This window comes from Flavobacterium sp. AC105, assembly GCF_979258495.1.
The window spans coordinates 2,364,533-2,595,218 of sequence record NZ_OZ409860.1; the positions used below are offsets into that span (position 1 = coordinate 2,364,533).

A 230,686-nucleotide genomic window follows, 5' to 3' on the forward strand; every position below is an offset into this window, starting at 1 on the left:
ACAGCAAAAAAACACTCTGCAAGTTCCAAACACAGGAATGGCCGTAACTATAGATTTAGGAGAATGGAACGATATTCATCCTTTAAACAAATATGATGTTGGAAAAAGACTGGCGCTACAGGCAAGAAAAATCGTTTACGGAGAGAAAAATTTAGTGGCTTCAGGACCGCTTTTTAAATTGGCAGAACAAAACGGAAACAAATTAATTTTAAGTTTTACAGACATCGGAACTGGTTTAATCGCCAAAAATAATACGGTTTTAAAAGGTTTTGCAATTGCAGGAAATGATGGGAAATTTGTTTGGGCAAATGCAACAATCGAAGGCGATAAAATCATTGTTTGGAGTGATGCAATTTTAAATCCGTCAAAAGTTAGATACGCCTGGACAGACAATCCGGAAGGTGCTAATTTGTACAATAAAGAAAATTTGCCAGCTTCGCCTTTTGAAGCTTCAGTAAATTCAAAAAAATAGAAAATAGAGAAGAATTTATTGCCGGAATTTAATCTTTATTTCGGTATTAATTTTGAAAAAATTTAAAGGGAATAATTAATTAAAATATGTTTTGTGCCTTTAGGTACTTAATATTGGTAGAAAAATATAAATTCGAATGCTTTAGCGTGCCGTAGGTACGCAATATTTATCATTTGCTGAGTACTACGGCAGTCTAATAAATTTAAATTTGATAGCTACCAATATTAAGTTCCTAACCGCACATTTCAATTTTAATTCACATAATAATAATAATAATAATTTATTCTCTTTTTCGTTAAAATAAAACTACAGCTTTCGAGATATCTTACATTTCTCAATTTACTTTTTACGCTGCAAAAACAAACATTTGTGTATAAAATTTCCCCAAAGTGTAAAATAAATATACATCTTTATTTTGGTCGAAAATGCTAAACCTTTCATAATCAATTTGAAAGTAAAATGGCACAAGCCTTGCAAAAACGGAAACATATAAGTTCCTTTTCAACTTTTAAGTTGAAAGAAATTTAATAAAGGCCATTTCGATCAAATCAATAGTATTACAAAACATGGAAAGCGAAACAATTATTTCAAAGCAATTTTATTCAAACAGCGATATCCTTCATAACGAACAAACTCTAAACAGTTCAATTTTTCGCATAAATACTAAATCATCACAAAAAGAAACTGAAAAAACATCAACTCCAATTGGCTTAATGGTCATTATAAGCAGTTTTATATTGATGCTTGCCGGAGCTTTGGCGGTTTATCAATTACAGCCTGATTTTGATCAGCTGCATCTTGAAAGGATAAATTCAAGCTGGGGATTTCCCTTTTTGGTTTTAGCCATTGCATTAATGGTTTTCAAAAGCGGTGTTTTTCTTTATAACTTATATCTTTATTTTAAATACAAACCAATCGAATCTGTTTCAAACGAATTATTGCCAACTTGTACCGTAATTGTTCCGGCTTATAACGAAGGGAAATTGGTTTATGATACCTTATTAAGCGTAGCAAATAGCGATTTTCCAGAACAAAAACTACAAATTATTGCTATAGATGACGGAAGTAAAGATGATACCTGGTATTGGATTCAACAGGCAAAAATAAAATTAGGCGATCGTGTATCGATTTACCAACAGCCAGAAAACAAAGGAAAACGTCACGCACTTTACCGCGGGTTTAATATTGGTACAGGAGAAATTTTTGTAACGATTGACAGCGATTCAATTGTAAAAACAGATACTTTACGAAATTTAGTAAGTCCGTTTGTTGTAAACGAAAAATGTGGAGCCGTTGCCGGAAATGTTCAGGTTTTGAATAATAAAAAAGCGATACTTCCGAAAATGCTAAATGTAAGTTTCGTCATGAGTTTTGAATTCATGCGTTCTGCAGAAAGTATGTTAGGATCTGTACTTTGTACGCCGGGCGCTTTGGCGGCTTATAAAAGTTCTGCTGTTTTTGAATGCCTTCCGGAATGGATCAACCAAACTTTTATGGGAGAACCATCAGATATTGGCGAAGATCGCGCCATGACCAATATGATTTTAAAACAAGGGCAGCATGTATTGTTTCAAAGAAATGCCTACGTACTTACAAATGTGCCTGAAGAATATAATGGCTTATATAAAATGTTTATCAGATGGGGAAGAAGCAATGTTCGTGAAAACCTGATGATGGCCAAATACGTTTTTAAAGATTTTAGAAAAGAATCTAAATTTGGAGCAAGGCTTCTATTTGTAGATCAGTCTATTAAAATTTTAATGACCTATCCATTCATAATCTTTATGGTGCTTTTTATCGCCACACATCCACTATTATTTTTAAGCTCAACGCTTTTAGGAATATTAATTGTCTCCAGTTTCTCGGTTTTCTTTTATGCAAAAAGATATACTTTATCCGAGTCATTTTGGGCTTATTCTTATAGCATATTTTACACTTTCAGTTTATTTTGGATAGCCCCATATTCAATTGCTACAGCACATAAAAAAGGCTGGCTGACCCGTGGATTGGTTGTTGCGAAGAAATAGTTTTAGAAAAAATTGTAAATTATAGAAACTCCTGCTTGATGAAAGCGGGAGTTTTTGTTTACATCAAACTTTGTCAAAGTTTTAAACTTTGACAAAGTTAACGTTCTAAATACCTAAAACTTAGTCTTAAATTTCTTAATCTTAAAGTTATCAGACTTCACCACTTTTCCATTATCCGTAATCATAACACAACTATAATCAGGGTATTTTTTCAGCAAAAGCAAACCTTCTTTTTGACCTAAAACCATAAGAGAAGTGCTAAGTCCGTTTGCGGTTTCTGCATTGGGACCAAAAACGGTTACGCTGCATAAACCTGTTGCGGGATAACCAGTCGCGGGATTTATAATGTGCGAATATCGTTTGCCATTAAAAACCACATATTTTTCATAGCTTCCGGAAGTGGTCACAGCTTGTTCTTCTAAGGGGACAACAGCTAATATTTTTTCAGGATTAAACGGATTTGTAATTCCAATTTTCCACGGAGATCCATTTGGTTGTTTTCCCCAGGTGCTCATATCTCCGGAACCGTTAATAATTCCGGCTTTAATGCCTTTTGAGATCATCATTGCCCGACATTTATCGGTTGCATATCCTTCGCCCAGAGCGCCAAAACCAATTTTCATTCCTTTTAATTTTAGGAATATGGTCGATTCAACCGAATCTAAAATGATGTTTTTGTAACCTACTTTTTCTACCGATTTTTTTATGGCTTCCGCCGAAGGCATTTCGGTCATAGAACCGTCAAATTTCCAGATTCTGTCCATTGCAGCAAAACTGACGTCAAAACCTCCATTTGTTATTTCGGATAATTTGATAGCTCTTTGGGTTAATTCAAAAACTTCGCGATCTACTTTTACGGGTTTAATTCCGGCATTTTGGTTTACCTGAGATACCTGAGAATCTGGTTTCCAATCTGAGATAAGATTTTCAATACGTGTAATTTCAGCAATTACGGCATCAATATTTTTTTCGGCAGATAGCGAATCATTTGCGACAATTGTAATATCAAAACGTCCGCCCATAAGCAGTGTTGTTCTTTTTCGTAAAACTTGTGTATTGCCTGAAAAGCTTTGTAGCGTTACAAAAAGAAATAATAGCTGAAATGATTTGTTTTTAATTGACATGAAAACCGTTTTAAATAATCAGAGTTTTTAATAGCTCCGGCGGAGCAAAATATTTATGGCCAAATTACGCGTTTCAATTAAAGCTCCACCGGAGCGATATTTTTTATTTTGATTATAAAAATATGTCACCCCAATGGGGTTTTGGAAACAAGCCACTATATAAAATTCTATAAATATTACGTCCCAAAGGGACTAACAATCTATTGCCCTAAATCAAAAAACAACAATTGATAATTAACACTAACAATTAACAATCAATAATTAACAATCAATAATTAACAATCAATAATTAACAATTAATAACAATCCGTCAACAACTGCCCATTATTTTTATAATCTGAAATACTTTTCATTTCTCTGGAAAGACATAAATCATCCAAAATAGATTCAACATCTTTTTGCATCGCAAGCGAGCCGCAAATCATGATTACACCGCCTTGATGCAATAAATCAATAAAAAAGTCAACATCACGTTTGATTAAATCCATTACATAATGATGATTTTCTGCGCGGGATAAAGCGAGATGAAAACTTTTAAGCTGTTGCTTTTGAATCATTTCTGTTGTAAATTTTTTATATTCTGTAACCGTTTCCGTTTCCATTCGGAAGCCGGAATATAAATGAGTTTCGGTTTTTTTCTTGTTTTGTTCAATCATTCCAAGGAAAGGAGCAATTCCGGTTCCGTTAGAAATTAGAGCAACTTTAGAAGCTTTTTTCGGAAAATGAAAAGCATGATTATTAATAATTCTCGCTTTAATAACATTTCCGGGTTTAAGATTATTTAAGAAATTTGAACCTAATCCGTGTGGATGTAATTTTACAACCAATTGAATATTTCCGGAATGATTCCCGATAGAATATAAGCGTTCCCGGGTATCATTTGCGGGATAAATCGCCAGTAAATCTCCCGAAGTAAATTTGGCTCTCATATTGGCACGTAAAGTCAATATAAAAGTTTGTTCCGATTCTGAAAGTAAGGTTTTATCCAGAACCATTAATTTCTGCAAACCTTTAGGAACATGGTTGTATAAAGATGGTGTTGTCGATAACGGAATTCCCGTTTTGGCACTCCATAATTTGATCCATTCTACAAATTCTGCCGCCGATTTATCGTTTACGGTTTGTAATTCCAGAAATCTTTCAGCCCAGTTTTGAATTGCTAAAAGTTTGTCAATTTTAATAGCGAAACCACAAAAATCAGGATATGCTTTTGAACCAAAACCAACTACCGAAAAATTGATTTTCTGCTGTTGATTGTATTTTTTTAAAAGCGATACAAATTTATTTCCGTTAGAAGGCGCATCTCCCAAACCATGAGTCGAAGAGAAAATGATAATATGTTCTGCTTTTGGATAGACATTATAATTGTTAAGTTCTGTGAGGAAAACTTTTTCGCCATGTGCCATTAATTGTTTCTGAATCGCATTGGCAAAACGAAAAGAACTTCCGTTTTCTGAACCTGCCAGTAAAATAAATTTACTTTCGCTGGCTTTGAATTTATTTTTAATTCGGCTTGATCTTCTTTTTAGAGTAATCGCAAAACCTGAATAGATAAAAAAGAGAATATTGATACAGGCAATTCCTAGTATAATAGCCCAAATTGCATTTATTCTTCCGGCATGAAGGTCAAGGCTAAAATCAGCTAATTGAACCGTTATTGGGGATTTTTTTTCGGTGACAATCGCACCTGTAACCTGATTGACTTCGATTTCGCGGTCTTTTAATTCAATGATATAATATTCTTCGGGATCATCTGTAAAAGGAAATTCGATTTTTTTAACATCAGATAAAAGAGTGGTCTTAAATACAGATTCCGTTTTACCTTTTGAAGGTTTTATAATTTCTGATTTTTCCTTTTGATCTTTCTCTTTATCCATGAAAAAATTGAATCTTTCTAAGGATAAATAAGTTCCTGTTAAGGCAATAATCAGAATCGGAATTAAAGCTAATCTTCCTAAAACAACATGATAATATTGGGCAAAATATTCTTTGATTACTTTCGAAAAGAAATTACGGATTCCTCTTTGTCTGTTCAAAACCAGGGCAAAACCAGAAATAGCAATCAACACTAATAAAAAGGAAATAACACCAACAAAAAAGCGTCCGGTTTCGTGAAGAAATAAAGAACGGTGCAAACTTGTTATCCATTGAATAAACGCTGTTTTTTTAACAGGCGTTCCTAACTTTTTTCCTGTTTTAGGATCAATATAAGCATTGACATCATTTCCGTCCTGATCAATGGCCTGAAGCGTTACAAATTGGTTATAATCAACACTTAATTCGGTTATTTCAGAATAGTTTTTTTTCAGAACCGGCAAAGTTTCTCCTAAAGTAATCTGATTAAAACTTTCAACTTTATAAGGATGTGTTTTTTCCTGAACAGCATCTACTGCCAGGATGATACCTGTTACAGATGCCAAAAGCAGAAATAAAGAAGAAAACAAAGCCAAAGCCAGGTGTGTGTAACGCCAGAAAGAAAGTGTCATTGAGTGTAATCTAAAAGGTAATCAAATGTTTTATGCTTCGTTAAAGATCTAAAAATATCTTTAAACATTCACAATCTTGTCATCCCGAGGAACGAGGGATCTTCGCAAGAAACTAACACAAAGTATGTAGATAGTGGAGCTGCTAACGAAGATCCCTCGTTCCTCGGGATGACAAAATTGGGTTTATAGCTTTGTCAAAGTTTTAAACTTTGACAAAGCTCGTGTTTCAGGTTTAAGAAATTAAATTTTATTTAATCTTACGTATCTGATATAACCTTTTCCGTCTGTTTTATCAGCAAGACCTTCAGTGGTAAGCGGAATTTCAACATCATTTACATGATATTTTTGATCTTCTACAGCCGATTCAAATCTTAATTTATAGCCTTTATTAATTTTAGAATCTTCGATTTCTATTGTTGTAATACTGCGATCTCCACCAGTTACTGATGCTCCGGTTTTTGCACTGATATCTTCGTGTTTTTGAGCCTGAAATTTATTCCATTCTTTTAATGATTTGTACCATTTTTTATCGTCGCCCATAACATAAAGTGTCTTTTCATATTCTCCGTTAGAATTGATAAGCGAAACGACGATATAAGCGCCTTCTCCCATATAATTCGCCATCTGAAGCATACATTTATATTTGCTTGTTTGTGCCGAAGCCTGAAAAGAAATAAGGAAAATTAATGCGCTCGTAATAAATATTTTTAGAATCGATTTCATGTGTAAATTATATTTGTTTTTGTTGGAATTTGGGATTTTAAACTTTTATTTTAAAAATTCTATCGATACGTTTTGCTTTGTTAAAGACTCATTTTCTTTGGCTAAAGCATAAGCGCTTTCGTCAAATTCAGTTATAATGTCTTTTTTGGCACCAATCGAAATCAGGTATTTTAAGATCATATCATCTTTTGCAACCATTGCAGCTTTGTGTAAAGCGGTCAAACCATCTTTATTTTTAGCATTTACGTCGATGTTTAAATCAGCTAATTTTTTCAGTAAAGATAAATCGTTTTTGGCAACTGCAAAATGATATAAGGTACTTCCGTCTTTTTGTGGCGCCGCAAGGTTTAGTCCTTTTTCCTGAAGTGATTTTGCTTTGGCAGAAAACGGATCTTGTTTAGCATCTGGTCGGTACGAATGCACTAAGTAAATCCCCAAATTATTTCCGTCTTTGTCTTTTACATTTACATCAGCACCTTTGTTTAAAAGAAGCGCAACAGCTTCCGGAGTTCCTGATTTTACAGCAAATGTTAAAGCCGATTCTCCTTTTAGGTTTTGCAAATTGATGTTTTTTATTGTTGGTAACAATTGCTCTAAAGCACCATTTTCTCTTGCGCCTGCAGCAATCATAAAAGGAGTATTTCCGTCTTTATTAACTTTGTTCGCGTCAACACCTTTTGCAAGGAAATAAGTAATTATTTCAGCCTGATTTGGTTTTGCTGCTAAAAGATGCAATACATTTTCTTCAGATTTATTGGTTGCAGTTGGTTTTATTTTTACTTCTTCAACTAAATATTTATACGCTTCAAGCGATGTTGTTTCTCTGCGCATTCCTTGTGTTGCAATCAAAAGGGCATTATCAGTATGTTTTACACCTTTTTCTTTTAGTTTCTTTAAAAGTGATATGTTTCCTGTTCTTGCTGCATAATCAAAAGTAGTACTTCCGTTTTTATCAACATCTTTAAGAGACAATCCTTTTGTTACCAAAAAGTCTGTAAGTTTAAGCTCTTTATCAAACGGAATGGCTAAAAGCAATAGGTTTGCACCCTCAGCATATTTCTTCTTTGGATCAATTCCTGCTTTAAAAAAAGCTTCACAAACACCTTGATTAAGCAATCCATTAACAGCAGCAAAGTCAATTGGAGTTGCACCATGACTGTCTTCAAAATTAATATCAGAACCTTTGGCAATAAGATAATTTACCAATTCGGTATTTCCTCTGTAAGCTGCCCAATGCAGGTAAATACGGTTATCGTGAGTCGATTTGTTAACTGGATTTCCGGGTTGGTCCAATAAAAATTTTATACTTTCTAAAGGTGCATCATTATTAATGGCGATAACCGTAACGTCAAAAGCATTTGCGTTTGATTCTGATGGACTGTTTCCCTTTGCTATTTCAGCTTTTACGGTCTCTACATTTGGTGCAGTTTTCCAAAAATTAGCTTCTAATAAAGTGTTTTTTTGCTGTGCGCTAACAAATAAAGAAGCGATTAATGCTAAAGAAATAAAAATATTCTTTTTCATATTTAAATATTTATTGTTTTAAATAATTGAGGCTGTTTATTCTGAAGAAATGTTTGAAAAACTATTCTATTTAGAATAAATAAAAATAACGCAAATGTAAAAAATAATATTTGTAAACCAATTTTTATTTAGGGAAGAAAGACCTATTGGTGGATGTTTTTTAAAGTTTTTAAGTTCATAACATTTTATTAATTCTATTATAGAAATTTATTAAAATCATAAATGTAAAAATAATACTGTTAAAAAATATTATTGTAATCTTTTATTTACTTAATTAGCTGTTAACATAAAAATATGAGCCATGAAAAGTAAATTAAAGAACATCCAGTTTGTGTTTATCACAATTCTTACATTATTTATTTCAAGTTGTCAAGTTGAAGAAAATGTAATTACCGAAGATGCTAAATCCAGTAATTATAATGTAAAAGACATTTATACAGATGAAATTACTTCTAATTTCAAAATTGTAGAGAAACTCGAAAAATTATCTTCTAAAAAAAATATTAATACATCAAAAAATATTACGTTCACAGACCTTGGATTTACTATTCAAACCGATAATGCAAGATATATAGAAGACGGAAGTTATAATTCTTATACTTTTTCTACCGTACAAAAAGATACTGAAAACATTAAAAACGTTCTTTTTTCACGCAATGAAAATGGAGATTATGACGCATATCTGGTAGAATATGATTATAACAAACTTGACCTAGCCAAGTTTACGGAAAGTAATAATCCTAAGGGTTTTACTCTTAAACCGATAAACTTAAACTTAAACTTAAATTCGTTGAGTGCAAGATCTGTGGCTTTATGGGTTTGTACTTATACTTATGGTTACGTTAATACCGGAGAGCTGTATGGTGTAGGAAATGATAAGTTTGTATGGATTGTGATTAATAGCAATTGCAATGTGCTGTATGGTATGATTGAGGAAGAAGATCATATATATGATAATCTTGGTGGGACAGCAGGTGGAGGATCAAATCCTTCGGGAGGAAGTGGCGGGGGAAAAATTGCAACCTCACCAAAGGTATCGCTATATGATGAAGACGAACTTTCTAAAATAAATTTCGTCAAAGACCAATTAAATATTCTAAGATTAGGAGACAAAGTATTTCTAGACAAAAATGGTGCAGTTGCTTTTAGCCTTTATGACTATCTTATGGCTAGTAAATCTTCAGAAGAATCTAAAATTTTTGCTCAAGACATATTAAATATTCTAAGGACAGAAACAGTAGTAGATCTAAATGCATTAAATTTTGTTTTAGATGCAAAAGCAGCAAATAAATTTAATACAGGTTTGGATGATGCTTATTTATTATATCTGGATCAATATATGGATGCGGATTTGGCAGATATTAATGCTAAAGATCCGGATTTAATAATTTATTTTGGAATACATCATATTGAAAAAACTTTACGACTTAAAAACTTAAACCCACAATGGAGTTATTTAAAATGCTATTGGGAAGCTAGTAAAGAAATCGTGCATATTACATTAGATGTATTTGGAACAGTGCCAGTTGTAGGTGAGATTGCAGATGTAACGAATGGTGTTTTGTATGTAATCGAAGGCGATGGAGTTAATGCAACGCTAAGTATAGCTAGTGCAGTACCATTTGCAGGTTGGGCAGCTGTATCAACTAAATATGCTATTAAATTTAGAACAGCATCTAATTTAGCGACCAAAGTAAAATTAATTTGGAAAAAATTGCCTGATGGAACAATCTACTTTGGAGGTGATAGCCATTGCAGAAATCAATTAAGAAAAATTTTAAGTTTAGCAGTTGGTAATTTAAAACAGGCACATCATATAATTCCATTAAATTTGCAAAGAAATGCAATAGTTCAAAAAGCGGCTAAATCTGGACAAGCTTTTCATATGAATGATATGTTAAATGGCATACCATTAGAAAAAATTGTTCACAATGGAAGTCATGCTAATTATGATAGCAAAATTTTAAATTATTTTATTGACTTTAATAGAAAGAACCCAAACGCAACACCTGATCAATGCTATAACGAAGTTGATAGAGTAATTAAACTAATTAGAACAGCGATTCAAAAAAATCCACAAACGCCAATAAACCAATTAATTTTTTAATTATGAAATATTTTTCAATACATAACTCTCTCGACAATAAAATTTTGGGACATTATCCACAGGTGAAAAATACTTTATACAATTGTCATGTAGATGATAACCCATTATTTATAGACAAATTCCCTTTTCAGAAAATAGATATAAATCCAATTGTGGCCAACCCTGTTTTATTTGAACAATCAAAATTAACGGATTTAATTTATATATGGGATATGGGTTTTTCTTTCACAAAACTGATTAGTGGAAAATTAAAATCAATTTTACAAAACTACGAAAAAGAGTTACAATTTTTTCAATGTTCAATTTTTAAGGATAAAACAGAGAATGCAGATTATTGGCTTCTCAATATGTATCATTTTAATGATAATTATGTCGATTTTAAAAATAGTGTAATTTATTATGATAAACATATTGCGGATTTTAATATATCATATGAGACAGATAAAATACTTTTAAAAATAAAAGATTTGCCAGAATTTATGGAATATATTAAAATTGCAAAAATTAAAACTGAATCAATTTATATTGAAAAGTTGACCCTAAGAGAGGACATTACAAAAGACTTTTTTATACTCAAATACGTTTCCGGAAGTATGTATTATGTTTCAGAAAAACTTAAAAAAGAAATAGAAAATGCTGGCTGTACTGGTATTGAATTTCAACCTTCGGAATTAAGTTATAACGAATGGTTACATGGTGGAGAAAGAGAAAGAATTTATGGGAAGTCATAAATCCATTTTTTAAATTTATAAAATCAAAAACCAGTGAACATAAATTCACTGGTTTTTTTATTAATATTTTTGAAAACAGCTTTAAACCAATTCAAATAATTTCTCCGTACTAATAACTTGCGCAAATTCATTATGCAGACTCGCCAAAGAAATTTGATGCACTAATTCCGAATCGAATTTTTCTCCGTTGATTCCCATTCTGTCGAAAGTTGCCGTTGCGTCTGAAATTACAAAAGTTTGATAACCAAAGTTTCCCGCCATTCTTGCAGTTGTCGAAACACAATGATTTGTAACTAATCCAATAATAACAACAGTATTTATTCCTTGATTATCAAGTCTTTCTTTTAAATCAGTTCCTATAAAAGCGCTGTTTACATTTTTTACGATTAAAGGTTCGTCGCCAATTGGTTTTACGGCATCTTTGATTTCGAAACCCGGATTAGATTCATGTAACTTAGAATTTGGTTTTACAGAACTGTGCATTACATGAAAAACAGGCAATTTAAGAGCTCTCCATTTCTCCAGAATTTGAGCCATTTTTGTTTCGGCGTTTTTATTGTTTCGGTTTCCGCCCCAATAATTTTCGTCGTCAAAACCTTTTTGAATGTCAATTAAAATTAATGCTGCATTTTGATCTTTAAGTTTCATTTTTCTGTCTGTTAGATTAATAGACACAAATTTACTTTGGCCTGACCAAAAGAAAAAGGACAAAAGATAGTCGTTTTAAGACAGCCTGTTTTTGATTTCAGTAGGCAATCCGTCAAGAGATTGTTCCAGAACAACCCTTAATTGTTTCGAAGTTTTGTAACCGCATAAATGGGCGATATGTTCTATCTTATAATCAGAATTAGTTAAGAGACTTTTTGCCTTTTCAATTCTTAATTTAGTTCGGTATTCGGCGATGGTAATTCCGGTTTGTTTCTTGAAGATTCGGGTTAGATTTCTTGCGCCAATATGTACCAAATCAGCCAGAAATTCTATTGTAGATGTTTTTTCGAGATTGTAAATAATCCAATCCTGAATGTTATGGATTTTTTCGTCCTGATGATTTCGGTTCTGCAAATAAACACTTTCCTGTTTATCAGTCCCTTGTCTTCTTTTATAAACGACTAATTCTTTGGCAATAATAGTGGCGATTTGTTTATCGTGCCTTTCTTCAATTATAAATAAAGCCAAATCGATTCCGGTAATAATTCCGGCGCTGGTATAAAGATGGTCTGATTTGGTAAATAAAGTATTTTTTTGAGTTTTTAAAAGCGGGAAATCCTTCTGAAGTTTTTCAACAAGTTTCCAGTGCGTTGTACATTCTTTATGATCTAAAAGCCCTGATTTTGCCAATAGAAATGATCCCGTACAAACGCTGCAGATTGTAGTTTGATTTTTGTTTAATTTTCTCAGCCAATCAAAAAATAAAGGATCTTCAGAGTTTTGGCTGATTTGGCGTGTATTAAATCCCGAAACAAAAACAATATCATTTTTCTGAGGATTTGTTTTTGAAAAATGCGTTAAAGACGAAATTTCTAAACCAGCAGAAGATTTTACAGAAGATTTGCTGCTTACAAATTCTAAATTATAACCAAGATTTAAACTTTTAGCTTCCTGAAACACCTCAACAACTCCGCTTAAATCCAGTAAAGTAACCTGTTCAGGAATATAAAAATAAACGGTTGATGTAGTTGTACCCATTTTTATGCTTGATTAAACTTTTGAAGAATTTTGGATGTATCCAAAGATAAAAAAACGAGTTTTAATAAAGTTCCAAAAAGCAATTTGTTACTCGATATTTTGTAAAACATTCTCAAGATCATATAATTCGGCATAAACAAGTCTGATTTAACTTTAGAAGTAAATTTAAAGTACAGAAATTATGAGATCAATATGGACAGGTTCAATCAGTTTTGGTTTGATTAATATTCCGATAAAAATGTTTTCGGCAGTGCAGGAGAGTAATCTTGATATGGATATGCTCGACGAAAAAGACCATGCTAATATAAAATTCAAACGTGTAAACGAAAATACTGGCAAGGAAGTAACTTTTGCCAATATTGTAAAAGGATATAAAATCGAAGATAAATATGTGATTCTTGAAGATGAAGATTTTGAAGCAGCAGACGCAGTCAAAACTAAAACGATAGACATTCAAAGTTTCGCTGATGAAAAAGAAATTCAGAGTATTTATTACGAGCAGCCTTATTATCTGGAGCCGGATAAAGCAGCAATGAATGCTTATGCATTGCTTCGTGATGCGCTTGCAGCTTCAGGAAAAGTGGGCGTAACAAGTTTTGTTTTGCGAAATAAAGAAAGTCTGGCAATCTTAAAACCGTATAAAAATGTCATTGTTTTAAACCGAATACGATTTGAACAGGAAATTAGAAATACAGACGAATTAAACCTTCCGCCGGTTTCTAAAGCCAAACCTAAAGAGTTGGATATGGCCAATAAATTGGTCGAGCAGCTTACAGAAAAATTTGATATCAGCGCTTTTAAAGATGAATATACAGCCAAACTTTTAGAAATCATTAAAAAGAAAGCGAAAGGAAAAGCAACCAAAAAACCTGCAAAATTACAAGTTGTACACAAGCAAAGCGACGATTTAATGAGCATGCTTAAAGCAAGTTTAGAAACTAAAAAGAAAAAATCATCTTAGTCGGTTTGTTTGTCTTCCAGTTTTTTAAGAATTTTTTTGATATTGGCACCTTTTGATAAAACAGGTTTCCATAAATCGCCTTTTTTCTCAAATCGGTTCAGGACATTTTTGATTGTGAATTGCGACGGATGTAATTTTTCGTTTACTTCGCTCCATTCTAAAGGTGTAGAAACTGTTGCGCCAGGTTTTGGCCTAACCGAATATGGCGCTGCCAATGTCTGACCAATTCTGTTTTGCAGATAATCGACATAAATTTTGTGATCTCTTTTTTTAATGCTTCGTTCTAAAGAAGTTAAATCAGGCAAACGGGATTGTATTTCTTTTGCTAGTAATTCGGCTAATATTTTTATAGAATCGTAATCATATTGTGCACCAAGCGGAATATAAACATGCAATCCCGAAGCGCCGGACGTTTTACACAAACATTCGGTTTCCAGTTCATCCATAACTTCTTTTACAGTTAAAGCAGTTTGTACCACAGCGCCAAAATCGTCTTTCTCAGGATCGATATCAATAACCAGCCAGTCCGGATTTTCGATATGCTGAATCGTAGAATTCCACGGATTTATTTCGATACAGCCTAAATTTGCCATATAAAGCAACGTTTCTTTATCATTACAAACCAAATAATCGATGTTTTCATTATTAGATTCTGAAAATATTTTTTCTGTTTTCAGCCACGATGGAATTTTATCCGTATCAACATCTTTTTGATAAAAACTTGGTCCATTGATTCCGTTGGGAAAACGGTTCATCGATTCCGGACGGTTTTTAAGATACGGCAGCATCAAATCAGCAACTTCATTATAATATTGTATAACATCTCCTTTGGTAATGCCATCTTTTGGAAAATAAATTTTGTTTTGATTCGTCAGGTGAAGTTCTCTTTTTCCGACTTTCAAATCATAGTCATTTTCAGTTTTATTTTTGGCTTTATTTTCGGTTTTGTTTTCTGTCTTGTTTTTTGGTGCGTCTTCCATTATTTCTTCTTTTGTTTCTTCTTGTATTTTTTCTTTTGTCTGAGTCATATCTTTAATATTTGAGGGAACAAAAACTTCACTGGCTTTTTTGTCAATTCTCAATCCCAGATAAACCGGATGTCTTAGATTTTTATCCTGCGTCCATTCTGAGAATTTTACCTGACAAACCAATTTTGGTTTAACCCATTGAATCTCATCTCTTAATGGAAGTTTTTCGTTAAGCGGAGATTCATTCAAAAAATAAGGCTGTAATTTGGTGTAGAGTTCCTTTAAGGTAGATTCTGTAAAACCGGTCCCGCACTTTCCTATATATTGAAGCCTTTTGCCATAATATTGCCCTAATAATAAAGCACCAAAATAATGGCGTGATTTTTTGGGTTCGGTTATTCCAATAATAATGGCTTCTTCTTCATTTGTAATTTTAATTTTGAGCCAGTCGCTGGTTCGTTTATTAGGCAAATAAGGACTAGAAGCTTTTTTTGCAATAATCCCTTCGCCGTTATTTTTTATTGCAATATCCAATTGTTTAAATCCTTTTTCAACCGTATGTTCGGAGTAAAAAACATTCGTGAATTCATATTTATTAAACAGCAGTTTCAATAACTCTTTTCTTTCTAATAAAGACAATTCGGTTATTTGGTTTCCATCTAAATTTAAAAGATCAAAAACATAATATTTCAAAGTTCCCAAACCGGTTTTCAGATAATTTTGAAGCAATTGAAAATTTGCTCTTCCGTTTTCATCCTCAACAACAATTTCTCCATCAAAAACAGCAATATGATCTACTTTTTTTAATTCCTCTACAACAGGTTTAAAGTTCGAATTAAACGATATCTCATTTCGGCTAAACAATTGTACCTCATGCGGATTAATAACGGCTACGGCGCGATATCCGTCGTATTTATTTTCAAAAACCCAGTCAGAATCATCAAATGCACTTGTCTTTGTATTGGCCAGCATTGGTTTTATAAACGAAGCAGGTTTTTTGGGTACATTTGATTTAGCGTTTTTTTTTACAGGTTTTTTTTCTTCATCTTCTTCTTTAGTTTCGGGAATTATTTTCTTGGAATTTTTCTCTAATTCTTCAAGAGATCTCTTTGATAAAACCGATTTATTTTTTTTTAATATATCTGAATCAGTTGCAAACGAGTCCTTTTTTTTAATAAGAAGCCAGGCATTTTCTTGTTTTCCATGCAGTTTTACTAATGAAAATTCGCCTTTGAGTTTTTCACCTTTCAGAATAAAACTCAAATGTCCTTTTTTAAGATTTGCCAATAATGTTTTCTCTGGCGATGCCGTTTCTTCGTCAGGTTCATACGTTCCGTTATCCCAGACAATTACATTTCCTGCGCCATAATTTCCTTCTGGAATTGTACCTTCAAAATCTTTATAACTGTACGGATGATCTTCGACCATCATGGCAAGACGTTTTGCTTCAGGATCCATTGACGGACCTTTTGGCACCGCCCAGCTTTTAAGAACGCCATCCATCTCCAGCCTAAAATCATAATGCAAATGCGAAGCTGCATGTTTTTGCACCACAAAGATTAATTTCTGTGCCGATTTCCCTATTTTTCCTTTAGGTTCCTGGGTTTGTTTAAAATCTCTTTTCTCGTTATATTTAGATAGTGACATAGGCTTTTGATAATGTTAAAACGGTTAAGCATAAGGAATACATGGCGGTTGCCACCAAAGCAAAAATGACATGGGCGAAAAAAAGCTGAATATAATAGCCTTTAAAATCTATTGAAGGCTGATGATGACTGACTTTGAAGATAAACATCCAACTAATAATACCAATTATCCCGCTGATAATCCCCAGAATAAGGGCACTCAAAGGCGAAACTGATAAAATACCGTTTATCCAGGCGATATGATATCCCAGAACAAAAAGAAAACCAATTACATAATGCAAAAACCACGCTAAAGTTTCTTTTGATTTTTGGGTTAATTCGATTTTAGTTTTGCTGATGATTAACGTCAATAAAACGGGTTCTTTGTACAATTCGCGAAAGCTTTCGGAAACTACATAACTAAACAATGTCATGGCCGATGTTGCTGCAATTGAAACTACTATTAGTTGTAAAAAAATGTAAAAATCCATAACTTGTTTTTAAATTACATTTAGTGGTCAATCTCCAAATGGCATACTTCATAAATCCCATAAATGAGAAATATGAAGTATATTATTTAGAATCAGATATTTTCGCTTTGTTTATTAAGATCATTACTTTGATCATTATTCAAATCATTACTTTGATAAGAATTTTGAGTTTGATTCTGAGCTTCATTTTGATCATTTGTAGCTTCATCTTTATTTTCTGAAAAAGATGAACCGGAGAATTTTCTATAAGCGCCCAATGCAAACAGCGGCAGCGCCCATGATCCTACAAACGAACCAATTTTTTTCTGACCTGCAATTTTTAATGTTGCTCCTAATAGAAAAGAACCGGCTGCGGCACATAAAATTTTATTTGGTGATACGCCTGAAGTTTTGTTTTCAAAAGCATTTTTCCAATTTTCTCTGGTTTTCGGATTGAAGATATTTTCCATGATTTTAATTTTTTTAATGACACAATTTGACAAAGTATTTCTTTGTTCTTCTAAGTTTGAAATGATAGGTACTCAAAATTAGAATCAATCAATTATATTTTTTTATAGAATTAAAATTTGTAATTATATAATTATCAGCATAGTAATTTGAAATAATAATTTAAAGCTGAATCTATTTAAATAAAAAACCATTCAGGATCTGAATGGTTTTTTATCTAAAATTCTCTTGGATGATTTACTGGATCTTCTTCTTCCAGATCTAAATCAATGTCATATTCCTGATCGAGCTCATCTTTTTGCACAGAATCTGTAGCAAAATCATTGATGTCACGATCGTTTTCATCATAATCTTCATTGAGATCATCGTCAATATCGTTTTCATCAATATCTTCTTCGTCTTCTTCAACATCATCGTCGAGATCATTTTCATTTAAATCTCCATCTAAATCTAAATCTTTGTCGAGATCACTTTCAGCCAAATCATTATCTAAATCGTCATCTAATTCATCGTCTCTGTCCAGAGCATTAGAAAACTCATTGTCGAGATAATCATTATCATTAGAAATATCATTATCCTGATCTTCAAAAGCGTGTGTACTTTGATATTGATCAATGTAGCTTTCGCTTTCATCTAAAGTTTGATTTGCTGTATCGCTATTGTTTCTTTCAGGTGCAGATTTAATATCGTCTTCCGGATGATAAAAATTACGGTCATCCCGACCGTAATTTTCGTTGTTTCCTGTTATCATAAAAAATGATTTATAGGTTTTTATTTTTTAGTCGGTGCTTTTTTAGCAGTTGACTTTTCACTGCTTTTTGAAGCAGTTCCTTTTGAATCAGATTTTGAACCTGATGATTTTGCACCTGTAGTGCTGCCGGTTTTTTGACTTGAAGTGTTCATAATAGTTAATTTTTAATTAATAGATTATAGTAAAACTTCATTTTCAAACTAATTCAAACTAATTGAAGATGAAGTAACTAATCCAAAATTAATGCGATAATTGGTTAATTGCTTATAGAATTTTAAAAGGTAATTATATAATTAACAGAAATACAAGATGCAATGTTTTAATGAAAATTTCGCACTCTAATCCCTGTTTCAGTTTATAATTTTAAATTTTTAGTTCCTGATATAAACCGAAAGTGAAAATTATATAATGAGAATTCGAATTTTTGTAAGTTATTTTCGCCTGATTTTTAAAATATTTGTTATTATTTTTTGTGCTGAGAAGAAAGCACATCATAGATTAATTGTATAAATTTTTTAATTTATTGGCTATGAATAAAAAAGGACCCATCGTAGTTATTGAGAATAAACAAGAAGACCGTAAATTATTTATCGAAGTGTTTTCTGAATTAAACTACGCAAATCAAATTATCTATTTTAATACTCCGGAAACGGCTTGTACGTATATGCTGCGTCATAAAATTAAGCCTTTTCTGGTGTTTTCTGATATTGTATTATTGAATGTAATGAATTATAAAGTCATAGAGGCAGACCTTGAAAATGTAGGCACGATCTTTAATTGCCCGTATCTGTTTTTTACCACTCTTTTTGAGCAAAGTTTCGTGATCGATCCTTATTCTTTGCCTACACACAGTTATTTTGTTAAGCCATATGAGTATACTAAATTCAAACAAGTGATAAAAACGATTCTCGAATATTGGTCAAAATCAAAATCGATTACCCAATACAATAAAAAAGAAATTAAGTTGCCTGCAAAAAGCAAGTAATTTTAAAAAAAAAGATACCGTTTGAGGTATCTTTTTTTTGTTATAAAGGCAAATAAATATAAAAAGTTGTGCCTTCATTTATTTTACTGAATGCTTTTATAAACCCGTTATGATTGGAGACAATTTTTTTAGATAAGGTTAATCCCAGACCGCTCCCGTGATATTTGTCGTTGCTGTGTAATCTGTAAAAAGGGTCAAAAACCCGTGATGCATATTCCTGATCGAAACCAATACCATTATCAGTCACACAAATTTTTATGTAATTATGATCTTTTCTGCCTCCAATTTCAACAATTTCTTCAGTTGATGGATGCCTTGTTTCTATTTTAATTTCCGGTGTCGTACCGTTTTTTGCATATTTTATAGCGTTCAGAATCAAATTAGTAAAAAGCTGTTGTATTTGATATTGAATTATATTTAATTGGGGAAATGGAGAAATTGTAATTACTGCATTTTTTTCGGCAATTGTCTCTTTTATGTCCGCAACAGTTTTTTTCAGGAGTAGATTTACATCTGTTTTTTTAAATTCTTTCTCCAAAAAGTTAATTCGCGAATAATCAATAAGGTCAGCTATTAACTGGCTCATATTGGTTACGGCAAATAACATTCGTTCCAGATTATGTATGCTGGATTCTGATAAATCTTTTTCATTATCAATAATACGCTGGCAAAACATATGAATTTTACGAAGCGGTTCTTGTAAATCGTGACTTGCAGCCGAACTAAAAGCCTCGAGTTGATCGTTATAATTTTGTAATTCTGAATTTTTTATCGTTAATAATTCATTGGTTTTAACCAAATCTGTAATATCCTCGAGAGCCAGAAGAATCATTCCGTCCGGTTTAGCATTCAAGATACGACGTGCGTTTACCATCATGATTTTTTTGCCAATTCCTTTGCAGGTAGTATCTACCAAAAAATCTTCAATAGATGCTTTTTCAGGAAGCATTTTATAAATCAGATCTTTAAATTCAGGCACATCCCATTGACAATCTCCAATTTCAAAAAAGGAATGTCCTTCGATCTCTTTTTCTGTAGTTTGAAAATATTTATAAAAAGAAGGATTCGCACTTTTTACCAAAAAATCTTTATCAATAATCAGCAAAGGCTCACGAATGGTTTTAAAGATAGATTCAGAGTAATTCCGCATCGAAATCAATTGTTCCTGACGGTCTAATAATTCATCATTAACACACATCAATTCTTCATTATTCGATTGCAATTCCTCAGTCGAAGTTTCTAATTCTTCATTCATTGCCTGCAGTTCTTCGCTGCTGCTTAATAATTCCTCATTTGTAGTCTGAAGTTCTTCAAAAGCTGTTTGCTGTTCTTCGGTTACACGTTTGATATCCTCACGAAGCTGCGATAATTCGTTTTCAAGTTCCTTTATACGCTGTTTGTCAGAATCTTTTCTGTTGGCTTTAACATTTTCATCCAGCTCCGGAAGTGGTTTTTTGTAAAAAAGAACCATGATATGTTCCTCATCATTCGGAATAGAAACTACTTCAAAAGAAACCAGATAAGGCTGATCTTTAACGACTACATTTTCTTTAAGTACATTTTGTTTGTCTTTTTTTATTTTTAAAATAGAATTGCGAAGCTCAAAACTAATGCCTTCACGCGCCATTTTTAAAATATTAAAATTTGGTTTTCCCGGAGAAGGCAACAAAAAATAACTTGTATCTCCATGAAAATGGACAATTTCAAGATGCTCATTAATAATAACACTTGCCGGAGTATATTTCAGGAATAAGATATCCGAAGCTATTTTTCTAAAATCAGCTTCGGGAGCGCTCTTTTTTTGCTGCAATTCTACTCTTTCGCGTGTATTGATATTCGAAGGTTTAAAAGCTTCGGGAATATAACGGGCGGCGGCAAATTTGCGTGTATATATTTTTTCCTGTTTGGCCAATGGCTCAAATAAATTTTGTGCATTTGTCGTTGTTTCTGATTTCCCAAGAAACAAAATTCCTTTTTCCTTAAGTGAATAATGAAAAGAGCTCAATACCTTATTTTGCAAAAAAGGATCAAGGTAAATCAGTACATTTCGGCATGAAACCAGATCAATTCTGGCAAACGGAGGATCTTTGATAAAGTTATGTACGGCAAAAATGCACATATCGCGTATCACTTTATTAATGTGATAATGACCATCGCGTTTTACAAAATAATTTTGAAGCCTTGCCGGAGAAACATGTTGTACATCCTGGGCAGAATATAGTGCCGTTCGCGCTTTTGTGATGCACTTTTGAGAAATATCCGATGCAAAAATCTGAACTTTTATGTCCTTATTGTTTTTTTCGACCAAATATTCGTGAATGCTAATCGCAAGCGAATACGCTTCTTCGCCGGTTGCACATCCGGCAACCCAAATACGTAAATTGTTGTTTACCGTATTTTGAATTAATTGCGGAAAAGCAATAGTTGGCAAAGATTCAAAAAACTTAATATCCCTAAAAAAATAAGTTACAGGAATCAGGAAATCATTAAACAAAAGATCCTGTTCTGTTTTATTATTTCTAAGAAAATGGAAATAATCTTCTAAAGTTTCTCTGCGAACCATGACCATTCTTCGGGCAATACGTCTTCTTATGGTAGGCTGTTTATAATGGCGAAAATCATTTCCTGTTCTTAAAAAGATAAGGTTTAAAATCTGATGCAGTATTTCTTCCTCGTTTTTCGGAATATGTTCTTCTTCGCTATAACCATGATTAACGGTATAACTTTTATGAATTTGTAATAATTGTTCCGGAATAAATTCCGGTGCGAGCACATAATCTACAACATCAGCATCTATCGCACTTTGAGGCATTCCTTTAAACGAAGCCGTATCAGGATTCTGGGCAATGGTTACGCCTCCAAGTTCTTTTATTTTTTTTAATCCAAAGGTTCCGTCAAAAGCGGTTCCAGATAAGATTACGCCAATTGCAAAAGTTTTATGAACCTCAGCAAGAGATTCGAAGAAAATATCTATGCTAGCATTTTTTTTTTCGCCTCGTGTTCTGGTATGCAATTTTAGAACGCCGTCTTGTGCGACCAAATTATTGTTTTCCGGAATAATATAAATGTTGTTGGGGGCCAGATTTATATCATTGATAATTTCATGAACAGGAATTTCAGTATGCTGAGAGAGAATTTCAGTCAGATTACTAGGATAGTCAGGCGACAGGTGCTGTACGAGTACATAAGCCATTCCGGAATTTTCGGGTATGGCTTTCAGTATTTTTTTAAATGCATCCAGTCCTCCGGCAGACGCGCCAATGCCGACTACGGGAAAATCCTGTTCTGTTTTATGGGGTGCTTTCATTTCAGGAAGTTTCATGGTATGTAAATTTAAATCAAAGGTAAGAAGTCTTGTACGATAAAAAAAGTCAGTTTTCTAAATATGGAAATGATATAAAGTTGCTTTTAAAAATTGTAAAATTTTAAGTTTATTCTTTCTAAAATTTGCGATATAACACGGTTTAAAATTTATTAATTACTTAAAAATCAATATTATGAAAAGATTATTTGTAACATTCGCAATGCTTGGCTGTATCGGATATGCAACGGCACAGGATACTCCTAAGTCTACTAACAAGGGTAACACCCAATCAGATACAATTAGAAGCCATCAAGGTACTAAATCTACTGTTGATAAAACACATAAGGTAGATTCAACCAAGTCTCCGATGAAAAAGAGAAAAACCACTAAAACTACTAAGACTACTAAAACTACCAGAGATAGTATTCAATAGTTTATGGCACTTTTAGCTGTTTAGAAAAAGCCTGTTATACGGGCTTTTTTTTATTATATTAAATTCTCCAAAAGTTTTTTTAATATATTGAAATCATTTGGTTTAACATAATAATCAGATGCACCCAGATCGCGTACTTTAGCTTTTACTTCTGAGGGTATTGAGGTCGAAAATATAATAATGGGAATGTTTTTTATAAATTCTCTTTTTTTAATTTCAACTAATAATTCGATTCCATTCATAATTGGCATATTAATATCGAGGAAAATAACATCTGGCTGGACTTCTCTATTTATAAGTTGCTGCAAAGCCTGAATAGGGTTATGAATAGCAGTATAAGCAGCAGAAGAGACTTCGGCAAGTGCTTCCAGAAAGAAGTCACAATCATCAAAGTCATCATCTATTTGTAAAATGTTTTTATACTTCATAATTATTCTGTTTGTCGTTTATTTGGTTTTAAAGACAATATTTAATTGCTATTTGTCACTACAAAAATAATTGAAGTTGGGTGGATTGCGTAAGAATTTTGTCATGATAATTTGATTTTATGGGTCAAAAAAAGCTTGCTATAAATAACAAGCTTAAAAAAAAATGTAGGCTTATTAATCTACTAATATAAGGTTGTTCAATGAATTTGCATGATGTAAGGCTGTTTCAGATTTGTTATCCCGAACACAGTCTTGGTCATCACAATGTATTGCACAATTTGAATTCAAAATTATTATTCCAAAAACTACTAAAATAATTTTAAGATTCAGCATTTTCATAAGATTTATCTTTAATTAGTGTAATTAATTTTGATAAATGTAAAGTCATCATTTAGGATTGATTTATATAATTACGTTTTTATGTTACATAATTCCCATGTTAAGAAATAATTTGCTAAACATAAAAAAAGGGCAAAACCCTAAAGCTTTACCCTTTTTCAACTAAATCAGAAATGTATTTATCCGTGAGCTGCTACAGAAACATCAGCCCATTCTTGCCATGTGGCTAATTTTTGTTCGTAGGTTTGTTTTGCAAATGGAAGCGCCACTTTTCCTAAAAATAGGCGTAAAGGCGGATTTTGAGCCTCTACCAGTTTAATGATTGCTGGTACGGTAGCTTCGGTTTTCCCGAAAGTATCAGGATCATGGCCTTCTGCAATGGCTTTTCTGATTCCGTCATAAGCATCGATACTTTCACTATTAAATCCATTACCCCAAATATCTGTAATATAACCATTTGGTTCAACCAAAGTTACGTTGATGCCGAATTGTTTTACTTCTGAAGCCAAAGTTTCAGTAAGACCTTCAACAGCGAATTTTGAAGCATTGTAAAGACCTAAATTTGGTAAAGTAGTAATTCCTAAAATAGAAGAAACCTGAATAATGTGTCCGCTTTTTTGATTTCTCATAATAGGTAAAACCGCTTGTGTCAACCATAAAGTACCAAAGAAATTGGTTTCGAATTGTGCTCTTGCTTCTTTTTCGCTCGCTTCTTCAACAGCGCCGTTTAAAGCATAACCGGCATTATTGATCAAAATATCTATTTTGCCAAAGTGCTGTTGTACTTTTTGTACAATTGCAAATGACTCTTCACGATTGTTTACGTCTAATGTAAGAGGTAAAATAGCATCGCCGTATTTTGCTTTTAAATCGTTTAGACTATCTATATTTCTGGCTGTTGCAGCTACCTGATATCCTTTTTCTAAAAATGCTACTGTCCAGGCTTTTCCAAATCCTTTTGATGCTCCTGAAATTAAAATTGTTTTTGACATGGTGTTTTTAATTATTAATTGTTGATTGTAAATTGTTAATGAATTATTAGTTGTGAATTATTAGTTGTGAATTATGAGTTATGAATTATTGTTATTGATTTTTGCTATTGAATTTTGTAATTGTCATTAAAAATGACTTATCGGTCATATTTTTGATAAAAAAAAATTATAGGCTGTTTTCCTCTATAATAGATTTTAGGGTTTTGGTAATTACTTTCATCTTCTCGTTATTGCCGGACATTCTTGAAATTAAGTGACCGCCTTCCATCATGGCAAACATAACTATGGCAAATTCTTCGGCATTCCAATCCGGTTTAAATTCTCCGTTGGCAATTCCTTTGTTGATACTGCTTGCCAACAATTGTTGATTAGCATTACAGCCTTTATTGATTTTCTCTTTTACAACAGGATTAGTATCATCAGCTTCTGTTCCAAAATTCAATAACGGACAACCGCCGGTTAGGGGAGGATTTACAGCATTGCTAAAGAAATTGATATAGGTAAATAATTCTTCCTTTGCTGTTTTGCTCTTACTGATTTCAAGTAAAAGTTTGTCTCCCAAAACTTTCATATTATGATCTACAGCGGCGCAAGCCAGGACATCTTTGTTTTCAAAATGAACGTACATGCTTCCTTTAGACAATTTGGTAGCCTCCATAATATCACTCATTGCCGTTGCAGCAATCCCTTTTGTATTGAATATCGGGGCTGCTTTTTCTATGATGAATTGTCTGGTTTCTTCTCCTTTTGTCATGATCGTTTTCAGATTACGAGTACAAATATATGACCGATTGGTCATATATGCAAGTTTTTTTATTTTTTTGTGATAAGTTTCACATTTAAGTTTGCTGTTCAATATAGGTTTCTATCTAAAATAATCTCGCAAAGCCTTAAATACGTTGGGTTATGTTCCACGCAGATTAAAAAAGATTTAAGCAGATTATTTTATAAAAACCGTTATTATATTTGTTATGAGGGATTTCTGGATTTTGGTAGAAAAGTTTCCACAATCTTGTCATTTCTGCAGAGAAGAAATAGCACTCGGAATTTCGGAACAAATATCGCTGTTCTTTGTCGAGTTTCTGGCGGAGATCCCTGTCATCCTGAGCGAAGTCGAAGGCTTTTTTAATTGGAATTTGGAATTTATTTTTTGGAATTTACTTTTCCACCTGGCTTTTAATATGTTTTCTATGTGAAATTCCCCAATTGATCATCTCGGTTATTATAGGCCCAAAAGATTTACAATAATCAGTAGATTCGTAAAGTATGGGAATTTTGGCATCGCGATCTTCGGTTCTTTTTACGAGGTTATTCAACTCCATATCTTTTAATTCCTTAGATAACATTCGGGAAGTTATACCCGGAATGCTTTGCTGAATTTCCTTAAATCGGTTATTGCCATTGCAAATAGAATTGATAATGGGCAATTTCCATTTTCCTCCCAAAACATATATTGTATCCTGAAGCGCCTGAACTTCTTCTTTCTGATTTCGTGCCATTGCTATTATTTTATACTAAGATATAAAAACTTTTTTTCGCCATATATTTTTCCTCACCATATAAGTAATTTAAGAAATATAAGCTTGCGCTGAAATTAAGTTTTTATCATGTAAAATTTTCACCATATAAATTATAGAAGAAAACATAAGATTGTTTGATATTTTACCATAATTATATAACCAAACATTAATAAACCGATCCAACTTTAAATGAACTTATATTATTTATATGGTGAGGAAAAATGTATGGAAAAACAGTATACTCTATGATACTGCTAAAAAAGCAATATGTTTTGAGATTTAACTTTGTCCCGTTAATTTAAAAACATAAAAATGGACAATTTAAAAAATAAAGTTGCCGTAATCACCGGCGGAAACAGCGGAATAGGTTACGCAACAGCCAAACAATTAAAAGAGCAAGGCGCAACAGTTATTATTACCGGAAGAAGAAAAGAAGCAATTGAAAAAGCAGCTTCAGAACTTGGCGTTACGTCAATCGTTGCGGATCAATCCAGTATTGCAGATATCGAAAATTTAGCTTCAAAAGTAAAAGCCGATTTCGGACCAATTGATATTTTGTTTATAAATGCCGGAATTACGACCAAAGGAACAATCGAAGAAGCAACAGAAAAATTATTTAATAGTGTTATGGATATTAATTTTAAGGGCGCATATTTCACTTTGAGTAGATTTATTCCTCTTTTGAAGGATGGTGCTTCAGTTGTATTTCTTTCTTCTAATACCGCAAGTATGAGTTATGCAGGAACTTCAATTTATTCTTCGAGTAAAACAGCTCTGAATTCTGTAGTAAAAATTGCAGCTTTAGAATTAGCACCGAGAAAAATCAGAGTGAATTCGGTTAGTCCGGGCCCAACAGAAACTGAAATAATGAAAAAAATAGGATTAGATGACGCTGCAGTTGAAACTTTAATGAATGCTATTGTTGATACGATTCCCCTAAAACAAATGGGAACCTCAGAAGATGTTGCCAAAATGGTTTCGTATTTAAGCAGTGAAGCCTCAAAATTCATCACCGGAGCCGATTTTATCATGGATGGCGGAATGGTTTTGGCTTAAAATTTTTGTTTCAGGTTTCAAGTTTCAGGTTTAACCGTAAAGGTCGCAATCCCGATAGCTATCGGGATATTCAAAGGTCGCAAAGTTGTATAGCTTTGCGATTTTTGCGTTTTCACTAAATCTGGTATAAAAAAATCTTTGCGGTTAAATTACAAAGTATAATCTAAAGCATTTCACAACTAACAACTAACAATTCACAATCAACAATCAACAATCAACAATTCACAATCAACAATTCACAATCAACAATTAACAATTAAGATTGTCCGTTTCAGGTTTTACTTCGTCCGTTTGAGCTGTTTTCTGATTGTACAACGATTGTTATCGGGATACTTTTGACGAAGAAATTAACTAATAATCAAAATATTAAAAAATAACAATCATGAAAACAGCACAAAAAAACAAAACCACTTTTGCCAATAGAACAGCTTATAAAATGCTTTTAATCGCAGTTTTATTTTTTACGATAACATTTGTAAATGCACAATCAGAAAAACAAATAACAACAAGTTCTTTAGGAACTTTAAAACAAATAAACGCCGGATTATTAAATGTAGGTTACACAGAATCAGGGTCTTCAAACGGAACTCCGGTGATATTGCTTCACGGCTGGCCTTACGACATTCACAGTTATAATGAGGTTGTGCCCATTTTAGCGGCAAAAGGATATAGAGTCCTTACGCCTTATTTAAGAGGTTCAGGAACAACACGTTTCTTATCAAAAGATACTTTTAGAAACGGACAACAAGCGGCATTAGCAAGCGATATTATTGCTTTTATGGATGCCTTAAAAATTGACAAAGCCATTATTGGCGGATTCGATTGGGGAGCAAGAACTGCCGTAGTTATGGCGGCGCTTTGGCCGGAACGTTTAAACGGATTGGTTTCTGTGAGCGGTTATCTGGTTGTAAATCTTGAAGCAAACCTAAAACCATTAACCCCGCAAGCCGAATTAGGATGGTGGTATCAATATTATTTTGCTACCGAAAGAGGAAAACTCGGCTACAGCCAAAATACATATGAATTTAATAAACTGATCTGGAAAATAGCTTCTCCGTTATGGAATTTTGACAAAGCAACATACGATCAAACCGCACAATCTTTTGATAATCCGGATCACGTAGCAATTGTAATTCACAATTACAGATGGAGACAATCACTTGAACCGGGAGAATCTAAATATGATAGTTTAGAAAAAAAATTAGCCACAAGACCGGCAATAAAAGTTCCAACCATTACAATAGCAAGTGATTTTGACGGCGCTTTCGCGGATGGAAAACTGTACGCTGACAAATTCATAGGGAAATACGAACACAGAATTCTAAAAGGAATCGGACATAATGTTCCGCAAGAAGATCCAAAAGCATTTGCACAAGCGATTATCGATGTAACTAAGTAAATTTTAAATTTCAATATAAATCAACAACTCGCATTATAATTAACAATCAACAATTAATAATTAATAATCAACAATTATGAAACAAGTATTATATACAGGAAAAACGCACACAACAGGCGGGCGTGAAGGTGCATCTCAAAGTTCAGATAATCAGTTAAATATTAAATTGAGTTCGCCGGGATCTTCACGCCCGGGAACAAATCCGGAACAGCTTTTTGCAGCCGGATGGTCAGCCTGTTTTATGGGAGCAATGGGAATCGCAGCAGGAAAAATGGGAATCAAACTTCCGACAGAAACTGCCGTCGATGCCGAAGTAGATTTATGTTTAACAGATGGAGAATATTCTCTGCAAGCGCGTCTTAATGTAAGCGTTCCGGGAATAGATCCTGAAGCTGCGAGAGCTTTAACAGATGCCGCACACCAAACTTGTCCGTATTCTAAAGCCACAAAAGGCAATATTAACGTGACGATTAATATTATGTAATAATTTCAAAACCTCTTCAATTGAAGAGGTTTTTTATCTTCCTGCAAGATTTTCAAAACCTTGTAAGTATAATTTTCAATAACGTGTAAAGAAAAATTGTATAAATGATACAAATCTATAATTCTGAAACTAAATAGTAGTTTTTTAAGGAACAAATACAAGTTTAAAATAGTTGGAATAAAAGTTTAAGTAATCCTATTCATTTTTATAATAATCAGATATTTAAAGATTTACTATTTTTTAAATCTATCCTAAAAAAGGTGACTAAAATAATCAGTTTTAAATACTTTTTCAAAAGATTTTCTTTTTAGAATTATCCAGTTATAAATAGAATATGATTTAATCCATTTTTTCGCAATCATAATTGGTAATTTTATCTCCTTCAAAAGGCAATATTAATGTTTAATTCATAATTAAATAATTATATATTTATTGTTTTATATTTTGATAATCAGATATTTTATGCACAATATCTCAAGTAATTAATGAATATAAAAAATAACTATAAAAAACATCATTTTTACAATTGTAAATCGAGTTTTCAATAGAAAAAACTTCTAAAATTATGCTATCTTTGAAAAAGCAAGATTAAAAAAACCACACCTAAAAATGGAAAAAATAAAACGCTTTCAGGTTTCCCGTAAGGTAATTTGGGGAAGTTCTATAGCATTGGCGATTCTTGCTTCGATACCCAAATTATTCGATGCGGATTCAACACCTGGAGACATTATTATAAACGCTTCGATTACGTTGTTATTTTCCATTTTTATATGGTATTACAACATTTATAGTTTGCCAAAATTTTCATCACAGCGCACCAATAAAACGTTATTCAACTGGAAACTTTTATTGAGTGTTATAATGGGTATTTTGGTCATGGTTATTTTGGTAATTGGACATCAGGAACTTTTTCAAATATCAAAAATGGACGCTCCGATCATGTTTGAATTGCGCGGTGTTTTAATTAATTTGATTGTTTATATGTTCCTGCATTTGCTTTTTCAAAATTATCAAACCCAGCAAATGGGCGTCGAATTAGAACGCACCAAAGCCGTAAATCTGGGCGCACAATACGAACTTTTAAAACAGCAGGTAAATCCGCATTTTCTTTTTAATAGCCTGAATACCTTAAAATCGATGGTGGATATTCAGGATCCTCAGAGTTCTGATTTTATTCTGAAATTATCCGATTTTTATCGTTTTACGCTCGAAAGCCGGAAGCTGGATTTAATTCCTTTAAAGGAAGAACTTCAAATTCTGGATTCGTATGTTTATCTTTTAAAAGCCCGTTTTGAAGACGGATTTGTTCTGGAAAACCAAGTCGATAAAAGACAATATGATTCAGCAGTTCCACCATTTACGTTTCAGTTATTAATCGAAAACTGCATCAAACACAATGTGGTTTCACTCGATAAACCTTTAGTAATCAAACTATATTCAGAAGGAGATTTTGTAGTAATCGAAAATAAAATACAATTAAAAAGAGGCGTATTATCAACGGGCGTAGGCTTGGATAATATCAATCAGCGCTTTATGCATTTGATTCACAAAGAAATTGAAATTGAGAAAAACGAAACTATTTTCAAAGTAAAAATACCCATGATTTATGACTATCATAATAATTGAAGACGAAGTAAAAACGGCCAAAGCACTTGGTCAGCTTATATTGAGTATCCGGCCAGATGCCCAAATTTTGTCGTATATACAGAGTATAGAAGGCGCTGTGGATTATTTGTTAGAGAATGACCAGCCCGATCTTATTTTTATGGATATTCAGCTTGCAGATGGATTATGCTTTGAAATTTTCAAAAACGTAGAAGTTTTATCGCCTGTAATTTTCTGTACAGCATTTGATGATTATGCAATTGAAGCTTTCAAATCAAACGGAATTGATTATGTATTAAAACCTTTTTCAAGAGAAAGTATTGCCCAGGCGATTAAAAAAGCAGGAGAATTGAAGAATTTCTTCCAAAGAAATAAAAAAGCGATGCCTGATTTTGATTATTTATTAACCAGAACGGGCGAAAATACTGGAAAAAGCAGCTTTTTAGTTTTTAAAAACAATAAATACCAAACCGTTTTAACAGAGAATATTGCGTTTTTTTATATCAAGAATGAAACGCCAACAATCATGACTTTTGATAAAGCTGAATACCAAATTGCACAATCTCTTGATGAAGTTCATAAACTGTTGTCGCCAATTCAGTTTTTTAGAATGAACAGGCAATATTTGGTTAATTTTTCGGCTATCAGAGAAGCAGAACATTATTTCTCGCGTAAATTAATCATCAAATTAACAATTCCAACCGAAGAAAAATTATTGGTAGGAAAAGACAAAGCAACTGCTTTTTTAAGCTGGTTAGAAAACCGATAAACTTAATGCCACAGATTAAAGGATTCAAATGATTAATCAATAGAATTTGTGAAATCTATGACATAAAAAAATCACTGACTATTAAAAAATAATAATCAGTGAAAATCCGTTTAATCCGTAAAATCCGTGGGCAATTCCCAATTTTTATTTGAGAGTAACTTTCGCTGTAGCGGAAATTTTTCCAGTCGAAGTATTTTGAATAAAACCAATTATTTCCCAATCATTTGTATTGAAATCAGAAGGTTTTGCAATTGTTAATTTGCTTTCTTTTCCATTTAATGGAAAACTTTTAAGATCCCTCACAATCTGAACATGATGCAAAGTATTTCCTCTATTTTCTCCACGTTCGACTTTTGTAATTCCATGTTTTTGAATCGTTGCAATACATAAACTTGTGTTTTTCTCAATATTATTTGTTTTAAAATCTATAAATAGTGAATCTTTATCAGAGTTTGTCTGCGTCAATTCCAGATTTGAAATTTGTTTCGTTTCTAAAGCATCAGAAATCTTTTTAGAAAGACTTGTTTCGTTATAACCTGCAAATTCCGTAGTTCCGTTAATGACAAACTGTGGCGTGTACATTACATACAGCTTCAGCCAATCCTGATATTTTTGTTGACGATTTGTAAATTTGTTCGAACTAAATTGATCTTTCCAGCCCAAACGATCCCAATAATCAACATGATATGCCAGAAAATAAATGTTTTTGTCTTTGGTTTCTTCCTGCAATTTCGCCATCAATTCATCGGCAGGAGGACAGCTTGAACAGCCTTCGGAAGTAAAAAGTTCTACAACGGCAAAACCATTTTCATTCGTTGTTTCTAACTTGATTTTTTGGGATTTTAATTTTCCGGTTAATTCTTCATGACTGTCCGGAAACATGAAACAATTGAGAAAAAAGAGACTGGTAAGTGCGATTAACGGAGCTATTAAAAGTGTGTTTTTCATAAGATTATGTTTTTAAATTTATATTTTTATCAAAGGTAAAACCAACATAATCGTTATTTAAAAGGAAAAAGGCTCAACCGTCCATATTAAGGGGCGAATGGTACATTATGGATTTTTAAAATTTACCCGCAAAGACAAATGAGCGGAAACCTGAAACCTGAAACAAAGAAAACCTGAAACAAAAATTAAATAAGCTTCGAAGGCGGCATTCCGAATTGTTTTTTAAAAGCAAATGAAAAATGCGATAAATCTTCAAAACCAACTTCAAGATACGCTTCTGATGGGGAATGCCCTTTTTCTTTGATAAGATAATACGCTTCCTGTAATCTTTTTTGCAGCAACCATCTGCTCGGTGAATTATCAAAAATACGTTGAAAATCCCTTTTAAAAGTAGCCAAACTTCTTCCTGTAAGATAAGCGAAACGTTCTAATTGCACGTTAAAATGGAAATTCTTTTTCATAAAAGCTTCCAAATCAATTTTTCCGGGTTCTGTAAAATCGAATAAAATATCTTTTAATTCCGGTTTGCATTGCAGCATAATTGTAATGGCTTCGCGTAGTTTTAACGCCTGAAGATCCTGATTAATCAATTGATCTTCATTTATGTACGGAATTAAAGAATCCATAAAACTTTTTAATAACGGAACTTCTTTTAATTGTAAAACGGTTTCTGTTTCCGGTGTTTTAATCAAATTCGTTTTCTGACTGTATTCCATAGCAAAATTCCGAAGCGTTGCCTGATCCAGATAAATTGAAATGGCCTGAAAAATGCCGTCAGGGCCAGGTTGTTTCAGGAACTTTATAAGCTGATTTTTTCTGATGAAACGAAAATCTCCCGGTTGGGAAATATATTCTTTCGTGCCGTTTTTTAAAGTTAAAGTACCTGAAATCTGATAGCTAAAAACATGTTCAGCAGCAAATTGTTCGCCTTCCCGGTTCTGCGTATAATAGCAGGAGTAGGCGATAGGCGACGGATTTTTATTCGATTTAAAATTAGTCATATACAAATTTATAAAAAATCAGACAGTACTTATAAAATTATAAATACGATCTGATTTTATTGTTATTGCTATCTATTGCTTTTTGATATTGCCATTGAAATTGATTTTTGCCATTGCTAAAATTTATTTTTTCCCCGCAAACCATTTAGCCTGACTCATGTCCATAGATTTTTGCGAATCGTCATGATCTGTAGATAAACTTACATCAAGCCATTGTTCCATTTCTTGTTGTCTTTCCTGATCAGCAGCTTTTAGAATACCAATGGCTTCACTTCCCAATACAAGATGCATTGGTGGATTTGGATGAGAAGCTAAATCAACCATAACTTTGGCGGCTTTTTCTGGATCTCCAACCGGAATAAAATTTCCTGCTTTAAAGAAATCGGTACGTTGTTTTATCAAATCATAACCTTCAATTTCAGCTGCATATGTCATAGATGCGCCGGCCCAATCTGTACGGAATCCGCCTGGTTCTATACTTGTTACAAAAATTCCTAATGACGCAACTTCTTTGGCTAAAGCTTCGGTAAATCCGCTAAGGCCAAATTTTGCTGCCTGGTACATCGTTAAACCTGCATTACCAACGCGTCCGCCTACAGAACTAATTTGTAAAATTCTGCCCGAACCTTGTTTGCGCATATAAGGCAATACGGCGCGGGTAATTTCGATTGGCGCATATAAATTGGTTTCCAATTGACTGCGAACCTGCTCAGCTGTAAAAGCTTCTGCAGCGCCAATAATTCCGAATCCGGCATTGTTTACCAATACATCAATACGCCCAAAATGCTCTACAGCCGTATCAACTGCCGCATAAACCTGTTCGTAATTGGTTACGTCTAATGCTAACGGAAATATCTGATCGTTATAACGTTCTTTTAAATCCTGTAACTGATTGATATCTCTGGCAGTTGCTGCTACTTTATCGCCACTTTCTAAAACTGCTTCTGTAAGACTACGTCCTAATCCGCGGGCACTTCCTGTAATAAACCATGTTTTATTCATTGTAATTGTATTTAAATGTTCAGGACAAAATTACGTTAGAAGTGCAGTTGCTAAGTTTGTTGAAAAGCTCAAATTTATTTGTTTAAAAGCTCGTGAGGGTTTTGCCACGAAGTCGCTAAGGCACAAAGTTTTTTTTGTTAAAGCCAAATATTAAAATGATTAGTATGAATTTGTTTCACGCAGATTAGGCAGATTAATAGTGATTTCGAAATTTAAATCTGCTTAAATCTTTTTAAATCTGCGTGAAACATAACATTTAAATATTTCTAGATTCTTTGTTTGATTAAATACAATAAATAATGTTTAAATGAAGGCCTAAAAAAAAGCCACAAAGCAGGAAAAAAAGCTTTGTGACTTTGTGACTTTGTGGCAATTAAAAAATTTAGCTTATACTGTAAGTTGCCGTATACAATTTTCTAAACATAAAATAAGTTACACTTACCATGATAAAAGCAATTATTGCATCTATAGTATCGGCGAAAGCCAAAACAGCAAGTTTAGAAAAGAAGGCAAAAATGATGTCGAAAAAAACTCCGGCAAATACCCATTCTTTCAATCTTAATAATTTGTCTGGAATCAATAAAGTAATAACTCCGGCAAGTTTAAATATGCCAAGGATGTAAATAAAATGTGCTGGATAACCCAATTGTTGTGTGATTCCCCATACTAATGGATTTTTAGTAAGTTCGAAAAATCCGCTGGCGCCAAACCATAAAGAAGTTAATACGATTCCTGTCCAATAAATAATTTTTGTAGTTTTTGTGTTCATGATTTCTGATTTTTTTAAGTTATTTATGGGACAAATTTGCGGCATCAGCGATTTAAAAAATATCAGAATTTTATCGAAACGGACAATTTAAACGTCAAAACGGACATTAGAAATGCTGACATGAATTTACGTAAACAAAAAAACGGCAGGAAAACAATATAGAACTTTAAAAAGTACCATACTATTTCCTGCCGTCTGAGTTAGAAAAATTGAGTTAGATTTCTATAGGATGTTCTACAACCACATCGGTATCTTTTGGTTTTGCCAATTGATTTACCCGCCAGATTAAACCTATTGAGCAAAGTGTTACAATTGCAATTACATATCCTAAAATATCATAGTTTTCCAGAGGAGATGTTTTTGTTTCCTGATGCACGATAAATCCGGCGCAAACAGCTGCAATTCCGCCTGCAATTTGCTGTAATGATGATGTTATCGACATATAAGCACCACGATCTTTCATTTCAGGAATAGCTGTATTTAGCGTTGTTGCAGGAATCATACGGCTCATAACTCCCATAAAAAGAATCATGTTGATGACTACAATTTCCCATAATGGGATAGGAGTAAGGTTGGTATAAATTAAAATCATAATGATAGAAATTATTGATCCTGCAGCAAATAATTTAAACTTACTGATTTTATCACTCAGTTTTCCAATTAATGGCATAATGAATAATACTGAAAGTCCGGTGAAGAAAAATACCATTGGCAATTGCAATTGGCTAATGTGAATGTTATTTACCAAAAAAGCACTCCCAAAAGGCTGAAGCATAAAACCTCCAACAGAAAGAAATGCAATCGCTGCAAAACCAACCTGATAACGTTTGTTGCTTAAGGTGTGCCAAAGGTGTAAAAACGGATTTTTATCGGATTGTAATTCTAAATGTTTGGTTATTGGTTTCATGATAAAAAGAATCGCGATAAGAATCAGGATTCCTAAAACGGCAATCATAATAAAAGCCGAATGCCATCCCCAATTGTTGGCGAAATAAAGTCCTACGGGAATTCCTAAAATCTGACTTGTTGCAAACGCCATTTGTATGAAACTCATAACGCGTCCTCTTTGATGAATCACGAATAAATCTGTAACAATTGCCAAAGAAACAGAACCTATAACGCCGCCAAAAAGACCAGTTACGATTCGGGCTAAAAGCAGCATTTCATAATTGGCAGAAAGCGCGCAGAAAACAGTTCCCAGAATAAAGCCTGTATAAAAGAAAATAAGGAGTTTTTTACGGTCGAATTTGTCTGCAAAACCAGCAGCAAGCAATCCTGAAATCCCGGCGCTGAAAGCATATGCCGAAACAGCAAAGCCAAAATTTGCGGTTGTCATATCAAGCGTTTTCATCAGGATATCTCCCAATGGGGAAATTACCATAAAATCGAGAATAACAGTAAATTGCAAAAGTGCCAATATGGCGATAATAAATTTTTGATGAGAGGTAAAAGGGGCAATTTCTATTGTTGTTTTTTCCATTTGAATATGTATATTTCGGTTAGGTTAATTCCTGGCAATCGTAGCCAAGTTTTGTCACAATGCTTATGATTGTGTCAGGGTCAAGTGTTTCTGAAACAATACGCAGCACGCAGTCAATATCTTCACAATCAATGCTCCATTGTATGATTTCTGAGTTTTCGTCGAGTGCTTTTTGTATTTCCAGATTTTTGTCTGTTTGTTTAATATCTGTTTTAAAAACATGGATATTATTTAGATCAATTTCCATATGATTTTAAGGTTTTAAAGCTTTTAAGGTTGCTTGAAAAGCTTCTTTCATTATTGGTTTTGTTAGTGTAAAAGGTTTTCCGCCCATGCTTTTACCTTCGGAATGCAGATTTAATAAAGTATATAATGGTCCGTAGGCAACAGACCAAAAGGCTTCAAAAGTCATAGGTAAAAGTTCATTGTTGTGCAAACAATTGTCTATAAATTGCGTCATGATTTTCCTGAATGTAGAAAATTCTTCGATCGAATCTAAGATAGCATCTGCGTGTGGCGAATGTTTAATGATTTCAAAAAATGCAACCTGCTTTGGATGTTTCATGGCAAATTCAGCCCTGTTTTCCCATTGTCTCCACAATCCTTCTGCAAAAGGCATTTCCGGCGAAAAGTTTTTAACCGTCCCTGTAAAGAAATCGAGTGCCACCGCCGCACCAATTTGCTGGATCAAATCGTCTTTGTCTTTATAGTAGATATAAAGCGTTCCTACCGAAATATTGCAGGCTTTTGCAAGCTTGTTCATACTGAAACCTTGAAATCCATCCTGAACTATCTGGTCAATAGCATTTGCAATAACCAGTTTTTCTTTGTCTACATCTCTTAACCTCATCACTAATTTTTTGACAAAGATATAATAATAAATGAATGAACATTCTTTTATTAATTATTTTTTTTGAGTTGGAAGAAAAATTATTAAAGCGCTTTATTCAATCCAATTAATTCGCCTGATTTTTTCTAAAGGCAGATGGAGTAATGCCCCGATGTTTTTTGAAGATTTTGTTGAGATGGCTTTCATCATTAAAGCCCAGTTCGTTTGCAATTTCGCCAATGCGCAAATCACTATATAAAAGCCGGTTTTCGACCAGTTTTATCCGGTATTTTGAAATGTAATCCTGTAAAGTTTCGTTGGCTTGTTTTTTAAAATAACGACCAAGATACGTTTCAGAAATTCCGAATTTTTTACTCATAACTGTTACACTCAGTTTTTCGGGTTCGTAAATATGAGTTTGGATATATTCGAGAAGAGTATGTGCTTTTCCGTCTGATTGTTTGTTGATGTTTTCCGGAAGATATTCAGAAATATTTCGGGCAATAATGACAATCAAAGTATTAATCAATAACTGAATAAGTTCTGTATTATATAATGTTGGATTGTAACATTCATGCTTGATTGCTTCAATAACCGGATGAACGAGGTTTTTATCTGTAATTCTTTTTAAAATGCATCCGGGCTGATGATTAGCGTGTTGCAGTATATATTCGAGTTTATAAAGATTATTGGATGTAAAAGGCCCGTTTTTAATATAAATGTCCGTAAAACGCAACTGAAAAATGGTAGTTGAACTCTTTATTTCTAATGAATGAGAATCGGCAGGAGTAATCAAAAACAAATGTCCGGGTTCATAAGAAAGTCGGTTTTCATTGATGGTTTGAACGCCTCTTCCGGAAACAATATAAAGTAATTCAAAGAAATTATTGCCGACTTCTGTATGTAGTGATTCTGTTATTTCTTTAAAAATGACTTCGTAAGGAAGATAGAGATTATTTTTTGCCATAACATGATATTACTAAAATGACGAAAAATGTTACTATTTAAATTTAGTTAAATCAGTATAATTTTGCTCAAAGTTAAATCAAATAATTTAGTAATGGAGAAAATAATGGAGAAAATTATCGACAAAACAGTTACACAAGAGTATCAGAAACAAAAGTTTACATTGCCAATTGCGCCCGCATCATTTTTTGCCATGACATTAGGATTGGCAGAAACCGGAAACGCCTGGAGAAATGCAACTCAATTATGGAATTTGCCTTTTTATATTGGAGAAGTTCTGGAAGGATTAGCTGTAATTTCGTTTTTATGGTGGCTGATGCTGTATGCAAACAAATGGATTCAGCACAGAAAATTAGCGATAACTGAATTTAACGATCCTGTACAATCATCGTTTCTGGGTTTGATTCCGGAATCTATCATATTAATGGCAATCGCAATTCATATTTACAGCCAATCTATTGCAATTTCTTTGTTTTGGATTGGTTCTATATTAAATCTTATTTACGGTGCTTACCGCCTTTCAACACTTTGGACGCAAGAACGTCAGGCAGAACAAACTACGCCATCTTTGTTCCTGACTTTTACGGCAAGTATTTTGGTAAATGCGCTTGCAGCAGGATTATTGGGCTATACAAATTACGGATTTGCACTTCTGGGAATTGGTCTTATCTCTTGGCTCATTATGGATTCGGTAATTATGCAACAGCTTACAATTGGCGGACTTAACGCTAAAACCAGAAACTTTATGGGAATTTATATGGCACCGGCGGTTGTTGTATTTGTTGCGTATCAGGTTTTGTCGGGAGATAATTTAAGCATTCCAATTGTTTATGGTTTAATGGGTTATGCCTTGTTTATTTTTGTTGCTATAACTTTTGCTTTAAAATGGCTAAAGGAACAGGCTTTTGCTCCGGGATATTGGGCGTATACTTTTGGGATTGCAACATTATCTTAGGGACTTTCAATTTTTGCTTTAAAAACGACTGATGCTGCGGTTTCTATATTGGCATTGATTATTTTTTGTTTGATGAATATTGTAGTTCTTGGAGTTGCAATTGGTGCGGTTAAACTTGTGATTAAAGGAAGTTATTTTCCGAAGTAAAATTCTTTGCGCATAGTAAACCCGACAGGTTTTTAAAACTGTCGGATTTGTTGTAGGTGCTATTTAGTGAGTCTTTCCTTAGGATGACAAACTAAACGAAATATTGTTTTGAAAATGAATGACTTAGCCCCGATAGTCCCGAGGCTTCGGGAGCGGGATTAGCTCCTGAAAAAAAGTTTTATTATTAGAAATCGGAAATACAAAAAAGAATTGTAATTGAAATATTTACCTTTGTAACTATGCAGCACAAAGAAATCTTTAAAGAATATCTCTCTAAAACAATCACGTTAACTGACGTGGAGCTTGATTATTTTTTCTCGCATTTTAAACCGATGTCTTTCAAAAAAGGGCAAAGTATTATTACGGCCGGAGAAAATATTGACTGCGAATATTTTGTGATTAACGGATTTCTAAAGTCTTTTTATATCAATGATAGTTTAAAAATGTACATTCTTCAGTTTGCGATGCCAACCTGGTGGGCTTCGGATTATGATGCACTTTACAGCGGATCAAAAGCGGCAATTAATGTCGATTGCATTACAGATGCCGAAGTGCTTTGTTTGTCGAGTAAGGATCGCGAGAAACTTTGCAGTGAGATTCATCAGATTGAATATTTTTTTAGATGGCGAACGAATAAAGGATATGTTGCCGCTCAAAAACGATTGTTGTCTTTTATGAATAATGACGTTAAACATCGTTATGAGGATTTGATGAAACAATATCCGGCGCTTTATAATAATGTTCCCAAACATTTAATTGCTGCATATCTGGGTGTTTCAAGAGAAACTTTAAGCCGATTGTACAATTCCAGAAATGTGACCTAAATCACATAAATCGCTTCTATTTTTAAATGTGATCCAGGTCACATAAGCTCCTTGTTGTTTCTGCTGACCTTTGTCATGTAATTTTTAAATACATACAAAAATGGAAACAACAAAATTTAAATTAGAGAACGCCAACAGTACTATCGAATGGGTTGGCAGAAAAGTAACCGGATCTCATAACGGTACTATAAATACAAAAGAAGGTGTATTCGAATTCGAAAAAGGAAACCTTTCAGGAGGAAAAGTTATTATCGACACGACCGCTATCAAAATTCTGGATATTACTGATCCTGATACAAATGCGCAATTTGCAGGACATTTGGCTTCGGATGATTTTTTTAATTCTGCACATTATCCGGAAGCAATTTTTGAAATTACTTCGGTTACAACCGGAAATATTATTTCGCATATCGAAGGAAATTTAACGATAAAAGGAATCACGAATCCGGTTGCTTTTGATGCGAATGTAAATACGGTAATTGACACTACAATCATTTCCGGAAAAATCGTTATTGACCGAACTAAATACGGAATGAAATTTCGTTCCGGGAATTTCTTCACTAATCTTGGCGATACTTTAATCTACAATGATTTTGATCTTAATATTCAAATAACTGCTAAAAAAGCTTAATTCTAAAGTCATGCCATACGTAAAAATTGAATTAACGCGTGAAGGCGTTAGCAGAGAACAAAAACAAATTCTTATAAAAGGAATCACGAATTTAATTACAGAAACCTTAAACAAAGATCCGCATTTGACACATGTTGTTATTCAGGAAATAGAACTGGACGATTGGGGATATGCGGGAGACCAAGTATCTGTATTAAGAGAAAAAGGCATTACAGCCGATAAAAAATAAATATCATGAAAAAACAAACTATAATTGTTACCGGTGCAGCATCGGGAATAGGAAAAGGAATTGCAAAATACTTTTTGGTCAGAGGCGATAATGTGGTCCTTAATTCATTTACGCCGGATAATCTTGAAAAAACGTTCAACGAATTTGGAGCCGGAGAAAATCTTGCGATGTTTGCGGGTGATGTAAGCAACAAACAAACGGGCGAAGAATTGGTAAAAATTGCACTTGAAAAATTTGGATCTGTAGATGTTTTGGTTAATAATGCCGGAATTTTTGACAGCAAACCTTTTCTTGAAGTCGATGAAGCTTATTTGGATAAATTTCTGAAAACAAATTTAAAAGGAACTTATTTTACGACTCAGGCCGTTATTCCGCAAATGCTGAAACAACAAGACGGCGTTGTTATTAATATAGGAACTCCACTTGTGAATCACGGATTGGGCGGATGGCCGGCTTCGGCTCCTGTTGCAAGCAAAGGCGCGATTCATGCTTTGACAATTCAGTTGGCTGCCGAATTTGGCAAACAAAATATCCGTGTTAATACCGCGTTGCGCCGGGTGTGATCCGTACGCCAATGCACGGTGACAATGCCGATCAAAGCGCAGGATTGCATTTGCTAAACCGAATTGGTGAAATCGATGATGTAGCCGAAATGGTGTATACCGTTGCAAAAAGCACTTTTATAACCGGATCAATTATAAACGTTGATGGCGGAAAAGGAGCAGGGCATAATTTAAACTAAAATGCTAAAATATTTTTCTCGCAGATTTTGCAGATTTTGCAGATTTTTATTTCATAAGCTTTTTAATCCTCTTAATCTATCGCATTAGCACATAGAAACATAGATTTTCCAGACTATCTTAATTTTAGAAGTTTAATGAAAGCATACTTTTTCACAGAGCTAAACTAATGTGAATTAATGTAAAGTGAAACGTCTCTATACAGCATTTAACCCTATGTTTTTATGTGTTTAAATTAAAGCCACAGATCTTAGGATTAAAGAGATCAAAAATAAAAATCTGCCAAATCTGCAAGATCTGCGAGAAAATAAAAAATAAACTAAAATGAAAACTATTCTATTAACTGCTTTTATGCTCTGGAGTTTTCAGGGCATAATAGCACAAAACAACCAAAAGATGGAAACTATAGAAAAAGACAAAACGAGCATTGAACAAGCCTTAGAAAAATATTATTTCGGCGGACTTTATGATGGCGACCTCAACCTTTTGAAACAAATTTTTAATGAAGGAACTTTGTTATTTGGAGATATAAAAGGACAGCCTTACGCGAAAACACTCGATCAATATCTGGACGGCGTAAAAAATCGTCAGAGTCCAAAAGATTCAGGAAAGCCATTTAAAGGCAACATTATTTCGATAAAAGTCGTAAATTCCATAGCTGTAGCCGAGGTTAAAGTAAAAATGTACGACTTCAACTATTATGATATATTGTCGTTTCATCAAATTGATGGTAAATGGCTTATTGTCAATAAAATGCTAACAGATGTAACACCATAAACTCTAAAATTATGTGGTACAATACAAAAATAACAGCAATGCTCGGGATTGATTATCCTATTTTACAAGGACCTTTTGGCGGAAGACTTTCTACGGTTGAACTTCTTGCCAAAGTTTCTAACGCTGGCGGATTAGGCGGTTACGGAGCTTATACTTTAGAGACTCATGAAATATACGAAGTCGATAAGCAGATAAAAGCCGCAACTAATAAACCGTATAATATCAATTTGTGGGTTTCCGATACTGATGTTCCAAAAGACGGAATTTCGGATGCTCATTTTGAAGATACAAAGCAAATTCTAAAGCCTTATTTTGATGCTGTAGAGATTCCTTTTCCGCAGAAACCGGCGCCTTTTAAATCCAGATTTGAAAATCAGGTTCAGGTAATATTGGATGTTCGTCCTAAAGTTTTCAGTTTTGTTTTTGGCGTACCTCCTCCCGATATTTTAGAAGAATGTAGGAAACGCGGAATCAAAACTATCGGTTCTGCAACAACAGTCGATGAAGCCTTATTTCTGGAAGCTGCGGGAGTAGATATCATTGCGGCTTCAGGATTTGAATCTGGCGGGCATCGTCCTTCTTTTTTGGCTTCCGCCGAAGAATCAATCATGGGAACTTTCGTTTTGATTCAGCTGATTCGTGAAAAAGTAAAAATTCCTGTTATCGCAACAGGGGGAATTGCAACCGCTCAGGGAATCGCCGCAGCACTGACCTTAGGTGCAGACGCCGCCCAGATCGGGACCGCATTTTTAGCCTGCGATGAATCCGGCGCATTGCCTGTTCATAAAGAAATGTTGTTTTCTGATGCTGCAAAATACACCACACTAACACGCGCCTTTACAGGACGGTTAGGACGAGGAATCCGCAATACAGTTGCCAAAGAAGCTGCCGGAAAAGAACTATTGCCTTTTCCGTTACAAACCACCATAATGTCACCTTTAAGAACTGCTGCTATCAATCAGGAAAAATGGGACATGATGTTATTCTGGAGCGGACAAATTGCTCCAATCCTGAAACATAAAAAAGCCGATGTTTTAATGCAATCGCTTATAGAAGAAACCAGTAAAATATTGATGTGAAAATTTTATCTCAATTTTTATCCAAATAAAATTGCGTAACTCAAAAGTTACTTATATATTTGTGTAACTTAAAAGTTACGTATTATGGAAAAAAGTATCAAACATCAGTATTTCTTTTCTCATTCTCCTGAAAAAGTTTGGGAATATCTAACGAAGCCGGAACTAATGGAACTTTGGCTTATGAAAAATAATTTTCAACCAATAGTCGGAACCGATTTCGTGTTTAAAACAGGACCGGTTGCAAGCCTTAATTTCGATGGCAATATCTATTGCAAGGTATTGGAAATTGAACCTTTTAAAAAACTTTCGTATTCCTGGAGCAGCGGACCAGGCGAGGGGAAAATCACGCTTAATACGACCGTAAACTGGAAATTGGTCGCAACAGACAAAGGAACAGAAGTTTATCTGGAACACACTGGTTTCGATAAGGAAGAACATCTTGAAATGTACAACGGTCTAAACGATGGCTGGGCTAAAAAATTCGATAAAATCAATAATCTTATAATTGCAGAATCAGATGTCCACACCAACACTTGATGCCTTTCAGGTTATAGGAGACGCCAGCAGAAGGAAAATGCTGATGCTTTTGTCTGAAGATCGAATGACAATCAATAATCTTGCAAATCATTTCGAGATGAGCCGTCCCGGCGTTTCAAAACACATTAAGATTTTGCACACTGCCGGTTTTATTGCCATAGAAGACAGTGGAAGGGAGCGTTACTGCTCTTTAAAAAAAGACGGTTTTGAAGAACTACAATCATGGATTTCTTATTTTGATGCGTTCTGGGGAGCAAAACTCAAAAAACTGGAAAACTTATTGGATGCAAAACCCAACACTTAGGAAACAATTAAAAATTGAGAATTAAAATTAAAAATTAATTCTGGCGTATTGCTATGTTAAAGAAATGTGTTTCTTTTTCTAACGCAAAAAAAATCTAAGTTTCTATGTGTTTAATAATTTTTACGATTTACAATTTACAATTCACATCTAACATTTCACAATCAACACAACCCTGAACTTCTTTGTTTAGGGTTGTTTTATTTTAGGATAAATGTTCAGCCAAACAATTGTCCGTTTTACTTCTTACTTCGCCCATTTCACACTATTACAGATTGTTAAAGCACAAGAGTAAAATACCTTTGGTGTAGAAATCAAAATGATTTCAGATACTTAACGGATCATAAAAAATAAAAACCATGAAAACATTCCAAAATTTTCTATTCAGCACTATTACTATTTTTACGTTTGCCCTGTTTTTCATTTCAACATCTGTCACCGCCCAACAATCCGGAATAAAACGTACCGATCTTCAGCGCCATGATATCAGCGTTCCCGGACATGAAGCGATTCAGGTTCGTGTAGATTTTGCTTCAAATGCTGCTTTCGGAATGCATAATCATCCCGGCGAAGAAATTATTTATGTTCTTGAAGGTGTATTAGAATACGAAATAGAAGGCGAAAAACCCGTAACACTCAAAGCCGGAGATGTCCTTTTTATTCCAGCCGGAAAAAATCATTCTGCCCGAAATGTAAGCAATGCAAATGCCGCTGAATTGGCGACTTATATTGTAGAGAAAGGAAAACCTTTGTTAGTTTTGAAAAAGTAGTTTTTTTAAAATTATGAATATGAAGACGATATGCTTTTTTTGTGTATCGTTTTTTTATTTTATTGGTTTTGAATGTATTTGAGATTAGTTGACCATTTAAAATGATGTATTTACTAAAACAGGTGTTTATACGGGTTGTGTGGTTTTTGGTTATTGTTTATTACTGAAAATAATTTTTTGGAGATTCAACTAATTATCTTGCCAAATCATCATAAAAGACAACGGCATAGGGTTCAACAAACAATATGAAAACAAAATCTTTACCATTTTCCAACGTTTACACGACAACGCCGTCTACACCGGAACGGGAATTGGTCTCGCCATCGGCAAAAAACCACAAGGGTATTATCTTCTCAAAAGCGGAAGAGGATATTGGGGCGGAGTTTCATATTATTTTGCCTGTTTAGGAAAGGAGGATTTGTTTTATTTAAAAAGACGATATGCTGTAAAGTTTATCGTTTTTTTTTTGTTTATAGAATATTAATTCGCTTATTTCAGTCTTATTAATTCTATGTAGAGATGTAAAATGTAATTAGCTAAATTCTCCATAATTTTTAAAGACTTTTTATAACATTTGTCTAAGCTTTGCAATAAAAAGGTAACATTATGGTTTGAAAATCACGTACTGACAATTTACGCTGTGATTATTAGATTTTAAAATTTTTAAGATTGGAGACTTTTTTACAAATTGAATTACTATTTATTTACTCTTGCTGCCAATTGCTTAAATTTTTCGGTTATACTTTCTTTTATCAGGACTTTCTTTTCAATATAATTTACAAGTCCTTTTAGTAAACTATCTTTTTTAATATATGTATCTTGTTCATTAAGTAATAAAATACAGTCTTCAATTGCTCCTGGTACAAGTTTAAGTTTTTTAACAGCAATTGCATAAAAAAACTCATTTAATGCTTCAGCATGATCATCATCAAGATGTAATATCATATCTCCTAAGATTGCTTTCATTTTTAAACTAGCTTCATCAGAAATACTGTAATTAAGTTCTTCAAACGTTGTTGCTCGTAATAGACATGCTTGAATAATTCCATCATTATATCTTACGAAATTTCCAGGATCGAGTAAATTCCGTACGTATTCACTTTGATGAAAAGTACCTTTACTTCTTAAATCATTTAATAAAGTTGAAATAATAAAATAGATCTCAGATTGCTTCGAATGAAGAATAAAATTGCTATGTGCTGGACCGCTATTAAATGGAGCAAAAGCAAAACCATTTCTAATACGTAATGTTTTTCCCTTTAAGGTAGGAAAGAATAAATTATTACTTAATCCTTTGAGTTTACCACAATCATTTAATTCATTTGTCCTAAAAGCACAATAACCTTCTGCAATAGGAAAAGACTCAATTTCTTCAAAATAGTCTCTAAATTCTTTTATTGAATCCTCTTCTATATGCCATGGAGATGTTTGTGCCTCATTTGAACAATGGATAGTTTCAATATTAAAGATTTTGTGAGTAGCTGGACCAAATTCTCCTAGTCCTAAATTGGATTGAAGAAAATCAAGATGATTTTTATTTCCCGTTCTATTTATAAGTGTGAAATATATTCGTTGATAAGTTTTTTCATAGTCACGAAGTGCTCTACTTAAATAAAGTAAATTACGTCCTGTAACTATAGATGAGCTAATAATTGCAATTGATCCTTTTTTTGTCTTATCTATTACTTTTTTTAATGATTTACTGTCTATTTGTAAAATATGCTCTTTTTTAAAACTAAATCCATGGTCATTTAATACATTCATTATAATTTCTGCAAGCTTATTTGAGCCTTCATCAGGAAGTACTATCATATATTTTAATGATGCCGGAACATTTTGAAGTATGTATTTTTCAATTTTAGAAAAAATTGCTGAATATGGATGTAGTTTTTCGTCCTTATTTTTCCATTCGTCGAGAATTCTTGAAAAATCAATATATATTTCGTATTTTTTATTGTTGTAAGAGTTTTCTTTGTGATATGCTCTTATTATTGGTTCAGAATCTTTATCCTTCTTTTTGTAATAACTAGAAAAATTCCTCAAACAGATTGGAAGATCAGTCTTATTTATAAGGTGAGTTGAAACAATTGGTTTTTCTAATAAAAATACATCTCCTTCTACTTTTAAAGGCTTTGATCCATTTTCACAAAATTTACATTTTTGACCCTTTTTTACGTTATAACTTTCAATGGTCTCGATACTATCTGGATTTTTCTTATCTAAAGAAAGATCACAGATTACTTGGTCATTATAAGGTGCTTTTACATTTAGTCCATATATGATTGATACATTTGCTATTTCGATATTGTTAGATCTGTTCTCTTCATCTGTCATTCTTTTTAGGATACTTCCAGAAGTGGATGAAGATATTAAAAAGATTGTACCTCTTTTGGCGTTAAATTTTAATTTTTCAAATAAACGATATGAGCCAAAGCTTTCAACTTTAACGGAATTTTTAAAATCAGGATTTAGATCTTTTAATAAATTAATATATGCAAATGCAAGTGAATTGATAGACGACGTGTCAGAATAAAGTGTATCAAACTTTTCTTTTTTAAAATGTTTTACCAAAGCAGAGGCAATAAAAAGTATTTCGGAACCATTTATTAAAACATTTCCAGTTCGTAAAAAACGATCACTATGTTTTCCAGATGGAAAAACAAAATGGTTAGCAGTTTGAGAAATAATCAATCCTCCATTTTGAACAAAAATTTTTATTAATCCTCTTTTATATATTTCATTTATTTCATTTTCATTCGGGCAAACACCTAATATAGCATTAAATGTACCCAATTTGTCTAACGCTATTACTGCAATATTTGATTTATTCTGTTCAAATTCAAATTTGGGAATGTAATTGTAAATTTCAGAGTCTTTATTGAATAATTGTTCAATTTCTAATTTGTTGAATTCTAAACATATTACAATTATTTTATCAGGCAAGGTGTTTTTATGAAAATAATCGCGAAGTTGTATTTGAATGTCCGAGTTATTTTCGCTTACATTCTTATATGGAAAAAACAAAACTAAATGATTCTGAAGCTGCAAATCTTTTGTATCGATTTTTACTTCCTTTATGAAACTAAATATAAAGCAACTTTTCATAGATTTTTAAGTTAAAGGATATGCTAAAGTAATTAGCGTACCCTCGATATTATTCATTTGAGAGAAATCAACATCAGAACATTTAATCCAATCATAGAGTTCAATTTCATTTACTTCATTTGTTTTTTTATAAGGATTTTTCAATAGGTTTCGATATATTGAAACTCTTCCAGTTCTTATTTTTAAAAATCCTTTTTTATCATGTAATAAACTTAATACCTCGTCTAATCCATATCCTTTGTTTTTTCCTTCAGTAGTAATAACGGAAGTTTGTCCTTTAATTAGACATTTTCTTATCGTATTTACTTCGTCTATCATACTGATATTCTTATTCCAAGTTTCCCCCATAAAACGTTTTACTAAGCCTGGTCCACTATCAAAAACAGAAATTTCGAGAAGAAATGAAAATTCTTCATCTTCTAAGGATGACTGATAATATTCTTTTAAAGCAGGATGATCAGTTTTTTCAATAAATATTTTTTTTGAACTCCTCTGAATTCTCATAAACAAACCTCTGGTGTTAGGAGATAATTTACCTTCTCCTAGATAATCTATTTTAGCATGTTCATCAGTGTTTTTTAAGAGCTCCCAAACAATTTTTGCTAGACTATCAAATGAATCTGACACATTTCTACTAATCCGTGATCTATAATTTTTTGAAAGTTTTGTTAGAATATGATATAAAGAATTTTCTAAACCAGAGGGAATGGCAGTAAAAGTATAATCGTAATTATAAATCCAATGAGATAATCCTTTTTCCTTGGAATAATGATCAAAGCAAGGAATCATAACAGATTCATTTGGAAGATCATTTGAAAGAGCATCAATATAATGATGCATTAAAGAAGTATATTTTTTAAACTTATGCTTTATTTCGTTCCCATCTCTATCGATAAAATCACAATGTCTCCATAGAGTAGATAAAATTACGTAACCATAATAATCAAGAACAAAATCTTTAATTTGATCTTCTTCATTTTCATTAATTGGTATAATTAATTTCCCTTTTTTATTCCGCATCCATGTAAAAAGAATTAAATATAATGAGGGTAAAATACCAAAGCCACGATAGTCTATAGATAGTGGAATTTCTAAATTTACTATTTCATCTAAGCTATCTATTTTTTTTAATGTTTCTTCTAATTTCTCTAACGAAACATTTTTAGAAATTTTAGTTACTTGGGTCATACTCTTATTTTTACCATATTTGGAACAAGTTAATTAAAATCAAATTTAGATAATCAAATTTTATAAAAAAATTATCCTTAAGCTATAATTTTTCTTAATAACTTTTCAGAAACAAAATAGAGATTGTTTTTAGTTCTTGATATTGCAACATAAAGTTTATTTTTTGTTGATGGCGCTAAAGTCTGTAAGGTGTTTGATAAAAACTTTTCATATGTATTATTATTCAAAACAATACAAACATCATAATAACGATCTTCACCTTTACAATCTCCCCAATTTTTTGAAAAACAATTGTAGTCATAATGTTTTTGATAAAAAAGTTTGACTATTGTATCATCATTAAAAATGGTTTTTATTTTAAATTCGTCGGTAATTTCTTTTATTTCGCTAATATCTTTTCTATTAGATTCGATTGGAATTTTTAGATTTTTAGATATATAATTACAAATAGTTAAGTTACATCTCCAACTTTTTATCAGAGTTTGTGTATCAACGTTTATTCCTCCAATAGTAAATTCTTTTTGATATTTTTTATAATCTGAATGGAGATTTTTCCTCGTTGAACCATCTCTACTTGTATCAAAAGTGTGTTGATAAAAATCTCCTACATAAATAACTTTAGCTTTTGTCTTTGCTAATAAAATAATGAAATTAAAATCATTACTGGCAAAGTCCTGTATTTCATCGATAAAAATGTTTTCTAAGTATTTATCTGTTCTTTTAATTATATCTTCAATAATATTAAAATCAATTATTATTTTGGAGATTCTGGAGGAGAATAATTTATCTGATTTATCTACATAATGTTCTCTTTTATTTTTTTTAAAATATTGATTTGGTTGTTGTTTGTAATTAATACCTTTTGTTTTTAATAAATCGTGGCAGAAAGGCTTATAGCAAAAAGAGTATATGAAAGAAAAATAAGTAAATAACTTAATATTTTGAGGAAAATAACCAAATTTTTTAATGATTCTTTCTTTTATATTTTCATAATTACTTGTAGTGTAAGTAATTATTGCTGATCTTTTGTTTTCATCAAGTTCATCAATAATTAATTTTTTTTACCTGAGCCAGCGACTGCAAATATTACTTTCTTATCCATTCTATAGCATCTTTAATATATTTAGGAACAATTATTTCCGATGCTTTTTTGTCTAGTATTTCGTAAGCAACTTCAGCTTTATTTTTAAGCATATAATCTATTATTGAAAGTTTCCGCTTAGGTGTTGTAAATAATTCGTCACAAATAGTTTTATTTTCATTGTATAAGCAAATTTCAAAAGTTGAATTTGTATTATTTGAATCAGAGAAGATTTCAATATTGTTAAATTTTGAAAAATCTGAATAATTGTCAATACAATTTTCCTGATATTTTCCATCATTATCTCTGATAACGGCTGTTTTTATATGTAGATTTTTAGCTATTTGTAAATATCTTTTGAAACTTGTTCCATCTGCAGAAAGAATTGTAATGTCAGAATTATGTAAGTCATTTTTACAAATGTTTTTATATAAAGCTTCCATCAATATAAATTCAGCATCTCCTTCAACAAGTATGACTTTTTTTGAAAGTACAAAGTCAAGAAGGTTTTTATCAGGTGCTTTAATAAAAAATTTTGCTGTTGATTCGTCTATATCTTTAAGTAAAACAGGAACTGTACTATTGCTATTTAAAAGTATAGATTTCCTTAAATCTAATCTTGCACTTATAGAGTTGCTATGTGTTGAAACAAAAATTTGCTTATTGTCTGCGGAACTAATGAGATCAATCATCTTTTTCATATTCAAGTGACTTAAGTGATTTTCAGGTTCCTCTAACAATACTATTTCAATGATATTACTACCCCTATTTAAAGCGAATTTAGTCTTTATAAAACACTGAATACCTTTTCCCTTATTTTCAATATTTATTTTATTTTCAGACAATGCTAAATCTGTTTCAAGATTTGATTTTGAATTATTTCTTATTAAAAACTCATAACCATCTAGTTTTGAGTTCATATCTATCAAAATATTTTTTCTGAAATCATCTTTATACTTTCTATAGTTATTATGATGCTTATTTTTTTCTAGTGGACTTGCTATACTACTGTAAATATCCTTGACATATTCTTTAATTGCATATTCGCTACTCATTTGCGAATTATCAATCACCAAATGCCTTAAATATTTTTTGTAAGATGAATATGCATCTCCAGAAAAAGTATTAAAATTAATTGAATAAAATTCAAAGGGGAATATTGCATTAGGATCTTTTAAAATATCCCTTATTTCTTTTCCAAGCATATCATTAGGAAAACACTCAAATTTTAATCCGTCACAGGTCTTAATATCGGAATTGTTTTTACCATTTAGATCTGGATCAAATTGATCACTTAAATATAATTCAATATATAGTTTCGGTAAATTTTCATATTTTCTATCTGAGTTAAGAAAGTCTGAAATTACTTCGACATTAAATAAATTTTCTAAACCTTTTGTTTCAACTTTATGTCTGCTACCACTAAGTGTTATATCTATAGCTTCAAGTAAAGAACTTTTTCCAGATTCATTATCTCCTACAATTATATTTAGTTTAGGATCAAAAGAGACTTCAAAATTATTAAACCTTTTGAAATTATATAATTTAATTTTTAAAATATGATTCATATAGTTATTTTAATTTTTATGGATTAATATTGTTTTTAAAGTTTTTCTAAATTTTTATTTTGTTTTTTCTAAAATTATATAGTGTAGATATAATCAGTAAATATTAGAGTTTATTTATTTCTTTATTTACGGAAAACCATAATCCGTTAAAATTTATTTATAAACAAGTGTAATCATAAATAAAAGTCAAGCAATGCGTATTTATACGGGTTTTGTAAAAATAGAAATCTATAGAATATAAATATCTTAGCTTATTTATATTCTATAGATTTCTTTTACACCCTTATATTTTTCTTATAAGTTTTTTCTTTGATTATAATTAATAATTTTTATTTTAGCCTGTAAGAAATTAATGATATGAGAAAATTTAAGAAGGCGCTCAAACGCTTCCTATTTGTAAGTTTTGTGTTGGTAATGTACAAATTGTGCAACAGAGGAAATCGATCAGCAAAATGGGGCTCAATCTTCTACTGAGGCTAAAATTTGGTTTGATACTCATAAAGACAATTATAATACAACCGTCCTCAAATATGTAAAAGATTTGCAATGGAAAAATGCCATTGTTTCTGATGGAGATATTGGAGAAGTTGTAGAAGTTCCTTTTACGCTTGAAGATAATTTAAGCGTTTCGAATAAAAATGCTGATTTGTATAATGATCATCATCGCTTAATGTTCATTAGAGAAGATAATGAGTTCAAACTTTTCTATGTTCAAATTTTCACAAATGATAAAGAATCTAAAATCATAGATAAAAATTACAATTATTACAATATTAAAGACAATTTTGATGGCAAGGTTTTCGTACAAGAACTCACCACTAATATTGTGAGTAAATTGGATTTTGAAAATGGTAATAAAATAAAACCTTCATTAACTTCAAAACAACGTGAGGCATATATAGATTGTGTTGCTATAGGTTATTGGTATGAAGACGGACATTTCGAACCTATTGGCATTTTATATTGTGAAGGAGGTGGAGGAGATTCAGGCGAGCCTAGTCCAAGCGGTGGCTATGGCGGTGGTGGCGGTACTTCAGGCTCTGGTTCAGGTTCAGGAACAACGGTGTAACTAGTTTTCAAAAAATTGAAAAAAAAATAAACTCGGATAAATTAGACGCTTGTAGTAAAGCAGTTTTAGATAAACTAAAAAATTTGACACAAGGTGATCTTGCTACCACTAATGCTTTTGGTACTAACTATCCTAGTGGGAGTACAGATTACAAAAGGATATTAAATACTTATCTTAGTGAAAAAAATAATGGTAGTAATGACCCTGCATATGCTCCAAAAGGAAAACCTTGTAAATAATTGAAATTATGAGAAAAATAATATGGTTAATTTTGGCTGCAACTTTTATTTCTTGTTCATCATCAAAAGTTGAAAAAGAAGTAATAAATGATTTCGTCAATAAAGAACTTACAACTGATAAATCTATTACCATCTTAGTTGAGGAAGCTTTGCCTAAAATAAAAGCATTAGAATATTATGAAAATGCTTATAATCAAAGAAATCTTTACGAGGGTGAAATACGTTTTGCACCAAATGGATATCCTCCATATACTTGGGAAATCGATTCGGTAGAGATAGGTGTTTTAAAGAAAGAAATTATAAAAGATACTGCTACATATCATTGGAAAAAAACAGATTTCAAAGACCAAAAATTAAATATTATACCTTATAAAACAATTAGAAAACGAGGAAGTCATCAATTAGGAGAAAAAGGAATTTATTTGTCAAGACCTTTAATAACTACAGATAAAAAGCATGCATTTTTATTTTATAAGTCTTTTGCTGTTGAGATTGGTTTTTCTAATGAAAAAGCAGTACTGTTAAAAAAAGTAAATGGTGTTTGGGTAGAATTATATCATTATAATAATGTTATGGAAATTAATTAATTTTTAAATAAAATCTACGTAACTCATTGCTTTTATTGTTAGAATCAGTTGTTCGGGATTTCCGAACAACTGACTTTCATTTATCCGATTGCTCTAATATGTTTCCATAATATAGATAATGATAGAGCGGATTTGCAATCTGTACCAGCAAAGCATATTATTAGAAATTAGAATGGTGATATAAAATTCACTTTTGAATCATACATTTTTATTAAAATCACTTTAATATTTCTAATGTCATAATGTCAATTATTGTCTTTAATACAAAAGTAGATTGTTTAAAAAAGAGTATGTACCAATACAAACCTAAGTATGAAAACTTAGAATCTAAAAATATGAAAAAGGTTAAATGTTATAGAACAGGCAGTTAACTATATAGTCGTTTTAAGATAGTTTTTGTACATTTGTCTCCATATACTAAGATATTATATTACAAAAAACATATTATGCAACTAGAATTAGACATAGTACATTTTGCAAAACCAGTAGTTGACGAAATGAATTTGTTAAAACATGTCCTGAAATTTTTGCATTTTTTACGCAACAGACTTAAAAAAAATCTTCATCAAGACATTGATAATTTAATTCTGGCTGTAGAAGGGTTTTATCCACATTCAAAAGATCTTAGCTTATCACAAGCTCAACTATTACTAAAAAATACAAAGTGGGTAATCATAAGGATGAATAAATTCGATGAAGACATGAATACTTTGAATTATCTTAAAGATTCATCATTAAAAGAAAAAATTCAATATATGCTAAAAACTCTTTATAAAATGGAAAGCATTTTACATAAAGAAGTTTACAAAGATATTCCTGTTGAAAAAACTGATGAAAAAGTATTAAATGGTATTTCTGAAATGAACAGAAGAAATATGCGTAATTTACTTTCTATTTAATGGCATTTCAAAGAGGAGATATTGTTATGGTGTATTTTGATTTGCCATATCAAGAAACATCTGATTCTCATCCTGCAGTAATAATATCAAATGATGATGTTTTTGAAGAAGATGGCATATACATTTGTGTAATGATGACTTCAAAAAAGAATATAGACAAATATTCTTTCGAAGTTACTCAAGATATGCTAATTGATAAAAACAATAAGGACTTTTCTCAAGTACGTTGTCATCTAATTACAAATATAAAAGGAGAATCAATAAAGACAGGAAGAGTAAATGCAATGAAAAAAAATAGCGTAGATCAACTAGTAATAAGAATATCAGATATAACGCTTTCCTCATAGTATCACCTTAACTAAAATCCCTTTAATATTTATACTGTTATAGTAGAGCGGATTACTAATTGTTTTGATAAGGTTATTGGCTTGAATCCAGTCGAGGTCACATTGTAAATTCTAAACTGGTTAAAAGTATTTAGAATATCTGCCTTCTAAGCGCGGTTTAATTTTCAATCACTCAAATTACAAAATAATTGAGGGTTGGTAGTTCGAACCCCTCCGCGGTCACATATTTATTCTGTTCTTTCTTTTCCGGGATGTAGAATCACTCTTTCTCCGCTAATACAATTATGAGGCAAGAATAAGTTCTCAATAAATACCCGCAATAATTTTGTATCTTAGTTCAAATAACAAAATTTCGATTCTTAATCACAAATCCCTCATCGTGACCAAAAATCAAAACTCATTAAAAAACCAAACAAATGCCTTGGAATCCAGAAATATACAACAAGTTCAAAAACATCCGTTATCAGCCTTTTTATGATTTGATTGATTTTATCAAACCAGAAAAAGGAATGAAGGCCATTGATTTAGGTTGTGGTACGGGAGAACAAACGGCTATTTTGGCGGATAAATTTAAGGAAGCCAATTTTCTGGGTGTGGATTCTTCGGTAGAAATGCTGAAACAATCAAAGACTTTAGAAATGGATAATTTGCATTTCAAAAAAGCAACTACAGAAGAAATAGTAGCGTCGGGTGAAAAATGGGATTTGATTTTTAGTAACGCCGCTTTGCAATGGTCCAACGATCATGAAACCTTATTTCGGGATTTGATAAAATTGGTGAATCCGAAAGGGCAATTTGCAGTACAAATGCCAGTTCAGCCGGAAAATAAACTCAATAAAATTCTATTGGAATTGGTTAACGAAGAACCTTTTAAGTCGTATCTAAAAGGCTTTAAAAGAGATTCTCCGGTTTTGAGTATCGACGAATACGCGCAAATTCTTTTTGATGGCGGACTCGAAGATATTCAAATTCTGCAAAAAGTATATCCTATTATCGCGAACGATCATGATACGCTTTATAATTTTATTTCGGGCTCGGCATTGATTCCTTATATAGAGCTTTTGGAAGTGGAGCAGCAGGAACTTTTTATTAAGAGGTATAAAGAGCGAATAGCGGAGGAATTCCCGAAACTTCCGGCGATATATTCTTTTAAAAGACTTTTGCTTTATGGGAGGAAAGCGTAACTATGTGTTTAAATATTTTCACGCAGATTTTAAAAAGATTTAAGCAGATGTACACAAATAATTGTTTAAAATTAATCTGCTAAAATCTGCAATATCTGCGTGAAAAAATAAAAAGTAAAACGTTTCTTTAGCTTTCCAGATGTATGCTCTATGTGTTAAATATTTTTCTCACAGATTTTGCAGATGAGCAGATCAAATAAATCTTTACAATCTTTTAATCGGTAGTAAAACAAGTTATTTCTGCAATATCATTGATGGCGTTATGCCATACTTTTTCTTGAAAGCAAAAGAGAAATGAGATAAATCTTCAAAACCAAGATCAAGATAAATATCAGAAGGTTTTTTACCTTTTTTCTCCATCAAAAAATAGCCTTCCTGAAGTCTTCTCTGAATTAGCCATCGACTTGGCGTATCTGAAAAAATGGATGCAAAATCACGTTTAAAAGCCGAGATACTTCTTCCGGTGAGATACGCAAAACGTTCCATCGTAATATTAAATTTATAATTCCGATTCATATACGCTTCTAAATCTATTTTTTCAGGCGGAGCAAAATCAAAAAGAATAGCAGCTAATTCCGGATTTTCCTTTAAGAGAATCAAAAGTAATTCTTCGCGTTTTACACTCGAAAAAGTATCGTCAATTTCGCCTCCGTCATTATAATAAGGCATTAAGGAAAGAATAAAATTCGGAACTAAATCACTTTTCTTTAAGTAAACAAATGATGCTTCATTATCGCTGTTTTGTGCTGTGATTTTATGTTTTTCAGCAAAAGTTTTTAAAAATTCAGTATCGAGAATTACGACGACTTTTTCGAATTTGCCGTCTTGTTTTTGCTTGTTGTATCGCGCCAGATGATTTTTGCGGGCAATACAATATTCACCCGGTTTCAAATGGTATTTGATGGTTCCGTCATATCCTTCAATGCTGCCTTTTGCGAGATACAAAAAGAAATGTTCCGAAATAAACTGTTCCGGTGATATTTCGGGACCTATATAGCAACTTTTAATTTCTGTATATCTCATGATTTTAAGCGATTATTTGGCTGGATTTTTCCACCATTCTTTAAAAACTTTATGATGATCAAAAATAACGATTTCTCCTATAACAGGCGTAATCAACGGAATATGATATTTCTCGTTTAATCGGCTCAGTTCATTCAGCGGTTCGTTCCAGGTATGTTTGGCAAGCGCAAATTTAGAATTATGCACGGGAACAATGCTTTTAGCTTTGAGATCAAGTGCCGCCTGCAAGGTTTCTTCTGGCAACATATGGATATAATGCCACGCTTTATTGTATTGTCCGTTTTCCAGAATCGCAACATCAATTGGACCAAATTTCTTCCCGATTTCGGCAAAATGAGGACCATAACCGCCATCACCGCTGTAAAATACTTTTAGCGTAGGCGAACTAATTAAATACGACGCCCACAAAGATTGATTCTGCGTTAATCCACGTCCGGATTTATGTCTGGCGGGAAGTGTATGAATCGTAAAGCCTTTTTCAACCGTAATCGAATCGTTCCAGTCTTCTTCCATAATTTTATTTTTAGGATATCCCCAACGTTCAAAATGAGCGCCAACACCCAAACCGCAAATCACAGTTTTTACTTTATCCTTAAGCGCCAAAACGGTTGGATAATCCAGATGATCATAATGATCGTGCGAAATTAGTAAATAATCAATTTCAGGTAAATCTTCTACGTGATAGGTATTTGTTCCGTCAAAAACGGTTACACTATTCGGAATCGGAGAAGCATTATCACTAAAAATAGGATCAATTAAAATTTTCTTCCCATCAATTTGCAAAAGAGTCGAAGAATGCCCAAACCAAACCAAAAGATTCTGATCTACAGGCAAATGTTTTAAATCTGATTTTACAGACGGAATTCGGTTTGAAGGTTCTGTTGGAACGGCTTTATCAAAAAGCTGATCTGTTATAACACCAAAAAAAGTATAACCCGGAGCAAGCGTTGGCGTATCAATCGTATTCTGGAATTCACCGTTTTTATAATGAGAAGATTTCTCAATTTTCACCAAACTTTCGCCTGAAGGCAAACTTCCGAAAACTGCTTTTTGCATGTATAGCCACGTAGCGAAGCCTAAAACTAAGATTAGAATCAAAATAATTAAGAGCGTTCGTTTGATGATTTTTAGGATTCGTTTTTTCATTTTTGATTTGCTGCTTTTTTTATATCAATGGCTTCCAGTATTTTTTTAGAAAACCCAAATTGCGTTACCGAAATCATCGCCAGTCCTATTTCTCTGATTGTTACGCCAGTAAAAAATAAGCCCATAATAGGGTAGAGGAACTTGATGTATTTATTGAATCCTTTTAGGTGAACTTGTGTTTTATCCGGTTTCATCAATCCCGGACGAAAATTATATTGTCCATTAAAGGGTAATTTTTGCAAAGCATTTTCGGTTTTTCCTTTTACGCGCGCCCACATCACTTTTCCGTTTTCAGAACTATCTGTATGACCTCCCGAAATAAAATTGAAGGTAAGATTGGAGTTTTGGTTGACCAATACTTTTGCAAAATGCAGCGTTGTATCATAGGTAATGTGAGTGTATTGCGCTTCATCCATTCCTACGCTGCTGATTCCGGCGCAATAAAAACAGGCATCATAACCTGAAAGTTTATTGTCATTGCTTTTCAGCGAAAGAAAATCAGAAACCAGATATTCGGTTAATTTAGGATGTGATTTTCCGCTCGGTTTTCTTCCCACATATAAAACCGATTCTACTTCTTTATTTTCAAGGCATTCTATTAAAACTCCTTCACCAACCATTCCGGTAGCGCCTGTTACAATTACTTTCATGGGTTATATATTAAGAGATTTCCATTTTATTAAACTCATTACGGTTGCCGTTACCGCTTCTTCATTGCTTCGCGGTTTCCAGCCCAATAGTGTTCTGGCTTTTTCGTTGCTGGCATTGCGATAAATTCCCACCAAGGGCAAAATCGCTTTGGCCTGATCACTAAATAAAGCCATAATGCGTATTATAAAGGTAGGCAAAGATTTTGTAGTTGCTTTTGTGGTTGCGAAAGGCATTTTTACGTTTAAGAACTTCACGATTTCCAATAACGACATTGTTCCGCCGGCTAAAGCCAAAAAACGCTGTCCGTTTGCATCAGGATTTTCCATTGCCAAAATGTGTAATTCGGCAACATCTCTCACGTCGACAATTCCTAAACTAATATCCGGAATTGCTTTCATGGAACCGTCGAGTAATTTTTTAAGCATTTCGAAACCGCTTGATAAATCAGCATTTAAGGATGGTCCAAAAATCCCCATTGGATTGATTACCGAAAGTTCTAAAGTTCCGCCTTCATTTTTCATAAAATCCCAAGCTGCTTTTTCAGCCAGAACTTTTGATTTGTTGTAAACCGAAAGTCCTTTTTCGTCAGGATTTGTCCAGCTTTCTTCGGTTATAACCGAGCTTTTATCTTTGTGACTATATCCAACAGCGCCAAAGTTAGAAGTCATAACCACACGTTTTACGCCTGAATCTCTTGCGGCTTTTAGCACGCGCAAAGTTCCGTCAACCGCCGGACTAATCATTTCGTCTTCGTTTTTGGGTAATCTTAAAAATATAGGCGAAGCAATATGCAATACATAATCGCAGTCGATCATAGCTTCCGGCCAGTTTTTATCTAAAGTAAGATCGGCTTCTATAAAATCCAGTTTACTGAAATCGGTAACGCCGCCATTTTCGAGCATTGCAAAAATTTTGTCTTTGCTTTTTAGAGACCTAACGGTTGTTCGAACCTGATAACCAAGGTTTAATAATTGTAAAATACTATGTATGGCCACAAAACCTGTTCCGCCTGTTACCAATACTTTTTTATCTGAATGTGTCATTGATTGCATTTTTATAGTACAAAGGTCTACATAAATGCCATTGATGACTTTGTTGAAAAGTCCAATGTTGTTTTGTTGAGAGGTTCATTGAAATGAGAGATGGCACGCGGATGATACGGATTCGCTTTGCGAAATCGCGGATTGATACGGATTTCTTTTTTTTTCTTTTATATTTTGTTGCTTATGTATGTCAGGCTGAGCGATCCCGAGCCTTCGGGAGAAGCCCCACAAAGAAACTCGACAAAGAAAAATCATTGCAATCCCAATTGCGTCTTATAAACATAGCCAACGGTTTCAACCGTTGGGACGCAATGCATGATCACGATGTATGATCACGATGTATGATCACGATGCATAATCACGATGCATAATCACGATGCATGATCACGAAACGTACCCCACGGTTGAAACCGCGGGCTATATCAAAATAAAACTTTGCCAAAAGTCCTGACAAATAGCTTATGTAAACTTTAATCTACAGACAAACGACATCAACCTGAAACCTGAAACAAAAAACAACTACTCAATATTCACAAGAGAAGTCGGCGCATAGCCAAATTGCTTTTTAAAAGCATACGAGAAATGCGAAAGGTTTTCAAAACCTACTTCATAATAAATCTCGGTTGGTTTTTTCTTGTTTTCGGCTAGATGATAATGGGCGAGTTCCAGTCTTTTTTTGGTGAGCCACTTTTGTGGAGTGGTGTTGAAGTATTTTTTGAAATCTCTGTTGAAAGTTGATAAACTACGACCGGTTAAATAGCCCAATTTTTCCATTGGCATATTAAACATGAAATTGCGCTGCATAAAATCAATCAGATCAATTTTACCGGTTGAATTGTTTTGCACGATTGTCTAATTCTAACGCGAATAGATTGCAAGCTGTTTTTGATTGTCCGTAACCTTGTAAAGTATCATATTCTCTGTGAAGAAAATTTGGATCATCAAAGTTGAAAGGTGCCATTTGATGTCCGAAAGACGATACATTCAAAACTCTTGCTCCGTTTGCTTTTTTAAGTGCCGGAAATAATCTTGACGTTAATTGAAATTGTCCTAAATAATTGGTTACCAATTGCGATTCGTAACCACGATGATCTCTTCGTAACGGAACCCACATAATTCCTGCGTTGTTAATCAGTAAATGCAAAGGTCGGTTTGAGGATAAGAATTTTGAAGCAAAGGCATCAATAGAATCCGGATTGATAAAATCCAGCGATTCAAGTTCTACATTTTTAATTCCCTGTAGATTTTTTTCGGCTTTAGCCAAATCTCTAGCGGCTACAATTACGGTTGCTCCGGCGTTTGAAAGTGTTTTGGTGGTTTCTAAACCTATTCCGGTATGACCGCCCGTTACAATGGCGATTTTTCCCGTAAGGTTAATTCCTTGAATGATTTCGGCTGCTGTTGATTTTGCATTAAATCCTGATTTTAAAGGTTTTTGTAATGCTCCCTGATAATTATTTGTTTCCATTTTTTTAAATGTTTATTTGTTATGGAGCAAAGGTATCGGGACATTATTTTTTCAGTTTTGTTTAAAAAGTCAATTTTACTTTGTTTAAAACGTCATGTTGTTTTTCAACAAAAGCAAATCGCTAAAATAGAACGCGGATGACGCGGATTCGCTTTGCGAAAACACGGATTTATACGGATTTTTTCTTTTTCTTTTTCTTTTTTGTTGTTTACGTATCTCAGGCTGAGCGATCCCGAGGCTTCGGGAGAAGCCCCGCAAAGAAACTCGACAAAGAAAAGTCATTGCGATCCCAATTGCATCTTATAAACATAGCCAACGGTTTCAACCGTTGGGATGCAATGCATGATCACGATGCATGATCACGATGCATGATCACAATGCATGATCACAATGCATGATTACGATGCATGATTACGATGCATGACCACGATGTTTGATCACGATGTATGACCACAATGCATGATCACGATGCATGATCACGATGCATGATCACGATGCATGATCACAATGCATGACCACGATGCATGATCACGAAACGTACCCCACGGTTGAAACCGTGCGCTATATCAAAATAAACCTTTGTCAGTTTTTAAATTTGACAAAGGTTCTGACAAATAAGATGTGTAGACTTTAGTCTATAGACAAACGACATCAACATAAAACCTGAAACAAAGAAAACCTGAAACTTTTCAAAACAAAAACAAAAAAAAGGCCACATTCATTCGGTTTCAATGATGTGGCCGGGATTCAAGGGTAATAAATTATTAATTGGGCGTAAAGGTTAAATAATCTAAATTCATATTTCCGTTTTCGACAATATGCAGGGTGAGCAATTGTTTTCCTTTTTCTAATTTAATCGTTCCTATATTGGCAGAACTGTTCCAGTGGTGCCATTGTCGCCATGCAACGGGATCTTTATCGTCATGCGTAGACGTTATTTTCATATTTCCGGTGGCATTTTTTCCGTTTACGTTGATCGAAATCGCTCCGTCGCCATTTGAGGTATAAAGCACACCAATTTTGTAAGTGCCTGATTTTTTAACCTCAACAGTATAATTTATCCATTCGCTAGGTTCAGTCCAGCCCACGTAAAGCTGTTTCATTTTGATAGGCACTTTTGTATACGGCGTTTCATCGATACTATCGGTTTTGGTATACGAAATATCAACGGCTTCTTTTATACGGAATTCGTTTAACGGATTTCCGTTTACGGGATTCAGTTTTCCGCTGCCATTGTTTACGGCATCGGTATCGTGATAGGCAACGCCTTCACCGCCAAGATCGTAGAATTCGCATTCTAATTTACCCGGAATTTGCTGCGCTTTTTTAAATGGTTTTGACTTTTCAGCCGATGTTTGGGCTATTGCCGATGTGCCAATTAAAACGAAAATATTTAATAATATCAGAACTTTTTTCATACGGTTTCTTTTTGAATTATTGTATTTCTAAAGTTGCGATTGAATGTGCAAGGCTCGTAATTTTTGACGCTTTTCCTTTTATCCATAGAAAATAGTCTACGTTATCATCAGATTGGTTCATTACTACAACTTCTAACTTATTATCCTGATTTACAAAAGCTGTAGACAAAAGTTTATTGCTGCTAGAGTTGCAAGCCACACGTTTTGCACCCGGTTTAATAAATTTAGAAAAGTGTCCTAAATAATAATATCCGTCAGTATAAATCAGTTTTCCGGTGGTAAGATCGGCGTGAATAGGAGACATGCAAAAGTTTTGCACGTGGTTTGGTCCGCCTTTTTCATCTAACAGAATATTCCAGTCTGTCCAGGCAACAGTTCCAATGTTGAAATCGTTGATCATCGACATTCCGTATTTTTCACCGTACGCCCAATCCGTTAACAATTTCTGGTCAAAATCAGCCGCACAACCTTCCGTCAGGATAAGCGGTTTGTCCGGAAAAGCTTCTGCAACGCGGCGTTCAGCTTCAAAGTTCATTCCGTTTTTATGCCAGTCTTCGTACCAGTGATAGCCAATTCCCCAAACATATTTTGCAGCGTCTTTATCTTCCAAAACCGTGCTTACACGTTGGTACATTAAATCACGATTGTGATCCCACATGATTAACTTTTTCTTAGATAATCCTGCTTTTTGCATCGTTGGTCCAAGAAAGTTTTTGATGAAATCGCGTTCTTCCTGAGCCGTAAAAATGCATGATTCCCATTTTTGCACGGCCATTGGTTCATTTTGAACGGTGTAACCCCAAATTGGAATTCCTTCTTTTTCGTATTCGTTAATGAATTTTACAAAAAAGTTGGCCCAGCTTTGGTTGTACTCTGGTTTTAAAGCTCCGCCCTGCAATACATTATTATTAGTTTTCATCCACGCTGGCGGACTCCATGGCGAAGCATACAAAGTCAGTTTTCCTCCGGCTTTTGCAATGGCTTCCTTAATAAGCGGAATTCGGTATTTTCTGTCATGGCTAATGTCGAAGGTTTTCAGATCCTTGTCGCCTTCAGCAATATAACTGTAAATATCAGATGAAAAATCACAGCTTTGCATATTGGTTCGGGCCAAAGTATATCCAATTCCTTTGTCTTTATCATAATAAGCAGTAAGGATTTCTTCTTGTTGCGCTTTCGAAAGCTTGTAAAAAACTTCTGCGGAAGCATCTGTAATAGCACCGCCAATTCCTAACATTATCTGGTAGGTTTTTGAAGGATCTACAAATACCGAAAATTCTTTTTCCGTTGGCTGTGGCTTATCTGAAAAGGATAAAGTCCCGGTTTTTGTCAATCTGTTTTCGGTGTTTTTTGCCGTTTCAAAAACCGTAATACTTTTATATTCGGCGACTTTAGCGTCTTTTTTCTGGGCAGACAAACTCGTCGCCAGAAATCCGGATAACATGATGGTCAGGCATGTTTTGATTTTGTATGTATTCATAATTAGGGTTAAATAGTTAATATATTGTAAGTTGTAATAGCACAGATTTTGCGGATTAAACGGATTGGCACTGATTTTTTATTTAAAATTAGTGCCAATTTACATAATGCTTTTATGCAAGTATTTTATTAATTGCCTGAAGTTCAGCTTCCGAAAAAGCTGTATTTTTTAGACAACCCACAGAATCCAATACTTGTTCTGGTTTGCTTGCGCCAATAATTACTGATGAAATTCGCTTGTCTTTCAAAACCCATGACAAAGCCATTTGGGCCAAAGTCTGACCGCGGTCTAATGCCATTTCGTTTAGTTTTTTGACTTTTTCGATATTTTCAGGCGTAATCGCATCTTCTTCAATTGCTCCATTACCGCGATGTGCGTTTGCTCTTGAATTCTCCGGAATTCCGTTTAAGTATTTATTGGTCAAAAGTCCTTGTGCAAGAGGCGAAAAAGCGATTCCGCCAATTCCGTTAAGTTCTAAAACATCCAATAAACCATCTTCTACAGAACGTTCTAACATCGAATATTTAGGCTGATGAATGATGCAAGGCGTTCCTAATTGTTTCAAAATAGTATACGCTTTTTGAGTTTCGGCCGGACTATAACTTGAAATACCCACATAAAGCGCTTTTCCCTGACGTACAATTAAATCAAGTGCAGCCATCGTTTCTTCCATTGGCGTATTTGGGTCCGGTCTGTGGTGATAAAAAATATCAACATAATCAAGTCCCGTGCGTTTAAGGCTTTGGTCTAAACTGGTAATTAAATGTTTTTTAGAACCAAAATCTCCGTAAGGTCCATCCCACATTGGCCAGCCGGCTTTGGTAGAAATTAAAAGCTCATCACGAAAAGGTTTAAAATCTTCCTGAAATAACTGTCCAAAAGTACTTTCAGCAGATCCCGCAGGCGGTCCGTAATTATTAGCAAGGTCAAAATGGGTAATACCATTATCAAAAGCGGTGTGCAGAATATTTCTGGCGTTTTCGATATTGTCAATCGCGCCAAAGTTATGCCACAAACCAAGGGAAAGCGCCGGAAGCATTAGTCCGCTGTTACCGCAACGACGGTATTCCATTTTTTGATAACGGTTAGAATCTGGTAAATAGGTCATGTTTTTTTTAATTATGATTGTTATATTTTTTTGAATGCTTTGGTTACAATTTCCAAATCGGTTACGCCTCTAAAACCACTAAAACCTACCGAAAGCTGCGTTCCGTCATTTAGCGTTAAAGGTTGTCCGCCTTGCCAGCCAATAAGATCCGGAGCTTCGATTCCGTTTGCGTTTTCGTCTACAATATTATTGAATACCAATCGTTCATATTCTCCGGTTTTAACTCCTGTAAGCCATACCTGACTTGCTTTTGTCCAGGCAATTTTATACGAATGCCTTTTGCGGGCTTTATCATTTCCGTACATTCGGCCATAAACAGAACCTTCTTCGTCAATAATACATATGGCTACATTACCGTTTGAAATGGCTTCATCTTCTGGTATTTGCATGTAGTTTGGAATCAGGTCTTCGATGGCTAACAGCGCTAAGGTAATTCTTAAATGGAGAATTTGATCTTTCATTCATTTTGATTTTAATGGGGTTAAAAAATCAAAGATCAATTTTTTTATTACCTAATTTCTTAAACTAGATCAAGAAATAATAATAAATTGTGTTATTCATATGAAATTAGAGTTGAAAAAAAAAATGTGTCTTTAGGCACGAAATATGGGTAGTCTTTTCAATTTAAAATTCGCGGGCGTGCCGCAGGTAGTCAAAAAAAGGGGGAATATCGTGTACCTACGGCACGCTAAATCTATTTCAATTTATGTTTCTACAATATATAGTACCCAATAACACTGGACTTTCGGCACTATGTATATTTTAAATAAGCAAAAAAATCCCTCTTCAAATCTATATTTCTATGTGTTAAAATAGTAATACATTACACATAAAATAAATATTATATTTACGATTTGTAACCAAAAGCAATCCTACTAAACAAGTATACAAAATGTTTGAGAAAATACACGATTACCTTTCCAGATTTGCCCGTCTTTCAGAAAAGGAGATTAAAATTTTTGAAAATAGTCTCGAATTGAGGAAAATTCCAAAAAAAACGATTCTGTTGCACGCCGGCGAAGTATGCAGTTTTGAGGCTTATATCAATAAAGGCTGCATACGCGAATACTTTATTGATCGTGACGGAATCGAACTGACGCTGCAATTTGCAACCGAAGACTGGTGGGTGAGCGATATTACGAGTTTTGAAGATCAGGTTCCGAGTGATATGTATATTGAAACGCTCGAAGATTGTGAGTTGCTTGTTTTGACTCGTCAAGCGAAAGAAAATCTGATAAACGAAGTTCCGCAACTGGAAAGAATGTTTAGGTTGATGATTCAAAGACATTTATCAAAATTACAGAAGCGTTTGTTTAAAACCATTTCGTCATCTGCAATGGAACAATATGTGGAATTTGTTAATCGATATCCAACATTATCACAGCGGGTTTCGCAACAATATATTGCTTCTTATTTAGGAATTACGCCGGAGTTTTTGAGTAGATTACGGGCAAAGCATATTAAGAATGGGAAAGTTTAGAATAAAGAATAAGGAATAAAGAATAAGGAATAAAGAATAAGGAATAAAGAATAAAGAATAAAGAATAAAGAATAAAGAATAAAGAATAAAGAATAAAGAATAAAGAATAAAGAATAAAGAATAAAGAATATGGGGTTTAAGGCTCCTTTTTTTGTGTTGTATTGAGATTTTTTTCACGCAGATTCGGCAGATTTTGCAGATTTTTTATTTTGATTTCTATTATAATATTATTTTTTTTTTCCGGCGCTAATCCCGCTCCCGAAGCCTCGGGACCTTTCATACGAAGTTCACTAAACTCCGAATAAAATAAAAATTAAGTAAAGTAATCTTTTGTTCCATTTCATTACACAAAAGGATTTCCTCCCGAAGCCTCGGGACTTATCGGGGCTAGGGCAATCGATTTCAAAAGAATATTTTCGTGTAATTTGTCATTTCGAGGAACGAGAAATCACACACGTAACTCTACAAAGATTGGCGATTTTCTATACTAAGTTTCTCGTGTTATTTCTACTCCGTCGAAATAACAAAAAACTTTAATCCGCAAATTAATTATTGTCAAATTGACTATTTGGTAAAAAAAGTGTAATATTATTTTATTTTTAATAACCTTGATTTTCTGATGTTTAGCGCTGTTTTTAAAGCAACTAAAAAACAATTTTTTTTGAAGTTCTTGCAGAATAAATTATAATTTGTATTATTGTAGTATAGAATAGTATAATAACCAAAACTTTATTTAATGAAACAATACCATTTCCTCTTAAAAAACTCGTTTTTGTCCGTATTATTTATTGCGTTTTTTTGTACTTCGGCTATAGCCCAAAAAAGCATTAAAATGACTTTTGGCAAAAGCGGAATCATAACTTATGATGTGAAAGAAAAAACAATTGCGGTAAGTCAATCCGGAAAAAGTATTTTTTCAGGAGCAAAAGCTTCGGCTGTAGTAAATGGTAAAACAATTTCTGTAGATTTTTATGCGAAAGCGGTTTTTACAAAAGAAGTTATAAACGATGATTTAGGAAAAGGTTTAAAATATACAGTTACTTATACCGATAAAAATAATCCAACGCTAATCCAAAGTTTTCTAACTTATACTAATAAGGACTATTTTATAACTCAAATCGAAATTGTAGGCAACGGAGAACCAATTGCGACCAATTATATTTCGCCCTTAGATTTAGGGAAAATTGGTTTTGATAAAATAGAAAACCTGCAAACGGTTTTTGTTCCTTATGATAATGACGCTTTTATCAGTTATGATTCGAAAAAATTTGATGCAGTTGCTCAAAACACAAGTGCCGAAGTTGGAATCGTATTTAATAATACTTCACGCAACGGTTTTATTGTAGGTTCGCTTGAACATATCGTTTGGAAAAGTGCTGTTAAGACAATTAATACAAATAAAGTTCCGTCATTTTCGGCATGGGCAGGATATTCAGAAAAAGAAACAACGCGTGACAGTATTCCGCATGGTTTGGTAAAAGGGGATAAAGTTTTATCTCCAAAATTCTTCGTGGGTTATTTTGCAGATTGGAGAAACGGAATGGAAGAATATGCCAAAACAAATCGCATTGTAGAAAAGCCTTTTGTCTTTGCGTGGGATAAACCCACTCCGTTGGGCTGGAACAGTTGGGGCGTTTTGATGGAAAAAATCAATTATGATAATACGACAAAAGTAGCTGACTTTTTTGCGAATTCAATTCCGCAATTTAGAGTGGGAAATACGGCTTATATCGATCTGGATTCTTTTTGGGATAATATGGTCAAAGGCGGCTTTTCGGGAGATTTTAGTAAACTAAAAGAATTTGCAGAGTATTGCAAAAGCAAAGGTTTAGAACCCGGAGCGTATTGGGCGCCGTTTACAGATTGGGGCTGGAAAGATGGCTCAAATCGTAAAGCCGAAGGAAGTGATTATACGTTTGGCGAAATGTGGACAAAAACCGGAAATACGTATTTTGATTTTGATGGTGCACGCGCTATTGATCCTACACATCCTGGAACTTTGAAACGTGTAGATTATGTGATTGGCAAACTAAAAGCCTGTGGTTTTAAAATGATTAAAATCGACTTTTTAGGTCACGCTGCCGCGGAATCTACTTCGTTTTACGATAAAAATGTTACGACAGGAATGCAGGCTTACAAAGTAGGAATGGAACATTTAGTGAAAGCTTTAGACGGACAAATGCTGATTTATGCAGCAATTTCTCCCAATATGGCAACTTCTCGTTACGCGCACGTTCGTCGTATTGCGTGCGATGCCTGGAAAACAATTGAGCAAACACAATATACCTTAAATAGTGTCAATTATGGCTGGTGGCAAACCTATACTTATGATTATATAGATGCCGATCATGTGGTTTTTGCAGATGTTACAGAGGGAGAAAATCGTGCAAGATTAATCTCGGCAGTTATTACCGGAACTTTGATTACGGGTGACGATTATAGCAAAGACGGAATCTGGAGTAAACGTGCAAAAGAATGGCTTCAGAATAAAGAATTATTAAAAATTGTAGCAAATGCTGTGGCTTTCCGTCCGGTTGAAGGAAATACAGGAAAATTAACCACTGAAGTTTTCGAACAAAAAATAGGAAACGATTGGTATATAGCTGTTTTGAATTACGGAAATATGCCTAAAAATTACGCGCTTCCCTTAGAAAGATTGGGCATAAAGAAGGGTAACTATAAATTGCAGGATCTTTTTACAGCAGAAAACATTGAGGTAAAAAGTAATAGTATAAATTTAAGCCTTGCTTCTAAAGATGCTCGTTTGTTTAAAATTGTAAATCGTTAATTGAATGCGTATGAAAAGAGATTTTTTTAAGAAAATAATTCTGGTATTGACGTTGTTTATTCTATCGTCAAATATCGTTCATGCTACAGTATCATTGCCTTCGTTCTTTACTGATAATATGGTTTTGCAGCAAAAAAGCGCCGTTCCGTTTTGGGGAGAAAGTGACGGAAAATCGGTAACGATTACAACTTCGTGGGATAAAAAAACATATGAAACCAAAGTTGTAAATGGCAAATGGAATGTAATTTTAAAAACTCCCGTTTATGGTGGACCTTATACGATTTCTATAAATGACGGAACAATTAGGACGCTTACTAATATTTTGATTGGCGAAGTCTGGCTGTGTTCCGGACAAAGTAATATGGAAATGCCGCTGGAAGGCTGGGGAAAAATTGCCAATTATAAAGAAGAAATACAAAACGCGAATTATCCTGAAACACGATTATTACAGGCAGAACATATAGAAAGTACTTTACCCTTAAATACATTAAAAGTACAACATGCTGGCTGGAATGTTTGCAGTCCGGAAACTGTAGATGATTTTAGTGCAACAGCGTATTTTTTTGCCAGAAAGATTTATAACGAAAAAAAGATTCCGATAGGATTAATTCATTCTTCATGGGGCGGAACCCTAATTGAAGCCTGGACAAGTTCCGGAGCGTTAACGACCATTCATGATTTTGATGCTGAAATTCAGGCCATGAAATCAGAAACCAATGCAGCCGCATTATTAGAAAAATATACTGCTGATATGGTTTTATGGGAAAAGAAAATGACAAATTCAGATAAAGGATTTCAGGAAGAAAAAGCAGTTTGGGCAACAACAAATTTTGATGATTCATCCTGGAAAACAATGAAATTGCCAGCATTTTTTGAAAACAATGGATTACCCAATTTTGATGGCGTGGTTTGGTTTAGAAAAAAAATAATGCTTTCAGAAAATATTGCATCAAAAGACCTCAACATCAGTTATTTTGCTGACGACGACGATAAAATCTGGGTCAACGGAAAATATGTTGGTGAAACCAAAGGCTATAATGTAGAACGTCATTATATAATTCCGCGTCAGTTTCTTAAAAAAGGAGAAAATACCATTACAATAAGAGTTTTTGACGGAGCAGGAAATGGCGGTATTTACGGAGATGAAAACTTCTCATTGAAATCAGGAAATGAAACCATTTCATTAGCCGGAGATTGGAAATATAACATTGGAGTAGACCTAAAAGATTTACCAGCGAAACCAAATTTGGCTCAAGGCCAAAACAGGCCAAGTGCGATTTATAATGCTATGATTGCGCCTTTGGTTGATTATAAAATAAAAGGAGTAATCTGGTATCAGGGCGAAAGCAATGCCGAAAGAGCGTATCAATATCAAAAGTTATTTCCGTTGCTGATAAACGATTGGAGAGAGAAATTTAAGGATAAAAATTTACCGTTTTTCTTTGTTCAGTTGGCGAATTACAAACAGCAAAAAGAACAGCCGGGAGATTCTGATTGGGCTGAGTTGCGTGAAGCACAATTGATGACTTTGAAACTACCTAATACCGGAATGGCGGTTACAACAGATATTGGAAATGGCGAAGATATTCACCCAAAAAATAAACAAGATGTTGGAGGACGTTTGGCGAATATCGCTTTGGCAAAAGTCTATGATACGAAAATCGATTATTCGGGACCACTTTATAAATCGTATGCTATAAAAGAAAATGTGGTTACAATAAATTTCGATTTTAATGAAAATATAAAACCCAAAGACAATGTCCTTAAAGGATTTTCGATTGCAGGAAATGATCAGAAATTTCATTGGGCTGATGCTAAAATAGTCAATGGTAAAGTAGAAGTATATTCGCAAGAAGTACCAAATCCGGTTGCAGTCCGCTACAATTGGGCCGATAATCCTAACGGAAATTTAACCAATGCTTCAGGATTACCGGCGTCATCTTTTAGAACAGATAATTGGTTGGGAATTACACAAAAAAAGAATTAAAGAAATTAACATATAATAAAATGAAAAAAGAATTTACAACATTAAGGCAGTCTTTTACGATAGCATTTTTTATGCTGTCGAGTTATTGCAGCACAGTTTCGGCGCAGCAAATTATCTCGGTAAAAACAAAAAGTAATGCACTTGTTTTGCAGGTAACTCCCGGAAAAGAATTGAATACCATTTACTTAGGAGAAAAATTAGCCAACGATTTTGAGTATGCCAAAATACAAGGCCAGTTTCGTCAGGGAACAGATTATTCCGGGATTTACAATGCAGCTTATACACCATCAGGATCTAAAAACTTATTAGAACCTGCGATTGCCGTGACCCACGCTGACGGAAATACTTCACTGGATTTGTTATATGTAAGTCATTCTTTAAAAAAGATAGACACAGGCGTTTTTCAAACCGAAATTATTTTAAAAGATAATGTGTATCCTATTGAGGTTCATATGTTTATTCAGACGTATTATGATACAGATGTTATCGAGCAATGGACAACAATTCAACATGCTGAAAAAGGAAATATTACATTGAATAAATATGCTTCGGCTAATTTATATTTAAAAGGATACAACAACTTTTATCTGAATCAATATCACGGTGACTGGGCAAAAGAAATGCAGCCCGAAGAAACAAAACTGACTCACGGCATCAAAGTATTGGATTCTAAATTAGGATCTCGTGCGAACTTATTTCAACCCTCTGTATTTATGGTTTCTTTGGATAAACCGGCGACAGAAGATGAAGGAAAAGTGTTGTTTGCAGGATTAGAATGGTCAGGAAATTTCAGAACGGATTTAGAATTGGATCCTTTGAATAATCTACGTGTTATTTCAGGGATTAATAATGCGGCTGCGGCTTATTCATTGGTCAAAGATGAAGTATTTACAACGCCTAAATTTTGGTACACTTTTTCATCAAAAGGAAAAGGAAACGCAAGCCGTAATTTGCACGACTGGTCAAGAAGTTATAAAATTTTGGACGGAAAAGGAAGTCGTTTAACATTGCTAAACAACTGGGAAGCAACTTATTTTAATTTTGACGAAAACAAACTAAAAGTATTGATCGCCGATAGTAAAAAACTGGGCGTAGATATGTTTTTACTGGATGACGGATGGTTCGGAAATAATTATCCCCGTAACAATGATGACGCGGCTTTGGGAGATTGGGAAGTTAACAAAAAGAAATTGCCAAACGGGATTGGAAGTCTGGTAAAAACGGCAAAAGACAATCAGGTAAAATTCGGAATCTGGATCGAGCCGGAAATGGTAAGTCCTGCGAGCGATTTGTATAAAAAACATCCGGAATGGATTATAAAACAACCGGGAAGAGCAGAGCATTATTTCCGTAACCAGTTGGTTTTAGATTTATCAAACCCAAAAGTTCAGGATTTTGTTTACGGAATTGTGGATAATCTTTTTACAGAAAATCCGGAATTGGCGTATATCAAATGGGATTGTAATGCCGTGATTTATAACGCGTATTCCAGCAATCTTAAAGACAAACAGAATAATTTTTACACAGATTACGTAAACGGACTTTACAAAGTTCTGGAACGTATTCGTGTAAAATATCCAAAAGTGCCTATGATGCTTTGTTCCGGAGGCGGCGGAAGAGTTGATTATGCAGCCTTGAAATACTTTACAGAATTCTGGCCAAGTGATAACACAGATCCTTTAGAAAGAGTTTATATGCAATGGGAATACTCGTATTTTTATCCTGCATTGACGATCGCAGCACACGTTACAGATTGGGGAAAACAACCGCTGAAATACCGTACGGATGTTGCCATGATGGGAAGATTAGGTTTTGATATTGTGGTTAAAGATCTAAACGAGAAAGATTTATCTTATGCACAACAAGCCATAAAAAACTACGGCGCTTTGAGCAATACAATCTGGCAGGGAGACGAATATCGTTTGCAAAATCCTTGGGATAATGACGCGGCTTCTGTAATGTTTGTGAATAAAAACGGAAACGAAGCGGTAGTTTTTAATTACCTGGTAAATTCAAGATATGAAGCAGGAACTCATTTACCAATAAAATTGAAAGGATTACAAGCCGGACAAAATTATAAAGTAGAGGAAATCAACATTTATCCTGGTAAAAAAGCTGCGGTAGAAACCGTAACTTACTCGGGTGATTTTTTAATGCAGGTTGGTATTAATCCGAATGTGAATTCGACAAATACCAGTGTTGTTTTAAAAATTACGAAGGCTTAAACTAAATCTCAAACATTAGTATATATTTGTAATATATATTTCTAAATAAATACCTATTAAAACGTTTTATGAAGCAAATTATTCAACAGATAAAAAATCTTGAATCTATAAATTCCTTCTCTAAACACGAGCAATTGGTTCAAGGAATAATTAATGCCATTGATGAAAAGGTAGTCACAAAAGGTGATTTACTTCCATCGGTAAATACTTTTATAAGCGAATTAGGTTTTGCGAGAGAAACAATTGCCAAGGCTTATAAAGAACTTGTACACAGAGGAATTATCGAATCGAAAAACCGATTGGGCTATTTTGTGGCTACAAATGATGTAAAACAAGAACTAAAAGTGGCTTTGCTGATCTTTGCATTTGATATTTTTCAGGAAACATTTTATGAAAATTTCAGAAAAGGTCTTGGAAAAAATGTTCAGTTGGATATCTTTTTTCACCACAATAATTTTGATACGTTCGAAAGTATCATTCAAAATATAAAAGGAAAATACGGCATGTTTGTGATTGCTCCAATTCCGAGCCCAAAAACACCGCCTGTTTTAAAACTATTACCAACAAACCGTGTTTTACTGGTGGACCGTTTTATAGAAACAGATGAAGATTATAATTATGTTGCACAAGAGTTTGGCGATTCGTCGTACAACGCTTTTGTGCAGCTTAAAGATAAAATCAAAAAATACGATGAGATTATTTTCTTCTTCAAACCATCGTCTGCCGAACCGGATGAAATTTTAAATTCTTTCAAAAGATTCATGAAGGATTTTGATATCAAAGGCATAATAAAAGAAGAATACATTTCCGGATCTTTAGAAAAAGGAAAAGTATATTTTACAATCCACAATCTGGAACTTTGGGAAATGCTGAAAGACTCTAAAATCAAAGGTCTTAAGATTGGTTCAGACATTGGATTTATTTCGCATAATGATGATATCGTAAAAGAAATTATCTTCGACGGCGTAACCACATTCTCTACTGATTTCGCTGAAATGGGTAAAAAAGCAGCTAATTTTGTTCTGAATCGCAAGAAGATTCAGGAGATTGTTCCAACCATTTTAGTTGATAGAAATTCGCTTTAGTTTATGAGTGTATTGTCCATTATTAGTTTTTTACTAATTACAGGTCTTATTGCCTTAGTTTCAGCCTTAAAAACGCGCAGGAAAAAGGTACAAACTACAAATGGACTTTTTTTTGCAGATCATAACAATAATTTCCTCATAGTTGGGGGAGCATTGTTGTTAAGCAATATAAGTGCGAATCAATTTATAGGCGAAAACGAATCCATATACATTAATAATATGAGCGTTATAGCATGGGGCGTAAGTTCTGTGCTGGCGATGTTATTGGTTGCGGAGTTCTTTTTGCCTATTTATTTTCGTACGGGAGCCATGACAATTCCAGATTATCTGGGAAAACGCTACGATGATTCGACCAAGAAACTAGTGTCAATTGTATTTTTATGCAGTTATATTGTAAACTTACTTCCTGCAGTTTTATACGGCGGAGCAGTCGCTCTAACCGGAATGTTCAACTTTTTATATCCTTTACAATTAACTTATTGGCAAAACATATGGATTATGGTTTGGGTAATAGGATTAACAGGATGCGCCTATTCTGTTTTGGGTGGTTTAAGGGCTATTTCTATAAGTGACACCATTTTAAGTATCGGATTATTAACTATCGGAATTGCTTTTCCATACTTCGGATTCAAATTTTTAGGTCACGGAAATTGGTCAGAAGGCGTTCATATTATGCTTTCGCAGAATAAAGAACACTTAAATTCTATTGGAGGTCCAAATGACGAAATTCCGTTTAGCACCATTTTTACAGGAATGTTTATCATGAACTTGTATTATTGGGGAATGGAACAGTTTATTGTGCAGCAGGCGCTTTCGGCAAAAAGTTTATCGCACAGTCAAAAAGGAATGGGATTGGCGTGTTTAGGAAAATTATTATGTCCGTTTATCATTAATATTCCCGGATTAATTGGAGTTCATCTCTATAAAAATCTGGATAATACTGCCGAAGTTTTTCCGCTGGTTGTCAAAGATACTTTGCCCGGAATTATGATAGGTTTGACGGCAGCTGTAGTTCTTGGAGCAGCAATCAGTACTTTTAATGCAGGTTTAAATAGCAGCAGTACCTTGTTTGTGCTGAACCTCTACAAACCTTGGTTAGAAAAAAGAAATAAAGAAGTTACAGAGAAACATTTGGTTTATACCGGACGTAAATTCGAAATTATTGTTTCGGCTTTAGCCATGTTTTCTGCTCCGTTTATTATGTTTAGCAAAGCTGGCTTTTATACGTATTTGCAGCAGCTTGGCGGAATGTTTTGTCTGCCAATTTTTACGGTTATCCTGATTGGCTTTATATCGAAAAAAGTGCCGCCGCAAGCCGCCAAAATCGGAATGATATTCTTTATTTTAAGTTATGTAATCTTTAATTATATTTTAGCCATCAAACTTCATTACCTGCATATGCTGGCTATATTATTCGTTTTTACTTCGATATGTATGCTGCTGGTTTCTAAATTTTATCCAAACTATAATTATACCGAAATCAAACTTGAATCGGTTGGATTAACGCCCTGGAAAAACCGTTATTGGTATTTTGGTGCGCTTTTGATTGGTATGGTTTGCATTTTTGTTTTATTCTCGAAATGGGGAATAGCTTGATTTAAGGTTCAAAGGTTCTGAGGTTCAAAGGGACAAAGGTTTTGTTGAGGCGTATTGCAGTGCGTTTTTTGCCCACGGATTTTACGGATTGAACGGATTAACACAGGTTTTTTTTGAATTCAAATTCCAATAAATAATAACGTCATTTGGAAAATTCCATAGGTGGATTTTAATCCGGAAACGTGCGCAAAGAGACCTGACAAAGTTTTAGAAACCTGTCAGGTCTAACAACGTTAAAATCGGTATAGACAATAATTGCGAGTATATTTTAATTCGTTATTTCTGTTTATTCTTTATCTTCAAATTTCATAAAATAAATTGTACCACATAAATCACCTTAAAGTGCTTATTTTCTTTGATTAAATGTAGGGCTTCATGAAATTTTGTCTGAGATTTCTCTAAAATATCTATTCCTTTATTTTCTTTTTCCCTTTTAAACATAGTTATTTATGGTAATGCCGAAATAAATGCCATGAAAAAATAGCAAATTCTTAAAACATAAATTTGGATGTTATAAAAATATTTGTATGTTTGTATTGTTGTAGTATAGTATAGTATAAGTCAATTCATTTTCTCGTATTTAACCTGCTCAATAAACTAATTAAAACTAACTCAATATTTTATTAACTAAAAACCAAATCATTATGAGAATCGCAATAAGATACTTATGCTTCTTTGTAGTTATGATGTGTGCCGGTACACTTTATTCCCAAACTATCACCGGTAAAGTTACAGATAATGAAAATTTGCCTTTGCCAGGTGCTACTGTCATCGTAAAAGGCACGCAAACCTCAACTGTTACTGATATCGACGGCAGTTACAAATTATCGAATGTTAAATCAGGTTCATCTTTGGAATTTAGTTTCATCGGATTTAATCCAAAAACTGTTGCTGCCAATAATGCAGTTGTAAATGTTTCATTATTGCCAAACACGCAGGAACTGAATGAAATTATTGTAGTAGGAGCTTCGGTAAAAAGAAGTGATCTTACAGGTGCAGTAGGAAATGTATCCGGTAAAAAACTTACCGAAACGCCTACAGCAGATGTTGTTCAGGCCATGCAGGGACGTGCTGCGGGTGTTTATGTACAGCAAAATACAACGCCGGGAGGAACGGCTTCGATTAAAATTAGAGGAAATAACTCCATACAATTTGGTACAAACCCAATATTTGTAGTCGATGGTCTTATTATCGACGGAGGTTTTGAGTCTATAAACCCAAATGATATTGCTAATGTTGATATATTAAAAGATGCATCATCTACAGCAATTTATGGTGCCAGAGGTGCAAACGGAGTTGTAGTAATTACAACCAAAAAAGGTACAAAAGGCGAAGGTAAAGTAAACTTTGATACTTGGGTTGGAGTATCTGAGTTTAGCAAAACACTGCCATTAATGAACGGCCAGCAATTGTTTGATCTTAGAGTTGATGCATTTGCGAATCAATATATGGATCAAAATCCAAATGCGGATCGTGCTGCTTATATCAATCAAATTAAATCAGACGGATCGACAGTTTTTGCCCCATATGAACTTCAATCTTACAGAACAGGAAAAAGCTACAATTGGTTAGATGAAGTAGCGCGTACCGGTGTACAAACAAATTACAATCTTTCATTTTCAGGTGGAGGAGACAAAGGATCTTACTTTGTGAGTTTCAATTATGCAGATCAGGACGGACTTCTTGAAAACTCTTCTTTCAAAAGATATAACGGAAAAATCAATTTGACGCAGGACGTTAAAAAATGGCTTCAAATTGGTACCAATACTACTTTTTCCCGCAGTATTGCAACTTATATAGAAGGAAGTGCTTTTGGAAATGCTTTAGGAGCGAACCCGTTATTGCCAATTGATCCAAATGCAACATATTTAAAATACGGGGATGTATTGAATACAGATGCTTATAATCCGATAAAAAGTTTGACGATTGATAATAATAGTGCTAAAAACCGTTTGATGTCAAGTAATTTCATCAACATCAAACCAACTGACGGATTAAGTTTAAGAACGACTTTTTCTGTAGATATTACAGATCAGGCAAACTTCTCTTATCAGCCAATTGATACCGGACAATCTATCAGAAATTCGGCAAACGGTGATGCGAATCATTACAGATACAGTGAGTTAAATTACCAATGGGATAATACCGCAACGTATACTAAAGTAATTGGTAAACATGATTTTAGCGCACTTGGAGCTTTTTCTGTTCAAAAAAACACAAACAATTACACACAAGTAGACGCCAGAGGTTTTGCCTCAGATGACTTTACCTATATGTATTTGAACGGAGCTTCTCAAAAACCAAATTTCACATTAGGTTCAGATTTTATCACCACAACATTATTATCATACACAGGAAGATTAAATTATTCTTATGATAAAAAATACTTCGCCACAGTTACAACTCGTTTAGATGGATCTTCTCGTTTTGGAGCCAACAATAAATGGGGAACTTTCCCGTCTGTAGCTTTAGGATGGGATGTTGCTAAAGAATTTTTACAATCTGTAGAAGCAATCAAATTATTAAAACTTCGCGGAAGCTGGGGTATTGCAGGAAATCAAAATATCCCAAATTATGGTTACGTGAGCCAATACAGACCAACAGTTACGAACGGAACTGTAACCTATAACTCTGACGGAAGATTAGGAAATCCTGATTTGCAATGGGAAAAACAAAAACAATTTGATATAGGTTTAGACTTTGCAACTGCAGATAACAGATTATCGATTACTGCGGATTATTTCAACATTAAAAATGAGAATTTATTAATGGTTCGCACACTTTCTACGATTACAGGATTCAAAAATATGGTAGACAACGTGGGATCAATGGTAAATAAAGGAGTTGAATTTAGTGCAAGCTATAAAATCTTAAGAGAAAATGATTTCAATTGGGATATTTCAGGAAACATTTCATCAGCAATAAATAAAATAACTGAATTGTACGGAGACACACAAGTAATCTACAATAAAGGAGGTTATACAGGAGTTGAAATTCAAAGAACTGGAAATTTATTTGTGGGCAAATCAATCAATTCAATCTACGTTTATGAGTTTGATAAAATTGCACAGACTGCAGATATGGCCGAAATCAGCAAAATTGATTTTGGAGGAAGAAGCGTTAAACCAGGAGATATTGTTCCGGTTGACAGAAACAAAGACGGAAAAATCGACGACGAAGACCGTTATGTAGTTGGAAACACAGATCCTAAATTCTACGGAGGTTTTGCAACTGATTTTAGTTACAAAGGTTTCGGCTTGAATGCTTCATTTGCTTATTCTTATGGAGGAAAAAGAATTAGTTCTGCTTACGAAAGTTATATGAGTTCTGGCGGAATGAGCGCAGCTCACACGGATTTATTAGACCGTTGGACACCGGATCACACTGATACAAATGTGCCAAGAGCGTATTATGGAGGCGGAAGATTCAACAGTTATGAGACCTCATTGGCGATTCAGAATGCATCATTTTTACGTTTAAACGCGCTTACTTTATCTTATAATCTGCCAAGTCTGTTTTTACAAAAAGTAGACCTTCAAAACCTGCGTCTTTATGTTACAGGATCTAACTTGTTTACGATCACCAAATATAAAGGGTACGATCCTGAAGGAGGAGATGGATATCCTAACTCAAGAATGATTGTTTTAGGTTTAAATGTTTCACTATAATAATTTCCGACAATAATTAAAAATATAATTATGAAAGTAAAAATTTTAACAGCAATGGCATTCCTAATGCTCTTTGCTTCCTGTTCAGATTTCTTAGAGCAGGACCCAAATACTTCTCTTACAGAAGAACAGGCTTTTTCGAAACTGGATAACATAGAACCGCTTCTTTTAGGAATGTATTCTTCATGGAGAAATGTACAAAAAGACAGAGGAGGATTGATGTTTCAATTAGGAACAGACGAAACGCAACAAGGAGCATTTCAGGTAATGACAACTCCGGGACAAGCAGGGTTGGATTATTACAACGGATATCTTTCTCAGGAAAACACCGCATTGGCAGAACAATGGGAATCTCGTTGGCCAGTAGTAAACAGTGCAGCTCAGGCGATATATGCCTTAAACAATAATACAGAAGCTGATGCTGCCCGCAGAAGCATATTATTGGGAGAAGCCAGTTTTATCAGAGCAAGTTTAATGTTTGAATTAGCCCAATATTGGGGCGAAATTCCGATTTTGGATAAAGCGCGTACCAAAGAATTGGGTTACGGAAGACAACCCTTAAAAGACGTTTATACTTATATTATAAATGACCTTAAAGTAGCCGAAGCAAATTTGCCAACAACACAAAAAAATCCTGCTTTTCCTGTAAAATATCTTGCTCAGGCATTATTGGGTAAAGTATTTTTATACGCTCCTGAAGCTTCCGGAGCACGTGATTATACACAGGCAAAAGACTGGTTTGGTAAAGTTATAACATCAGGAAAATATAGTTTATTGGCTAATTATGCAGATGTTTTTAGCCCGGATCATGCAAATTCTACAGAATCACTTTATGAGTTTCAATTTAATAATAACTATCCTGACAACAACCAAATTCAGTGGCAAACCGGATCAAGAGCTTTGGCAAACATAGATCAATATGCTTATTTTGGAGGATATGATTTATTAGTTCCAACAAAATACTGCTATCAGGATAAAGCTGCCGGAGGAATCTGGGAAGCCGGAGATACCCGTAAAGATGCAAGTATTCGTTATGATTTTACTTATAAAGGTATCGTACCAACAATTCCGTCAGGATTTGGAGGAGATGAGTTAGATCCTCACGTAAAAAAATATGAAGATATCCGTATTGACGGAAAACAATCGTTCTGGAATTCAGGTAAAAACAAACCGTATATCCGTTATTCTGATGTGTTGCTTTGTTATGCAGAATGTTTGAATGAATTAGGAAATACCGGCGATGCAGAAGGATATGTAAATCAGGTTCGTACGCGTGCTTTTGGCGGAACTTTGCCTGCAGGAATGGCTTGGAGCGGACTTTCTCAAACTGATTTCAGAGACAGAATCCTTGACGAACGTATGCGCGAATTAGCGTTTGAAGGCTGGAGGAGAATGGACCTTATTCGTACTGGAAAATTGGTTCAAAATGTAAAAGTTCGTAACAAATGGGCTGCTCAAAGCGGAACTATTGCAGACTTTCACAACAGATATCCAATTCCTTTGACAGAGATTTTACAAAATGATGATATTAATCCGGAAGATCAAAACCCTGGATATTAATATTAAGAAAATAGTTTTACTATAATTTTTTTATTTTTTTGGTTATGTGATTGGTTAGTGTCACAGTTTGTAATGCCATTTTGGATTTAGGTTATAACAGTGAGTTTTCTGTTAAAAAACTTATTCCAGAATGGCATTCATTTATATCATTATTTATAATTTGTAAATCCATAAAATAGCAATATGAAGTTTATTAATTTCATTTTAAAACAACAAACATGAATACTAGAATATATAAAGTATTACTTTTTATACTATTGCCTTTTTTAGGTTATTCACAAAATAATCCACTTGAATTATGGTACACAAAACCCGCATCTCAATGGGAAGAAACCTTGCCATTAGGAAACGGACGTTTAGGAATCATGCCTGACGGAGGAGTTACAGCCGAAAAACTGGTTCTGAACGATATTACCTTATGGAGCGGATCTTCGCAAGATGCCAACAATTATAAAGCCTATACTTTTTTGCCCCAAATAAGAGAGCTTTTATTAGCGAATAAAAACAGTGATGCCGAAAAACTAATCAATGAAAATTTTGTGTGTACAGGTCCGGGTTCAGGAAGCGGAGACGGCGCGAATGTACAATTTGGCTGCTATCAGGTTTTGGGAAATATGACCTTGAATTTTGATTATAAAACCAAATCGCAATCTGTAAATTATTCCAGGAATCTGGACATTCAAACAGCGGTTGCATCAACTCAATTTACAATTGACGGCGTAACATATAAGCGTGAATATTTTGCCGGTTTTGGTGATGATGCCGCTTTGATTAGATTGACTTCAGGCAAAAAAGGAAAGCTGAATTTTACTGTTCAGTTAGACAGACCGGAACGTTTTAAAACCATTAATGGTAAAGATAATTCGCTTATAATGTCAGGTCAGTTAAACAACGGAACCGACGGAAAAGGAATGCGTTATGAAGCAAAAGTAAAAGCACAGCTAAAAGATGGAAATGCAGTATATGCTAATAATGCAATTGAAATAAAAAATGCAACAGAAGTAGTATTGTTCATTTCTGCAGGAACCGATTTTAAAGATAAAAATTTCGAAACTTCAATAGATAAAATTCTGGATGCAGCAATGCAAAAAAAATATGAGGATCAGAAGAAATTACATATTGAAAACTATCAAAAGTTATTCAATCGTGTCGCTTTAAATTTCGGAAAATCAACAAAAAAAGCATTGCCTACAAACGAGCGTTTAGATGCTTTTATGAAAGATTCGGATTCAGATACCGGACTTCCGGTTTTGTTTTACCAATACGGACGTTATTTGAGTATCAGCAGCACAAGAGTTGGATTGCTTCCGCCAAATTTACAAGGATTATGGGCACATCAGGTTCAAACACCCTGGAACGGAGATTATCATCTTGACGTAAATGTGCAAATGAATCACTGGGCATTAGAAACGGGGAATTTATCAGAATTAAATCTTCCGTTAAAAGATTTAGTCAAAAAAATGGTTCCTTACGGAGAAAAAACAGCCAAAGCCTATTACAATGCCGACGGTTGGGTGGCGCACGTAATTACCAATGTTTGGGGATTTACAGAACCGGGTGAAAGCGCCTCTTGGGGAATTGCAAAAGCAGGTTCCGGCTGGTTGTGCAATAATTTATGGAATCATTATTTGTACACAAACGATCAAAAATATCTGGCAGAAATTTATCCGATTATAAAAGGAGCAGCTCAATTTTACAATAGTATGTTGGTCAAAGATCCGGAAACGGGTTGGCTGGTGACATCACCATCTGTATCGCCTGAAAATTCGTTTTTCTTACCAAATGGTCAGGATGCACACGTTTGTATGGGACCAACAATTGATAATCAAATTGTTCGTGAATTGTTTAATAATGTAATTTCAGCATCTACAAAATTAGGATTAGACAATGATCTAAGAATAGAACTTGAAAAACGATTAAAATTATTACCTCCGGCGGGAGTAGTTTCCCCTGACGGAAGAATTCAGGAATGGCTAAAACCGTACAAAGAACCGGATGCGCAGCATCGTCACATATCTCATTTATACGGATTATATCCTGCCTCTTTAATCACGCTAGAAAGTACACCGGAATTGGCCGAAGCCGCTAAGAAAACCCTTGAAATAAGAGGTGACGACGGACCAAGCTGGTCAATAGCCTATAAGATGTTGTTTTGGTCCCGCTTGAAAGAAGGAAACCGAGCTTACAAACTCTTAAAAACTATTCTTAGACCAACCCTTGCAACCAATATAAATTATGGAGCGGGAGGAGGTGTTTATCCAAATTTACTTTCAGCAGGACCACCATTTCAGATTGATGGAAATTTCGGAGCAACTGCCGGAATTGGCGAAATGTTGATTCAAAGTCACGCCGGATTTATCGAATTATTGCCTGCAATGCCGGATGTTTGGCTAAACGAAGGTGAAGTAAAAGGCGTTAAAGCCGAAGGAAACTTTACCATAAATATGAAATGGGAAAAAGGTAAAATCACGAAATATGAAGTTTTATCTCCAACACCAACAAAAGTAAAAGTGAAAGTAAACGGTGAATTAAAAGAAATTACCTCTTCTAAATTATAGTTTTTGTGATTCCTGCAAGGTTTCCAAAACCTTGTAGGTATGAAATTGTAGATTGTTATGAGCACCAAACCTAAAAGGTTTTGAAAACCTTGCAGGATAAAAAATAGTTACTTAATACATGAATTGCCTCCTGCTTTAGCTGGAGGTAAAAATAATTGACAATACGGTTTGGCTTTAGCCGAATTAGTAATATATTTTGGCTAAAGCCCTAATCTGTATCTCAATTTTATTACTCCAGCTAAAGCAGGAGTCTATTCAAAAAAAGAAATCAAATAATTCGTGACACTAGAATTAATCCCAATAAAAAAGATTTGATGAAATTAATCATCAAACCTTTTTTTAGTTTCAGGAATTAACCATTAATCATCAACAATTAACAATTATATAGAAACCGATTCTTCATTCTTCAACAAAGACAAATGAATCGTAACTCCGGAATGGCTTTTTTCTTCGGATAAAACGCTTTCAAAAACTTCCTCAGCTTCGGCTTTTTTATCCAAACCTAAAAGTCCTAATCCCTGCATGTACAAACAGTGAATTTTGTTGCGTTTGTCTAAATCATCTTCCCAAATCATAAGATCCGGAAGCGATACTGCAAAATAGTCGATTGTAACATGATCGTTCAGGTGCTTTTTAGCGTAAGCGACTAATTTTTCAAAACGTTTATCAGCTTCAGATTGTTGGTTTAATTTTAAGAAAGCCAAGCCCTGATAGAAAATTTTATCCGGTTGCTGATCATTATAGAAAATCGCTGCCGTTGGTTCGTCTAATCCTTGTGTTGCTTTATTCCACCAGTTTTTAGCTTGTTCAGGATTGTTTTTCTTATCGAAAGCAACGCCCAACCAGTAATGAATATCATTTTCCTGTGCGCCGGGTAATTTTCCTTCACCTAAATTATCAGGATAAAATTGAGCTTGTTCTAAGTTTTCGATTGCTTCATCATAATTTCCTTCAGAGATTTGATTTTTGGCAATTTCAGTTAAAGCAACCAGATATTGTCCGCTTACTTTTCCTTCGCCGCCTTCCCACGGATGGAAAATTCGGTTTTGTAATAAGGTTAATGCTTTGTCGTGTTTTCCGAGAAGATTATATAAAGCAACTCTTTCTAAATAAACATCATCACGCTGAATTACTAATTCCAAATGTTTTTCTAAGAAAGCCAGTCTGAAAACTAAATCTCTGTTCAAACGTTTGTACAATTGGTCTAATTCCATTAAAATTCTGGAATCTGTTACGTCTAACGAAAATGCTTTTTCTAAACTAGAAAGCGCTTTTTGTTCATTTTTTAATTTGTTATAATACGCCAAAGCCAAATTACGATGTACAGTTGGGAAACAATCATCTATCGTGACAGATTGTTCCCAGCAAAAAATAGCATCGTCATAGAACTTTGAAGCGTACCAAAAGTTTCCTAGATAATACAATGCTTTTGCGTCATTGATTTGTTTCTGAATTACGTTTTGAAGTACCAACGCAGCTTCAACCTGATTTGGGAAACAGTAATCCGGTTTTGCCTGAGAAGCCATTTTGAAGCACTTTTCGGCTTGACCGAAATCATTTAATTTCTCATAAAAAGAACCTGCATAATACCACGCAATTGGATACGTTTCTTCGTCTTTTAAACCTTCAGATAATAAATTTACAGCTTCATGATATAAACCTGCTGCAGCATAATCTAAAGCATATTCTATATACGTATGAATATTATTTCTGATCAATGAATTGAAATACGCAAGGTCTTTTTTGTCATTGCTTAAAAGGTATTTCTCGTAAAGCAATCCGAAATTAAAACAATCATTTTCTAAATAAGTATTCGCCAATTGAAGCGCTTTTTCATTATGATTTAATTTTCTAAGAAAGGCAACTTGCAAATGCAAGGCTTTATGATCTTCGGTATTTTTAGAAATCGCTTTTTTAATGTGTGTCAAAGCCAATTCCAAATCACCATTTAAAGCATCAAGTTGGGCAACATAAAAATAACCTTGATTTTGCCAGGCCGCATTCCACGTTGATTTGTAGAAAGCATCGTAAGCTTCCTGATTTTTATTCTGATATTTAAGACACAATCCTAAATTGAAATAAGCTTCACCTTCATAAGGATTTGGATTTCTTTGTGTTAATGTTTTGATAGCGGCTCTAAAATACGGTTCAGCTTCTGTGAATTTTGCTCTTCGCATCAACCATAATCCCATCGCATTATTCGAACGAATATCGCCGGAATCACGTTTTATTGCTTCTTTATAATATGGAATCGGGCTGTAAGTGGCGTGTCTGTATTGTTCTAAATGTTGAGCAGTTAAAAACAATTGTTCGTTATTTTCGATATCTTCCGGAGCAAGAGCGGGTTTTGCAGCTTCAGGAATTTCGGCTTCATTTGGACCTTCATAAATCCAATCAACCAAAACTTTATCATCAGCATCAGTTACGGAAATCGATAATCCTTCTAAAGATGTATGCTCGAAATCAATCGTTTCTTCGAATGAATTGTATGGCGAAGCATCGTATTGTTTTTGGAATAAAACAGTATCATTATTCTTTAATGTAACCGTAGTATTCGGATAAACGCCCGTTGTATAAGCTTTTATAACCAATTTATTGTCGATAGTTTCCAGATTTACCATCGCATTTTTGGTCGCATTTTTCACGATTCCTAAATCGCGATAAGGCATAAAATATTGCGTGAAATCTTTTTGTTCACCCGGCATAATCCAAGTAAAATCAGGCTGATTATCCGTGTAAACGCCACACATTAATTCAATATAAGGACCGTCTTCATCGGTCAGGTTACGATCCCAGGCACGACCAAAATCGCCGTGACCCCAAGTCCATTGTTTTTTTCCCGGAGAAACATGGTGGTTTGCAACGTGCAATAATCCGCCTTTTGAATCATTTTCGTATCCGCCCACAAAATTATATTTGGATGCAATCGCCATATACGACGTTGGAACCGGAATGTTTTTATAACGCGAAATATCAGTTCCCGGCGAATAATCTACTTTGTAATACGTTCCTTTTGCAATCGGGAAAGACGAAACATCACGTTTACCATGATCAAAAACAGCATTTACATCCGGCGGAAAAACCGATTGATAATCATCGTTTACCTTAACAGCAGGATTTGCCCACCATAAAAAGGTTTGAGGAAATGATGTTCTATTATATAATTGTGCTTTGATTTCCAGATAAGCTTTATCAGGATATAATCGGAATCCCGCCATACCTTTGGTTCTAAACATACGCTCGACTTCGCTGCACCAAACTGTTGCACTTCCGTCATCGTGTTCTTCAATTGTAAAATCAACCGGATCAAAAGTGGTTGGTCTGTGATGTTGTGGCCAGTTAAATTCGATTCCTCCCGAAATCCAAGGACCTGTAAGTCCAACCAAAGCCGGTTTTACCACCTGATTGTAATATACAAAATGACGTTCTTTGGTTTTATCATACGCCATGTGAACGCGCCCGCCAAGTTCAGGCAGGATCATTATTTTAACAAACTCATTTTCAAGATAAACGGCTTGATATTCTTTATCGATTTTTTCGTCTGCGATTTTTTCAATAACCGGATAAGGATATACAGATCCGTTACTTCCCTGATACACTCTTTTTTCAATAAATACAGGATTTTTTTCAGGTTTGCCCACCTCATAGGTTGGCAGGATTATTTTTTCCTTCCAAACATTTACTTTTTGCATGATGTAATGAAATTTAGATTATTGAATATTCTTTGATTTTTTATCAGAAACCATCAGTTCTTCAATCTCTTCAAGACTTTTGTTTTTGGTTTCAGGAAGTTTTTTAAATACAAACACAAATCCTAGGGCGCAGATAATTCCGTATAGCCAGAAAGTGCCTGATGTGCCCAGATATTCGTTGAAAATGGGGAAGGTTTGTACCAAAAGCGCAGAGGCGATCCAGAGTGCAAATGTGGCTACAGACATCGCAACACCACGGATTCGGTTAGGGAAAATTTCAGATAAAATTACCCAAGTAATAGGAGCGAGGGACATCGCGTAGATTGCAATGGCTAATAATACCAATAATAATAATGGGAAACCGGTAACATTTGTATAATAAAAATAACCCAATAAAGCATAGATTATGGCAAGAGCGGCTGAGCCAAAAAGCATTAGTTTTTTACGCCCAATTTTGTCAACAGTTCCCATAGCAACCAACGTAAAAATAAGGTTGATGCTTCCGGTAATTACAATATTCATGAACAAATCATTGATGCTGTAACCCGCCGAAATAAAGATTTCCTGTGCATAATTAAAGATGATATTAATACCGCACCATTGCTGAAAAGCGGCCAAAACAATCCCGATTACAAGTATGGGTAATGCTTTTTTATCCAATATCATTTTGAAATCAGTTTTCTCAGTTTCGTGTGTGAAGGTTTCCTTTATTTTTACAATTTCTTCTTTGCCGTATGCTAATCCGCCAATTTTAGTAAGTGTTTTTTCTGCTGTATCGTGATTTCCTTTTTTAGCCAAATATCTTGGGCTTTCCGGAATCAAAAACATTAAAATAAAGAATAATACTGCCGGAAAAAATCCTGCCCAAAACATCCATCTCCAACCGATTTGTCCATTCCAGGAAGCCAGAATTTCAGCATGAGAATAACCAGTCGGAATAACTTCGGTAATCAACATATTAGTAATTTGCGCGGCAAGAATACCAATAACTACGGTAAGTTGGTTGATGGATACAAAAAGTCCGCGGGTTTCTTGTGGCGCGATTTCAGCAATATATAAGGGAGAAATTGTCGATGCAATTCCAATTCCGATTCCGCCAATAATTCTCCAGATAATAAAAATCGTAAAAGCTTCTGAGGCTCCGGTTCCAATTGCCGATACGGAGAATAATACTGCTGCAACGATCAACATAGGGCGTCTTCCGTAAGTATCTGCCAGTTTTCCGGCAACGGCTGCACCCAAAACACAGCCCACAAGTGCACTACTCATTGCCCAGCCTTGTAGTGCCGGAGAATCTGAAATGCCAAAATAAATTTCGTAAAATGGTTTTGCACCACCTATTACAACCCAGTCGTAACCAAAGAGTAAACCGCCCAAGGCTGCAACAAGGCTAATTGATAGTAAAAAGGTATAATTGTAATTTTTCATAAAAAGGTTTTAATAGCTTTTGTAAAATTAGCGGAATAGGAACCTTCGAATTATGGATATTTTTTTTGAATAGATGGATTATAATCTGATTTTTTAATGCTCTGTGTTAAAATACGAAAACAATTGCGTTACTGCTTGTATTCTGTGCGATATTGAATAGGCGAAGTACTCATTATTTTCTTAAACAAACGAGAGAAATACAACGGATCATTAAACCCCAAAGCAAAACTTATTTCCTTTATACTCATAGTAGTGAAGCTTAGATACTGACAGGCTTTCTGCATTTTTAAATAGTTGAAATAATGTATGGGTGAATAGCCTGTTTGCTTCTTAAACAAGGTAAAAAAGTGCGAAGATGAATAGTTGAAATAAGTCGCTACATCATTGATTTTTAAGGATAAATCCAAATGCTTTTTCATGTAATCAATTGCGGACTCAATAGTATTATCCTCTGAAAATTTCCTGTTTTTTTTGATAAAGAATCGCTCATATAAAAAAGCGTTCAGTAATTGCCATAACGAGAGATTGGCATATTCGAGATTACTGGCACTGTAGCCGTCTTCCATAACATCGAGTATGTTTTCAAAAAGTTCAATACGTCTTTCTTCCAATGATAATTGTGGAGCAGTTTCAGGAAATTCGGTTGTGAATTTTTCGTAGAAATGTGGTGCTTGTGGTCCCGTAAAATGCAGCCAGTAAATACTCCACGGATTTTGCTTTAGCGCATAATAATCGTGTGCCACTTCCGGCGGTATTATATAAAAGGTATTCGCCTTGAGCGTTATAGTTTTGTTTTCTTTACTAATAATGCCTTCACCTTTATAACAATAAATCAGGATATATTGTTTGCTTCCGTGCTTCCGTTTTATCGAGTGATGACTTGCATTTGGGAAAACGCCAATATCAGTAAAATATAAACTTGATATAAGTCCATTATTCTTTATTTCCGAAAGTATATTTTTAGGGATCACAATCATGCGTTGGCCTAAAAAGCCTTCCTTAACTTTTATCTTTTCCTTTTGTGATGAATTCTTCATTTTTTAGAATCTATTTTTCAAATATCGTAATTTAATCCATGTTTTTAGAAAAAATGTCCATTTTGATACAAATAATCAAAGTTACATTTGAAATACTATTATGCAGATAATGTTTTTACCATTTTTATAAAACAATATGAATCTCTCAGATACTATTACTTATGAGCCTTTTGGTTCATATAAAGGAAAAGAAATTTTTAAATTCCGACTAATTAATGTTCACGGAAATTACGTTGAACTGCTTAATTATGGAGCCATAGTAAAGTCCATAGTAGTACCGGATAAAAACGGAAATAAAGAAAATGTAGTTCTTGGATTTCCAACTTTAGAAGGGTATTTAAAAGACACTTCTTATATAGGAGCAACAGTTGGACGTTTTGCCAACAGAATCAATAATGCCGAATTTTCTATCGGAAATAAAACTTTTCATTTGGATAAAAATGATGGAAACAACAACAATCATAGTGGTTCGGCTGGATTTAATACTAAAGTATTCGATTTTATTGTAAAAGACAATTCTGTGATTTTTACTTTAGAAAGTAAGAGTGGAGAAGGCGGTTTCCCCGGAAATTTAAATGCAAAAGTCATTTATAAATGGACGGATAAAAACGAACTTAAAATTGAATTTTTGGCTGTAGCCGATGAACCAACTCCGTTAAATTTTACGAATCATTCTTATTTTAATTTATCCGCTTGCGCCGAAAAAATACACCATCATTACCTCAACATTCAATCGAATAATATCTTAGAAAGTACGGAAGATTATATTCCGACAGGAAAAATTATTCCCGCTGATGATTATTTATTTCTGAATTACAAATTAGGCGATGTGATGAAAAATGGCGGTTTAAATACCTATTATATTTTGGAAAGGGATAAAGTCTGTGAATTATTCGATGAAAAATCAGGGCGACTCATGCGTGTATTTACTTCTTATCCAGGCGTACAATTGTATACCGGAGATTATTTAAATAGTGAAACAATTGGCGATCATTCCAAATTTTATGAAGCTTTTGACGGACTTTGTTTAGAATGCCAATATTATCCGGATAGTCCTAATCATGCTCATTTTCCGAATACAATATTTGGATCAGGACAAGTTTATAACGAAACGATTACTTATGCTTTTGATGTTATGATTCCAAAATATGCCACAGATTAAAATGATTTTTTTCTACCACAAATTACACAAATTTTCACAAATTAATTCGTGCTGATTCGTGAATTCGTGGCTAAAAAAAACTTAGCGTACAACATTGTTCACGTTATTTTTTTGCCACAGATTGTAAGGATTAAAATGATTTTTTTCTGCCACGACTTGCAAAAATTAATTCGTGAATTCGTGGCTAAAAAACTTTGCTAAAAAACTTTACAAACCAATAAACTTTAAAAACTAATCTCTAAAAACTATATTAATGAAAAAAATGTTTATTCATCGCTCTTTAAGTTTTCTGCTGCCTGCACTATTTTTTGTTCAGGTAAACTGTAAAGCACAAAACGAAGGACTTGATCTGAAATCCAAGGATAATCTAAATAAAATTACTTTGTCTTTGGTCGAAGGAAAGCTGTCTTATAAAGTTACCCGCAAGGATAAAACCATAATTCTAGATTCTCCGCTGGGTTTAACTTTCGAAAACAATGATTTTACATCTGGTTTGTCCGTTGTGAAAGTTTCGCCAATTGAAGAAAAACGCGAAGAATATGAGCTTAAAGTTGCCAGTAATAAAGTTGCCGACCATCTTTTTGAAACTAAAAGCATAACTTTTAAAAACCAACAAGGTGCTTTGATGACAATCGATTTAATTGCGGGCGAACAAGGAGTTGCTTTTCGATATAAATTCACCGACAAAGAGCCGCAAAAGAGAGTTCTTAAAAATGAAATTACAGGATTTCATATCGAACAGAATGCAAAAGGCTGGCTTCAACCGTATAATAAAGCGGGAGATTATACGCCGGGTTATGAAGATTTTTATGTAAATGTAAAATCGGGTGATCCAATAAGTGGTGCGCGAAATGAATCGGTTGGTTGGTGTATGCCAGCGCTTTTTAATGTAAACAATACTAAAAACTGGGTTTTAATTGCAGAATCGGGAACGGATGGTTCATTCTCCGGATGTCATTTACAACCGGATTCTAAGGATGGAATTTACAGCATTGCATTTGCTAAAAAAGACGAAAAATTTACGTTGCCTTTGCCGGATAAAGACGCTTATCCTGAATCAAATTTACCTTGGACAATGCCTTGGAGAGTGATCATAATTGGTGATAAAGCAGGAGATATTTTATTATCGACTATGATTACAGATTTGGCTCCAGCCTCTAAAATTGAAGATACTTCGTGGATTGTACCGGGAAAAGCAGCCTGGTCATGGTGGTCACATCCTGATGATTTTACACCTGAAATGTATAATAAGTTTACGGATGTTTCGGCTTCATTTGGTTTTAGATACACGCTTTTTGATGCCGGATGGGAAAAGGCAAATAAAGAAGGAAAAATTATTGATTATGCTTTGTCTAAAGGCGTTCAACCATTAGTTTGGGGATATTCGGCAGAGTATTTTGATTCAGAAAAGAGGAAAAAGAGATTTAGAGAATTGGCTCAAATGGGCGTAAAAGGTGTTAAAATAGACTTTTGGTGTTCTGATAGACAAGAGGTTATGGCAGTGTTGCAAGGCGTTTTTGAAGATGCAGCCAAAGAACATTTATTGGTAAACTTGCACGGTACAACAGTTCCAAGAGGATGGCACAGAACATGGCCGAATTTTGTAACGGCAGAAGCTATTTTAGGGACTGAGAGTTATTTTTATGAGCCAAGATTTCCAGAAAAAGCAGCTGAACAAAATACAGTTTTACCTTTTACAAGAAACGTAGCCGGACCCGCTGATTATACACCTTTTGCATTGACTTTTAGAAAATATACACGTTTAAATACGGCAGTTCATGAGTTGGCGATGGCTATGATTTATACCTCAGGCGTTATTCATTTTGCAGATTCGGAAGAGGTTTTTAATTCACTTCCTGATGCGCTTAAAAATTTATTAAAAGAAATGCCTGCGACTTGGGATAAAACAAATTATATAGTTGCAGAACCGGGTAAAGCAATCGTTTTATCTCGTCAGAAAGACAATCTTTCTTATATTGTTGGGATAAATGGTACGAATACAGCATCGCCAATTTCGATTGATCTTAAGAAATACGGCAAGGGCTTTTCAAAATTCAGAATTATCTCTGAAGGAACAGATGCTTTAATGGAATTTAAAGTGGAAACATATCCTTTAACTTCAAACTGGAAATATAATTTAGCTCCAAAAGGAGGATTTATTATTCAGTTTATAAAGTAATTCAGGATTCTATTAAAAAGAGAAAATAATAAAAAAACCTGTTCCATTAATGAACAGGTTTTTTCTTAACTTCCAAACAATAAAAACTATTTTTAATTTAAAAATCGATAGTTAATTCCGATTTCAAAAGTGTCATTTGCGTAAGCGCCTGAATTTCCAATGTATTTAGAATAGGATAAAAAGATGCCTAATTGTTCTATTTTTATACCAAAAGCACTGGTAATAATTTCATTACTATGATAAATTCCGGTGAAATCTATTTTGTACTCCGGCATACTAAAACGCCCTCCAACATCCAGGATATCTCTGTATCCTCTAAAGTTTCGATAAGCAACGAGAGGTTCTATATTGAAGTCATTTATTCGGCTTGATACATATATTTTATAACTTGCAGAGGCATAAAAAAGCGGACGATCGACGTATTTTTTTATAATTTCATCATCTTCCAGAAAAAGACCATTAAGATTAGGAAGTACACCCTGAATGGTTAATAATTTAGTGGTATAAGAGATTCCGAAATCACCATCTAAAGCGCCGCCTTCATTGTAGTTTTGAGCAGATGGATCGTCAGGATTACCAATTATTTTATCATAATCTAGTGAGGTAAATTTGGCCCCTACAGATAACCCAAAGTTTAATTTTTGCTCATCATTAAGAGGCAAATGATAGGCGTAAGTAGCCATGATCCTGGTTCTGTTAATCAATCCGGCCTCGTCATTATTGGCGTTTAATCCAAGACCCACTCTTTTTCCATAATTATAATCAACAGTTGCATTCATCAGCACAGGATTTCCGGGAACTGAATTTAATTGTCCCTGATAGGCCATATTTGCATTCAGTCCTTTTTCTAATCCGGCCATAGCAGGATTCGCTATATACTGATTTTGAAAATACATAGACTGAAATTCCGTTATTTGTGCCTGCGCTGTATTTGTCCCTAATAATATCAGAAACAGAATAGTGTGGATATGGATTAGCCTCATCGATTTATTTTTGATTGTATTCATGTCTTTATAGTTATGATATAACAATTTTTAGTACTCTTTTTTTCGCTTATACTTTATAGTTTTAATCCCTGATTATGGTAATAAATCCTTCTAAGTGAGCCATCTCCAAGATCAATTAAATAATAATAGGTATCATCGTTAAGTCGGGATCCGGCGTAAGAACCATCCCAATCATTGGCATAAGAATTTTTAGAATATATTATTCTGCCGGCACGATCGAAAACGATAACTTTATTATTAGGATATAATTGAATGTCTTTGATTTCCCAATAATCATTTTTGCCATCTCCGTTTGGAGAAATAATATTGGTGATCACAATGGCATCAGGTCCAACCGCTCTATAGATGTTAATGGTATAAGTTTCTATAGTCGTACCATCCTGAGCCGTTACAACAACTGTAATCGTATTATCGCCTGTATTTAGAGGTACTGTTATAGTTCCGTTATTGCTAACAGGCACACCATTAATTGTGATAGTTGCCGTTGGATCAATTAGCGTAGGCTTAATACTAGTCATACTAATATTATTGGCTACCTCAGCAACATAATTGTTAATATTTGTTGCAAATGCAGGATTTAAAGTAACATTGCTAACTGTTAAATCCGATAAGCCTGCTTCGCTTGAAGGCGCTCTGTTGACAATTACCGTGTATGTTTTAACAATTGCAGCATCAGTTTTAACCGTTAAACCATCATTGCCGGTAACTTTGATAGTAATCGTATTTGGACCCACCGCTAACGGAATTGGATTTGAAGGCTGTCCGCTAATTACCGGTACACCATTTATCGTAATAGTTGCTAAAGGATCTTCTGATGTTGGGGTTACAATTTCTGTTGTAATTTCGTGTCCAACATTTGCACTATAAGATGTAATATTTGGAGAGAAAGCAGGGTTTAAAGTTCCATTACTAAGAGATAGATTAATCAAATTATCTTTGATAGTAGTTGAAGGTAAAATAGTAAGAATTCCATCTACATAAACAAAAGTATAATTAATCGATGCTGCTCCGTTAGCTTTAATAGGATATGTTCCTACCTGACTTGAAGTTACTGCAGTAGTTGTAATTGTTGGTTGAGTTGTCAAGTTCGCCGCTGTATCTCCGTTTACAAATCCTGTATAGGTTGCTGTTAAAGCAGGGTTCGCAGAACCAACAACTTTAGTTTTATTATCGACTTTAATCGTTAACGTTACCGGAGTTACTGATAATGTTCCGTTTGAATAAGTTATCGTATAGTTTGCTGCAACTGCTCCACTAGCTGTTATTGGATAAGTTCCTACTGAACTTCCTGTTACTGCTGTTGTAGTAATCGTTGGCTGAGTTGCCAGACTTGCGCTGGTATCTCCGTTTACAAATCCGGTGTATGTTGCGGTTAGACTTGGATTTGCCGAACCATAAGCTTTGCTCGCATTATTAGCTGCAATGTTTAAAGTAGCTTTTGTTACGGTTAGTGTTCCGTTTACATAATTAATTGTATAATTTGGTGCAACTGCTCCGCTTGCGGTAATTGGATATGTTCCTACTGAGCTTCCGGTTACTGCTGTTGTGGAAATTGTTGGCAGCGTTGTTAAATCTGCTTCGGTATCACCATTTACAAAACCTGAATACGTTACGGTCAATGTTGGATTTGCATCTCCATAAGTTTTAGTTTTATTATCTGCTGTAATAGTTAATATTGGTGATGAAGCTCTGGTTACAGTTATAGTATAAGTTTCTAATGTTCCATCCTGAGCAGTAACAATTGTTGTAATAACATTTGGTCCCACTGCCAAAACAATTGCTTCGGAAGCGCTTCCGCTGTTTACTGTTACACCATTTACCGTTACAGTTGCGTTGGAATCTGTAGTTATAGGTGTTACGGTTATACTCGTTGTGGCATTATCTACCGTAGCAGTATAATTTGTTGTTCCAGGTGCGAAAGCAGGTGTTAATGTACCTGAACTTATAGTTAAGTCAGATAAAGTAGCATGTGCTAAAGGTGTTACGGTTAAGATTCCGTCAACATACGTAAAGTCATAGTTAGAGGAAACTGCTCCGCTTGCTGTTATCGGATATGTTCCGACTGGGCTGTTAGTGTCTGCAGTAGTAGAAATTGTTGGTAGATTTGTTAAATCAGTTTCTGTATCTCCATTTACAAAACCTGTATAACTTACCGTTAAAGTTGGGTTTGCATCTCCGTAAGCTTTAGTTTTGTTATCAGCAGTAATAGTAAGGGCAACAGGTGTTACTTCTAAAGTTCCATCAACATAATTGATTGTGTAGTTTGGAGCAATGGCACCGCTTGCTATTATTGGATATGTTCCAACAGGACTTGATGCGTCCGCTAAAGTTGAAATAGTTGGCAGCGTTGTTAAATCTGCTACGGTATCTCCATTTACAAAACCTGAATACGTTACGGTTAATGTTGGATTTGCATCACCATAATTTTTAGTTTTATTATCAACTGAAATAGTTAATATTGGTGCTGAAGCTCTGGTTACAGTTATGGTGTAAGTTTCTAATGTTCCATCCTGGGCGGTAACAATTGTTGTAATAACATTTGGTCCAACTGCCAAAACAATTGCTTCAGAAGCGTTTCCACTGGTTACTGTTACACCATTTACCGTTACAGTTGCGTTGGAATCTGTAGTGACAGGTGTTACGGTTATACTTGTTGTAGCATTATCTACCGTAGCAGTATAATTTGTTGTTCCAGGTGCGAAAGCAGGCGTTAATGTACCTGAACTTATGGTTAAGTCAGATAAAGTAGCATCTGTTAAAGGTGTTACGGTTAAGATTCCATCTACATAAGTAAAAGTATAATTGGCTGCAACGGCTCCGCTTGCTGTTATCGGATATGTTCCGACTGGGCTGTTAGTGTCTGCAGTAGTAGAAATTGTTGGTAGATTTGTTAAATCAGTTTCTGTATCTCCATTTACAAAACCTGTATAACTTACCGTTAAAGTTGGGTTTGCATCTCCATAAGCTTTAGTTTTGTTATCAGCAGTAATAGTAAGGGCAACAGGTGTTACTTCTAAAGTTCCATCAACATAATTGATTGTGTAGTTTGGAGCAATGGCACCGCTTGCTATTATTGGATATGTTCCAACAGGACTTGATGCGTCCGCTGTTGTAGTAATGGTTGGCAGCGTAGTTAAACTGGCTTCGGTATCTCCATTTACAAAACCTGAATACGTTACGGTTAAAGCTGGATTTGCATCTCCATAAGATTTGGTTTTATTATCAACAGTTATGGTTAATATTGGTGCTGAAGCTCTGGTTACAGTTATGGTATAAGTTTCTAATGTAGTACCATCCTGAGCGGTTACTACTGTTGTAATAATATTTGGACCTACCGCCAAAGGAATTGCCCCGGATGCGCTTCCGCTGGTTACTGTTACACCATTTACCGTAACAGTTGCGTTGGAATCTGTAGTGACAGGTGTTACGGTTATATTCGTTGTAGCATTATCTACCGTAGCAGTATAATTTGTTGTTCCAGGTGCAAAAGCAGGCGTTAATGTACCTGAACTTATTGTTAAGTTAGATAGGGTAGCATCTGTCAAAGGTGTTACGGTTAAGATTCCGTCAACATACGTAAAGTCATAGTTTGAAGAAACTGCTCCGCTTGCTGTTATCGGATATGTTCCGACTGGACTGTTAACGTCTGCAGTAGTTGTTAGAGTTGGAGCAGTTGTTAAATCTGCCTCGGTTTCTCCGTTTACGAATCCTGAATAACTTGCGGTTAAAATTGGGTTTGCACTTCCGTATACTTTGGATTTATCCTCAGCTTTGACAGTCAATATTGCTGGATTTACAGTCAAATTTCCATCGACATAATTAATTGTATACGTAGGAGAAGTTGCTCCACTTGCCGTAATTGGATATGTTCCAACAGCACTTGATGCGTCCGCTAAAGTTGAAATAGTTGGCAGCGTTGTTAAATCTGCTTCGGTATCACCATTTACAAAACCTGAATACGTTACGGCTAATGTTGGATTTGCATCGCCATAATTTTTACTTTTATTATCAACTGTAATCGTTAATATTGGTGCTGAAGCTCTGGTTACAGTTATGGTATAAGTTTCTAATGTAGTACCATCCTGAGCGGTTACTACTGTTGTAATAACATTTGGTCCAACTGCCAAAACAATTGTTTCAGAAGCGTTTCCGCTGTTTACTGTTACACCATTTACCGTTACAGTTGCGTTGGAATCTGTAGTTACAGGTGTTACGGTTATACTCGTTGTAGCATTATCTACCGTAGCGGTATAATTTGTTGTTCCAGGTGCGAAAGCAGGTGTTAATGTACCTGAACTTATAGTTAAGTCAGATAAAGTAGCATCTGTTGAAGGTGTTACGGTTAAGATTCCGTCAATATATGTAAAGTCATAGTTAGAAGAAACGGCTCCAGAAACTGTTATTGGATAAGTTCCTACTGGACTATTTGTATCGGCTGTTGTTGCGATTGTTGGAGGAGTATCTAAACTTGCTTCCGTGTCGCCATTTACAAAACCAATATAACTTGCCGTTAAAGTTGGATTTGCATCTCCGTAAGCTTTTGTTTTATCATCAGCTGTTATGGTTAATGCAACAGGTGTTATTGCTAAACTTCCGTCTACATAATTAATCGTATACGTAGGAGAAGTTGCTCCGCTTGCCGTAATTGGATATGTTCCAACAGGACTTGATGCGTCCGCTAAAGTTGAAATAGTTGGCAGCGTTGTTAAATCTGCTTCGGTATCTCCATTTACAAAACCTGAATACGTTACGGTCAATGTTGGATTTGCATCGCCATAATTTTTAGTTTTATTATCAATTGTAATCGTTAATATTGGTGCTGAAGCTCTGGTTACAGTTATGGTATAAGTTTCTAATGTAGTACCATCCTGAGCGGTTACTACTGTTGTAATAATATTTGGACCTACCGCCAAAGCAATTGCTTCAGAGGCGCTTCCGCTGTTTACTGTTACACCATTTACCGTTACAGTTGCGTTGGAATCTGTAGTTATAGGTGTTACGGTTATACTCGTTGTAGCATTATCTACCGTAGCAGTATAATTTGTTGTTCCAGGTGCGAAAGCAGGTGTTAATGTACCTGAACTTATAGTTAAGTCAGATAAAGTAGCATCTGTTAGAGGTGTTACAGTTAAGATTCCGTCAATATATGTAAAGTCATAGTTAGAAGAAACAGCACCACTTGCCGTAATCGGATATGTTCCCACAGGACTATTAATATCGGCTGTTGTAGCGATTGTTGGCTGAGTTGTTAAACTTGCCGCAGTGTCCCCATTTACAAATCCTGAATACGTAGCAGTTAAAGTTGGGTTTGCATCTCCGTAAGCTTTTGTTTTATCATCAGCTGTGATAGTTAATACAACAGGGGTTACTGCTAAACTTCCGTCTACATAATTAATCGTATAAAAAGGAGAAGTTGCTCCACTTGCCGTAATTGGATAATTTCCAACAGGACTTGATGCATCTCCTAAAGTTGAAATAGTTGGCAGCGTTGTTAAATCTGCTTCGGTATCACCGTTTACAAAACCACTATACGTTACCGTTAATGTTGGATTTGCATCTCCATAAGATTTGGTTTTATTATCAACAGTTATGGTTAATATTGGTGCTGAAGCTCTGGTTACAGTTATGGTATAAGTTTCTAATGTTGTACCATCCTGAGCGGTAACAATTGTTGTAATAACATTTGAACCAACTGCCAAAGCAATTTCTCCAGAAGCACTTCCGCTATTTACTGTTACACCATTTACCGTAACAGTTGCGTTGGAATCTGTAGTGACAGGTGTTACGGTTATATTCGTTGTAGCATTATCTACCGTAGCAGTATAATTTGTTGTTCCAGGTGCAAAAGCAGGCGTTAATGTACCTGAACTTATAGTTAAGTCAGATAAAGTAGCATCTGTTAAAGGTGTTACGGTTAAGATTCCCTCAACATAAGTAAAGTCATAGTTAGAGGAAACTGCTCCAGAAACTGTTATTGGATAAGTTCCTACTGGACTATTTGTATCGGCTGTTGTTGCGATTGTTGGAGGAGTGGTTAAACTTGCAACAGTGTCTCCATTTACAAATCCTGAATACGTAGCAGTTAAAGTTGGGTTTGCATCTCCGTAAGCTTTTGTTTTATCATCAGCTGTGATAGTTAATACAACAGGGGTTACTGCTAAACTTCCGTCTACATAATTAATCGTATAAATAGGAGAAGTTGCTCCACTTGCCATAATTGGATAATTTCCAACCGGACTTGAAGTATCGGCCAACGTTGAAATTGTTGCCGGCGTTGTCAAATCTGCTTCCGTATCTCCGTTTACAAAACCGGAATAACTAGCCGTTAAAGTTGGATTTGCATCGCCGTACGCTTTGGTTTTATCATCAGCAGTTATGGTTAAAATTGCCTTTGTTATTTCCAAATTTCCATTTACATAAGTGAAATCATAGTTTGGAGAAACCGCACCGCTTGCTGTAATTGGATAAGTTCCAACCGGACTTGAAATATCTGCCAATGTTGAAATTGTTGCAGAAGTTGTTAAATCAGTTTCCGTATCTCCGTTTACAAATCCTGAATAAGTCGCGGTAAAAATTGGATTTGCAGCTCCGTACGCTTTGGTTTTATCATCGGCTGTAACTGTTACGATTGCTTTTGTTATTTCCAGATTTCCATTCACGTAAGTGAAATCATAATTGGAAGAAACTGCTCCGTTTGCCGTAATTGGGTAATTTCCAACCGGACTTGAAGTATCGGCCAACGTTGAAATTGTTGCCGGCGTTGTCAAATCTGCTTCCGTATCTCCGTTTACAAAACCGGAATAACTAGCCGTTAAAGTAGGGTTTGCTGATCCATATGTTTTGGTTTTATCATCAGCAGTTATGGTTACAATTGCCTTTGTTATTTCCAAATTTCCATCCACGTAAGTGAAATCATAATTTGGAGAAACCGCTCCTATGGCTGTTATCGTATAATTTCCAACCGGACTTGATGCATCGGCTAAAGTTGAAATTGTTGCTGGCGTTGTTAAATCTGCTTGTGTATCTCCGTTTACGAATCCTAAATATGTTGCGCTTAAAGTAGGATTTGCTGAACCATATATTTTAGTTTTGTCATCAGCAGTAACTGTAACGATTGCTTTTGTTATTTCCAGATTTCCATTCACGTAAGTGAAATCATAGTTTGGAGAAACCGCTCCTATGGCTGTGATCGTATAATTTCCAACCGGACTTGATGCATCGGCTAAAGTTGAAATTGTTGCTGGCGTTGTTAAATCTGCTTGTGTATCTCCGTTTGCAAAACCTGAATATGTTGCTGTTAAAGTAGGGTTTGCATCGCCGTACGCTTTGGTTTTATCATCAGCCGTAACTGTTACCATTGCTTTTGTTATTTCCAAATTTCCATTTGCGTAAGTGAAATCATAATTGGAAGAAACCGCTCCGCTGGCTGTTATTGCATAATTTCCAACCGGACTTGATGCGTCTGCCAATGTTGAAATTGTTGCAGAAGTTGTTAAATCTGCTTCCGTATCTCCGTTTACGAATCCTGAATAAGTTGCTGTTAAAGTTGGATTTGCATCGCCGTACGCTTTGGTTTTATCATCAGCAGTTATGGTTACAATTGCTTTTGTTATTTCCAAATTTCCATCCACATAAGTGAAATCATAGTTTGAAGAAACCGCTCCGCTTGCTATAATTGGATATGTTCCAACCGGACTTGATGCGTCTGCCAATGTTGAAATTGTTGCAGAAGTTGTTAAATCTGCTTCCGTATCTCCGTTTACGAATCCTGTATAACTTGCCGTTAAAGTTGGATTTGCATCGCCGTAGGCTCTGGTTTTATCATCAGCAGTTATGGTTACGATTGCTTTTGTAACTTCGAGATTTCCATCCACGTAAGTGAAATCATAATTTAGAGAAACCGCACCGCTTGCCGTAATTGCATAATTTCCAACTGGACTTGAAATATCTGCCAATGTTGAAATTGTTGCAGGTGTTGTCAAATCTGCTTCCGTGTCCCCGTTTGCAAAACCTGAATAAGTTGCGGTTAAAGTTGGATTTGCATCGCCGTAGGCTCTGGTTTTATCATCAGCAGTTATGGTTACGATTGCTTTTGTAACTTCGAGATTTCCATCCACGTAAGTGAAATCATAGTTTGGAGAAACTGCTCCGCTTGCCGTGATTGGATATGTTCCAACCAGACTTCCAACCAAAGCAGTTGTACTTAATGTTGGTAAAGTTGTTAAATTGCTTTCCGTATCACCGTTTACGAATCCTGAATAAGTCGCAGTTAAAGTTGGGTTTGCATCTCCGTACGCTTTGGTTTTATCATCCGCCGTAACTGTTACGATTGCTTTTGTTACTTCCAGGTTTCCATTTACATAAGTGAAATCATAGTTTGGAGAAACCGCACCTATGGCTGTTATAGTATAATTTCCAACCGGACTTGAAGTATCTGCCAATGTTGAAATTGTTGCTTGCGTTGTCAAATCTGCTTCCGTGTCCCCGTTTGCAAAACCTGAATAAGTTGCGGTTAAAGTTGGGTTTACTGAACCATATATTTTGGTTTTATCATCGGCTGTAACTGTTACGATTGCTTTTGTAACTTCGAGATTTCCATTCACGTAAGTGAAATCATAATTTGGAGAAACTGTTCCGCTTGCCGTGATTGGATATGTTCCAACCAGACTTCCAACCAAAGCAGTTGTACTTAATGTTGGTAAAGTTGTTAAATTGCTTTCCGTATCACCGTTTACGAATCCTGAATAAGTCGCAGTTAAAGTTGGGTTTGCATCTCCGTACGCTTTGGTTTTATCATCCGCCGTAACTGTTACGATTGCTTTTGTTACTTCCATGTTTCCATTTACATAAGTGAAATCATAGTTTGGAGAAACCGCACCTATGGCTGTTATAGTATAATTTCCAACCGGACTTGAAGTATCTGCCAATGTTGAAATTGTTGCAGAAGTTGTTAAATCAGTTTCCGTGTCTCCGTTTACAAAACCGGAATAAGTTGCTGTTAAAGTTGGGTTTACTGAACCATATATTTTGGTTTTATCATCGGCTGTAACTGTTACGATTGCTTTTGTAACTTCGAGATTTCCATTCACGTAAGTGAAATCATAATTTGGAGAAACCGCACCGCTTGCTGTAATTGGGTAATTTCCAACTGGACTTGAAATATCTGCCAATGTTGAAATTGTTGCAGAAGTTGTTAAATCAGTTTCCGTGTCTCCGTTTACAAAACCTGAATAAGTCGCAGTTAAAGTTGGGTTTGCATCTCCGTATGCTTTGGTTTTATCATCCGCAGTTATGGTTACGATTGCTTTTGTAACTTCGAGATTTCCATTCACATAAGTGAAATCATAATTGGAAGAAACCGCACCGCTTACTGTAATTGGATAAGTTCCAACCGGACTTGATGCGTCTGCCAATGTTGAAATTGTTGCTGGCGTTGTCAAGTCTGTTTCTGTGTCTCCGTTTACAAAACCTGCGTAAGTCGCAGTTAAAGCTGGGTTTACTGAACCATATATTTTGGTTTTATCATCCGCAGTTATGGTTACGATTGCTTTTGTTATTTCCAGATTTCCATTCACGTAAGTGAAATCATAGTTGGGAGAAACCGCTCCGCTTGCTATAATTGGATAATTTCCAACCGGACTTCCATCCAAAGCAGTTGTACTTAATGTTGGAGGCGTTGTTAAATCTGTTTCTGTATCTCCATTTACAAAACCTGAATATGTTGCAGTGAATGTTGGGTTTGCTGAACCATATATTTTGGTTTTGTCATCAGCAGTAACTGTAACGATTGCTTTTGTTATTTCCAAATTTCCATCCACATAAGTGAAATCATAGTTTGGAGAAACCGCTCCTGTTGCTGTTATTGCATAATTTCCAACCGGACTTGATGCGTCTGCCAATGTTGAAATTGTTGCAGGGGTAGTCAAATCTGCTTCCGTATCTCCGTTTACAAAACCGGAATAAGTTGCCGTTAAAGTTGGGTTTGCATCGCCGTACGCTTTGGTTTTATCATCAGTAGTAATAGTTAACACAGCTTTTGTAACTTCCAGATTTCCATTCACGTAAGTGAAATCATAGTTTGGAGAAACTGCTCCGCTTGCCGTAATTTGGTAATTTCCAACCGGACTTGATGCGTCTGCTAATGTTGAAATTGTTGCAGAAGTTGTTAAATCAGTTTCCGTGTCTCCGTTTACAAAACCTGAATAAGTCGCAGTTAAAGTTGGATTTGCATCGCCGTATGTTTTGGTTTTGTCATCGGCTGTAACTGTTACGATTGCTTTTGTAACTTCTAGATTTCCATTTACATAAGTGAAATCATAGTTTGGAGAAACCGCTCCTATGGCTGTTATCGCATAATTTCCAACCGGACTTGAAATATCTGCCAATGTTGAAATGGTTGCAGGAGTTGTTAAATCTGCTTGTGTGTCTCCGTTTACGAATCCTGTATAAGTTGCCGTTAAAGCTGGATTTGCATCGCCGTACGCTCTGGTTTTGTCATCAACAGTTATGGTTACAATTGCTTTTGTTATTTCCAAATTTCCATCCACGTAAGTGAAATCATAATTGGAAGAAACCGCTCCTATGGCTGTGATCGTATAATTTCCAACCGGACTTGATGTGTCTGCCAATGTTGAAATTACTGCAGAAGTTGTCAAATCTGCTTGTGTATCTCCGTTTACAAAACCTGAATAAGTTGCCGTTAAAGTTGGATTTGCATCGCCGTACGCTTTGGTTTTATCATCAGCCGTAACTGTTACGATTGCTTTTGTTATTTCCAGATTTCCATTTGCGTAAGTGAAATCATAGTTTGGAGAAACCGCACCGCTTGCTATAATTGGATAATTTCCAACCGGACTTCCATCCAAAGCAGTTGTACTTAATGTTGGAGGCGTTGTTAAATCTGTTTCTGTATCTCCATTTACAAAACCTGAATATGTTGCAGTGAATGTTGGGTTTGCTGAACCATATGTTTTGGTTTTGTCATCAGCAGTAATAGTTAACACAGCTTTTGTTATTTCCAGATTTCCATCCACGTAAGTGAAATCATAGTTTGGAGAAACCGCTCCTGTTGCTGTAATTGGATAAGTTCCAACCGGACTTGAAGTATCTGCCAATGTTGAAATTGTTGCAGAAGTTGTTAAATCTGCTTCCGTATCTCCGTTTACGAATCCTGTATAACTTGCCGTTAAAGTTGGATTTGCATCGCCGTACGCTTTGGTTTTATCATCAGCAGTAATAGTTAACACAGCTTTTGTTACTTCCAGATTTCCATCCACGTAAGTGAAATCATAGTTTGAAGAAACTGCTCCGCTTGCCTTGATTGGATATGTTCCAACCTGACTTGTAGTATCGGCTAAAGTTGCGATGGTTGCTGGCGTTGTCAAAACTGCTTCTGTGTCCCCGTTTACAAAACCGGAATAAGTCGCGGTTAAAGCTGGATTTGCTGACCCATATATTTTGGTTTTATCATCAGCAGTTATGGTTACGATTGCTTTTGTTATTTCCAGATTTCCATTTGCGTAAGTGAAATCATAGTTTGGAGAAACTGCTCCGCTTGCCGTGATTGGATAATTTCCAACCGGACTTGATGCATCGGCTAAAGTTGAAATTGTTGCAGGGGTAGTCAAATCTGCTTGTGTATCTCCGTTTACGAATCCTGTATAACTTGCCGTTAAAGTTGGATTTGCATCGCCGTACGCTTTGGTTTTATCATCAGCAGTTATGGTTACGATTGCTTTTGTAACTTCGAGATTTCCATCCACGTAAGTGAAATCATAATTTAGAGAAACCGCTCCTATGGCTGTTATCGCATAATTTCCAACAGGACTTGATATGTCTGCCAATGTTGAAATTGTTGCTGGCGTTGTCAAATCTGTTTCCGTGTCTCCGTTTACAAAACCGGAATAAGTCGCGGTTAAAGTTGGGTTTACTGAACCATATATTTTAGTTTTATCATCCGCAGTTATGGTTACGATTGCTTTTGTAACTTCTAGATTTCCATTTATATAAGTGAAATCATAGTTTGGAGAAACTGCTCCGCTTGCCGTGATTGGATATGTTCCAACCGGACTTGTAGTATCGGCTAAAGTTGCGATGGTTGCTGGCGTTGTCAAATCAGTTTCCGTGTCTCCGTTTACAAAACCGGAATAAGTCGCGGTTAAAGTTGGGTTTACTGAACCATATATTTTAGTTTTATCATCCGCAGTTATGGTTACGATTGCTTTTGTAACTTCGAGATTTCCATTTATATAAGTGAAATCATAGTTTTGAGAAACCGCTCCGCTTGCTGTAATTGGGTAATTTCCAACCGGACTTGAAATATCTGCCAATGTTGAAATTGTTGCTGGCGTTGTCAAATCTGCTTGTGTATCCCCATTTACAAAACCTGAATAAGTCGCGGTTAAAGCTGGATTTGCTGAACCATATATTTTGGTTTTATCATCGGCCATAACTGTTACGATTGCTTTTGTAACTGTTAAAAGTCCGTCTATATAAGTGAAATCATAATTGGAAGAAACTGCTCCGCCTGCTGTAATTGGATATGTTCCAACCGGACTTGAAATATCTGCCAATGTTGAAATGGTTGGAGGAGTTGTTAAATCAGTTTCCGTGTCTCCGTTTACGAATCCTGTATAAGTTGCGGTTAAAGTTGGGTTTGCATCGCCGTACGCTTTGGTTTTATCATCGGCTGTAATAGTTAACACAGCTTTTGTTACTTCCAGATTTCCATCCACGTAAGTGAAATCATAGTTTGGAGAAACCGCTCCGCTTACCGTAATTGGGTAATTTCCAACCGGACTTCCATCCAAAGCAGTTGTACTTAATGTTGCTGGCGTTGTCAAATCTGTTTCTGTGTCTCCGTTTACAAATCCTGAATATGTTGCGGTTAAAGTTGGATTTGCATCGCCGTACGCTTTGGTTTTATCATCAGCAGTTATGGTTACAATTGCTTTTGTTATTTCCAAATTTCCATTCACGTAAGTGAAATCATAGTTTTGAGAAACCGCTCCGCTTGCTGTAATTGGGTAATTTCCAACCGGACTTGAAATATCTGCCAATGTTGAAATTGTTGCTGGCGTTGTCAAATCTGCTTGTGTATCCCCATTTACAAAACCTGAATATGTTGCGGTTAAAGTTGGATTTGCATCGCCGTACGCTTTGGTTTTATCATCGGCTGTAATAGTTAACACAGCTTTTGTTATTTCCAGATTTCCATTCACATAAATGAAATCATAATTAGAAGAAACCGCTCCGCTTGCCGTGATTGGATATGTTCCAACCGGACTTGTAGTATCGGCTAAAGTTGCGATGGTTGCTGGCGTTGTCAAATCTGCTTCCGTGTCCCCGTTTACGAATCCTGTGTAAGTTGCGGTAAAAATTGGGTTTGCAGCTCCATATGCTTTGGTTTTATCATCAGCAGTTATGGTTACAATTGCTTTTGTAACTTCGAGATTTCCATTTATATAAGTGAAATCATAATTTGGAGAAACCGCTCCTATGGCTGTTATCGCATAATTTCCAACCGGACTTGAAATATCTGCTAATGTTGAAATGGTTGGAGGAGTTGTTAAATCAGTTTCCGTATCTCCGTTTACAAAACCGGAATAAGTTGCCGTTAAAGCTGGATTTGCATCGCCGTATGCTTTGGTTTTATCATCGGCTGTAACTGTTACAATTGCTTTTGTTATTTCCAGATTTCCATTTACATAAGTGAAATCATAGTTTGAAGAAACACCTCCGCTTACTGTAATTGGGTAATTTCCAACCGGACTTGATGTATCGGCTAAAGTTGCGATGGTTGCTGGCGTTGTCAAATCAGTTTCCGTATCTCCGTTTACAAATCCGGAATAAGTCGCGGTTAAAGCTGGATTTGCAGTTCCGTACGCTTTGGTTTTATCATCAGCCGTAACTGTTACGATTGCTTTTGTTATTTCCAGATTTCCATTTACATAAGTGAAATCATAGTTTGGAGAAACACCTCCGCTTACTGTAATTGGGTAATTTCCAACCGGACTTGATGTATCGGCTAAAGTTGAAATGGTTACCGGAGTTGTTAAATCAGTTTCCGTGTCTGCGTTTACAAAACCGGAATAAGTCGCGGTTAAAGCTGGATTTGCTGAACCATATGTTTTGGTTTTGTCATCGGCTGTAACTGTTAAGATTGCTTTTGTAACTTCTAGATTTCCATTCACGTAAGTGAAATCATAGTTTGAAGAAACACCTCCGCTTACTGTAATTGGGTAATTTCCAACCGGACTTGATGTATCGGCTAAAGTTGAAATGGTTACCGGAGTTGTTAAATCAGTTTCCGTGTCTCCGTTTACAAAACCGGAATAAGTCGCGGTTAAAGCTGGATTTGCTGAACCATATATTTTGGTTTTATCATCAGCAGTAACTGTAACGATTGCTTTTGTTATTTCCAGATTGCCATTCACGTAAGTGAAATCATAATTGGAAGAAACCGCTCCTATGGCTGTGATCGTATAATTTCCAACCGGACTTGATGCGTCTGCCAACGTTGAAATTGTTGCCGGCGTTGTCAAATCTGCTTCCGTATCTCCATTTACAAAACCAGAATATGTTGCGGTTAAAGTTGGATTTGCATCGCCGTACGCTTTGGTTTTATCATCCGCAGTTATGGTTAATGTAGCAGGAGTAATAGTTAGATTTCCATCTACGTAAGTTATAACATAATTAGGATTTGCAGCTCCGCTGGCACCAATTGTATATGTGCCAACAGGACTTCCTGTGACAGCGGCTGTGCTTATTATTGGCGCTAAAGTCAAACTTCCAATTGTGTCTCCGTTTACAAAACCGGAATAAGTTATTGTTAAAGTTGGATTTGCATCTCCATAAACTTTTGTTTTGTCATCTGCCGTAATGGTTAAAGTTGCCTGAGTTATTGTACTCGAAACTGTAGGCATGTTTACAGTGGCTGCACTATTACTGGTTAAAACTATATCTCCGGAATAATTTCCTGCCGGAATTGTTCCTTTTAATCTGATATATACCGGTGTAGATGCAATAATTCCTGCTGCACCAACTGTAATTGCATCACTAAAATTAATGTCATCACTACTTACTTCAAATCCGGAAGGTGCTGTAACTAAAATTCCCTCGTACATATCTGTTCCTGAAACATTAAAAGTATCGGATGCAGAAGGTGTACCATAAATAGTCGATAATGCTGTTAAAGTTCCGGTAGTTATAATTGTAGGTTCAGTGCGGGTTACAGTTAGGGTATAAGTTTCTATGGTTGTACCATCTTCAGCCGTTACTACAATAGTAAGTACATTTGGCCCGGCGACCAAAGCAATTACATCAGAAGGATTTCCGCTTACAACTGCTATTCCGTTTACCGTTACAGTTGCATTTGGGTCCGTAGTTGTAGGTGTTACTGTAAAATTCGTAACGATATTTGCTACAGTTGCTGTATAAGTTGTGGTACCAGATGCAAAAATAGGATCTAATGTTCCATCGCTTATGCTTAAATTACTTAAAGTAGCTATGTTATTAAGAGTAGTTACACTTGCCGGATTTCCTGTATTTATTGCAGTCTGATAACCTTCATTTCCCGGTACACCATCATATTCAACAGTCATTACCTGATAGGTTGTTCCGGGTGTCAAACCTGTGATATCTACTGTTGTGCCTGTATCATTATAAACACAATACCAGCCTGAAGTGCCAATTTGAGATCCTGCTCCAAAAACAGTATCGGGTGTGTAAGTTGTATCATCAATCGGAAAAGGGCTTCCGCCTGAACCTTGATATACAAATACGGCTCTTGCAGAACCATCACCATTTTCCCAGGTAACGGTAGTTGTGGTTGATGTAGTATCTGTAAAAACAAGATTACTGGCCTGAATTATAGGCTCAGATAATGTTTGAAAGGTAAATACGGAACCTGTTGGTAATGATACCCCATTAAATAAAACCTTGTTACCTGTTTGAGATGCTGCAGGATATTGCACTACAGATCCTGCATTAAAACTACCAGTACCTGTTGGATCAACTATAAGAACGTAATCACTGAAACTTTGTGCGGAATATATCATTCCAGTTACATCATAACTCACCGTTATGTTTCCGGGATTACCTGTAGTTTGAACTTTCCAGTTTCTTTCTACCCTTTTTGTATAGTTACCTCCTGTAGTAACGTCTATTTCGTTTAATGAGCTGGTATTATGCCCAATCATCAAAACCCCGTCGTTGACTAATGACGAAGGATTACTGATGATAATATTTCCTCTTCCGTTTTGTCCTGTACCATTACCACTACCGGTATTAACACTATTAGATTGTGTTTGTAACAATCCTGATGCATCATCCTGACCAATCCCGAATACATCATTATGATAAGCAGCGTTAGCAGTGGCATCCCAAATATTGGTACCGGAACTATTAACATAACTTCCTGTTTTATGAATACCATATTTAAGGGCCAGATAACTTTCTATTTGGTTGTGGCCTGCCAAAGATGATTTATCTGCGTCGTATAAAACAACCTCAGCAATGTCTCCATTTAACCACTCAACTGTACCGGCTGTAGAAAGACCTAAACGATAATAAGCAGAATTAAATGATGCAGTTGTAGCAGTTTTTGCAGTAAAAGAATTTCCATTGAATTCAATAAGTGCTTGATTACCTGTTGTAAAATGGGTTGATGCTATTACAGGCTTATTAATTACAGGACCTACTGATGATCCTTGTGTGCTGTTTCTTTGGTAAATTACATTGTTACCGTTTTTGCTAATTAAATCGGCACCCGCCAGATTTTGCCAATCAGATGTAGTTGAAGTTTGTGAAATTAAGAAAATACGGCCTGATCCGCTTGTTGCAGTGTTCATTAAAAACACGGTATAAGCCGATATATTAGTACTGGTTAGTGCCGGAGATAAATTTCCGCCTATAGCAGAAAAATTGGTGGTACTTGTTCCCGCAAAGCGAAGTGTAGGATTAAAGTTAAGTGCATTTAACTGATACGTAGGGTTCAATACCGTTTGTGCAAATATTGGAGTTGAATACACTGCATTATTATTGCCACCACCTTGATCGTTCCATGCCGTCACAGCTGCACCTTGTGTAGCGGGTGTAACGCTAGAATTTGCTTTAAGCCATAACTTAAGATTTGCTGACACTCCTCCAGGTCCTAATATAGAAGGATTAAGAGTAGTTATAGCTGCAGGATTTCCGGTACTTGTTGTAGATAAATATAATTCGTTTCCTATTGAACCATTATATTCAACCGCCATTAACTGATAAGTGGTTTCAGCAGTTAGACCTGTTATATTTACCGTTGTTCCCGTACCATTATAAACACAATACCAGCCTGTTGTACCAATTTGTGCTCCTGTACCAAAAGCGGCATTTGCCGTATAAGTTGTATTATCAACCGGAACAGGACTTCCTGTTGCTCCTGCATATACAAATACAGCTCTTGAAGAACCGTTGCCATTTGTCCAGCTCGCAGTAGTTGTAGTTCCCGTTGTAGTGGTAAATAGAACATTTGTTGCCTGAAGGATTGGGGCAAATATTGGATTATTTCTGAAAATAGAGATATTATTATCACCTTCATAATTTGCAGTTGCGAGATCATTTATACCATCTCCGTCAAGATCTCCAATTACTACAGAATTGGCGTTGTTTTCATTAACAAAATCCACTCGATCAGCAAAACTAATTGCTCCTCCAATTACAGATGTATTTCGAAAAACAGACAATTCATTAGCACTGTCACAGGCCGCCAAATCCAGATTCCCGTCACCGTCGAGGTCTCCGAATGTTACATTATTTAAAATAGCATTGGTAGGAAAATCGACAGGAGTATCAAAGTTAATATTTCCAACTCCGGATGATGTACTAGTAAGGAATGAAACGAAATTAGCATTCGCATTAGCAACTGCAAGATCGGCTTTGCCATCTTTGTTCAAATCACCAATTGCTACATCAAAAGCAGTATAACCAGTAGTAAAGTTAATTTGAGATTCAAAATTAATAACTCCGTTTGTTGAATTATTTCTTAGAATCGATACGGTGTTAGCACTATTTTGATTTGCAGTTGCAATATCAATTTTATGATCACCGTCCAAATCTCCCATAACTATCCCGTAAGAACCAGTAGCTACGGCATAATCAATTTTAGGATCAAAATTAATCGTACCAATTCCGGATGAATTATTACGCAAAACCGAAACCGTACCAACCGATTTGTTTGCGGATGCAATATCTAATTTTCCATCACCATCAATATCTCCAATTGCTACTCTGTAAGGATTTAAACCTACATTAAATACGATTTGAGGTGCAAAACTAATATTTCCAACCCCTGACGACGTATTTCTTAAAACAGATACTGTAGCAGTATGATAATTTGCAGCTACAATATCCAGTTTTCCGTCGCCGTCTATATCGGCTACTGATATTCCGACAGGATAATCTCCTAAAGTATAATCACCTGAAGCTGTAAAAGAAGATGCATCAATTGTACCGCTAACGGCTGTATTATGAAGAAAAATCAATTGATCTAAATGGGGAATGGTTATAGCTAAATCAGGTTTGCCATCTCCGTCAAAATCTCCAAGAACAAGTTCTTCTGCAGAATCCGCTGTTGCAAAATTAACTCTTGGCATTAAATCATTAATAGTAATATTTCCTTTATTTGGAGTAAAAGTTAATATAAAAGGCGCTGAAGAATTTGCAGATAAAACAGTCGTTTCGTTTAATACTGTTATCGGAAAATAAGTCGCTCCCACAGGAACAGTTACGGTTAAACTGGTTGTACTGGCAGCAGAAATTGTAGCTCTCACAGCGCCAAAAAACACGACATTTTCGGCAATTGTAGCTCCAAAATTTGATCCGCTTATGGTAACTGTAGTTCCAACTGGACCAATTTCCGGACTAAAACTTGTAATAATAGGTGAGGCTGCAGTCCTGTTTACCGTTATAGTATAAGTTTGTGTTATTGTACCATCCTGAGCTGTTACAATGGTGGTAATAATATTTGGCCCAACGCTAAGCGCAATTCCATCAGAGGGACTTCCGCTGGCAACTGCTATTCCATTTACAGTAATTACAGAATTAGTATCTGTAGCAGTTGGTGTTAGTGTTAGACTTGTAACAGCATTTGTTACTGTAGTCGCATAAGAAGTTGTAGCTGTTGCAAAAACAGGATTTAATATTCCTTCACTTATAGTTAAATTACTCAATGTTGCGACATTATTAAGTGTGGCAACTTCTGCAGGATTGCCGGTGCTTATTGTAGACAAGTACACTTCACTTCCGGGTAAACCATTATATTCAACAGCCATTATCTGATAAACAGCTGCAGGAGATAATCCGGTAATATTTACTGATGTTCCTGTGCCATTATAGACACAAAACCAACCAGACGTGCCAATTTGAGTTCCTAATCCAAAAGCAGTATTTGCGGTGTAAGTGGTAAAGTCTACAGGTAACGGACTTCCACTTGCTCCCGCATATACAAATACTGCTCTTGACGAACCATCGCCATTTGTCCAACTGGTCGTTGTTGCTGTTCCTGCTGTATTACTAAAAACAATGTTCGTTGCCTGAACTGTAGGTACAGATAAGGTCTGAAAAGTAAATACCGAACCTGTTGGTAAGTCGACAACTTCAAAAGAAACTTTGTTTCCGGTAATTGCCACAGCGGTATATTTTACTACCGATCCTCCGTCAAAAGTACCAGCACCGGTAGGATCAACTAAAAGGGTATAATCGCTGGCTTTTTGTGCAGCATATGTTAATCCGGTTATATCATAATTTAACGTTATGTTGCCCGGATTTCCTGTAGTCTGAACTTTCCAGATTCGTTGAACTCTCTTTGTAAGATTAGCGCCAACAGTTACATTTGTTTCTGTAAGTGCACTGGTATTATGGCCAATTAATAAAAAACTATTGTTTGCTAATGATGAAGGATTGCTTATTATAATATTCCCTTTTCCGTTTTGTCCTGTGCCATTTCCACTTCCTGAATTTGTACTATTAGAAATAGATTGGTTTAATCCGGATAAGTCATCTTCTCCAATTCCAAAAACATCATTATGATATACAGCATTAGTAGTGGCATTCCACAATATAGTATTGGCACTGCTTATATAATTTCCTGCTTTATGAATTCCGTATTTAATTGAAAGATAAGATTCTATATTATCTCTTCCAATACCCTGTTTTGAAGTATCATAATTTATTACTTCTGCAAGCCAGCCATTTAATTTTGAATCATTACTTGATCGATCACCTATTTGTGGTATGTCGTTCATGATATTTCCCTGTGAAGTGCCGCTTCCTACCTGTACACTGTTTTTTCTAAATATACTATTTGTACCGCTTGTTGTCCATACAGCATATTCGCCATTAGCTGGATTTGCCGCAGACATATAAGTATTTGCAGAGGTAGATGAAGGTATAATGCCTACAAATATATTTCCAGTATTTCCTGAACGAAAGACATAACGGCTGCCCCCAACTGAATTTGTAATTGGTGAAATTACTGTGCCTCTTTCTGTATTGATTGCACCGTTGAATGCCATGACTGCATAACACTCACTAATTCCAATAATGATATTGCCGGTAAGTTTTTCATTACCATTAAATTTTATTGCTGGATGAAAGTTAATTGCATTTGTTGCCACTGTAGGCAATGTTGTGCTAATTGTAAATGTATTAATGTTAGTAATATCTGTCCATGCTGTTAAATTATTAGCCGTTGAGTTTACTCCATTTCCTGCATCCAGCCAAAGGTTAAGTCCGGCAGTAATCCCACCAGGCGCTGTTGTATTAGTACCTGTAACAGTAGTAGTTACTTCTGCAGGATTATCTGTACTTACCGTAGATTGATATAATTCGGTACCAGGTACGCTACTGTTATATTCAAGAGTCATTACCTGATAAGTTGTTGCAGGAGATAGTCCCGTAATATGCACACTTGTACCTGTTCCTTTATAAACACAATACCATCCTGTTGTACCAATTTGAGTGCCTGAACCAAAAGCTGCATTTGCATTATAAGTTGTATAATCAACTGGCAACGGACTGCCACTATTTCCTGCAAACATAAATACAATTCTTGATGAACCGCTGCCGTTTGTCCAGCTGGCATCAGTTGTAGTGTTTGCTGTATTTGTAAAAACCAAATTAGTTGCCTGAATTGTAGGAGGAGCAAATGTTTGAAAAGTAAATACAGCGCCAGTTGGTAAATCTACTGTATTAAAAGACACTTTATTGCCTGAAAGTGTTGCAGCAACGTATTGTACTACAGTTCCTCCGTTAAAATCGCCTGTGCCTGTAGGATCAACCAGAAGAACATAATCAGTAGCAGTTTGTCCCGAATATGTAAGGCCTGTTATGTCATAATTTAATGAAATAGTTCCGGGATTTCCTGTAGTTTGTACTTTCCATAGTCTTTGGACTCTTTTCGTAAGGTTTCCTGCAAGAGTTACATCTGTTTCTGTAAGTGCACTGGTATTATGGCCTATTACTAAAAATCCGTTATTGGCCAATGATGAAGGATTGCTGATTATAATGTTTCCTTTTCCGGTTTGGCCAGTACCGTTTCCACTACCGGTATTTGTGCTGTTAGATTGTATTTGTAGTAAACCATCAGCATCATCCTGACCTATTCCAAAAACATCATTATGATATAAAGCATTAACAGTAGCATCCCAAATATTTATATTTGAACTACTTACATAACTTCCCACCTTATGAATACCATATTTAAGGGCAAGATAACTTTCAATTTGGTTATGGCTTGGTAAAGAAGACTGATCTGCATCATATAATATAACCTCAGCTATATTTCCATTTAAATAATCATTAGAACTATATGTACTTAAACCTAAACGATAATAGGCAGAATTAAATGCCGCAGTTGTAAAATTTGTTGAAGAAAAAGAATTTCCGTTTGACTCTGAAAGCCATTTGTTTCCCGTTGTAAAATGTGATGATATTATAACTGGCGAGCCTACAACGTTGTTGATAGTTGGACCAGATATGCTATTTCTCGAGCCATATACATTAGTAGTACCCGTGCGGCTTATTAAATCTGCGCTTGCTTGATTTTGCCAGTCAGATGTAGAAGCATTTTGCGAAACCATGATAACACGAGCAGATCCGCTTGTTGTAGGATTCATTAAAAATACTGTGTAAGCAGATATATTATTACTGGTTAATGCAGGCGATAAAGTTCCTCCAATTGCAGATAAATTTGTACCGCTTGTTCCGTCAAAACGAAGTGTTGGATTAAAGTTGAGTGAATTTAGCTGATAAACTGGATTTATAACAGTTTGTGAAAACATAGGAGTAGAATAGACAGCATTATTATTACCGCCGCTTTGGTCATTCCAACTTGTTACTGCCGCACCCTGAGTAGAAGGAGTTACAGCAGAATCTGCCTTAAGCCATAATTTAAGATTGGCTGTTATGCCTCCCGGTCCTACAGGAGCGGTTCTAATCACTGTTATAGTGTAAGTTCCCAGTGTTACACCATCCTGAGCCGTTACAACAGTAGTAATAGTATTTGAACCCATTGCTAATGCAATAGTTCCGGAAGCGCTTCCGCTTGTTACTGTTGTACCATTTACTTTTACTGTTGCAGTAGCATCTGTTGTAGTGGGTGTAACGGTTAGGCTGGATATATTATCAGCTACCGAAGCCGTATAACTATTTGTCCCTGATGCAAAAACTGGAGTTAATGTACCCTGACTGATGCTTAAATTGCTTAGAGTTGAAACATTACTTGGAGTTCCTACATTTATAATTCCACTATTAGGGGCAAAATAAGTAACATCTATATGCAAAGCTCCAGAACCTGTTCCTCCCCAGGATCCTACAGCTGCAGGTAACCCATTAAGAGATAAAGAAGCAACCGTATGCGTATAGGTTCCTAAATTTAATACGACTCCTACACCAACAGACAAGGTATTGTTGACTGTAGTAGCTCCTCCAAAAGTTTTAGTCCCGGTACCGGACAAAATAAGGTTATTAAAGGTTTTAGCACTACCCAAATTTTGACTGCCGCCATTAAATTCTACTGTACCCGTACCCGGAATAAAAGTTCCTCCTGTGGATCCTGATCCTCCAATTTTTAATGTACTGGAACCTCCATCTATTGTCGCAGTTGATTGTATCCAATTTCCTGTAAAAGTATGCGTTAAACCGTTCCCCAGATTAAGTGTTGCTCCAGGAGTATTTGTAACAAAATCAGTTCCATTTACATTTCCTGTAAAAGTAGCTGTGCCACTTGTTTTATTAAAGCGTAGATAACCATCGCTACCAGTTTGAGAAAAACTATCTATGTTTTGAGTAACAGCAGTACCTACTATAATAACACCTCCATTAGAAGTGAATACCCCGTTATTAATAAAATCCCCCCCAAAATTTAGATTAGAAAAATTAATAGCTACTAACGAAGCCCCACTATTTATTTTTAAAGGAATATCATTATCGGTCTTTTGTACTGAAGTACCTGTAGAGCCAAGTGTAACAGTTCCTATGTTTGTAATTATAACTCCCCCTGTCGATGAAAATGTTGTTGTATGAGAATTATTACTCCATTCATTACCTACATTCTGTGGCAATGCACTATTGTATTGTAAAGTTGCTGAAGGACCATAAGCTAGAGGAAGAGAAGCCGACAAAGTCGAGTCTCCTTCCATTGATAGAATACCATTTATAGTCGCGCCACTGATATCTTTGGCTGCTCCGCCAGATAGTGTAAGATTATTATAGACGTAAGCTCCAACGGTTTGTGCAGATAAACTATTATAATTAACCAATCCTGTTCCGGCAGACAGAGAACCGCCAGACATAGTGGTTCCTATATTTAAAGTTCCTGCTCCGGCAAACGTTACATCATTTCTAAGCGCAGATCCGCTCATAGTAATGCTCCCGGTTACCGTAACCGTTCCAGTTCCGATGTGCAAACTACAATGTCTGGTATCATTTGAACTGTTAGCCAAGATTATGTTTCCAGTAGTTAAAATTCCAGTTGCTACATTAATGATAGAATTACTGCTATCTAATGTTGGAGCTGAAATTGTAATGTCACCCAGAATTGTTAGAGTACCCGGCGAATTAATCGTTAAAGTATTATCAGACGCCAAAGCATTGCTCAGAGTAAGCGTAGCACACGTTGCTCCCAATGTCGAAATTATAGGCTTATTGACAACATTAGGGATTACCACATCATGTAAAGCGATTGGCGCAATTCCCAGACTCCAGTTAGAGCCCGTTTCCCATGCTGTACTTGTTAATCCTGTCCAGGTATTTGTTTGTCCGTATCCTAAATTAAACAAGAACAACACCAATATAAGAAGTAATTTTTTGCTCATATTATTTCATTTTAACCCATTGGGTGCAATTAAAACTGGTTGATTTTTTATAGTGACAATTGATCCGGTTACAGATTAATAACCACTTAAGAAATTTGTACGATTCAAGATTGATATATTTTCAAAAGCTGCCCCCTAATCTGAAGACCCTCTAAAAACAAAACATTCCGAAAGGCTGTTGCATTATAATCTATATGATGATTGATAGCCACTGCAGTACTAGTCGTACTCCTTTGAAGACTAAAAATGGATATTGCGATATATTGCGTTATTACGGTATGGACAACAATTAAAAGTGCTATCCAGCGACACAAAGAAGAAATTCGTGTAAATGAGAGAGTAGAATTATTCAGCATATAATTATTTTTTAGTTTAACAAAAAATGTATTGTAGGCTGATATAAAATCAATTGGCTTAAAAAAGCTAAAAAAACAAATGGCTTAAGAAATTATCTCATCAAATCGCGATGAAGATCAAACAGATAAATATTTTAAAGTCATAAAATATTTACAATCAATAACATAAAGGTATGTTAAATGAAGGAAATTATTTACGGTTATTTTATAAAGATGTTTCAAATTATAAAATGAAACAATAATCTGCTATCCATCCTATTTTGAGATAGATTCTGTTTTATAAAAAAGCAGTAAATTTTAGAAGGTTTAATTTGTGTAAGAATTTTTGCAAACAATCTGAAAACAGTTTATTTTATTGAAAGAAAAGACTTATTTTGTGTTTTTGATAAGATTTTCAGATACCCAATTTTCTGTAGAATTTATGAAAATCGGCACTTGAGTTTTTTGAATAAATTTGAGAAGCCAAAAACTATTTTTTAGTAAGTTTTTACAACAATTTACTTAACTTGCAACATTAGAATATAAGATAAATAGTATTTTTTAGTTAAAGTAAGTGCTTTTGAGCTTCTTTTTTAACTTTTAATTTGGTTTTTTACGCTAAAAGAGGTTTCAAGATTGTAAGTAAGAATGTAAAGGACTTTAATTTAAATATTTAAATATTTGATAGAAAGTAATTCGATATTTATTTAAAAGTCTCAATTGTCAGTCTGAGCGATCCCGAGGCTTTGGGAGAAGACCCGCAAAGTGAGTAACCACAGATGAAAATAATCTTTGAGCCTTAGTGGCAGAACCCAGCTTAACATAAAAGGAGAATAAACTTTGAGACTTTGAGCCTTAGTGGCAGAAGACTACGTTAAGAAATTATGCAATAGATTTCACAATTTCTTTTTCTTCTTTTTCTTTTTCAGCCAAATTATAAATCCCGTTATTGGCAAACTTGCAGCAATAAAACTTGCCAGACAAGCGACAATTTTTCCGAAAAGACCAAAAAGGCGTCCCGTATGAAGATCATAATTTGTGGCTTCGAGAATATCAGCACGATTAAAATCGGTGTATAATTTATAACGCAGCAATTGTCCTGTTTTTACATTGTAGTAAAAAGTATTTTGTTTTCGGGACCAATTATACGGATACAACAATCTCAATCTTAAATCTCCGGTCTTTTTTATTGATAAAGTAGCTAAATCAGCACCAGGATATTGTTGCGTCGCCGTTTTATAAATTCGGTCGTAGCGTATTGCTAACGGTTCTTCGATAGGAATACGTTCTGGTTGTGCTTCTTTTCCATCTGTAAGTTTAGTTCCTGTCAGGAATGCAGCTGTATTTTTAACCTCCTTAAATGCAAAAAATAAACCTGTAAGCGCAATAACAATCAAAATAAATGAAGCATAAAATCCTAAAACATTATGCAAATCATAATTCACACGTTTAAAAGTTCCTTTCCATTTAATGGTTAAAGATTGTCTAATTAATCTCATTTGGTTTGGAAACCAAAGAATAATTCCAGTCACTAACATTAATGTAAAAATTACGACTGACCAGCGCTGAATAAAACTTCCGGTTTCGCCCAAAAGCAATTCTGTGTGAAGTTTTCTAACGACAGTTAACCAATCCGGTTTTTCGTTATCAACTAAAGAGCCGTCGTATGGATTAAAATAATATGTTTTCTTTTTTGTGCCGATTTCTATAGAAGCGTTCGGGACTTTTTGGTTTATTCTGATTAAAGTAATTTTCCCTTTCGGAACTTCTTTCTGAAAATTAGTTACAATTTTTTCAAGACCTATAAATGGTTTTTCCTGAATAGCAGTATAGAGTTCGGTTTGTTTCGAGGCATTTCTTATTTCTTCTTCAAAAACATAAATACAACCCGTAATACTAATTATAAAAACAATAATTCCGGTTGATAAACCCAGCCATAAATGAACTTGACGGGCTAAATTTTTAATTTGTTTTTGATTCAATTTGAAAATCATTTAGTAGATAATGTTGATTTTTTCTGCGTATTCTTAATACAGTGCGCGCAAATATAGCTGTATTTTAGAAACAGTCCAAATAATAATTAGATCTCAAAAACTTTATTAAAGTTTGTTTTATACGCTTATTTAAAGGAATTTATTTTCAAAAAAAATAATGTTTTGCTGTTGATAGATTAAAAAAAATATTGTTCTTTTGCGATTTAATTTAGAATCAGTTTAAATAAGAATAACATGACAACACCCTTACCCAAAATTCCTTTTTTTCTAGCATACCTACACCATAAAATACAAAGCTCAAAACATATTTCCGCATTATTATTGATGCTTTTTTTACTTCTAAATGTTGGTTTTGTGAATGCTCAAACCGCATCGACAGGACAAATCTCCGGTACTGTAATAACCAACGACGGAAATGCCGGACAAGGAATTATTGTAAAATTGATAGAAATAAATAAAAGTGCCGTAACCAATTCTGCAGGTAAATATGAATTTAAAAAACTGCCATTAGGAAAATATACTTTAGAAGTTACGATGACAGGTTATGCATCTTCTACAGAAACCGCCGAGATTACAGAACAAGTTTCAAGTACTGAAGTAGATATCAGAGTAAATTCATCTGTAGAAAATCTGGAAGATGTCGTAATTCGTACTGGAGGAAACCGTTTTGCCAAAAAAGAAAGTTTTGATGTAGCGAAAATGCCTTTAAAAAACATCGAAAATTCGCAGGTTTATATCGTAGTAAGCAAAGAATTAATGAAGGAACAAGTTGTTACAGATTACAATAGTGCCTTTAAAAACGTTCCCGGAGCCGGTATTGCCGAAGTAAGAAATCAAGGCCGTACAACTTCAATTTCAAGAGGATTTCCAACTCCGCAAGTTGTTAGAAACGGAGTAGGAAGTTTTACCTATACTACAATTGATCCTTCAAATTTAGAGCGAATTGAGGTTATTAAAGGTCCATCGGCAACATTATTTGGAAGTACATTATCATCTTTTGGCGGATTATTTAACCGTGTTACCAAAAAACCTTTTGATACTTTCAAAGGCGAAATTTCGTATTCTGCAGCAAGTTGGGATTTGAACAGATTAACAGCTGATATCAATACACCGCTTAACGAAGATAAAAGTGCTTTGCTAAGAATCAATACCGCTTTGCATAGCGAAAGAAGCTTTCAGGATGCAGGATTTAACAGAAACTTCTCGATTGCACCAAGTTTTTCGTATCAAATTAATGATCGTTTAAGCCTTTTAATTGATATAGAATTTAGTTTATATAAAGCCACTTCACCAACAAGATTAGCGCCGTTCGTGGTAAAAGGAACCGAAAGCAGTATCGAAGATCTTGATATTCCGTACAAATTATCTTTTGCCAACAATACCATTAATTATACGAGTCAGCAATATAATGTTTTCACGCAGTTAAAGTATAAAATATCTGATGAATGGACATCTCAAACTATTTTATCCAGAACAAGATCATCATCAGACGGTTATGTTGTGGGATTACAAATGATGTCAGCAACAACAATAAGACAACAAGTTACGTATCAGGAATCGCCATTTTACGGAACAGATATTCAGCAGAATTTTATTGGTCAGTTTAAAATTGGCCAGCTAAAAAACAGAGTCGTAGCCGGAGTTGATTATTATAGTCTACGTGCAACACGTAATGATGCCATGATAAACATGCCGGCAATGGATTATAAAAAACCGGGCGATGCCTATAATAATTTTAATGTTGATAAAGTAGCGCCAATGTTTGCTACTGCAAAATTCAACAATTTTGTTTCTAATGACGAAGAAACGTATAGCGCTTATGTGTCTGATGTTTTGAATGTTACGGACAGGTTATTAGCCATGGGAGGAATTCGTGTAGACCGATATATCAACAACGGAACCTATTATCCAAGTAAAGATTCTATAGCCGGAAATTACAATCAAACCGCATTTTCTCCAAAATTTGGAGTTGTGTACCAAATTATGAAAGACAAAATTGCTGTTTTTGGTAATTATATGAATGGTTTCAGTAACGTTTCAGGTTCTGATTTTTACGGAAATACATTCAAACCAAATCAGGCGAACCAATGGGAGGGAGGTTTTAAATTTGACCTTAGTAAAATATCGGCTACATTGAGTTATTATGACATCAGCGTAACAAATATTACACGTGACGATCCTAATAATGCTAACTTTTTAATTCAGGACGGAACTCAGGTTAGTAAAGGTTTTGAAGCCGAGTTGATTGCCAACCCCATTTCGGGCTTAAATATCGTCGCCGGTTATACCTATAATGATAGTAAATACGAAAAAAGTAATGCAAGTGTTCAGGGATTGCGACCTACAACAGCAGGATCTCCGCGAACGGCAAATTTATGGGCGAGTTATAGAGTTACTACAGGAATGGCACAAGGTTTAGGAATTGGTTTTGGAGGAATTTACGGAAGTGAATATTACCAGACAAACACGACTACTTTCAAATTCTCAATTCCGTCCTACACTGTATTAGATGCTTCACTTTTTTATGACCAGCCAAAATACAGATTGGGTCTTAAAGTAGACAACTTAACAAATGAGAAATATTGGTCATACCGACTTGCGGCTCAAAACCCGACGCGTATAACGGCAAATTTTACGTTTAAATTCTAATAATCTTATTTAGTACAAGCTTTTTAGAAAATAAAATGAATCTCGCAAAAGCGCTAAAACCCAAAGTTTAAAATATAATATTGTCATTTCGACGGAGGAGAAATCACACTAGAAACTCCGCACAGAAAGTCGTTGTCGAGTTACGCGTGTGATTTCTCCTCAGTCGAAATGACAAACCTTCGAGATTTATTTGGGTAAAAGGGAATATTTCAATCAAATGAAGTATTCCCTTTTACTTATTTATGGAGCCAGGCTTTAAACTCAGCTGCCTTGTTTTTGCTTATAATAATGTCAATGGTAGAATTTGGAACCACTTCAATTTTGAGCTGATTATTACCATATTTAATAATCTTATCGATTGATTTAATCGACAGAATAAACTGTCTGTTCGCCCTGAAAAAAACACTATTGCCCAATTCGTTATGAATTTCATCCAGACTGCTCGTGCTCGTTGTAATTTTTCCGTTTAAATCTTTCACGTAAGTGATCGTATTTTCCATATAAACGTAGGCAATCTGATCAATTTCAAGCGCAACAAGTTCACTTTTTAAATGTGTTAAAATTCTTTTTATAGGAGAAGTTGGAGTCGGAATCTCCGTTTTAATATGATCCTGATGTTCCAGTTTTGATTTATAACTCGTAAGATCATGATTCAGTTTTGATAAACTTAAAACCTCATTAAAAAGATCTTCATTTTTTAATTCCAGTTTTCTTTCATAACGGCTTCCGAAAAGGCGAATCATAAAAAAAGAAAGCAAGACAATCAAAGCGCCCGTTGCGATATACACCAGAATAAAATAGAATTTCAGGTTCTGAACCTGGTCATTAATATTTTTCAGGTTAGCATGAGAAGCCACAATCCACTCTGTGTTTTTAACCGGATAAAGGTATATAATTTCAGATTCATGCTTGGGATCATTAAAATTCCGGATTCCGCCGCCTTCCGTTTTATTTTTTAGATATGAATAAAAATCTTCAGGATTTACCTCATCATGCGTTTTTGAAATAAAAGATTCATCAGGTCCCGTCATTCGCCCAATTTTCTCCGGATTGGGATGACAGATTTCTTTTCCCGTTTGATCAAACATGCAAAGAAATCCTGTTTGAGTATCTGTTTTTTCGATGCTTTTTTGTACATTATTTATGATTACCTTTCTGTCAGGAATTTGTTGCGCCTGATACGATATAAGATTGGCCATTTCCTTGGCTTCTCTTTTACTGGATTCAATCTGTATTTTCAGGAATTGTTGGGTACTCAGGTTTACCAAATAATTCATGCTAAAGTATCCGCAGATGTACACAACAACAAGTAAGGATAAAAACGTAAAAAGATAAAGCCTGTCTTTTCTCATAAGAAAGTTTGAATTGATGATTCAAATTTAATTAATAATAATCCGCTGTCTGTAATTCCTGAACAAATATTTAATACTGTTTTTTTTTGGAACTCAATAAAATATCTCACCCCGATGGTTTTTTTTGAAATAAAGCCGAATAAATATCTCGCAAAATCGCAAAGGTTTGTCATTTCGACGAAGGAGAAATCTCCGTAAGTAACTCCGCAACGTAAATCTAACCTTTGTCGAGCTTCTCGCGGAGATTTCTCCTTCGTCGAAATGACAATGTTGTGTTTAAACTTTGCGTCTTAGCGCCTTTGCGAGATTAATTTTTCGAAAAGCTTAACTTAATGACATTGCCCTCTGGGGCTTTTTATTGCATTGCTTAAGAAGCTCCATCGGAGCATCATATTTATAGTAAACAGAAATATTGGATGATAAAAGTTCCAGCGGAACGACATATTATTTATAACAAATGAAAATATTTATAATCATTTTAATCCTGTAATCTGCGGCTTTAAATTTTGTTGCGGTTTACTGATAAATTTCAAAATTGATTTTTTAAAATAAACTAAAATCTTTCAATTCCATTTATTCCCTTTTAAGTTCATTTTTTCCCTTTCGTGCAGTTTTTGTTGATTCTAATAAGCGTTCATGCCTTTATTTGCAGTATAAAATTCAAAACAAGATTATTTTTGATTTTGCCAAATTTTGATTTTACAGATTAAAATTGAGTTTCCAATTTAAGATTTAAATAGAAAAACCAACCCTATGAAAAAACAGAAAATATACAAAAGAAAGGCCGTCATGATTCCAATAATAATCTTGTTTTTGATTTTTGCGGGAATACAATTTTGGCAGCCGGAAATTACAAATCCGCCCGTTACCGGAAATGTAAAAGTACCTCATCAGGTCGAAACTATTTTAAGAAATTCCTGTTATGCTTGTCATTCTAACGAAACGAATTTGGCTTGGTATGATAAAATAGTTCCCGTTTCGTGGCTGGTTGCCCAACATATAAAAAAGGGCAGGAGCGGACTTAATTTTTCGAACTGGGATCAATTAGCTCCGGCAGATCAAAAAGCAAAACTTTGGGAATCTGTAAACCAGATTGATCAGGGTGCGATGCCGTTGAGCAGTTATACGCTGGCACATCCTCAGGCTAAGATTTCTCAAGAAGATCTGAAAGTACTAAAAGATTATATCTGGGACCTGAAAGTAAACAATGTACCTGAGGATACAGCGAAAATAAAAGCACTGAAAAACCAATCAGAAGTATTAAAAAAGACTGAAAAATTGGCTGAAATATCCAAAGCCCCAAACGGAATTGCCTATATCTCTGATTATAAAAACTGGGCAGTAATAAGCACAACTCAGCGTTTGGACAACGGAACAATGCGAATTATTTTCGGGAATGCTGTTGCTGTGCAAGCCATTAAAGACAAGAAAATTAGTCCGTGGCCGGATGGTACTATTTTAGCGAAAGCCGCTTACGAAGAAATTGAAGATGTGGACGGAAATATTTCGCAAGGCGCTTTTAAACAAGTCGAATATATGATTAAAGATCAGAACAAATACAAGAAAACAAAAGGCTGGGGTTTTGCCCGATTTAAAACAACAGAACTGGTTCCGTATGGCAAAAACACCGATTTTGTGATCGAATGTATGAATTGCCACAAACCAATGGAGAAAAACGATTATGTATTCACGCTTCCAATCCGACAATAATATGAAAACGATAGTTTATTTTACCGCACTTATTGCTTTGTTTTTTCTTTTTGCCTGTTCCAATTCAAACGAAAAGGCCTTAAATACAGAAGCTTCCCTTCCGAGCGAATTACTGAATAAAGTTTCAGGTTTAAAAGTCATCAATTCTTCGATTAATAATAAAAGACACACCACTTCATTATTGTACGGAAATCAAAAAGCAATTGAAAGAATTCAATCCAATAGTTCTATTTTCCAAAAAGGAGAAAAACTGATCTGGATCACGTGGAATCAGAAACCAGATCCCAACTGGTTTGGTGCTGTAATCCCGGGGAAACTGATTTCATTTGAAACGCTCGAATCTGTTTCTAAAAACGGAATTCTACACTATCAGAAATTCGGTGGAAGTCCAATTCAAATTCAAAATGATACAATTGGTAATCATAACAGAATTAAAATTTTATTACATCAAAAAATGGCAATTCTGCCTTAATACTAAAATAACTGAGATTGAATCCAGTTATGTTTCAATAATAAAAAACTCCAAAGTCATGGATTTGGAGTTTTTATTTTACAGATAATTCTGTAATTTCTGATTTTAATTATATAAGTTTTTTAGTTTATTATTTAAGAAGTTTGATGTGAAATAAAAACGGTCAGATTTCGTTTTTAAAGATATAATTACCTGATTTGTAAACTCCTTAAATCTTAAAGCCATGAAAAAATTAACTTACATTTTTATTCTCTCGAATATATTATTGACGCAGATTAGCTGTTCAAATGACAAAGTTATCGATGATGTAGATCCGGGTACCATTACTCCGCCAGTCGAAAATAATGCGCCTAATACCAATTATAAACCTGCATTTGCCGGACAAACCCGTGCAAATGGTGTTCAGACGACTACAAAATACGAATCAAAAATTGTTACCTCAGCTTTAAGCGCTCCGTGGGGCGTTAAAAGTCTTCCTGACGGAAGATTATTAATAACAGAAAAGTCAGGAACAATGCGTATTGTAACTGTAGCAGGAGTTGTTGGTAATAAAATTACAGGAATTCCTGCCGTTAATTCAAGTGGTCAGGGAGGTTTATTAGGATTGTGTATTGATCCTGAATTTGCGACTAACCGTATGATTTACTGGGTTTTTTCGGAATCTGCAACAGGTGGCAATCAAACTTCGGTTGCTAAAGGAAAATTATCAAATGATGAAAAAACGATTGAAGGAGCAACGGTAATTTATCGTGCAAATCCTGCAAATCCGAGTGACTTGCATTATGGCGGAAGAATACTTTTTGATAAAACAGGAAATCTTATCGTAAGTACCGGGGAACGTTCTGTACTTCAGACCCGACCTTTGGCACAATCCGTTTCGGCAGCTTTAGGAAAAGTAATCAGAATAACGAAAGACGGACAACCAGCTGCCGGAAATCCTATTTTTAATCAAACAGGAGCGTTGCCGGAATTGTATACTATGGGCCATAGAAATCCACAAGGATTGGCGCTTCATCCTGTAACAGGCGAAATTTGGCAAAGCGAACATGGACCTCGTGGTGGTGATGAAATTAATCGTCTGAAAGCGGGTTCGAATTATGGATGGCCAACAATTACATACGGAATTGAATATAGCGGAGAAAAAGTAGGAGAGGGAATTCAGCAAAAAGAAGGTTTAGAACAACCTGTGTATTATTGGGATCCTGTTGTTTCGCCAAGCGGAATGACTTTCTACAGCGGTAATCGCGTTCCGGAATGGGAAAATAATCTTTTCATAGGCGCCCTAAGCGGAATGCATATTGTTCGTCTTGCTTTTAAAGATAATAAAGTGATAGGCGAAGAAAGGCTTCTTGCCGCAGAAGGTCAACGTTTTAGAGATATTACCCAAGGAAATGATGGTGCCTTATATGCCGTTACAGATCAGGGCAGACTTTATAAAATTGATAAGAAAATTGATTAATCATAATATAAAAAAATGGCGCTATTATTAGCGCCATTTTTTGTTTAGAAATTATATGTTTTATTCTTTATATACTACTGCCGTAAATTGTTTTCGTTTGAAAATCTTGTACAAATAAATTTTAAATCTTTTGTATTGATAAGAAATAAACAATGCTATAGCATTTACAAAACAGAAAAATATTCCCGCAATGAATAATACTGAAAATGTTATGATTGTGGTGAGAATTCCGATTGTGATTAGAAGTTTTTTCATTGGGTTGTGAGTTGTTAAATTTACCGTATATGGTATTGAGGCTACTAAGTTGATTCCATATTTATTATTATATGTATTAATATCACAGTATATAATTTACAGTAGCTCCTCTGGAAATAGCGTGTTGCAGAGAGTATCATCAAATGACGCCGTTTTAAGGTTTTAATTTTATGCGACTAAACTTCAACATTGTTGATTTTCAGCAATTCATTTATTAATTCGTAATATTCTGGATAGATAATTTTTACATGTTGGTTAAAATTATCGGCTAGTTTTTCATTGTATTTATCAATCAATAAGTGTACATATCCGGATTCAGTTGCTAATACGTAATCCGGATCGATGATTGTGCCTATAGATAATTTCATTTTATTTGCAATAACAGCACAAAAATATTGTTCCCAAACCACACATAATTTATCTAAAGGAACATGCATCTTAAAATGTTTTTCGTTATTATCAACAAATGCAAAGACAGAGTCACAGAATAATTTATTAAAATCGAGATTATTGCATCCGTAAATACCTAAGTTTAATGCATGTTTTTTGTCATGAAAACCAATAGGTAAATTTTTCCCGTTTTTTTCTAACAAATCGATATACGGCATATATGTCTTATTATACGTATCCATACTAAAGGGTTCAATATTTTGAACATACAAATCGTTACTTACAAGTTTATCAGAGAATGCTTCGAATAAAATTACATCCAGATCTACGTGCATGAAAGGTTCTTTTTGTATGCTATATGCTTTTATTTTACCCAGAGCCCATGAATTCTTATCGTATTTCTCTAATTCATCAAGATCTGTTTTAATGGATTCGAATGGCAATCCTAATTTTTCTATCCATAATTTGCTACGGCTATCTGTAACCATTTCAACCCTGCCATAATGTTTGTAACTATTTAAAACAGATATTACCATTGACGACAGCATTAACCTCGAATTAAACCAATTTCCTGGTTTTTTTAAACCATTGCCAGTATCCCAATAACTATAAACTACTTTCATTATTTAATTGTTATAGTAATTGAATATTGAGGGCCTGATGATGTAACGGTTGCTCTCAAACTGCTTCCCGTATTAGAAAAATATCCATTTGTACTGTTTGACCCGGCTGTCATGTAAAAATAATTTGATGTAGTTAAACCTACTACAGGTGTGTATAAATCAATAACAAATGTTCCATTAGAGAATAAACTAGTATATGAAGTATTAAACTGATATAAAGCACCATGTGCTAATGCTGGAACTGATATATAGGCGACACTTGTTCCATTAGCTTTGATCGCCATATAAGTAGCACTAATTGTATGGCCTGTCATATTATTTAAATAACCAGTACTGACAGTACCGCCGCCACCGCCGCCAGAAGAAACTGCTGTGTGATTATAACCACGCCATTCGCTAATTGTTGCAGGATTTGTGCTTGATGGTTTAGAGGAACTATTTTGATTAATAGTAACATAAGAGCCATTTTCGGCAGCATCTAAAGATATAGATGCTGTTCGTGTTCTTCCTAATTCTACATTTATGTCTCCCATTGAGATTGGACCGCTTGTAGGTAATGCCATTATTGTTTTATGTTTAAGTGTTGTAGAATGTCTTCTACTTTTTTATTAAGTTTTTTATTGATTTGTTGCTGTTCTTCGATTAGAATTTGTTGTTCTTTAACGGCTTCAAACAATACTGCAACCGCATTTTGATATTTAACCGCTTTTGTTCCATCTTCTTGTGTAATTACCAATTCAGGGAAAGCGCCTTCAAGCTCCTGAGCGATAAATCCAATGTTATCTTTTTCCTTAGTATCAATTCTATCGTATAAAACTCCTCTTGAAGCTTGTATTCTTTTAAGTGAATCTTTAATTGGTCTGATGTTTTCTTTAACTCTTGCATCAGAGAAAGCTACAACATCTCCTGATACTGTTAATGAAGCACCGGTTATTGCTCCTGAAAATGCTGAAAAAGAGCTGTAATTACCTGAATGGAGCATATCATACCAACCTCCCCAAGAGGTGTCAATTCCTTTACGAAGTCTAAGCCCAGGTAATCCGGAACCATTAATGCCGCTTTCATTTCTAAAGGCTAATTGATAAGAAGAATCTCCAGTAGAAGCTGATAAGCCATCCCAGGGAGCAAATGTCATTACACCACCATAATTCCCGGATCCTCCCACAGTTGCCGCATTAACAAAATCGAAATTAACGGTTCTTGCAAATGAGTTTGGTAATCGATCACTTAAAGTTCTTGGTCCATCAACAAATGATATTCTTCTGGCAGAAGTTGAACTATCAGCATTTCCAGATAATGGTCCAACAAAATTTGAACCTGTAAATACGCCTGTAGCACTAATACTGGCAACATTTGTGTTTACGGAACGAAATACCCAGCCTCTGTTTGTTGCGCCAGCCATTGTGAAGTAAGTTGCCCAATCTCCGTTTACAGATCCATATCCTCCATAATTAGATGTTGTTGCAAACATTAATCCATACGAAGGCATACCGTTTACAGCACCGGCATATAATGATATTCCCTGACCAGATCCTGTCGTTTGGGCGACTCCAAGAGCTGAGCTAGTTGCTAATCCGCTTGTAATGAAATTACCATTATTGGCAAAAATAAATTGTGATGAAGCATTTGCAGCATTTCCAAAATGAATTCCAATTGAGTCTGCACCATACTGACCTGCAGCTCCTTGAAAATAACTTAAACCATAGCCATCAGAATCACCAAAAGACCAAATTCTATTTCTTGTATTTGTAGCGTAATTAGCCGTTTGAAATCCGCTGCCTGAAGAAACAATACCGGAAAATGCAGAATACCCTGCGTAATTTCCGTCAGTTATAAATCTACCCCATGAACCCCAGGTGCTACTATCTCCATTATGTGTTCGAAATCTCACATCAGCAATACCTGATCCGTAATTTGAGTTTAACTGCAAACTATATCCTCCTGAACCAAAATGTATCAATTGGCCACTTAAAGGACAGTTATTTGAATAGGAAAATCCAGATTTGTTTTCAGCAATTGTGTTTGCATCGTAACCCGGTGCAGTAATCCAGCCATCGTACCATCTATTTGTTGCAGTTGTTGCCAAACCTAAACTGCTTATAAAATTTGCCGGAGTATAATATCTCAAATATTGGTCATTTGAAGCGTAAATTCTGCTAATTGGAGTTAATCCGCTATCACCGGAAACTGTATTGATCCATCCAGCCTGGATATAACCATTACTATCTGTTCTTACAATTTTATTTGGTTCGCTGTTAGTGGCTGAGTGAACAAGAAGTCCGCCCACGGTATTTGCATTTCCATCAATACTAACTCCAGTTAATGTTTGTGCAGCACTAGATCTATTGAAGGCTAAATTTGTAGTACCAATATAATGTGTACCGGATAAGACCAGAGCATCTGTGATACCAAAACCAGACAAAGTTGTTGGTTTTGATGAAATTTCTCCCCAAGACGGAACATATCCAATAGATTTATAAAGTCCGGCATGATTTCCCCATCCAAAAGAAGTTTGGCCATTTAGAATCCTTGCGTCATTTCCCTCGGCAATTGTACCGCTTGTAGTTCCGAAATTTTTATTAAAAGCTGTATTTTTTATAATAGAAGGTTCATAGCTTCCTGCTGCTTGTTTCCCGTTTAATTGTGTTTGAATAGAACTTGTTGCGTCATTAAATGCTTGCTGATTTGCAGATTGAAATTTTCTATTTACTGTTTCAGTAATTTGATCTGCAGAATAATCTCCTGATTGAGAAGTAATTGCACCGTTTCGACCAAAAACGGTAGTTACAGCACTTGTAGGCGTTAATAATTCCTGCCAATCACTTAATAATGTAGGATTTGAGCCTTTTAAAATAAATGATTTATTTAAATCAGTTCTCACTGCAATATCTCCTTTTTCTACTGATAATGCCAACATTGCTGCTTGTGAAGCTATTACAAATGTATCGTTTACAGTAATGGATGGAAGTTGAGAAGAAATCAATTTTCCGTCTAAACCAAGTCCGGCATAACCGTTGGCCATATTTTTATTAGACGTATTTTCCGGAACAAACCCTAATGCAGTTTGTTTGGCATTCCAAGCTGTTTTTTCGGTATCACTTACAAATCGATTACCTGAATCCTGAGTAATAATGCTTGCAGGATGATTGGCTGGATGTGTATAATTAGAAAGTGTTCCAAGACGTGTAATTTCAGTATCTGAAAGTAGATTTTTACCTGTAACTTTATCTACTTTATTATTTTGGAGTACTTTCCCCATTTCAGCAGTCAAAGCTTTCGAGGTTCCACCTGAAGTAAGGTCATTAACTAAAATAGTATTTAATGAATTTTGTACTACTTCAATGGCATCGACTAATTTCTGTAATGTATTTAAATTGATATTATCAGATGCTAATAATGCATTAATAGAAGCGATTAAATCTTTTAAAACTTTACCTTGTCTGGCATCTAGTGCTTTACCTTCAATAGTGTAATCAAGAGCATTGTAGCTGTCAATTTTAAGATTGCTGATATTACTAAACTCTAATTGACCATTTTGGTCGGTAGTTAATATTTTGTTTGGCAGATTCTGTTCTAAATCGGCTACTTTTATTCTGTTATGATCTATGCTCATATTTATATTTTAAAATTTATTTCCGGGATATATCCAATAAATTCGGTTACTTTTCTATAGTCTACCAATATCTCTTCATTGGCTGGAATTTCTTTATTAGTAAATAATTCCAAAACGCTGCCAACAAACATTATGTGTGTATTAGGAGCTATTGAATGGTTGCAGTATCGACCTAAATCACTGGTTTCCCACCATTTTTGACTCATATGTTCCTGATACAAATACCTGCATCTTTTATCTACAGGTTTATTGGTAATATACTTGCCAATATAACGTCCGGCTGAGATATTTTGATTCGCAACTATTTTCACATTAGATTTGTCGGCATCATTTATTTTATAATTCATTTTATACCGGATCTGGTGGTTTAATATTGTGTGTCAATACTCCGTTAGCGAAATAGGTATGAGAAGGACTCAATGACATGGGATAAATTTTTCTTTTCTCTTTATTAAGAGATACAGAATTTACCGGTATAATTTCCTGATTGATTCCATATAAATTGTCGCCCACTATAACTTCTCCCATTGGAATAAACTTCCAAACTCCATCACGCTGGATCAATTGTGAATGATAAGGAGTTGCTTCTAATAATCCTTCATTAATAACGATTGTTTCATAGGCAATTTTAGGTTCAATACTCGTTATTGGTGCTGTGATTCTGGTTTCTGATAATTGATTACAAGACCATTTGTATAATTCATTTACATCATTTGTGTCTTTTAATGTTTCAATTTCAGCAGAGAGTAAAAGTTCGTTTACAGCCAATGTTTCAATTGGTTTTTGAGCGCCATTAGGTAACGTAATCAGAGTGCCTTCAACCAAACATACAATTACAATTGGATCGGTTCTCCAGGCTGCTGATGAAGAGAAGCCTGAATAATTTCCGGCAGCATCAAATGCACGAACCTGATAATAATATAATGTATCACGACTGCCTGTATCTTCATAAGAGGTATTGGTTCCGGTATATCTTGTTGCCCAGGTTCCGCTTGACCCAGTTTTTCTTTGAAGCTGATATCCTGTTACAGCGACGTTATCTGTTGAGTTACTCCAATAAATAGCTATTGAACTTTGAGGAGCACCAGATCCATAATCACAATAGATTGTGGTTGGTACACTTGGCGCAGTAGTGTCAACGGCACTAAAAAAGTATACATTAGAAACGATCGATGGGGTAATTGCATCCTGTACCTGATACCAGGTATTTACCGTAGGAATTCCAACGATTCTAGGAGAGCTTGGTGAACCTGTATCGTTTGACCAGGGACCGCTTGAAGAGGAAGTACTTTTTCTTATAGTTATTGCCGAAGTTGAGTATCCAGTCCCACTTAAAGTAAAATAAATATTTCCTGCACTATAACTGGTAATGGTTATCGAAGGCGCTATTGCTGCATGATTATAGCCTCTAAATTCAGATATGGCATGAGGTGCAACCCCGTTAGGTTTTTGATTGCTGTTTGGATTAATATTTGTTGTGGATAATGTTCCGAGAGATGCATTAGTTGCGGATATTCCTTTTTCATTACAGATGTTGCTTAACGAAATAGGACCAGATGAGTTTAAAGCCATTATCTATTTTATTTTAGTTAATAAAAATTCTATTTGTGCTTGCTGTTCTTTGATGGCTTCAATTAATAACGGAACTACTTTAGCGTAATTTACAGTCAGATAATTTTGTCCGGATTTTGAATCTTCGGTACCATCTTCCAGAATTTCTCTGTCAAAAGGTGCCATGGTTACAATTTCTGGCAAAACTGCCTGAACTTCTTGTGCAGAAAGACCTAGTTGTAAAGCATCTGATTCATATCCAAAACTTTTTGCCAATTTGTTATTGGTATAATAAAAGCCATTTAATTTTTTGACTTTATCTAGAGCATTAATTATTTTGCCTTTTTTAGTTTTTAATCTTTCATCAGAATAATAAGCAATTACATCCCCGGTAGCCGTGATATTATTATTGACTAAAAGTTGTTTGTTTCCATAAATTTCAACGTTGGTAGTATTTTGCATCCAGATACCACCTCCGAAAGATGAACTATACCAACCAGAAGGACCGCCTGATCTAAACCATCCATCACAAGAAAATGAGTTTGCTACTCCTGCATCAAAACCAGCAGCAAATCGCGATGCCGTAATTCCTCCCGAAGTCCAGATACCAGTACCAATTGCTGTTTTAGTTGTACCTGCTTCCATTACTAATAATTGATGACTTAATCCAGCTATAGATTGACCGCCAACATTAGAATGCGTCCAGGCTAAACCATAACAATTGTTTGTAGCTGTTCCATCATCAGATAGTTTATAGGCATCACCCATGGCAAAAACCCCTTGATATCTTGTTGATGAATAAACGCCAACAACTCCATTACCATAATTATCATCAATATAAAGATTGCCATTTGCTCGTGATGTTCTGTCTGATAATCTTGCTGAATCCACTCTTACACCATATGTATTATTTCCATTCCAACCCATAAGAGCTGGGAATGAAGGTGTCCATGGTATTTGAGAATTACTATTATTAACTCCTGTATCATCTGGAGAATAACTTGAAGAAGCATCAAAAATAGTATGACCATTCCCGTAATTATTCCAGCTAAGTTGCCCTACAACAGCACTTCTTGTACCATTGCTATTCCAGTTATTTCTATTTGAAGAAAGGTTGGTTGCTGTTACAGCATTTGCACCTATTCCTAAATATTTACTGGACAATGCTGTATTATTTTCATAAAAGGTAACCCCATAAATAGAGTTGAAGTTCCAACCAGGTGTTCCAATGTTTCCGGAATTTCCTGATTGATAAGGAATTATTCCGTTTACTGTTGTTCTGATCCAATCTGTTGTATCTCCATCAGAAGGTCTTGCCATTCCATAAAAACCATTTGCATTTTCAGATCTCATAAATACACCAGCAGGTAATCCACCTACGGTATTAGCGTTTCCGGTTACATTAATTGCCCATGTGCCAGATGCTCCTGAACCTGTTGCAGAAGCTTTTGAATTTAATTGTGCCTGAATAGAACTTGTTGCATCATTATATGCTTGTTGCGTTGCCGATTGAAATTTTCTACTTCCAGTTTCAGTAATTTGGTCGGCGTTATAATCTCCTGTTTGAGAGGTAATTGCACCATTTCGTCCAAAAACAGTTGTAACGTCGCTGGTTGGCGTTAACAATTCTTGCCAATCACTCAAAATTGCAGAATTTGAACCTTTTAAAATAAATGATTTATTTAAATCAGTCCTTACGGCTATATCTCCGGTTTCTGCTGTTAATCCTAACATAGCTGCTTGTGAAGCTGTTACAAATGTATCATTTACGGTGATAGAAGGAAGTTGAGAAGAAATCAGTTTTCCGTCCGGACCAAGTCCTGCATATCCGTTGGAAGTATTTTTATTAGAAGTATTCTCGGGAACAAATCCTAAAGCAGATTGTTTGGCATTCCAGGTTGCTTTTTCAGAATCCGTTACAAATCTATTATTAGGATCCTGAACAATAATGCCCGGATCATGATTTGCCGGATGTGTGTAATTAGAAAGTGTTCCAAGACGTGCAATTTCTGTATCTGAAAGTAGATTTTTACCTGCCACTTTATCTACTTTGTTGTTTTGTAGAACTTTCCCCATTTCAGCAGTCAAAGCTTTTGAAGTTCCGCCAGAAGTAAGGTCATTTACTAAAAGAGTGCTCAAAGAATTTTGACCAGCTTCAATAGCATCGACTAATTTCTGCAGCGTATTTAAATTGATATTATCAGATGCCAATAACGCATTAATATTATCAATTAAATCTTTTAAAACTTTCCCCATTTCAGCAGATAAAGCTTTTGCAGTTCCGCCCGAAGTAAGGTCATTTACTAAAATAGTATTTAAAGAATTTTGAACAACTTCGATAGCGTTTACCAATTCCTGTAGCGAGTTTAAATTGATATTATCAGATGCCAGTAATGCATTAATATTATCAATTAAATCTTTTAAAACTTTACCTTGTCTGGCATCTAATGCTTTACCTGCAACAGTGTAATCAAGTGCATTATAACTATCGACTTTAATACTGTTAATATCAGTAAATTCTAATTCTCCAGTAATAATATTGGTAGTCAGGATTTTGTTTGGCTGATTTCTTTCCAGATCAGCAATTTTTATTCTGTTATGATCTATGCTCATTATTTTTTTATTTATAGTTTAGAGTTGGTTTAAATTTTTCCATGAATTAGATTTATTTAATCCAATCCATGGAAATTATTTTATGATGCAGTAAACGTATAAGAATTGCTATTTCCAGAAATATTTCCGGCCGCATCAAGAGAACGTACTGTCCATGTATTGCTTCCCTGATTTATCCATGCTCCATATAATGTTACCGAAGTGGAGGTATTGTTAGTCTGAAAAACATTACTTGAATAAAGTTTATAAGTAACAGGACTAGAAGGATCTGTAACAGCATTCCATGATAATGTAAGAGCTCTGCCAGGGTTATTATATGATCCGGTAAGAGTAGGAGCAGGTGGCGGAGTATTATCGGTTTTTACATATTGATATACATTAGATACCACAGAAAGTCTGGATGGATCTTCTAATTGAAACCAGGTAGTAAGTGTAGGCAGTGTCACACTTCTGGGTGATGTTGGACCTGCAGTACTAGAAGTCCACGGACCGCTGGAAGATGTTGTACTTGTTTTTACAGTTATAGCCGAAGGGGAATATCCAGTTCCACTAATAGTAAAATAAATATTTCCGGAACTATAACTAGTAATAACTAATGAAGGAGCAGTTGCAGCATGATTATAATTATACCATTCACTAATCGATGCTGGGTTTGAAGCCGAAGGTCTGGAAGCACTATTTTGATTAATAGTTCCATAAGAACCATTTTCTGCACCATCCAGAGATATTAATGATGTTCGGGATTTTCCCAATTCGACATTAATATCTCCCATTGATATTGGGCCGGATGATACTAGAGTCATGATTTTAATAATTTATTTACCAATTCTTTCAATTCTTCAATTTGAGATTGTTGCTCTTTGATTGCTTCAAACAGTACTGCCACAGCGTTTTGATATTTAACAGCTTTTGTTCCGTCTTCACGGGTTAATACCAATTCAGGGAAATTCTCTTCAAGTTCCTGAGCAATAAATCCAATATTGTCTTTTTGTTGCGTATCAATTCTGTCATACACAACTCCTCGTGATGCCTGAATTCTTTCAATTACGTTTGAAATAGGTCTGATATTTTCTTTAACCCTTGCGTCAGAAAAAGCCGTAACGTCTCCGCTTACTGTTAATGAAGCTCCTGTAATTGCTCCTGAGAATGCAGAGAATGAGCTGTAATTACCATCTGTTATGAGTGTTCTCCATGGATTCCAAGCAGCAGCATCATCATTTTTTGTTCTAATTTTAAAATCATTTCCTCCTACATAAGCTCCAACTAATTGACATGAATAATCTATATCTCCACCTAAGCCACCAAATGCCATATAAGGACCAGCAGGTTCACCTGATCCACCATAGGTAAATCCCATTTCAGGTTGAGTTATTGAAGAATTAAGAGAAGTTGAATCAGCGGTATTAATTCTTACTCTTCTTTTCATCATTACTCTATTAGAAGAAACGCCTCCTATTTGGGATGAATTACTTGCAGTCACAGCAGTAGTTGCAGTCGCAGCATTTCCTCCAATACTTAATGAATATGCCATACCAGTCAATGCTGTAGCCGCTCCTGAAAAGACTAATGCATTTACTTGACCTTTAATATCTACACTTCCGGTACTGGCTACTATTCTCATATGAGATATTCCGTTTCTCCCTATAGAAAATGTATCAGTACCTACGCCATTTGTTCCTACACCTACATCCCAGTAATTTATTGCATAATGATCACCCGCATATCTGGTGGTAGCTCCTGTCATTGATCCTGTATATCCATTGTATCCATTTTCGACATATGCTACGTGAGGGTTTGCATGCATAATCCATCGACTAGGGTTACTGCTGTATAAAGTTGGATAATTACTTCCTGCATAAAAAGATGTTGCTCCTAAAATAGCATCAGCTGCAGAAGAATTAGATGTTGTATAAGATCCTGTTGTTTGAAATCCCGTGTTTGAAGAAACAATTCCAGAAAATGAAGAGTAAGAAGAATAGTTACCATCGTGCAATAATTTTCGCCAAGGTGCAAAAGTTGCTCCACTAGAACCCCATCCTCTAAACCATAATGAATCAGTTAAATATCCACCTGCTATTTGTAAACCAGTATCAATACCTTTTACGGTTATTAAATTATTATAAGATGTTCCTGGTCCGTTTGTTCCTGTTGAGTTGACATTATAAAAACCAGAAGTTAGGGCAGCATTATAATTAAGATCTGATCTTGTTCCATCCTGATGTGGAACTTTGTCAGTATCATTAATCGGAATAGTTATATTTGCAGAACCATTAAATGCAACACCATTAATTGTTCTTGCGGTTTGTAAAGTTGTTGCTGTAGCAGAATTTCCATCTATGCTTATTCCGGTCAATGCCTGAGCAGCGCTTGCTCTGTTATTTGCAATAGAAGTTGTTCCGATAAAAAATGTAGAACCAATAGCTTGTTTCGTAGAATCTGCGACAGTAATGTTTGCAGAACCATCAAAAGCAACTCCGTTAATTGTTCTTGCAGTTGTTAATTTGGTAGCCGATAAAACATTCTTAGCAGCATCAGCAGTATTGTCAACGTTTGCTAAACCGGCAGCCGTTTTATCAAGTGTTTGCCAGGTTTTATCTCCACGGAAATATTGCGCTGTTGTTCCGGCAGTAATACTGTTTTCTTTGGTAGCATCAGCAATTGTAATATTTGCAGAACCATCAAAAGCAACCCCGTTAATTGTTCTTGCAGTTGTTAATTTGGTAGCCGATAAAACATTTTTAGCTGTATCAGCCGTATTATCAACATTTGTAAGTCCAACATCAACTTTCGCTAAAGTTACAACACCGGTTTTTCCGGCAACACTATCAACAGCTCCGCTTGTAATATATACATATGCAGTGCCGCTCCAGCGGTATGTTTTATTGGTATCTTTTGCGACGTAAATTTTTCCTGTTTCACCGGTTACAGGTAAAGCAGCTAAATTTGTAAATTCCAATACGTCATCAACATAGCTTGGTAATTGAGAGGTTAGAATAATTCCACTTGCATCAAGTGTTGCAACACCATTTGCTGCTCCTTTTTCGCTTGAAGCAATTCTAGCTGTAGCATCTACAGCGTTGATTGTAATATTAGCAGAACCATTAAATGCAACACCATTAATTGTTCTTGCGGTTTGTAAAGTTGTTGCTGTAGCAGAATTTCCATCAATGCTTATTCCGGTTAATGCCTGAGCAGCGCTTGCTCTGTTATTTGCAATAGAAGTTGTTCCGATAAAAAATGTTGAACCAATAGCTTGTTTCGTAGAATCTGCGACAGTAATGTTTGCAGAACCATCAAAAGCAACTCCGTTAATTGTTCTTGCCGTTGTTAATTTTGAAGCCGATAAAACGTTTTTCGCAGCATCGGCAGTATTGTCAACGTTTGCTAAACCGGCAGCTGTTTTATCAAGTGTTTGCCATGTTTTGTCTCCACGGAAATATTGAGATGTTGTACCCACAGTAATGCTATTTTCTTTTGTAGCATCAGTAATTGTAATATTTGCAGAACCATCAAAAGCAACCCCGTTGATTGTTCTTGCAGTTGTTAATTTTGTTGCGGTTGAAGCATTACCATTTAATGCACTATTAATTGTTGTAAACGTTGCAGTTGTACCAGTTAATTGTCCGTATAATGTACCTCCATCTTTTCCTAATGCGATTTCTTTTATTCCTAAGCTGCTATAATTTACTAACCAAATTTGTGCTATTCTAAAACTATTGGCTGTTTGAAAATCATTAAATGTCATTCTCATTTTTGAGAAACCATTAGCTCCGCTTCCTCCTGACGAGGTTGAAACCTGAAGAATTTGATTAGCATTAGAGCTAGTTTCCAATACAGTAGTATATGCAAGTGTTAATGCATCATACATTTCTATTTTGACATATTTTGATCGCCATGAAGTTGCACCAAAAGAAACACCTACTTTGCATGTATAATTAAAAATTTTATGAAATGTCATTTCAATTACATATCCTTCTGGGTGTGTACCCCAAGTTGAAGGATTAAATCCTGCATATGTAGGTGCCCCATCAAAAATATTTGGATTCACAGTCCCTATATTATCAGTTGCCGATGCAATACCCCCTCTTAATGTCAAATATGAAATATCATTATTCAAAAATGGTATTGTTACCGAAGTTGATTCAGGGTGAGTATCCAATATAAAATCGGTTAATAAACTATTAGCTGATCCATCTAGATTACCATTTATATTTAGATTACCAGTTATTGTGCCACCAGTTAATGGCAATTTTAAACTATTATTCCCATCTAATTTTTGAATGGCACTTAAAATAGTATCACTTGATGAAACTGTACCGATACCTGATAAAAATCCAGTTAAGGCTGAACTTCTGACATTTGTTGAAAGATCTTGCCATGTTTTGTCTCCACGGAAATATTGCGCTGTTGTTCCGGCGGTAATGCTATTTTCTTTTGTAGCATCAGCAATTGTAATATTTGCAGAACCATCAAAAGCAACCCCGTTAATTGTTCTTGCAGTTGTTAATTTGGTAGCCGATAAAACATTTTTCGCAGTATCAGCTGTATTATCAACATTAGTAAGTCCAACATCTGCTTTTGCCAATGTTACAATTCCCGTTTTTCCGGCCACACTATCAACAGCACCACTTGTAATATATACATATGCAGTACCGCTCCAACGGTATGTTTTGTTGGTGTCTTTTGCAACGTAAATTTTTCCTGTTTCTCCGGTTGTTGGTAAAGCAGCTAAATTTGTAAATTCCAATACATCATCAACATAACTAGGTAGTTGAGAGGTTAAAATAATTCCACTTGCATCGAGTGTTGCAACACCATTTGCAGCTCCTTTTTCGCTTGCAGCGATTCTTGGAGTTGAATCAACAGCATTGATCGTCACGTTTGCAGAACCATCAAAAGCAACTCCGTTAATTGTTCTTGGAGTTGTTAATTTAGATGCCGATAAAACGTTTTTCGCAGCATCGGCAGTATTGTCAACGTTTGTTAAACCGGCAGCCGTTTTATCAAGTGTTTGCCAAGTTTTATCTCCACGGAAGTATTGCGCTGTTGTTCCGGCGGTAATGCTATTTTCTTTTGTAGCATCAGCAATTGTAATATTTGCAGAACCATCAAAAGCAACCCCGTTAATTGTTCTTGCAGTTGTTAATTTTGTAGCCGATAAAACATTTTTCGCAGTATCAGCCGTATTATCAACACTTGCAAGACCAACATCAGCTTTCGCTAATGTTACAATTCCCGTTTTTCCGGCCACACTGTCAACGGCTCCGCTTGTAATATATACATATGCAGTGCCACTCCAACGATATGTTTTGTTGGTGTCTTTTGCAACGTAAATTTTTCCTGTTTCTCCGGTTGCTGGTAAAGCAGCTAAATTTGTAAATTCCAATACATCATCAACATAACTAGGTAGTTGAGAGGTTAAAATAATTCCACTTGCATCGAGTGTTGCAACACCATTTGCAGCACCTTTTTCGCTTGAAGCGATTCTTGGAGTTGAATCAACAGCATTGATCGTAACGTTTGCGGAACCATCAAAAGCAACCCCGTTAATTGTTCTAGGCGTTGTTAATTTTGAGGCCGACAAAACATTTTTCGCAGCATCGGCAGTATTGTCAACGTTTGCTAAACCGGCAGCTGTTTTATCAAGAGTCTGCCATGTTTTGTCTCCACGGAAATATTGCGCTGTTGTTCCGGCGGTAATATTTGCTTGTTTAGCATTCCATGTTGCTTTTTCAGCATCCGTCACAAACCTATTATTGGTATCCTGAGTAATGATACCTGGAGCATGATTTGCCGGATGCGTATAATTAGATAATGTTCCAAGGCGAGTAATTTCTGAATCAGAAAGTAAACTTTTGCCTGTAACTTTGTCAACCTTGTTATTTTGCAGAACTTTCCCCATTTCAGCTGATAAAGCCTTTGTAGATCCACCAGAAGTAAGGTCATTTACTAAAATAGTTGTTAGTGAATTTTGGATATTCTCTATTACATCAACAATTTCCTGAAAAGTATTGAGACTATTATTATCAGAGTTTAAGATGTTTTGGATCGTTTCTATTTGACTGTTTACATAGCTATTTAAAGCATATTGCGATAGATCAACATCGTTTTCTAATCTTCCGATAAAATCCAGCCTTCCATCATTCATTTGAACACATTGAATGTGTTCGTGAGGTTGCAGAACAAAATTTTCTTGATTAGGAAAGGTAAAGAATTTAATATTATTCTGTGAGGAAGTAGCGTTATGTAATAATGTTATAGGTGTATTTTGCGAATTTTTGAAAGAATATATTTTTCCTTCATAACCATAAAAATTCGGATCATTTACTACTTGTGTAATGGTTGCATATGCACCATTCTGCCCTTTGAAATGAAAGTTGGTAATTTCATCGCTTACGAATAAACTATTATTGTCAGCCTGAAGAATCTTGTATGACTTTTCTAATTTAGTAACCTTAGAACTTAAATTAATATTATATGAGTTAATTAAAACATTAATATTATCAATTAAACCTTTTAGAACTTTACCTTGTCTGGCATCTAAGGATTTCCCCGAAAGAGTGTAATCAAGGCCATTGTAAGAATCTGATGCTACAAAGTTGATATCGCTAAATTCTAATTCTCCATCGCTATTGGTAGCAAGGATTTTATTTGGCTGACTTGTTTCTAAATCAGCTACTTTTATTCTGTTATGGTTTATGCTCATGTTATTTTTTTTAATTTTATTACTATTTAAGTAATAATAATTTTTAATTTAATTTTATAATATATTAGCTATTTGAGAGTTTAAATAGTAAATTAAGTTTAGGTTAAGGAAGTTGATAGTGTAATTATATAAACAAAAAAATATAGCTTTTGTTAAATTCCTCCATCAGTAATAATCCAATTATTTGGTGAAGCCATTAGTATTGATTTCCCAGTATCACTTACCGAAGTTCTTTTAGCAGTACCAAAAGTTATTGTGACGGGTGTTTTTACTGTTCTGGAACTCCATCCATTATAAATAGCATCTAGATTTGCAGTTGAGAAATTTGCTGAAGATTTATTAATCATGAAATTTGCGAAATTAGAAACATTACTAACATTCCAATTTCCAATATTTTGATTAAAAGCAACCTTTCCAGCTGTAGCTCCAAACATTTGATACATATTTGTAACTGCCGATGTATTCCAATTTCCAATTGGTTGATTAAAAGTTGTTGAAATATAAGAGTTAATACTAGCAAACATTTGACTCATATTAACATTTCCATTTGTTTTTAAAATCCAATTGTTTATATCTGGGCTTCCTCCATTATTAAATGCCTGAGCACCTAAAAACATATTTGAAAAATCAGTTACATTAGAAACGTCCCAGGCTCCAATATTTTGATTGAATGCACCTCCATCAGTTCCCCCTTGGCTAAACATACTAGCCATAGTCATTACATTAGAGGTATTCCAATTTCCAATTGGTTGATTAAAAAAATGGAATCCATTTCCTGTTTTTTGAAACATTCCAGCCATATCGGTAACTGCAATAGTATTCCAATTTCCAATAGGTTGATTAAAGGTCATTGGGTAGCTTCCACCCCCGCCTTGAAACATAGTATTTAAACTAATAGTCCCAGTTGTTTTTAAAGTCCAATTGTTTATATCCGGACTGCCTCCATTATTGAAAACAAATGCAGCATTAAACATTGAAAAGAAAGTAGTTACATTACTAACATTCCAAGTACCAATATTTTGATTAAATTTGCTTGCCCCTTGAAACATTTGTGCCATATTTGTAACGCTTACAGTATTCCAATTTCCTAGTGGTTGATTAAAATTGGAACAACTAATAAACATTTGATTACAACTAATAGTTCCTGTAGTTTTTAATGACCACTGATTAATACCAGGATTACCTCCATTGTTGAATGCAACTGCAGCATAAAACATTGTTGTGAAATCAGTCACATTTGAAACATTCCAGTTTCCAATATTTTGATTAAACAATGAAGCAATACGGAACATTGAATTCATTGTAGTGACATTTGCAGTATTCCAATTTCCAACAGGTTGATTAAAGACTGTAGCACCGGCAAACATCCCTGCCATATTAGTTGCAGCAGAAGTTATCCAATTATTGATCTCAGGACTATTACCATTGTTAAACGCAGTTGTATTTTGAAGCATATTTTGAAAAGTAATTCCGTTGGATACATTCCAAGCTCCTATATTTTGATTGAATAAAGAAGCCCCACTAAACATATTATTAAAGTTTTTAGAGCTTGATACATTCCATGTTCCTATTGGCTGATTAAATTGGGTACAACCTGTAAATGTAGATACAAAAGAAGCCACATTTGATACATCCCAATTTGATACATTTTGATTGAATGCGGATGCTCCGTTAAATGCATTATCCATTGTATTAATAGAGGACGTTACCCATTCATTCATTTTATTAACTGTAGTTAAAGATGTACATAATCTAAAAAGATTCGTAAAGTTTACTGTTCCATTTAAATCTAAAACATCTAAAACACCTGATAAATTTAAATTACCACATCCATAAAAATAACTTCCCTGAGTTGTACCTAATTTTAATTTTCCCCAACTTGATATAGATAGAATTTTTAATCGATCTCCTGTATTATTGAATTGCCATCCTAAACAATTTCCTTTGATTTTAACGGTATAGTCTCCTGCTACAGAATAAGTATGAATTGTTTGAGCTTGATTCCATACTGTTATAGTATTTGAGCTTCCATCGCCCCATTCAACTGTAAAATTATAAGTTCCACTAGATATTAAAGGTAATTTTACCTGGGTTGCTGTAGTTGAACCAGCAGAAATATTACTGGTTCTCCATGTAGAAATAAATGTATTTTTAGTTCTTCCAAAAACGGTATTCTGTATTAAGCTTCCCATTATACACCTAATAATAAAATACTATTTGTACTGCCTCTTTTTGTCAAAGTAAAAATTTGCTTTTCGCCTGTTGATGCGGGAGTACCAAATAACCAGGTATGGGGTGCTGTAATTGCCCAGGTAACTGTTACACCGGGTAATGTAATACCGTTAAAAATAAAGCTGGCTATTAAAGAAGCAGGAATAGTAAGAGTACAGTTCGCTGTAAATAGCACCGTTTTTCCATGCCATGAATTTGGAATAACCTGACTGGTCCAGATTTCAATTTGATTCGAAATATCTTGTTTGTTTGATAAATCGATGTTTCCAGTACCAACAATTGATTCTCCATTAATTGTTTTAAAATCAGATGCAATATCATCTAAGGTTGCTAAAGTGTAAACTCCACCTGTTTTATCAGGAGCGTAGAATGTATTTGTATAATCTCCTCCGGGTCTTAAAATAAAATGATTAGAATAGGAATCTCTTCTAACAAAAAATTGATTAGAACTTATAAAAGTTTCTGCCACTTGATTTTGACCATACCAATCGTAAGCTCCGCTTTTTTTACTATAGCCGGCACCAATTTCTATTGAATTTAAATTTGGATACGCAGATGTATCTGTTGAGTTTAATGTAATTGTTCTGCCAGTAGCTGAACTTCCTATATCTAATACAGCTTGAAGATTCTGAGACTCTTCAGCAACATCACTAAATTCCAATTCACCCTGTTCATTAGTAATTAAAATTTTATTTGGTTGATTAGTTTCTAAATCAGAAACTTTTATTCTATTATGATCGATACTCATTTTTATATTTTTTAAATTAGAAAGTAATTTTGTTTTTTAGTTTAGGATTAATTTAGAAAACCCAAATTCTGCATTAGATTAAACTATTAAGAAAAAAAGAGACTCAATTATAATAGAAAGAGATGCTTTTTTGTTTCCAGTTTGAAAATTTTCTAATGCTGAATTTGGGTAGAATCTTGAAGATTAAATTGATGAATTACTCTAGTTGACTACGGTCAGAATTTAATATGTTTGTTGCTTATAATTATGAGTTAAAATTCCATTTGCAAAATAGGTGTGAAATGGATTCAATGTCAACGGATAAATTTTTCTTTCTTCTAAATTAACGACAACAGATGTTACCGCTATGATTTCATTGTCGATTGTATATAAATTATCACCAACCTGAATATCGCCTAAAGGAATAAATCTCCAAAAACCATCACGTTGAATCAATTGCAGGTGAGTAGGAGTGGCTTCCAATAGACCATTGTTAATAACCATTGTTTTATCTGCAATTTTCTGCGTTAACTGGGTTATTGGTGATATAATTCTGGTTTCAGATAAATGTTCAGAAGACCATTTGTATAATTCGCTGGCATCATTGGTATCAATTAATGTTTCAATTTCAGCAGAAAGGAGCAATTGATCAAGCTGTAACTCTTCGATTGCTTTTTGCGAGCCGTCAGGCAAGGTGATTAATGTACCTTCAACAAAGCAGCCAGTTCCACCACCACCACCAGTAGGAGGTACGTAGATGAGTTCGCATGTTCCTGCGTTATTTGCTGCGTTTTGCACATTTGCAGCTAACCATGCATCGGCCTGAGCATTGGCATCTGCTTGATTTACGGTCGAAAAAAATAGATTTGGCGAGGCGGTAAGCACAACTGTGCTTCCGCTATATCCATTTCCGCAGTTATTTTTTCTTGCGCTTAATTTTCTTTCTACATTATAATATCTTATACTTGGAGCACAAGTAACAGTATCTAAAACCGGTGCAATATAATCAGGATCTGTAACTACATTGGGTTTTGGTTCTAATCCTGTTGGAGAACCGTCATCTATATAGTATAACTCTAGATTTGCGAATGATTTATATCCTGTATTTCCCATATTTTAATTTTTTAATATTGTATTACGATTTGCCCTGTAGATGAATTTTTGATGTACGTGATATATCCAAGATTAGTAACAGATTCGATGTTTTTAGACAAAGTGGTACCTTGGATTGGTACTCTTTTAGAGAAGTTTTTTTGGTCTACCAGGATTCCGCCAACGTTAATTATATCATATCCTGATTTTTCCATTGTGCCACCCAGATACGTTACTATTTCGACATCGATATTTCCGGTACCTACTGTTCTATACCATGATCCGGCCATTCTTACCTGAACTGTATTTAGAGTAGGGTAGTCTGTTGTGATTTTACTAAAATTAACCAGACAGCTCTCTACACCATTTGCTTGTGTATTATCACCTGCCCACATAATATAAGAATTGGCTGCTAAAGCATTTACTGGGATTTCATTATTAAACCCGTGGTTCCAGCCCATCCATTTATTATCCAGAGAGGTTCCTGAATTTACGATTCCGGTATAAGTATCAAAATCTTGTCCGGCTCCCAATGCCCATTTATACCTGACAACCATGTAGTTAAAAGGCGATAATGTTGTTGTAGGTTCAATTACGCAAGAAGGATTTATTCCTCTCCAGGCAGTAACTCTACAAGAACCTGTGTTATTTGCATATGCTTGTACGTTTGCAGCTAACCAGGCATCGGCTTTGGCATTTGCATCTTCAACACTTATCGTCGATACAAACTGATTTGCATTGGCATTAAGCGTGACGGAAGTACCAATGACTCCGGCAGCGCAATCATTTTTTGCCGCAGTCAGTGACTTGGCTATATTGTAATATTCCATACTTTGTTTATAATTGATTATGAATTGTCCTGACTTATATACTGATTTGTTTCAATCAGATTAATAAGTTTGATGAGGTGAAACCTTATATCTTTTTGTCGATTTTGATTTTACCTTTTTAAAGTCTTTATTCAAATTTATTTTCTTGCTGTAAAACCGAATTTCACGAAGAGTAAGGCTACTTCATTGCATATAAAACCAATCGAAGACGCAAGCCAGATACTTGGTTCTATTTTTAAGACTAGATTTGAAAACCTAAAAAAAGTTAAAGAGATAAAAAAGCCAATAGTTAAATTAAGTAGATTGTCCTGCAGCAAAAAAGACCAGGACCAGTGATAGGGAGTATCGTCACTGTATTTGTACTTGAATTTTGCACGAATTAGAATAGCTGTAAAAGCTCCAATAAAAGTTAATAGGAACCACGCCAAATAGGCTGATAAATCTGTGGTTCCTAACAACTGTTCTAAAATTGTTTTCAAGAATTATTCTTGTTCTTGTTTTACAATTTCACCTGTTTCAATATTGACGCGGATATCTCCGTGTTCCTCTTTGATTGCTTTTTCCAGTTCATTAAAATTTTGTTGCTGAACCGCAATTTGGCTTAAAATATCAGCTTTCTGAAATTCATATTGAATAGATATTTCTCCTAATGATAATCTGGCTTTATCCATGAATGCATTAAAGTCTTTTAACTTTTTTAATTGTTCTGCGGTGATTGCTTTTACTTCTTCTTTTTTAATTTCTTGTGTTTCCATTTTTATTATTTTAATGTGTTTTTTTAATTCTAAATTTTCTCTAATTCTTAAGAGTTTATATGGTTATTTTATTACAGCTTGATTAAGAATTTATAATCACTAATTAGTTGTATACTCGAATTTCAATGAAATTTGCATTGATTGCGCTATCCATTAATGTTCCAGTTACGTTTTGGGTTGTAGACATTAAAAATATAAAGCTTGGAGTACCTAAGGTAGCGTATGATGTATATGATTGATAATGACGATCAGAATAAAATAATGCGGTTTTACCTGTAGTAAAGGCGAGGCCTGTTACATTTAGTCTGTAAACTCCAACAGATTGATATTCAGATGTTACTGTTTGACCTAAACTGTTAAATATTTCAGTCAAAACAGGTGCTGAGGTCCCTGATTGCGAAACCATGGCTACGTAAGATTTATAAGGTAATGATTGAGGATTGGAAGATGTTACAGATCCATCTGCCATTAAATATTGTCCTGCTGTTCCTCCTGTTTTTATAAAAGCATTTCCAGTAGTATTTCCTAAGTTATCTACCTTATAGTTTAAGATATTATTTTTATTATGACTTATTAAATTGGATGTTGTAGATGTAGCTGAATTTAAAGCAATCATTCCTGAAGCAGCACCTGCAGCGGCGTTAATTAGCATTCCGCTTCCATTAAATAATGATGTTGCAATATCGATATTTAAAGGTGCAGAATTACCGGCAGTATGATTAAGCTGTAGTGCACCTGCTCCAGAGTTAATTGTTTTGATACCCGCTATAGTTTGACTACCTGTTAATTTAACATTGTTAGCATCAGCAGCAGCTACAAAAGCCGTAGTTGCCAATTGTGTCGTATTAGTCCCCACAACTGCTGTCGGTGCATTTGGTACTCCTGTTAATGCTGGAGAATCTAATTTTGCGTAAGTTGATAAATCAAGATCAGAAGATTTTAAATAGGGTACATCTTCTAGGTATGTTGCACTTGCTACTAATCCTGTGGAATCTGCCTTAAGTATCTTTTGAGACTGAATTAATTTTGAGATTGAATTACTATCTGAAATATATAATTCTCCTCCTTGACTACATATCCCATAGACTGCTCTATTTGGTGACAATAGTCCTGATACCCAATTTTCGGTTAAGTTGGTTCCGTCTAGTAAAACTCTAGAAACTGAATCTAAATTGCTCATATAGATATACCCGTCAGAATGCAAAAATAGTGAGTAAATTCTTTTTGCTATTGTAACTAAAGTCGTTATAGTACCATTGGTTATATCTATTTTTTTTATTGAGTTATCATGTGCTGCATAAATAAATCCATTATTTCCACTGATTAATCCAATATTAAAGTTTGCTCCTACATTTGCAAAGTTTTCTGTTTTTACTCCTGCCAGTGTGCTTCTATGAACATTTCCACTAGAGTAATCTACAACATATATATTATTGTCACTGGCTACGGTTATTCCATAATAAGTTTGGTTGTTAGTAGTAAATGTAGCTACTTCTGTACTACCAGTTCCATCTGGATTAATTGACCGAATTCTACTTGAATTCCCTCCGATGTATATTTTACTATTTCTATAACATAATGAATAAACGCTACCCATAATTGATCCTATTTCACTAGCTACTGTATTTTCAATTTTTATTAATTTTCCTAATCCTCCAGCTTCATAAAAAACATTCCCTACACTAATTAAACCATAATTTGGTAATGGAACAGTGGCATAAGTATTTCTTGTTTGAGTTATTTGACTTAGTTTTAATCCACTAATTCCAGCTGTACCACTATCAATAACTAATTCCCCAGTTTTAGTTTCAGTAGCAAATCCAGTTTTATGTAATACATTATCTAAATCACCACTAGCTCCAATTTTCTTCTCAACACCATCACTACCCATTACGTACATATCAGTAGTACCGTCAGTTTTGGCGTATAATTTTGCGTGACCTGCAGTTGCAGTTGCAGAAGTAGAAGCACCTAACGTTAAAAATCCGTCAGTAATATCAGCCTTTTCATTTAATGTTGTAAAAGAGGTCCCGGAAATATTTCCATCGTGCGTAATGAATGCTTTTTCTTGCTCTACTTTTTGAATACTGATAGCTTTCCTGTTGTTATCTGTAGTAGTAGTATCAAAAGTAGAAGTAGTAGCGTTAGAACTAGAGTTTTGTACGAGTTTTAAACAGTTAGCACTATTATTTTTAGTGATTGTTAAAACATCTTCTACAGCGGTATTATGCGTTAAGTTTAAAGCCCCGTCTTTTGATTCGTTTCCTAAGATATGAATTACATCAGTATCTTTTGCATAAACTGTATCATCAAGCGTACCATCTCCTTTAACAAACTGTAAATCTGTACCACCAGAAGTAACAAATTTAGGAGCAGTGACATTGCCTTCGCTATCAATTTTTGTTTTTACAACATTGTTTTTTGATGCTTGCAAAATATCACCTCTTGATCCAGGTGCTGAGTTTACATTTACTGCTGCTCCAGCACCGGCATTTGATACTTTGACTCCGGTACCAGTTGATGAATTTTGTAATGAAATTCCGCTTCCGGCACCACTATTAGTAACATCTAATGATGTTGAAGCCGAACCTGAACCACTGTTTTTTAATATAACTCCACTAGTTGAGGTAGCAGTAGTGTTGTTAAAAGTTAACAGCCCGTTTTTAGTTTCATTTCCCGAAGTATGCAAAAAACTTGTAAAATCGATAGCTGTACCTGATCCGGTTCCTGGATTTGGACTTAAATTTTTATACCAATAATCTACTTCTAAATTTCTATCGCTTACAGTATCTGAAAATGTAACTACTGCTGTATCGTAATTTACAATATAATCATAATCTTGTGGATTTTGGCCTTGTTGTCCTTCTTGTAATAACTGTCCGTTTTTAAATACTTTGACACTATTACGAATAGGGAAATTTGATAAAGGTAAAATAGTACCACTAAATGAATCCTCGAAGTATTCTTTATATGGCATATAAGAGTTCCCAGTAATAATACCAATATTTTGTAAACCAGTACGCAAAAGTGCGGGCGTTACATAGTGCTCAGTATCGGTACCTGTTTCAACCATTTGAAAGTCGGCTTTGTCTTCGTCTTTATGAACGAAACTATCAAAAATTTCCTTGAAATCAGCTTCCGACGGAATATCAGTATTTTGAAATTTGCTGCCAATGTTAGTTCTGTTTGTTGCCATGTTATTTGAAATTTATTTTCTTTCTGTAAAATATTTGTTTGATTGACTTGATTTTGAATCCCAATAAATAATTTTCATTGGGATTCATTTAAAATTTAAAGGGTTAGGATGTTTTCCTCACTACTAAACATACCTGAAGAGTTCACGGAAAGGACTTTGAAGTGATGGTAAATTCTTTCGTCATCATCGTTCTTAATCACTAATTCATCAGTGTATAAAGGAACATCAGCAAGAGCAAGAATGACTTCATTTTCGTTAGAAACAATCTCATGAATTTTCTCCCAGTTTCCTTGATTGTTCATTTTGTAAAGAATGTACGTACCATTATGAACTGTTTTTTCCCAACTGAAAACGACCGGTTTCAATATAGATTCATTAGTTCCCGTTGGTACTCCTGTGGCTTCTAATACTGGTGATTCAGGCGAAACATTATCAGCAATTACTGTAGCAGTAATTTTTGATGGTTGCGACGGCGTATAATCAATATTGACGATCGGATTAAGTTCAGTTGAACTTGGATCAGCATATTCAATTTCTCTTGAAACAGTGATTCTATAGAAAAGCCCGTCTCCAAAAGGAACATGTTCCAGGTCTTCAAATTCATCATAAACAGTCCAAACGCTATCAAAATCAGTAGATAAAGTATTCTCATCAATTAAAATTTCTTTTACAGCAGTCATCGTTCTGATCGATTGTGCATCAAGCATATTTTCTGCACGATAGATGTTTATTTTTCGGATGTTATATTCTGGTTTGTAAGCGTTTAATTCTATTTGAACAGAAGGTTTGATTCCTAAAACTTTATTTTCTAAAATAGGCATGATTCGCTTGATTTCCGGTGTCTGCGGCGGATTTGAAGGAACTAGTTTTACAGGCCCTAAAAAGGTACTAAACTCACTAAAATTCATTTTAATATCCATTTCACGAACTCCGTAGAAATAAATGTTTTGTGAATTTCCATCCAGATTAAAATCAGTAAATTGTGTTCTGAATTCGGTTTCATTTGTGATTTTCATCATTGGCGCAATGTCCAAATCAGGATTAGGATATTTTAAAATATTACCATTCTTGTCTTTAATCGTTTGTTTCTTATTGACAGGTACATAATCGTTATCCTTAATATAATCGTAAACAACAGGCACTTCAGTAAGCGGAACAAAGACAGCGTGAATAGCTTGTTCTAAGAAATGAATCGCTAATAAATTCCTTTCGATTCCATATTTTGTCGAAATTATGACATCATTAAGATAAGTAAGAGCAGTAATATTAGGAGCCTTTGGTTGTCCCGGTCGTGATTGATTATGCCAGTCAATGAATTCATTTATCGAAGCAATTAAAAGAACACTATCCGGAGCCGGAAAACGATACTTAAATACTGCGTCTTCTTCAATTGGATATTCTGCATAGTTCAATGGCACTCTTGGAGGCAACGGATTTGGCTGTTCATCAGGTCCCATTGAATCAACTGGATTCAGCACGTTATTTTTGTTTACCAGTCCTTCAAAATCTAAGAAATCCTGCCATCTGTTTGTAAAATAAGTTTCATTATTTCCGCCAAGCTTACTTAGATTTTCACGGATAGCCTTAATTGTTGCTGTTTCGTATAAAACATTCAATAAAGCATCGTCATTTGCCCTGTAATGCAGCATTCCGTAAGGACGATGCATATATTTGGTTGTAAATGTGTATGTTGATCTGTTAAAGAAATCAGGTCTTGTCGCATACAAAGTTCCTTTTACATCTTCCGGTTTAATAGGTTTTTCAATTCTAACCGCATACATTGGGCTTGGCACACTAATTCTAGACTCATAATCTTGATAATTAGAATGGGTTCTGATTCCAAAAATAGAATAATGCGTATTTTCTCCTTCTCTAGGCAGAATATTTGCTGCTGTAATTCCGTTTGCAGGATCAGCAAAAAGATATACTTTATAACTTGGATAATAATTTACTTCCTGCTCTTGTGGTATATGCGCTTCATTTTCTTTAATAAGGATATGATCATAAGAAGGATCCATGCTTTGAGTTCCGTCTTTTTTTATTTTAAAATCTGGGTCATTAATAGTCAGTACTAAATCTTGATCTGTTCCGATATTGTCGGCACGTACAACTTTAAACTCTTTTCTGGATTTTACAGGAATTGGGTTATTACCTTCAAAACAACTTTTAGTAAATAAACGAACACTGCCGTTCATCCATTCAACCGAATTTTCACCATCATTATTATACTGCGGATGCTGGGCAAATTTTAATCCTTTGAAAGTAAGCTTGTATAAACCAAAATGCTTTTTTTCTGTATCAGGTAATGGAATTGCATTTTCATTATCATCTAAAACATATTCTCCATGCTCATCTACTTGATAGGCTTTTTCCAGAAACTTTTCGATAACTACTGTTTTGTTCCAAATACCTCGTGTTTTTTCTATTTGTAAAGTATCATTTCCCTGACTGTCTTTTTGCAAAACAATTTCTCTATGAACCGTTTTTAAAACTTCTGGTAACTGAACCTGAAAACTAATTGGACTAGGTTGATGCCAGTTTGCAGGCGTTAACATATTCTCAACCAAAGAACATAACTCGTTTACGGGTTTTTGAATATCCTTAATTTGTTCAGACTCCAGTGTAGCATCTCCATCAGAAAGAAGACTTTCGCTTACTTCTTTTTTTAGTACTTCAATATCAGCAGAGACAAATTTTCCTGAAGTAATAACAATATTATTGATAGCCTGAATGAGATAATTTTCGTCACCAACCGTTAAAATACCTCCGATAAATCTATTTTTATTAGCGTTAGTTAAGTTGATCTTAATTTCTTCGCCGCTGCTAAGAATTTTGTACTCTTTAATTGTAATAATTGAGGTAAGCTCATTTGCAACACTATTTGTAATACTCTCAATTTTAGCATGTTCAATTTGAGGAAGACTATCTCTGTAATAAAGTTTAAAATAATCAGCAAATAGTTCTTCATTATCCGGATAAATTTTATCAGCAAGTAAAGCATCAGCATTACTCATCCCATCAGGAATGGCATAGTTTAATAATTCCTGAGTAGCATAATATTCAAAAAGAAGTCGGATGTACGTTTTATCTACTATTGATTCATCATCGAAAAGTGCTTTAAATTTGATTTGTTCACTAACTGAGGTAAACATTAACGGATTTTCTTCGGTAATCAACAATGAATTAATTCCGGTTGGAGGCATTAAGGTATTTTTTGGTTGAATTTTAGAGATAACCTCTAATTGTCTTCCGGATGTTGCTCTTGAAAAAATGTTAATACCATATCCTTGATAAACATGTGTCCATTCACCTGTTTTTTCCTGACGAACATTTAAAAATGATTTTCCGGATTCAGGAATAATAATAGGAGCAGGCTCATAAGAACCAGGAGTTAAAGCTGCAGTAACATTTGAGTATGCTGTGTCACAAGCTAATTCTGGTTTTATCCAATTTGCGCCTAATTCCTTGATTCTATAATCAACTCCTGCATAGATCGGGAATGTAAAAGCGCTTCCATCATATTCTGCATTAGATTCAAAAAAAGAAGTACTAATACTATAATCTGTGATATCATTCATAAACAAACTCACATATCTTTTCTTTCCATCAAAACTGTATCCATCAGGATCTGTGATTTTTGCTGTTTGTTCATCTTCATCAGAGCCTGCGTTAAGACCTGGTAAAAACTTGCTTAATTGTACCGGAAGAGGCAAACGTTCTGTGTTTACAGAAGTTGGAATACTCATAGAAAGATGCTGCACTTCTTTTGGAGTTGAACCTCCGTCTAAATTTTTAAGTGTAACATATTCTGTTAAATAAATGTATTCTCCAGAAAGAACAGTTTCATCAATATCAATACATCCTAAACCTAACATTCTGGCAATATGATAATCATTTGCGGCAATGTTTAATAAATCAAGATTAGATATTTTAGTTGAATTTTCTGCAAATTCAGCCGTTTCACCTTCTTGAGGATCGTTGGTTGGAACACTGTCATTAAAAAGAACCGTTTCTAAGGCAGTCGGATTAGTAGGGTCTAGACTTAAATCTAAATAACTCTGAACAACTTCTTTAATGTTTTTATCATCATCGGCAGTAGTACGTTTCCATTTATCTTTATAGTTGTTTACGTTTACGTATTCACCATCATTAAATTTCAACCATTTTCCGTGAACAGCATTTAGTTTTGGTTCTAATTGTTCAAATGCTTTATTATCATCAGTAGTCAAAGCATATTTTCCTTTCAGGTCCCAAATTCCATTCTCATTTGCATTTAGGATAAAATCAGAATAAAATTCAAAATTGATTTCGCTTAATAAACAATTACTTGCCTTAAATCGAATAATTCTTCCATTTTCTGCAACAACACGTATTGTATTTACCTGTGTAGAAGAGTAAGTTTTACGATTACTAAGCCTTTTTGGTGCAGCAATGGTATTTTCAGCAACAGATAATGTTTCTAATTTTACAATACCTGAGTTGTTTGCAGAATTAAATTTTAGCTCAGCGGCAAAGAATAATTCACTTTTATTTTCAACCTCAATGATTTCATTTCCATAAGCCTGGATAAAACCAGATGGATTTAACAGAGGATCAATACTAGCTCTTGTTATGAGATACTTTGCCTTGTTTTTAAAATAGACATAGATTGACCTTAATCCCGTTTTATAAACCCATAATGCATTACGGCTATCTACAGACTGAGGCTTTTTTGTTAAGTCTAATTTATGTGCAAATTTAGTATAAGCGGCCCTGTATACTTTTACGAAATCATTTGATTTGTTAAAATTAGAATTTGCTCCTGTATATAAATCTCCTTTTGGAAGATGATTTGCGCCTAATTCTCCAGCCAAAATCCAACGAAGATGGATACCTTTTGTACTGTCAAGTCCTTTAGAACCTGCAGCAGCAATTTGCAAACTTGTAGATTGTAAAGCTGTTTTAGCAGGATCAATAACAACAGTGTATAATTCTTTTGTAACATTAAAGTTGATGCTGAATCCCAGAGGATTATAAACTTTAGTAATAACAAACGGTTTTGAAAAATTTCCGGTTAATAAAGGCGTTCCGTCAATTCTGATAGCAACTTCAAGCTGAGATGATCCTGCAATAGTAACGGCACTTTCAAGTTTAAAAACTAATCCATCAATATTACTTGCATCATGAATTCTTGTTCCGGCAGGTAAAGTTAGGGCAACTCGGCTTTTATTTTTAAGAACCAGAGTTCCTGCACTTTGATGTACGGCTAAACCTCTTCTAAAAACCGGATATACCAATTTGTTCTGAATAATGCTTACATTAGGCAAACAACCAATTTGTCTGCCGGATAAATCCGTATTAAGCTGGTTTAGTTCGCTGCCTAAAGTGCTAAAATCAGGAACTCTGATATAATCTGAATCCAGAATAGAAATACTGTTGTTTTTTAAGACTGGTGTTTTTGCCAGGAAAGAGGTAAGGGGAGTAACTAATTCGGTAGCATTGTTTACTGTACTTGTTACACCGTATACAAAAATCTGTGATTTTAGATTTAAATCTCCATATAAAGCTTTAAGTGCATCCGGATTGTTTGCCTGCATACCATCTGTAACGATAACAATAATATCCGGAATTACAGATAAATTGTTTACAGCTTTTAAACCAGATGCCCAGTGATCAGATTGCTTGTTAGCCCTGCCTGAACCAAATAAATTGGTCCAGGTTAAAAATTCAGCTTTATTACTCGAAATTCTTTTTTGAATAACATTATCAGATCTTAAAGTGTCATCATTATCAGACATTCCAATTAATGAAAGCGTTATATTACTCTGAGCTTGAGAATTGATAAATGTAGTCAGCCCATCGCGTATTTGCTGCGCTTCGTTTCCATTTATAGAACCCGACTCATCGACGACGATAGCGATATACGTTTCGCAGCCTGAGGATTGGCTTTCTTGTAGATTTATAGAACTCATTATTTATTGTTTTTTAAAGATTTATATTTTCTAATTCTAATGCTATTGACAATATTTGTTTGTCAGCAGAAACTGTCAACGGAATACTGGCTTGATCATTCCACATTCTGTAATCAAATTGAACGTCCAAATTAGTTTCGGTGATTTTTTTACTCGTATGCATAACTAAAGCCTGAGAATAATCTTTAGAATGCAGTACAGTATATCCAGTACCACCAACTACCGAAATAGAATCTTTGATTTCTTCTAATGGAATTTTAGGAATATTAAAAGGTTCAGGATTACGAATTAAAAGCGCTACGACATCACCGGTATTGGTATCGATAATACGATTGACTTCGGTTCTTTGAGCAGGATCAAGAGGAGATAATTTTAAAATTCCCTCGATTGCACGATCAAATTTATGTTGGTATTTCAATGCAATAGAATCACTTAAAGTGTTTGATAGTCCAGCTACAACATCAGATAAAGCCTGGATTTGATCTGGAACTAAACTAAGTTTAACATCAAATAATGCTTTTCTTGAATTAATTACAGCGCCCAATTCATCTTTCTCTTCAATTACATGACTGTGTATTTGTTCTGCGAAATTTTTGTAACGCGATGTCTGAAATCCGAATTGATGTATCAGAACATTTTCATTTTTATCCTGAATTTTATTTTCATTATCATCAAAATAATTATTTACTAAAACAGTATATAATTTTGAAGGTTTTAAATCAGTTAATTTTACCTCATATCCATATGATTTTGGTTTTAAAGCATCTCCAATTTGAATTTCACATTTTAGATTAGGACTTCCTTTAATCATGTTTTGCAACATTTGAATATTTAAAGGAATTCTTGGATCATTGTCATCAACCCATGCTGCATTACCTGATTCTGCTTTAGGATATGTTGTCGCTTCTGTTGGTAACGGATATGGAATAAGAACATCATTTAAAGGATCTTTGATAATAAGATTTACAACACCTTCAATTTTTTCTTTATTTCCATAAGGCCTCCAGTCTGTAAGCATATGGTACACATATGGGTTTTTAAAGAACAGCGACACTTTACATTGTTCATTCCCGTAGAATGAAGGTTTAGAAAGTAATAAACTTCCATCAGCATTAGGGTAGGAGCGGTTGTAATCTAAATATTGTCTTAACGAAGTCAATGGCGATTTTGATAAATCGGTTAATTCATTTTTAGCAGGTGCATCCTGACCAGCAGGAACCACAGGATCCGCAACAGGGTAGTGGCCTACAGGTCCTAAGGTTTTGAAACCATAATAGTAATTAAACTTCGTGGTGTCTTTATCATCTACTCTGTCTGTTAAGGTAAATTCTAAGCAATAAGTTGAATTTGGTCTCCAAATAGGCTGAACCGTATTTTGAATGGCAGCTTCCATTGCTTTATTATCTGCAATTACAGCATCAGAACCCGGAATGGTTAAATTGTGCATGGTACTTTCCTTGCTTAACCACTCAATTTGTTGGATATAAGTCGTGTAATCTAATTCATTGTCTTCATCTGAATTTCCTCCGGCTGAACAAATAATACTATTGATCGTTAATAATTTTGAAACTTTTGGTGCTTTTTTATATTCATATTTACTAACAATATCTAATTCTGTACGATTTGCAGTCGAGGCTATAAGAGCAGACGCAGATGAAACAACCGAAACAGTTGTTGCGGGATGTAAAGAACAGTTATCAAATTGATCATTAAATAAAGAGAAATAAATTCCTTTTTCATTTTGTTTAGAAGAAAGCATTAAAATTTCATTCTCCGAAGGTTCATTTTGAATCCCAATAATAGATGCATTATCGTCTGCACTTCCTCTTTCAATTAATCTTGTAAGTTCTAATGAAGTATTAAAAACAAACAAATATTTTTGATTGTATGCAATAACCGAATTGTCAGCCAAAGTGTTGTTAGATAAAGAAACAGCAGAATCAAAAATGATATCGTTTTTAACAATTTTGATATTTGTTCCGTCAATTTGAGCTAATCCAAATTTTCCGTTTGTCATTTTAACGGTAAGTAAGACTTTGCCATTTGCGATTACAGCGTCTGTAATTTCAGAAATTGATGCTTCAGAAACTAATTTTGTATCCGTTACTGCAATTGCTCTAGTCGTTGCATTAATACTGAAGCGAATGATTTTTTTATTTTTTGTAATCAGACTGAAATCAGTAGTATTATGCTGAAGAACTTTAATAGCCACTTCGTTGTCGATTTTTACACGATGAACGATAGAACGATCAGTTCCGTTAACCCAGTTAATTTAAGTTTCAGTTTCCAGCGTATTAATCCAAAGCAATTCATTATTTAACAATGGCAGCAATTTGTTGAAACCTGTAGAATAGGTATTCATATACTGCATTCCAAAGTTTGTATTTAATTCAGAATCAAGTTCAATAATGGCAGTTGTTGCGGCAGGATTTACACAGCCTACTACAAAATTATCATTGATAATTGCTTCACCAATTCCTTTACACTGAGTAGCATCTAAAGCTTGAGTAAGTACTAAATTATCATTTACAACTTGCATTGATGTTACTAAACCATTCAATAAACGCTCTCTTAACAGATTTCCTTTAGGATCAATTTGTGCTATAACAGTGGTGCTTGGAGTTGGATGAAATGAAATTAAATAAGTATCATTGTATTTGAAAATTTTATCAAACGAATAAACAGCATTTCCTTTATATCCATAAAAACGAGTGAAAGTCAATGGCTCAGAAGTTCCGGTTGGGTTATCGTTACCGGCATCAGCTTTTAATACTGCCAATTGTGCTAACAAATCCTCATATGCATCCAAATCACTAGGTTCAGATACGATGAATTCGCCATCAGTTGAAGCATAAGTATCGTTGAATAAAGCAGCAATTTTATTTCTAACATCTAAAATACCCTCGGCATTTGCTGCAACAGGACTAATCACAATTTTATCGATTTTCTTTTTTAATAAAACATCACTTTGATTGTCGAATAATTTTATTGCAGTTTGCAGTTCAGCTTTAGTATAAGTCAATTCATTTACAGCCGCTGAGTTGGCAGTTTTACTGATTTGAACTAATTCATAATGAGCTAACTTGTCCTTGTCGTCAAAAACAGAAGTATAAGCGCTGATTTTTACTGTTTTGGCATGCGTTGTAAGTTTTAAAGTTGGTTCGATCGCAGACTCAGGGAAAATAATTTCCAGTTTATCATAGTTTTTGAATGAAAGAGATCTTCTAAAACCAAAAGGATTGCTTTCTGCAGAAATGCTCATAAAATCACCCTCTGTAAGTTGGCCGTCTACAATTTCCGGAGATTCTCCAACGAGTTTAAAGAACAATCCATTAATTTTATCTGCTTCATATTGAGTTGGAACATAATAACGTTTTCCAATTTTTTTGTTTAAGAAATTGGTAGACTCCGGAGAAATCTTATCAGATACACAGAATAACTTAGAAGGCGTGATTCCGTATTGTTCCGGAGCATGCCAGCCAGGTTCACCTGCACTTAAAAATGAAAATGGATTGGTTGCCAATACACGAATACTATCGTATTGATCAGCTACTTTTTGCCATTGTGCCCAAGGTATATCTTTTACAAGATCTGTTGAAGAACTTTCTGGCAGAACGGCTTCAAAAGGATGATAAGGCACCCAGGTACTTCCGTTCCAGAAGTTTATTCCAATAGATTCAATAGCATATTCATGTTTTACCTGACGAATTTTTCTACCCGCTTTTGATGTTGCTTCAGGCGGTTTTATATCGGTATAATTTTTCGCATCGGCAGTATATCCACCAATTATTTTAGAAAGACTATTATTTGGTAATAATCCTTTTGCCATTTTAATATCGATGTATGTATCTAAAGGAATTTTGCTAGTAATTCCATTTATATTAACAGGCTTCTGATCGAAATAATTAAGTAAGAAAGCCTGATTGGTAAGCATATGTACCCCTTTTACAGAATCGGCAGTTCTATTGTCATTAACATCTCCATATGTTCCTTTTGGAAGTGGGCTGTATGGCGTGCGGTCTACAATTCTGTTAATATCCCATTGCAGTTCAATTAAGAAGTTTTTGCGTACTTTTATAAAACCAATTTTAACGCGTACACTTAATTCTAGTTTAGCATAAATTAGGAATGGTTTAAATGATTCTACAGAGAATATGGTATCTAAAACAATTTCAACATTAATGATCCAGATTTTAATCTGAATTCCTCCTCCGGCAGCAATATAACCACCCATTTGAGGACCTTTGAACGAAATTTTCCCACCCATTTCTAAGTAAGCCCATAATTTGACTTTTGCAGGACCAAAGCTTTTCTGCAGTTTGAAGTCTAATCTGGCACCGGCTTCAATTCCCTTACCAGACAGCATGATAAATGCTTTAGCTACGAATAGGGTTAAGATTGTCGCTGTAATTGGATCTTTTTTAGATCCGATATTAATGTACCATGGCTTCTGATTTTTAAAGAAAAACCCAGCCTCTAATAAAGCATGTACTTTAATAATTTCTCCACCAGCTGCAGGCATTTGAAAATCTGCTCCGGCAGCCAATTCTAATGAATCATCTCCAAAGGCAACCATTGCAAAAAACGGAGGTGTACTTTGATCTTTCTCGATAGGTCCCAATCGGTCACCAAGAACACTTAATCCTGCCTCAATATAAAATAATGTAGGAAGAGAAAGCAACAGCATGGCTCGAAGTGTTAAAATACTTCCTCCTGTAGTTTCAAAGGTTGCACCAGCTCCAATAGAAAATGGTGAGTCATATTGTAAAGAGTCGGGTGGACCACTGAATTTTCTAATGTTGATTCCCGCTTTTGGATGTTTATAAAATTCGTACCACGAATTATCTGTTGTTAATCCGGCAGCTTTTTTAGTAGCCACATATCTAAATCCTAATAAACCTCTGAAACCAGTGATCGAAACAAATCCAAGCGGAATACCAGTAGGTAATTCAATACTCGCATCAACTAAAAAGGCAGGATATTTAGGTGCAAAACGCATTCCAACGCTTCCTGTAATTTTAGCTTTTGGTAATTTTAAAGAAACCTCTCCCATGAATTCTGGAGATTTTCCTGGCTCAGGAAGCGAAATCATACCATGAATAATAGCCATAGCTGATTCTGGCGTAGCTGTTCCGGGAATCATCAAATCGACTTCAATAGTCTGAATTCTAATGAAAGAATCTTTAAAACCTTCTTCTGTACTATAATAATATTTAATACCTTCCCCACGCGCATCTAATCCTAAAGGATTGATGCTGATAGCACCATCAAATCCCCAAAAATTATATTTACGACCATTAATTTGAGTTGAACCAAAATTGATATTGGTTACCGACATTTGAACCGGTCCAAGATCCAGCGGAGGTAAACTAATAGGAATTGGGATAGAACCTCCTTCTACTTCAATACTACCATCCGTGTAAATACGAAGTTTTTCAATATCAAAACCCTGACCTTTTGTTAATTTGTTAATTAATCCGTCTGGGAAAGATACGTAGCAAGAAGTTCCTATGTAATAATCATTATCTTGTTTTCCGAGTTCAAAACTATGAAAGTCGAAGTTTACCACATTTAATAGCGTTGCTCTAGGCTCGTTATCTTTATTAAATGAAGCAGTAAGATTAAAGTCACCGTTATCAAATAAATGCCCTTCAAGATGGGCGACAAAAGGAATATCCGGTTTATTTGGTTGCTTTATTTTAAATTTTTCCAGGATTAATTGGCCTTTAATATTAGAACCAATAACCTTATTTTGCTTAAACGAAATATCAAATTTATTGAAACCTATTTTAAATCCCTTACTAGGTGAACCTAAGGTTTTCCAAAGCGTATTTTCAATAAGCTGCGACAAAAAGTTTTGATAGTCCTTAGCATTGTCAAATGTATAAGGAGTTGAGGCCTTTACATTTGCATTTACTAATGTTGGTACTGTTTTTAATGCTAACGGATACTTAAAAGTATAAGGTAATTTAGCAGCTTTTAATTCTAGTAAAAAAGTAGTTAACTCTTCATAATCAGCAATTTCTTTTTCTTCTATTTTATCACTTTCTTCATTTTTTTTGAACATCGTGACTGGATAAATTAAATCGAATTTGTCATCAAAATAATGAAATTCACCACCTGTAACCTGAGGTACTGTTTCCAGATAAATATTTCCGGATAAACCTCCTGTACCTACTAATAAATCAGAAGCACCAATTTTTAAGGTTGCAGCAGTACTTCCTTGAACTTCGTCATCCCCGTGAAACCATTTTGAAGGTAAAGTAACTGAAACGGCACGTGCATAAACCCCAATAAAATCATTTGGGCGTCCATCTGCATCTGCTTCCGGAATGTTGGTTTTCTTGCTTAAATCGATTTTTAAAGTGTCTAATTCAAGAATTAATCCAGTATTGCCAATCATGGCATGTGGCGGAGTTAATGTACCGGCCAATTCTACCTGATAACCAATACCAGCTTCTGTATCTGCATACAATTGTGCTTTAGCAAATACAAATATTGATTTTGTAGTAGCATTTCCATAAGCAGAACCATCTGCGGCAACAGGTCTTAAAATAGTTTGAGGAAATTCAATACCGGCACTTAACTCAAGAGTCGCTTTTGCCTTTGGCGTGATAATTCTTCTAATATGAGCTTCGATACCATCCGGAGCGATAATATTATAGAATTCCTGAAGTTTGCTTTTAGTGTCGCTTAAATCTGATTTTAAAATATAAACCGCAAACAAAAGCAAAGGAATTGATTTTGTAATTTTTGGATTATTATTGATAAGTGAGATTACACTTGAAATAGATTGCTCAACTCCTGTAGGGAATTCTAATTCCTGGTATGTTGGATCTTGAGTAATGGCTTCTAAATCATTAATGTCCTTTAAAAGCTGTTCGTATTTTGTAATTCCGTCAGCAGCTTCAACAAAAATATTAAGCATGTGGGCAATTACCTGCTCTTCGCTGATACGGAAAACTTGTAGACCTACAGCATAAAAATCTTCAAGTGAAAACGAAAAACTACGAGAACTAAACGTTTTAATAAATGCCAGGATTTCCCATTGATATTCAAGCGTGATCGGAAATGACGAGATGTCTGAATCGCCATCTTTCAAATCAGGATTAAGTACAAGACCTAAACCAAAAGGTAATGGAAGAGCCAATTTTTTGCTCGTTACGATATCAAGACTATAAAAGGCCGAGTCACCACGGTAACCTTTTGAGTATTGTAAGTTTTTATAATGTATTTTATCAAAAATGGCATTTAAACCATTTTCAACAAATGACAAAAATTCGGGTAAATCATCTACAGTGACTATCTCAGATAATCGAGGATAGTATCTTGCTGTAGCTGTAGGAATTGGAACCGCTGTAATTGGATTAGTTGGCATATTCTATTTTTTTTTGACTTTAATTTTTGTTCGTATTTTGCATGATTAAATTTTAGTTGTTACCACCAATCTGTGCAATCAAATAATTAATCCATTTATTCGGTTTATAGGGTTTGCCACAATTTATTCGGGCTTAAATACTACTTCAAAAAGCTGCTAATTTTGATTGTTTTCAGCGTTTTTTCCTTTTGATACTGTAAAAGTCAGCCTAAATTTGATGTTTAAAAAATTTGTGCTTAGTGGTTTAACAGGGATGTTCTATGACTTTACAGAGTTGTAAAGTAAGCGGAAGAGGCATTAGGTTTGTCTCCAGAAATTAGACAATAAAAGGGTTGAGGAACTTGTAGTGTAAGTTCCTTAATGGTTTGAAAAAAAATGCTTTTTTGGTTTGTTATACTAAGATTTTCTGTTTAAATTATTAAACAGTTTTATTATCGCTCTACCACTTTTATTTTTATTATAAATCTTTTTTTGTAGATGACTTTTATTTAATAGTTTTATGTAGAGAGATAAAATTTCCCAATAAAAACCTAAGGAACTTGTGAAGACAAGTTCCTTTTTTGAGGCTTAAATTTTGGGTTGATGTAAGTGAAATTTGCTTTTACTTAATTATTGTAGTTGTAAAGAGGGGAAAGCAGTTTTTAGACTATATGTGTATCTTAATGGAAAAGCAATTTTAATACTTTGGTCGTTATACTTAATTTATAAAGGTTATGTCCAGGGCCTTCTAAAAAATTCCAGGAAATTATGAAATAAAACAAAACTGTTGGTAAGCTAGAAACCAAAAAATAGGTTTGTAGATTTAATTTTGGTTTCCCTACCTTTTCTATAAAATTCTTCTCCCAACTTTTGTAATAAAGTATAGAGTAAAATCCAGATAAACTGATAGCAAAGGCTCCTAAGATTGAAAGAAGAATTATTCCGTTGTCAACATTTAATAATGGTATGATAATCAGGAAAAAAAGAAAAAACAATATGAACAAAGATAGAGAAACAATGAATGCTAATTTATTTTGTTTGGGATACGTTTTTAGTTTATACTCTAAGATTTTATTTTTAGCTGCTTCAATTAAAGCGTCAAATTCACTTAAATTTATTTCTTGTCGTTCTAAAAAATTTTCAATTTCATAATCATCATAACCATCATTTAATTTGTCAATAATAACTTCTATAATTTTTTCGTTTTTCATTATTGTGATATTTTTTAAAAATAATCTTATTGTAAGATATCTTAAACCTTAGCTCCGTTTAATGGTGGAGTCAATAAAAAATCTCTCCAACCGATTAATATTTCTTTAAATTCTTGTAAAGGAACTAAGTCAACGACATTTTCAACGTCTTCATCCATTATTTCAATTCCATTTGGTGTAATAAATGCAACTTCATAGCTACTACTAACATCTGGATCATCGATACTACTAAAGTTTCCATTAATAGTAGTATTTGTCATGTTGATAAAATTGTTTAAGGTATCAATACTTTTTATTGATTGAATATGTCCAATACCACCTGTAGCAATTTTATAAACTCTACCATCAATTATTTTATTTATAAATTTTATTTTTTTTTGTTCTAATGCGCTCATAAATTGTACTATTTAGTAAAAGTTGGATATATACTCACTATTTGATTTGTTCCATGTTTTAAAATTATTTCAATTTCTTTACCATCACTTGCAAAGCCATGAAAAATATCTGATTTTATTGTTATACCATCGCGATCATATTGAAAGCGTGTAAATTTCTTATTTGAGAATGCTAATGACATTTCTTCATTTATACGCTGAATATTTTCGGCGGGATTATTACTAAATTTTTTCCAAAATGTTGTTTCATCTGTTTTAGTCTTCCAAGGCGTAGGAGGTCTTCCACCAGTCCATCCCTTATCTGACATATTTCTTTGTATTTTACCATATTTATACCCTTTGGAATCAGTCAAAACTGAAGATTCATCTGCCCATCTCCATCTTACTCCATCTAACAAATCTAAGTTGTGTGCTCCGGTTACCCATGGTTTTCCTGAACTTAGTCCTCCATGACCTTTATGAATATGTTCTAATAATCTACTTTCATTTGTTATAATTTGAAACCCTTCTAAAAGCTCAATAGTTCTTTGATTTTTTAAAAATTTAATTTCGTTTTTCCAAATATCTACGAGATTATATTGTTGAGTAATACCATTTACTATTCTCGTATGCTGAACATTCATTTTTGTCCAATCAGCCTCTTTACTTATATTATAAAAATTGGCGAAAAATTCATATTTTTCCTCTTTTGTAAAAGTACTAAATCTAGTTAAAATATTATCTCCTGCATATGAAGGTAAATTTTCTAATTTTAATTGCATCAAATCTGTCAAAGTTTCAATATCACAGATAGACTTAATCGCATCCATAGTGTCTGAACTTAATCCATGACTCTTTCCTAACGATAGTAATTTAGCCTCTTGCGCTACTACTTCAGCCGCCGCATTAGTAAGCTTTCTTTTCATAATTGGGTCAGTACCTAAGGACACAATTGTTAGAATGTCAAATAATACACTTACTTTATCTGTGAATTCTTTTACATCTGGATCTGTTGTTGTGTTATTCGAATAATTATTAATTGCTGATAAATTATCTGCTGTAAATTGTACTGTAGCATTTACTCCTTCTACTGCTTTCCAAAACAATACAGTTTCTGATGCTGTTGCAGTTCCTGTCCAAACTGACCTTGCTTTAGACAAGTAGCCAAAATATTTTAAATCATTTAAAGCTCCTACACCTGTTAAATTTAAAGCAATTTCAGCCACAAGAACAATTCCAAAATCTAGCTTTTTTAAGTCACTATAATCTTGCATATAATATAAGAAGAATACTGGTATGTTAGGAAAAGGATCGTTTAAGTTAACCCCAGTCTCAGGATCTTTAAAAGTTTCCACTAAATCTAAATCTGGTTTAAAACCTACAATTGAAATTGGTTGATACAATTCATATGTACCGTATAATGATGTAAAAGTATCTGTATGAAAATTATTTTCTTTTGAAGAATTTTCTATTGTGTAAGTTGTTTGTTTTTGATGAATTTTTATTTTTTTTCCTTCGAGATCACCTAATATGTAGTCAGTTCCTGTTGTTCTCATATAATAATCAGTCGAACTGCTACTAGAAGCATTATATACCAATAATGCAGGAGAAGTTTCAGGATTATAAAAAGCAGATAAAGCACTTGAATTACCATTTTCAGTATTCAATTTCATATAATAAGACTCAGGATATATTCCAAAAACATTTATTGGTAATGTATAAGACGGGTCAGCATATTTTGGGTTATACATTGAGGATTTCCATATTTTGTATAACATTAGAATAAATTTTTTCCTGTTGTCATTAGTTTTTAGAAAACCAACAATATATTCTAGTGGACCAATAGTATATCTACTGATTCTGTCATCATCAATTTTTGAATACAATATTTCAAAAAGGGTTTGTTTAGTATCAAAAGTATCTTTTTGTTTATAAACATTTGAAATTTGATAAACCTGTATTTGCATTAACGCATATAGCAAATCATTTCTCTCTGATGCAGAAACAGAGTCAAAAGTGAAAGATTCAATTATTTTTAAAGCTAATTGTTCTCCACCATTAAGTTCTGTCATGTATTGTTTAAAACCACTTATATTTTTTAGTAAGTCAATTTTATCATTCGTAGGAACAGTTGCTAATGCTTCGGCTGATAGACATTTTGCTAGCCAATAAAATTGTTCTTTTTTAGGAGCTTTTTTAATTAGAATTTGATTCGCATAAAAACTGTTATAGAAATTAGTTAAATTTCTCATATAGTCTTCTAAGACTGCAACACTTGGATTTACAAAAATTGGTTGTGTACTCCATTCGGATTTTTGACTATTTATATATTGACCAAAATCAGTATTTGTATCTAATTCGATTAAATTAAATATCTTTTCAATTGAGTTTATTAAAATACCAATTTTCGCAAATAGAAAAGCTTTCGATTGTTTATCATTTATATCAGTAAGTGGAGTTACAAATAATCCGATTTTTTGAGTATAAAATTGCATAGCAGTAGTACTCAATTGTACATTTTCTCCTTCGAGAGGATTAGGAACTACTCCAGAAGGAATAGTAATTTGCCAGGTTCCATAATCAATAACTTCTATATTAGGCTGATAGATCCATTTATAGGTTTCAATTTTACAATAATCAGTATATGGTAAAGCGACTTTTAATTTTCTAACAATTATTTCATCTCCTGCCGTGGCAAATTTAAAAGTATATTTATGATCTTTTAATTGGTAAAGCTTATTTTTATCTATAAGATATTCTAAGAAAAATTGTTCTTCATAAAAACCACCAACTACATCTTTATTTACTTGTCCTACTTGATCTTCTTCTCTAAAATCAGTTACCAGTGTTTCTTTGAATTTTTTTGTAACTCCATCAATAACAGCTTCAAATGAATTTAAAAAGCCATATATAGTATATTTGGGATTGGTTAAACCAGTTAGTTTGATAACATTTCCTGATTTTAAAATTGCAGCTTGTTCCATTATAAAGATAAATCTAAATCCAACATTAATTCTTTTTTCGGGTCTTCTTTTACATATTCACAATAGTCTTTACTAAAGTGGTATTTCCTGTCGAGTGAATAAACCCAAACATCTGTGTCAGGTTCAAAAAGTTTTCGTTCACCATTTGAACTTTCAGCTACAATAGCTACTTTGTATTTTTGGTATTTTATATTCTCAGGAGAAATCAATTCACTACCATCTTCAAATAGGTCAATCAAAAACAGACGTGGATTTTTTACGTCAGGAGTAATTTTTGCTTTTATAAATTCGTTTTCTACTTTGGTTAATCCCAAGATAATTTTGTTAGGTGTCGATCCATCAAGAGTTTTGAGTGTTATTCCGTTGATAGTTTGATTATTATCTGTAAATTGTTTTAGATTATAATAATAGGGCTCAGGTAATTCGTACGTTTTACTTTTGGTTACCGCACCACTGGCAGAAGCACTGGTTTTTGTATCTGGTGTTGTGCTTCCTGTTGCAGATACAGCATTGTTCATGACATCGCCAGCTTCAGTAAGATAGATTACCCGATCTACTGCAGTAATTTCGTCAATCCCAGTTTCGATAACATCATTTACAGTCAACGTTTGTACTACGGAAACACCTTGTTGTTTTCTGTCGTAAAACTCGTTGATGAGGTTCAATTTTTCAGAGGTCATTTTTGAAAAACTAGTATTACCACTTAATTTCAATAAAGGCTGTGCAGATATTAAACTAAATACATCGTCAAAAAAGTTTGCCTGTCCCAATTGTACAATCAAGTTACTATTTTCATCTAAAACCTGTTTAGCTTCGTAAGTATTAATTATTCCTTGATAAAGTAATATACTTAGTGTTGCAATATTTTGACCTGCAATGGCAGGAGTTGTAAGCTGTACATTTGAGGTTAAAAGCTGATAATTACCATCTTCATCAGGAGGTAATCGCAAACCATCAGCATTGATAAAATTATCTTTTTGTGCGTTAGCTATTTTTCCAATTTGCCCGTATAGTGCAACATTGTTGTTGTTATCTGTTGTTAATTGCAAATACAAGTTGTTTGTCGTAACTGAGGTTGCTTGTTCTTGTGTATTGACTAAAACCGGCCAATCAAAAGTTCCGTATTGCGTTTCCGTCATTGGAACAATTTTGGTTGTTGCATCTTCAAATAATCCCGTTTTTAGATTGTTAACTCCTGGTGAATTTATTTTGTAATTACCATAAAAGTCATAACTACGTGTGCGATCACTTTGGATATAAATGTACCAGTTGTTTTTTGTAGCAAATTTGCTAATAATGCTGTTGTATATTTCAGAACCTTTTTTTTCAGTTAGCGTTCCTGATGTTGTGATACCTACACTCTCTTTCGGTACAAATAAGCCATAGAAAGCTGCGATATCAATAAATTGAGTACTTTGCTCGCGTAATAATTTTTTATTTATATCAGTACCGCTTAGGATAATTTTAGCTTCAGCTTTACGGGCATATTCTAAATTGAAAAGAAATTCACCATTATCAAAGTTATGTTTGTAATCTCCGTAATTTAAGACTACATCAATTCCGCATTCGCCTTCAGCAAACCTTCCTAATGATTTACCAATGTCGATCATAGGCAATTCAAAATCATCCTTTTCATCAAAAGTATTATCAGCTGCTACAAATTCTGATTCTTTAAAAAAGAACGCATATAGCGGAATTGTTAAATCTGTGATACTTTCATCGTAACCAATAAATTTGGCTGTAAATGGAGGTGGCGGTAAATCAGTAACGCCATCTGCGGCTTTTCGGCCTCCATGAAAAGCATCAAAATCAATATTTATTTTGGTAATAAAATCAGAAGGTGTTCCATCAGTTTTATTTACTAAAGGATCAGTATCTGTAGTAAAGAAGTCACTTCTTTTTAAACCTCGATAAATAAAGTATTTTACATTCAATCCCGGAAAAGGTTGTTTGTAGGGACGAAGAATAACGTTTACCTTATCTGAATTTCCTGTTTGTGGTTGTACTAAAACAACTCCTTTACAGATCGAATAAGCTTTTTGCGGAGTAGTGACACTAAATTTTGAAGTCAGGTTAAATTCAGAATTATTAACAGGTCCAAAAGATTGAGCCGGGCTTTGTGTAAAGCCTCCTGAATCTGTGAAAAAATGAGACGGTGCAGACATATATTGTAAGTATGAAATTATTTAAAAATTTGTATTTATGGTTTTTAAAGCAACCTGTAGAATCTGAAAATTAATCTAGTGATATAGAAAATCACCACCACTAAAAAAATCCTCCCCAACCAAATCTGCATTTTTTATCAAAAGGTCAATTGATTGACAAATTTTGTGGTATTGATTGTTTTTACTTCGACTTCCTTAGTTTGTTGGGATTTCCAGTGAGCGTAGAGTTTTTGTTTCTCTAATTCGCAGTCTACAGTTAGTTTATTGTTCTCAAGGCGAACCCTTGGGCTTTTTAAGCTACGCCCTGGTTCGGCTTGAGTAACATTTTTTAGGATTATTTTGCCGTTTTGGCATTCTAATAAGGCTCGGTAAGAACTGCTGTCTTTTTCGATCTTAAAGATGGTATCGTGTAAAATTTCTTTAACGGTAATTGTTTTTGTTTGGTCTTCGCTTAGAACCGGTTTCGGGCTAGTGCACGAAACCAGAACTAAGACTAAAAAAACAAAAAAACAATTCGGTTTAGATTTTTGGTCATGTTTTAGGATTGATTTTATAAAATGTCAGAGAAGAGTTTTTGCTTTGTTATTTGAGGTTATTCACTTTTGTGAGAACAAAGATTAACCGAAAACCGGGGTTAAAAAAATAGCTGCAAAGCGCTTGTACTCATGCGTTCTAAGACTGTACAAAGTTGTAAAGCAAGTGAATGACTGATTATTTATAAAATCATCAAAAGTGATTTGTGCTATTGAAAATCTAATGGACTTTCTAATCAACTATTAGCTTGTTTTTTGATTTCGTCCTCAACTTTTTTTAGTTCGATAGTTACGGCAGTACACAGAATTTCGTACAATGTTGTGCGTGAAATAGGGTAGACCGGACAAATGTATTTGCGCCAGACAACCGTTGTCGGAATATCTTCTGTTTTGTGTTTATAATAAAGATCTTTAATGAGTTTATAGCGTAACAATTTATTTCGTTGCGTGCCCAGACTTCGGTTTGTTGATATTGACATAAGATTAAAGGATAATTATTATAGTTGAATTAGTGTTTAGTTTGTAGCATAGTTGTCCTTATTGTTTTAAAGAAATCTTTGAAACAATTTGTGCGATTAAACGATGTAATCATTTAATAATGAATGTAAATAGGCGAGTGAAGAATTAATTATATCAAAGAAATGACAGAATTACTAAGAGGCATAGAATTAACCTTTATAGGTTGCTTTGGTGTGTTTTTTGAATCGGGGATTTTCAATAACAATACTTTCATACTGAGCAAAAGCATGAAGTTCTTTATGAGATAAATTCGCTTGATAAATCCAGTTTCCATTTAAATCTTTTGAAATCAAGCGGCCGTTTATTTCATAGCTTTTATGATCTGTAATCGGTTTTATCTTTACGCTCATTTTTGTATTGTTTAAAGGTTGTGTTTATTTTAAAATTAAGCCATTCACGAAATAATAGAATAGGTTTGAGGTTTGTAATAATTAGCAAAAAAACTAATAATAATATGGTACTGATGCTGTTAGTTGTTTCCATTTAATAAATCGGTTTCTGGTTTTTCGTAATCAAAAGGATCCTGACTACTTGGTTTATAGTTATATAGTTTAATTAAATTAATAGTTTCCTGTATTTTTGTTTCAATTAAATTGGAAACTAATCTTGGCTCAGCTTCCGGATTAGAAAGGATGTGCAGCCACTGAAATCGCTCCTGATTCATGCAAATTCTTTCGCCAACCGTAAATGTTTTTATTTTTTCGGTACAAAATTGAAGTGACAGATAAAGCGCTGCAATTCGGTTTTTTATTTCAATATTATTCATGACTTTTATCTAATAATACGGTTCTTAATTTGTTTAAATCTGATTCTATTAAATTACGTTCAGAGCTATGTGGGTTTTCTATTAACCAGGTTTCTAATTCCAGGATTTTTGCCTCTATTTGAGATTTTGTCATTTTTAATTGTCGTTATAGATTAAGTATTTTCTTTTATGTCAACAAAGACTTTTTATATATCAGTGAATTACACTTTTTAGCAAGGCTGCCGTATTGATTTTTTTCGACGAACTTTGTTAATATGCTCCATTAATTTTTATTAACTTTGTTTTTAAATCCGAAACAAATATCGAAACTTATTTCGAATAAACAAATAAAAACGAAACTTTTTTCGATATTATTTTGTAACACGTTATTTATGAGTATTATAAATGAAAAGATTAATGACATAGCCATTAAAGAATACAAAGGAAATAATAGTGCCTTTGCAAAAACGATGGGTACAAGTGAAGCCAATATTCGTAATTACAGGAAAGGAACATTGCCTAAACTTGATTTCGTAGTTAAACTGCATGAAGTTTTCGAAATAAGTTTCGATTTTCTTTTAGCAGGAAAAAGTACTGAACATACATCTAAAAATGCAGCAGATAAAAATTCAGATGATAAAGAGTCATTGCATTATAAAATGTTAGTATCAGAGAATGATTTATTAAAAGAAAAATTAAAATTTCAGAATGAGCAAATAGATTTTTATAAAAATCAAATCGCATTTTTGACGACACAACTCCCTACAAATAAAGCCCAGAACGCAAAAGAGATTGAGGACGGGCTAAACATCATTGATGAGATTGAAAATCTTTCTTTAAAGAAATCAACTAAATCAGTTAAGTGATTCCTTTTCGCAAATTAACAGAGCTTCCAAAAGCTCAATACAAATTTTTCCTTCCAGAAATAATTTACGCAATAATTTGATGTATTCTAATTTTCTTGGGGGCATTGTTTATGTTTTTAGGTTTGATGTAGTAAAATTCGGAATCGCCATAATTCAAAGTTTGAGGTTTCCCGTAAAAACCGAAATATCTTTTACATTTTTTAGTGCTCAAAAAAGCTAACTATTTGTCATTTTGAGAGTTAATTATAGTATTTTTTTTTTATAATTGTCAGTTTTTTGGCTCTTTTTAAGAATATACTGGAATTCGAAAAAATAAATATGTCTTTTTTATCCTACATTTTGTTATTTTTCTTATTAAAAAAGGGTTAAACTTTTTCAAAAGAATAACCCTTAAATGTTAAAATCACACGTTTTTAAATTGCATCATAAAAATTATGATCTCAAATAGCATCAATCTGAATACATTTATGAGTTGTTTTGGATTGAAAATTTGCTGACACAGTCAACATAAATTTTAATGAAATTAATTGGTTTTTGTTCCTGAGGTAACTTTGTTACAAACCTGCAGGAACAATAAACCATGATAAGTTGATAACATCAATGCCGCAATCTTTAAGGACAAAACTCCCCAATGATTTGCCAATATCGATTAGCGGCAATCGGAATTGTCATTTTTACCAAATTCTTCAAAACTTCCTCTACAAAATCAGTCTTAAAAAACAAAATTCGATAACAATTCCTGATGTTATATTTTTTTACCCGATGATTTCAGGAGCGGAACCAGTGATAAGATTTCACTTTTATGCAAACTCTATATAAAGTATTTTACATTTGGTCCCGGAAATTGTTTGTAGGACCAGAGATGAGATTTACAATATTTTTCCGCTCCTGTTGTGGCCACAATAAATCACCTCTTTGCAGATAGCAGGTTTTAATTTTAGAATTAATTTTAAATATTTGTCCTAGAAAGGATTTTTAAATTTCATTGCAAATCTGTAACAATAGTATAGCAATACAAAAATTAAAATTCTTCCTAACCAGATTTGTACTTTTTGCCAAAAGGTTAAATAATTAATGAATTTTGTTGTCTGTATGTTTTTAACTTCTACATCTTTAACTTGTTGCGATTTCCAAAAAGCATAAAGCTTTTGTTTTTCAAGTTCACAATCGACAGTTAGTTTATTGTTCTCAAGACGAACCTTTGGGCTTTTTAAGCTACGCCCTGGTTCGGCTTGAGTAACATTTTTAAAAACTACCTTTCCGTTTTGGCACTCTAATAATGCCCTGTATGAACTACTGTCTTTTTCAATTGTAAAAACAGTATCATGCAATGTTTCTTTTATGGTAACAGTATGCGTTTTGTTTTCGCTTAGAACTGGTTTTGGGCTGCTGCACGAAACCAGAACTAAGACTAAAAAAAACAAAAAAACAATTCGTTTTAAACTTCTATTCATATGATTTAGTTGAATTTTTGATGATACAGATCTTAGTTTACAATCTTAGAAATCCCTTTACGGTTTTGATTTCTCTTTTTCTTCTGCAAACCTTATAACCTTCACGGCTGCCGTTATCATTCGTATTTCCTTCAATTGTATGAATAATGTTGTCAGCTACTTTTTCTACTATTCCCGTGTGGCCTAAACCTTTTCCTAAATCAAGGATAAAAATATCGCCTTCTTGCGGAATAGTTTGTACCAAAAGCGGTCTTGAATTGTATTGATCCAATACACCTCCGGTTTTCTTCAATGGGTTTTTTAAATTGGTTTGTGCCGAAGCATTCTGGGTGCACCAATAAATAAAGGCCATACACCACGAATATCCTCTGGTAAGTCCTACACTTTTCAGGTAAATTTCAACTTCAGGGCCTGAGTTGCTGTATTTTGGAATTTCCTGTACGCCAATTTGCGCGATAGCAATTTCTAATGTTTTTTGAGCTAAGGTCATAGTTATTGTTTTCCGTTTAATTGTTTGAATTTTTGTAACTCATCAACTAACTGTTGGTTGATTACCATTAGTTCTCTATGTTGTATCTCCATTTTTTTAATGGTTTCGGTCGCAGCCGTCAATCGGGCTGTAATATCATCGAGCAGATCGCGATAATATTTTACTGCATTTACAGCATTGTCAAGTTCGGCAGCTCTGTCCTGAGCTAATGATTTTCTCATCGAGAATAACCAGGTAATAAAAGCGGCAAAAAATGCGGTAAGAGTTGGGTAGATAAATTGTTCCATTCAATGTTTATTATAAGTCTTCAATAATTTCTTGTCATTAGGAAACAACGTTTGATTTCAATAGCTGGGGCTTTCATTTTCATCTTAATTACTTCATTTGTTCCCTTTTGAGATTACAAAGATTGGCAGAAAGTTCTTCTGGAAAAAATAGATGTACACCACTTGAACAGCTATGTTCCGAAACTGTACAAAGCTGTAAAGCAAGTAAACGAAGCGATTCTTTTAAGAGGTTTTTGCAGCCGATATATTCAATAATACTATTTATTGAAAGCTGCATTGTATGCTATCCGATAAAAAAAATCCAAAAAAAAACACCAAAGTAAGTATTACTTTGGTGTTGCTTATAAGTGAAGTGTTCCTGGATTCTGAACACTTTTGAAGTTGTATTATATAAATCCCAATTGCCTGGCTTTATTAATTAATTCAGTATCGCCGCCTTTTCCTAACAATAAATGACTTTTGATATTTGCTTTTCTTTTTTCAACTGAACTCATCGATAACGGAATATGATTTGGAATATTTACCGTTTTAACGCCCTGAGAAAGCAGGATTAAAATTTGGCTGTCGTATTCGTCCCAATCTAAGTTTTTCTGCATCAGTTTTTTTTGTGACTTAATTATTTCATCACTATAAAAAATTTCGCCTAATAGAATTTTTTTGCAAAGAGTAGGAAACGATTCAAAATTGACTTCACTTTTAGAAATAAATCCATCCGGTGATATTCCTTTTATAATTCTGTTTACAATAAAAGCTTCCGTGTGCATGGTTAGCAGTAAAATCTTGCAGTCAGGATGCGTTTTTCTAACTAATAAAGCTAAATCAATACCATTAGAGATATTAAGTTCCTCGTATGGAGGCAGGTTAACGTCGAATATTGCAAAATCGATTTTAACATTTTGCTTTTCAAGCAGTATTATTTTTTTATAAGCGCTTTCGCAATTATACTGTTTAAGAAAGAAAGGTTCGACTGTATCAAAGCATTCGTCCGATAGAAGGTTTACATAACTATCTACCGTCATAGGATGGTCATCTACAATCAATATATTGAGTGGCATTTTAATTGAAATTTATGCAAAAGTACGCAATATTACGGTAAAACCGTAAAAAATAACACTTTTTTGAATGTTTTTTTGCAAAAACATAAAAAAAATGCTATGAAAAATAAATTGCTCCTTATAATTTTTGCAACAGTTTTACTATTGAATTCATGTACAACAGATGATTATGATAATCAGGATGTTAACGGGATTAGTCAAAAAGACATAAAAATAGTTGAAACTGATATCCAACAAGATGCTAAACTAAAAGTAATTGATTCCCTGAGTGTTAGTAATAGATTACAAGCAACAGAACAAGAAGGAGATCCTTTTAATCCAAAAGGAGGAAAACAATAAAGCTTCGATTAATTAGAGAAGACTATATTACTTTTTATCGAAGTATGTAGTCTTTTTTATTTACATATATTTGAACTCCATTATATAAATATTATTTTGAAGTTTCGTTTAAAATTTTACCATCTGGTTATTCTTATAACTGCAGTAATTTTCTTCATTGTATTGGGGAGGAAACAACTTATCCCGGTTTCTAAGAAAAGTGTAAATTTTAATACTGAACATTATAATACAATTTCCGGATCTGGAAAAGAAAAGTATTTAGACTCTATAGTTGCACTTCTAAAAAATCAGAATAATGATTCGATCGTCAGGGAATTGTATTTAAAAACCGGAGAAGAATATTATTATTTAAATAATTTAAAGAAATCATATACGTCTAGTTTAATTGCTTTAAAATTATCGCAAAAAGAAAATGACAGTTCCAGAATTGCTAAATCTCTTTGTTATATAGGAGATTGTTATGAAAACTCGCAAAAAGACAGCGCTTATTACTATTATTTGCAGGCTCAGAAAATATATCTCAAAATTCATGATTATAAAAAATTAGGCCGAATTCATTTTAACAAAGCCTATGTTTTGTTCTACGACGGAAGATTTGTCGAATGCGAAGTCGAAGTAACAAAAGCATTGAAATATGTAAAATATTCAAATAATATAAAATTGCAATATTCTTGCAATACTTTGATGGGTAATTGTTTAGAAAAACTTTTTTTATATGATCAGGCATTAAAGTATCATAAATTGGCATTAGTAAATTTAAAAATGCTCAAGAGAAATAATACAGACATTGATGAAATAACTACGTTTAATGTTGCTTCTGTTATTAATATCTGTAATTTATATGATTTAAAAGGACAATATTCTAAATCAATTAAAGAATTAGGCAGATTGTTAACCAAGGATTTAAGAAATAAATGGCCACATTTATACGCTAGTGTTTTATCAAATTTGGCCTATTCTAAAATGAAAAATAAAGAATATAAAAATGTAGAATCTATGTTTTTAGAATCTCTGAAAATTGTGGATAGCCTCGGGTATAATTCTGATATTTTGTATAAAAAAATTCATTTAGGAGAATTTTATTTATCTCAAAATGATACTTTAAAATCCTTAAAAACTTTAAAAGAAGCTTATAAAATTGCAGTTGATATAAGAAATACAAATGAAATTTTAAGCACATTAAAGCTGCTTGCCAAAATAGATAAGAAAAAATTATTTTATGCTAATAAATACATGAATATTAGCGATAGTATAAATAGTATTCAAAGCAGGACTAGTAACAAATATGCCCGAATAGAATATGAAACGGCAAGTGTTGAAGACGAAAATAAGGTTTTGACCCGAAAAAACTTTTATATTTTAATTTTCTCTTTTGGACTTTTCCTGATTTTGTCTGGAATTTTCGTTTTCATTTATCTTAAATATAAGAACAAAGAATTGCGTTTTGTAAAACAGCAGCAAAATGACAGCGACGAAATATACCAGCTTCTAAGCCAGCAAAACGAAAAAATTAATAGTGCAAAAGAAGAAGAAAAAAACAAAATCGCCAGAGAATTGCACGATGGTGTAATGAACAAAGTGTATGGCGTAAGAATGAATTTAGGTTTTTTTAATTCGAAAGTTGATGAAAAAACTATCGAAAAAAGAAAGCAATATATTTTTGAATTACAGAATATCGAGAATGAAATCAGAATGATATCGCATGATTTAAGTCACGATTCTTTTCTGGAAAGCAGCGATTTTAATACCTTATTATCCAATTTAATAAAGGATCAAAAAGATATCAGTAAAACAGAATTTAATTATATAGTTGATGAAAATTTTGAATGGGAAAGTATTCAGAACATCTATAAAATAAATTTTTACCGCATAATTCAGGAAGCACTTTTAAATATTCATAAATATTCGAATGCACAAAAAGTAGATGTAAAAGTTGAATTGCTTGATAATCATATTCTAAAATTATCGATTATTGATGACGGTATCGGATTTGACGTTAATACAGTCAAAAAAGGAATTGGTTTATCCAATATTAAAGAAAGAACAAATTCCTTAAAAGGTAATTTCGAAATAAAATCTAAAATTGGATTAGGAACAGAAATTACAGTACAATTTAATATTTAGTTTATAAAAGAGTTTTACTAAATAACTGCTTATCAGAAAATGATTTTGTCGCATTTATACAATCCTAATGTATAAACATGGTTGAATTTTGTATTCAGAATTAAACAATGAAATCATGTTATTACAAAATAAAAAAATAGCCATTATTGGCGCTGGACCAGTCGGTCTGACATTCGCAAGATTACTGCAGCAAAAAGGAATTGACGTAACGGTTTACGAAAGAGACACAAACGCACAAACCAGAATTTCGGGCGGAACACTTGATCTGCATAAAGGTACGGGACAAGACGCCATGAAAGCTGCCGGATTGCTTGAAAATTATTATGCAATGGCAAAGCCAATGGGAAGAACTATAGCCGACAAAAATGGTGAAATTTTATTCTCTAAAAAACTTTCTGCCGAAGAAGAACACGATAATCCTGAGATAAACAGAAACGATTTGCGACAACTATTATTAAATAGCCTCAAAAAGGATACAGTGGTCTGGGATAGAAAATTTACAGATCTAAAAGAAGAAAACGGAAAATGGGTTTTGCAATTTGAGAATGAAAAAAGTGTAACAGCAGATTTCGTTATTGGAGCAAATGGCGGAATGTCGAAGGCGAGAAAATACGTTACAGATTCAGAAATTGAATATACCGGAACTCTGATTATTCAGGGTGAAATATCTGAGCCCGAAACTACATGTCCTGAATTCTACAAATTATGCAATGATAACATATTAATGATTGCAGGCGAAGGAAATTTATTAGTTGCAAATCCTAAAAACGGCAATGTATTAAGTTACAATGTAATCTTTAAAAAACCGGAAAATTGGGATCAGGAAATTCAGAATAATGAAAGTATTAGTAAATTTCTTTTAAGTCGATTTTCAGAATGGCATGAAACTTACAAACAGTTATTGCGTTCAACATCATCTTTTGTTATTTGGCCAACCAGAAAAATTCCGATAGAAAAATCCTGGAAAAACAATCGTCCTTTGCCCATAACGCTTATTGGAGATGCTGCACATATAATGCCGCCATTCGCCGGTCAGGGTGCAAATATAGGATTATTGGATGCCTTAATCTTATCGGATAATCTAACCAACGAAAAATTCGAAACCATAGAAGATGCGATCAATGACTATGAACAAAAAATGATTGTTTATGCCACTGAAGCACAACTTGAAACAGCCACGAATGAAATAGCAATGCATAATCCTGACTTTTCTTTCCGAAAATTTTATTAATAACGGAATTATATCAGACAAAAAAATCCCCCAGTTTCAACCGCTCGAAACTGGGGGACAATAAAAAAAAATAAAACACAATCTTTAGAACGAATACCTAACGCCAAGTTGTCCTTGGAATCTTGAGGCTAATTGATCTATACTATAAGCTGCAGATGTTGGTTTTTGGAAAGTATATGTTGGATCGCCAGTAGCAACTCCGCCTAAATTTCCTGATTTTGTTAACCCAAGATTTGCTGTTGAATTGTATGTATTTGGAACAAAATAACTTCTTCCCCAATCTTTATTGATAAGGTTTCCGATGTTTGCCATGCTGAAAGAAATCTGGAATGTACCAACTTTTGAAACTTTAATTTCATCCATTAATTTCAAATCTGCCTGAATATTCCATGGTGTAACATCGCCATTTCTTTCTGTAAAAGTTCCTCTTCTGCTTTTCAAATAATCATTTCCATTGATAAAAGCTTCGTAATCTGCAACTTGCTGAGCCGCTGTCGCTGAAGGAACTCCTGTTGAACTTACTCCAATATATTTAGCTGCTTCTGCCGCATCTTTAAAAATATAAGCCAATCCGGCTGCTTGTCCTGTTCCTGCAATTGTTGAGTTTACAAATCCCCATGAAAACGGATTTCCTGATTGTGCATTAAAATACACATTAGCAGATAAAACATTGTTGTCAGCCACTTTTACAGCATATCCTACATTAGAAACAATTCTATGTTTGATATTAAAGTTAGAAGTCGCCAATTGAGGATCATTTGGTGTCAACGATTGGTTCATTTGAAAGTTACTTTCCATAGAATTACGAATTCCGTTTGTAACATCGCGAGAATCTCCATACGTATAAGCCACCATAAAATTAAGGCCAAAATCATATGTTTTTGAGATCATCTCCGTAATGCTATATCGGTATCCTTTGCTTGTATTTGACAATAAATAAGCATTTGAAAAAGCAGGATTAATATTCGCTGCATAAATTGGCATTTGATGATTCGTGTCATAAGAAAAATAAGTAGGATTGTCTAACTTATTTACTTGTTGAAATTCAAGATCACGAATTACTTTTGTATAAATACCTTCGGTTGTAAATTTATATCCGTCGATGATTTTATCGATAGCCAATGAGTTTCTTAAAACTGCCGGCATTTTAAATTTATTATCAACTAAATCGGCTTGAACCTTTGGAGTTGCGTCATGATAACCGTTTAAACCGCCAGTTGCCAAAGGGTCGCCGGCTGCTGCAACCTGAGCAGGAGTAAGGTTATTTTTGTCGTAACTTCCGTAACCTACGCCATCATTATAATACGCATATCCTAACCATGCAAACGGAATTCTCCCTGTAAATACTCCGGATCCGCCTCTTAAAACCAATGTTTTATCTTCGTTTACGTTATACGTAAATCCTACTCTTGGAGAAACTAAAGCCGTGCTGAAAAAATTGTTTTTGATTTGACTTAATGGCGTGTATGTATATGTATTACCGTAATTAGGATCTGCAGGAGAATTTTCTACTTGCGGGCTTAATTTAGGTTTATTTGGTAAATCTGTATAATCGATTCTCACACCTGGCGTAACTTTTAATTTATTACCAATTCTGATTTCATCCTGTGCATAAACACTATATAAGTTTACTTTGAATTTAGCATACGGATTATTGAAAATATCATCTCTTGTAGAACCGTCAAAAGGATACGTTCCACGAACGCGAGTAGGAAGTTTATTCATGAAATCTGCAAGGGATTTGTACGAAACTCTTCCGTTAAGGGCATTTACAAATCCGTAATTAATATCGTAGAATTCGTTGTGCGTACCAAACAAGAAGGTATGGTTTCCGGTTTTATACGTAAGATTGTCTGTAATTTCAGCTGTGTTTTGTTTCATATTAAAAACAGTTGCTTCACGATCATTTCCTAAGAAAATAGTTCCTCCGTTATAACCAATTTCTGTTTGGGGGAACATAATATTGCTTGATTTTGGATCACGATAATCTTTAATGGCTGAATAACTGGCAATAAATGAGTTTGACCATTGGCTGTTAAAATGGCTTTTTAATTCTAAAACCGTACTGATAGATTGGTTTTTCTGCGTAAAATCCATGCTTGAAAATCTGAAGTTTGCCGCATCACGCTCTAAATTTGAAGCCTGAGAAATTACCGTATTGTTTCTTAACGAAAGAGAATTTTTGTCGTTAATCTTCCAATCTAATTTATTGAAGAATTTTTGGCTTTTTGCAAAGTTGTTGTAAGCTCCATAACTTCCCGGATCGAATCCGTAGTTTGCTTTAACGAAATTCGAAATTTGTTCCGCTGTAGCGTTATCAACCAATGACGTTAATTTTCCGTTAGAATTTGTTTGTCCCGCATTATAAAACAAAGGATCAGTTCTTTCAGCATATTCCATATTCGTAAAAAAGAACAATTTATCCTTAATAATTGGCAAACCCAATCTGAAACCAACCTGATAATCTCCAAAAGAACTTGGCATTTTAGAACCATCACCAGCGTTATTTGGACCTGTAAGAGCGGCATTTCGGCCATAACTATAAATAGATCCGCTCACTTCATTTGTACCGCTGCGGGTTACAGCATTTACGCTTCCTCCTAAAAAATTTCCTAATTTAATATCATAAGGAGCAATATAAACCTGAATATCCTGTATCGCGTCAAGACTTATAGAATTGGATCGCGTACTGCTTCCGGGCATTCCCGAAGTTCCGGATTGTCCACCCAAAGAAGGACTAAAACCAATCGCATCATTATTGATAGAACCGTCAATAGTTACGTTGTTGTATCTAAAATTAGTTCCGGCAAATGAGTTGTTAGAACTCTGAGGAACCAGTTTGGTAACATCCTGAATTCCTCTGTTGATTAACGGAAGTCCGTTTACCTGTTTTTCATTAATATTGGTTCCGTTATTTTTAGAAGAAGGTTTAGAACTTGTAATGACTACTTCTTCCAGAACATTATTATCAGCTTTGCTCACCACAATTGTTGGCAAATCATTATCGCCAAGTGCTAAAAATATTTGTGCATTAGAATAATCTTTAGTGGCTGAACTTTTAATTTCTAATTCGTAAGGACCGCCGGCATTTAAATTTTCGAAACTAAATCTGCCTTGTTTATCAGTTGTAGCTTTGTAAACCGAGTTAGTAGGTAAATGCGTTAACGTAACTTCAGCTTCACTAAGTGGGCTTGTACCATCATTAACTTTTGCAGATAAAGATGAGGTTGTAATTTGGGCAAAAATGTTTCCCATAACAAGAAGCATGAAAGCCGAAAAAAAGAGTTTGAGTTTTGTCATGTTGTTTTTAGTTTTTATTTGACAAAGAAACCCAGTTTGTTTCGATAAGATTTAACGCTTTTGTTAACTTAAAATCATAAAACAATTTATTGTTAAGGTAGAATTACGAATGTGTTATTGGGTTGAAATTAAATGAACTCTTTAAAATCAGCTATTTATGTAAAAAGCTAAAATTAAATAGATTAGATTAACATTTGAAGTAGATTAGAAAAAGATTAGAGTGTTACGTAAATGTTACGCATTGTAAAAAAGGACAACGTAAAGTAGCAATTTGTTAAGAATTTTTTCTCGCAGATTTTGCAGATTTAAGCAGATTTTTTTTTGCCAATTAGATTTTAGCAAATTTAGAATTAGATCTGCTCAAACTGCAAAATCTGCGTAAGTAGTCCGCGCATTTTTGTCATTCCGAGGCACGAGGGATCTTCGTAAGTAGCTCTACAAAAATTAACGATTTTGATTGCGGAGTTTCTTGCGGAGATCCCTCGTGCCTCGGGATGACAAGATTGTGGTTACTTTGGGTTAAGAATTTTTTCACGCAGATTTTGCAGATTTAAGCAGATTTTTTTTGCCAATTAGATTTTATCAAATTTAGAATTAGATCTGCTCAATCTGACAAATCTGCGAGAGTAGTCTGCGCATTTTTGTCATCCCGAGGTACGAGGGATCTTCGTAAGTAGCTCTACAATGATTGACGATTTTGATTGCGGAGTTTCTTGCGGAGTTTCTTGCGGAGATCCCTCGTACCTCGGGATGACAAGATTGTGGTTACTTTGGGTTAAGAATTTTTTCACGCAGATTTTGCAGATCTAGCAGATCTAATTGGTAAAAAAAATCTGCTAAATCTGCCAAATCTGCGAGACAGAAAAAAAATAAAAGTTAATATGCTTAAATCTGCAAAATCTGCGTGAAACAAAAAAAATCTAGCAAACTCTTTAAGGAAACACCAATGAAAACGAAGTACCTTTTTCAAGTTCAGATTCCACGATTAAATTTATATCATGAAGTTTAAGAATTTGCATTGTAATAAAAAGTCCCAATCCTTGTCCCTGAATATGGCGCGTATGATCACTTCTGAAAAACAGATCAAAAATAGAATCTTTATCACGTTCCGAAATTCCGGGTCCGTGATCTGTAATTTTTATCAACAGTTTTCTTTTATCAGAAAAAGCAGAAATCTCGACTTGCGCCGGAAATGAGAATTTAATCGCATTATCCAGAATATTATAAATCGCGATAAAAAGCAGGTGTTTATTTGCATAAACAGAAAGCAGATCTTCATGATCAGCAATCGCATTCAGATTTACAGAAACTTTAGATTCCGGATATTCAATAGCTTTCTTTTCAAGAACATTCCACAAAATTTCATCAATTCTGATGTTTTCCATTTGCTGTGGTTCTGAAAGTTCTAATCCGGATAAAACCAAAAGTCCTTCTAAAGTAGCTTTTAAATGTAAAGTATCTTTTCTGAGCGATTTTAATATTTCCTCATATTGTTCGTTAGTTCTGGGCTGTTGCAGCGAAACATCAATATCTCCAATAATAATGGTCAGCGGCGTTTTTAGTTCGTGCGAAGCATTTTTAAGGAAATTATTCTGAATCATAATGCCGCTTTCCAGTCTTTCCAGAAGATAATTAAAAGTCGTAACCAATTCTTTAATTTCACCTTTTCCGCTTGTTTGCGGAACGTCTAATCTCGAATGAAGATTTTCTGTCGTTATTGTATTTACTTTTGCAATAACATCTGTAAAAGGACGAAAAGTTTGTCTGGCCAAAAAAGTTCCTAAAAGATAATTCAGCGGAATTCCCGCCAAATAAAACAGCAAAAACATAAAACCAAGAATTTCCAGTTGTCGGTTTCCGGCTCGATCAATTCCCGAAACTACAATGATAAAATCGCCCTGATTGTCTTTATAAAACAAACCAACAAATTGTCTGTGATCCAGCGTAAAATGCAGAATTTTATTTTTTGTAATTGCATTTAAATATTGATCACTTAATTTGATATCAATAGTATCATGAACATAAAGTTTTTTGGTTTTGGCATCATAAACACGAATCGATTCATTATTGATTCGATTATATTGAATCTCAATTTGGTGATAACGCTTGCTGTTAATTTCTTTAATCTCATCTTTTTCAAAATAAAAAAGCGCAGTTGTCATAGCATGATCTTCCAGATTATCATAATAAAGATCCTTCATATGATTTCTGAAAAGGAGGAAAGAACCAGCCATAAGAAGTCCAACGGTCAATGCAAAAAGCAAAGTAGAATTGACAGCTAACTTATTTTTAAGATTCATAACTCTTTTGTTTGAGCATATATCCGGTACCTTTTATAGTATGAATCAGCGGAGTAGGGAAGTTCTTATCTACTTTATTTCGCAAATAATTAATATAAACATCAACCGTATTTGACGTGGTATCAAAATCAACATTCCAAACCGCTTGTGCAATTGCAACTCGGGATAAAGCGGTTTCGCGATTTTTCATAAAGAAAATCAAAAGCTTCAGTTCTCGTGATGAGAGGTTAAGTTCTTTTCCGTCTCTAGTGGCGCTTTGTTCTTTCATATTGATTTCGATTCCGGCGTAGGATTGAAAATCCAAAATTCCGTTACTGAATTCTGTGCGACGAAGCTGTGCATTAATTCGGGCGAGAAGTTCTTCAAACAAAAAAGGTTTTGCCAGATAATCATCAGCTCCGGCCTGTAATCCTTTCACCTTTTCATGTGGCGTATCAAGTGCACTCAGAATAAGTATCGGAACAATTATTTTTCGGCTCCTTAAGACTTCACAAACCTCAAAACCCGTAATATCCGGAAGCATAATATCGAGAATTATAATATTATAGTCATGCTCCATCACCTCTTTTATGGCTTCAAAACCTTTTGTAATCGTCTTAACCTCATATAAATGTTCCTCAAGTCCTCTTGTAATAAAAGACGCAACTCTTGGATCATCCTCAACTAATAATACTTTATTCATAACCGAATAGTAATCAAATTTGCTGTGATAAAAGTAGCTAAAAGTATTTACCTCCAATAAAAATTATAAAAGAAATAACACGTAAGAAACTCTTAATGCATTTAAAAACCTTGAGTTTTATTATGGATTCAAAAGCATAAAGATTAAAACACTAAACTATTTTTCTTTTAGCAATTGCGCTAGTTTCTGTTTTCCTTCTTCATTATCCGGATTCAGTTCAATCGACTTTTTGTACATTCTGACCGCTTCTTCATTTTTGCCCGATTCCATTAATAATTGTCCGTAACTGTCATACGTATTAAAACTATCGGGAAATAGAAAAGTGGCCAGTTTAAATGTTTCCAAAGCAAGTTCCTGATGTCCTTTAAATGCTGACATATAATACAGATTATAACCCAATTCATTCATTTCCCATTCACTGAAATAATATTTTTTGTTTCCCTTATATGCATTTAAAACCGTGGCAGCATAATCAACGCCATTATTTACTAATGCAGTTCCGTAAAGCGTAACGAGTGATTTTGAAGTTCTTAATTCCAATGGTTCTTTTCCATTTAAAATAGCAATTGAAGAAGCCATAAACCGACCAAATTCACTTCCGGCAGTAGTATCAAAACCCAAAACTACCTGATTTTTGGCCATATTGTGCCAATAAAATGTCGTAAGACCAATTTTATAACCGCCGTGACCTGCAGATTTTCCGTATAATGGCTGTTCAAATATTTCCCAGCCTAATCCGTATGTCATTTTTCCTTCGCCGTCAAGCGTATCCATTCTGTCGCTGTAATAATGACTTCCGTTGTTAAGCGTTAGCGGAGTTAAAGCTTCGTTAACAGATGTAATTTTGATTAATTTACCTTTAAAAAATGCCTGATCAAAAAGCAATAAATCTCCGGTTGTCGTTATTACATTTCCCTGTCCAAGAGTACCATTGTTGTTATAGTTAAGGTATTTATATCGAGGTATCGAATCGGCAGGGCTATATTTGTCATCATATCCGGGATGCGCTTTTATATGTGCGATAACCGCCAATTTATCATTTTTAGTAAAATCAGGATAAATACTCACGTAAGTATGCTGCATTCCGGCAGGACGAAATATGTTTTTCCTCAGATAATCTTCGAATTTTAAATTGCTTCTGTTTTCGATCAGAAGCGCCAGTACATTATATTCGGTATTGCAATATCTAAATTCATCGCCGGGTTTAAAATACAAACCGCGTTTCCATTTTTGAAGTTCGGGAATTACATTTCGGTTCGTAATAATTGTATCGGGAAACGATTTTACCAAATCCTCAAACAGTTCAAGATCCGGTAAACCAGATGTGTGCGTTAAAAGATGTCTGATGGTAATTTCTTTAAATGGAAAATCTTTCAAATATAGAACTAAAGGATCATCAAGTTTGAATTTCCCTTTATCCCGAAGCTGTAAAATTGCCGTTGAAGTAATTACTTTTGAAATCGAAGCAAGATTATACCTTGAGTTAGCTGTAGAAATCTGTTTTAAAGGAAAATTAGCATATCCGGAAGAAAATTGGATTACAGTTTTCCCGTTTTCAGCAACAAGGATATTTCCGTTATGCTGTTTTGAATTTTCAAGGACATCAAAATAATTTTTCAGATTAGAATTGACTTCCTGAGCGCTGCAATAATTCATTATAAGTGAAAGTATAGCAGTTGTGAGATAAAGAATGAGGTTTTTCATGGTGATGTTTAATTGATTTAGTATCAAAGAAACAGGAAACAGAAAAGCGCTTTTTAATTTTTCGTTGAACACGGAAAAAACATCGACAAACACGATTGCAAATTCTAAAATCAGAATCTTTAATAGTATAACTTTGTGTTTATGAAAAAGAGATTTTTTTTATTTACCATTACATTTTTGGCTTTTTATATGCTTTCGTTCGCAATGCGTCAGCTGCCGGATATGCTTCATAGTCGTTTTGGTTTTCTTCATGAAAGTTATAATTTAAAAGATAAGCTTCGATTGAGTATCAATATAATGCTTTACTACAGTTTGGCGTTTGGTACTTATTTGATTTTGCATCGGTTTTATCCTTTGAAAAAGATGCTGATAATTTTAGTTTTAATTCTGGCACTTTCGGTTTCTTTTTTTTGCTTAAGTTTTATCTGGACAGGTTTTATAGAAAATGTACCTTTAAGAACGCGGAATCATTTTTATACTATTTTATTCCCAATAGGACTCAATATTGCATTTGGCGTTGTCTTTTATTTTATCAGATATTCGCAATACCGTGATTTGCAAAATGTAAAGCTGCAATTGCAAAACAGACAAACCGAATTATTGTTTTTACGATCGCAGGTAAATCCGCATTTTTTGTTTAACAATCTCAATAATATATATTCACTTGTTCATGAACAAAGCAATCACGCGCTTCCTGCAATTGCCAATCTTGCCGAATTATTGCGCTATATGATTTATGATGCAGATGAAAAAATTGCGTTGGAAAAGGAAATCGATTATCTGGAAAAGTTTATTTATTTGCAACAGCTCCGGTTTGAAAAACCTTCTGCAATTGAGTTTGAAATAGATATTTTGGATCATCAGCAATTGCTTCCTCCATTATTATTAGTTCCTTTTATAGAAAATGCTTTCAAACATGGTCAGGTAAAATTAGATGAAATTTGGTTGAAAATAATCATAAAAAATGATGCAGAACATTTGTTTTTACTTTGCGAAAACGTAATCTCAAAAACAGAAACAGATTCTGTAGGCGGAATTGGAATTGAAAACGTAAAAAAGAGGCTGGACTTGCTTTATCCAAACAATCATACTTTAATTATTGAAGAAAAAGCAGATTGGTTTATTATAAAACTGACCATTAAAAATGATAGATAACAGACTTATAAAATGTATCATTCTCGATGACGAACATCCGGCAATACGATTGCTTGCATCTTACGTGTCTGAAACTCCAGGTCTTGTGCTTGTTCTAAAAACAATCGTTCCTGCCGAGGCCATAAAAGCAGTTTTACAAGGAAATGCGGATCTTCTTTTTTTGGATATTCAAATGCCGGAAATAAGGGGAATCGAAGTAATGGAACTCATAAAAGAAACAGCAACAAAAGTCATTATTACTTCTGCTTATCCGGAATATGCTTTGGATGGTTTTAATAATGATGTTGTAGATTATTTGCTTAAACCGATAACTTTTGATCGTTTTCTCATCGCGGCAAACAAAGCCAAAGAAAGAATCCACAATAATACAGAGATTTGTCCGGGTCATTTAATGCTGAGAACAGAACATAGACTTCATAAAACAGATCTTTCGTCTATTTTGTATATTGAAGCTTTGGGCGATTATTTAATCTTTTTTACAACATCTGGGAAAATAATTACGCTCGAAACAATGAAAAATATGGAGTTACAATTGCCTTCAGATCACTTTCTGCGCATTCACAGATCTTTTATCGTTAATTTCAACAAGATTGATTATCTCGAAAAAGGCAAAATTGTTATTGGCAAACAACGCTTGCCAATTGGAGAAACTTACAAAACAAAAGTGAGAACTTTATTAGGCTATTAAATTCAGAAAAATCTAGATGTTTTCTAAAAAAGTAACCAGATTAATTTCTTCATTCTGAATGTTCAGTTTTTTTCTCAATCTTGCCCGTGCCACATTCAGACTATTATAAGATTGACGTGTAAGGGCGCAGATTTCTTTAGTAGTCATATTTAGTCTTAAAAAGGCGCAGATTCTTTTCTCATTAAGTGTTAAATCAGGATATTTACTATTTAAACGTTCGTAAAAATCATTATAAACCTGGCTAAAACGGACTTCAAATTCTTTCCAGATATCATCATCCTGAGCATTTTTAATATCGACAATTATTTTTTGTATCGTTTCCTGATCACTTTTTTTCATCTCCTTTTTTAATGCAACTAATCTGTTCGAAATCTCGATAATGAATTCGTTCTTTTTTAGTAAATACATAATATTGGTGGTGAGTTCCTTATTTTTAAACTCCAAATCTCTTTTTAAAGTGTTTTCTCTTAAAGAAAGTTCTTTATTATTCAGTTCTGCACTTTCTTTTGCCAATTGCTGAATCTTTGCCTTTGTTTCCTGAAGTCGATACATAATAATGGCAATAATAATTCCCAGAATTAATCCAATAGCAATAATTGCATAAACAAGTTCCCTGTGATTTTGTGCAATTTTTGCAGCTTGACTTTCCTTATCAAACTTATACTGCATTTCGGCACGCGTAATTTTTTGCTGGCTTTCCTTATTAAAAAGACTGTCACTTAATTGTTTGTAGGCAACATGATAATTATAAGCATTTTTATAATCTCCTTTTCCGGCCATTACAAGGCTAAGTTCTTCTAAAACAGATGCCCGTGAAGACGATGTATTAGATTGTTTGCAATATTTAAGACTCTGAAGCAGATATTCTTCCGCCTTCTCAAATTCCTTTTTTTCTTTATAAAGCCTTCCTAAATGGTAATTCGATTTACATAAACCTAATATGTTATTTTCTTTTTTTCGCAAATTAAGAGCTTCTATAAAAATGGCTTCGGCAAGATCGTACCGTTTTCCTTTGAGATAAATGATACCCATATTCGAATATACCGAAGACAGATTTTCATTATCTTTTGCCTTTTTGCTATGGGTAGAGGCCTGCATAAAATATTCAAGTGCAAGATCGCCCATTTTTTTATTGTCATATATAATACCAATATTATTAAGCACTTTACCCTGAATCATATGAACTTTTACAGGATCTTTTATGATTTTTTTATCCAATAAAACCCTAACCTGATTAAATTTTACGAGTGCTTTTGAAAAATCTCCCTGAAAAAAATACACCAGTGCGATACTATTGTAAACCCTTACAATATCTTGCTGTGGAGGATATTGCTCATAAATTTTGAGTGCTTTTAACTGATAATCGAGACATATATCAATATTTCCTTTAAGGAGACTGGCATTGCCTATATTCGAATAAAGTCTGGCCAAAATCGTATCAGTGATTTTTTTTTCGAACGATAAACCTTTTTTATAATAAAACAGAGCAGAATCTAAGTTCTTTTTTTCAAATATATGTCCGGTCTGAATAAGCAAATCCACTTTTTTATCAGCATCAGAAGCTCTTTCATATTGAAGTTTTAAACGATCAGTATTTTGCGAAAAAAGAGCTTCGCAAAAAAAGATAAAAATCGCTATGGAGAAGTATAAATGCTTCAATTAAAATTGTTTTTGTCGGCTAAACTATGAATAATTTTTGAGTTTCGGGAGTATCATTTATCCGATTTATAAAAATCCTTTTTCAGCACTTTATGGAGTCTGTATTTTTTTGATTTTAAAGGAATGCAAACCCATCAAAAACTATTTTTTAATGTTGTAAATTGATTATTCGGACTCTAATTTAAATCTGCCGGAGCTCAAAAAATAAATCCCATAAAGCCTTTATTTATAATTGTTTATGCTTTGTTGTTATACAAATGTAATGTCCATTTTTTCTCTATATATAAGATGTAACTATGGTTTAAAGCCTGACTGTTTGATTTTTCCATATTCTTGCCCTGAAACCCTTTAATGCTTTGTTTTTTAAATGCTGTTTATTATTTAAATTTTAAACAGTAGTGATTGACAAGTGCATTAAACATTTTTTAACTAACCAAAAAACAATTTTAATGACAAATTATTACAAAAAAGGAAACCGGTTATTATGGTTTTTGATTTTTTCGCTGTGGTCAGTTTTTTCTTTTAGTCAGCAGGCACTCTTTAAAGAAGGCGTGAAACAAGGTTCTGTAAAAATTAAATTTTCAGGAGGAATGTCGCAGACTTTGAAAAAAATGAATGTTGGTACAGGAAAAAAACTTTTGACAGGAATTCAGGCTTTTGATAAAGTTTCTGAAAAAGTTGGCGCAAAGAATATGCACAGGCTATTTCCTGAAAATCCCAATCCCAGATTGGAAGCAAAATTACGAAAACATAAACTCGATTTGTGGTATGTTGTAGACATAGACGCTAACCAAAGCGCTAAAGATGCAGCCTTGAAATACAAAGGAATTGCTGAAATTGAAACAGCAGAAACAGAAAAGCAAAAAGTACTGTCCGGTTACAAGTTTACAACAATCAATCCGGCAAAATCTGTAAAAACTTCATCAGCAGCTTCTTATTTTAATGATCCTAATTTGCCGGATCAGTGGCATTATAATAATACGGGACAAACGGGATATCCAAATGGTTCTGATATTAACTTATTTAAAGCTTGGGATATTGTAAAAGGGAATCCTGAAATTATAGTTTCGATTCACGATCAGGGTGTAGATATTCAGCATCCGGATTTACAAGCCAATATTTGGACCAATAAAGCCGAACTTAACGGAGTTGCCGGTATTGATGATGACGGAAATGGCTATGTAGATGATATTCATGGATGGAATTTTGACAAAAATAACGGTAATATCACTGCTGAGCCTCACGGAACTCACGTTGCGGGGACAATTGCTGCAGTAAACAACAATGGTATTGGCGTTTGTGGTGTTGCCGGCGGAAGCGGTAATAACGATGGTTCAAAAATCATGTCTATGCAAACTTTAGGCGGTGGAAGTTTTGAAGAAAGTTATATTTATGCAGCCAACAATGGTTCTGTAATTTCTCAAAACAGCTGGGGATATACTGCACCGGGAAATTTTGATGAATCGATAAAAGAAGCCATTGATTATTTTATTGCCGAAGCAGGAGATTTTCCAAACAGCCCAATGAAAGGCGGGATCGTAATATTTGCCGCAGGAAACAGCAACTTAGATGGAGACTGGTATCCGGGACATTACGAAAACACATTATCGGTAAGTTCTATTGGACCAAACTGGGAAAAAGCCAGTTATTCCAACTACGGAACCTGGGTTGATATTGCAGCTCCGGGAGGAGAAACAGATCTTGGGTCTAAAAATGGCGTTTTAAGTACATTGCCTAAAAATCAATACGGTTATTATCAGGGAACTTCAATGGCTTGTCCGCACGTTTCCGGTATTGCGGCGCTTGCTTTGGCGAACAGAAAAAGTCAGTTAACGCCAGAAGTATTAAGAAATAAATTGATAACCGGTGTGGTAGATATTGATTCTCACAACCCCGATTATAAAGGACAATTAGGTTCAGGACATATTGATGCATTTTTAGCGATCCAGAACAACGAAGGTATTGCACCAAATGCGATTAAAGATTTGGCCGTAACGGGAATTGCGCAGGAATTTGCCAATTTATCATGGACAGTTCCAAGTGATGCAGATGATTCGCAACCAGTTGATTTTCGTATTTATTACAGCACTTCGCCCATAACCAAGAGCAATCTTGGTGCGGCAAAATATGATATTATCAGAACATCGGCTTTGCCAGGCGAAGCTGTAACACATTCTATCAACGGACTTTTAGGACTTACGCCTTACTATTTTGCGGTAATTTCAGGAGACAGATGGAACAATTTGTCTGAATTATCAAATATTGTTCAGGGTACAACCAACGAAGGACCAAAAATAGATGTAGATGAAAATAGTAAAGACATTGTAATTAATGTTGATGCAAGCACTTCTTTCAAAGGAACTCACGAAATTACGATCCTGAACAACGGAGAAGGGGTTTTAAGATGGGATTTTTTAGCCCGTCATAAACAAGCTTCACTTTCATATTCGGCAAAAAAAATAAACTATCCTTCGTCGAAAACAACAAAAGTTGCTTCCTTAGGAAAAGTTGGCAGAAAAAAATCTTCACTTGCTGCTGCTTCAAATAAGGCAGGAATTACACCTTTTGAGTTTACGCCGCAGGAAAAAACCTATTGTGATTATCCAACAGATCTTATTGGAGATACAGATGTTAAAATTCCGAATTCAGCCGCTACCAAATATGTGGTTAGTGAAGCAGACGGTTTTAATCTGACACAAATTGTAAGTTATTTGCAAGTAGATCCTGCATTTGGTCCGGTTGTTTTTGAAGTTTATAAAGGAACTCAACTCAACAAAGAAAATCTAATTTATGCGCAGGAATACACGCCTTTTAGTGCAGCTCAAAATTATGCCAGCATTACACTGGACGAGCAATTGTATTTTGCACAAGGCGAAACTTTTTGGGTTGTGATGCATATTCCGGCAGGAAATCTTTATCCTTTAGCAATTGGTTTCGAAAACACACCCGAAGGATCAGATAATTGCTTTATATCTTTTGACACAGGACAAACCTGGGGACCACTGAGTGTTGCACTTGAGAGTAATGATTTTGCGTGGTTTAGCGTAGCGGCCAGTCAAAATAAATACTTAGGCGAATATTTGTCTTTAGATCCTAAAAATGGAGAAATAAGCGGACATGGGTCAGAAAAAGCAAGTCTTTTAGCCGATGGATCGACTTTGATCAACGGTACTTATAACGCAAATGCTATTTTTAAATCGAATGACGGAACGAATACTGAATTAAAAGTTCCGGTTACTTTAAATGTTTCCGGTCAGCAGCCAGTTCTTAAATCTACTGAAAAACTTGATTTTTCAAGTGTTTTCAAAGGAACTTCAAAAGAGTTGGAATTCATTGTAAAAAATACCGGATTGGGTAATTTTAATGATGTTTCTCTCAACATATCAAATCCGGATTTTGAACTTATTGGTTCAGTTCCAAATCAGATTACAGCAGATAGCGAAGTTCTTCTTAAAGTAAAATATACACCCGGCGCGATAGGAAACGATAATGGTTTACTAACATTTACATCCGGAAGCAGTGCTAAAACTTTAAAAATAATTTTATTTGGAGTTAGTTCTGAACCTGCAAAAATAGTGGTTAATCCAATGACGCAATTGATCGATAATGTAACGCTGGGAGATCAGGTTACCGCATCGGTTACGGTAAAAAATGAAGGTCAGGCAGCACTTAAATATTTTGTTCCAAAGTATGATAAATCAGGAACAAGTGATACATGGGAAGGAACATATCATAAATATGGCTATAATTACAGAACAAATTATCCGTCAGAAACGAATCCTTTAGCATACCAATTTCAGGATATTTCGAGTACAGGAAAAGATATTACCAGTTATTTTAAAGCAGAAGATAACAGATATTATCCTCTTGAAATGGGATTTGATTTCCCATATTATACAGAGAAAATGAAAACCTTATATGTAAGTTATAAAGGTTTTACAACATTTGATAATTCAATAAATCCGGTTAACAGCCCAACTTTAGACGGCGCGCCTTATACCCCAAAAGGATATATTTCGCCTTTAGGAACTTATGTTGAATTAAGTGTTGGCGGAAGCATACAATACAAAGTAGAACCAGACAAAGTTATTGTACAATTTACAAATATTAGTGATGGTTATTCAGGTGTAATAACAGCTCAAATGGTATTGTTTGCAGATGGAAATATCCGTTTTTACTACGACAATATTACTTTTTCGGAAGAGGCTATAAGTTACATGAATATCCTTATCGAAGATTATGCGCAGACAGATGGTATTTTGGTAAACAATTATACTAAACCAACAAAAATATACAACGGACTGGCGCTGGGCTTTGATTATCCGGGTCCGGATATGATTACTTCTATCAGTAATGCAGGCGGAATTTTATTGCCTGGAGAATCGGCTCAGTTAGATGTTGTTATGGAAACAGCTGCTTTGCACGAAGGCACGATCAACAGATATTTAAACATTATATCGACAGATCCTTTAAACACTCAGGTAAATCCATTGGTACAAGTTAATATTACCAACGGCGGTACGGCAGCACTTACGGTTTCTCATACAGATATTGATTTTGGTGATGTATTTAAAGGAGCTGTTGCTTCAAGAAAGTTCAGCATTAAAAATACAGGTACAGCGCCTGTAACATTTACAGGATTTATTTTAGATAATAATAAATTTCAAATAACAGGAGAAACAACGGCAACAATTGCGCCTGGACTTAGTAAAGTTTATGACGTTACGATGCCAACAGCTGCTATAGCGAATTTATCAGATGTATTACGCATTACAGATGATAAAGGCGGAAACCATACGATCACGCTTTCAGGAAAAGTATTGGATGCGCCCGGAATAGCAGTTACAGATCTGGATTTGGTTACCGCAGTTTTAAATCATGGAGAAAAAACTAAATACCCTTTGTTGATAGAAAATAACGGTATTGCAGATCTTGAAGTTGTTGCAACAGGAAATAACTGGCTGACAATGTCTGTACCAACAAGCACCACTGAAGCTATTCCGAATTTTACCTATAATTACGAAACGTATAATGACGGAACAAACTATCAATGGATCGATATTCGTAAAACAGGAACGCAATTAACGGTAGGCGATGATTTGTATAATATTGATGAATATTGGAAAAAAGTAACATTACCGTGGTCTTTTAATTATTATGGTAAAGAATATACGGATATACATATTGGTACTACCGGAATATTAACTTTTGACCAGCCGGAAGATGTAGCTGTAATGAACGGAAATATCCCAACTGATTTGTTTAAAACGGTGATTGCGCCTTATTGGACATTTGCTGCTTTTGACACCACAACTTATCCAAAAGATGAAGTAGGGGTTTTCTATTACAGTGATGATGAAAAAGTTATTATTTCATGGGAATATTTTGTGAATTTCTTTGGAGGTTTGGGAGATCCACCTTCTGCTCAGGTTATTTTTTATAAAAACGGAGCAATGAAATTTCAATATAAGGTTAATGGAAGTTTAGATCAAACGACGAATTTAACTTCTATCGGACTTCAAAATGGCGATGGTTCAGATTTCGTTTTAATTTCTAATCATGCCAACGTAAACCACGGAAAAGGTTTAGCCTATGTAATCACTCCTGCAGAAAAACACGTAATTCCGGCGGGAACTACATTAAATGCTCAAATTAATGTTGATGCTAATAATATATATGCAGGTGAATATGATGGTAAATTAAAATTGCGCACCAATGTTCCGAATCAGGAAATGCTTGAAAAACCAATCCATTTAACGGTAACAGGAGCACCAATAATTACATCAAATGTAACCGAAATAAATTACGGTGAAATAATGGTGAATCCTGCGGCGAGTTATACAAAAGAATTTTTAATTCAGAATTCAGGTGCTGAAAAACTTCAAATATCAAATATTTCGATAGAAAGCGGTTCTTCAGCATATACTGCCGAAGCGTATACATTTGTTCCGGATTGGTTTGACGGAGGTTATTGGACCTGGGTAAACATAAACGATCTTTCGGGTAATTATACGCCAATATTGCCGGGAGAAAATACTAAATTCAGAATTACATTTGCGCCAATAACAGCAGGTTCTGTAAACGATAATTTGGTAATAGAAAGCAATGCGACAATACCAAAAATGTTACTTCCTCTAAAAGCTGAGGTTATATTACCGCCAGCCTTAAATGTATTAACTAAAGAGGTAAGCAGCATCGTTAATTATTTAACAGATACAGACACACAATATGCTGTTTTTGATAATACGAATGGTGGCGGAACTTTAAAATACGAATTGAGTATTGATTACTTAAGAAAAGCGCCATCAGGAATTACGTCTCGTCCGCAATCTTTTGTAAAAGCGGAAAAGAAATCAAATATTACTAAATTATTAAGATCGACTCCGGCGCTTAAAGGTAATGTTAGTGTTTATGCTGCACCTAATTTTAATAGAGTATTAGCTTACGAAGATAAAACAGCTGCAGATACCCGTTTTGGATATGACGGAGGAGAACCATTTACAACTGCAACACGTTTTAATGCCGGAAAAGATGGTTTCACGTTATCACATTTTCAAACTTATATGTTTGCTATGGATAAACCATCCGGAACAATTGCATACGAAATACGTGCAGGAGGTTCTAATGTTGAAGAAGCCACAATTATAGATCAGGGTTATGTTGATTATACCTGTACAGGCGTTAAAACCGGCGAATGGGTAACATTGCCAATAAAAGAACCAAAAGGACTTCATCCAAATGAAGACTTCTATATCGTACTTACATATCCGTTTGAATTGCCTTTTGTACAAGGATCAATTGAAGGAATTACAGACACACCGGGAAGATATACATTATCAGATGGTGAATCCTGGTATGATTTACAAGATTCAGCTTTGTATCCAGGTTACGGATGGATGGTAAGAGCGGGAGAAGAAAATTATGTTTCGAATGCGTGGGTTTCTATAAACGGACTTTCAGACGGAGAAGTTGCTCCTGGACAAACAAATAAAGTTCAGCTTGATTTTACAGCTGCAAATGGAGTTCGCGGAGATCAGCATGCCGTTTTAAACATACGAACAAATGATCCTGTTACAACTATGGGTCAGGTTCCTGTAAAATTACATATTAATGAAGCTCCGGTTTTCTCTAAAGCTCCGGATGAAATAGCAATTGTAAATGAAGCTTCAGAAGTTGTAGTAAATATCGGCTTGACTGATAAAGAAAATAATAAAATTACGGTTCAGTCTCCAGATGCGCCTTCATGGGTTTCATTTGCAATAATTGAAGGTGAAATTGTCATAAAACTAGCTCCGGGTTATGAAACTGCAGGAAGATATACTTTGACTTTTAAAGCTGTTGATGAACTTGGCGCAGCAACCGAAATGACAATGGACGTTAAAGTCTTAAAAACCAATCGTGCACCTATAGCTATTATGTCAGAAGAATTAATTTATTCAAAACTGAATTATTTTGATGTGCGCCAATTTTCAGATTATTTCTCAGATCCGGATGGTGATAAAATGACTTTTAATGCATCATCTGCAAATGATAATGTTGTATCCGTAACAGTTGGTCAGGAATTGGGGCAATATGTAATCGAAACACATGCCGCAGGCGAAACAGTAGTAACCTTAACAGCTACAGATGTTTTTGGTTTAACTACAGAACAAAAAATAATAGTCAGAGTAGTCAATAATCAGGGTCCTGCTGCACTTGGCGGACAAGCAATTGTGTTCAATAAATTATCGGTACAGGAAGCTTTTACTTTCAATAAATATTTCAAAGATCCTGACGGAGACGAATTGACCTATCAGGTTACGATAACAGATCCAAAAATTGCATCAATTGCTGCTACAGCAGATGGTTTTACAATTGAAAGCCTTTCTAACGGAGAAACCGAATTGATTTTAACCGCTACAGATTCTTACGGAGCAACTGCAGAACAGCGTATAACAGTTATCGTCAACCAGTCAGAAGTTACGGAACTCAATATATTCCCAAATCCTGTCATCAATACTATAAATATAAAATGGACAAGCCGTTGGGCTGGAGATGTTGTGGTTGAGGTTGTAGGTCTTAACGGTTCAATAGTACGCACGTTTAATATCGACGATGTACAGCTTAAGACATACAGTCAGTTAGATTTGAGCACTTTGCCTACAGGAGCTTATTTTTTACATGTTAGTGGAAAAGAAGGAACATCCTCAGTTTTCAAATTTATCAAAAGATCAGGGGAGTAAATAATGAAATGATGAAATGCGTCGCGATACAAGTTTAATGTTTTAAAGAAATTCATAAACAATAAATATTGTATCGCAGAACGTATTTCAATCAAAAACAATTAACAGATACACATGAAAAAAATATTTCTTTTATTTTCACTACTTTTTGGAGTTGGAAATTTACTCGCACAAGAACAAAATAAGGCAATTGTTACCGCAGTTCCTTTTTTGCAGGTCTCGGCAGATGCCAGAGCTTCCGGTATGGGTGATATGGGTGTTGCAACTTCTGCAGATGTTTATTCGCAACAATGGAATGCGGCGAAATATCCTTTTGCCGAAAATAAATTGGGCGTAGGTTTGAGTTATACGCCCTATATGTCATCCTTATCAAATGATACAGGTTTATTAAATTTGAATTTCTTTAATAAAATCAATGAAAGAAGTGCTTTTGCGTTCAGCTTAAGATATTTTGGAATAGGAGAAACCCTGTTCAAACAAAATGAAGATGATGCAGGACAAATTATGAAACCAAACGAATTTGCATTTGATGGATCGTATTCCTTAAAATTAAGCGAAAAGTTCGCCATGTCCGTTACCGGAAGATACATTCGTTCGAATCTTGAAATCCAGCAAGCTAATGCAAATGCACATGCTGCAAGTTCATTTGCTGTAGACATCGCCGGATATTATCAAACACCGGAAACAGCTTTTAAAAACTTTAATGGTATTTGGCGAGGCGGATTCAATATTTCAAATCTTGGCCCTAAATTAAAATACAATGGAGATTCAGGATCTGAAAGTTTTTTACCGGCAAATTTGAAATTAGGCGGAGGTTTTGATTTTATTTTCGATCAGGACAATACATTGGCAGCTTCGGTAGAATTTAATAAGCTATTGGTTCCGTCGCCACAAAATGATCAAACCAATATGCAATATCAAAATGCAGGTTTTGTCAAAGGGGCATTTAATTCTTTTACGGATGCGCCGGGTGGTTTTAGCGAAGAATTAAAAGAAGTTACATGGGCACTTGGATTAGAATATTTATATCAAAAATCGTTTGCCTTAAGAACAGGATATTTCCATGAAAGTACTGAAAAAGGCAACCGTAAATTCTTTACCCTTGGAGCCGGGTTTCAATACAAGATCGCTAAATTTGATTTGTCTTATCTAAGTTCTGCATCAAAACAAAATACAGCTTTAGACAATATGATACGATTTTCTCTATCTTTTAATATCGGCGATAATGCTGTAGATAACATTCAGGAAAAGGAAAAAATTAATAATTAAAAAGATATTAATTTTTCTGATTGTACAATTAAAAAAAAGGCTGTCTATTTTAAGACAGCCTTTTTTGTCAATAAAAAAAGTAAAAGACTATAATTTATTATAACCTTTTACTTTTTCTAAAGGCTTGAAATTAATTGTTGCGCAACGCATGCATCAATTCTCCTTTTGTCATTTTAGATCTTCCCTGAATACCAACTTTTTTAGCTTCTTCATAAAGATCTTGTTTGCTTCTGTCACTATAGTCACCACTTTTGCCGCCTCTTTTTTCGGCTCCCTGACTATTAGATATTCGCGCAGATTTTTGCTTGCTATAGCCTTTATCCCGCAATGCTTCGTATTGGTCCTTATCTTTTATTTGCGGACCCGGATCTTTTCCTGGCATAATACTTCAATTTAAATTAATATAAGTTAAATAATTCACTATTAGGTAAATAAGTGAATATCTAAAATTAATTATCCTTAGAAAAATGTATTTATATCTTAAATTAAAAATTTTATAGAATCTTAACTATATACAATTGTTCAAATTTTATAAACCTAAAATGAGATCGTGTAAAATTTAAACAGAAGTAAGAATTAATTTAAAGATTTAATCCTTTAAATTAAAATCATGGATCAGGCAAAAAAAATAACAATCGCAATATTGCTTTGCATGTTTATAAATAAATCGCAGGCACAGCAAAAATATACAAGTTCAAAATGCCGTTATACCAAAACAGCAACAGGATATTTGATGGTTTTGCGAGAAGGCGACGACGTAATAGTATCTATAGAAAATCTGGCCAAAGAAAAACAAATTCCTTCAGCAAACTTTACAGGAATTGGTTTTGCGCAGGAAGCTACTTTTGGATTTTTTGACTTTAATGAAAAAAAATTTCATCCCAAAACCTTTAATAAAGTAGAGATGGGAAGTTTAACAGGATCTATTGCCTGGGATGGAGAAAAACCATCAATACACATTCACGGTGTTGCAACCGGTGAAAATTTTGAAGCACACGGAGGGCATATTCTTGCGCTAAAAGTAGGAACAGGTTCTATGGAGATTTATATCACTCTGAATAACGAAAAACTGGAACGAAAAATGGAATTCCCTCTTGGGGCTAATGTATTGCAATTGCCATGTTTAAAATAAAAGCATCAGAATTAGCATAAAAAAACCGTTAGAAATTATCTAACGGTTTTTAATTTTATCCTTTAATTTTATTGATCAGAATCATTCATCATCATCTTCTAAATCGTCATTGTCCGTATACTCAGGATTGTCCTTAGTATTGGCATCATATTCATCTAAAGTTCTTCTGTCCGGATCACTGTGGTTTTTTAAATCCTCGTCAAGATCCTGTGCGATAGGACTATTTTTTTGAAAGTTAGGATCAACATCATCATTATCCTCTATTTTTCGATCATCTGAGCTGTCACTAAAGTCATGATTTGTATTGTATTCATCCTGATCCTGACTTGTTGAGTAATCATTCTCATGTTGATTTATTGCCGGATCTTTATTCTCCATTGTTTCAGAATTGATCGCTTCATTGTCTGATCTGCTGTTTCTGTGATTTGAAGTATTCATAATAAAAAGTTTTATAGTTATTAATTACAAATTTATAAAGTGATTACAAGAAATGTTTATACTTTTTTAAATCATAATTATATTATTATCAGTTGTTTATATTTTTAATGAATATAATCTAATACTTCGGATTTAAATTTTACATATTCAATTTATCCTTAAGGGTTAAGTATTACTCTTTGCAGTTAGAAATATTCAAAAAAAAAATGTACTTCCAGGTTATCTTTAGTTAAATATCAGCATGAAAAAAAAACATAATTCAAACAAGGAAGTACAAGATTTTAAAAAATATCAATTAAAATATTAATTTTTTGAACATCAGAGTAATGTAGATTTCAAATGTATAAGTACAATACATCATAGTTTTATAGAATTATTACGTAGATTTATATAATTATCACCAGCAAATTGTTATATAAAATCAAAGGAAATTATTTCAGATTCTGCTTAGAATAGATTTTATCTATTGTGGTAGAAAAATATAATATTCATCTTACATACAACCTTTTTTGATAGTTTGTAAATTAGTTGCTGTCTTAAAATCAATAATTAAACAAAAAACAAAGTATAATCATGGACAATCAATCAAATGACATTAGCAAATGCCCGTTTCATAATGGCAGTACAGATCATGTAGCGGCAACCGGTACAAAAAACCGGGACTGGTGGCCAAACCAATTAAAAGTAAATATTTTGCGACAGAATTCGGCATTATCAGATCCAATGGGAAAAGATTTTAATTATGCCGAAGCTTTTAAAAGTCTTGATCTTGAGGCAGTAAAAAAAGATTTGCATGCACTTATGACCGATTCACAAGATTGGTGGCCCGCAGATTTTGGTCATTATGGTGGTTTGTTTATTAGAATGGCATGGCATAGCGCAGGAACCTATAGGGTAGAAGATGGACGTGGAGGCGCCGGAGCCGGACAACAGCGTTTTGCGCCGCTTAACAGCTGGCCAGATAATGTAAGTCTTGATAAAGCCCGAAGACTTTTGTGGCCAATCAAACAAAAATATGGCAAAAAGATTTCATGGGCAGATTTGATGATATTAACCGGAAATGTTGCTTTGGAATCAATGGGTTTTAAAACATTTGGTTTTGCCGGAGGACGTGCTGACGTTTGGGAACCGGACGAATCAGTTTACTGGGGTGCCGAAACGACATGGCTTGGGGGAGACGAACGTTATAAAGATGGTTCTGAAGGTGTGCCAAAAGAACATGGTGTTGTATCTTCGGATGATGATGCAGATGGTCATATTCACTCCAGAAACCTTGAAAAACCTCTTGCAGCCGTACAAATGGGACTTATATATGTAAATCCTGAAGGTCCTGACGGAAATCCGGATCCTATTGCTGCAGCCAGGGATATTAGAGATACTTTTGGACGTATGGCAATGAATGACGAAGAAACGGTAGCGTTAATAGCCGGAGGACATACTTTTGGAAAAACGCACGGAGCGGCTTCATCAGACCATGTTGATAAAGAGCCGGAAGCTGCCGGTTTGGAATTGCAGGGTTTTGGCTGGAAAAATAGTTTTGGTTCCGGTAAAGGTACTGATGCTATTACAAGCGGACTTGAAGTTACCTGGACAAAAACGCCAACACAATGGAGCAATAACTTTTTTGAAAATTTATTTGGCTTTGAATGGGAGCTTTCAAAAAGTCCGGCAGGAGCGCATCAATGGGTAGCAAAAAATGCCGAAGCGATTATTCCGGATGCTTTTGATGCTTCAAAAAAACATTTGCCAACCATGCTTACAACAGATTTATCGTTAAGATTAGATCCTGAATATGAAAAAATATCACGTCGTTTTCTTGAAAACCCGGATCAGTTTGCTGATGCATTTTCACGTGCTTGGTTTAAATTGACACATCGTGACATGGGACCAGTTACACGTTATCTGGGACCTGATGTTCCGCAGGAAAAACTTTTGTGGCAAGATCCAATTCCTGAAATTAATCATGAATTAATAAATGAAAGCGATATAAATCATTTAAAAGAAAAAATAGTCAATAGCGGTTTAACCGTATCACAATTAGTGGGAACAGCCTGGGCATCAGCTTCTACTTTTAGAGGATCTGATAAACGAGGCGGCGCAAATGGCGCACGTATAAGATTGTCCCCGCAAAAAGACTGGCAGGTAAATAATCCAAACCAGCTTAAACAGGTTTTGGATAAACTGGAAACGATTCAAAAAGATTTTATAGCGGCACAGCAAGGTGGAAAAAGCGTTTCGCTGGCAGATTTAATAGTTTTGGCAGGTTGTGCAGGTGTAGAAAAAGCAGCAAAAGATGCCGGACATTCTGTTACAGTTCCTTTCTTTCAAGGGCGTATGGATGCTTCTGCTGAACAAACTGATGTGGAATCAATTGGATATTTAGAGCCAAAAGCAGATGGATTCCGTAATTATAGAAGGACTAAATCAACCGTTGCTACAGAAGAATTGCTTATCGACAAAGCAAATTTATTAACGCTTACAGCACCTGAATTAACAGTGCTTATAGGCGGATTACGAACATTGGATATCAATACTGACGGTTCAAAAAATGGTGTTTTTACGCATCGCCCGGGCCAGCTTACAAATGATTTCTTTGTAAATTTACTCGATATGAATACCCAATGGCAGGCCGTTTCTAATGATAAAGAATTGTATGCAGGAAATGATCGTGTTACTGGTCAGCCAAAATGGATTGCAACACGTGCCGATCTTGTTTTTGGATCGAATGCAGAATTAAGGGCTATTGCAGAAGTTTATGCAAGCAGCGATGCACAAGAAAAATTTATAAAAGATTTTATAGCTGCATGGAATAAAGTAATGAACCTTGACCGATTTGATTTGTTATACTAAATCTTTTTAGCAATAATTTAGAGGAGCCTTTGTGCTCCTCTTTTTTTGAATTGATTTTTTATCTTTAAATAATATAATTCCAAGGTAATAATTATATAATAGTATTGATGTAGTTTTTTCTAATTTTTGTATGTTAAAAATATTTTATAATATTTCACAAAAGGATATTTAATAATCAAAAAATAAAATCATTATGAAAATACCTAAAGAAATACGCAACGGAATTTACATCTTTCTGGGCATTGCTGTTTTATTCTTATTATTGGAAGTTTTAAATCTTGCCCACTTATTTTATCTGCGTTTGTTAAATGTCCTGTTCATTTTTTACGGCGTAAACAGAACCTTGCAAATGAATCTTGCCGAAGGTAAAAACAGTTTTGTGCCTAATGCAATTTCTGCAATGGTAACATCATTTACAGGTGTGGTTATTAGTATTGTAGCCTTAATTATTTACAGTTATGCCAAAGGAGGAGATACGTATGTTAAATCATTATCACAAGCCTTTATGTTTGGCGGCGAACCATCTGTAATGACATATTCTCTTTGTCTCTTTTTTGAAGGATCTGCTTCTTGTATAATTGTCACCTTGTTATTAATGTTATACTGGAACAATAAATACAAAGCTGATTAAAGATACAAATAGATTTAAAACTATAAAAACCGCTTATTTTTATAAGCGGTTTTTAAATTTCTGGTTATAATCTCTATAATCTTAATTTTAAAAATTTCTTTGATGAGGTACAGGATCAATTTCTTCACGATCCTGATTTATTTCATCCTGCAAAGAGAGATCAACATCTTTATAAAGATCGCCTTTTTGATCGTTTTCGTAGTCTTCGTCGTCCTCGTCAGATTCATTATCAAGATCATCCTCATCCTCTTCATAATCAGGATTACGGATACTATCTAAGTCATCATCGTCGTCGTCTAAGTCGTCAAGATCATCGTTGTCGTCGTCGGGCATATCTTCATCAAGATCATCTTCATCTTCGTCATCAAGATCGTTTCTTTCATCGTTAAATTGTCGATTTATATCATCTTCCTGATATTGTTTTTCATCTTGAAAATACGGATCATCCGGACCGTAGTTTTCTCTTTCGTCTCTATTCATGATACCTGTTTTTTAAATTATTTTTTAGTTTGAGCTGCTCCTTTTTTTGTATCCGAATCGCTTGACTTCGCTGTACTTTTTGAGCCGGTTCCTTTAGAATCAGTTTTTTTATCTGATGATTTTGCACCAGATGTTCCGCTGTTTTTTTGATTTGAAGTATTCATAATATTTAGTTTTTAAGATTTATATATTGCTAAAATACAGTACGTTAAAGTCAAAATTTTACAAAACACAACAATCATAATTACATAATTTACAGGTATTTATAAAAAAAATTAAAGTGTTTTTTTGCCCCACAATACGACATCAAGTTTTTTGGCATATTGTATTTTGTCAGGATAAATATTCAGCGCATATTTTCCGGCATTGTATTTTATTTTGTTAATTCGGGTATTAAGATTATACAGTTTCCATTCCTTATGATGAACATCAAACCTGCATATTTTTTTATAACATTCTTCATACAATGCATGTCTTTCTGTTAACCATATATCCAGCTCCGTTTTGTCTATTGGCGATATAGGTTCATCAAATTCAATGTCTAAATGATAATCGAAAATAAAATTATCTGATATCAGGGAATTCTCCTTTCTGATAATTTTTGATTTTTGGTAATGAAGTCCAATAAACAATCGGGAAAACAGGACTTCGATAAGTTTATCAGTTTCAATTGAAAATAAATAGATTCCCGGAATCCCGTCTCTTATGACATAAGTTCTAATATTTATTTCATTGAAATTAGCAATAAACGAAGGCAAAGATACATTTCGCATTCGCATATTTTTTATTTCAAATGCAACAAGCGAAACCCATGCAATATTATCTACGGTATCAAGTTCAATTCCATCAGGAATATACTTTTCTAAAAGGCGTCTGGGAACTTTCCAATGAAAAAATACAGCATTATGCCATTCCTGATAATATTTCCATTTTTTTTGAGGAATGGGATATTGTCTGTTTGAAGTTTGGGTAAGTATGTGTTCTATCTTATTCATTTTAAGTAGAAAAAGGATAAGCTGCCATAATTAAATAAGTAATTATGATAATACTCATTAGAAAAATGACAACAGTCAAAATGGTTATTAATAAGGTAGAATATAAATATTCGCCTTTTTGAAGCAATTTATTCGTTTGTTTGTATTTCCAATAGGATAATAAAATGGTAAGCGCGCCCGTAAGTACCAGACTGATACCAATAAATATGGTAAAACCATTTTTTGGAATATTATAATCATGAAAAAAACTGGCCGGTAACTGATTGACAAATAATGAAAATTTAACGATTACGAACCCAAATACCATAATGCCAATACCCGTTCGAACCCAGGATAAAAATGTTCTTTCATTTGACATTTGTTCATTGATCATTTTTTTATTATTCTCCATATTATCTATAAAATTATTCGTTTGTATTATTTCCCTGAACCCAATTCATCGCTTCATTATAAGATTCTTTTTTATATCCTTTAAATTCTCCCGGAACTATATAACTAAATCCATTGGTAAAAGAAATTGCTTTGTCAGAATCTGTTACAATGGCAGACCTGTTCCATTTGCCTAAATTTTTGAGTCCAATTAAAGCATCCTGCATCCAGGCAGCCGCTGTGAAATTTTCGATTTCGGTGTCGATTAAAAACAAAAAATTGATTTCATTAATTTGCTTTACCAAATTTTCTACCGCAGGTTCCATAATGGTTTTATAATCGTTTTGGGTTACTTCGCCAGTCGCTCTAAAAGCAACAACATTCTCAGGAGAGTCTAATAATTGTATCATGATAAAAGATTTTTTAAATTATATTATTTATGGATGTAAAGTGTTCTTTATCAAATTTATAATCTCAATATTTGTTTTGTTTACAAAATTGTAGCACAGTTTTATACAATACCAATATGGTAAAATTTATATCAAAAAATTAGGCAGATGCTAATTTTATAAAACCGAAATATAATTTTATAAAAATCTGATAGTGTGAGGTTTATATTTTTGAAAATATAAATTAATTGAACGTATTATGAAAACATCAAACAACAAAAGTACATCTGATACTACGACAAAAAGTGGCAGAACACAATCCGGCGGAAGAGGAAATGCAGGAAAAACAAAAGCAAAATCTTCTGCTGCTGAAGGATTAAGAGAATTATTTGTAGATTCATTGAAAGACATTTATTGGGCAGAAAAAGCGTTGACAAAAGCACTTCCAAAAATGGCCAAAAATGCAACTTCAGAAAATCTTATTAATGCCATCAACGATCATCTTACTGTTACAGAAGAACAAGTAAGCAGATTAGAGCAGGTTTTTGATTTAATTGGAGAAAAAGCATCGGCAAAAAAATGCGATGCAATGGAAGGTTTAATCAAAGAAGGCGAGAGCATTATGGAAGAAACACAGCAAGGACCTGTTCGTGATGCCGGAATTATTAGTGCTTCACAAAAAATTGAACATTATGAAATTGCTACTTATGGTACACTTGCCGCTTTTGCCCAAACTTTAGGAGAAGATGAAGCGCTTGATTTATTACTGCAAACTTTAGATGAAGAAAAAGAAGCTGATACGCTTTTGACTGAAGCAGCGTATAACAACATTAATTTTGAAGCTTCTGATGAAGAAAATGCAGAAGAAGATGAGGTATAAATTTAAAATACTTCAGGAAAAAACCTGTAATCTAAAAATGAGATTACAGGTTTTTTTTATCATTTATAAATCAACCAGACTATCAATAATAAGTGATGCAGTTTTGTCGATTGCCTGCAAAACAATTTCTTCCGGAGAACCTTTAAAAACTTCCCTGTGTTTTATTTTTTCCTTGGGGGTTATAATGTAAATAAACATAGTTCCTACCGGTTTTGTTTTGGTTTCACTTCCGCCCGGAGTAGTAAGTCCTGTAATGGCGACTGTAATTTTCGAATTGAATATTTTTGATGCCTGCTGTGCCAGTATTTGTGTTACTTCTATAGATTCAGGAGTGCACCTTTCAATTATACTGTGCGGAACATTCAGGATTTGTTCCTTTACAAACACTTCATAACATACAATACCGCCGCGTAATATTTCTCCTGATTTTTTCGTCATAGAAAATTCTGCAGCCATTCTCCCCGCAGTTGCGCTTTCTGCAAAAGCAATATTCCATCCTTTTGCCGCTATTGTTTTACTGCATTTTATAACAATTTCTGAAGGCATACTTATATTTTTAAATTTGTATTTTTAATTTTAAAAATTGATTTTTTTACCTGAATTTTTGGCTGATAATAACATTCTAGAATAGATTTCATCTGATTGGGATTGTGCACGGCATTTACAAATTCTGCCCATGTATTTTGTGAAATCAAACTGATTAAAGGCTGTTCGGTTTCAAGAACCAGAGCTGCATTTTCTTTAATAAGTGCATCCCATTCTTTATGAAAAGTAAGAATGTCATCCGGATAAACGGTTTTTCGATCCATGTCTTCATCCACAGCATGAAAAGGTTTTTCTACATTCAGATAACCATAATCATCTGTTAGTTCTTCACCCGGATAAATATCCCTTATGGCAATTTCAAAATCATAAGGCGTGCTAAAACAGCTGGGTTTAAAACTATGATTTACAAATTTTCCGTTATCCCAGCAAAGCACCATTTCGCCATTTTTATTGGTGAAGGAATAAATATCAAGATGTTTTTTAATATAAGGATTGAGCATTTTTGTTTTTTCCCTTGTAAATATTTGGTCCAGTTCGTCCTGAACCCACGTGATTGTGCCTTTAGGAATAAATTTTGTAGCCACAACGCCGTATCCTTTTTCCTTGCTTATAAAGCGTACTTCTGTATCAGGATGTATCATTATACTAATTTTAGACATTCACGTTCGTATACTTCTTTTCGGAGCCCGCTGCTTGAAAAACGGTGATTGCGCTGGTTGAAAATAAGTTTTATGCCCACTTTCTCGCAATATTCGCGGCCTGTAAAATCTTTGTCTTTATATTCTTCGCCAAGAATTCGCACATCAACGGGAAACACCTGAAGAATATCCTGCAAATCCTGTTCTGTAGCATACGGAATAACTTCATCGACAAATTTGCAGCCTTTAAGCTGAATGTAGCGTTCGACTACAGATTGCGTTGGTTTGTTTTTCTCGGGTCTGTCAATTGTTGGATCTGTCTGCAGTCCTACAATTAAATAATCACAATGTAATTTCGCTTCTTCAAGCATTCTCACATGGCCTGCATGCAATAAGTCGAATGCACTAAACGTAATTCCGGTTATTGTTTTCGTTAATTCCATCTCCATATATTTTTGTTAAACATTATTTGAAAAAATCAACTAAGTGATTCAGAATATTTTTTTTCTTTTTAAAGTCATTTTGTGTTTTTAAAATGGCATCGATATAATCCTGATCCGGAATCCGGTTGCTGTTTTCATCCAAATCCCATATTCCGCATTGGCAATAGCTTTTTAGATTATCCCAATCCGGCCTGTCGGTAACCGGATAAATACAGATTCCTTTCAGGTCGACGCCGTTATTTTTGGCTAGCAGGCATTCGGCACCAATTTCCTTAAGCCATTGCACGCGTCCGGATCCAAAATGTCCAGTTTCTGAAATAAATAAAGGTTTGCGATAACGTTTATAAGCCATTTCAAGCAATTGAGAAAACGGCGTTCTTTTTTTTTCTGTTTCAGGCCAATCCAGCGGTTCGCCATGTATCTGCCATTGGCAATTCCAGTAATAATTAAATCCCAGAATTTCTAAAAAATCTTCAGAACCTCCAAGTTCAGGACACATTCTGCCGGCAATAATATCCATAGCCTGAAATTGATGTTCGTTTAAATCGTTGGCATGATTCGCATTTTCTGCATCAGAACAATGAATTTTTACTAAAGGTTCTACCAGGATAATCCGGCAATCCGGATCGGTTTTTTTTAGCATTTTTATACCCAGAATTGCAGCTTTGCATAAATGGTATTTAATATCCCAGCCGCTGTTTACCGCAAAAGGAACGGTCCCGCGAACATCGCCCGAATGCCAAGACAAAAAACTGATTTCGTTTATGGGAACTACAAATAATTGCTGTTTCGAGTTTTCTTTATAAAAGGCAGCAAAAGCCTCACATAGTTTTTCAAAACGGACACAAAAATGCGGATGAGTCGGGTAAATTCCGTCCGGATAACCAAAATGTATCAAATCCCAGATTTGCTGGATTCCGAATTTTTCAGCACCTTTCATTCGGTTATAAACTTCTGAAAAATCAAAAACTCCCGGAGAAGTCTCTACAGCGCTCCAGCAGATACCTTCACGAACTGTTTTTATGCCAATTTTTGCCAAGGCCTGATAATCCTCAGAAAAACGAATATCATGCTGTGTTTCCTTTAGCAGATTAATTCTTTCGCCTGAACGGTTAATATGATCTGCACATTCGTAGCCTCCCATAAAAAATGATTTAAAAAGTTCCATTTTTAAACAGCTGTTTTATAAGCAGAAGTATTCTTTTGCAATTGATCAAACAAATCCAAAGCATTTTTAAAAGCCTGATCCATATTAAAATATTTATAATTGGCCAGTCTTCCCACAAAATAGATATTTGTTAATTGGTCTGCTTCGGCTTTGTATCGGGCATAAATTTCCTGATTGCGCGGATTCGGAACCGGATAATAAGGCTCGCCTTCGTCTACCGTAAATTCTTTTACAATAGTAGTTTTGTCCGATTTTTGATTTCCAAAGTGTTTGTATTCAATAATTCGGGTAAAATCAACCTCAGTTCCCGGATAATTTACAACTGAATTTTCCTGAAAAAACTCGGCATCAATTGTTTCACTGACAAAGTTGATCGAACGGTATTCGAGTTTTTCCAGTAAACTGTGTCTGAATTCAAAAAAACGATCTACGGGACCTGTATAAAAAAGTTTTTCATAATTGGAATATTGGTCTTTTACATCAAAATAATCCGTTTCTAATAAAACTTCTATGTTTGGATGATCCAGGATATTTTCGAATAATTTGGTGTAACCGCCCTTTGGCAAAGCCTGATAAGTATCTGAAAAATAGCGATCGTCATAATTGGTTCTCACGGGAATTCGTTCTAAAACCGAAGCATCGAGTTCAGCCGGATATTTATCCCATTGTTTTTTGGTATAATGCTTAAACATTTTTTCATACAAAAAAGGTCCCACGCGGCTCAAAACAGCTTCTTCGCCATTTGAAGGTTTGGCAATAGGAGAACGGTGTTCTTCAAGCCAGATTTTCATTTCTTCTTCATTTTTAATAGCAGTTCCAAATAACTCATTTACCGTAGTAATATTTACCGGAATTGGCACGGTTTTATGATCTACCCGTGCAATCACCTTATGTTCCCACGGATACCAGTCTGAAAATTTATTTACGTATTCCCAAACCAATTCTTCGTTGGTATGAAATAAATGCGCCCCGTATTTAGAAACCAATATGCCGTTTTCGTCTACATAATCATAACAATTTCCTGCAATATGATTGCGTTTTTCGATAATTAAAACTTTTTTTCCAATAGATGCATAACGTTCCGCAAGAACAGAACCTGAAATTCCGGCGCCAATAATTAGAATGTCTATGTGTTTCATTTTGCAAAATTTTTAATAATAGATTTCATTTTATCTGCCGTATTGTTCCAGGATGTTTTTTCAAGAATTTTATAATATTCCAGTTGCATTGGCAAATGATCTTTTTCATTTAGCAAAGCCGTTATAGCATCACAAAATTCATCGGCATTATCAATTAAGCTTACTGAAGTGCTGTAATCGCGTACCACATCTGTAATTTTGGTAGAAACAACAGGTTTTCCCGCAGCCATATATTCCAGCGTTTTCGTAGGACTTATATATTTTGTGGCATCGTTTAATGCAAAAGGCATCATGGCAACGTCAAAAGCTTTCAGATAATTAGGAAGTTCATCATAAGATTTCATTCCCAGATAATAAATGTTTTCTTCTTTTGGAAGATCTGCTTCTTCAATTTTTGCCAGAGGACCAATCATTACAAAAGAAACATTTGGCAATTTTTTAGACGATTGCTGCAGTAATTCCAAATCAATACGCTCATCAATTACACCATAATAGCCAACGATTGGCGATGGCAGATTGGCGATATCTGCAGCAACCTGAATCCCGTTTAAAGCCTGAGCAAAATGCTGCTCATCTACAGAACTCGGAAAACAATATACATTTGGATGCATTTGTTTTTTGGATTCATACAATGATTTTCCGCCTGTAAAAATGATATCGGCATGAGCCATCAGATATTTTTCCTGGTTGATAAGATGGGCCGGAGCGCCTTTAAATAAAGAAAGTTCATCCATACAATCATATACTACAGTTTCAAAATGTATTTGTTCTAATAATGGTGAAAATGAAGCCGAGTAAAACCATCCTATCGGAATTGCTTTGTTTTTGACATATTCAGGAAGAATTGCCGCGATCGATTCGATGTCTTTTACATGAGGCTGCAAAACATGCAGGTTCTTGCTGACTACAATTAGATTTCCGGATTTATGATCTGAATTATTGGGTATGGGCTCCTCAATAAATAAAACTTTCATAGTCGATGAAAATCGGCTGATCAGATGTTGAGGACGCTGGTAAACAAATTGCCATCGTAAATGACAAAATACGATCATGTCATAATATTGCGGCATTTCGCTGTTATATAAATCTGTTTTTGTAAGGGTGTTTTTTTGGGTATTCTTTACATTATTTATCATGGTGTCAAGTAATTAAAAATGATTTATGTGTATGGTTTACAAGCGTTTTGAAGCTTGATAATTTACAAATGTATTTGGGAGGCTGGACAATTTCTTACAATTAAAAAGTCTGAACTTATATAATTTACAGGTGATTACTGTGTAATTTTTTGTAAGAATTATATAAAATGATGTTTAATGATTCTTTTACTTTTAAAAAATTATGAACTTAAAATCATTTATTATGAAAACATTATTCAAATCAAAATTAGCATTACTTGTTATGGTGGCTGGTCTTTCATTTTCATGTAAAAAAAATCAAAACACTACGGGAGATAGCTATAACAATGTAGATTCTACACAGACAACCGTAGATACTGTAAACAGTTCGACAGACACTACAGGTGTTAATTCCGGAACAAACGGAACAACTGGTGCAACTGGGGAAGGTTCTACTGGTTCAGGATCTGCAGGAACTACGCAAAAAGGCAATACTTCAGTAAATACTGATTCAACTTCAACCCAAACTACTCCAAAACGATAAGATTATGTTGAAGGAAAATAAAAAAATCTGTAATCTCGCATTACAGGTTTTTTGTTCTTATTAAGACAACTTTTTAATTTAATTGAAAAAAGATATGAAAACGAAATGCATGCTGATAAAGATGTTTTGCTGTATAAGCATATTAGGTTACAGTCAAAAAGGAATTCCGCCAAAAGAAGATACCAAAAAGGTAACGATTACAAATTTTCCAACCCATCTTGAATATACAACCGCATTGGCGTCCGGACTTAAAACAGCAAAAGGCTGGAAAGTAACTCCGGTTGCTTTAGGTCTGGGCAAACCCCGTATGCTTTATATTGGAAAAAAAGGACAGCTTTATGTTACCAGACGCGATGCCGGAGATGTACTAATGCTTACGGATACAGATAATGATGGCAAATTTGATGATATGACACGCGTTGCTGATTTTCCCGGAGTACATGGCATAACTGCAAAAGATAATTATATTTACTTGTGCAATAATAACAAAGTACTGCGCTATAGCATGAATATGGATGGGACTTTGGGTAAAGTTGCAGATACGCTCATAAAAGATTTGCCAAGCGGCGGCCAGCATGCCAATCGTACAATGGATTTTGGCCCTGACGGAAAATTATATATTTCTGTAGGCAGTGTCTGCAATGATTGTAAAGAAAGTGACAAAGAAACGGCCTCAATGCTTCAGGTTGATCCAACCACTTGGAAAAGAACTTTGTACGCTTCAGGACTTCGAAATACAATTGGTTTTGATTTTCATCCACAGACCGGTGAAATGTGGGGTGTTGATAATGGCGGCGATACAAAAGGCGACGAATGGCCGCCTGAAGAATTAAATCATATTGTTATGGGGGGAAATTATGGATTTCCTTTTGCTTATGGAAAAAAAGTAGTCGACCAAAGCAGGGAAGATCCTGTAGGCAATACAAAAGAAGGATGGACGAAAACAACGCAGTCATCTGTATTAGAATTTCCGGCGCATAGTGCTCCAATTGCTTTTGCGTTTTTTGATAACGGACCCAATAAAGGCGATGCTCTTGTATGCTGGCACGGCTCCTGGAACAGACAAAATCCGTCTGGTTATAAAGTAGAACGAATCAAGTTTGACAACAAAGGAAATGCTGCCGGTTCGGAAGATTTTTTAAGCGGGTTTCTGATTGGAAATGAACGTTTTGGAAGACCTGCCGGAATAGCAATCGATCAAAATGTGGTCTATATATCTGATGATGCAAATGGTGTTATTTATGCCCTTAAACAAAAATAAAACGATGAAAAAGATATTGATAATAGTATTGTTTGTCCAGATAACATGGGCGCAAGAATCAGCAAAATTGGCACAGGAACCAACAAAACGAATTGAATTTGAAGCACCGGAATCCTATCCTGAAGGTATTGCTTTTGACAAAAACACAAATGTTTTTTATGTTTCATCAGCACGATTGGGCACAATTGGAAAAGTTACTAAAGACGGAAAGTATGCCGAATTTTATGCTGATAAATCATTAAAATCAACTTACGGACTTAAAATTCATCCTGACGGAAAAAGATTATTTGCCTGCGCAGGCGATGCCAATTACAGTAAATTCAGTACACCGGATACCAAAAAGAAAATGGCAAGACTTATTAGCATTGATCTTAAATCCGGAAAAAAACTGGCTGATATTGATTTGGCGTCATTAATTCCAGGCGAACATTTTCCGAATGATCTTATTTTTGATACTGCAGGAAATGTTTATGTAACCGATAGTTTTGCCGATGCTGTTTATAAAATTGATGCTTCTGGAAAAGCAAGTGTTTTTAGCAAAAGCGAATTATTAAAATCAGCAGGAACAGGGCCTAACGGAATTGTTTTTAATGCTAAAGGTTTTCTTATTGTTGCCAATAATGGAGCGGGATCGCTGGTGAAAATTGATATTGCCAATCCTGATAAAGCCACCAAAGTAAAAATAAATCAATTTTTTCCCGGTGCAGACGGTATGCTTTTAAATGATGACAGCACTTTGACATTGGTACAAAACGGAGGTGTAAACAAGGTTTTTAAAATCAAAACGCAGGACAACTGGAATACCGCTGAGGTAACAGAATCGACATCTGTTGAAGATCGTTTTGCATTTCCGTCAACAGCAGCAATGGCGGCAAATGACACCTGGATTATGAACGCTAATTTTAGCGAACTTACCGAAGGAAATAATGTTCCTTCTAAAAAGTTTTCATTGCAGCTGGCGGTTTTAAAACCCGTAAAAAAGTAAATTATTTTTTTGTAATAAATTCAAAAAGCCTGTAACATTTTCACATTACAGGCTTTCTTCTTCTAGAAAAAAGTATTTGAAATCAGGCTGCTAAAGAGATTCCAAATAAGTTTTAAAATTCATAATATCGTCGTGTACCAATTTTTCAAAATACGGATTTAGAAGCTTTGCAGCACTTTCGCCCGCAATTCCCAGAGGCGCATGATAGGAAATGGTCACAATAATTTCCGTTCCTTTTCCGCTAGGTCTAAAAACAATTTTTCCCGCGTTTTTAATCGCCGAATCCGGAAGTGAATTCCAGCTTATAAGTCTGTTTTTTTCATCTTTAATAATTTCGGCGTGCCAGCTTAATTTACCAATTCCTGCCGGACCTTTTGCAGTCCATTTTGAAACCGTATAACTTATAGGTTTTACAGATTCAAGATGGTTCATGAATTTTGGAAGGTTTTCGAAATCACGCCAAAAAGAATATACTTCATCAATAGGCTTATTGATGATACTGCTTGTTCTGATGTTTACATTTGATGCTTTGTCATTTTTAAGATGATCTACTGCATCATAAACAGGACAATATCCTGAAATACCTCGTAAAAGCATTGCACCGCCAGAACCTATCTGGGCAATACTTTTATCCTCTTTAGACAAGCCTTTATACAATAAATAACCGCCGCTTGTAACCATTAGGATTCTCTCAAGCGTTGATACGTTTGTTTTAAGTTTTGATGTTCCTGAATTAGAAACTTGATTTGAAGTTGCTGTTGTTTCCATGATTCTTTTTTATTGTTATTAAATTTATAATGTTGGATAACCACCCGTTATCTGTATTTTGACCTAAGTGTCTTATTTGGTTAATTGTAAAAGTTTAAAATTAAGTGCTTTAAGTGTTTTTTCTTTTACAGTATTCATTTTGATTTTTACACAATTAACCTTTTCATTGATTCTGAAGGGATAAAAAATTTAAACAGTAAAGTTGTGGTTAATGAGAAATGTACTTCCAAGTCATCAATTTGGAATAATGGTTGTCAAAAAATCATTAAAGTATCAGCATGAAAAACAAATAACAACAAGGAAGTACACTATTATTTTTTAGAGTGAAAGATAGATAAGTTTTGGATGTTTTTGCAGCATTAATAATCGCCATTAATAGCTTTTTTATATAAATTTATAGATTCACGCTCGCGCAATGAAGCCATGTGATTCGGTTTTACGCGACCGTTTTTTTTATCACTCAGTTTCATTTGTTTTTCCATATTAGAAGTGATGGCATCATCAGAAATAATATTATTCAAAACACTTTGAAATTTATTTTGAAATCCGGGCAGCGCCACTTTTTTTCCTTCTTTAAGCGCTTTAAAACCTGCCTTGGCAATTTCTTCAGGACTGGCTAATTTTTTTTCTTTATAGACGATACTGTCTTCTGCTTTTGCTTTATGAAAGAAATCAGTATCCGTAGCATCAGGCCGAAGCACAGTAATTGTAATGTCGGTATTTTTAATTTCTTTTGACAATGCTTCTGCAAAAGAGAGAATAAAAGCTTTCGTTGCCGCATAAACGGACATATAAGGAGACGGAGCTTTTGAAACTGATGAAGCAACAAACAAAATTTTTCCTTTACCTTCTCTGAGCATGTCTTCCAGATAAAATTTGGTTAAACTCAAAACCGAATTTATATTAAGTTCAACCAGGCTAATGTCGCGTTCAAGATCTGTTGAAACAAATTTTCCCCATTCGCCCTGACCGGCATTATTGATTAAAATGTCCACATTAATCCTGCGTTCTCTTGTAATTTCATAAATCTCGCGGGCAGCTTCTCTTTCAAATAAATCAATAGCTATTTCCGTTATCTCAATATTGGCATTTTTATTCTTTTCCTTTGCGATTTCCTGCATTTCAATTGCTGTCTTTTTAAGATTCTCGCGATTGCGGGCAATGAGAATAAGGTTGCATTTTTTTTTGGCAAAAATTTTTGCAAATTCATAACCTATTCCACTCGTAGCACCTGTAATTAATACATTTTTCATTTCCATAATCCTAGTGTTTAGTTGTTTGCCTTTTTTAAGATAAGATTCTATAAAATTCTGCTCGATTTTATAGAATCTTATTTTGGGGGACACTGAATTTTAAATATTCAGCGCCATTAATTCTGTTAAGAATTATTTTTTTGCAGGACTTTTTTTAGTCGCTGTTTTTTCGCCATTTCCTGATTTTTGATCAGTACTTTTTGAACTGCTGTTTTTTTTATCAGTATCATTATTTTTTCTGGCATCATTTGAATTGGAATCTTTTGTGTTCATGACTTTTAATTTTTGATTATTAATAATTTCAAATGTATCGGGATAAGATATCTTCATTTTATAGAATTAAAATCTATAATTATATAATTATCAGTCATTTATAGAGTTGTGGAATTTGTTACTTCAAAGCTTTTTTCAAAGATTCTGCCATAGCTTCCGCATCTTTGGCATACGTACGCTTGTAATATTGCAGTAATTGTGTTTTTGTTTTTTTAGCATCCTTTGCATGACCATCCCATATCACGCCAAGCGACGTATAAGGCGGAACGGTGATACCTATACTGCAGAAAAAATTGGCAATATTTCCTGTAATATGTTCCACTCCGTCTGAATCTCCCGTTACGATTAAGCCGCCAATTTTACCGTCAAGCGGAGAATCTTTACCAGAAAGAATAATATCGTAAACTTCATCGAGACGTTCGATACATCTTTGAAGTTCAGATGAATGACTGTTCCACCAAATTGGTGTGGCAAAAAGCAGAATTTTGGCATCTAAAATTTTCTGGTAAATTTCCGACCAGTCATCTTTTGTGTCCATATGTGTATATGATCCCGGAACAATATGATGATTCGCCAGTTTAATAATTTCATATTCGATATTTTGCCGGGTCAGATATGCTGTAAAAAATTCTGTGAGCGTTTCGGTATTAGAACGCCCTTTGCTTTTTAGCGTTGCCAAAAGTATAATAGCTTTCATATATTTTATTTGATTTGAATTTTGTGTAAATCTGATTGTGCCGGACCATTTGTAACAGATCCGTCTGTAGCAAATCGTGATCCGTGACACGGACAATCAAAAGATTTCTCATCGCCATTCCATTGTACAATACAGCCCAAATGCGGACATACCGCCGAAAATGCTTTCAAGGAATTATCATAATCCCTGTAAACTGCAATTTTCTTTAATCCAAACGAAATAATTCCACCGTCACCAGCTTCTAAATCTGCCGTATTTTTTAAATCAGATCCCGTAATCCAGTCTATATATTGCGAAGCCATATTGCTCATTTCTTTTGCAAAATCGACAGCAATTTTAAGTGTAATACGCGAAGGGCTGTATAAATCTTCCCATTTATTTTTGATTCCTATTATGCTGTCACAAATAATCATGGCGCCAATTGTTGCATGTGTCATACCATTTCCGGAATCTCCGGTAATAATATAAATAGTATCGTCTCCCGGATTTTTACCCATAAAACCTAAAGAATCCACAGGTTCCATTACCTGACCGGACCATCTGTAAGTAAGGTCATTTTCGAGCATAGGAAAATAATTTCGTGTCCAGGCTTCGAGTCTGTCATATCGTTCTGCCTGCGAAATTCCTTCTTCGTCTGCCTGACCCGTTTTATGATCTTCTCCTCCTGAAATCAGCAAATCATATTCGTCATCATAATTTTCCAAACGGACATAATGATAAGGCTGAGAAACCCATTTTGATTCCTGATCTCCCGTGTCCCACCAAAGCGAATAGGGAAGCTGCCCTTTAGGAACTTTACCCGCAATAACATAAGTCCTGTAAGCATGTTGTTTGGTATGAATCGTCAGAATATCATTTACAGGAGAATTGGTTGCAATTACAAGATGTTCAGCCGTAAAAGTAAAACCATTAACTTTTGCGCCTTTTTTAGTAATGTTCTCTGCATGGGCTTCGGTATAAATAATTCCGCCAAGCGAATTAACAGCTTCGGCAAGTCCTTTGAGATAATGCAAAATATGAAACTGAGCCTGATTGCTAAAGGCAAGGCATCTTTTGGTTTCGCAATTTGCCAGTGCAGGAATTCCTTTTAATAAAGAGGTTCTTAATCCTGCTTTTTGGGTTGCCTGAAATTCTTTGTCTAAATTTATTTCTTTATCACTTGGATCGAGAAACAAATATCCATTCACTCTTTTAAAGGAACAGTCAATGTTTAATTCGGTTATAATTTTTTCAATTTCGTCAATGGCCGCCGTATGACTTTCGGCTGCAAGTTTTGCGGCATCTTCTCCAAATATTTTTTCAAGAAAATAATAGCGATCGTCAAGCGCACAAGTTAAATGTGCTGTAGTTCGTCCGGTTTCGCCGCTGCCAATAAAACCATCTTCTACCACAACTACTTTTTTTCCTGCTTTAAGAAGTTTGTAAGCTGTTGTCAGGCCCGCAATTCCACCACCAATAATAAGTACTTGTGTATCAACATCCTGATCCGGTTTATTGTATGAAATAATTTCTGTGGAATCTATCCAATATGAAACATTCTCTCCCGAAGTAATACTGGAACTTTTTAGTTTATTTTCCGATTTTTCCATATTGTTATTTTTTTAAAGTGATGTTAGTCAAATTCCATAAAAGGAAATTTATAACCAGTTGATATCAAAGCTAATAATGGTTTTTATAGGAAATTTATAGTTTAAATTTTAAATTTTATATGATTGCCAGTTGTGTTTTATATGTAAAAAAAATACTAAATAATATAAACATAAGATGTTAATTATTAGTTATTTAGATTTTTTGTTAATTTAAAAATCTTATTATGAAAGCAGCTGTGATACACGGACCCGGATCTGTAAAATACGATACAGTCGATGATCCCAAACTAAAAGAAAAAGATGATATTATTATAAAAGTTACGGCTACGGCCATTTGCGGATCTGATTTGCATATTTATTCAGGCGGATTTCCGCAACCCAGGCCAATGGTGCTTGGACATGAATTTATGGGAATTGTTGAAGAAACCGGATCGACCGTAACACACCTTAAAAGAGGAGATCGGGTTGTAGTTCCTTTTCCCATTGCGTGCGGAAACTGTTTTTTCTGCGATCATAATCTTGTAGGCAATTGCGAACATAGCAATCCGGAACATTATGGTCCCGAAGGCGGAATAACTACCCAAAAAGGCGGCGCATTATTTGGTTATACAGATCTGTATGGCGGTTATGACGGCGGTCAGGCGCAATATGTGAGAGTTCCTTATGCTAATTTTGGACCAAGGGTTGTTCCTGATAATTTAACCGATGAAGAGGTTCTTTTTCTAACGGATATTTTTCCGACAGGATATACAGGAATCGATTGGGGAGAAGTAAAAGGCGGTGAAACTATTGCCATTTTTGGTGCGGGCCCTGTTGGAATAATGGCTGCCAAAAGCGCCTGGCTTTGCGGTGCGGCACAGGTAATTATAGTTGATACTCTGCAATATCGATTAGATAAAGCAAAAGCTGCAGCGGATTGTACAACAATACTTTGGGAAGACGGACCAAAAGATGTAATAGAACATATCCGGGCTTTAACTTACGGTCGCGGAGCAGATGTTTGTATCGATGCCGTAGGTTTTGAGCCGGACCGCAATTTTGCAGAGCGTATAAAAGCGACTGTTAATTTCGAAAAAGGATCGACTAAAGTTCTGGAAGCCTGTATGAGCGCTGTAAGACGTAGCGGAATTGTTTCGGTATTAGGGGTTTATCCGGTAAATTATGATAATTTTCCTATTGGTCAGTTTTTCGATAAGGGAATCGTATTAAAAGGGGGACAAGCGCCAGCACACAAACACATAGACAAATTATTGGATTTTGTGGTTCAGGGAAAAGTGAAATTAGACGATATTATTACGCATAGAATGCCTTTATCCCAAATTTCTGATGCTTATAATATTTTCAATAAAAGAGAAGATGGATGTGTTAAGGTTGTACTTGATCCGTGGCAATAATTTTATGGAAGATGAAATTCTAAAAAAAACTGTTCTTTAGAATTTCATCTTTTGTGTTATAATTTAAACTAGAATTTTAAGTAGAAACATATGATAAATCAAATAAGAAACCTTATTGTTATTGGTGCATCAGCAGGCGGTATCAGGGCAATTGTAAAAATAATTGAGGGCTTGCCCAAAACAATTGATGCCGCAATTATGATTGTTCTTCATGTATCAAGAAAATCTAATGCTACCAATATTGTAGAAATATTTCAAAAAAACACCACTTTAAAATGTATTGTAGCATCAGATAATATGAGTATTGAAAGAGGAAAAATTTACCTCGCACCTCCGGAACATCACCTATTAGTTAAGGATAATAAAATGTATCTTAATCAAGGACCGGAAGAGAATAAGTACCGGCCTTCTATTGATGTTCTTTTTCGTTCTGCGGCTGTTCATTTTGGAAATCAGGCCATAGGAATTGTTGTTACGGGAATGCTCGAAGACGGAACTTCGGGGATGTATGCTATTAAAAGCTGTGGCGGACTTTGTATTGTACAAGATCCGTCTGAAGCTGAATATGCTGATATGCCGCTTAATGTTATGAAAAGAATTGAGGTAGATTATATGGCAGGTTTGCAGGAAATTCCAAAGGTTATAGAAGATATTTTAAAAGAACCGCTTCCGCCAAAAGTCGCTATTCCGGACGAGCTGATAGTTGAGGCTGATTTAACAGAGAAACTTATGAGCGATATAAACAAACTTAAGAAAATTGCTGACCGAAGCGATTTTGTATGCCCGGATTGCGGCGGCGGACTTTGGGAAGTAAAAAATGATCCCACTCATCGGTACAGGTGTCATACCGGACATGTGTATACCGAAAAATTATTGCAGGATCTGCAGGATTTACAAATAGAAGAATCAATTTGGGTATCGATCAGAATGTTAGAAGAAAAACGAAATATGCTTCGATTGCTTCTTTCACGCAGAAATAGGAACACGGAAGATTCGACTGCATTTTCCCTTCAAAAAAGAATGGATGATATGGATGAACATATTAAACGCTTAAAATCCTTAGTTGTAAAATTGTCTAATAATAAGGATGATATTCAGAGTGCCTAAACTTTTATTTGTTCGATAAATTCGTGAAGTTTTAAGGCGTTAAAGGCTGCGTATCCTTTTTCATCATTATCAAAATACACAAATACATCTTTGTTTTTTGACCATTGATAACATTGCTGTGCCCATTTTTTTAATGTTTCATCCGGATAACTGCCCTGATATTTATCGCCAGGGCCATGAAGTCTAAGATACACAAAATCTGCTGTGACTTCGAGTGGAGAAAGATGTCCTGCGAGTTCATAAATACAAAAGGCGCAATTGTATTTTTTTAATAAAAGATAAATCTCATCCTTATACCAATCTTCATTTCGAAATTCAAAAACATACCGATACTTTTTTGGTAGCTCTTTTAAAAATGCTTCAAAAAGTGTACGATCTGATTTCATAAACGGAGGAAGCTGAAAGAGAATTGGTCCGAGTTTTTTGCCTAATAATTTGACACGATCTAAGAAAGGATAAAGGGTTAGGGCAGGATCATGCAGTTTTTTCAGGTGTGTAATACCGCGATTGGCTTTTATAACATATATAAAATCATCAGGTACTTTTTTTTCCCAGTTCAGAAATGTTTCTTCAGCAGGCATTCCGTAAAAAGTATTATTGATTTCAACCGTATTAAAATGTTGAAGATAATACGAAAAATGATCCTTAACCTTGATCGTTTCCGGATAAAAAGTGCCGCGCCAATGTTTGTATGACCAGCCAGAAGTTCCAATATAAATTTTCTGTTTTTCCATAAGAAGCCAGATTAATTTAATTAAAATTATTTTTATAAAATGAGGCAAATACAAAAAACATCTGCACAAAAATGCAGATGTTTTTCCAAATAAAATGAGAGTAAAATTTGCGGAGATTTTGTTCTCCAAAGATATAGCTGTTATTCGGCAGCAACTATATTTACCGTATTTAATGCTACATCATTAAGGATGCAATCAGCCTCTTTTTCTTCGGCTAAAGTTTGCGTTAATAATTTTGCAGCGTCATTTTCACCAAGTGTTTTTGCAAAAGCACATAAAGTACCATAGGTTGCAATTTCGTAATGTTCTATTTTTTGTGATGCAGCAATTATTCCCGCATCACGAACTGCTCCGGGCACAGTTTCCTGAAGAATACTGTCTCCTTCTTTAAGAAGTCCGGCCATGGCTTCGCATTTTTTTCCTTCTGCACTTTCTCCCAGCAGCTCAAAAACTTTCTCAAGTCTTGCTACCTGATTTTTGGTCACTTCCAAATGCTCTGCAATAGCACTCGACAGCGCTGCAGAAGTTGCATTATCAGCCATTTTTGGCAAAGCGTTTACCAATGCATTTTCGGCCCAGTAAATATCTTTAAGGCTGTCAATAAAAAAGTCCTTTAATTCTGAAGCAGCGTCAGAAGCAGGTGAAACTATATTTTTATCATTTTTTTTGTAGGCAGTTTTATCCGGCGTAGGTTTATCTGAATTTTTCATAAGTCTTATATATTAATGTTAGTTGTATAAATTTTCTTCGCGTTCCCAAATACGATGACCTGACATTGCATTGATAAAATCAAGCGCAAATCCTTCTGTTGCAGGTTCACTTTCTAGTATGATTCCCGCATCATCATTACTGATTTTTGAAGCAAATGGGGTTGCACTTAACAAACCTGTTGCTTCGCCATCGGCACCAATTACTTTGCAGTGTCTGTAAGCATCAGTAAGAAACTCCAGAACATCATCATTATTTGCCAGCGTATTAAGGTTGATGTTTTGTGGAATATAAACAGCATCAAATAATACAGATGATGTAGTTAAGAAACTAAAATCAACGGCAATTGCTTCGTCAGAATCTGTAATAATAGATCCCAGATGAGGCGCAATAACAAAGCCTTTCGCATCTTCTTTTAAAAGTGTTTTTTTCATATTCATCACCGCTGCTTTAGAAACGCCATCAGAACAAAGAATAGCTACTTTTCTTGATGCAATTGTTGGCGAATTTGTTGGGTTTTTGATCATCGAAAGTGCATCAGAAGATTCAACTGATGAATCTACAGAACGTGGTTCCTGATCTCCCATTTCATTTTCAGGCGAAACACCTTTATTTATAGGAGTTTCTAGTATTGGCGGAATAGAAGCACCAAGTCCCATCGCAACTTTTTCGGCCAGCTGCATATCAACCTGAGATAAAAGTCCCAGCATTCTGACTCTGATTGCTGTGGTTTCTACTTTGCCAAGTTCAAAACGAAGCGCTCTTACAATATGGCTTTTTTCAGTAGGCGTCTGGCTGTTAAAAAACAATTTTGCCTGACCAAAATGATCTGCAAAACTTTCACTTCTTTCTCTTACCTTATGAGCATCAACACGTTCGTTAAAGCTTGCAAATCCACCTTCGGCAATTTTAGCCTGAAAAGGGCATCCGCCGCCAAGAGAGTTTGGGTGATAACTTACGCGGCCTTTATTAATTTCCTGGCGCATATGTCCGTCACGCTGGTTATTGTGAACAGGAGCAACACTTCTGTTAATTGGTATTTCATGAAAATTAGGGCTTCCTAATCTCGATAACTGCGTATCAGTATAAGAGAACAATCTTCCCTGAAGCA

General features: G+C 34.5%; 159 protein-coding genes and 2 pseudogenes (2 of these 161 cut by a window edge). 60 read left to right on the forward strand and 101 right to left on the reverse strand.

Annotation, left to right across the window (positions count from 1 at the left end; translation table 11 throughout):
• Together ACZ0AH_RS10065 and ACZ0AH_RS10070 are read left to right on the forward strand one after the other, a co-directional pair.
• A protein-coding gene (locus ACZ0AH_RS10065) for a sialate O-acetylesterase (protein WP_463475667.1) crosses the window boundary here: on the forward strand, nt 1-472 show its end. The gene continues 1,454 nt to the left of window position 1, outside the view; the window shows 472 of its 1,926 coding nt (coding positions 1,455-1,926); its start codon lies off the left edge, out of view; the stop codon is at nt 470-472.
• 566 nt (nt 473-1,038) lie between these two features.
• Nucleotides 1,039-2,499, forward strand: a complete 1,461-nt coding sequence (locus ACZ0AH_RS10070; RefSeq protein WP_463475668.1) for a glycosyltransferase family 2 protein — start codon at nt 1,039-1,041, stop codon at nt 2,497-2,499.
• Nucleotides 2,500-2,612: 113 nt separating this feature from the next.
• Here the strand turns inward: ACZ0AH_RS10070 and ACZ0AH_RS10075 are convergent, their stop codons facing one another.
• The 4 genes from ACZ0AH_RS10075 to ACZ0AH_RS10090 all read right to left on the reverse strand — a co-directional run bounded on the left by ACZ0AH_RS10075 (nt 2,613) and on the right by ACZ0AH_RS10090 (nt 8,356).
• Complete coding sequence (locus tag ACZ0AH_RS10075) at nt 2,613-3,623, reverse strand: FAD:protein FMN transferase (protein ID WP_463475669.1); 1,011 nt, start codon at nt 3,621-3,623, stop codon at nt 2,613-2,615.
• 296 nt (nt 3,624-3,919) lie between these two features.
• Nucleotides 3,920-6,109 carry a PepSY domain-containing protein gene (locus ACZ0AH_RS10080; protein WP_463475670.1) on the reverse strand — a complete coding sequence of 730 codons (2,190 nt, stop codon included), beginning with the start codon at nt 6,107-6,109 and terminating at the stop codon, nt 3,920-3,922.
• Nucleotides 6,110-6,349: 240 nt separating this feature from the next.
• The gene (locus ACZ0AH_RS10085) at nt 6,350-6,832 is read right to left on the reverse strand and encodes a DUF2271 domain-containing protein (protein WP_463475671.1); all 483 of its coding nucleotides are present in this window, start codon (nt 6,830-6,832) and stop codon (nt 6,350-6,352) included.
• Nucleotides 6,833-6,877: 45 nt separating this feature from the next.
• Nucleotides 6,878-8,356: an ankyrin repeat domain-containing protein gene (locus ACZ0AH_RS10090; protein WP_463475672.1), complete on the reverse strand. Its 1,479-nt coding sequence runs from the start codon at nt 8,354-8,356 to the stop codon at nt 6,878-6,880.
• 301 nt (nt 8,357-8,657) lie between these two features.
• On the opposite strand from ACZ0AH_RS10090, the gene ACZ0AH_RS10095 reads away from it, so the two are divergent.
• Both ACZ0AH_RS10095 and ACZ0AH_RS10100 read left to right on the forward strand, forming a co-directional pair.
• The gene (locus ACZ0AH_RS10095; RefSeq protein ID WP_463475673.1) at nt 8,658-10,463 is read left to right on the forward strand and encodes an AHH domain-containing protein; all 1,806 of its coding nucleotides are present in this window, start codon (nt 8,658-8,660) and stop codon (nt 10,461-10,463) included.
• A gap of 2 nt (nt 10,464-10,465) precedes the next feature.
• Complete coding sequence (locus ACZ0AH_RS10100; protein ID WP_463475674.1) at nt 10,466-11,194, forward strand: imm11 family protein; 729 nt, start codon at nt 10,466-10,468, stop codon at nt 11,192-11,194.
• A gap of 81 nt (nt 11,195-11,275) precedes the next feature.
• Here the strand turns inward: ACZ0AH_RS10100 and ACZ0AH_RS10105 are convergent, their stop codons facing one another.
• Nucleotides 11,276-11,842: a cysteine hydrolase family protein gene (locus ACZ0AH_RS10105; RefSeq protein ID WP_463475675.1), complete on the reverse strand. Its 567-nt coding sequence runs from the start codon at nt 11,840-11,842 to the stop codon at nt 11,276-11,278.
• Nucleotides 11,843-11,917: 75 nt separating this feature from the next.
• Complete coding sequence (locus ACZ0AH_RS10110; protein ID WP_463475676.1) at nt 11,918-12,880, reverse strand: GlxA family transcriptional regulator; 963 nt, start codon at nt 12,878-12,880, stop codon at nt 11,918-11,920.
• A 181-nt stretch (nt 12,881-13,061) separates the two neighbouring features.
• Between ACZ0AH_RS10110 and ku the strand changes: the two genes are divergently transcribed.
• On the forward strand, nt 13,062-13,841 hold the full coding sequence (gene ku, locus ACZ0AH_RS10115) for a non-homologous end joining protein Ku (RefSeq protein WP_463475677.1): 780 nt from the start codon (nt 13,062-13,064) through the stop codon (nt 13,839-13,841).
• Here the strand turns inward: ku and ligD are convergent.
• The 5 genes from ligD to ACZ0AH_RS10140 form a co-directional block, all read right to left on the reverse strand.
• Entirely contained in the window at nt 13,838-16,456 is a 2,619-nt protein-coding gene (gene ligD, locus ACZ0AH_RS10120) for a DNA ligase D (protein ID WP_463475678.1), read from the reverse strand. The two genes, ku and ligD, sit on opposite strands and share 4 nt — an antisense overlap.
• Complete coding sequence (locus tag ACZ0AH_RS10125; RefSeq protein ID WP_463475679.1) at nt 16,443-16,925, reverse strand: hypothetical protein; 483 nt, start codon at nt 16,923-16,925, stop codon at nt 16,443-16,445. The genes ligD and ACZ0AH_RS10125 overlap by 14 nt, the downstream gene beginning before the upstream one ends.
• Nucleotides 16,926-17,017: 92 nt before the next feature.
• Nucleotides 17,018-17,374, reverse strand: coding sequence for a hypothetical protein (locus ACZ0AH_RS10130; RefSeq protein WP_463475680.1), 357 nt, complete (start codon nt 17,372-17,374; stop codon nt 17,018-17,020).
• 215 nt (nt 17,375-17,589) lie between these two features.
• A complete protein-coding gene (locus ACZ0AH_RS10135; RefSeq protein ID WP_463475681.1) occupies nt 17,590-18,123 on the reverse strand; it encodes a hypothetical protein in 534 nt (177 codons plus the stop codon).
• A gap of 20 nt (nt 18,124-18,143) precedes the next feature.
• Complete coding sequence (locus ACZ0AH_RS10140; protein ID WP_463475682.1) at nt 18,144-18,275, reverse strand: hypothetical protein; 132 nt, start codon at nt 18,273-18,275, stop codon at nt 18,144-18,146.
• Nucleotides 18,276-18,652: 377 nt separating this feature from the next.
• On the opposite strand from ACZ0AH_RS10140, the gene ACZ0AH_RS10145 reads away from it, so the two are divergent.
• Nucleotides 18,653-19,108 (forward strand): response regulator, encoded by a 456-nt coding sequence (locus ACZ0AH_RS10145; RefSeq protein ID WP_463475683.1) that lies wholly within the window; start codon nt 18,653-18,655, stop codon nt 19,106-19,108.
• A 40-nt stretch (nt 19,109-19,148) separates the two neighbouring features.
• Here ACZ0AH_RS10145 and ACZ0AH_RS10150 read toward each other — a convergent pair whose 3' ends face one another.
• Nucleotides 19,149-22,430: a CheR family methyltransferase gene (locus ACZ0AH_RS10150; protein ID WP_463475684.1), complete on the reverse strand. Its 3,282-nt coding sequence runs from the start codon at nt 22,428-22,430 to the stop codon at nt 19,149-19,151.
• Between the two features lie 175 nt (nt 22,431-22,605).
• On the opposite strand from ACZ0AH_RS10150, the gene ACZ0AH_RS10155 reads away from it, so the two are divergent.
• Nucleotides 22,606-22,845 (forward strand): hypothetical protein, encoded by a 240-nt coding sequence (locus ACZ0AH_RS10155; protein ID WP_463475685.1) that lies wholly within the window; start codon nt 22,606-22,608, stop codon nt 22,843-22,845.
• A gap of 53 nt (nt 22,846-22,898) precedes the next feature.
• Here ACZ0AH_RS10155 and ACZ0AH_RS10160 read toward each other — a convergent pair whose 3' ends face one another.
• From ACZ0AH_RS10160 to ACZ0AH_RS10175, 4 genes are all read right to left on the reverse strand, one after another.
• Nucleotides 22,899-23,273 carry a response regulator gene (locus ACZ0AH_RS10160; protein WP_463475686.1) on the reverse strand — a complete coding sequence of 125 codons (375 nt, stop codon included), beginning with the start codon at nt 23,271-23,273 and terminating at the stop codon, nt 22,899-22,901.
• 518 nt (nt 23,274-23,791) lie between these two features.
• A complete protein-coding gene (locus ACZ0AH_RS10165) occupies nt 23,792-24,604 on the reverse strand; it encodes an SDR family NAD(P)-dependent oxidoreductase (RefSeq protein WP_463475687.1) in 813 nt (270 codons plus the stop codon).
• Nucleotides 24,605-24,770: 166 nt separating this feature from the next.
• A complete protein-coding gene (locus ACZ0AH_RS10170; RefSeq protein WP_463475688.1) occupies nt 24,771-25,403 on the reverse strand; it encodes a TetR/AcrR family transcriptional regulator in 633 nt (210 codons plus the stop codon).
• A 358-nt stretch (nt 25,404-25,761) separates the two neighbouring features.
• Nucleotides 25,762-26,103, reverse strand: coding sequence for a winged helix-turn-helix transcriptional regulator (locus ACZ0AH_RS10175; RefSeq protein WP_463475689.1), 342 nt, complete (start codon nt 26,101-26,103; stop codon nt 25,762-25,764).
• A gap of 333 nt (nt 26,104-26,436) precedes the next feature.
• On the opposite strand from ACZ0AH_RS10175, the gene ACZ0AH_RS10180 reads away from it, so the two are divergent.
• From ACZ0AH_RS10180 to ACZ0AH_RS10200, 5 genes are all read left to right on the forward strand, one after another.
• Entirely contained in the window at nt 26,437-27,180 is a 744-nt protein-coding gene (locus ACZ0AH_RS10180; protein WP_463475690.1) for an SDR family NAD(P)-dependent oxidoreductase, read from the forward strand.
• Nucleotides 27,181-27,562: 382 nt separating this feature from the next.
• Entirely contained in the window at nt 27,563-28,579 is a 1,017-nt protein-coding gene (locus ACZ0AH_RS10185) for an alpha/beta fold hydrolase (RefSeq protein ID WP_463475691.1), read from the forward strand.
• 76 nt (nt 28,580-28,655) lie between these two features.
• On the forward strand, nt 28,656-29,063 hold the full coding sequence (locus tag ACZ0AH_RS10190) for an organic hydroperoxide resistance protein (protein WP_463475692.1): 408 nt from the start codon (nt 28,656-28,658) through the stop codon (nt 29,061-29,063).
• A gap of 609 nt (nt 29,064-29,672) precedes the next feature.
• Nucleotides 29,673-30,689: a sensor histidine kinase gene (locus tag ACZ0AH_RS10195; protein ID WP_463475693.1), complete on the forward strand. Its 1,017-nt coding sequence runs from the start codon at nt 29,673-29,675 to the stop codon at nt 30,687-30,689.
• Nucleotides 30,670-31,437, forward strand: coding sequence for a LytR/AlgR family response regulator transcription factor (locus tag ACZ0AH_RS10200; RefSeq protein WP_463475694.1), 768 nt, complete (start codon nt 30,670-30,672; stop codon nt 31,435-31,437). The genes ACZ0AH_RS10195 and ACZ0AH_RS10200 overlap by 20 nt, the downstream gene beginning before the upstream one ends.
• Nucleotides 31,438-31,581: 144 nt before the next feature.
• Here the strand turns inward: ACZ0AH_RS10200 and ACZ0AH_RS10205 are convergent, their stop codons facing one another.
• The 8 genes from ACZ0AH_RS10205 to ACZ0AH_RS10240 form a co-directional block, all read right to left on the reverse strand.
• Nucleotides 31,582-32,385 (reverse strand): DUF1223 domain-containing protein, encoded by an 804-nt coding sequence (locus tag ACZ0AH_RS10205; protein ID WP_463475695.1) that lies wholly within the window; start codon nt 32,383-32,385, stop codon nt 31,582-31,584.
• A 185-nt stretch (nt 32,386-32,570) separates the two neighbouring features.
• Nucleotides 32,571-33,386 (reverse strand): helix-turn-helix domain-containing protein, encoded by an 816-nt coding sequence (locus ACZ0AH_RS10210; protein ID WP_463475696.1) that lies wholly within the window; start codon nt 33,384-33,386, stop codon nt 32,571-32,573.
• 123 nt (nt 33,387-33,509) lie between these two features.
• Nucleotides 33,510-34,388: an SDR family NAD(P)-dependent oxidoreductase gene (locus ACZ0AH_RS10215; protein ID WP_463475697.1), complete on the reverse strand. Its 879-nt coding sequence runs from the start codon at nt 34,386-34,388 to the stop codon at nt 33,510-33,512.
• Between the two features lie 382 nt (nt 34,389-34,770).
• The gene (locus ACZ0AH_RS10220) at nt 34,771-35,157 is read right to left on the reverse strand and encodes a DoxX family protein (protein WP_463475698.1); all 387 of its coding nucleotides are present in this window, start codon (nt 35,155-35,157) and stop codon (nt 34,771-34,773) included.
• 214 nt (nt 35,158-35,371) lie between these two features.
• On the reverse strand, nt 35,372-36,637 hold the full coding sequence (locus ACZ0AH_RS10225) for an MFS transporter (protein ID WP_463475699.1): 1,266 nt from the start codon (nt 36,635-36,637) through the stop codon (nt 35,372-35,374).
• A 19-nt stretch (nt 36,638-36,656) separates the two neighbouring features.
• The gene (locus tag ACZ0AH_RS10230) at nt 36,657-36,884 is read right to left on the reverse strand and encodes a hypothetical protein (RefSeq protein WP_463475700.1); all 228 of its coding nucleotides are present in this window, start codon (nt 36,882-36,884) and stop codon (nt 36,657-36,659) included.
• 6 nt (nt 36,885-36,890) lie between these two features.
• The gene (locus tag ACZ0AH_RS10235) at nt 36,891-37,487 is read right to left on the reverse strand and encodes a TetR/AcrR family transcriptional regulator (protein ID WP_463475701.1); all 597 of its coding nucleotides are present in this window, start codon (nt 37,485-37,487) and stop codon (nt 36,891-36,893) included.
• A 106-nt stretch (nt 37,488-37,593) separates the two neighbouring features.
• Nucleotides 37,594-38,433 carry an AraC family transcriptional regulator gene (locus ACZ0AH_RS10240; RefSeq protein ID WP_463475702.1) on the reverse strand — a complete coding sequence of 280 codons (840 nt, stop codon included), beginning with the start codon at nt 38,431-38,433 and terminating at the stop codon, nt 37,594-37,596.
• Nucleotides 38,434-38,526: 93 nt separating this feature from the next.
• Between ACZ0AH_RS10240 and ACZ0AH_RS10245 the strand changes: the two genes are divergently transcribed.
• The 11 genes from ACZ0AH_RS10245 (at nt 38,527) to ACZ0AH_RS10295 (ending at nt 45,422) form a co-directional block, all read left to right on the forward strand.
• On the forward strand, nt 38,527-39,387 hold the full coding sequence (locus ACZ0AH_RS10245) for an SLAC1 family transporter (RefSeq protein WP_463475703.1): 861 nt from the start codon (nt 38,527-38,529) through the stop codon (nt 39,385-39,387).
• Nucleotides 39,388-39,773: 386 nt separating this feature from the next.
• Entirely contained in the window at nt 39,774-40,358 is a 585-nt protein-coding gene (locus ACZ0AH_RS10250; RefSeq protein WP_463475704.1) for a Crp/Fnr family transcriptional regulator, read from the forward strand.
• A gap of 100 nt (nt 40,359-40,458) precedes the next feature.
• Nucleotides 40,459-40,989, forward strand: a complete 531-nt coding sequence (locus tag ACZ0AH_RS10255) for a YceI family protein (RefSeq protein WP_463475705.1) — start codon at nt 40,459-40,461, stop codon at nt 40,987-40,989.
• 10 nt (nt 40,990-40,999) lie between these two features.
• Nucleotides 41,000-41,218, forward strand: a complete 219-nt coding sequence (locus ACZ0AH_RS10260; RefSeq protein ID WP_463475706.1) for a tautomerase family protein — start codon at nt 41,000-41,002, stop codon at nt 41,216-41,218.
• Nucleotides 41,219-41,223: 5 nt separating this feature from the next.
• Nucleotides 41,224-41,781 carry an SDR family NAD(P)-dependent oxidoreductase gene (locus ACZ0AH_RS10265; RefSeq protein WP_463475707.1) on the forward strand — a complete coding sequence of 186 codons (558 nt, stop codon included), beginning with the start codon at nt 41,224-41,226 and terminating at the stop codon, nt 41,779-41,781.
• Between the two features lie 11 nt (nt 41,782-41,792).
• Nucleotides 41,793-41,960, forward strand: coding sequence for a hypothetical protein (locus ACZ0AH_RS10270; RefSeq protein ID WP_463475708.1), 168 nt, complete (start codon nt 41,793-41,795; stop codon nt 41,958-41,960).
• 322 nt (nt 41,961-42,282) lie between these two features.
• Complete coding sequence (locus tag ACZ0AH_RS10275) at nt 42,283-42,735, forward strand: nuclear transport factor 2 family protein (RefSeq protein ID WP_463475709.1); 453 nt, start codon at nt 42,283-42,285, stop codon at nt 42,733-42,735.
• Between the two features lie 11 nt (nt 42,736-42,746).
• Nucleotides 42,747-43,814 carry an NAD(P)H-dependent flavin oxidoreductase gene (locus ACZ0AH_RS10280; RefSeq protein ID WP_463475710.1) on the forward strand — a complete coding sequence of 356 codons (1,068 nt, stop codon included), beginning with the start codon at nt 42,747-42,749 and terminating at the stop codon, nt 43,812-43,814.
• Between the two features lie 84 nt (nt 43,815-43,898).
• A complete protein-coding gene (locus tag ACZ0AH_RS10285; RefSeq protein ID WP_463475711.1) occupies nt 43,899-44,351 on the forward strand; it encodes an SRPBCC family protein in 453 nt (150 codons plus the stop codon).
• On the forward strand, nt 44,332-44,655 hold the full coding sequence (locus tag ACZ0AH_RS10290) for an ArsR/SmtB family transcription factor (RefSeq protein WP_463475712.1): 324 nt from the start codon (nt 44,332-44,334) through the stop codon (nt 44,653-44,655). Before ACZ0AH_RS10285 ends, ACZ0AH_RS10290 begins: the two co-directional genes overlap by 20 nt.
• Before the next feature lie 356 nt (nt 44,656-45,011).
• Entirely contained in the window at nt 45,012-45,422 is a 411-nt protein-coding gene (locus ACZ0AH_RS10295; protein WP_463475713.1) for a cupin domain-containing protein, read from the forward strand.
• A 696-nt stretch (nt 45,423-46,118) separates the two neighbouring features.
• Here ACZ0AH_RS10295 and ACZ0AH_RS10300 read toward each other — a convergent pair.
• The 4 genes from ACZ0AH_RS10300 to ACZ0AH_RS10315 form a co-directional block, all read right to left on the reverse strand.
• On the reverse strand, nt 46,119-48,527 hold the full coding sequence (locus ACZ0AH_RS10300; protein WP_463475714.1) for a hypothetical protein: 2,409 nt from the start codon (nt 48,525-48,527) through the stop codon (nt 46,119-46,121).
• Between the two features lie 6 nt (nt 48,528-48,533).
• Nucleotides 48,534-49,715: a hypothetical protein gene (locus ACZ0AH_RS10305; RefSeq protein ID WP_463475715.1), complete on the reverse strand. Its 1,182-nt coding sequence runs from the start codon at nt 49,713-49,715 to the stop codon at nt 48,534-48,536.
• Nucleotides 49,716-49,792: 77 nt separating this feature from the next.
• Nucleotides 49,793-50,767 carry a DNA helicase UvrD gene (locus ACZ0AH_RS10310; RefSeq protein ID WP_463478102.1) on the reverse strand — a complete coding sequence of 325 codons (975 nt, stop codon included), beginning with the start codon at nt 50,765-50,767 and terminating at the stop codon, nt 49,793-49,795.
• Between the two features lie 34 nt (nt 50,768-50,801).
• A complete protein-coding gene (locus ACZ0AH_RS10315) occupies nt 50,802-52,364 on the reverse strand; it encodes an ATP-dependent nuclease (protein ID WP_463475716.1) in 1,563 nt (520 codons plus the stop codon).
• A gap of 541 nt (nt 52,365-52,905) precedes the next feature.
• Between ACZ0AH_RS10315 and ACZ0AH_RS10320 the strand changes: the two genes are divergently transcribed.
• From ACZ0AH_RS10320 to ACZ0AH_RS10340, 5 genes are all read left to right on the forward strand, one after another.
• Nucleotides 52,906-53,433 (forward strand): hypothetical protein, encoded by a 528-nt coding sequence (locus tag ACZ0AH_RS10320; protein ID WP_463475717.1) that lies wholly within the window; start codon nt 52,906-52,908, stop codon nt 53,431-53,433.
• Between the two features lie 247 nt (nt 53,434-53,680).
• Nucleotides 53,681-54,259 carry a hypothetical protein gene (locus ACZ0AH_RS10325; protein WP_463475718.1) on the forward strand — a complete coding sequence of 193 codons (579 nt, stop codon included), beginning with the start codon at nt 53,681-53,683 and terminating at the stop codon, nt 54,257-54,259.
• Between the two features lie 446 nt (nt 54,260-54,705).
• Nucleotides 54,706-55,158 (forward strand): hypothetical protein, encoded by a 453-nt coding sequence (locus ACZ0AH_RS10330; protein ID WP_463475719.1) that lies wholly within the window; start codon nt 54,706-54,708, stop codon nt 55,156-55,158.
• Nucleotides 55,158-55,505, forward strand: a complete 348-nt coding sequence (locus tag ACZ0AH_RS10335) for a type II toxin-antitoxin system PemK/MazF family toxin (protein WP_463475720.1) — start codon at nt 55,158-55,160, stop codon at nt 55,503-55,505. The genes ACZ0AH_RS10330 and ACZ0AH_RS10335 overlap by 1 nt, the downstream gene beginning before the upstream one ends.
• Before the next feature lie 416 nt (nt 55,506-55,921).
• Entirely contained in the window at nt 55,922-56,689 is a 768-nt protein-coding gene (locus tag ACZ0AH_RS10340) for a methyltransferase domain-containing protein (RefSeq protein ID WP_463475721.1), read from the forward strand.
• A 234-nt stretch (nt 56,690-56,923) separates the two neighbouring features.
• Here ACZ0AH_RS10340 and ACZ0AH_RS10345 read toward each other — a convergent pair whose 3' ends face one another.
• The 10 genes and pseudogenes from ACZ0AH_RS10345 to ACZ0AH_RS10390 form a co-directional block, all read right to left on the reverse strand.
• Nucleotides 56,924-57,712 (reverse strand): helix-turn-helix domain-containing protein, encoded by a 789-nt coding sequence (locus tag ACZ0AH_RS10345; RefSeq protein ID WP_463475722.1) that lies wholly within the window; start codon nt 57,710-57,712, stop codon nt 56,924-56,926.
• Nucleotides 57,713-57,724: 12 nt separating this feature from the next.
• On the reverse strand, nt 57,725-58,858 hold the full coding sequence (locus tag ACZ0AH_RS10350; protein WP_463475723.1) for an MBL fold metallo-hydrolase: 1,134 nt from the start codon (nt 58,856-58,858) through the stop codon (nt 57,725-57,727).
• Nucleotides 58,855-59,508, reverse strand: a complete 654-nt coding sequence (locus ACZ0AH_RS10355) for an NAD-dependent epimerase/dehydratase family protein (RefSeq protein ID WP_463475724.1) — start codon at nt 59,506-59,508, stop codon at nt 58,855-58,857. The genes ACZ0AH_RS10350 and ACZ0AH_RS10355 overlap by 4 nt, the downstream gene beginning before the upstream one ends.
• A 3-nt stretch (nt 59,509-59,511) precedes the next feature.
• Nucleotides 59,512-60,552, reverse strand: a complete 1,041-nt coding sequence (locus ACZ0AH_RS10360) for an SDR family oxidoreductase (RefSeq protein ID WP_463475725.1) — start codon at nt 60,550-60,552, stop codon at nt 59,512-59,514.
• A gap of 519 nt (nt 60,553-61,071) precedes the next feature.
• A pseudogene (locus ACZ0AH_RS10365) lies at nt 61,072-61,380 on the reverse strand (helix-turn-helix domain-containing protein); the annotation flags it as partial.
• 4 nt (nt 61,381-61,384) lie between these two features.
• Nucleotides 61,385-62,020: pseudogene (locus ACZ0AH_RS10370) on the reverse strand (SDR family NAD(P)-dependent oxidoreductase); the annotation flags it as partial.
• A 764-nt stretch (nt 62,021-62,784) separates the two neighbouring features.
• Complete coding sequence (locus tag ACZ0AH_RS10375; protein WP_463475726.1) at nt 62,785-63,438, reverse strand: delta endotoxin C-terminal domain-containing protein; 654 nt, start codon at nt 63,436-63,438, stop codon at nt 62,785-62,787.
• A gap of 16 nt (nt 63,439-63,454) precedes the next feature.
• On the reverse strand, nt 63,455-64,918 hold the full coding sequence (locus tag ACZ0AH_RS10380; protein WP_463475727.1) for a glycoside hydrolase family 30 protein: 1,464 nt from the start codon (nt 64,916-64,918) through the stop codon (nt 63,455-63,457).
• A gap of 112 nt (nt 64,919-65,030) precedes the next feature.
• Entirely contained in the window at nt 65,031-66,026 is a 996-nt protein-coding gene (gene mgrA, locus ACZ0AH_RS10385; protein WP_463475728.1) for an L-glyceraldehyde 3-phosphate reductase, read from the reverse strand.
• A 20-nt stretch (nt 66,027-66,046) separates the two neighbouring features.
• Nucleotides 66,047-66,487: a GlcG/HbpS family heme-binding protein gene (locus ACZ0AH_RS10390; protein ID WP_463475729.1), complete on the reverse strand. Its 441-nt coding sequence runs from the start codon at nt 66,485-66,487 to the stop codon at nt 66,047-66,049.
• Nucleotides 66,488-66,918: 431 nt separating this feature from the next.
• Here ACZ0AH_RS10390 and ACZ0AH_RS10395 point away from each other — a divergent pair, with 431 nt between their 5' ends.
• From ACZ0AH_RS10395 to ACZ0AH_RS10435, 9 genes are all read left to right on the forward strand, one after another.
• Nucleotides 66,919-67,506 (forward strand): Crp/Fnr family transcriptional regulator, encoded by a 588-nt coding sequence (locus tag ACZ0AH_RS10395; RefSeq protein ID WP_463475730.1) that lies wholly within the window; start codon nt 66,919-66,921, stop codon nt 67,504-67,506.
• 832 nt (nt 67,507-68,338) lie between these two features.
• Complete coding sequence (locus ACZ0AH_RS10400) at nt 68,339-70,294, forward strand: alpha-galactosidase (protein WP_463475731.1); 1,956 nt, start codon at nt 68,339-68,341, stop codon at nt 70,292-70,294.
• Between the two features lie 10 nt (nt 70,295-70,304).
• Nucleotides 70,305-72,281, forward strand: a complete 1,977-nt coding sequence (locus ACZ0AH_RS10405; protein WP_463475732.1) for a sialate O-acetylesterase — start codon at nt 70,305-70,307, stop codon at nt 72,279-72,281.
• 20 nt (nt 72,282-72,301) lie between these two features.
• Entirely contained in the window at nt 72,302-74,506 is a 2,205-nt protein-coding gene (locus ACZ0AH_RS10410) for an alpha-galactosidase (protein WP_463475733.1), read from the forward strand.
• 68 nt (nt 74,507-74,574) lie between these two features.
• Entirely contained in the window at nt 74,575-75,591 is a 1,017-nt protein-coding gene (locus tag ACZ0AH_RS10415; protein ID WP_463475734.1) for a GntR family transcriptional regulator, read from the forward strand.
• A 3-nt stretch (nt 75,592-75,594) separates the two neighbouring features.
• Nucleotides 75,595-77,187 carry a solute:sodium symporter family transporter gene (locus ACZ0AH_RS10420; protein WP_463475735.1) on the forward strand — a complete coding sequence of 531 codons (1,593 nt, stop codon included), beginning with the start codon at nt 75,595-75,597 and terminating at the stop codon, nt 77,185-77,187.
• A gap of 644 nt (nt 77,188-77,831) precedes the next feature.
• Nucleotides 77,832-80,855, forward strand: a complete 3,024-nt coding sequence (locus ACZ0AH_RS10425; RefSeq protein ID WP_463475736.1) for a SusC/RagA family TonB-linked outer membrane protein — start codon at nt 77,832-77,834, stop codon at nt 80,853-80,855.
• Between the two features lie 30 nt (nt 80,856-80,885).
• Nucleotides 80,886-82,415 carry a RagB/SusD family nutrient uptake outer membrane protein gene (locus tag ACZ0AH_RS10430; protein ID WP_463475737.1) on the forward strand — a complete coding sequence of 510 codons (1,530 nt, stop codon included), beginning with the start codon at nt 80,886-80,888 and terminating at the stop codon, nt 82,413-82,415.
• A 218-nt stretch (nt 82,416-82,633) separates the two neighbouring features.
• A complete protein-coding gene (locus ACZ0AH_RS10435) occupies nt 82,634-84,973 on the forward strand; it encodes a glycoside hydrolase family 95 protein (protein ID WP_463475738.1) in 2,340 nt (779 codons plus the stop codon).
• Nucleotides 84,974-85,353: 380 nt separating this feature from the next.
• Here the strand turns inward: ACZ0AH_RS10435 and ACZ0AH_RS10440 are convergent, their stop codons facing one another.
• The 3 genes from ACZ0AH_RS10440 to ACZ0AH_RS10450 form a co-directional block, all read right to left on the reverse strand.
• The gene (locus ACZ0AH_RS10440) at nt 85,354-88,665 is read right to left on the reverse strand and encodes a DUF5107 domain-containing protein (protein WP_463475739.1); all 3,312 of its coding nucleotides are present in this window, start codon (nt 88,663-88,665) and stop codon (nt 85,354-85,356) included.
• A gap of 18 nt (nt 88,666-88,683) precedes the next feature.
• Complete coding sequence (locus ACZ0AH_RS10445; protein WP_463475740.1) at nt 88,684-90,093, reverse strand: sugar porter family MFS transporter; 1,410 nt, start codon at nt 90,091-90,093, stop codon at nt 88,684-88,686.
• 128 nt (nt 90,094-90,221) lie between these two features.
• Complete coding sequence (locus ACZ0AH_RS10450) at nt 90,222-91,130, reverse strand: AraC family transcriptional regulator (protein WP_463475741.1); 909 nt, start codon at nt 91,128-91,130, stop codon at nt 90,222-90,224.
• Nucleotides 91,131-91,266: 136 nt separating this feature from the next.
• On the opposite strand from ACZ0AH_RS10450, the gene ACZ0AH_RS10455 reads away from it, so the two are divergent.
• Both ACZ0AH_RS10455 and ACZ0AH_RS10460 read left to right on the forward strand, forming a co-directional pair.
• Nucleotides 91,267-92,292 (forward strand): aldose epimerase family protein, encoded by a 1,026-nt coding sequence (locus ACZ0AH_RS10455; RefSeq protein WP_463475742.1) that lies wholly within the window; start codon nt 91,267-91,269, stop codon nt 92,290-92,292.
• Nucleotides 92,293-92,545: 253 nt separating this feature from the next.
• Nucleotides 92,546-94,471, forward strand: a complete 1,926-nt coding sequence (locus ACZ0AH_RS10460) for a glycoside hydrolase family 97 protein (RefSeq protein WP_463475743.1) — start codon at nt 92,546-92,548, stop codon at nt 94,469-94,471.
• A gap of 92 nt (nt 94,472-94,563) precedes the next feature.
• Here the strand turns inward: ACZ0AH_RS10460 and ACZ0AH_RS10465 are convergent, their stop codons facing one another.
• The 3 genes from ACZ0AH_RS10465 to ACZ0AH_RS10475 all read right to left on the reverse strand — a co-directional run bounded on the left by ACZ0AH_RS10465 (nt 94,564) and on the right by ACZ0AH_RS10475 (nt 122,148).
• Nucleotides 94,564-95,478 carry a PorP/SprF family type IX secretion system membrane protein gene (locus ACZ0AH_RS10465; protein ID WP_463475744.1) on the reverse strand — a complete coding sequence of 305 codons (915 nt, stop codon included), beginning with the start codon at nt 95,476-95,478 and terminating at the stop codon, nt 94,564-94,566.
• A gap of 53 nt (nt 95,479-95,531) precedes the next feature.
• Nucleotides 95,532-119,831 carry an MBG domain-containing protein gene (locus ACZ0AH_RS10470; RefSeq protein ID WP_463475745.1) on the reverse strand — a complete coding sequence of 8,100 codons (24,300 nt, stop codon included), beginning with the start codon at nt 119,829-119,831 and terminating at the stop codon, nt 95,532-95,534.
• Nucleotides 119,832-121,062: 1,231 nt separating this feature from the next.
• Complete coding sequence (locus tag ACZ0AH_RS10475; protein WP_463475746.1) at nt 121,063-122,148, reverse strand: PepSY-associated TM helix domain-containing protein; 1,086 nt, start codon at nt 122,146-122,148, stop codon at nt 121,063-121,065.
• Nucleotides 122,149-122,394: 246 nt separating this feature from the next.
• Here ACZ0AH_RS10475 and ACZ0AH_RS10480 point away from each other — a divergent pair, with 246 nt between their 5' ends.
• A complete protein-coding gene (locus ACZ0AH_RS10480; RefSeq protein WP_463475747.1) occupies nt 122,395-124,809 on the forward strand; it encodes a TonB-dependent siderophore receptor in 2,415 nt (804 codons plus the stop codon).
• Nucleotides 124,810-125,045: 236 nt separating this feature from the next.
• Here ACZ0AH_RS10480 and ACZ0AH_RS10485 read toward each other — a convergent pair whose 3' ends face one another.
• Nucleotides 125,046-126,161, reverse strand: a complete 1,116-nt coding sequence (locus tag ACZ0AH_RS10485; protein WP_463475748.1) for a LytTR family transcriptional regulator DNA-binding domain-containing protein — start codon at nt 126,159-126,161, stop codon at nt 125,046-125,048.
• Between the two features lie 789 nt (nt 126,162-126,950).
• On the opposite strand from ACZ0AH_RS10485, the gene ACZ0AH_RS10490 reads away from it, so the two are divergent.
• The 3 genes from ACZ0AH_RS10490 to ACZ0AH_RS10500 all read left to right on the forward strand — a co-directional run bounded on the left by ACZ0AH_RS10490 (nt 126,951) and on the right by ACZ0AH_RS10500 (nt 129,802).
• A complete protein-coding gene (locus tag ACZ0AH_RS10490) occupies nt 126,951-127,871 on the forward strand; it encodes a heme-binding domain-containing protein (RefSeq protein WP_463475749.1) in 921 nt (306 codons plus the stop codon).
• Between the two features lies 1 nt (nt 127,872).
• Complete coding sequence (locus ACZ0AH_RS10495) at nt 127,873-128,343, forward strand: hypothetical protein (protein WP_463475750.1); 471 nt, start codon at nt 127,873-127,875, stop codon at nt 128,341-128,343.
• Nucleotides 128,344-128,566: 223 nt separating this feature from the next.
• Nucleotides 128,567-129,802 carry a PQQ-dependent sugar dehydrogenase gene (locus ACZ0AH_RS10500; protein WP_463475751.1) on the forward strand — a complete coding sequence of 412 codons (1,236 nt, stop codon included), beginning with the start codon at nt 128,567-128,569 and terminating at the stop codon, nt 129,800-129,802.
• A 431-nt stretch (nt 129,803-130,233) separates the two neighbouring features.
• On the opposite strand, the gene ACZ0AH_RS10505 is transcribed toward ACZ0AH_RS10500, so the two are convergent.
• The 26 genes from ACZ0AH_RS10505 to ACZ0AH_RS10630 all read right to left on the reverse strand — a co-directional run bounded on the left by ACZ0AH_RS10505 (nt 130,234) and on the right by ACZ0AH_RS10630 (nt 176,378).
• Nucleotides 130,234-131,070 carry a DUF6734 family protein gene (locus ACZ0AH_RS10505; RefSeq protein WP_463475752.1) on the reverse strand — a complete coding sequence of 279 codons (837 nt, stop codon included), beginning with the start codon at nt 131,068-131,070 and terminating at the stop codon, nt 130,234-130,236.
• A complete protein-coding gene (locus tag ACZ0AH_RS10510) occupies nt 131,070-131,633 on the reverse strand; it encodes a hypothetical protein (protein WP_463475753.1) in 564 nt (187 codons plus the stop codon). Before ACZ0AH_RS10510 ends, ACZ0AH_RS10505 begins: the two co-directional genes overlap by 1 nt.
• The gene (locus ACZ0AH_RS10515; RefSeq protein ID WP_463475754.1) at nt 131,633-134,683 is read right to left on the reverse strand and encodes a tail fiber domain-containing protein; all 3,051 of its coding nucleotides are present in this window, start codon (nt 134,681-134,683) and stop codon (nt 131,633-131,635) included. Before ACZ0AH_RS10515 ends, ACZ0AH_RS10510 begins: the two co-directional genes overlap by 1 nt.
• A gap of 2 nt (nt 134,684-134,685) precedes the next feature.
• A complete protein-coding gene (locus tag ACZ0AH_RS10520) occupies nt 134,686-135,030 on the reverse strand; it encodes an SET domain-containing protein (RefSeq protein WP_463475755.1) in 345 nt (114 codons plus the stop codon).
• 1 nt (nt 135,031) lies between these two features.
• Nucleotides 135,032-136,255: a Hint domain-containing protein gene (locus ACZ0AH_RS10525; protein ID WP_463475756.1), complete on the reverse strand. Its 1,224-nt coding sequence runs from the start codon at nt 136,253-136,255 to the stop codon at nt 135,032-135,034.
• Between the two features lie 3 nt (nt 136,256-136,258).
• Nucleotides 136,259-138,847, reverse strand: a complete 2,589-nt coding sequence (locus ACZ0AH_RS10530) for a tail fiber domain-containing protein (protein WP_463475757.1) — start codon at nt 138,845-138,847, stop codon at nt 136,259-136,261.
• An 80-nt stretch (nt 138,848-138,927) separates the two neighbouring features.
• A complete protein-coding gene (locus ACZ0AH_RS10535; RefSeq protein WP_463475758.1) occupies nt 138,928-139,650 on the reverse strand; it encodes a hypothetical protein in 723 nt (240 codons plus the stop codon).
• Nucleotides 139,647-145,553, reverse strand: coding sequence for a tail fiber domain-containing protein (locus ACZ0AH_RS10540; RefSeq protein ID WP_463475759.1), 5,907 nt, complete (start codon nt 145,551-145,553; stop codon nt 139,647-139,649). The genes ACZ0AH_RS10535 and ACZ0AH_RS10540 overlap by 4 nt, the downstream gene beginning before the upstream one ends.
• A gap of 152 nt (nt 145,554-145,705) precedes the next feature.
• Nucleotides 145,706-147,745, reverse strand: a complete 2,040-nt coding sequence (locus tag ACZ0AH_RS10545) for a BspA family leucine-rich repeat surface protein (RefSeq protein WP_463475760.1) — start codon at nt 147,743-147,745, stop codon at nt 145,706-145,708.
• Nucleotides 147,745-148,533 carry a hypothetical protein gene (locus tag ACZ0AH_RS10550; RefSeq protein ID WP_463475761.1) on the reverse strand — a complete coding sequence of 263 codons (789 nt, stop codon included), beginning with the start codon at nt 148,531-148,533 and terminating at the stop codon, nt 147,745-147,747. The genes ACZ0AH_RS10545 and ACZ0AH_RS10550 overlap by 1 nt, the downstream gene beginning before the upstream one ends.
• 222 nt (nt 148,534-148,755) lie before the next feature.
• A complete protein-coding gene (locus ACZ0AH_RS10555) occupies nt 148,756-149,625 on the reverse strand; it encodes a Hint domain-containing protein (RefSeq protein WP_463475762.1) in 870 nt (289 codons plus the stop codon).
• A gap of 11 nt (nt 149,626-149,636) precedes the next feature.
• Complete coding sequence (locus tag ACZ0AH_RS10560) at nt 149,637-150,434, reverse strand: DUF5977 domain-containing protein (protein ID WP_463475763.1); 798 nt, start codon at nt 150,432-150,434, stop codon at nt 149,637-149,639.
• Between the two features lie 137 nt (nt 150,435-150,571).
• Nucleotides 150,572-150,913, reverse strand: coding sequence for a hypothetical protein (locus ACZ0AH_RS10565; protein ID WP_463475764.1), 342 nt, complete (start codon nt 150,911-150,913; stop codon nt 150,572-150,574).
• A 3-nt stretch (nt 150,914-150,916) separates the two neighbouring features.
• On the reverse strand, nt 150,917-151,189 hold the full coding sequence (locus ACZ0AH_RS10570) for a hypothetical protein (protein ID WP_463475765.1): 273 nt from the start codon (nt 151,187-151,189) through the stop codon (nt 150,917-150,919).
• Between the two features lie 103 nt (nt 151,190-151,292).
• Nucleotides 151,293-154,385, reverse strand: a complete 3,093-nt coding sequence (locus ACZ0AH_RS10575; protein WP_463475766.1) for a hypothetical protein — start codon at nt 154,383-154,385, stop codon at nt 151,293-151,295.
• Between the two features lie 95 nt (nt 154,386-154,480).
• Nucleotides 154,481-160,336: a vWA domain-containing protein gene (locus tag ACZ0AH_RS10580; protein ID WP_463475767.1), complete on the reverse strand. Its 5,856-nt coding sequence runs from the start codon at nt 160,334-160,336 to the stop codon at nt 154,481-154,483.
• Nucleotides 160,337-160,349: 13 nt separating this feature from the next.
• Nucleotides 160,350-162,548: a hypothetical protein gene (locus ACZ0AH_RS10585; RefSeq protein WP_463475768.1), complete on the reverse strand. Its 2,199-nt coding sequence runs from the start codon at nt 162,546-162,548 to the stop codon at nt 160,350-160,352.
• Nucleotides 162,549-162,608: 60 nt separating this feature from the next.
• Nucleotides 162,609-167,714 carry a hypothetical protein gene (locus ACZ0AH_RS10590; protein ID WP_463475769.1) on the reverse strand — a complete coding sequence of 1,702 codons (5,106 nt, stop codon included), beginning with the start codon at nt 167,712-167,714 and terminating at the stop codon, nt 162,609-162,611.
• Nucleotides 167,715-168,373: 659 nt separating this feature from the next.
• Complete coding sequence (locus ACZ0AH_RS10595; RefSeq protein ID WP_463475770.1) at nt 168,374-168,904, reverse strand: hypothetical protein; 531 nt, start codon at nt 168,902-168,904, stop codon at nt 168,374-168,376.
• A 41-nt stretch (nt 168,905-168,945) separates the two neighbouring features.
• Nucleotides 168,946-169,299 (reverse strand): hypothetical protein, encoded by a 354-nt coding sequence (locus tag ACZ0AH_RS10600; protein WP_463475771.1) that lies wholly within the window; start codon nt 169,297-169,299, stop codon nt 168,946-168,948.
• Between the two features lie 8 nt (nt 169,300-169,307).
• The gene (locus ACZ0AH_RS10605; protein ID WP_463475772.1) at nt 169,308-172,262 is read right to left on the reverse strand and encodes a hypothetical protein; all 2,955 of its coding nucleotides are present in this window, start codon (nt 172,260-172,262) and stop codon (nt 169,308-169,310) included.
• Complete coding sequence (locus ACZ0AH_RS10610) at nt 172,262-174,427, reverse strand: hypothetical protein (protein WP_463475773.1); 2,166 nt, start codon at nt 174,425-174,427, stop codon at nt 172,262-172,264. Before ACZ0AH_RS10610 ends, ACZ0AH_RS10605 begins: the two co-directional genes overlap by 1 nt.
• A 769-nt stretch (nt 174,428-175,196) precedes the next feature.
• Nucleotides 175,197-175,439, reverse strand: a complete 243-nt coding sequence (locus ACZ0AH_RS10615) for a hypothetical protein (RefSeq protein WP_463475774.1) — start codon at nt 175,437-175,439, stop codon at nt 175,197-175,199.
• A 189-nt stretch (nt 175,440-175,628) separates the two neighbouring features.
• Nucleotides 175,629-175,829, reverse strand: coding sequence for a hypothetical protein (locus ACZ0AH_RS10620; RefSeq protein WP_463475775.1), 201 nt, complete (start codon nt 175,827-175,829; stop codon nt 175,629-175,631).
• A 119-nt stretch (nt 175,830-175,948) separates the two neighbouring features.
• Nucleotides 175,949-176,245, reverse strand: a complete 297-nt coding sequence (locus tag ACZ0AH_RS10625) for a hypothetical protein (RefSeq protein ID WP_463475776.1) — start codon at nt 176,243-176,245, stop codon at nt 175,949-175,951.
• Nucleotides 176,238-176,378, reverse strand: coding sequence for a hypothetical protein (locus tag ACZ0AH_RS10630; protein ID WP_463475777.1), 141 nt, complete (start codon nt 176,376-176,378; stop codon nt 176,238-176,240). The genes ACZ0AH_RS10625 and ACZ0AH_RS10630 overlap by 8 nt, the downstream gene beginning before the upstream one ends.
• A 238-nt stretch (nt 176,379-176,616) precedes the next feature.
• On the opposite strand from ACZ0AH_RS10630, the gene ACZ0AH_RS10635 reads away from it, so the two are divergent.
• Nucleotides 176,617-177,090 (forward strand): hypothetical protein, encoded by a 474-nt coding sequence (locus ACZ0AH_RS10635; RefSeq protein WP_463475778.1) that lies wholly within the window; start codon nt 176,617-176,619, stop codon nt 177,088-177,090.
• 962 nt (nt 177,091-178,052) lie between these two features.
• On the opposite strand, the gene ACZ0AH_RS10640 is transcribed toward ACZ0AH_RS10635, so the two are convergent.
• The 4 genes from ACZ0AH_RS10640 to ACZ0AH_RS10655 form a co-directional block, all read right to left on the reverse strand.
• Nucleotides 178,053-178,544 carry a hypothetical protein gene (locus tag ACZ0AH_RS10640; RefSeq protein ID WP_463475779.1) on the reverse strand — a complete coding sequence of 164 codons (492 nt, stop codon included), beginning with the start codon at nt 178,542-178,544 and terminating at the stop codon, nt 178,053-178,055.
• Nucleotides 178,545-178,581: 37 nt separating this feature from the next.
• Entirely contained in the window at nt 178,582-179,034 is a 453-nt protein-coding gene (locus ACZ0AH_RS10645; RefSeq protein ID WP_463475780.1) for a CHAP domain-containing protein, read from the reverse strand.
• Nucleotides 179,035-179,036: 2 nt separating this feature from the next.
• Nucleotides 179,037-179,321 (reverse strand): hypothetical protein, encoded by a 285-nt coding sequence (locus ACZ0AH_RS10650; protein ID WP_463475781.1) that lies wholly within the window; start codon nt 179,319-179,321, stop codon nt 179,037-179,039.
• Nucleotides 179,322-179,707: 386 nt separating this feature from the next.
• A complete protein-coding gene (locus ACZ0AH_RS10655) occupies nt 179,708-180,376 on the reverse strand; it encodes a response regulator (protein WP_463475782.1) in 669 nt (222 codons plus the stop codon).
• Nucleotides 180,377-180,475: 99 nt separating this feature from the next.
• Here ACZ0AH_RS10655 and ACZ0AH_RS10660 point away from each other — a divergent pair, with 99 nt between their 5' ends.
• The 3 genes from ACZ0AH_RS10660 to ACZ0AH_RS10670 all read left to right on the forward strand — a co-directional run bounded on the left by ACZ0AH_RS10660 (nt 180,476) and on the right by ACZ0AH_RS10670 (nt 184,070).
• Entirely contained in the window at nt 180,476-180,715 is a 240-nt protein-coding gene (locus ACZ0AH_RS10660) for a hypothetical protein (protein WP_463475783.1), read from the forward strand.
• A gap of 96 nt (nt 180,716-180,811) precedes the next feature.
• Nucleotides 180,812-182,839, forward strand: a complete 2,028-nt coding sequence (locus ACZ0AH_RS10665) for a tetratricopeptide repeat-containing sensor histidine kinase (RefSeq protein WP_463475784.1) — start codon at nt 180,812-180,814, stop codon at nt 182,837-182,839.
• A gap of 115 nt (nt 182,840-182,954) precedes the next feature.
• Entirely contained in the window at nt 182,955-184,070 is a 1,116-nt protein-coding gene (locus ACZ0AH_RS10670) for an FAD-dependent oxidoreductase (RefSeq protein WP_463475785.1), read from the forward strand.
• 84 nt (nt 184,071-184,154) lie between these two features.
• On the opposite strand, the gene ACZ0AH_RS10675 is transcribed toward ACZ0AH_RS10670, so the two are convergent.
• From ACZ0AH_RS10675 to ACZ0AH_RS10690, 4 genes are all read right to left on the reverse strand, one after another.
• Complete coding sequence (locus tag ACZ0AH_RS10675; protein ID WP_463475786.1) at nt 184,155-187,370, reverse strand: TonB-dependent receptor; 3,216 nt, start codon at nt 187,368-187,370, stop codon at nt 184,155-184,157.
• A gap of 932 nt (nt 187,371-188,302) precedes the next feature.
• Nucleotides 188,303-189,670 (reverse strand): HAMP domain-containing sensor histidine kinase, encoded by a 1,368-nt coding sequence (locus ACZ0AH_RS10680; protein ID WP_463475787.1) that lies wholly within the window; start codon nt 189,668-189,670, stop codon nt 188,303-188,305.
• Nucleotides 189,660-190,352 carry a response regulator transcription factor gene (locus ACZ0AH_RS10685; RefSeq protein WP_463475788.1) on the reverse strand — a complete coding sequence of 231 codons (693 nt, stop codon included), beginning with the start codon at nt 190,350-190,352 and terminating at the stop codon, nt 189,660-189,662. The genes ACZ0AH_RS10680 and ACZ0AH_RS10685 overlap by 11 nt, the downstream gene beginning before the upstream one ends.
• Nucleotides 190,353-190,508: 156 nt before the next feature.
• Nucleotides 190,509-192,056: a serine hydrolase gene (locus ACZ0AH_RS10690; RefSeq protein WP_463475789.1), complete on the reverse strand. Its 1,548-nt coding sequence runs from the start codon at nt 192,054-192,056 to the stop codon at nt 190,509-190,511.
• Between the two features lie 141 nt (nt 192,057-192,197).
• Between ACZ0AH_RS10690 and ACZ0AH_RS10695 the strand changes: the two genes are divergently transcribed.
• On the forward strand, nt 192,198-193,211 hold the full coding sequence (locus ACZ0AH_RS10695) for a sensor histidine kinase (RefSeq protein ID WP_463475790.1): 1,014 nt from the start codon (nt 192,198-192,200) through the stop codon (nt 193,209-193,211).
• Nucleotides 193,201-193,899, forward strand: coding sequence for a LytR/AlgR family response regulator transcription factor (locus ACZ0AH_RS10700; protein WP_463475791.1), 699 nt, complete (start codon nt 193,201-193,203; stop codon nt 193,897-193,899). Before ACZ0AH_RS10695 ends, ACZ0AH_RS10700 begins: the two co-directional genes overlap by 11 nt.
• Before the next feature lie 12 nt (nt 193,900-193,911).
• On the opposite strand, the gene ACZ0AH_RS10705 is transcribed toward ACZ0AH_RS10700, so the two are convergent.
• Nucleotides 193,912-195,558, reverse strand: coding sequence for a tetratricopeptide repeat protein (locus tag ACZ0AH_RS10705; protein WP_463475792.1), 1,647 nt, complete (start codon nt 195,556-195,558; stop codon nt 193,912-193,914).
• A 449-nt stretch (nt 195,559-196,007) separates the two neighbouring features.
• On the opposite strand from ACZ0AH_RS10705, the gene ACZ0AH_RS10710 reads away from it, so the two are divergent.
• Together ACZ0AH_RS10710 and porV are read left to right on the forward strand one after the other, a co-directional pair.
• A complete protein-coding gene (locus ACZ0AH_RS10710) occupies nt 196,008-203,780 on the forward strand; it encodes a S8 family serine peptidase (protein WP_463475793.1) in 7,773 nt (2,590 codons plus the stop codon).
• Nucleotides 203,781-203,894: 114 nt separating this feature from the next.
• Nucleotides 203,895-205,049 carry a type IX secretion system outer membrane channel protein PorV gene (gene porV, locus ACZ0AH_RS10715; RefSeq protein WP_463475794.1) on the forward strand — a complete coding sequence of 385 codons (1,155 nt, stop codon included), beginning with the start codon at nt 203,895-203,897 and terminating at the stop codon, nt 205,047-205,049.
• Nucleotides 205,050-205,179: 130 nt separating this feature from the next.
• On the opposite strand, the gene ACZ0AH_RS10720 is transcribed toward porV, so the two are convergent.
• Nucleotides 205,180-205,431: a DUF7218 family protein gene (locus ACZ0AH_RS10720; RefSeq protein ID WP_463475795.1), complete on the reverse strand. Its 252-nt coding sequence runs from the start codon at nt 205,429-205,431 to the stop codon at nt 205,180-205,182.
• Nucleotides 205,432-205,659: 228 nt separating this feature from the next.
• Between ACZ0AH_RS10720 and ACZ0AH_RS10725 the strand changes: the two genes are divergently transcribed.
• Nucleotides 205,660-206,181, forward strand: coding sequence for a PPC domain-containing DNA-binding protein (locus ACZ0AH_RS10725; RefSeq protein WP_463475796.1), 522 nt, complete (start codon nt 205,660-205,662; stop codon nt 206,179-206,181).
• A gap of 81 nt (nt 206,182-206,262) precedes the next feature.
• Here ACZ0AH_RS10725 and ACZ0AH_RS10730 read toward each other — a convergent pair whose 3' ends face one another.
• Nucleotides 206,263-206,619, reverse strand: a complete 357-nt coding sequence (locus ACZ0AH_RS10730; protein WP_463475797.1) for a hypothetical protein — start codon at nt 206,617-206,619, stop codon at nt 206,263-206,265.
• A gap of 573 nt (nt 206,620-207,192) precedes the next feature.
• Here ACZ0AH_RS10730 and katG point away from each other — a divergent pair.
• Nucleotides 207,193-209,469 (forward strand): catalase/peroxidase HPI, encoded by a 2,277-nt coding sequence (katG, locus tag ACZ0AH_RS10735; protein WP_463475798.1) that lies wholly within the window; start codon nt 207,193-207,195, stop codon nt 209,467-209,469.
• Nucleotides 209,470-209,662: 193 nt separating this feature from the next.
• Complete coding sequence (locus ACZ0AH_RS10740; protein ID WP_463475799.1) at nt 209,663-210,100, forward strand: hypothetical protein; 438 nt, start codon at nt 209,663-209,665, stop codon at nt 210,098-210,100.
• An 87-nt stretch (nt 210,101-210,187) separates the two neighbouring features.
• On the opposite strand, the gene ACZ0AH_RS10745 is transcribed toward ACZ0AH_RS10740, so the two are convergent.
• The 5 genes from ACZ0AH_RS10745 to ACZ0AH_RS10765 all read right to left on the reverse strand — a co-directional run bounded on the left by ACZ0AH_RS10745 (nt 210,188) and on the right by ACZ0AH_RS10765 (nt 212,354).
• On the reverse strand, nt 210,188-210,580 hold the full coding sequence (locus ACZ0AH_RS10745; RefSeq protein WP_463475800.1) for a hypothetical protein: 393 nt from the start codon (nt 210,578-210,580) through the stop codon (nt 210,188-210,190).
• A gap of 17 nt (nt 210,581-210,597) precedes the next feature.
• Nucleotides 210,598-210,744: a hypothetical protein gene (locus ACZ0AH_RS10750; RefSeq protein WP_463475801.1), complete on the reverse strand. Its 147-nt coding sequence runs from the start codon at nt 210,742-210,744 to the stop codon at nt 210,598-210,600.
• A gap of 111 nt (nt 210,745-210,855) precedes the next feature.
• On the reverse strand, nt 210,856-211,575 hold the full coding sequence (locus ACZ0AH_RS10755) for a YqjF family protein (RefSeq protein ID WP_463475802.1): 720 nt from the start codon (nt 211,573-211,575) through the stop codon (nt 210,856-210,858).
• A 1-nt stretch (nt 211,576) separates the two neighbouring features.
• Nucleotides 211,577-211,948 (reverse strand): YidH family protein, encoded by a 372-nt coding sequence (locus ACZ0AH_RS10760; RefSeq protein ID WP_463475803.1) that lies wholly within the window; start codon nt 211,946-211,948, stop codon nt 211,577-211,579.
• A gap of 31 nt (nt 211,949-211,979) precedes the next feature.
• Nucleotides 211,980-212,354, reverse strand: coding sequence for a SpoIIAA family protein (locus tag ACZ0AH_RS10765; protein ID WP_463475804.1), 375 nt, complete (start codon nt 212,352-212,354; stop codon nt 211,980-211,982).
• A 238-nt stretch (nt 212,355-212,592) separates the two neighbouring features.
• On the opposite strand from ACZ0AH_RS10765, the gene ACZ0AH_RS10770 reads away from it, so the two are divergent.
• Complete coding sequence (locus tag ACZ0AH_RS10770; RefSeq protein ID WP_463475805.1) at nt 212,593-213,213, forward strand: YciE/YciF ferroxidase family protein; 621 nt, start codon at nt 212,593-212,595, stop codon at nt 213,211-213,213.
• Between the two features lie 63 nt (nt 213,214-213,276).
• Here the strand turns inward: ACZ0AH_RS10770 and ACZ0AH_RS10775 are convergent, their stop codons facing one another.
• Genes ACZ0AH_RS10775 through ACZ0AH_RS10800 form a run of 6 tightly spaced genes read right to left on the reverse strand, consistent with a single transcriptional unit; the run spans nt 213,277 to nt 218,283 of the window.
• Entirely contained in the window at nt 213,277-213,759 is a 483-nt protein-coding gene (locus ACZ0AH_RS10775; RefSeq protein WP_463475806.1) for a CinA family protein, read from the reverse strand.
• A 2-nt stretch (nt 213,760-213,761) separates the two neighbouring features.
• A complete protein-coding gene (locus ACZ0AH_RS10780) occupies nt 213,762-214,400 on the reverse strand; it encodes an SET domain-containing protein (RefSeq protein WP_463475807.1) in 639 nt (212 codons plus the stop codon).
• Complete coding sequence (locus ACZ0AH_RS10785) at nt 214,400-214,840, reverse strand: adenylyltransferase/cytidyltransferase family protein (RefSeq protein ID WP_463475808.1); 441 nt, start codon at nt 214,838-214,840, stop codon at nt 214,400-214,402. The genes ACZ0AH_RS10780 and ACZ0AH_RS10785 overlap by 1 nt, the downstream gene beginning before the upstream one ends.
• 22 nt (nt 214,841-214,862) lie before the next feature.
• Nucleotides 214,863-216,008: a hypothetical protein gene (locus ACZ0AH_RS10790; RefSeq protein WP_463475809.1), complete on the reverse strand. Its 1,146-nt coding sequence runs from the start codon at nt 216,006-216,008 to the stop codon at nt 214,863-214,865.
• Between the two features lie 2 nt (nt 216,009-216,010).
• Nucleotides 216,011-217,147: a UDP-galactopyranose mutase gene (gene glf / locus ACZ0AH_RS10795; protein WP_463475810.1), complete on the reverse strand. Its 1,137-nt coding sequence runs from the start codon at nt 217,145-217,147 to the stop codon at nt 216,011-216,013.
• A complete protein-coding gene (locus ACZ0AH_RS10800; RefSeq protein ID WP_463475811.1) occupies nt 217,144-218,283 on the reverse strand; it encodes a glycosyltransferase in 1,140 nt (379 codons plus the stop codon). The genes glf and ACZ0AH_RS10800 overlap by 4 nt, the downstream gene beginning before the upstream one ends.
• A gap of 223 nt (nt 218,284-218,506) precedes the next feature.
• On the opposite strand from ACZ0AH_RS10800, the gene ACZ0AH_RS10805 reads away from it, so the two are divergent.
• The 3 genes from ACZ0AH_RS10805 (at nt 218,507) to ACZ0AH_RS10815 (ending at nt 221,052) form a co-directional block, all read left to right on the forward strand.
• Nucleotides 218,507-218,806 carry a hypothetical protein gene (locus ACZ0AH_RS10805; RefSeq protein WP_463475812.1) on the forward strand — a complete coding sequence of 100 codons (300 nt, stop codon included), beginning with the start codon at nt 218,507-218,509 and terminating at the stop codon, nt 218,804-218,806.
• Nucleotides 218,807-218,900: 94 nt separating this feature from the next.
• The gene (locus tag ACZ0AH_RS10810; RefSeq protein WP_463475813.1) at nt 218,901-220,067 is read left to right on the forward strand and encodes a PQQ-dependent sugar dehydrogenase; all 1,167 of its coding nucleotides are present in this window, start codon (nt 218,901-218,903) and stop codon (nt 220,065-220,067) included.
• Nucleotides 220,068-220,071: 4 nt separating this feature from the next.
• The gene (locus tag ACZ0AH_RS10815) at nt 220,072-221,052 is read left to right on the forward strand and encodes a beta-propeller domain-containing protein (protein WP_463475814.1); all 981 of its coding nucleotides are present in this window, start codon (nt 220,072-220,074) and stop codon (nt 221,050-221,052) included.
• A gap of 90 nt (nt 221,053-221,142) precedes the next feature.
• Here the strand turns inward: ACZ0AH_RS10815 and ACZ0AH_RS10820 are convergent, their stop codons facing one another.
• From ACZ0AH_RS10820 to ACZ0AH_RS10840, 5 genes are all read right to left on the reverse strand, one after another.
• Complete coding sequence (locus ACZ0AH_RS10820) at nt 221,143-221,820, reverse strand: SRPBCC family protein (RefSeq protein ID WP_463475815.1); 678 nt, start codon at nt 221,818-221,820, stop codon at nt 221,143-221,145.
• 359 nt (nt 221,821-222,179) lie between these two features.
• Nucleotides 222,180-223,079: an SDR family NAD(P)-dependent oxidoreductase gene (locus ACZ0AH_RS10825; protein ID WP_463475816.1), complete on the reverse strand. Its 900-nt coding sequence runs from the start codon at nt 223,077-223,079 to the stop codon at nt 222,180-222,182.
• 126 nt (nt 223,080-223,205) lie between these two features.
• Entirely contained in the window at nt 223,206-223,346 is a 141-nt protein-coding gene (locus tag ACZ0AH_RS10830; protein WP_463475817.1) for a hypothetical protein, read from the reverse strand.
• A 118-nt stretch (nt 223,347-223,464) separates the two neighbouring features.
• A complete protein-coding gene (locus ACZ0AH_RS10835; protein ID WP_463475818.1) occupies nt 223,465-224,043 on the reverse strand; it encodes a flavodoxin family protein in 579 nt (192 codons plus the stop codon).
• Nucleotides 224,044-224,048: 5 nt separating this feature from the next.
• Nucleotides 224,049-225,632 carry an FAD-dependent oxidoreductase gene (locus ACZ0AH_RS10840; protein WP_463475819.1) on the reverse strand — a complete coding sequence of 528 codons (1,584 nt, stop codon included), beginning with the start codon at nt 225,630-225,632 and terminating at the stop codon, nt 224,049-224,051.
• A 224-nt stretch (nt 225,633-225,856) separates the two neighbouring features.
• On the opposite strand from ACZ0AH_RS10840, the gene ACZ0AH_RS10845 reads away from it, so the two are divergent.
• A complete protein-coding gene (locus ACZ0AH_RS10845; protein ID WP_463475820.1) occupies nt 225,857-227,026 on the forward strand; it encodes a zinc-dependent alcohol dehydrogenase in 1,170 nt (389 codons plus the stop codon).
• 90 nt (nt 227,027-227,116) lie between these two features.
• A complete protein-coding gene (locus ACZ0AH_RS10850; protein ID WP_463475821.1) occupies nt 227,117-228,133 on the forward strand; it encodes a chemotaxis protein CheB in 1,017 nt (338 codons plus the stop codon).
• On the opposite strand, the gene ACZ0AH_RS10855 is transcribed toward ACZ0AH_RS10850, so the two are convergent.
• From ACZ0AH_RS10855 to ACZ0AH_RS10865, 3 genes are all read right to left on the reverse strand, one after another.
• Nucleotides 228,130-228,867 (reverse strand): DUF72 domain-containing protein, encoded by a 738-nt coding sequence (locus ACZ0AH_RS10855; protein WP_463475822.1) that lies wholly within the window; start codon nt 228,865-228,867, stop codon nt 228,130-228,132. The genes ACZ0AH_RS10850 and ACZ0AH_RS10855 overlap by 4 nt on opposite strands.
• Before the next feature lie 140 nt (nt 228,868-229,007).
• Nucleotides 229,008-229,577 carry a YciE/YciF ferroxidase family protein gene (locus ACZ0AH_RS10860; protein WP_463475823.1) on the reverse strand — a complete coding sequence of 190 codons (570 nt, stop codon included), beginning with the start codon at nt 229,575-229,577 and terminating at the stop codon, nt 229,008-229,010.
• An 18-nt stretch (nt 229,578-229,595) separates the two neighbouring features.
• Nucleotides 229,596-230,686 carry the 3' portion of a catalase gene (locus ACZ0AH_RS10865; RefSeq protein ID WP_463475824.1) on the reverse strand. Its footprint extends 1,051 nt past the window's final position, so only the last 1,091 of its 2,142 coding nucleotides appear in the window; its start codon lies beyond the right edge, outside the window — the gene reads right to left on this strand; it ends in the stop codon at nt 229,596-229,598.

Excerpts from the sequence above, each read along its gene's own strand:
- ACZ0AH_RS10225 (WP_463475699.1), bottom strand. The coding sequence starts at position 36,637 with ATGGAAAAAACAACAATAGAAATTGCCCCTTTTACCTCTCATCAAAAA.
- ACZ0AH_RS10685 (WP_463475788.1), bottom strand. The coding sequence starts at position 190,352 with ATGAATAAAGTATTATTAGTTGAGGATGATCCAAGAGTTGCGTCTTTT.
- ACZ0AH_RS10520 (WP_463475755.1), bottom strand. The coding sequence starts at position 135,030 with ATGAATTATAAAATAAATGATGCCGACAAATCTAATGTGAAAATAGTT.
- ACZ0AH_RS10760 (WP_463475803.1), bottom strand. The coding sequence starts at position 211,948 with ATGATCAATGAACAAATGTCAAATGAAAGAACATTTTTATCCTGGGTT.
- ACZ0AH_RS10825 (WP_463475816.1), bottom strand. The coding sequence starts at position 223,079 with ATGGAAATGAAAAATGTATTAATTACAGGTGCTACGAGTGGAATAGGT.
- ACZ0AH_RS10525 (WP_463475756.1), bottom strand. The coding sequence starts at position 136,255 with ATGGCTTTAAACTCATCTGGTCCTATTTCGTTAAGCAACATCTGTAAT.
- ACZ0AH_RS10800 (WP_463475811.1), bottom strand. The coding sequence starts at position 218,283 with ATGATAAATAATGTAAAGAATACCCAAAAAAACACCCTTACAAAAACA.
- ACZ0AH_RS10175 (WP_463475689.1), bottom strand. The coding sequence starts at position 26,103 with ATGGCACGAAATCAGAAAGAAGAAGTTCAGGCGCTTCAGGATACAATA.
- ACZ0AH_RS10820 (WP_463475815.1), bottom strand. The coding sequence starts at position 221,820 with ATGGAAACAACAGCAACTTCAAATCAAGTTTCTAATTCAGGAACATCA.
- ACZ0AH_RS10485 (WP_463475748.1), bottom strand. The coding sequence starts at position 126,161 with ATGAGAAAAGACAGGCTTTATCTTTTTACGTTTTTATCCTTACTTGTT.
- ACZ0AH_RS10550 (WP_463475761.1), bottom strand. The coding sequence starts at position 148,533 with ATGAGTATCGATCATAATAGAATAAAAGTTTCTGATTTAGAAACTAAT.
- ACZ0AH_RS10710 (WP_463475793.1), top strand. The coding sequence starts at position 196,008 with ATGACAAATTATTACAAAAAAGGAAACCGGTTATTATGGTTTTTGATT.
- ACZ0AH_RS10105 (WP_463475675.1), bottom strand. The coding sequence starts at position 11,842 with ATGAAACTTAAAGATCAAAATGCAGCATTAATTTTAATTGACATTCAA.
- ACZ0AH_RS10180 (WP_463475690.1), top strand. The coding sequence starts at position 26,437 with ATGGACAATTTAAAAAATAAAGTTGCCGTAATCACCGGCGGAAACAGC.
- ACZ0AH_RS10545 (WP_463475760.1), bottom strand. The coding sequence starts at position 147,745 with ATGGGAAGCTTAATACAGAATACCGTTTTTGGAAGAACTAAAAATACA.
- ACZ0AH_RS10695 (WP_463475790.1), top strand. The coding sequence starts at position 192,198 with ATGAAAAAGAGATTTTTTTTATTTACCATTACATTTTTGGCTTTTTAT.
- ACZ0AH_RS10375 (WP_463475726.1), bottom strand. The coding sequence starts at position 63,438 with ATGAAAAAAGTTCTGATATTATTAAATATTTTCGTTTTAATTGGCACA.
- ACZ0AH_RS10775 (WP_463475806.1), bottom strand. The coding sequence starts at position 213,759 with ATGCCTTCAGAAATTGTTATAAAATGCAGTAAAACAATAGCGGCAAAA.
- ku (WP_463475677.1), top strand. The coding sequence starts at position 13,062 with ATGAGATCAATATGGACAGGTTCAATCAGTTTTGGTTTGATTAATATT.
- ACZ0AH_RS10210 (WP_463475696.1), bottom strand. The coding sequence starts at position 33,386 with ATGACTAATTTTAAATCGAATAAAAATCCGTCGCCTATCGCCTACTCC.
- mgrA (WP_463475728.1), bottom strand. The coding sequence starts at position 66,026 with ATGACCTATTTACCAGATTCTAACCGTTATCAAAAAATGGAATACCGT.
- ACZ0AH_RS10305 (WP_463475715.1), bottom strand. The coding sequence starts at position 49,715 with ATGACCCAAGTAACTAAAATTTCTAAAAATGTTTCGTTAGAGAAATTA.
- ACZ0AH_RS10200 (WP_463475694.1), top strand. The coding sequence starts at position 30,670 with ATGACTATCATAATAATTGAAGACGAAGTAAAAACGGCCAAAGCACTT.
- ACZ0AH_RS10615 (WP_463475774.1), bottom strand. The coding sequence starts at position 175,439 with ATGTCAATATCAACAAACCGAAGTCTGGGCACGCAACGAAATAAATTG.
- ACZ0AH_RS10400 (WP_463475731.1), top strand. The coding sequence starts at position 68,339 with ATGACTTTTGGCAAAAGCGGAATCATAACTTATGATGTGAAAGAAAAA.
- ACZ0AH_RS10345 (WP_463475722.1), bottom strand. The coding sequence starts at position 57,712 with ATGAGATATACAGAAATTAAAAGTTGCTATATAGGTCCCGAAATATCA.
- ACZ0AH_RS10275 (WP_463475709.1), top strand. The coding sequence starts at position 42,283 with ATGAAAACTATTCTATTAACTGCTTTTATGCTCTGGAGTTTTCAGGGC.
- ACZ0AH_RS10570 (WP_463475765.1), bottom strand. The coding sequence starts at position 151,189 with ATGGAAACACAAGAAATTAAAAAAGAAGAAGTAAAAGCAATCACCGCA.
- ACZ0AH_RS10070 (WP_463475668.1), top strand. The coding sequence starts at position 1,039 with ATGGAAAGCGAAACAATTATTTCAAAGCAATTTTATTCAAACAGCGAT.
- ACZ0AH_RS10745 (WP_463475800.1), bottom strand. The coding sequence starts at position 210,580 with ATGAATAGAGACGAAAGAGAAAACTACGGTCCGGATGATCCGTATTTT.
- ACZ0AH_RS10780 (WP_463475807.1), bottom strand. The coding sequence starts at position 214,400 with ATGATACATCCTGATACAGAAGTACGCTTTATAAGCAAGGAAAAAGGA.
- ACZ0AH_RS10845 (WP_463475820.1), top strand. The coding sequence starts at position 225,857 with ATGAAAGCAGCTGTGATACACGGACCCGGATCTGTAAAATACGATACA.
- ACZ0AH_RS10350 (WP_463475723.1), bottom strand. The coding sequence starts at position 58,858 with ATGAAAAAACGAATCCTAAAAATCATCAAACGAACGCTCTTAATTATT.
- ACZ0AH_RS10755 (WP_463475802.1), bottom strand. The coding sequence starts at position 211,575 with ATGAATAAGATAGAACACATACTTACCCAAACTTCAAACAGACAATAT.
- ACZ0AH_RS10405 (WP_463475732.1), top strand. The coding sequence starts at position 70,305 with ATGAAAAGAGATTTTTTTAAGAAAATAATTCTGGTATTGACGTTGTTT.
- ACZ0AH_RS10395 (WP_463475730.1), top strand. The coding sequence starts at position 66,919 with ATGTTTGAGAAAATACACGATTACCTTTCCAGATTTGCCCGTCTTTCA.
- ACZ0AH_RS10265 (WP_463475707.1), top strand. The coding sequence starts at position 41,224 with ATGAAAAAACAAACTATAATTGTTACCGGTGCAGCATCGGGAATAGGA.
- ACZ0AH_RS10325 (WP_463475718.1), top strand. The coding sequence starts at position 53,681 with ATGAGAAAAATAATATGGTTAATTTTGGCTGCAACTTTTATTTCTTGT.
- ACZ0AH_RS10660 (WP_463475783.1), top strand. The coding sequence starts at position 180,476 with ATGAAAAATAAATTGCTCCTTATAATTTTTGCAACAGTTTTACTATTG.
- ACZ0AH_RS10640 (WP_463475779.1), bottom strand. The coding sequence starts at position 178,544 with ATGAATAGAAGTTTAAAACGAATTGTTTTTTTGTTTTTTTTAGTCTTA.
- ACZ0AH_RS10460 (WP_463475743.1), top strand. The coding sequence starts at position 92,546 with ATGAAAAAAATGTTTATTCATCGCTCTTTAAGTTTTCTGCTGCCTGCA.
- ACZ0AH_RS10235 (WP_463475701.1), bottom strand. The coding sequence starts at position 37,487 with ATGAGGTTAAGAGATGTAGACAAAGAAAAACTGGTTATTGCAAATGCT.
- ACZ0AH_RS10455 (WP_463475742.1), top strand. The coding sequence starts at position 91,267 with ATGAATCTCTCAGATACTATTACTTATGAGCCTTTTGGTTCATATAAA.
- ACZ0AH_RS10700 (WP_463475791.1), top strand. The coding sequence starts at position 193,201 with ATGATAGATAACAGACTTATAAAATGTATCATTCTCGATGACGAACAT.
- ACZ0AH_RS10630 (WP_463475777.1), bottom strand. The coding sequence starts at position 176,378 with ATGACAAAATCTCAAATAGAGGCAAAAATCCTGGAATTAGAAACCTGG.
- ACZ0AH_RS10500 (WP_463475751.1), top strand. The coding sequence starts at position 128,567 with ATGAAAAAATTAACTTACATTTTTATTCTCTCGAATATATTATTGACG.
- ACZ0AH_RS10190 (WP_463475692.1), top strand. The coding sequence starts at position 28,656 with ATGAAACAAGTATTATATACAGGAAAAACGCACACAACAGGCGGGCGT.
- ACZ0AH_RS10505 (WP_463475752.1), bottom strand. The coding sequence starts at position 131,070 with ATGAAAGTAGTTTATAGTTATTGGGATACTGGCAATGGTTTAAAAAAA.
- ACZ0AH_RS10675 (WP_463475786.1), bottom strand. The coding sequence starts at position 187,370 with ATGACAAAACTCAAACTCTTTTTTTCGGCTTTCATGCTTCTTGTTATG.
- ACZ0AH_RS10220 (WP_463475698.1), bottom strand. The coding sequence starts at position 35,157 with ATGAACACAAAAACTACAAAAATTATTTATTGGACAGGAATCGTATTA.
- ACZ0AH_RS10160 (WP_463475686.1), bottom strand. The coding sequence starts at position 23,273 with ATGAAGTATAAAAACATTTTACAAATAGATGATGACTTTGATGATTGT.
- ACZ0AH_RS10720 (WP_463475795.1), bottom strand. The coding sequence starts at position 205,431 with ATGCCAGGAAAAGATCCGGGTCCGCAAATAAAAGATAAGGACCAATAC.
- ACZ0AH_RS10605 (WP_463475772.1), bottom strand. The coding sequence starts at position 172,262 with ATGGAACAAGCTGCAATTTTAAAATCAGGAAATGTTATCAAACTAACT.
- ACZ0AH_RS10420 (WP_463475735.1), top strand. The coding sequence starts at position 75,595 with ATGAGTGTATTGTCCATTATTAGTTTTTTACTAATTACAGGTCTTATT.
- ACZ0AH_RS10730 (WP_463475797.1), bottom strand. The coding sequence starts at position 206,619 with ATGAATACTTCAAATCACAGAAACAGCAGATCAGACAATGAAGCGATC.
- ACZ0AH_RS10495 (WP_463475750.1), top strand. The coding sequence starts at position 127,873 with ATGAAAACGATAGTTTATTTTACCGCACTTATTGCTTTGTTTTTTCTT.
- ACZ0AH_RS10170 (WP_463475688.1), bottom strand. The coding sequence starts at position 25,403 with ATGACCAATCGGTCATATATTTGTACTCGTAATCTGAAAACGATCATG.
- ACZ0AH_RS10595 (WP_463475770.1), bottom strand. The coding sequence starts at position 168,904 with ATGAAAAACGAAAAAATTATAGAAGTTATTATTGACAAATTAAATGAT.
- ACZ0AH_RS10280 (WP_463475710.1), top strand. The coding sequence starts at position 42,747 with ATGTGGTACAATACAAAAATAACAGCAATGCTCGGGATTGATTATCCT.
- ACZ0AH_RS10230 (WP_463475700.1), bottom strand. The coding sequence starts at position 36,884 with ATGGAAATTGATCTAAATAATATCCATGTTTTTAAAACAGATATTAAA.
- ACZ0AH_RS10610 (WP_463475773.1), bottom strand. The coding sequence starts at position 174,427 with ATGTCTGCACCGTCTCATTTTTTCACAGATTCAGGAGGCTTTACACAA.
- ACZ0AH_RS10425 (WP_463475736.1), top strand. The coding sequence starts at position 77,832 with ATGAGAATCGCAATAAGATACTTATGCTTCTTTGTAGTTATGATGTGT.
- ACZ0AH_RS10835 (WP_463475818.1), bottom strand. The coding sequence starts at position 224,043 with ATGAAAGCTATTATACTTTTGGCAACGCTAAAAAGCAAAGGGCGTTCT.
- ACZ0AH_RS10790 (WP_463475809.1), bottom strand. The coding sequence starts at position 216,008 with ATGGAACTTTTTAAATCATTTTTTATGGGAGGCTACGAATGTGCAGAT.
- ACZ0AH_RS10135 (WP_463475681.1), bottom strand. The coding sequence starts at position 18,123 with ATGATAACAGGAAACAACGAAAATTACGGTCGGGATGACCGTAATTTT.
- ACZ0AH_RS10450 (WP_463475741.1), bottom strand. The coding sequence starts at position 91,130 with ATGAAGAATTCATCACAAAAGGAAAAGATAAAAGTTAAGGAAGGCTTT.
- porV (WP_463475794.1), top strand. The coding sequence starts at position 203,895 with ATGAAAAAAATATTTCTTTTATTTTCACTACTTTTTGGAGTTGGAAAT.
- ACZ0AH_RS10090 (WP_463475672.1), bottom strand. The coding sequence starts at position 8,356 with ATGAAAAAGAATATTTTTATTTCTTTAGCATTAATCGCTTCTTTATTT.
- ACZ0AH_RS10580 (WP_463475767.1), bottom strand. The coding sequence starts at position 160,336 with ATGAGTTCTATAAATCTACAAGAAAGCCAATCCTCAGGCTGCGAAACG.
- ACZ0AH_RS10540 (WP_463475759.1), bottom strand. The coding sequence starts at position 145,553 with ATGAGCATAAACCATAACAGAATAAAAGTAGCTGATTTAGAAACAAGT.
- ACZ0AH_RS10300 (WP_463475714.1), bottom strand. The coding sequence starts at position 48,527 with ATGAAAAGTTGCTTTATATTTAGTTTCATAAAGGAAGTAAAAATCGAT.
- ACZ0AH_RS10430 (WP_463475737.1), top strand. The coding sequence starts at position 80,886 with ATGAAAGTAAAAATTTTAACAGCAATGGCATTCCTAATGCTCTTTGCT.
- ACZ0AH_RS10510 (WP_463475753.1), bottom strand. The coding sequence starts at position 131,633 with ATGGCATTACCTACAAGCGGTCCAATCTCAATGGGAGACATAAATGTA.
- ACZ0AH_RS10125 (WP_463475679.1), bottom strand. The coding sequence starts at position 16,925 with ATGGATTTTTACATTTTTTTACAACTAATAGTAGTTTCAATTGCAGCA.
- ACZ0AH_RS10360 (WP_463475725.1), bottom strand. The coding sequence starts at position 60,552 with ATGACACATTCAGATAAAAAAGTATTGGTAACAGGCGGAACAGGTTTT.
- ACZ0AH_RS10075 (WP_463475669.1), bottom strand. The coding sequence starts at position 3,623 with ATGTCAATTAAAAACAAATCATTTCAGCTATTATTTCTTTTTGTAACG.
- ACZ0AH_RS10765 (WP_463475804.1), bottom strand. The coding sequence starts at position 212,354 with ATGATACAATTATTAGACTCTCCTGAGAATGTTGTTGCTTTTAGAGCG.
- ACZ0AH_RS10340 (WP_463475721.1), top strand. The coding sequence starts at position 55,922 with ATGCCTTGGAATCCAGAAATATACAACAAGTTCAAAAACATCCGTTAT.
- ACZ0AH_RS10440 (WP_463475739.1), bottom strand. The coding sequence starts at position 88,665 with ATGCAAAAAGTAAATGTTTGGAAGGAAAAAATAATCCTGCCAACCTAT.
- ACZ0AH_RS10245 (WP_463475703.1), top strand. The coding sequence starts at position 38,527 with ATGGAGAAAATAATGGAGAAAATTATCGACAAAACAGTTACACAAGAG.
- ACZ0AH_RS10080 (WP_463475670.1), bottom strand. The coding sequence starts at position 6,109 with ATGACACTTTCTTTCTGGCGTTACACACACCTGGCTTTGGCTTTGTTT.
- ACZ0AH_RS10380 (WP_463475727.1), bottom strand. The coding sequence starts at position 64,918 with ATGAATACATACAAAATCAAAACATGCCTGACCATCATGTTATCCGGA.
- ACZ0AH_RS10290 (WP_463475712.1), top strand. The coding sequence starts at position 44,332 with ATGTCCACACCAACACTTGATGCCTTTCAGGTTATAGGAGACGCCAGC.
- ACZ0AH_RS10690 (WP_463475789.1), bottom strand. The coding sequence starts at position 192,056 with ATGAAAAACCTCATTCTTTATCTCACAACTGCTATACTTTCACTTATA.
- ACZ0AH_RS10805 (WP_463475812.1), top strand. The coding sequence starts at position 218,507 with ATGAAAACATTATTCAAATCAAAATTAGCATTACTTGTTATGGTGGCT.
- ACZ0AH_RS10130 (WP_463475680.1), bottom strand. The coding sequence starts at position 17,374 with ATGGAAAATATCTTCAATCCGAAAACCAGAGAAAATTGGAAAAATGCT.
- ACZ0AH_RS10575 (WP_463475766.1), bottom strand. The coding sequence starts at position 154,385 with ATGGCAACAAACAGAACTAACATTGGCAGCAAATTTCAAAATACTGAT.
- ACZ0AH_RS10785 (WP_463475808.1), bottom strand. The coding sequence starts at position 214,840 with ATGGAATTAACGAAAACAATAACCGGAATTACGTTTAGTGCATTCGAC.
- ACZ0AH_RS10100 (WP_463475674.1), top strand. The coding sequence starts at position 10,466 with ATGAAATATTTTTCAATACATAACTCTCTCGACAATAAAATTTTGGGA.
- ACZ0AH_RS10600 (WP_463475771.1), bottom strand. The coding sequence starts at position 169,299 with ATGAGCGCATTAGAACAAAAAAAAATAAAATTTATAAATAAAATAATT.
- ligD (WP_463475678.1), bottom strand. The coding sequence starts at position 16,456 with ATGTCACTATCTAAATATAACGAGAAAAGAGATTTTAAACAAACCCAG.
- ACZ0AH_RS10635 (WP_463475778.1), top strand. The coding sequence starts at position 176,617 with ATGAGTATTATAAATGAAAAGATTAATGACATAGCCATTAAAGAATAC.
- ACZ0AH_RS10195 (WP_463475693.1), top strand. The coding sequence starts at position 29,673 with ATGGAAAAAATAAAACGCTTTCAGGTTTCCCGTAAGGTAATTTGGGGA.
- ACZ0AH_RS10840 (WP_463475819.1), bottom strand. The coding sequence starts at position 225,632 with ATGGAAAAATCGGAAAATAAACTAAAAAGTTCCAGTATTACTTCGGGA.
- glf (WP_463475810.1), bottom strand. The coding sequence starts at position 217,147 with ATGAAACACATAGACATTCTAATTATTGGCGCCGGAATTTCAGGTTCT.
- ACZ0AH_RS10110 (WP_463475676.1), bottom strand. The coding sequence starts at position 12,880 with ATGGGTACAACTACATCAACCGTTTATTTTTATATTCCTGAACAGGTT.
- ACZ0AH_RS10645 (WP_463475780.1), bottom strand. The coding sequence starts at position 179,034 with ATGACCTTAGCTCAAAAAACATTAGAAATTGCTATCGCGCAAATTGGC.
- ACZ0AH_RS10860 (WP_463475823.1), bottom strand. The coding sequence starts at position 229,577 with ATGAAAAATTCAGATAAACCTACGCCGGATAAAACTGCCTACAAAAAA.
- ACZ0AH_RS10240 (WP_463475702.1), bottom strand. The coding sequence starts at position 38,433 with ATGGCAAAAAATAATCTCTATCTTCCTTACGAAGTCATTTTTAAAGAA.
- ACZ0AH_RS10205 (WP_463475695.1), bottom strand. The coding sequence starts at position 32,385 with ATGAAAAACACACTTTTAATAGCTCCGTTAATCGCACTTACCAGTCTC.
- ACZ0AH_RS10670 (WP_463475785.1), top strand. The coding sequence starts at position 182,955 with ATGTTATTACAAAATAAAAAAATAGCCATTATTGGCGCTGGACCAGTC.
- ACZ0AH_RS10250 (WP_463475704.1), top strand. The coding sequence starts at position 39,774 with ATGCAGCACAAAGAAATCTTTAAAGAATATCTCTCTAAAACAATCACG.
- ACZ0AH_RS10680 (WP_463475787.1), bottom strand. The coding sequence starts at position 189,670 with ATGAATCTTAAAAATAAGTTAGCTGTCAATTCTACTTTGCTTTTTGCA.
- ACZ0AH_RS10270 (WP_463475708.1), top strand. The coding sequence starts at position 41,793 with ATGCACGGTGACAATGCCGATCAAAGCGCAGGATTGCATTTGCTAAAC.
- ACZ0AH_RS10815 (WP_463475814.1), top strand. The coding sequence starts at position 220,072 with ATGAAAAAGATATTGATAATAGTATTGTTTGTCCAGATAACATGGGCG.
- ACZ0AH_RS10750 (WP_463475801.1), bottom strand. The coding sequence starts at position 210,744 with ATGAATACTTCAAATCAAAAAAACAGCGGAACATCTGGTGCAAAATCA.
- ACZ0AH_RS10185 (WP_463475691.1), top strand. The coding sequence starts at position 27,563 with ATGAAAACAGCACAAAAAAACAAAACCACTTTTGCCAATAGAACAGCT.
- ACZ0AH_RS10530 (WP_463475757.1), bottom strand. The coding sequence starts at position 138,847 with ATGAGCATAGATCATAACAGAATAAAAATTGCTGATCTGGAAAGAAAT.
- ACZ0AH_RS10295 (WP_463475713.1), top strand. The coding sequence starts at position 45,012 with ATGAAAACATTCCAAAATTTTCTATTCAGCACTATTACTATTTTTACG.
- ACZ0AH_RS10490 (WP_463475749.1), top strand. The coding sequence starts at position 126,951 with ATGATTCCAATAATAATCTTGTTTTTGATTTTTGCGGGAATACAATTT.
- ACZ0AH_RS10145 (WP_463475683.1), top strand. The coding sequence starts at position 18,653 with ATGAATAAAAAAGGACCCATCGTAGTTATTGAGAATAAACAAGAAGAC.
- ACZ0AH_RS10850 (WP_463475821.1), top strand. The coding sequence starts at position 227,117 with ATGATAAATCAAATAAGAAACCTTATTGTTATTGGTGCATCAGCAGGC.
- ACZ0AH_RS10480 (WP_463475747.1), top strand. The coding sequence starts at position 122,395 with ATGACAACACCCTTACCCAAAATTCCTTTTTTTCTAGCATACCTACAC.
- ACZ0AH_RS10465 (WP_463475744.1), bottom strand. The coding sequence starts at position 95,478 with ATGAATACAATCAAAAATAAATCGATGAGGCTAATCCATATCCACACT.
- ACZ0AH_RS10165 (WP_463475687.1), bottom strand. The coding sequence starts at position 24,604 with ATGTCAAAAACAATTTTAATTTCAGGAGCATCAAAAGGATTTGGAAAA.
- ACZ0AH_RS10625 (WP_463475776.1), bottom strand. The coding sequence starts at position 176,245 with ATGAATAATATTGAAATAAAAAACCGAATTGCAGCGCTTTATCTGTCA.
- ACZ0AH_RS10315 (WP_463475716.1), bottom strand. The coding sequence starts at position 52,364 with ATGAATCATATTTTAAAAATTAAATTATATAATTTCAAAAGGTTTAAT.
- ACZ0AH_RS10330 (WP_463475719.1), top strand. The coding sequence starts at position 54,706 with ATGCAACTAGAATTAGACATAGTACATTTTGCAAAACCAGTAGTTGAC.
- ACZ0AH_RS10095 (WP_463475673.1), top strand. The coding sequence starts at position 8,658 with ATGAAAAGTAAATTAAAGAACATCCAGTTTGTGTTTATCACAATTCTT.
- ACZ0AH_RS10215 (WP_463475697.1), bottom strand. The coding sequence starts at position 34,388 with ATGAATAAAACATGGTTTATTACAGGAAGTGCCCGCGGATTAGGACGT.
- ACZ0AH_RS10410 (WP_463475733.1), top strand. The coding sequence starts at position 72,302 with ATGAAAAAAGAATTTACAACATTAAGGCAGTCTTTTACGATAGCATTT.
- ACZ0AH_RS10260 (WP_463475706.1), top strand. The coding sequence starts at position 41,000 with ATGCCATACGTAAAAATTGAATTAACGCGTGAAGGCGTTAGCAGAGAA.
- ACZ0AH_RS10390 (WP_463475729.1), bottom strand. The coding sequence starts at position 66,487 with ATGAAAGATCAAATTCTCCATTTAAGAATTACCTTAGCGCTGTTAGCC.
- ACZ0AH_RS10140 (WP_463475682.1), bottom strand. The coding sequence starts at position 18,275 with ATGAACACTTCAAGTCAAAAAACCGGCAGCACTACAGGTGCAAAATCA.
- ACZ0AH_RS10770 (WP_463475805.1), top strand. The coding sequence starts at position 212,593 with ATGAAAACATCAAACAACAAAAGTACATCTGATACTACGACAAAAAGT.
- ACZ0AH_RS10255 (WP_463475705.1), top strand. The coding sequence starts at position 40,459 with ATGGAAACAACAAAATTTAAATTAGAGAACGCCAACAGTACTATCGAA.
- ACZ0AH_RS10560 (WP_463475763.1), bottom strand. The coding sequence starts at position 150,434 with ATGGAATATTACAATATAGCCAAGTCACTGACTGCGGCAAAAAATGAT.
- ACZ0AH_RS10515 (WP_463475754.1), bottom strand. The coding sequence starts at position 134,683 with ATGAGCATAGATCATAACAGAATAAAAGTAGCCGATTTAGAACAGAAT.
- ACZ0AH_RS10470 (WP_463475745.1), bottom strand. The coding sequence starts at position 119,831 with ATGAGCAAAAAATTACTTCTTATATTGGTGTTGTTCTTGTTTAATTTA.
- ACZ0AH_RS10725 (WP_463475796.1), top strand. The coding sequence starts at position 205,660 with ATGGATCAGGCAAAAAAAATAACAATCGCAATATTGCTTTGCATGTTT.
- ACZ0AH_RS10445 (WP_463475740.1), bottom strand. The coding sequence starts at position 90,093 with ATGAAAAATTACAATTATACCTTTTTACTATCAATTAGCCTTGTTGCA.
- ACZ0AH_RS10535 (WP_463475758.1), bottom strand. The coding sequence starts at position 139,650 with ATGACTCTAGTATCATCCGGCCCAATATCAATGGGAGATATTAATGTC.
- ACZ0AH_RS10335 (WP_463475720.1), top strand. The coding sequence starts at position 55,158 with ATGGCATTTCAAAGAGGAGATATTGTTATGGTGTATTTTGATTTGCCA.
- ACZ0AH_RS10590 (WP_463475769.1), bottom strand. The coding sequence starts at position 167,714 with ATGCCAACTAATCCAATTACAGCGGTTCCAATTCCTACAGCTACAGCA.
- ACZ0AH_RS10830 (WP_463475817.1), bottom strand. The coding sequence starts at position 223,346 with ATGAACACAAAAGATTCCAATTCAAATGATGCCAGAAAAAATAATGAT.
- ACZ0AH_RS10655 (WP_463475782.1), bottom strand. The coding sequence starts at position 180,376 with ATGCCACTCAATATATTGATTGTAGATGACCATCCTATGACGGTAGAT.
- katG (WP_463475798.1), top strand. The coding sequence starts at position 207,193 with ATGGACAATCAATCAAATGACATTAGCAAATGCCCGTTTCATAATGGC.
- ACZ0AH_RS10435 (WP_463475738.1), top strand. The coding sequence starts at position 82,634 with ATGAATACTAGAATATATAAAGTATTACTTTTTATACTATTGCCTTTT.
- ACZ0AH_RS10810 (WP_463475813.1), top strand. The coding sequence starts at position 218,901 with ATGAAAACGAAATGCATGCTGATAAAGATGTTTTGCTGTATAAGCATA.
- ACZ0AH_RS10085 (WP_463475671.1), bottom strand. The coding sequence starts at position 6,832 with ATGAAATCGATTCTAAAAATATTTATTACGAGCGCATTAATTTTCCTT.
- ACZ0AH_RS10155 (WP_463475685.1), top strand. The coding sequence starts at position 22,606 with ATGAAAAGATTATTTGTAACATTCGCAATGCTTGGCTGTATCGGATAT.
- ACZ0AH_RS10620 (WP_463475775.1), bottom strand. The coding sequence starts at position 175,829 with ATGAGCGTAAAGATAAAACCGATTACAGATCATAAAAGCTATGAAATA.
- ACZ0AH_RS10740 (WP_463475799.1), top strand. The coding sequence starts at position 209,663 with ATGAAAATACCTAAAGAAATACGCAACGGAATTTACATCTTTCTGGGC.
- ACZ0AH_RS10555 (WP_463475762.1), bottom strand. The coding sequence starts at position 149,625 with ATGGGAAATACAGGATATAAATCATTCGCAAATCTAGAGTTATACTAT.
- ACZ0AH_RS10285 (WP_463475711.1), top strand. The coding sequence starts at position 43,899 with ATGGAAAAAAGTATCAAACATCAGTATTTCTTTTCTCATTCTCCTGAA.
- ACZ0AH_RS10650 (WP_463475781.1), bottom strand. The coding sequence starts at position 179,321 with ATGGAACAATTTATCTACCCAACTCTTACCGCATTTTTTGCCGCTTTT.
- ACZ0AH_RS10150 (WP_463475684.1), bottom strand. The coding sequence starts at position 22,430 with ATGAAACTTCCTGAAATGAAAGCACCCCATAAAACAGAACAGGATTTT.
- ACZ0AH_RS10415 (WP_463475734.1), top strand. The coding sequence starts at position 74,575 with ATGAAGCAAATTATTCAACAGATAAAAAATCTTGAATCTATAAATTCC.
- ACZ0AH_RS10355 (WP_463475724.1), bottom strand. The coding sequence starts at position 59,508 with ATGAAAGTAATTGTAACAGGCGCTACCGGAATGGTTGGTGAAGGAGTT.
- ACZ0AH_RS10855 (WP_463475822.1), bottom strand. The coding sequence starts at position 228,867 with ATGGAAAAACAGAAAATTTATATTGGAACTTCTGGCTGGTCATACAAA.